The sequence below is a fragment of the Algorimicrobium algoritergicola genome, assembly GCF_008086165.1.
Classification (GTDB): Bacteria; Bacteroidota; Bacteroidia; order Flavobacteriales; family Flavobacteriaceae; genus Algorimicrobium; species Algorimicrobium algoritergicola.
Genome location: NZ_VSKL01000003.1, coordinates 1 through 230686, shown reverse-complemented (window position 1 = coordinate 230686; position 230686 = coordinate 1). Strand labels below are relative to the sequence as shown.

Sequence of the window (230686 nt, the reverse complement as noted above, 5' to 3'; positions counted from 1 at the left end):
AGTTGATCTAAGGAGTCCACACCAATGGTTTGTAACATGCGATTTTGGTCTTCTTCTCTTGGACCAATGTGACGTTGTGCGAAAGCAGTTGTATTCATTAAAAGTTGTGTTGAATTTAGGCTGCAAATTTACGGAATTATTCACGTTTAAATGTTAATGAAAATGAAAGTTTTTAACCAATTGATTTTGTTATTAACACTTTGTGTATTTTTGCTTTATGCGTTTTGAAAAACACTTTTTCGATTTTTATTTAAACAGCAGTATCCACGTGGCTTTATCTGCGTTTGCTTTAAGTTGGTTAACACTTATAGAATACCAAATTCCTTTTGATACGCATGTGCTTTTATTTATATTTTTTGCAACCATTGCCGGATATAATTTCGTGAAGTTTTTTGGGTTGGCAAAATTTCACCATCGAAGCTTATCCAGTTGGTTGAAAATAATTCAGATTTTCACTTTTATATGTTTAATAATCATGGGCTATTTTGGAGCGCAATTGCAAAATAAAACCATATTTTATTTAGGCTTTTTTGCACTTATTACTTTTTTATATGCCATTCCCTTTCTTCCGAAAAAATTCTATCTTAATAAACAGCAAAATTTACGAAATGTTAGTGGACTTAAAGTTTATGTTATAGCTTTAGTTTGGGCAGGTGTCACTTTGCTTATTCCATTAATTAATAATGATAGGCTTCTAGATTCAACCGTAATTTGGGCTTTTGCGCAACGATTTTTATTTGTTTTAGCTATTATGCTTCCTTTTGAAATTCGCGATATGCAGTTTGATAGTATTAAATTGGCAACTATTCCTCAAAAAATAGGCATTAAAAACACCAAGATTATGGGTGTTATATTAGCGTGTTTATTTTTTGGATTGGAATTTTTTATGCCAGAAAAAACACAAAGCAAGTTGCTTATTCAGTTCGGAATTACTGTTTTAGTGATTTTAAGTATACTTTTTTCAAGAAAGAATCAAGGGAAATATTACAGTGGATTTTGGGTAGAAAGCATCCCTATATTGTGGCTGTTACTAACGCTTTTGTTTGGATAGTTCTTCATTAAACTGTGCTTTTATTTGCTCGCGCTCAATGGTTTTTAAACAATTGACTTTTGAGTTTTTTACAGATTCAGAAAGCTTTGTATTTCGTTTAACGTATGATCGTGTTATTTTGCACATAAAATAACGTAACGTCAATTTGAATTTCTCCCAACCTGTCGCTTCATTGTATTGTGCCTTGTCACAAATATGTTGTGCTTCGTCACAAGTAATAAATAAATAACTTTTTCTCATGCTGCTAATTATACCAGGTTTTTTCCATGCATTCTGCCATGGCTGTTCGTGCTCTGTGAACAATAACCCATAGGTTAGACGGCGTAATGTTTAGTTCATTACAAATGGTTTCAGTTTCCATTCCTTCAATAGTTTTCATTTTAAAAACAGTAGCTTGTTTTTCAGGCAGTTTTTCTAAACAGTTATAAATAGCATCACCTAGTTCATCATTTTCTAGCGTGTCTTCGGCCGTTTTATCAAACGGATCTGCAACACGTTCCTCTAACCAATCACCTTCTTCTTCATTACTATTATAGGACATGCGAACTTCTGCTTGTCCTTTTTTAGAATTTATTTTCCTATAGTGATCAATAATTTTTCGTTTTAAAATGGAAATAAGCCACGTGCGTTCGCTTGCTTCACCTTTAAAATTTTTCATCGATTTTAAGCCCGCAAAAAAGGTGTCTTGTACCAAATCCTTGGAAATTTCACGATCACTTACACGTGATATGGTGAAATTAAACAAGTAATCCGAATACCGATCTATCCATTGATCTGGATTTATTAGATGTTTAGGCATAAAAGTCTTTCAGCAATTTTCATCAAAAATAGGGTAAAATTTCTATTTCTCAATTAATCCAGCACGTTTTAGTAAAGCATCAGGTTGTGGTTCTTTGCCACGAAAGCGTTTGTATAAAACCATAGGGTCATCTGTTCCACCTTGTGATAAGACGTTATCTTTAAATTTTTTAGCGACGTCTACATTAAAAATGCCTTGTTCTTGGAAGTATTCAAACGCATCGGCATCTAGAACTTCAGCCCATTTATAACTGTAATATCCTGAACTGTAACCGCCTTGAAAAATATGAGAGAATGACGTGCTCATGCAGTTTTCCGAGACATCTGGATATAATTTGGTGTTTTCAAATGCCTTTAATTCTTGTGATTTAACATTATTAATAGTCGTTGGATCTTGACCATGCCAGCTCATATCTAACAAACCAAAACTTATTTGACGCATGGTTTGCATGCCTTCATGGAACGTGGAAGATGCTTTAATTTTCTGAATTAAATCCATTGGAATTACTTCGCCCGTTTCATAATGTGTCGCGAAAATTTCGAGAGCCTCTTGCTCATAACACCAGTTTTCTAACATTTGACTCGGGAGTTCTACAAAATCCCAAAACACACTTGTTCCAGATAAACTTGGATAGGTTGTATTGGCAAGCATGCCGTGAAGTGCGTGACCAAATTCGTGAAATAACGTCGTGACTTCATTAAAAGTTAATAACGACGGTTTTGTTTTTGTTGGTTTGGTGAAATTGCAAACATTTGAAATATGTGGACGGCTATTTTCACCGTTTTTTATGTATTGCGGTTTGTAAACTGTCATCCAAGCACCATTTCGTTTTCCTGGTCTTGGAAAAAAATCGGCATAAAAAATGGATACTAAATCGCCTTTGGTATCAGTTACTTTATAAGTAAGAACATCGTCATGATATTTGTCAATGTTATTGATTTCTTCAAACTGCAAGCCAAACAATTTTTTAGCAATGGTAAAAGCACCATTAATTACATTTTCTAATTTAAAATACGGTTTTAATTTTTCATCATCTAAATCGAATAACTTCTGCTTAAGTTTTTCACCATAATAGGCGCCATCCCATTTTTGAAGTTGGTCAATGCCATCTAAATTTTTGGCAAATTTCTCTAGATTTTTAAATTCATTTTCAGCTGCTGGTTTCGCTTTTTCCAAAAGTTCATTTAAAAATGTTTCAACAGTTTCTGGGTTTTTAGCCATGCGTTCTTCTAAAACAAAATGTGCATGGGTTTTGTAGCCTAATAAATTGGCACGCTTAAAGCGAAGTTTCGCTATCTGCAATACGTTTTCTTGGTTATCAAATTTATTATTCTGAAATGCTTTAGCTCCAGAGGCAATAGCCAGTTTTTTACGCAGTTCCCGATTGTCAGCATAGGTCATAAACGGAATGTAACTTGGGTAATCTAAAGTAATTAACCAACCGTCTTTATTTTTGCTTTCAGCTAAATTACTTGCAGCTTCTTTGGCGCCTTCTGGCAAACCTGCTAAATCTTCTTCGTTAGTAATATGTAACTCAAAATTATTGGTTTCGGCTAAAACGTTCTCGCCAAAGGTTAATTTTAGCTTGCTTAAGTTTTTGTCAATGTCGCGAAGTTCTTGCTTTTTATCTTCTGGAAGATTCGCTCCATTTCTGGAAAATCCTTTATATTTTTTATCGAGTAAAGTTTCTTGCTCTTTGGTTAATTGAAGCGTGTTTTTAGTATTATAAACTGCTTTAACGCGTTCAAATAAAGCTTGATTTAAGGTAACGTCATTACTGAATTCTGATAATAATGGCGAAACGTCTTGGGCTATTTTTTGAATAGCATCATTGGTTTCGGCCGAATTCATATTAAAAAATATACTCGATAAGCGATCCAGTTCTTCACCTGAAAAATCTAAAGCCTCTATAGTGTTTTCAAACGAAGGCGCTTCAGTATTTTTAGTAATTGCATCAATTTCAGTTCTGGCTTTATCAATGGCTATTTTAAAAGCCGGTAAATAATCTGAATCTGAAATTTTTGAAAATGGAGCTGAATTATAGGGTGTGTCGAAAGGTTTATTAAGTATATTCATGACTGTTTTTGCAATTTATTTTTCTTTAAAATCTTTTAGAGGCTAATCTGCTTACGTTAAAATGTTATTCTTAAGGTGTTTGATTGTAAATATTCAAGAGAAAACATGATCACATTTTATTAGATGATAAAGGTTAGTAATTTATTTGATTTCATTTGTTAAAAAACATTTAAATCATTGTGATACTTTTCCTACCAAGTCAGTAATAACGGGATTATTAACTAAAATTTAAGATAATAAGGTGGTTGTAATTTACTTTTATGCAGTACTTTTGTACCAGATTTTTTCATGAGAGTTTCATGCTCACTTAAAAATTATTGATTAATAGCGTTAAACCTCGGCTTCTAGCCGAGGTTTATTTGTTTTAAGACTTTTTTAAATCTTTAGCAGATTCAATAACTTTTGCTTTTAATCCTTCTTTGTAGATCAATATTTTATCTAAAATATCAGGATCTGAACTTCCCAAAATTTGAGCCGCTAGAATACCCGCATTTTTGGCGCCATTTAATGCAACTGTTGCTACCGGAACACCGCCTGGCATTTGCAAAATAGATAATACGGAATCCCAACCATCAATAGAATTACTGCTTTTTACAGGAACACCAATAATTGGTAAAGGCGACAATGAGGCTACCATACCTGGTAAGTGCGCAGCACCACCAGCGCCTGCAATAATAACTTTTATACCACGTGTATGTGCATGTTTACTGTAATCGAAAAGCTTTTCAGGTGTTCTGTGAGCTGAAACAATATCAACTTCAATAGATATTCCAAACTCCGTTAAAATATCAATAGCGTCTTGCATAACTGGCAAATCACTCTTGCTTCCCATTATAATTCCTACTTTGCTCATACTTTATATATTAATATCTGTTTTTTATTCACTAATAACCTGAATCGTTTTCTTAACGTCTTCTGCAATTTTTCGTGCTTCTGAAATAGAGTCACTCACAATGGTTACATGTCCCATTTTTCTGAAAGGACGCGTTTGTTTTTTACCGTAAATATGTGGTGTAACACCATCCATTGCCATAATGGTTTCAATGTTTTTATAAACAACATTTCCCGTATGATTTTCAGCTCCAACTAAATTTACCATAACACCAGCAACTTTATTTTCTGTTTTACCTAAAGGTAAGTTTAAAATGGCACGAAGGTGTTGTTCAAATTGCGATGTATAACTAGCTTCAATAGTCTGATGTCCCGAATTATGTGGTCTTGGTGCCACTTCATTAACGAGAATTTTGTCATCTTGAGTTTGGAACATTTCAACTGCCAAAAGGCCGACATGGTTAAAGGCTTTTGAAACTTTCAAGGCAATATCGGTTGCTTTTTTTGCAACTTCAGCATCAATTCTGGCAGGACAAATTACATATTCCACTTGATTGGCTTCCGGATGAAATTCCATTTCTACAACGGGATACGTTGCCACATCACCATTAGGATTTCTAGCTACAATAACGGCTAATTCATTTTTAAATGCAATCATGGTTTCTGTAATACATTCCACATTTGGAAGTCCAATTAAATCCTCTAGTTTTCTCACCACTTTTACACCATTTCCGTCGTATCCAAATTGGGCACATTTCCAAACGAAGGGCAATTTTAAGACTTCGTTTTCAAGTGCATCTTCAATTTGACTGGTGTATGCAAAGCGTGAAAATTCGGCTGTTGGAATACTATGATCGAGATAAAATAATTTTTGCGTGGCTTTATTCTGAATAATTCGTAAGGTCTTGGATGATGGATATACTTTCACACCTTTTTTCTCTAAATCTTCAAGAGCATCGGTGTTTACGTTTTCAATTTCAAAGGTAACGACGTCTAAATCTTTTCCGAAGTTATAAACGGCATCATAATCCATTAAATCGCCTAAATGAAATTCGTTACAGGCAATTTTGCAAGGTGCTTCTGGGCTTGCGTCCATGACACTGGTGTAAATGTCAAATTTTCGGGTATCATTTAAAAGCATTTTACCCAATTGGCCACCACCTAAAATGCCTAATTTAAAGTTGGAAGAAAAGTAATTCATGGTCTTTTTACATTTAAGCCTATTGGCGACTGGTAAATTATTTCCCAACAAAAATACAAATCCTTGGTTTCCCAAAAAACTTATTTCCCAACTATATATATTAGAATTCGCAAAACGTTAATCAAATGATTATCTTTGCATTTCTAAAATTAATAACAAGTGATAAAGCTCCACGATTTATATTTTAAGCCGTTTATTTCTGAAAAAGAAATTGCAGCCACTGTAGAACGCATGGTTCATGAAATTGCGGATGAATTAGGTGATGAGATACCCGTATTTATTGGTATCTTGAATGGCTCGTTCATGTTTGTAAGTGATTTTGTAAAAAAATATCCAAAACCTTGTGAAGTCACTTTTATAAAATTAGCATCTTATGAAGGCGTAAAATCTACTGAAGATATTCAACGTCTTATTGGCTTAACACAAGATTTAACGGGACGCACCGTTGTTATTTTAGAAGATATTATCGATTCTGGAAATACGCTAACCGAAGTTCATAGAATTTTCGAAAACGAAAACGTTAAGAAACTCATTATAGCTACCTTATTTTATAAGCCAGAAGCGTATAAAAAAGATTATAAATTACACTATGTAGGTATGGAAATTCCTAATAAATTCATAGTCGGCTATGGTTTAGATTATAATGGATTAGGACGTGATTTACCTGAAATATATCAACTAAAAACAACACAACACATGACAAATATTGTCCTATTTGGACCTCCAGGAGCAGGAAAAGGAACACAGGCAGAGTTTTTAAAAGAAAAATATAATTTAGTGCATATTTCCACTGGTGATGTGTTCCGATTTAACATTAAAAACGAAACAGCTTTAGGTATGTTAGCTAAATCGTTTATGGATAAAGGTGAGTTGGTGCCAGATGAAGTAACTATAGATATGTTGAATGCTGAAGTTGAAAAAAATGCCGATGCTAAAGGTTTTATTTTCGATGGGTTTCCGCGTACCAATGCGCAGGCAAACGCGTTGGATAAATTTATGGATGAAAAAGATTCACAAATTGATGCCATGATTGCTTTGGAAGTGGATGATGAAGTTTTGGTAAAACGTTTATTAGAGCGTGGAAAAACAAGTGGCAGACCGGATGATGCTGATGAAACTATTATTAGAAATCGAATTAAAGAATACTATAAAAAAACAGCAATATTGAAAGATTACTATTCAGTACAAAACAAGTATTTTGGAGTGGATGGAGTTGGAAGTATTCAAGATATTACCGCGCGTTTAAGCCAGGTAATTGACAAGCTGTAATTGCTTTTTAAGAACTTTATTAGCGTTTTAAAAAAGATAAATTTTAAGTTCAAAAACTGAAATAAAAACAAGTGTCCCGTTTTGGGAAAAAGATTTAACTTATAATTTGAAAATGATTGGTATAGATTTATGCCTAGTATCATCAAATTTAAGTTTACAAATTAAAAGATAATTATGACTGAAGGAAATTTCGTGGATTACGTAAAATTATATGTGTCTTCCGGAAATGGTGGAAAAGGTTCTGCGCATTTACATAGAGAAAAGTATATTGAAAAAGGTGGCCCAGATGGTGGAGATGGCGGTCGTGGTGGTCATGTAATTATTCGTGGAAATCAAAATCTTTGGACTTTGTATATCTATAAATTTAAAAGGCATTTTAAAGCCGAGCATGGTTTGCATGGTAGCAAAAGTAGAAGCACAGGAGCCGATGGAACCGATGTTTATATGGATGTGCCATTAGGAACGGTTGTTCGCGATAAAGAAACCAATGATATTCTTTTTGAAATTACCGATCATGGTGAAGAACGAATAATTGCCAAAGGTGGAATGGGTGGCCGTGGAAACTGGCACTTTAAAACTTCTACAAACCAAACACCACGTTATGCACAACCTGGAATTCCTGGTGAAGAAATTGAAATTGTTTTAGAGCTAAAAGTTCTTGCTGATGTTGGTTTAGTTGGTTTTCCTAATGCTGGAAAATCGACATTATTATCTGTTGTAACCGCAGCAAAACCAAAAATTGCGGATTATGAGTTTACAACACTAAAACCCAATTTGGGAATCGTGGAACATCGCGACCACCAATCATTTGTTATTGCAGATATTCCTGGAATTATTGAAGGAGCAGCGGAAGGTCGTGGGCTTGGTCATTATTTTCTTCGACATATAGAACGTAATTCGGTGTTGCTATTTTTAATTCCGGCGGATGCGGTTGATATTAGAAAACAATATGATATTCTATTAGATGAATTGAGACGTTATAATCCTGAAATTTTGGATAAAGAACGCATTGTAGCCATTTCAAAAAGTGACATGTTAGATGATGAGCTCAAAGCAGAATTAAAAGAAATTTTGGATGGTGAACTTCCAGTAGATTATTTATTCATTTCGTCGGTGGCGCAACAGGGTCTTCAAGAACTGAAGGATAAATTATGGAAAACGTTGAATGATTAAATTTGAATGAAACAACGTTTAAAATTCATAATTGAAATTCATGATAATCGAGCAAGCAAGATTTTTGCTATTGCTATTCAAGTATTAATTTTAATTTCAATAATCACTTTTACGTTAGAAACCGATCCGGATTTAGAGCCAACAACGCGAACAATTCTTCGCGTCATTGAAACGTTTAGCGTTATTATTTTTACGTTTGAATATATATTAAGAATTTATGTTGCCGACCACAAGCGTAAATTCGTTTTTAGCTTTTTTGGGATCATAGATTTACTAGCCATATTACCATTTTATTTATCATTTGGAATTGATTTACGTTCGCTTCGTGCTTTAAGACTTTTAAGACTTTTCCGCGTATTTAAATTGGTGCGTTACAATCGGGCTTTAAACGATTTTATATTTGCTATTAAATCAGCTAAAGAACAAATTTTTCTATTTTTATTTATCACCTTAATTTTGATTTACTTTTCGGCGGTAGGTATTTACTACTTTGAAAATGCAGCTCAACCTGAACATTTCCGATCTATTTTTGATAGTCTTTGGTGGGCAATTATAACCTTAACAACAGTTGGTTATGGTGATGTGTACCCCGTAACAGTTGGTGGAAAAGTATTTACTTTCATTATATTACTCATCGGTTTAGGGATTGTTGCAATACCGACCGGTATTATTTCGTCAGCTTTAACCAAATCTGTGGATAAAAAAGCTGAATAATTTTCGTATATTTAAAATAAAAATGAAAAGATTTCAAGCCCTAATTCTTGCCTTGTTGCTAACGTCTTGTGGTGTTACCGTAAGTTACGATTACGAAAAAGGAACAGACTTTACCCAATATAAAACCTATAATTATTTTGATGATATGCAAACGGGTTTCAGTCAATTAGACTCCAAACGATTTTTTGCTGAATTGGATATTGAACTTCAAAGTAAAGGATTTGTATTATCTGAAACACCCGATTTTATTATTGATGTTAAAAGTGTAACGTATCAAATTCAGCAATCTAGTTCCGTTGGAATGGGAGTTGGTAGTGGCGGTGGTGGCGTGTCTGTTGGGATTCCAATTGGTCAAGGTTCTGTTTCAAGACAAATTATTTTAGACTTTGTTGATGGTGAAACACAGCAGCTATTTTGGCAAGGTGTTAGTCGTGAACCTACTGCTCCCGAAAATTCACCAGAAGCACGAACCGCTCAATTTAAAACAGTGGTATTAAAACTATTAGAAAAGTATCCTCCTAAAAAATAAGCTTACTTTTTAATAACTTTTTTACGTGCTAATAACACAGAATCACTGTAAATGTTTGCAATATATAATCCTGCAGCTTGTTGATTTAAATTTATAGTATTTGTTATGCCAGATTCTAAACGGGTTGATAAAACCTGTTTACCGTCCATACTCGTTAGTTCTAAACGTAAATTTGACGAATTAAAACTGTCAAACTTCACATAAAAAGCATTTTTTGTTGGATTGGGATATAGTGAGATAGAAAACCGATTTTCATTAGCAGTAATATCAGTAATGCCTAATGTGGTATTGTCAATACTCCATGTAACGGTTGTAATATGTATCGTTTCATGACTGTCAATACGTTGTAAACTCGTGTTGTCTGTAACTGCTACAGTTAGATTATTTAAGCCATCATTTACAGCTGCTTCCAGTATTGAAACCATATTGACATCTGTAGCAAATGCAGTACTATTTAATGTCCAAGTTGTTTCTAAAGAACTAGTGGTAGGATTAATAAGTGATACGTTGAACGAAATGGGAAACGTTGAAGTTTCTATCGATAAATTAGTTGGTGAAAAGCTATCAACTGGTGACACCAAATCGTGAACTTTTTCAATAATTCCCTCTTTACAAACAGCACAAAACGGATACCCTAAATAACGCATTTTACAGGTTTGATGTGGTCTGTACCATGAAGCACAAGATCCAGTCGTGCAATATTGATAAACATTAACGCCATTGGATCCAACCCAATTCGTCCATTTCACAAGACTTGGGTCTGTTTCTTGGGTCATATTAATACCTTCTTCGGCATAAAAATCACCAGGATAGTATTCGTCTTTTAAATCTACAAACGAGTGTCCAATTTCATGAATAGCAATTTCATCAGCGCTTGTTCCTGTTGAAGCCACTGGGAATTCGCCTCCACTACCACCATAATAAGGCGAGTTTACTAAAATAAGTGCCTGGTCATATTCTGGAAAATTATCAGCCAAAACAGAAATGATTAAACTATAGTTTGGAGCGTATAACAAACGATGCGAACCAAAACCATCATAGGTACTACCAAAAAAATTATCCACAGATATTATGGGAACACTATAACTAGCTTCATCAGTAGCAGTTCCTGGATGTGTTGCGCCACTTTCGTTAGAAATGACTTTTATAATATGAACATTAAAATAATCTGAATATTCTGAAAAAGGGGATTGACCAAAAATAGCACTCACAAAATTTGCCGCATCAGTTCCAAAATCTGTCAAATCACTTGCCGTGTAGCCATCACCAAGAATAACAATATTGATGCGTTTGTCATTATCACCAGCGTTTTTAATAGTTTCTACATCAAATGTTTGTGAGAATGAAACTGTTACAAAAAGAAGTAAGAATAAAGAGAGTAGTCGGTTTTTCATGTGTTTAATTTTATTGTTTTTAATTGTCACATGCTGTTCGCTATTAATAATTATCAATGGTAAAAATGTTTTTAGCATGCTCGTTTCATAACAATTAAAGCTTATATATTATGTAGTTGGTGGTATCTGAATTTGAAATCACATACATGCGAACGTATTTAGCCGCTTCATGATAAGGCATTCTGAACGCAAAATCAGTACTGTCCAAAGAGATAAGGCGTTTTTCTAAATTGTCAGAATCGTTTACAAATTCAACAATTTTTTCTAGCGGATTTTTTATGTAAAGTGTTTCAATCACCTTTAATTCTTTATCCAATAAATCACATGTTAAATTACCCGTTTTCATGAGTTCTTTTTCTTCATGAAATCCTTTAATCCGTCCTTTTGCTAATACCGTTTTTAAATGACTTATTGTTGGTATTGCATCGGATGATTTTTTAATATGATAAGTTAAAAAAATCATACTGTCAGCTACTTTTTTAGTTTCTTGTTTTACGGAATTGTTTTGTGCGTAAACAGTTGAACCAAAAGTAAAAACGGATAGTAATATGAGAAGCGTTTGTTTCATAAATAAATACGGATTGTATTAATCTGTAAAGTTAGTGATTTAGCAATTAAGTCATTATCAAATTTTTGTTTTTTCACCTAAAATTAATCTACGGAAATCCGAACACCTTCGCTATGGCTTGAAAATTCTGGCGCATACATGCTTTGAATCGTGGTAATGCCATTACTCATATTTCCTGCATTGTTCACGCGTAAATCGTATTCAAACACATAAATTCCTTTTGGTAAATAATCGAAAAAGAAATTAGTGCTCGCATCTTTCGTGCTTTCATAATAACCTAGGCCATCTTGCCATTTGTAAGTTGACAACACGTTGATAGGTTCTAATCCTGCAGCACGCATATCTTTCATGTGAATGAATTCCATATCACGATCGCTTTGCAATTCAATACGTACTCTGACCAAATCGCCAACCTGCAAAGCGGTTTCTGATGTGATTTCTGAAATAACTTCACCAGAATCTGTATTGGTTTTTTTGAAGAGTTTCTTCTTCAATTGTAGCGGTGTTTTCGCTGTGGTAATTTTATCTAAATCTTCAAAATATTGCCAGTATAAACTTCCCCAAGCAATACCTTTCCCCGTTTTTGTTAAGGTAACATCTGCCATTTCTGGTTTTATTTCTGATGCATTCCAAGATGTTTTATAATAACCTGTTCCCGCTTCCACTTTTACAGCTTCTAACTTTGAAGGGTCAATTTTTTTGTTGCCAACTAAAACGGTAACGGCTTCGGTAACTGATAGCCAATCGCTTCCCTGTAATAGTAATGCGTAAACGGCATCACTTGTTGCTTTGGTGCTTTCCCATTTATTGGTTTGCTTATTTTTTAATAACCACATTTTTAGATTGTCAATATCATGGGTGTTATTGGTTGCGCTATATATGTTGGAGCCAACTTCCTGAAACGCTTCAATCAGTAAAGCTTGGGTTTCAATTGGTGCTTGATACCAATGCCAAGATGCTGTATTGTCTTTCCAATACATGCCTAATTCGTCATTAGTAATACTGGTTTCTTTTAAAGATTTTAAAATTTTGCCAGCAGTTTTAGCGTTGTTCATTCTATGTGAAATAAGCGTCATTAAGCCTTTTGAATAGATAGAACGCGACAACCAATAGGTGTCTATTTGACCTAAATAGTATTCCGAAATATCTTGAACTTCTTTGCTACGCTTTACATCTGGAAAGAAGCTTCGCATGTATAAATAATGGAGTTGCGTATAACTTAAATGGTCTTTGCTTAAGTCAACATTCTTAGTGTATTTGGTGATGTTTTTATATTCTTTTATGAATTCATTATCTAAATAAGAAATAGCGTTTGAAATCATAGATTCTTCGCTAGCGCTCTGAATGACATTCAATTTATCCAAATGTCCAAAACCTGTAATAATATGTTGGGTTATAAAACGGTTTTCGCGTCCACCTTTAAACCAAGGCCATGCGCCTGACGTCATTTGATTTTGTTCTAATTTACCTAATGCGTTTTGCAATTCGCTTGTCATTTTATTCAAATCGAATAACAAAGCAATCCGTTTTTTCTGTTCTGTTTCACTTTGGGCATCTCTTAACCAAGGTGTTTCTTGAATTAATATATTTTTTAATTCGGGGTTTTTCTCCAAATTCGAAACTAATGCGTCCGAATTTCGCCACTGATTAAATACCTCCTGAATCCGTGGGTTGCTATTGGCTATGTGACTTGCCAAGGCATTTGCGTAATAGCGACTAAAGGTTTGCTCATTACAGTCATACGGATATTCCATTAAATAGGGAAGTGCCTGAACCGCATACCAAGCTGGATTGGAGGTCATTTCCAAAGTCAGTTTGTGATGTTTTAAACTAGATGAGGTATTCTTTTTTAGTTTATCCAACGTAAAAGTTCTTGTTTCATTACTCTTAATCCACATCGGCAAGGTTTCGGTTACCAATAATCGGTTAGATAAAACAGGCATGGCATTTTGTTCGCCATCACTAAAAGTGCCAGCTTTGGCAACTACTTTATATTGAACAGCATTTACTGTTTCGGGAATGTTTAATAACCAAGATACTTGGGTGTTGCCTTTGGCATCCACTTCAAAACTTTTTGTGTTGTTGGTGTTTCCTAAAATAGTATCAATAGCTTTTCCAGTTATAGCATCCGTGAGTTGCAATTGCGCTTGTCCTGATAAGGTGTTTTCGGTTAGATTCGCAATTTTAGTACTGATGGTTATGGCATCACCATGGCGTAAAAATCGTGGCGCGTTGGGAATAACCATCAATTCTTTTTGGGTAACCGTTTCTAAACTGGTTGATTGACTTTCCAAAGTTTTAGTATGTGCTAAAAGTTGTAATTTCCATTTAGTTAAAGCTTCTGGTGTGGTGAAACTAAAGCTCACATTGCCTGCTTCATCTGTTTGTAATTGTGGAAAGAAAAAAGCGGTTTCTTGGAGGTTTTTGCGAACTTGAATTTTTGAGAAATCTTCTTTCTTCGTATTAACAACGATGACACCATTCGCGCCTTCTGAACCATATAATGCGGACCCTGCCGCACCTTTTAAAACGTTTGTCGACGTGATACTATCTGGTGGTAAATTAGCCAAAGTTTCAGCGCTTGAAATAACACCATCAATTACAATTAATGCCTGATTAGAACCCGTAATAGAACGGTTTCCTCTTAATACGATTCTATTTGCTCCTTCAGAATCACTATCACTCGTGTTAAGTGCTATCCCTGAAACTTTGCCTTGTAATTTTTCAACCACCACTTCACTAGACTCCATTACTAATTCACCTTCATAAAAATAACTGTTATCCCCAAAATAAAACCCAAACCAATTCAATTGGTCATAACCTTGATGTGGAAACCCTAAATTTAAACGTGGTGTATTTTGTGTTCTGAAGTTTTGAATTCCAAAACTGTAATGCGCTTGCCTTGTAGAATTAGAATTATACATTGGTTTATCTAACGGATAGAATGTCCAATTATGTGGTTGAAACTGATCTAATGAGGTGTCATACATACTGGCTAAAATTTCAGCAGACACTTTTTCACCTTGAGGTCCTTTAATTTTAAAAGCCCATGTTTCATCGGTTCCCGGTTGCAATTTATCTCGGAATGTGGTGGTCTCAATTTCTAAATCGGTTTTAGGATAAGGTACCGAAATGATTTCTGTTCCCGATTGAAAACTATTCGAAAAAGCAAAACTGTAGTTGACAGCAAATCCGCCAAAATCTGCTTCTGTAACTGGGATTTCAATGGTTTTTTTATTGTTGTTTAGGTTTAAAATATAACTTGAAATCGTTTTTTTGTCTTTCTCAATATCAATCGTAACGATTATGTTTTCGGCTGCTGAACCCATGGTTAGCAAAACAGTATCATTTGGTTGATACGTGTTTTTATTAGTTGTAATTCTAAATAATTGATTGTCAGAAACTGTTTTGTCTTTGTCACTATACAAATTTGTTTTGGCTTCTGCTGTAACCGCTTGACCAAATTTATCGGTACTTTCTAATACAATGACATACAAACCGGAATCCCATTTTTTAATATTTTTTAAGGAAATAGTTTTCGATTTTTCAGTATTAAAATCGGTTTCAAAAACCATGTCGCCTTTTTTCCAATTGTTGGGGTTATCTTCATTCGCATAAGCATCATATGGAAATTTCGCTTTAAATTCAGCTTCTGAAAGCATTTTGTAATCTGGCGCTTCCCAAGGTCTGTTGCGTAAAACCTGTTCTGGTGCTTGCAGTTTATATATTTTAAGCGTTCCAGTTGCTGGTGTAAATTCGCCATTTAAATTTCTGGTATCAATTTCAATACTATGATTTTTAGTGGTTTTGTCTAACGTACTTTCAACAGAAATGGAAGCCGTCATGGCATGATAACCAACATTCACAATAACGGAACTGCTGCGTGTTTCACCATTAATATCGGTAACATCGGCTGTGACTTCATAGTTAAAAATCGGTAAGGTGTTTTTGTCAATATTACTATCTGGAATGGCTTTGAATATGATTTCAAATTCGCCTTTATCGTTGGTGGTACTTTCACCATGGGTAATTTCTTGTGGTTCTGAAAAAGATGCTGGACGATACCAATAATACCAATCTGGATATTGGACTTTCCTATGAACCCGATACACTACTTTGGCATTGGTAATATTACTGCCAGCAAAAGCCAATGCAGTACCTTTTACCGTTATAGAATCATTAATTTTAAAGGTTTCTGTAATCGGTTTGAAGGTGGTTTCAAACTTTGGACGTTTGTATTCTTCTACTGAAAAATACGTGCTTGCATTTCCTAAATGATGCGATTTTCCTAATAATTGGATTCTAAAACCACCAGTTAATCCAGTATTCGGCAAAATAAATTCACCTGAAATAGAACCGTATGCATTGGTTTTTAAAGTTAAACGACTAACCTCTTCACCATTTACATTATATAAAATAGCATCGGTTTCTTCATTTGCCAGAACTTCAGATTTACCATCGGTTGTTTTTATAGAAATCCCTTTAAAATAAACCGTTTGTCCAGGTCTGTAAATACTTCTGTCGGTAAATAGGAAACCTTTATAGCTAATAGGATCTTCGTTTTGTTTGTATTCCGGATTAATATAATAATCACCAAAATAGGCTTTTTCCGTTTTAGAATTGACTTCAATTTTTACCTGTGTCCAACGACTTTGTGTTTTTGAAATTTCAACGTTTCCATCTAAATCTGATTTAACGGTTTTGTGTTTAAAATCACCATTGTAATTCTCCTTGTATGCTATTTTAACAGTCAGATTAAGGATGGGTTGTCCATTTGTTCTATTGATAAATTGATAGGTTTGTTTGTCGTTTTCCGTTTTATCCACCAAAGCAATATTGGTAATTTGAAGTGTTTGAATAGCAAATGTGTTCGCTTCGTTTTTCGCTGAAGCCACAATCAGAAAGCGACCATTTTCCATAGCTGGCAACAAAATTTCCGTTTGATGTTGTTGGTAATCACCTTCATTTTTTAGTGTTGCTTGCCAAGATTTTGCAACGCTCAATTTTTTTACAAACGCCAATTGTTCATCATCTCTATAAATTTTGCTGAAGGCTTCAAATTCATTTTCGTTGAGCTTATAGGCTTTTAGATCTAACGATTTTAAGTTTTTGTATGTCACTAACATTCTGCCATCTTGCTGAATGGGTGAATAGCGTTCTGCACGTACTTGCAGACTTTGGAGTTCTATTAGTTTTTGTACAACAGCACATTTTTTAGCTGCTATACTTTTCGGAAAGTTCTTAATTACGGTTGCGCAAAGGTCATAGGCTTCTTTAATTTTCCATTGCAATTCTGGTGCTGTTTTTGGTTCATAGTGTCCGCCTTGTTCGAAATATAATTGTGCGATTTCAAAAGCGTATAATGCAGATTCCTCTGACGTATAATTAGCACGCGATTCTTTTAAAGTTTCTAAAAACACCGTTTCTTTATTGCTGAAAGTGGCATGGTCTTTTACGAATTTTAAACGCGCAATATCAATATCAACTAATGCTTTTGTGTTGTTATTTTTTAGGTGAAATTGAATCAGCTTCTGATAAGTTTTTAAAGCCTGAAGCTGCAAGGATGTGCTGTCTATTGAGGTGATTTCAGCTTGAGAAAATTCAACTGCTGGACATGAAAATTTTGGATTATTAATTTCAAATTTATAAGCTGGTTGGCTGATGCTGTTTTCATCTGTTTTATAAAAATTGAGCGCAGTGTTTGCTAATAAATCGTAAAGCGTTGGTCTGAATTGTTTGGAGTTTGATTGCGAATAAATAATAGCATCAAAATCGGAAATTGGTGTTTGTTGAAGCATCAACACATTTTCTAAAGACAGGTTGTATTGCGTTTGAATTTCCGTAAATAGCGTTTCTAAATCCCACGTCCTGAAATCGGTTTCATCTACTTTTTCTGCCGTTTTTGTTCGGTTGTAAAATTGCCACCTGTTTTGTTGAAAATATTGCCAGTACATGGTGGCTAACATATTCTGTAAAACATGTTTTGTGGGAGATTCGCTTTGTGCTATTTCTTTCTTGAAATCTGCAATAATTTGTAGTTGCGCATTTTCTTCTAATGTTAATGCATACTTGCTTTTATATAGCAATGCTTTAATCACTTGTGGTTGATTGTTTCCCTGTTTTGCTTTTGTTGAAATTTGCAAAACGATATCTAAAGCCGATTTCGGTAAGCCTTCGTTTTCAAGTTTTTCAACCGATTTCCATAGCGAATCATAATCGCTGTTTTGTGCTTCGGTGAAATTGGCAAATAATACGATCATTGCGAGTATGGTGATGTGTTTCATGTGTTTGTTCTTATTGATATTCCTTAAAATAATGTGGAAATGGTCAGGTTAAAAATAGGCATTTCAGAATCGATTTCCATGTTTTCATCTATGCTCTTTCAGAATGTTTTTCAATTTCAATAATACATTCAAAAGTTGTTCCAAAAAAAGGGAATTGGGTAAATGGTTGCTTTGAATTAGTGAGGCGTCATTTTGGGTAAGGGAAATTTCTTCAAAATCAGAAATGGAATAGAAGTTAAAACGACTAATACTAAAAACCATTTTGAATAGTTATCTTTGAATAATCGATTACTATAATATGAAAAAGTTGCTTTTATGTTTATTAGTTCCCGTTTTTACAATGGCACAACAGACCTTGGATGATGTTGCGTTATTATTGGAACAGAAATATTATAAGCAAGCCGAAACCCTAGTGAAACCGTATGTAAATTCGAATCCAACAAATCAAAGAGCAGTCGAATTATTAGGCGATGCTTATGGGTATCAAGCCAAATGGGATGCAGCCATAAGTCAATATAAAAAACTGGTAGCTATGGATTCCAAGCAAGCCAATTTCCAGTATAAATATGGAGGCGCTATGGGAATGAAAGCTTTGGAAGTAAATAAAGTGAGTGCTTTAATGCTCATAGGTGATGTGGAAGACGCCTTTTTGAAAGCTGCCGAATTGGATAGTAAACATATTGATGCACGCTGGGCTTTGGTGGAATTGTATATGCAACTGCCAGGCATTGTTGGTGGTAGTGTGAAAAAATCTTTAAAATATGCCCATGAGTTGGAAGCGCTTTCTACAGTGGATGGGTATTTGGCTAAAGGCTATATTTATGAATATGATGATGAACCGGAATTAGCCGAAAAATATTATAAATTGGCTATTACAACTGGTGGTTCTATTACTTGTTTTGATAAATTATCGAACTTTTACGAAAAGCAACAGCAACCGGAAAAAGCGATTGCTACTATTGAAGCATCTCAAAAAAAGCATGAACGAAATGCCGTTCATTACCAAATAGGAAAAGTGGCTGCCGAATATAATTTGCAATTAGAAAAAGGGGAAAGCTGCTTGAAAAGGTATATCGCGAATTATTCCGTGGAAGATGGTGTGCCAAAAGCTTGGGCAAATTACCGATTAGCACAGATTTATAAACATCAGAAACGTAAAAAAGAAGCACTTAAATATATTGATTTAGCGTTAGGTGAATTGCCTGAAATTGATGTTTTTTCGGTTGAAAAAGCGGCTATTTTAAATCTCTAGAAACTTAATAATTTGCATTCATTCACATTTCTACTTCCAATTGCAATGTGTATATTTGAAGTCTACAATATCTAGTTATGAACGTACATTTTATAGCCATTGGTGGTGCTGCCATGCACAATTTAGCCATTGCTTTACACAATAAAGGCTACCAAGTTACTGGTAGTGATGATACTATTTTCAATCCGTCTAAATCCCGTTTGGAAGCCAAAGGTTTATTGCCAGAATCATTTGGGTGGTTTCCAGAAAAAATAAGTTCCAGTTTGGATGCTATTGTTTTGGGGATGCACGCCAAAGCTGATAATCCGGAATTGCTAAAGGCTCAAGAACTCGGTTTAAAAATATATAGTTATCCGGAGTTTCTGTACGAACAATCTAAAAACAAAACCCGCGTGGTTATTGGCGGAAGTCATGGGAAAACCACAATAACGTCTATGATTTTACACGTCATGCATTTCCATAATCGCGATGTAGATTATATGGTTGGTGCCCAATTGGAAGGTTTTGATGTGATGGTGAAATTAACCGAAGCCAATGATTTTATGGTTTTGGAAGGCGATGAATATTTAAGTTCGCCCATTGATATGCGACCAAAATTTCATTTATACAAACCCAATATTGCCTTGTTGAGCGGTATTGCTTGGGACCATATTAATGTGTTTCCGACTTATGAAAATTACGTGGATCAGTTTAAAATATTTGTAGATAGCATTGTTAATGGTGGCAGTATAACTTACAATGCAGAAGATGCTGAAGTCGCTCGTGTTGTAGAAGACTCCGTAAATACCATTCGTAAATTACCGTATTACACACCAGAATATACCGTTGAAAATGGCGAAACACTTTTAGAAACACCTGAAGGACCGTTGCCAATTGAAATTTTCGGTAAACACAATCTGAATAATTTAGCAGGAGCGAAGTGGATTTGCCAACACATGGGAATTGATGAAGATGATTTCTACGAAGCCATTGCCACCTTTAAAGGAGCTAGCAAACGACTGGAGAAAATTGCCGAAAGTAAAACTAGTGTTGCCTATAAAGATTTTGCCCATTCGCCTAGTAAAGTGTCTGCAACAACGCAAGCTGTAAAAGCGCAATACGAAGACAAGACCGTAATTGCCTGTTTGGAATTGCATACCTATAGTAGTTTGAATGCCGAATTTTTAAAAGAATACAAAGGCGCTTTAGATGCTGCTGATGTGGCTGTGGTTTTCTATTCACCAGATGCGGTTGAAATTAAGAAACTAGATGCTGTTTCTCATGAACAAATTGCCAATGCCTTTGAGCGGGACGATTTAATAATTTATACCAATCCGGAGGAATTTAAAACGTTTTTATTTTCTCAAGACTTTAATAACAAAGCCTTATTACTCATGAGTTCTGGGAATTATGGCGGATTGGATTTTGATGCTGTTAAGGGGTTGTTGAAGTAGTTTTGGGTTGTCGTTTACGTTTACGTTTATGTATATGGGCAGTAAGGGGTAAAGTATGCGATAATATTCCGCCATTTACTGAACTTGGCAGAAAGGTAATAACTTTGGGGTTAGAAACAAAGCCCTTATTGCCTATATACGGTGTTAGCGGCTGGCTTTATTCCGTCCTGTATTTCAATTTCCGATGTTTCAATGTTTGTTCTGATGTGTGCGTTGGCAAGACATACTCTTTTGCAATTTTTGGCTTTAGCATTGGCTGGTGCGAATTGCAAATGTGTATGGCTTTAGGTGTTGGAAAATATTCCATTCACATCGTAATGAATAAATATTTCCTTTTGACTGTTAGAACTTATCAAGAAATCAATCTTTTCCAAGTGACTTTTCGATTTATCGACTTCTTTTTTTATATCAGAAATTCCAATTCCATAAACCACATTTTTTATTGTAAAATCCGATAAAAGTCTGCCCAGAGAACCAGAGAAGTTTTGCATAGTTTTTATTTCAAATAATTTATCAAAATCCTGCTGATAAAATCTATCCTTGTTTTCAAAAAATAATGCAATTCCATTTTTAACAGCAATGATGTCGGGAATGATACTTCCTTTATTTTTTGTAGTGTGTAATTCATTATTCTGATGTAAAATCACGCCAGTACCACTTTGTGGAAAGTCATAGCAAACAATTGTCCAATCATTCTCTATTAGCCATTCAAGTATATTTTTAGTAACGTTTTCCTCTCTCATTATGCGTCCCTCCATAAAACTCCATCAGGAAATATTATAGCATCAGCAAAATAAGAATAAACCCTAATGTGTTTAACTTTTGAAAAAGTTGAACCATAGCGCATTTGCATATAATATCTTGGAATTTGAGTTTTTTTAAGTGATGAAAAATCCAAACTTAATAAATTCCTTTTTTCACTTTCCTTTACTTTGTCTGTCAAATCTTTTATGGTCGATGTTTTTGTTTTCGGATTATTAGTGACATTTATTGTTCCTTTAGTTGCGTTATAATCAAGAGTTCCAAAGCAAATAATTAAATTTTTATCCCTTTCCTCAAAAGACCTTCCATACCTACACATAATATAGTCCAGTGCCGCTAAAGCACCTGGGTATGGGTCTCCTCTAAATTCGCCATCTATTTGGTAGATAACAGATTCCTTTCTGCTATGGAGCAACTCTCCAATATTAATTGAAGGGCTGCTTTTCTTTTTTAGAAAGTTTATTAAACTTGCAGTAGGTACTGTTGTTGTTGCTGAAATAGGTGAATTCTCTTTTTTAGGATTTTTTTTGCTTGTATATTCACTTGCCATCCATTTAATGCGGTCTCGAATTATTCGTTCTGACTGTAAATTATTTCTTGCGTCAATAGCTCCTACTTTTTCTACTTTTTCAATAATTTTGTTGATAACCTCAAACATCTGAATCATCTCTGTATCAGAAGAATCAGGACAACCAGCATATTTAATCGCTTTTTCCTCCTTTCTACCATTATCCTTTGATGGTGCTTTGTAAGGGTCGGGTTGAGTTTTAAAAAATGTTGGATAATAAAAGAGTAAAGCAGGAATTTTATGAGTAATATTTATTTCCTCCATTGCTCTAAAGATATTTGGGTTTATTTTATCCCAAGCTTTCTTTTTAGTGCTAATTCTTGAAATTATTGTGGCTTCTGGATAGATATATATTGTTGGCACCGCATTTTCAACAGAAGCAGCAAGTCTCGCAAATCTTTGAAAAGAATTGTGACCTGTTCCAGCCTCTTTACTCTCTTCTATAGATACTATGGGTTCAAAACCTTTTGATGTTATAACTTCAATTATTAAATCGTGAGCATCCAGATAAAGTATTTTTTTTATATGGTCAGGAATTGTATGAAAATGATTTGTTTTTGCATCACTTTCAAATAATATTCTCTTCTCACATTTTCTACTTTTTAAAATCGTCTTATCAATTATGTAATCTGCGAATCCTTCTGTACTATACCAAATTCTGTAACTTATCATAAATATTTTTTTATTGCTATTGCTACAGCTTTTGCCAACAATGGAGGAACTGCATTACCTGTTTGTACTCTCGCTTGAACTGTTCCACCTTTAACAACAAAGTCATCTGGAAAGCTTTGGATTCTACATCTTTCTCTTATTGTTAAACCACGATTGTCTTCTGGGTGTCCAAGTTGAAATTGAGGTCTAATTCCACCAGAAACTTGAGTTGGGCTTAAAATATCCCAAGCCAATCTTATACGTTGCTTAAACCTTTCATACATTGGCTCGCCAGGTTTTGTGTTTTTGATTTTTTCAATTGTAGCTATCGGATGATTGGGAGCAGTATGACTTGTCACGCTTCCATTAGTATTCAATCGCATTAGCTCTTGAAAATCGCTGAAAGGCATTTTCTGATATTTGGTTTTAGTTTCTTTGGTTTTTAATGATGGTAAATCTCCAATAGCATCTTTTATGGTTACATAATTTTTTTCTGTTTCTGGCCCGTGTGTTTTGATTATATCTTCAAAATTAAATTCTTTATCTCTAATCCCAACAAATACAAGCCTTGTTCTTTTTTGTGGAACGCCATAATCTGGTGCGTAAAGAAGTTTGCTTTTAACCTGCATTTGCCCAATTTCACTTAAATGTATTTCAATATCTTTTACAAAATTCCCGGTGCTTTTCATTCCTGAAACGTTTTCAAGTACGACAACTTTTGGTTGCAAAACTTCGACAAAACGAGCGAATTCTTTGTACATAAAATTTCTGTCATCATTCTCGTGTCTCTTTCTATTATTTAAGGAAAACCCTTGGCAAGGAATACCTCCAATAAGTACATCAAGTTGTCTACCATTAAGTAATTCTTTTATTACTTCTGGATTAACTTTCTTTACGTCTCCTGTAATTGTCGAGCATTTTGGGTGATTTGCTTGAAACGTTTTAATAGATGGAGTATGAATATCACAACCAAGTATAGTTTCAAAACCAGCCATTTCAAAACCTAAAGATGTCCCTCCACATCCACAGAATAATTCTGCTACAATTGGTTTTTCAGTATCAACATTACTTCCTTTTTTAAATATTGGTTCTTTATTCCAATAATATCCATTTTCCTCTACTTTTACGGAAGTATCCCAAATACTTTTTTTAATAATATCTGGTTCTTCTTCTCCGTAAATGTTGATTTGTCCATCTTCTAAAATCGTAGAAGTTTCATCAATTACGCTATATTCTTTAGTTTCTGGCATTTCCTGTTTTTTCGTATGTTAGTTGTTGTTCTGCTACCTTTAAAGCGTTAAGTCCTTCTTGTTCATCTTTAACTATCTCATATAGTTTAGTTCCAATCCACAAAGCATTCAATTCCGAAAAGGGATAATTAAATATTTTACTTAAGGTTAAAAGATGTTCTCTTTTCAAAGTTTTTTGATTGCTCTCAACCTTACTTAAAAAGCCATCTCCAATTTCAAGTTTAGAAGCTAATTCCCTTTGAAACATTCCGTAACTTTCACGAAGTTCTTTTATTTTTTGACCGAGTGTCATTTTACCTTTTTTAGACTTGACTAATTTAGGTCAAATTTAAATATAATTTTCAAATATTTCGTAGAGTGGTTGGAAAATTTTAGCTCTTTTGGTTTTTTCAAACGTTGGCTTTGAGCATTGGCAAAAACCGAAAGTGCTAAAATATGCGGCTGGCTTTTTCGGTTGGATTTTCAATAGTAACGAGATTTTTTTTCAGCTTGCCGCTAACGATATAATATGAATCTGTTTTAATGATTTATATTAATTGTAAACGAAGTTCGGGTTATTTTTTCTAAAACACAATAAGTAGTTCTACGTATATTTTATTAATTATCGTAATGAATTAGAAATCTCACATCTATATAAAAAAAACCACAAAACAATAAACTAAAATAAAGGCCGTTAAACTATACAGAACCAACCACCTATCCTTTATTCGAAGCAAAATTACGTTTTTTAACCACCTTAATTTTTTAAAATATGATACGTAATTTGTTAATTATTCTTGTTTTAGTATGTGCTTTTTCCTGTTCTTCAGATGATGATACTGGAACGCAACCAACCAATGAAATTAGCGATCCTGGATTTTATGGTTTGCAAATTGGGAATTCATGGGTTTATAAAAGCTATCTATGGAATTCAAGCACAGAAATCTATGATGATACAGGTGTTGTGGATTCTATTAGTATTGTTGGTACAGACGTAATAAATGGTAATACCTATTTTAAATTTAGAAGATTAACAACTGGTAATACTAGTAATGCACCACTATTAAGCCTTAATGGTGAGTATTTTGAGCATGTAAGGGATTCCTTGGGAAATCTGATTTATGATGATGGTAACATAAAGTTTACGCATTCCGATTTAACGGAACGAACTATTACGATTCAATCTTGGGGAACTGTTTTTGAAACGTTAACAGAAAATGAAGCGTCAATGACTGTGGAAGCAGGTGTTTTTACTTGTAACTATTCAGAGCGTTATTCTAAATCACCAGAAGGCGACCTATTTCCGGGTTTAGATCGTTTTTATTATGCCGAAGGTGTTGGGCTTATTTATGATACAAATTCATTTGTCAACACACCATTCCACGCAGTTGAGCGTCGTTTGGATAGTTATAATGTGCAGTAAAAACGTAAACCTAAATTTAACCTACTGGTTACGGTTGCTTTAGCGCATAAACAGCATTTTCTAAATTATCCGCATCCTGTTTGCCAACGACTAGTTTAAAACCATTGCGTTCTAATAAATTAATGGACGCTGTATTGTTTTTCTGTGTGTAGGCTTCTATATTGTCTAGATTTAACGTATTAAATCCAAAACGGAGGATGTTTTTTAAGGATTCATCCATAATACCTTTGCCTTGGGCAATTGGGTTTAAATCGTAGCCAACTTCTGCGGTTTTTCTGTCCTCTGAAAAATTCCATATAGAAATACTCCCTAACATCTGGTCTTTGCCTTGTTCGGTAATTACCCAATAGTAGGAGGTGTTTGTGTCTGTTGCGTTGCTGATTTTAGTAATAAACGCGATGGCTTTTTCTAGCGTTTCCGCAGGTGGCCTTTTTACAAATTGATTGACATCTGTATCCGAACGCAAATAGGAAATAGCTTCCCAGTCGGTATGTTTTAGTTTTCGGAGCAGTAAGCGTTCTGTTTTTATTTCTGTGAATAAACTCATGTGGATTTATAAGTAAGTTAAAATTAGGCAATAAATTATACACGGCCTAAATTAACTTTTTGTTAGTTTTTCAGCGGTAATTCCTCTTCAATTAATTTTTTTATTTCTTCAAATTGGTTTTTTAAACTCATATGAAAAAGCAGTTGCGAGTTTGATTGGAAAAAGTGATTATCTATAAGGTTTTCAAATTGCTCGTTGTTGATTAAATCTTTGTTATGTGAAAAGTTGAATTTAGAATCGCCTAAATCATATCCTGAAAATTTTTGGTCCATGGTTCTAAAGTTGAAATTTTCAAATAAAAATGGCTGTAAAATTTGATCATTATAGTGAGAATACGTTTTATCAGCTTCTGATATATTTTCAATAACAGAAGGTAAACCGTACAATTTACTTTTCAAATCATCAGAACCTATTAAAGCTACTTTCCCGGTGTTTAACCCTTCATTCAGCGTTCCTGTTCTTACTTTATTATTTACGCCCATAATAGAAACGAAAATCAGGCTGTCTAAAGATTTTAAACTTTCATCATTTGGCTGTTTATTAATGAGTTCAAGGATTCCTTTTGAACTCATTACCATACTTTTAATTTTCTTAATTTTAATATTGATTAGTACAATGTTTTCATTGACTTCCGTTAGTAGTCTTTGATTAAATTTAATGGACTCATTTTTGTTTGTCCTATCAATATTCCAGTTGTTTATTTGAAGCGCAAGTAAAATACCGATAACGACAAGGGTAATTTCTCCAATGGCATAAATAAGATATTTACTAAATTTATTTCCGTAATTAATCGTTGACGAATTTTCCGAAATATTTTTATCATTGAAGTAGTTGATTAGTTTCTTTAAATGTATGATAATTAATCAACTAAAGGGGTGATTCATAATGAAGGCTAACGTGTTTGTGAATTATTAGTAGCGTGGTTAAGCAATTAATGTAACAAATAAAAACGAGATAAAAATTAGTGTCTGCCAATAGACAGGCGTGATTCCCGACGCTTCGGGAGTCTTAAGTAGGCTAGAAGCAGACCCTTAATTTATATGCTGTTGAAAACCGGTTTTTATTTTGAATAAGCACCCGATGAATACGTTAGTTCATAACTGTGCGTATAGATTTCAAATACTATTCCAAATGGATCTTCAACATAGCACATTTTGAAAGGCTTATCATTTGGGTAGTATTCTCTAATTGGCATTCTTTGCTTTCCGCCATAAGCCAAAATTTTCTCAATGAGCTCTTCTATATTTGGATCTTGTACACAAAAATGAAATAAACCCGTGTTGAAAGGATTAAAGTCCGGTGCTTCTTTAATACCATTTGGAAACGAAAATAATTCTATTCCAATGCCATCAGAAGTGGCTAAATGAGCAATTTCAAACTCCGTCCAATCGTTTCCAAAAACGTCAATGCACATTTGACCTATAGCAGTTTCCTTTTCTTTTTTTACTTTTGAAGGCTCCATAATAATATACCAACCCATAACTTCTGAATAGAATTTTACGGCTTCTTTAATATTAGGAACTGTTATTCCGATATGCGAAAATGATTTTGGATAATTTTTATTAGTAGTCATAAGTTTTATTTTAGATTGCAAATTTAATCTATATTTGCTTAATTGGCAATAACTTACTAAAAAGTGGTATAGTTACTAAAACGAGTAAAATAATGATAATCAGTAATATAAAGTTGTATTTTGAATAAAGATAATAGTTGTCCCTTGAATTATACTATGAATTTGATAGGAACAAAATGGAAACCATTAGTTCTATTTCATTTATTAGAAGGCGGTTTGCGTTCAGGAATGTTACAAAAGAAAATTCCAGGAATTTCAAATAAAATGTTTACACAAACGGTAAGAGATTTAGAAAAAGATGGTCTTATAACTAGAAAAGTTTTCCCTGTGGTTCCTCCTAAAGTGGAATACAGTTTAACTAATAGAGGGAAATCACTTGAAAATATTTTAAGAAGTTTGGATAAATGGGGCTTGGAAGATTATTAGGATTAATTCAATGTGATTGACTTCAAACTTGTTACCTAAAACAGGACATAGCCATAGCCGACTTTTAAATATATTCACAAATCGAACCCATTTCCCATTAAATCAAAACCATACCGTTTTCACATATTTATATTTCCATTTTTTCAATTTTTATTAAATTGCAGCCATGAGTAATAACTTTGAAAATGAGTTTTTTGGTATCGGGATTCAAAATGGTAAAACACCAGAAAACTTGGGTGTGCTTTGGCGTTCGGCTCAAAATCTAGGCGCTAATTTTATATTCACCATTGGAAATCGCTATGCTAAACAAGCTTGCGATACGCATAATGCCGTAAAAGCTATGCCGTATTCTCATTATGAAACCTTTGACGATTTTCTAAAAAACCTGCCTAAAGGCGCCCGAATTGTTGGTGTGGAGTTAACCGATCAAGCTGAAAATTTAGAAACCTTTCACCATCCCAGACGCTGTGTGTATTTGTTGGGTGCGGAAGATCATGGTTTGTCCAATCAAGCCATTGAAAAGAGTCATTTTTTAATTAAATTCAAATCGGAATTAAGCCTCAACGTATCCGTAGCTGGAAGTATTGTTATGTATGATAGAGGAATAAATAAACCAAGGTCGTAACTTTGCCACTATAAAACTCATGAGTATGAATCATAAAGCTGGATTTGTAAATATTATTGGAAACCCAAATGTTGGGAAATCCACATTAATGAATGCCTTTATTGGCGAAAAACTATCCATTATAACGTCCAAGGCGCAAACTACGCGTCATCGTATTTTGGGTATTGTTAATGGAGATGATTTTCAGATGGTTTTATCAGATACGCCAGGAATAATTAAACCTGCTTATGAAATGCAGGAATCCATGATGGATTTTGTGAAATCGGCTTTTGATGATGCCGATGTGCTTATTTATATGGTTGAAATAGGCGAAAAGGAACTGAAAGATGAGGCGTTTTTCAACCGAATTACCAATTCTACAATTCCTGTTTTATTACTCTTAAATAAAATTGATAAATCAGATCAAGATCAACTAGAAGAGCAAGTTCAATTATGGGCCGCTAAAGTGCCAAATGCTGAAATAATGGCTGTTTCTGCTTTAGAAGGTTTTGGCGTTCGTGAAGTGTTTGATAGAATTATCGAATTACTTCCAGAATCACCACCATTTTACCCAAAGGATCAGTTAACAGACAAGCCAGAGCGGTTTTTTGTAAATGAAATTATTCGTGAGAAAATATTAATGCATTACAAGAAAGAAATTCCATATGCGGTTGAAATTGATACCGAAGAGTTTTTTGAAGAAGATGACATTATCCGTATGCGTTCCGTGATTATGGTAGAGCGTGAAACCCAAAAAGGAATTATTATTGGCCATAAAGGTTCGGCTTTAAAACGCGTAGGTGTGGAAGCTAGAAAAGATTTGGAAAAGTTTTTTGGAAAGCAAGTACACTTGGAATTATATGTAAAAGTGAATAAAAACTGGCGAAGCAATCAACGTCAATTAAAGCGTTTTGGGTATAATCAATAGTGGTATTATGCTTTTGTGTATTTGATGAAAATTGGTCAGTTCGCGTAAATTTCGCTTTCAAATTATAATGAATAAGCTTATTCTTTAATAATTTTTTTCATAAAATCATGGAGCTCATGCATTTGGTCTTTACTAGAATCACGACCAATACGCCCTGCAAAATACATGCCTATCCAAATAATAACCATCAAGACCATGACACCAACTTGAATGGCATATTCGTTATCTAAAGTCCAATTGGAATACGCCCAAATTCCAAAACCAATAAACAAACCACCTACAATAAAGTGAAAAAACATAAACATGGTCCAAACCGTTGGGTTGGGTCCAAATAATCCGTGAAGCATGGCGGTATTATGGTTTACTTCATTAATTTCTAATTGCAATTGTGGCGACCAGAAATGCTGTTTATGCTGGGGTAATTTCAGAAAAACATGATCGTCAATTATAGAAATAATATAATCAGATTGTTGCTTTTTAGCATCAGCAAATAGCTGAATAACGGCCGTATTGCTTTGTGGAAGCTCCTTTTTAAAGCGTGGACGTAATACAATTTCTTCTGTTTGGAGACTCATTATTATCTGACTATTAAGTTCTTAATTACCTAAATACGATTTCTTTTTTAAAAATACATATTTTAAACATGCACTAAATATAACGAAATCATTAGCTTATCATTATATTTGCACAAAATTTTGTAATAACATGAGTAATATAGTTGCCATAGTTGGTCGTCCAAACGTTGGAAAGTCCACCTTCTTTAACCGTTTAATTCAACGTAGAGAAGCTATTGTGGATGCCACAAGTGGTGTAACCAGAGATCGTCATTATGGAAAAAGCGACTGGAATGGTCGTGAGTTTTCATTAATAGATACTGGAGGTTACGTAAAAGGAAGTGATGATGTTTTTGAAGCTGAAATAGATAAGCAAGTTGAAATTGCTATTGAAGAAGCTGATGCTATTATTTTTATGGTAGATGTAGAATCTGGCGTAACTGGCATGGATGAAGATGTTGCTCAATTACTGCGTAAGGTATCCAAGCCTGTTTTTTTAGTTGTCAATAAAGTTGATAATGGTAAGCGTGCAGAAAATGCTGTGGAATTCTATTCACTAGGTTTAGGTGATTATTTCACCATTGCCAGTATTAATGGTAGTGGAACTGGTGATTTGTTAGATGCCCTTGTTGAAGCTTTACCATTAAAAGAAATTGTAGAAGAAACTGAATTGCCACGTTTTGCAGTTGTTGGTCGTCCAAATGCTGGGAAATCATCATTTATAAATGCCTTAATTGGAGAAGACAGATACATTGTAACGGATGTTGCTGGAACCACAAGAGATTCGATTGATACGAAATATAACCGTTTTGGTTTCGAATTTAATCTGGTTGATACAGCGGGAATTCGTAAGAAATCGAAAGTTAAAGAGGATTTAGAATTTTATTCAGTTATGCGTAGTGTGCGTGCTATTGAACATTCAGACGTTTGTTTGGTGGTTCTTGATGCCACACGTGGATTTGATGGCCAAGTTCAAAACATATTCTGGTTAGCCGAACGAAACCGTAAAGGGATTGTTATTTTGGTTAATAAATGGGATTTGGTTGAAAAAGACACCAAAACAACCAAGGAATTCGAGAAGCATATCCGAGAACAAATGGAACCATTTACGGATGTGCCCATTGTTTTCATCTCCGTATTAAATAAACAACGTATTTATAAAGCTATTGAAACGGCTGTTGAGGTTTATAATAACCGAAACAAAAAGATCAAGACTAGTAAGCTGAATGAAATTATGCTGCCTATTATTGAAAACTATCCACCACCAGCTTACAAAGGTAAGTTTGTGAAGATAAAATACATTATGCAGTTGCCAACACCACAGCCACAGTTTGCTTTTTTCTGTAATTTACCACAGTATGTAAGAGATGGTTATAAGCGATTTTTAGAAAATAAACTGCGTGAACATTTTGATTTCCATGGTGTTCCTGTTAGTGTTTACATGCGTAAAAAGTAGATTAGAAAAATTCTCAGTAATAAACAAACCCATTTGCAGTTGCAAGTGGGTTTTTGTTTGTCTTTAATGTTTCATTTGTAAGATTTTATAACAAAAGTTTATGCTTTTTTTAAGACCCTTCATACTTTAAACATTTTATATTCGTTTCCTTAAAAACCCAACCAAAATCATCAATCAATCATGAAGAATTTATTCTTTGTCGTCTTCTTTTTTGCTATATCAGTAGCGTTTTCGCAATCTAGACCTATTCAGATTTCAGGTAAAATTATTTCTGTAGATGAACAATTACCGTTAGAATCTGCAACCGTTCACTTGGAGCGTTTATCAGATAGTACGGTTATTACCTATACTATTTCAGATAAAGAAGGTAAATTTAGTTTAGAAGATCGTATTTCAGATAAATCAGTAAAACTGCACGTCTCCTATGTAGGTTATAGAACCTATACGAAAACCATTTCGTTAAGTAATCCAGTGGTTAATTTAGAAACCATAAATTTAGATGTGAGTAATGAATTGGATGAAGTGGTAATCAAATCAACGGCACCAATTACTATTAAAAAAGATACTTTAGAGTTTAATGTGAGTTCGTTTAAAACGAAAAAAGACGCAACTGTTGAAGATCTTTTAAAAGAATTACCAGGTGTTGAAGTTGATGAAGACGGTAAAATAAAAATTAACGGTAAAGAGGTGAATAAAATTCTTGTTAATGGAAAGCCCTTTTTTGGAGATGATCCTACCATTACCACTAAAAACCTAACAAAGGAACTTATTGAAAAAATTCAAGTTGTGGATACAAAAACCAAGGCTGAAGCTTTTTCAGGCGAGGAAGTAGATGGTGAGAGTAAAACCATTAATTTAACCATTAAGGAAGAAAATAACAAAGGTGTATTTGGTCGTGTAGCAGCAGGAGCAGGAACTAACGATCGTTATGAAGGTGCAGGAATGCTAAATTATTTTGATAACGATAGACGTATAAGTGTGCTGGCTGGTGGCAATAATATTAATTCGCCAGGATTTAGTTTTGGTGAAATCCGTAAAATGTTTGGTGGTGGTTATAGCATGTCCATGTCAGGTAATGGTTCATTTACAATTGATGGTCGGTCTTTTGGTGGTGGAGAAGGGATTACCAAATCGCAAAATGCTGGTTTAAATTATGCAGATAAAATCGGTGAAAAAACAGATGTTGCAGCCGATTATTTCTTCTCTGGAAGTAGTTCTGAAAACAAAACAGCTTCCCAGCGTGAAAATATTTTACCAGATTCCCGATACTATACCAATTCAGTTTCCAATAGTTATAATGATAGTGATAGCCACTCGGCCAATGTGGGATTTGATATTGAAATAGATTCTACATTTTTAATTAATGTAGATCCGTCATTCAGATATTCTAAAAGTACCAATACCTACAATGCTGCTGAAGAATCTTTAAATGATGACAGGATATTAACCAACAATTCTGCATCTAATTCCTATGTAGAGAATACTGGTAAAAACTTTCGAAACAACATTAATATTACCAAAAAGTTCGGTAAAAAAGGGGCGTTTGTAAGGGTAAATTTAACCAATGAAATTAATACTCGAGAATCTGAAGATTTTCTAACATCTGTAACTAATGTTTATGGCGAAGATGTAAATAATCCAAATAATCCAGATTACGTTTTAATAGATCAAACTGAACGTGATCAATTTACAAATGGCGAAGGTGATGTTACTAATTTTAATTCCAGAGTTAACTACCGTTTACCATTAATTGCTGAAAAGCTGTTTTTAGATTTTGATTATGCCTACGCACGTGATAAGAGCACGGATACTAAAAGTACTTTTGATAAAGATTTGCAAGGTGATTTCACGGTTTTTAATGAAGATTTAAGTACAGATTTTGAATATTTAGATGAAAGTATGACGCCTGGTGTTGGTTTAAGTTTTCGTAACAAAATATGGTCGTCAAGAATTGGATTTAATTATGTGTATAGAACATTGGGCAATACGGATTTATTACGTCCAGAATTAAGTATTGAAAAACGTTTTGAAGCCCTGGAATTAAATGGTTATTTACGTTATAAGTTTAGTCAAAAATCATCTTTTTGGTCAAGCTACCGTTTAAGTAATGAACCACCCAGATTATCGCAATTGCAAGCATTTCAAAACGTGTCTGATCCCTTGAATACCATTGTTGGTAATCCAGATTTGGAGCCGTCTAATAATCATCGTATAAATTTGGGTTTTAATGCGTTCGACTGGCAGAAACGAACAGGATTCTATTCCTATGTTGGTGGTACTTTTACACAAAATCAAGTGGTTTCTAAAACAACGGTCGATGACAATTTTGTAAGAACAACAACATTTGCAAACGTTGATGGTAACTATCAGTTTTATGCCAATATGGATTATAGCAAGGATGTTAAAATTGATAGTTTACGAACGGTAAAAGTTAGCGTTGGTGTTAATGGAAATTTAAGACGAAACATCAACTTTAATAATGATGTGCAATATGCGAGTAAAGTGAGAGAATTATCGCCAGAAGTTGGTCTGCGTTTTACTTGGAAAGATGTTATGGAATTTAGACCACGCTACTCGGTTTCATTTACTAAAAATAAATATGATTTAGCTGAATTTGAAGATCGTGAATTTTTGGAGCATAATTTAGATATTGGAACGGCACTTTTTCTTCCTAAAAAGTTTGAATGGCGAAATGATATCGCTTTTAATTACAATCCCAATATAGGTCCAGGATTTCAAAAAAGTGCCTGGTTTTGGAATTCTACTTTAGCATATTCGGTTTTAAAGGATGCCGGAACTGTAACTTTAAAGGTGTATGATTTATTGAATCAGAATACAAATGCCAGACGAACGGCTACCCAAAACTACATTCAGGATTCGCAAAGCACCGTTTTGGAACAATATTTTATGTTAAGCTTCAGTTGGAAATTTAATAGCTTGGGAAGTAAAGGTGAAACCAAGGATGATAACTTCTATTGGGATTAAGCAACTTTAATAACTTCAATTTTTGATAAATAAAAAGCCATTTTAGCATGAACTAAAATGGCTTTTTTTATTTAAAACTGTAACCTTAAACTTTGAACCTTAAACTTTATATCAATTTACCATCCGCCAGAAGCACCGCCGCCGCCAAAGCCACCGCCTCCGAAACCACCGCCAAAGCCGCCGCCTCCAGAAGAGCCTCCGAAACCACCTGATGAACCGCCAAAACCTCCACGACCCATATTGCTTAAAATAATAGCATCTAAAATACTAAAGCCTCCAGATTTATTACTTCCAGAACCACCTTTTCCGCCGCCACGCTTATTTTTCGAAATAGAAATTATGATAAATAAGAAAATTATGAATAATGGAAATAGCGCGCCAATAGGAAAGCCATCTGAACTGCCACTTGGTCTTGATCCATTGTATTCGCCAGTCATGACTTCAAAAATGGCATCAGCACCTCGGTTTAAACCGCCTGGATAATCGTTTTGTTTGAAGAAGGGAATTATGTCATTTTCTATAATGCGTTTACTCATAGCGTCCGTGAGCAAATGCTCTACACCATATCCCGTGTTAATCGCTATTTTTTTGTCGTCGCGTGCCAACAAAATTAATACACCATTATCTTCCTTCGCTTGACCAATTCCCCATTTATCACCCCATTGCGCACCCAAATAATTAATATTTTCACCATTGGTTGATGAAATGATTGCAACTACAATTTGCGTAGAAGTCGTGTCAGAATATTTAATTAGTTTATTTTCTAAAGCACTTTTTTCGGTAGCCGATAATAAACCAACATAATCATAAACACTCGTTTGCTCTTTCGGCATTTCCGGAATAGTAAACTGTGCCAAACCAGATTGCAAACCTAAAAACAGCATGACGCAAATAAGGCTAAACTGTTTAAAAGTTTTACGTGTAAAAATGTAATTTTTTAAGTTAGGCATGTTTGGTTTTTATCCTTTTGAAATGGTGTCAGGCAATTCATTTTTATCATTGTGTCCCCAAGGGAAATGGTGTTCTAAAGCGTTTCCGGCTTTTAAAATGCCATCTACTAATCCCTGTTTAAAGTTACCTTGTTTAAATTGGGTTTGAATGGCATTTCGCGTGCTGTCCCAGAAATCATCTGATACCACATCGTTAATGCCTTTGTCACCAAAAATCACAAAGTTTCTATCTTCTACAGCTACATAAATTAAAACGCCATTTTGTTGTTTGGTATTATCCATTTTTAAATAATGGAAAACTTCCATAGCACGATCAAAGACATCAATTTTTGATGTTTTTTCTAAATGAACGCGTATTTCACCAGAGGTGTTTTTTTCGGCTTCGCGAATAGCAGCAATAATAGCTTGCTCTTCATCTGCAGTTAAAAATTCTTCAATTTTAGACATAGTTCTTAAAATTCAAAATCAACATCAGGTGCATTTTCACTTCCTGGATCTGCTTTATATCTAGGCATATCTTCAAAACCAAAAATTCCTGCTAAAAAGCTTCCTGGGAATTTTGAAATATGTTTGTCATAAATATTTACAGATTCGTTATAACGATCTCTTGCTACATTAATACGGTTTTCAGTGCCTTCTAATTGAGATTGTAACTCCAAGAAATTCTGATTGGCTTTCAAATCAGGATAGCGTTCTACGGATACTAATAATTTGGATAATGCGCCACTTAAACCAGATTGAGCTTGTTGAAATTGTGCCATGTTTTCAGGTGTTAAATTGCTAGCATCAATAGTCGTGGAAGTAGCTTTAGCACGTGCTTCTATAACTTCTCTTAACGTTGTACGTTCAAAATCGGCAGCACCTTGAACCGTTTTCACCAAGTTTCCAATTAAGTCGTTACGACGTTGGTAAGAACTTTCTACATCTGCCCATGCTGTTTTAGCATCGGCTTCATATTCTACTGCTGTATTGTTGAATCCTACAGCCCAAGAGTAAATTGCTACTGCAATAACTCCAATAATTATAACGGGAATTAACCATTTTTTCATAATAAGTTGTTTTTAGTGTTTAGTGTAAAGTTTGTATGTATTAGTTGCTGTTTTTATTAAAATGTTACAGCTGTTCTTTAATTTTAATAAGTTGTGCTTTGACACCCTCTAATTTGGTGATAATCTCAAAATTATTAAGTGTTTGTTGTTTTTCTTCTTTTAAATGAATTTTAGCACCATCAAGTGTAAATCCACGTTCTTTAACCAAATGAAAAATGAGTTTTAAATTCTGAATATCATCAGGTGTAAATTTTCGGTTGCCTTTTGCATTTTTTTTTGGTTGTAAAACATCGAACTCTTTTTCCCAAAAACGGATTAAAGAAGTGTTCACACCAAAAGCCTTGGCTACTTCACCAATTCCATAATATCGTTTTTCGGGTAAGTTGATATGCATTAGTCTAAAGATTGGTTTTCAAGCGTTGCATGTTTTAAAAGTTCGTCAAATTCTTCAGCTGAAAGATTGCCATAATAGAAGTTTAACGGATTGATGCGTTCATCATCTTTAAAAATTTCATAGTGTAAATGTGCTCCTGAAGAACGGCCTGTATTTCCAACAAAACCAATTAAATCACCACGTTTTACTTTCTGGTTTTTCTTGACGTTATATTTATAAAGATGTCCATATAAACTAACATATCCAAAACCATGGTCTATACGAATATGATTTCCATACCCTGAAGATTGGCTATCAGCACGCGTTACTACGCCATCACCTGATGCGTAAACAGGTGTGCCTCGGGGTGCTGTAAAATCCATGCCATAATGGAATTTCCGAACCTTTGTAAATGGATCTGTTCTATAACCATAACCGGAAGCCATACGTGTTAAATCTTCATTGCTTACGGGTTGAATGGCAGGAATAGCTTCTAGTAACTTTTCTTTTTCTTCTGCTAATTTAGCAATTTCGTCTAATGATTTGGACTGTACTACAATTTGCTTTTGTAGCATATCTATGCGCTTATTGCTTTCTATTATAAGTTTAGAGTTATCAAAACCTTCCAAATTTTTATAACGGTTTACACCACCAAAACCAGCACGACGTTGCTCATCAGGAATAGGGTTGGTTTCAAAATATAATCGATAAATATGATTGTCACGATTAGCAACATCCTCCAATACCAATTGGGCTTGATCCATTTTTTTATTTATCAATTGGTACTGCAATTGCATATTAGAAAGCTCGCGTTTTAAGGCTTTTTCTTTAGGAGATTCAATATATTGACTGGTAATAAACATGGTAAGAAAACCAAATAATCCAGCGGCTAAAATAAAAAGCCCGATGAATTTAAAGGTGCGTCTTTTCCTGCGCTCAATTTTCCTGTAAGAGAGCGTTTCAGAATCGTAATAATATTTTACCTTACTCATTGGCTAAATTTACTATTTTTGCAGTTAATTAGAATAGAATAATTAATTATTCTGCTTTGCAAACAGTTAAAATTACGTAATTATAATGCTTGAATTAGCATGGTGATAATATGTGTAAGTTATTTCTGTCTATTATTTTTAAAAAATTATGGAGAGTAAATATATAAATTGTTTAGCACATGGTGGAATTTTAACATAAGCTTACAACCCATTTTCATTTATGAAGTCTCAAGATATACGCTCAAAATTTCTGCAATTTTTTAAGGATAAGCAACATAGCATTGTGCCATCAGCTCCTATGGTTTTAAAGGATGATCCCACTTTAATGTTTGTTAATTCAGGTATGGCACCTTTTAAGGAGTATTTTTTAGGAAATGCAGAGCCTAAAAATAACCGAATTACCGATTCGCAAAAATGTTTGCGCGTTTCCGGAAAGCATAATGATTTGGAAGAAGTTGGTTATGATACCTACCACCATACGCTTTTTGAAATGTTAGGGAATTGGAGTTTTGGCGATTATTTTAAAAAAGAAGCTATTGCTTGGGCTTGGGAATTACTAGTTGATGAGTTCGGGATTGATAAAGATATATTATATGTAACCGTTTTTGAAGGCGATGAAGCAGACGGAATTCCTATGGATCAAGAGGCTTATGATTTTTGGAAAGAATTGATTTCTGAAGATCGCATTCTTATGGGAAATAAAAAGGATAACTTTTGGGAAATGGGAGACCAAGGACCATGTGGACCTTGTAGTGAAATACATGTCGATATTCGTTCAGCTGAAGAAAAAGCCAAAGTTTCTGGTAAAGATTTGGTGAATATGGATCATCCACAAGTCGTGGAAATCTGGAACTTGGTATTTATGCAATACAACCGTAAAGCCAATGGTTCATTGGTACCTTTGCCAAATAAGCATATTGATACAGGTATGGGGTTTGAGCGTTTGTGTATGGTTTTACAAGGCGTAACATCCAATTATGATACCGATGTTTTTACACCGATTATTCGTGAAATAGAAACCATAACAGATAAGGATTATGGTAAGGATGAAAAGATTGATGTTGCTATTCGTGTTATTTCAGATCACGTTCGTGCTGTAGCATTTTCCATTGCAGATGGTCAATTACCAAGTAATACTGGAGCAGGTTATGTAATTCGTAGAATTTTACGTCGTGCCATTCGCTATAGTTTTACATTTTTAGATCAGAAAGAACCATTTATTTATAGGCTGGTAGATGTTTTAAGTAAGAAAATGGGCGAAGCCTTCCCGGAATTGAAATCTCAAAAACAATTGATTGAAAATGTAATTAAAGAAGAGGAAGCCTCTTTTTTAAGAACGTTAGATCAAGGATTGGTGCTTTTAGATGGTATTGTGAAAAACACATCTGGCGATACCGTTTCAGGTGAAAAAGCATTTGAATTATATGACACTTATGGTTTTCCTATCGATTTAACCGCTTTAATTCTTTCTGAACAAGGACTGAAATTAGACGAAAAAGGATTTAAGGAACATTTAGAAAAGCAGAAAAAAAGGTCGCGTGCGGCTAGTGAAATGTCCACAGACGATTGGACCATTTTAATTAATGATGCTGTTCAGGAATTTATAGGATATGATGCTTTAGAAGCGAAAGTTAAAATTACACGTTATCGTAAAGTGACTTCTAAAAAAGATGGTGATATGTATCAACTGGTTTTTAACTTAACACCATTTTATGCGGAAGGCGGTGGGCAAGTTGGTGACAAAGGGTATTTAGAAGATGCCAATGGCGATATTGTTTATATTCTAGATACCAAGAAGGAGAATAACGTTGTCATGCATTTTGCTAAAAATTTACCAGAAAATATTGAAGATTCATTTACAGCAAGTGTAGATGCGAAACAACGTTATAGAACCGAATGTAATCATACCGCAACCCATTTGCTACACCAAGCCTTACGCGAAATTTTAGGACCACATGTGGAGCAAAAAGGAAGTGCTGTTCATTCTAAATATTTACGATTTGATTTCTCGCATTTCTCTAAATTATCTGCTGAAGAATTACGCGATGTTGAGCATTTTGTAAATGCACGTATTGCTGGAAAATTACCATTGCAAGAACAACGCAACATGCCAATGGATAAAGCTATTGAAGCTGGAGCCATGGCGTTATTTGGCGAAAAATATGGCGATACAGTTCGCATGGTTCGCTTTGGACAATCTATTGAACTTTGTGGAGGAACACATGTGAAAAATACAGGTGATATTTGGTTTTTTAAAATTGTGTCAGAAGGTGCTGTTGCAGCTGGAATCCGACGTATTGAAGCTATTACCAACGATGCCTTAAAAGATTATTTTGTTGATGTAAATAAAGCATTTAATGATATGAAAGCGCTTTTAAACAATAACGAACCCGTTAGAGCACTTCAAAATTTACAAGAGGAAAATAGTAGCCTTAAAAAACAAGTAGAAGGGTTGTTAAAAGACAAAGCAAAAAATTTAAAAGGCGATTTAAAATCAGAATTAACACTAGTAAACGGTGTTCAGTTTTTAGCTAAAAAAATAGATTTAGACGCAGGAGGCATCAAAGATTTATGTTTTGAATTGGGTAGCCAATTTGATAATTTGTTTTTATTATTTGCAGCTGAAAATGAAGGAAAAGCATTATTATCTTGTTATGTTTCTAAAGAATTAGTTGCAAGTAAAGGTTTAAACGCTGGACAAATTGTTAGAGAATTAGGGAAGTATATCCAAGGTGGAGGTGGAGGACAACCGTTTTTTGCAACAGCAGGCGGTAAAAATCCAGGAGGTATTGAGGAAGCTTTAGAGCAAGCTAAAAAATATTTAATTTCATAGAATGAGATATTGTTTGTTCTTTATTCTGATTTTGTTTTCATGCACTCAAAAGGAAGTAAAGGTTTTAGATAAACCAATTTCTTTGAGCAGTGAAGATTCTATAAAAATGGATAACTACAAAAATCGCGCTTATGAGTTTGACATGTATTCTCAAGAACGTCAATTATATTTGGATTCAGCGTTACAAATTAAGCCTGACGAAGCCTATTTATGGCAACAAAAGGCCATGCCATTATATAAAGCTCGAAAGTATAGTTTAGGAAAACCCTTTTTAGAAAAAGCCGTTTTATATAATCAAAAAAAATATTTAGATTATAGTGCATTTATGAAATGCATTTTTTCAAAAGAGTATGAAGAATCCATTGAAGAGTTTAAACTTATGAAAGAATTATATGGTGATTCATATATCATGGATCATACTTATAATTTCTATTTGGCTTTAAATTATCTTCAATTGAATAAATTTGAAGAAGCTAAAGATTTTCTGCTAAAAAGTAAAGCACAACAATTTGCCGATTTTCCTGAAAACCCACCAGAAGAAGGCTGTCATTTTTTAGATTGGTTTTATTTAGGTGTAGTTGATTATGAACTTGGAAATTATAATGAAGCTATTGAAAGCTTTGACATGTCATTATTAGTATATACTAATTTTGGAGATGCGATGAATTTTAAAGCCAGATGTTATTATAATATTGGTAATGTAGAAAAGGCTAAAGAATGGATTAATTTGGCAAATGAAAATAGATTTAATACGATAAATGAAGATAATGTTTTTTATGAAATTTATCCATATCAGGTTTATCATAAGCTAATAATTACGGACTAATGAACCTTCAAACAAAAATCCCATTAAAAACGCAAAAACATAATCAAATAGATTATAATTCTGAAGTGCTTTTGTTGGGTTCTTGTTTTGTTGAAAATATAGGTCAGAAATTGGACTATTTTAAATTTCAAACTGTTCTGAATCCCTTCGGAATTTTATTTCAGCCGAAAGCTATTGAGAATCTCATATCAAATGCGGTTCAAGAGAAAGTATATACAGAAACTGATATATTTTTTCAAAATGAACAATGGCATAGTTTTGAAGCACATTCTGTTTTAAGCAACACGAGCAAAGCTGCTCTATTGGATGAACTGAATGCGCAGATTCAATTTACGCGAGAACAAATTGTAGCGGCCTCACATTTTGTTATTACATTAGGAACTGCTTGGGTGTATCGTGATATAGAAAGCGAAACAGTTGTTGCAAATTGCCATAAAGTTCCGCAGAAAAAGTTCTCAAAAGAATTGTTGTCAGTGGCTAATATTTTAAAATCTTTACAAGCTTCTGTGCAGCATATTAAAAGTGTGAATCAATCAACTGACATTATATTTACCGTTTCACCCATTAGACATTTGAAAGACGGTTTTATTGAGAATACACAAAGTAAAGCGCATCTTATAACTGCTATTCACGAGTTATTACATGAAAAATCATCACATGATAATGGCAAATTGCATTACTTCCCTTCTTATGAAATTATGATGGATGAATTACGTGATTATCGTTTTTATGCCGATGATATGATTCATCCAAGTCAAACAGCCATCCATTATATTTGGAATGCCTTTAAAACGGTTTGGATTTCTGAAAGTGCATCAAAAACGATGGAAGCTATTGATGAAATTCAAAGAGGATTACAGCATAAACCCTTCAATTCCAATTCCGAAGCGCACCAATTATTTCTTAAAAAACTTTCGGAAAAAAAAGAAAAAATGGAAACAAGCTTTCCACATATAACATTTTAATCCCTAATCCCTAATCCCTAAATATACGTAATTCATCGTATTGATTTCCGTGTTCTATTGTTGCAATTTTGGACTATTATTAATCATAAACATATTCAACAATGAGAACTTTAAAACAATTTACCGTATTTATGATGATTGCATCATTCGTTTCAATAACAGCTTGTAAAAGTGATGACGATGGAGGCAATCCAGCTGCGTCAGGAGGATCTTCTGGTATTATAACTGCTAAAATAGATGGTAATTCTTTTCAATCTTTAGAAATTACATCAACCGCTTCACAGGTTTCAGCGGGTCCAAATACAACCGTTACGCTACAGGGAAATTCTTCAACTCAAGGGGTCTCCATGATTATAAATACTTTTGATGGTGTTGGAACTTATGAATTAACGGATAGCAATGTCTTTATCGTAGCATCCTATATAGAACCAAATGTTTCAAATCCGACAGCAACCCAAACATGGAGTGCGCCTTATCAAAACTCTGGGGTGGTTGGAGAAATAAAAGTATCTGAAGATACAGATACAAACATTAAAGGAACGTTCAGTTTTCAATGTAAAAATATGAATGACGATACCGTTAAAAATATTACAGAAGGTACTTTCAACCTGACTAAACAAATTTTTTAAAACGCTATTAAAATCTTAACAAACAATATCTTGTTGTTGAGATGTGTTGATTGAGCGTAATGGTAGTCCGTTATTACGCTTAATCTTTTTTAAAAAGCAGTTGGTCGAAAAAATAATTGTTGTCACATATTTAGTTGTAGTTTTAAATTGCTATTAATTATTATATAATAAAACATCAATTTTGTGAACGGTCAAAAGCTTTTCCTAATTGGTGTTTTTTTTATATCTAATTTCTAGTGAAAAATGATTTTACTTCTTCTTTTATATAGTCTTATTTTTATTTTAATGGTTCGTGCAATAAAAGTGCTCTTGGATACCAGATCGTTCATGAAAACAGCGGCTAAACAGTATATAGATCTTGAAAAGCAATACGCTTTAGGCACCAAAACGTATGAGGAAATTGCAATGAAAATCAACTACCTTGAAACGTTTAACCATAACTTGCTTAATAAATTATTTGAAATAACTCAAGGGTTGCTTTTAGTAAAAAAAGCTATATTAGAAGAACGTTATTAATTAGTTATATGAAGAAAATTTTACTCTTACCGATAGCTTTGCTTTTAAGTTTATATGGTTTTTCACAAGCGCCATTAAAAATTATTGATAGTTTAAAACAGATAGTTTCTAAAAATCCACCAGATTCTATTAAGGTTAAAGCTTATAGCGATTTGTGTTGGTATTACAGAACTGTTTCTACAGATTCAGCTTTTGCTTATGGTAATTTGGCCTTGCAACTTTCCAAAGCAACTAAAAACGAGGTTGGCGAAGCACAAGCCTATAATGATATAGGTATTTTACATTATGATCTGGCAGATTATAAAGAAGCCATGAATGTGTATAATAATGCACTTAAAATTAGAATTAAACTTAAGGACACGTTGGGTTTAGCAAGTATTTACAATAAAATAGGACTGTGTTATCAAAACACGTTTCAATTGGATTCTGCTATTGTGTATAACACCAAAGCGCTTGAAATTTATGAGCGGAAAAATAATTTAAAATATGCTAGTGCTTTAAAAAGTAACATCGCTAATATTTACAGAGGCTTAAAACAGTATGATAAAGCTTTAAAAACGCATTTGGAAATTGTTGAAACGGCTAAAGAAATTAATGATTTTCAGCTATTAACGCGTTCCTATAATAACGTGGCAAATGCTTATTTACATCTTCAAGATACGCTAAATAGCGTTAAATATTTTAAGGAAGGAATTTCGGTAGCCAAAGCTAATAATCTAAAAATTGAATTAGGTGCTTTGTATAACAATTATGGGAGCTTTTTAACTACAACAGGGCAAAACGATGAGGCAATTGATAATATAAAAAAATCATTAGCCATTCGGGAAAGTATTAATGATAATCAAGGTATTGCTAGTTCGTCGCTTAATTTAGGCGACTTGTATTTAAGAACAGGAAATTTCAAACAAGCCAAGAGTTATTTGAATACCGGATTGCAGCTTGCGGAAAGTTTTAAGGCAAATGAATTGCTTGTTAATGGCTATAGTAATATGTCCTATTATTATGCTTTCGCTAATAAAAGTGATAGCATGCAAGTGTATCAAAATAAATTTAAAGCTATTGAAGACGCTATTTTCAATCAGCGAATTACCAAAGAAGTAGCCGAAGTTCAAGAAAAATATAATGCCAATGAACGTGAAAACCATATATTAACACAGCGTGCTGAATTAGCTGAAAAAGAACGCGACATCAGCGAAAAAAATAGCTTTATTTTAGGGTTAGTTGGTTTGGCTGCTGTTATCTCATTACTAGGTTTTTTAGTTTATAATCAACAAAAACTGAAAAACAAACAACTTGAAAAAGAAGGTGAACTGAAAGAAGCCTTGGTTAAAATTGAAACACAAAATCACCTGCAAGAACAACGCTTACGAATTAGTCGCGATTTGCACGATAACATTGGTGCGCAACTAACGTTTATAATTTCGTCATTAGATAATTTAAAATATGGGTTTAAACTTCCGGATAACTTAAATGCTAAATTAGAAACCATTAGTCAATTTACAACATCAACTATTTACGAGCTTCGCGATACAATTTGGGCTATGAATAAAAGTGAAATTTCAATTGAAGATTTACAATCTAGAATTTCAAATTTTATTGAAAAAGCGAATACATCTTCCGATACTATTACCTTCAATTTTCAGGTTAATAAGGAAATAGAATCTAATAAATTATTCACCTCTGTTCAAGGCATGAATATTTACAGAATAATTCAAGAAGCTGTAAATAACGCCTTAAAATATGCCAAGGCATCTGTTATTGACGTTCAGTTTTCTTCTAGAAATTACGACTTTGAAATGACCATTACGGATAATGGAACAGGTTTTAATGCGAACAACGTAACCGAAGGAAATGGACTGCAAAACATTAAGAAACGTGCGCATGATTTGAATGCGGAATTGGAAATTGTGAGCTCCGAAAATCAAGGGACAACGATACGGGTTTATAAAACTAAAAATACGTAATTCATCGTATAGCTTTATATGTTTAAAATATCTATTTTTAATAAAAACCAACCGTCATGAATATTAAAATAGCGATTGTAGATGATAACTCATTTCTAATAAATGCCGTTACCGAAAAATTATCGTTTTTTGACGATTTAGATGTGAAATTCACAGCATGTCATGGTTCTGATTTATTACTTAAATTGAGTGAAAATCACAATCTAGATTTAATTTTAATGGATATTGAAATGCCTATTTTAAATGGCATAGAATCTACAGAAATTGTCAAGCAAAAATATCCGCACATAAAAATTATCATGCTCACAGTTTTTGATAATGACGAAAATATTTTCAATGCTATAAAAGCGGGAGCAGATGGTTATTTGCTGAAAGAAATTAATGCTAAAGATTTGTATAATGGGATTCATGAAACTATAAAAGGCGGAGCAGCTATGAATCCGTCTATTGCCATGAAAACACTCAAATTACTGCGGAATCCCATGGATATTGAAAGTAAAAAAGATCAAGACGTTATTAAATTAACACAGCGTGAGGTCGAGGTATTGGAACAATTAAGTAAAGGCTTGAGCTATAATTTAATTGCTGAAAATTTATTTCTTTCTACTGGAACCGTTAGAAAACACATCGAAAATATTTACAATAAATTACAGGTTCATAATAAGTTAGAAGCTGTTAGTAAAGCCAAAAAGAATAATCTGATTTAGAAACATTCAATTTTTACTGAATAAATAATTGCATATTGATTTTTTGTACATTCGTGTATGAGAAAAATTCTATTTGGTGTTGTTATTACGCTAATCGTACTTTTTACGTTTAAATATTGTGGTGATAAAAAAGAAAATCAAGCTACACTTAAAGAAAGCTCTGCGCTTATTCAAGAGCAAATTAAAAATGTAGGTAAATTAATTGTTACCGAAGGGCATTTTAGTCAGGTGCTGAATTATACCAATTCAAAAGAATTATTTGGTAGTTATTTCACGTCTAATAAAAAGGCGTTGGTTGTTGTAAATGCGGATGTTTTTATATCCTATGATTTGAGCAAAATTGAATACAAAATTGATGAAGCTACCAAAACATTAACCATTTTAAGTATTCCTAAAGAAGAAATCAAAATAAGTCCAGATTTAGAATATTATGATATAGAAGCCGATTTTTTCAATCCGTTCGAGGCTAAAGATTATAACAACATTAAAGAGTTGGTGAAAAAATCCTTGCTAAAAAAGTTAGAGAGATCTGATATGAAGGCCAATGCGCAAAATAGGTTAATAAGTGAGTTGGCAAAATTTTATATTCTGACCAATTCATTAGGCTGGACATTGGAATATCATAATACAGAAATTATAAATCAAGATGCTTTAAATACACTTAAATTACAATCTGCGTTGTAGTTTAGCCCAACCACCACCATTGGTTGCATCAATATTCTGAAGGTTTAAGTATTTGGCCGCTTTAGCTGATCGAACACCACTTTCACAGCAAACAACAATTGGTTTTTTTAATTGCTTTACTTCTGCTAATCTATTCCGTAATTCATCTAATGGAATATGTACAGCTTGTTCAATATGACCACGATCCCATTCGCGTTTATTTCTAACATCTAATATCGTTGCGCCATTATCTAAATACATCTGAACCTGGCGTTTTTTGGCACCAAATATAAAATCAAAAACCCCCATAGTCTATCTTTTTATTTACATTTACACATAAAAGGTAGGAAATTATTATTGTTAAATCAAATGCAAACGCAATTTGAAGTCAGAAACTAGAAAAGAAGAAATTATAAACACAGCAGCCAAATTGTTTAAAGAAAAAGGCTATAGTGCTGTGACTATGAGAGATATTGCCACAGCTATGGGAATGAAAGCGGCTAGTTTGTACAATCATATTAGTTCCAAACAAGAAATATTAAAAGACATTATTATTTCTCTAGCTGAAGCGTTTACCAAAGGTATGCAAGACATTAAAACATCTGATATATCAACCATTCAGAAAGTTCAGGCCGTTGTAAAACTTCATGTAGATATTACTGCACAAAATACCTATGGTATGGCATCTTTAAATAATGACTGGATGCATTTAGAGGAAAAAAGAGACCATTATTTATCTTTAAGAAATGGTTATGAAGCCGATTTTAGAAGCATTTTATTAGAAGGCATTAAACAGAATGAAATAATAGATTCCAATGCGGAAGTTATGCTGTTTTCTATACTTTCCACATTGCGTTCACTCTACCTTTGGATTCCTAAAAAGGAAGATGTTTCTCCAGATACACTTTCAAAAAGTTTAAGTCATGTCTTAATCAATGGAATTAACAAATAGTTAGTAATTTATTTTGTAAATTTGTATCCCAAACTAACGGTTGTTAGTTTATGATATGAATTTCAATATGGCAGATTTTTACAACTTAAAAGTTGCAGATATATACAAGGAAACAAAAGATACAGTTGTTATTTCTTTTGATGTTCCAGATGATTTAAAAACCAAATTCCATTTTAAACAAGGTCAGCATCTTACGTTGCGCAAAGAAATTAATGGCGAAGATATACGTCGGAATTATTCACTTTGTTCAAGTCCATTAGATAATGAATGGAAGGTGGCAGTAAAAACAATCAGAGGAGGTGTTTTTTCTAATTACGCTTTTAATACGTTAAAAAAAGGTGACGAACTTCAAGTTATGGCACCTCATGGTGAGTTTTTTGTGGATTGTGAACCAGAAAGCTCTAAAAACTACATTGCCTTTGCAGCAGGAAGTGGCATAACGCCAATGTTGTCCATTATCAAAACGCATTTGCTGTCTGAGCCAAATAGCACATTCAAATTGTTTTATTTGAATAGAACCGTCAAATCCATTATCTTTAAAGAAGAAATTGAACAACTTAAAAATGAATTTTTTGGTCGTTTTCAAGTGTTTTATTTCTTAACAAAAGAACAACGCGATATTCCATTTTTAAATGGTCGTTTTGATAAAGAAAAATTAGCGATTTTAACCAGTCGCTTTATTGATATTCCAGATACCAATCATGCGTTCATTTGCGGACCACAGGATATGATTTTCCTTATTCGTGATGAATTGCAAGCCGCTGGAATGGATAAAGACAAAATTCATTATGAATTATTTTTCTCTGGAAGTTCCGAAGAAGAAAATAGACATATTGCAGAAGTTCTAGATGAAAAAGTTGATGGTACCCAAGTTACCATTATCGATGGTGGAAAAGAATTTCATTTCATTATGGATGATGATTTCGATAATATCCTCGATGGCGCACTAGCCGCTGGAGCTGATTTACCGTTTGCTTGCAAAGGTGGTGTTTGTAGCACTTGTAAGTGTCAGGTTGTAGAAGGTTCCGTAAAAATGAAAGTGAATTACGCACTTGAAGAAAAAGAAGTGGCACAAAACTATGTGTTAAGTTGTCAAGCAGTTCCAACTACGGATAAAGTGGTGGTTAATTTTGATGTTTAAAAAAATAATAAGATTAGCGATTGAATATGTTGAAATTCAAATTTCAACAATCAAATATCGAAAATCAAAAATCTCAAATGATTATGAGTGAAGAACAAATAAAAAATCTCGAAAAACAATTTGAAGCACGTATTGCACGTGATGAAAAAATTGAGCCTAAAGATTGGATGCCAGAAAAATACAGACAAACACATATTAGGCAAATGTCTCAACATGCGCATTCTGAAATAGTCGGTATGTTGCCGGAAGGAAACTGGATTACCAGAGCACCATCATTACGACGAAAAGTTGCTCTATTAGCCAAAGTTCAAGATGAAGCTGGTCACGGATTATATTTGTATTCCGCTTGTGAAACTTTAGGGATTTCTCGAAATGAATTGTATGATCAATTACATTCTGGGAAAGCCAAATATTCATCCATATTTAATTATCCAACAGTTACTTGGGCAGATATGGGAGCCATTGGCTGGTTGGTAGATGGTGCAGCTATAATTAACCAAGTGCCTTTATGTAATACGTCTTTCGGGCCTTATGCACGTGCTATGGTTCGTGTTTGTAAAGAAGAAAGTTTTCATCAACGTCAAGGTTATGAAATCATGATAAAACTGGCAAATGGAACCCCAGAGCAAAAAGAAATGGCACAAGATGCGCTAAATCGTTGGTGGTGGCCAAGTTTAATGATGTTAGGACCAACTGATGCTGAATCCATTCATACAGAACAATCCATGAAATGGAAATTAAAAAGAAAGTCTAATGACGATTTACGCCAGCAGTTTATAGATCAAACCGTTCCTCAAGCCGAATTGATTGGGCTAACCATTCCAGATCCAGACTTAAAATGGAACGAAGAACGTGGTAGTTACGATTTTGGCGAAATTAACTGGGATGAATTTTGGCAAGTTGTTAAAGGTCATGGTCCTATGAATAAAAGTCGAATGAAAGCACGCGTTGGTGCTTGGGAAGGTGGTGAATGGGTGCGTGATGCAGCTATGGCATATTCTGAAAAGCAACAAGAACGAAAAGAAAAACAAGCAATTTAATAATTTATGATTGATAAGTTCTGATTTCAGAATCAACAATCAACAATCAACAATCAACAATCAATACTATTTATGTCAACAACAAAAAACTGGCCTCTTTGGGAAGTCTTCGTAAGAAGTAAAAACGGATTAGAACATCGTCATTTTGGAAGTTTGCATGCTGCCGATGCTGATATGGCTATGGAAAATGCACGTGATGTTTACACCAGACGCAATGAAGGTGTGAGTATTTGGGTGGTTGAATCTAAAAATATCACGGCATCCAATCCGGAGCATAATGGCGAAATGTTTGAGCCCGCTCAAGATAAAGTCTATCGTCATCCAACCTTTTATGAGTTGCCTGATGAAGTGGAATATATGTAAACTTCCTGCGAATCCCGATAGCTATCGGGAAGGAATCTAGATACAATTTCGAAGCTAAATTCATTTTTTAAAAATGAAAACAATCAATTAATTCGAATCATTGTAACTAGAATTAAAAATAGTAACTGAAGTTTCTCGAATTCAAGTTCGATTTCAACGTCAAATTTAATTTAAAATAATGAAACAAAACCTATACAACTACATTCTAGGCATAGCCGATAACTCCTTAATTCTTGGTCAAAGAATGGGCGCATTAACAGGTCATGGCCCCAGTTTGGAAACTGATATTGCCTGTACTAATATTTCCTTGGATTTATTTGGACAAGTGCGTAGTTATTACCAATATGCGGCAAAAATAGCGGGTGATAAGCGCACCGAAGATGATATTGCTATGCTACGTCAAGAACGTGAATACGTAAATGTGCTTTTGGTAGAGCAACCAGATACGGATTTCGCTTACAGCATGGCACGCCAATTTTTATTTGATGTTTATCACTTTTTGTTTTTAACAGAATTACAAAAAAGTACGGATTTAACACTGTCAGCTATTGCAAACAAATCGATAAAAGAAGTGAGTTATCACCAACGTTTTTCATCCGATTGGATTAAACGTCTTGGTGATGGAACCGAAGAAAGCCATAAGCGCATGCAAACCGCTATTAATGATTTATGGACGTACACAGACGAGTTATTTCATCAAACCGAAGCTGATAAAGCCATGGTTGAAGAAGGAATTGGTGTAGACGTAACCAAATTAAAAGAGGCGTATTACAAAAAAGTATCCGATATTTTGGAGTCCGCAACATTAGATATTCCGGAATCTAAATATTTTCAAAAGGGTGGAAAGCACGGCATTCACACCGAACACATGGGCTACATTTTAGCTGAATTACAGTATATGCAACGTGCGTATCCTAACATGGAGTGGTAAAAGAATAATTAAAATAGAAGTTAGAATAACGAATCTTGAAGTCAGACGAATCTGAAACTTCAAATTTCGATATTCGCCATTGGATATTCAATATTTTTATGATAGCAACAGAACAAAATATAGACGAAAAACTAGTTTCGATTCTTGAAAAAGTCTCCGATCCAGAAATACCCGTGTTATCCATTATGGATATGGGCGTAGTTCGCATGGCTATCATAGAAAATAATATGGTTAAAGTTCAAATAACACCAACCTATAGTGGCTGTCCAGCTATGGATGTTATTGGAGACGATATCAAAGCGGCCTTGAAATTAGCTGGTTACGAATCAGAAATCGAGTTAATTTTAGCACCAGCATGGACAACCGATTGGATTACACCCAGAGGTAGGAAAGCATTGGAAGATTACGGTATTGCTGCGCCTTTAGGTGAGGAAGCAGATAAAGATGTCTTGCTACATGGGAAACGTATAGTGAAATGTCCACAATGTGGATCCATAAATACACGAATGGTTAGTCAGTTTGGTTCAACAGCATGCAAAGCACAATTCCAGTGTGACGATTGCCAGGAACCGTTTGACTATTTTAAATGTTTAAAATAAAAAAGATTAATGATTGAAGAATTAAGATTGAAGATTTAAGAAGTATACTTGATACTTCAAAAATCAAAAATCGTTAATCTGAAATCTCCAATAAATAGGGTATGAGCAACAATTCAATTCTACTAAAAATTGAAAATAATATAGCAACCATCACGCTAAATAGGCCGGAAGTGTTTAATAGTTTTAATCGCGAAATGGCATTGCTACTTCAAAAAACTTTGGATGACTGCGAAAAAAATGATGACGTGCGTGCTATGGTTTTAACCGGAAACGGAAAAGCTTTTTGTGCAGGTCAGGACTTAAAAGAAGTTACAAACCCAGAGCTAAATCCTGGATTTAAAAAAATTCTTGAAGAACATTATAATCCCATAATTACCCGAATTAGAAACATTGAAAAACCAATTATAGGCGCCATCAATGGTGTAGCAGCAGGAGCAGGCGCTAATATTGCATTAGCTTGTGATGTGGTTGTAGCCCATGAAAAAGTGAGTTTTATTCAAGCATTTAGTTTAATTGGTTTAATTCCGGATAGTGCTGGAACCTTCTTTTTACCGCGACTTATCGGATTTCAAAAAGCATCTGCTTTAGCTATGTTGGGCGATAAAGTATCTGCCGAAGAAGCGGAACGTTTAGGAATGATTTATAAAGTATTGCCATTAGAAACGTTTGAAGAAGACGTTAATAAGCTAGCTTTAAAAATGGCGAATATGCCAACCAAAGCATTAGGCTTAATAAAGAAAAGTTTAAACCAATCGTTGACAAATAATTTAGAAGAACAATTAGCATTGGAATCTAAATACCAAATAGAAGCAGCAAGTACAGAAGATTATGCTGAAGGTGTTTCTGCTTTTATGGAAAAGCGTAAACCGGTTTTTAACGGTAAATAAATATTGAATAGTCACCTTGAGCGCAGTCGAAGGGTTTCTAAAAAATGTTCAAAAATAGAAATATAATTATGAAATTAAACTTCAGTGTTCAATATTCAAAATTCATTATTCATGATTAATAAAGTAGGAGTTATAGGAAGCGGAACCATGGGAAGCGGTATCGCACAAGTAGCTGCAACTTCTGGTTGTCAAGTTAAATTATACGATACCAATCAAGCAGTTTTAGATAAAGCCGAATTAGCTTTAGACAAAATACTATCACGATTAATTGAGAAAGGACGTATAGATTCCGAAGAAAAAAACAGAATCCAATCCAATATTTCTTACGTTAATAATCTAAAGGATTTAGCAGATTCCAATCTAACTATTGAAGCAATTATTGAAAATATCGACATTAAGAAAAAAGTGTTTTCAGAATTGGAAAGCTATGTGTCAGACGATTGTATCATTGCTTCTAACACATCCAGTTTATCCATAGCATCCATCGCTGCCTCATTAAAAAACCCAAAGCGTTGTGTTGGAATTCATTTTTTCAACCCAGCACCTTTAATGAAATTGGTTGAGGTTATTCCTGCCATTCAAACATCTTATGAAACGTTAGAAAAATCGATAGATACCATTTCCAGTTGGAATAAAACCGTAGCGGTTGCTAAAGACACACCTGGATTTATTGTTAACCGTGTAGCACGACCATTTTATGGTGAAGCGTTACGGATTTACGAAGAAGGGATTGCAAACTTTGCAACCATCGATTCTGCTATGAAAGATATAGGAGGTTTCCGAATGGGACCATTTGAACTCATGGATTTTATAGGAAATGACGTTAATTATACCGTAACCGAAACCGTGTTTACTGCCTTTTATTTCGATCCAAGATATAAACCGTCATTCACTCAAAAACGATTTGCAGAAGCAGGCTATTTAGGAAGAAAATCGGGTATTGGGTATTATGAATATGATAAAAGCGGAAAGATTGTACTTGAAAAGGATTCGAATATTTCGATAGAAGGCGATGCATCTCAAAAAATATTCAACAGAATCCTTGTTATGCTGATCAACGAAGCGGCCGATGCCTTATTTTTAAATATCGCATCAGCAAAAGATATAGATAATGCCATGACCAAAGGTGTAAACTATCCAAAAGGGTTATTGGCTTGGGCCGATGAAAAAGGAATAAATTGGTGCGTGGATCACATGGATGAACTATACAATGAATATCGTGAAGATCGTTATCGCTGTAGTCCGCTATTGCGTAAAATGAAAATAGATAATAAAACGTTTTTTTAATATAACGTCAGTTCGAGTGAAATTGTTTTGTAACAATTTTGTATCGAGAACAAATAAGACTTCTCGATACAATTTACTCGTTCCTCACAAATCACTCGAAGTGATGAAAGAATAATTATGAAAGCAGACGAAATACCACATAAAATGTTAAATCAAGATGCCTACAGCTCTTGGCTAGGTATCGAAATCCTTGAATGCGAAATTGGCCGCTGTAAAGTTGGTATGACTATTAGAAAAGATATGCTCAACAGTATGGATAAAGCGCATGGTGGAATCAGTTATTCTTTAGCAGACACGGCTTTTGGTTTTGCTGCAAATACCCATGGGAAATATGCAGTTTCCATTGAAACGAGTATTAATCATATTGAAGCATTAAATGAAGGTGATTATATCGTAGCAGAATCGGTTATAGAAAGTGTCAAAAATAAATTAGGTTTTAATATTATAGAAGTCAAACGAGGTGAAGAATTGGTCGCGCTTTTTAAAGGTGTTGTATATCGTACCAATAAAAATTGGGAGTAAAAATAATAAACAGAAAATAACACTAAAACTAAAACCATATGAAATGGAAAGGTAGAAGACAAAGCGGGAATGTTGAAGATCGAAGAGGTATGGGTTCCAAAGGGAAACTAGTAGCTGGAGGTGGTTTTGTAGCTGTTGTAGTGATTCTTTTACAACTTTTTGGAGGAGAAACCGGACAGCAAATTGCACCTATTTTAGAGCAAATTAATCAAGGTGGTTCAACACAACAAGTGGAACAAAGAGAATTAACTGCTCAAGAAAAAGAAGTCGGAAGTTTTGTTGCTACAGTTTTAGCAGATACAGAAGATGTCTGGAATCAAATTTTCAGAGAAAATAATCTTGGCAATTATCAAGAACCTACCATGGTATTATTTACAGATGCAGTAACGAGCGGTTGTGGAAATGCCAGTTCAGCATCTGGACCTTTTTATTGTCCAGCGGATCAAAAACTATATATGGATTTAGTGTTTTTTGATGAGTTAAAAACACGTTTTGGAGCCAAAGGTGGTGATTTTGCTACAGCCTACGTTACCGCTCATGAAATTGGACACCATATTCAAACCATACTCGGAACCTCAAAAAAGGTAAGACAGTTACAACAACAAACAAATCAAACGGAAGGCAATAAATTATCAGTAGCCCAAGAATTGCAAGCCGATTTTTATGCCGGCGTTTGGGCACATCACAATAAAAAATATTTAGAAGAAGGCGATATCGAAGAAGCTTTAAGCGCTGCCAATGCGGTTGGAGATGATGCTATTCAACGAAGAGTCCGAGGCGATGTTACACCAGATTCCTTTACACATGGAACTTCAGAACAACGGATGTTCTGGTTTATGAAAGGATTCAAAACAGGAGACATCAAACAAGGCGATACCTTTTCCGCAATTTTAAATTAGAAAGAAAATCAATATGAAACAAGCATATATAATAGACGGCATCAGAACGCCAATTGGAAGTTATCAAGGAACACTTTCAGCTGTTCGAACAGACGATTTAGCCGCTATAGTCATTGAAGAACTCGTAAAACGAAATCCAAATATTCCCAAAGAAGCCTATGACGATGTTATTCTAGGCTGTGCCAATCAAGCCGGTGAGGACAATCGTAACGTAGCTAGAATGGCGTCACTTTTGGCCGGACTTCCAGTTACTGTTCCCGGTGAAACGGTTAATAGGTTATGTAGCTCCGGATTATCGGCAATCATTCATGCTAATAGAGCTATTAAAGCAGGCGATGGCGATTTATTTATATCTGGAGGCGTTGAAAATATGACACGCGGACCCTACGTAATTGCAAAACCATCCAAAGGATTTGGTACCGATGCCAAAATGTATGATTCCAGTTTCGGATGGCGTTTCATTAATCCTAAAATGCAAAAAATGTTTGGAACAGATGGGATGGGTCAAACCGCTGAAAATCTGGTTGAAAAATATAATATTTCTCGCGAAGATCAAGATAAGTTTGCTTATTGGAGTCAAATGAAAGCGACTAAAGCGCAAGAAAACGGCCGACTAGCAAAAGAAATTATTACCGTTGAAATCCCACAACGCAAAAAAGACCCGATTCAATTTTCAAAGGATGAATTTGTAAAACCGAACACATCTTTAGCCGTTTTAGGAAAATTACGAGGCGCTTTCAAAACTGAAGGTGGAAGCGTTACCGCAGGAAATTCATCAGGATTAAACGATGGAGCTGCAGCTACTATTATTGCGTCTGAAGATGCGGTTAAAAAATACAATTTAAAACCATTAGCACGCATTGTGAGTTCCGCAGTTGTTGGAGTCGAACCAAGAATTATGGGCATCGGCCCTGTTGAAGCCTCTAATAAAGCATTAGAAAAAGCTGGCTTAACCATGGCAGATATGGATGTTATAGAACTCAACGAAGCCTTTGCAGCACAAGCTCTGGCTTGTACACGCGCTTGGGGATTAGCCGATAACGATCCACGATTGAATCCAAATGGTGGTGCCATCGCCATCGGCCATCCACTGGGTGTTACAGGAACAAGAACCACGTATTCTGCGGCTTTAGAGCTCAAAGAAACAGGTAAAAAGTATGCTTTAGTAACCATGTGTATTGGCGTTGGCCAAGGGTATGCGGCGGTTATTGAGAATGTGAATTTATAGTTTTCGGGCGTTCCCACAAGGGTCGGGCTTTCGGCAGTCGCGCTTTTCAAGGCGCTCCAACAAAGCCTCAATCCCTAACGCGGACGCAGGCAGATTAAAAAAAATAACGTCACTTGATGTGATTCCTATGCAATGGGAATTATATCAATAAGACATAAATCAGTTTCCCGTTTTAAAGGGAACGATAAATAAAATTATCGATGAAAAAAACACAAAATTACGTCACAGGACAATGGCTAGAAGGTAAAGGTGAAGGTGTCCCTATGTTTGATGCTATTACCGGAGAAGTGGTGGCATTATCAGACACACAAGGATTAGATTTTGGCGAAATCCTTCAATATGGAAGAACCAAAGGCGGTGAGAAACTTCGAAAAATGACCTTTCAAGAGCGTGGTAATATGCTTAAAAGTCTAGCCATGTATCTTACCAAACGCAAAAATCAATTCTACGAATTAAGTTATCGAACCGGTGCAACTAAAATTGATAGCTGGATTGATATTGAAGGTGGATTTGGAAACTTATTCGCCAATGCGTCCTTACGAAAATTATTTCCAAATCAATCCTATCATGTAGAAGGAGATCCAATAGATTTATCACGTGGTGGTCGTTTTATGGCACATCATATTATGGTGCCAAAACGCGGTGTTGCCCTACATATTAATGCCTTTAACTTTCCGGTTTGGGGCATGTTAGAAAAATGTGCATCCAATTGGATGGCTGGAGTTCCAGCCGTCGTGAAACCGGCAACTAACACGTCTTTCTTAACGGAGGCTGTGGTGCGGGAAATTATTGCATCTAACATATTGCCAGAAGGTGCGCTGCAACTTATTTCGGGTTCAGCACGAACTATTTTGGATACGGTCGAGTCGCAAGATGTGGTTACCTTTACAGGATCGGCAACAACGGGAAGACTTTTAAAATCTCATAAACGTATTTTAGAGGAATCAGTACCCTTCAACATGGAAGCCGATTCATTAAATGCATCCGTTTTAGGAGAAGATGCCTTGCCTGGTACACCGGAATTCGACTTATTCATCAAAGAAGTCCGCAATGAAATGACCGTAAAATGTGGTCAAAAATGTACAGCTATCCGTCGTATCATCGTTCCGCAAAATTTAGTAGAAGATGTTCAAATGGCGCTAGGAAAAGCACTTGATAAAATTACTATTGGCGATCCGCGATTAAAAGAAGTTAGAATGGGAGCTTTGGTTAGTAAAGATCAAGTCCAGGAAGTGAGAGATCGCGTTCAAGAATTGGCTAAAACAGCTAGTATTGTGTATGGCGATTTAGATAAAATAGAAACGATTGGAGCCGACGCTAAAAAAGGCGCATTTTTAGCACCTATATTACTTCGTGAGGATAATCCATTTACCAATTTAGCCGTTCATGAAACAGAAGCTTTTGGTCCAGTTAGTACCATTATGCCCTATAAAAATTTAGATGAAGCTATTACGCTTGCCCAATTGGGTAAAGGTTCATTAGTATCGTCTATAGCGACTTATGATGATAAGATTGCAAAAGACTATGTCATAAACGCGGCCAGTCATCATGGGCGTATTTTAGTTATGAATCGCGATATGGCTAAAGAAAGCACAGGTCATGGTTCGCCATTACCAAACTTGGTTCATGGAGGTCCTGGTCGCGCTGGAGGAGGTGAAGAAATGGGCGGTATGCGCGGTATTAAACATTACTTACAGCGTACTGCCATACAAGGTTCACCTACAACCTTAACAGAAATTACTGGAATCTATCAGCAGAATGCCGAGTATAAGGAAGCGGATCAGCACCCATTTAAATACCATTGGGAAGATATTCAACCAGGCATGTCGCTTAAAACGCATAGACGAACTTTTACAGATACCGATATCATCAACTTTGCAAACCTAACATGGGATCATTTCTATGCGCATACAGATATCACATCATTAGACGGAAGTATTTTTGAAAAACGAACGGCTCACGGTTATTTAATTATTGCGGCAGCAGCTGGACTATTCGTTTATCCAAATAAAGGGCCTGTAGCGGCAAATTACGGTTTAGAAGAATGCCGTTTCCTGCGTCCATTATATCATAACGATACCATTTATGCCCGATTAACGTGTCAACAAAAAGTGGATCGTGATGTCGCTTCTGCCGAACATCCTTCAGGTATTGTTAAATGGTATGTTGAGGTTTTTGATGCCTTAACCGATGAAAAAGTGGCCTTTGCAACTGTTTTAACTATGGTTCAGAAGAAACAAGAAACCTTTGTTGAGATGACTTCTGAAAAAATAGATACATGTCTTAATAAACTGTCTGCAGATACCAAGCCAAAATGGGGTGTTATGACGCCGCAGCATATGTTGGAGCATTTGGAGTTTACCTATAAAATTGCCGCAGGAGACATTCAAGATTTTGAAATTGCCACTCCAGAAAAGATTTTAGAAAAGGTACATGCTAGTTTATATACTTATGATAAATTTCCAATGGGCACCAACTTTCCATTATTAGAAAAAGACAAATTGGAACCTTTAAAATATCCAAACTTGGAGACAGCAATCGCGGAATTCAAGGCGCAACGTGAAAAATATGTAAATTATTTTGAAGAAAACCCAGAAGCTAAATTAAAGAATTTAGTATTTGGGGAATTGAATAAATATGAATCGTATTTATTAGAACGAAAACATTTGAATCATCATTTCGAACAGTTTAATCTTTTATAAAAGATTAAACTGTTCGAAGCACTCGAGAAATCGGGTGTCTCATTTATATAAGTAGCAAATAAGATGAAACACTATGTTTACACAATAACAAATAAAAAAATGGTGTATTATATATAGTGGAAACCCAAAGATTAAAAATAAGAATATATCAACATAAAACTAAAGCGCATCCGAGTACATTTTCTGCTAGATCTAATTTAGATAAGTTGATTTATTTTGAAGAGTTTGAGTCAGAAAAAGAAGCTAAATCAAGAGCGGCACAAATGAAAAAATGGAACAGGTCTTGGAAAATTGAATTAATAGAGAACGTAAATCCGGATTGGATTGATTTGAATGCGGATTGGAATTTTTAAATTAAAAGTAAAATAATTATAAAACGAATGCGCAACAGGTGCGCATTGACAAGCTAAAAAAACAATGGAACCATACGTAAAACAAACTATAGATAACGATGTAGCCTACATAGAGTTTTTTCACCCAGCTCACAATTCCTTACCAGGTAATGTTTTGGCAGAATTAGCCCAAACAATCACAGACGCTGGTAAAAACAATAACATAAAAGTCATTGTTCTTAAAAGTGGAGGCGAGAGAACCTTCTGTGCAGGAGCAAGCTTTGAAGAGCTTATTAATATTGATGATGCAGCTACAGGAAAAGTTTTCTTTTCAGGTTTTGCCAATGTTATAAACGCGATGCGTAAATGTCCGAAATTCATAATCGGTCGTATTCAAGGAAAAACAGTAGGAGGTGGTGTTGGATTAGCGGCATCAACCGATTATTGTATGGCATCAAAATTCGCGGCTATTAAGTTAAGTGAATTAAATATCGGTATCGGGCCATTTGTTGTGGGACCAGCTATTGAACGTAAAATGGGATTAAGCGCCATGTCGCAAATTGCCATTGATGCTAATACCTTTTATTCAGCAGAATGGGCGCAACAAAAAGGCTTATTTACGCAAGTTTATGAAAGTACGGAAGCTTTAGATGAAGCTGTAAAAACAACAGCTGAGCATTTATGCACTTACAATCCAGAAGCCATGGTAGAAATGAAAAAAGTATTCTGGAGTGGAACTGATAATTGGGACGACCTTTTAGCAGAACGCGCAGCAACAAGTGGGCGTTTAGTGCTTTCAGAATTCACCAAAGAGAAATTAAAAGGATTTAAATAACAAATTCCTGCACAGGCAGGAATAGGGATATGATATACAAATTCAAAGGTTATACACCAGTCGTTCACGAGTCCAGCTTTGTGCATCCATTAGCTGCTGTAACTGGAAATGTTATTATTGGAAAAAACTGTTACATCGGCCCAGGTGCTGCCATTCGTGGTGATTGGGGACAAATTATTTTGGAAGACGGCGTAAATGTTCAAGAAAACTGTACTGTTCATATGTTCCCGGGTAAATCCATCACCTTAAAAGAAAGTGCTCATGTGGGGCACGGTGCCATAATTCATGGTGCTAATTTGGGGCGTAATTGCTTAATAGGTATGAATGCTGTTATTATGGACGATGCCGAAATTGGGGATGAAAGTATCGTAGGAGCTATGGCATTCGTAAGAGCGGAAACTAAAATTCCAAACCGGAGTTTAGTGGTTGGAAATCCAGCAAAAGTGATTAAAGACGTATCGGATGATATGATTGCTTGGAAAACTAAAGGCACTCAATTGTATCAACAATTACCAGCCGACTGTCATGAAAGTTTAGAAGAAGCGGAACCTTTAAGAGTTGTTCCTGAAAATATGAAAATTCAAGAAGATGTGTATAAAACGCTTCGCGATTTTATGAAGAATTAATTGGGCGTTACCACAAGGGTCGCGCTTTCACTACTCGCTTCACGACAAAAAGGTCGCGAGAGCTCAAACAAACCGTTCAATCGCTAACGCTGGTTGAATAAATTAAAATTAGAACAAATAATGTCCAAGTTTGATTTAAAAATGCCCAAAATGGGCGAAAGTATAACAGAAGGAACCATCATTAATTGGTTAATAAACGTTGGTGATACCTTTGAAGAAGGCGATATTATTCTTGAAGTTGCCACGGATAAAGTGGACAACGAAGTGCCAGCACCAGCATCCGGGACTTTGGTAGAGACCCTTTTTCAAGCCAAAGATGTTGTTCCGGTAGGAGAGGTTATTGCCATTTTAGAGGTTTCTGAAGAACAAAATGTAAAACCAAAAGCCGATGCTGTCATTCAGAACGCTAGCGAAGAATCTCAAAAGCAGAAAAAAGTTAATAAACCAAAACCAATTCCATCGGTTTCAGCTCCAGCAGCATTTTCAAATACAAACTCAAACACATTCTTTTCGCCTTTAGTTATTAAAATCGCCAAAGAACACCACATTAGTTTTGAGGAACTAGCTAGAATTCCTGCAACCGGTCATGAAGGCAGATTGCGTAAAAGTGATGTGTTTAATTATATAGAAGACGGTCGTCCGTATCAATTTTCGCAAGCCGTAGCACAAGATCCTACTGCTTACAGAATTCCGCAATTATCCTTTGATAAAGGCAAGGGGAAAGTTATTGAAATGGACAGAATGCGCCAAATGATAGCTGATCATATGGTGTATTCAAAACATACAGCACCACACGTTACCGCTTATGTGGAAGCCGATATGACGAATATGGTTAATTGGCGAAATGCGAATAAAAAAGCCTTTCAGGAAAAATATGGCGAACGTTTAACATTCACGCCCTTATTTGTGGAAGCGGTTGCTAAAGCTGTTAAGGATTATCCAAATATCAATGCTTCTGTAGATGGCAATACTATCATTGTTAAAGAAGATATTAATATCGGAATGGCAACGGCCTTGCCGAGTGGAAATTTAATTGTTCCTGTTGTAAAAAATGCGGATTCTAAAGATTTAAAAACTATTGCCGAAAATGTAAATGCGCTAGCTAATAAAGCACGAGAAAATAAATTAGGCGGTGATGATATAAAAGGAAGTACGTTTACCATATCCAACGTTGGAACCTTTGGTAGTGTTATGGGAACACCAATTATCAACCAACCTGAAGTTGCTATTTTAGCATTAGGAATTATTAAAAAACGCGCCGAAGTTATAGAAACAGAAAAAGGTGATGAAATTGCTATTCGTAGCATGATGTATTTGTCTTTATCGTTTGACCATCGTGTAGTTGATGGCTTCTTAGGCGGTAGTTTTGTACGTCGTGTTGCCGATTATTTCGAGCAGTTTGATGTAAATAGAAAAATATAAACAAAGTCGTCACTTCAAGTGATTCCAATTTTTGTTGGAATTGTATTGAGAAGGAAGCAAATGTTCTTGATACAAATTTGTAATACAGTTTTACACGAATTGACTAAAATTAAATACATACCTGCCCGTGCAGGCATTTATTATGAAAAAAGATATACTAAAAAAGGGATTCGCAAATTTATGTACAGCCAAAGCTATGGCAGAACTGTATGAAGCTAATTTCAAGCAAGTATCAAAATATGTACATGCAACCTCCCGAGGACATGAGGCCATTCAAACCGCAATAGGCATGCAATTATTGCCGCAAGATTATGCATTCCCATACTATAGGGATGATGCCATGCTTTTGTCTTTTGGTCTGAAACCTTATGATTTAATGTTGCAATTACTTGCTAAAAAAGATGATCCATTTTCTGGAGGTCGCACTTATTATGCACATCCGAGTTTAAAGGATGCTGATAAACCTAAAATACCGCATCAATCCTCTGCAACTGGTATGCAGGCTATTCCAGCAACAGGCGTTGCTATGGGTATGCAGTATAAGGAATTACAAGGATTAGATGATAAAACATTATCGGATTTACCATTTGTGGTCTGTTCATTAGGTGATGCGTCTGTTACGGAAGGTGAAATTTCAGAAGCTTTTCAAATGGCAGGCTTAAAACAAATGCCCATTCTGTTTTTAGTACAAGACAATGGTTGGGATATTTCAGCTAATGCAGCGGAAACCAGAGCGCAAAACGCATTTGAATACGCCAAAGGTTTTCACGGTTTAGAAGCCATTTCTATTGATGGTGCTAATTTTACAGAAAGCTATGAAGCCTTGGAAACCGTTATTAAAACCATTCGAACGGAACGTCGACCATTTTTAGTGCATGCAAAAGTACCGTTGTTAAATCACCATACATCTGGTGTTAGAATGGAATGGTATCGTGATGATTTGGAAGAAGCCAAATCACGTGACCCGTATCCGGTTTTAAAACAGCAAATGTTAGATGGTGGTTTTTCTGAAGCAGAAATACAAGCAATTGAAGTTGCCGTTAAAGCAACTGTACAATCTGATTTTGAAAAGGCGTTACTCGCTGAAGATCCAAAACCTGAAGATTTATTTACTAACGATTTTGTTCCAACGCCCATTACTGAGGAAAAAGGGGAACGTTCCCCAAAAGGTGCAGAGAAAGTAGTCATGGTAGATTGTGCCTTGTTTGCAGTTGAGGAATTAATGAAAAAACATAAGGAATGCTTGCTATATGGTCAAGATGTTGGTGGTAGGTTAGGTGGTGTGTTCCGAGAAGCTGCGACTTTAGCGCAAAAATTTGGTGATGACCGCGTGTTTAATACAGCCATTCAGGAAGCGTTTATTGTAGGGTCCACGGTGGGAATGAGTGCTGTTGGTTTAAAGCCTATTGTTGAGGTTCAATTTGCCGATTATATCTGGCCTGGATTAAATCAATTATTCACGGAGGTAAGTAGAAGTTGCTATTTAAGTAACGGAAAATGGCCGGTGAGTATGATTTTACGCGTGCCGATTGGTGCTTATGGAAGTGGAGGGCCTTATCATTCGTCCTCTGTTGAAAGCGTGATTACTAATATTCGTGGTATTAAAATAGCCTATCCAAGTAATGGAGCCGACTTAAAAGGTTTAATGAAAGCGGCTTATTATGATCCCAATCCAGTAGTAATTTTGGAGCATAAAGGATTGTATTGGTCTAAAGTACCAGGGACGCAAGGAGCAACATCGGTAGAGCCAAGTGAAGATTATGTTTTGCCTTTTGGAAAAGCATGGGTATTGCAAGAAATTTGGAAACAGGAAAATGTAGAAACGTTAACCATTGTTACTTATGGTATGGGCGTTCATTGGGCAATGAATGCGTCTGAAGAATTAGGAATGAAAGATCAGATAGAAGTAATTGATCTACGAACCTTATTTCCTTTGGATGAAGAAACGATTATGAAATCGGTTAAGAAAACAGGAAAATGTTTAGTGGTTACGGAAGAACCGAGTAACAATAGTTTTGCAAGAGCCTTGTCTGGAAAAATTCAAGAAGAATGTTTCAAGTTTTTAGATGCACCAGTTATGACCATTGGTAGCGAAAATATGCCAGCAATTCCATTAAATTCTGTTTTAGAAGAAACGATGATACCGTCTACTGAAAAAGTTAAGGCAAAGATAAATGAGTTATTAAATTATTGAATCGAGTTAAATTTTACGGGCAATGATTGTTAGTTTTGAATAACACTTAAAACTAATATTATGAAAAAAGTAATTTTTATGTCATTAATGGCATTTGTAATGGTCGCATCTGTAACTTCTTGTAGAGAAGATAAAACTCAAAAAGAGGAATTAATTGAAGAAATGCAAGATAAAGATGCAGACATAGAAGTAAAAGATCGTGCCAATGATACCAAAATAAAAATGGAAACCGATGATAAAAAGGTGAAAATTAAAGAAGGTGATGACGGCGATACGAAGATAAAAATTAAGGAAGACGATAGCGATTCTTAATACTATTAAGTAATACTAATAAAAAAATCCAATATTAAATTAATATTGGATTTTTTTTGCAAATAAAAAGAGCCTATCGGTTGATAGGCTCTTTTGTAAAGTTTTAAAAGTATATAATTAGATAACTTTTACGTTAATCGCGTTTAATCCTTTTTTACCTTCTGTTAAATCGAATTCAACTTGGTCGCCTTCTCTTACTTCGTCGATTAAGCCAGAAATGTGCACGAAATGCTCTTTGTTGTTTCCTTCTTCTGTGATGAATCCAAATCCTTTAGAGTCATTAAAAAATTTTACTGTACCAGTACTCATAATAATAATTTATTTAATTAAGTGGCAAAGGTAGCTTAATAAATTGGTATCCAAAGACTTTTTACTAAATATTTTCAATAAATACCTGTTACTTCCTTTTAGGTGATATGTATAGCGTTTGAAATTTCAATTTATTTCATATAATATATTGATATATTTTGTATATTGATCCCTTATTAATCATGAAAAAAAATACTTATTATGAAAAAATACATTTCACTATTTAGTTTTATTGCATTGTTTTTTGTTGGAATGCAATTCTCTGCTGCTCAATCATCTGACAGGCAACAAAGTGCTGAATCTATTGCTAAACAAAAAACTCACGATTTACACCAGTTATTAACGTTGACTGGAGATCAACAAGGCGATGTTTTTAAGGTTTTAGTTGATGCGGAACAAAATATGGGAGAGCTACGTAAGAGAGAGATATCTGATAAATTTAGACAAGAAGGTATGAAAACTCTTGATTTGAGAGTAGAGGAAGGTTTAAAGAAAATTTTAACACCAAGCCAATTCAAATTATACCAGACTTCTTTAGAGAGCAAAAAGTAAATTCAATAAATATATTTTATAAAAAAAGCGACAATATTGTCGCTTTTTTTATGTCATTATTTTTTCGCTTGTGGCGGATAAACAGCCATGATTTTGGTGACAAACTCATTAATGCGTTCTTCCTTTTGTTCCATATTAGAACCATTTAGATAACCGACTCCTTGGCCTTGCCATACTAGTTCTTTCTTTTTCGCATCAATTAAATCTATATATAAAGATCCTTCTGTAGATGTTGATACGTTATTGTAATTCCCGTAATAATATGGATTCCATCCCCAACGAGCACCATAACCACCATAATAGTTGTTATAGATATCTATTTTTTCACGAGATGATGCTATAATACTAACAAGTAAATCAGGATTCTCTGATTTAGTAAATCCTTTTGCTACTAATTCGTTTTCAATAGCACGTAGTATTCGGCGTTTATCTAAATCATTAATTTCAGCTTTATCAATTCCAGGTTTATAAAATGCAAACGTTTTATAGGTCTCAAAATTCACCTGTTTGTCGTAATCTGCAATTACTTGTACTGAACTACAAGACGTTACCGTAGCCATAATTATAATGGCCAAAATGGATGTAAAGATTGTTTTTTTCATGTTGTAAGTTTTAAGGTTAAATCAAGTCGAATAATTTGTCATTAACCAAATTTGGTAGCGTAACCTTTAAATTTGGTTCAGCTTTCATGGCGCGTTTAATAGCAAAAATGGCTTCGTCATTTCTAGCCCAACTTCTTCTAGAAATACCATTGTTTACATCCCAGAATAACATTGATTTTAAGCGCCTTTCAGCATCATTACTACCATCAAGAACCATACCAAATCCCCCATTTATAACTTCGCCCCAGCCAACGCCTCCACCATTATGAATACTTACCCAAGTTGCGCCCCGGAAGCTATCACCTATTACATTTTGGATGGCCATATCTGCTGTGTAGCGCGAACCATCGTAAATATTACTAGTTTCACGGTACGGTGAGTCCGTCCCTGATACATCATGATGATCACGACCAAGAATTATCTGACCAATTTCACCTTTTGCAATGGCATCATTAAAGGCTTTTGCAATTTTCATTCTTCCTTCAGCATCTGCATATAATATTCTGGCCTGTGAGCCAACCACCAATTTATTTTCTTGAGCACCTTTTATCCATTGGATATTATCAGTCATTTGTTGCTGAATTTCTTTAGGTGAATTCTTCTTAATATCCTCTAAAACTTGGCAAGCAATAGCATCTGTTTTCGCTAGATCTTCGGGTTTTCCTGAAGCACACACCCAACGGAAAGGGCCAAAACCATAATCAAAGCACATAGGTCCCATAATATCTTGGACGTAGCTTGGGTATTTAAACTCGCGTCCATGAGTTGGGTTTTCAGCCATAACATCTGCTCCAGCTCTGGAGGCTTCTAATAAAAATGCATTGCCGTAGTCAAAGAAATAGGTGCCTTTTGCAGTATGTTTATTAATAGCTTTTGCATGACGTCGGAGGGTTTCTTGGACTTTTTCTTTGAATAATTCTGGGTTGTTAGCCATCAAGTCATTTGCTTCTTCAAAGCTCAAGCCTACAGGATAATAACCGCCAGCCCACGGGTTGTGTAGTGATGTTTGATCACTACCCAAATCGATGGTAACATTTGCTTCATCAAATTTCTCCCAGACATCTACAATGTTTCCTAAATAGGCAATGGAAATCGTTTCTTTATTCTGTTTTGCGTGCTCAACTCGTGATACTAATTGGTCTAAATTCGTTATCTTTTCATCAATCCAACCTTGATCTAAACGCACTTGTGTTATTTTAGGATTCACTTCAGCACAAACCGTAATGCAACCAGCAATATTTCCAGCTTTTGGTTGTGCGCCACTCATGCCCCCTAATCCAGATGTTACAAAAAGATTTCCTTTTGGTGATTTTTTTATTTTTCTGAATCCATTTAAAACTGTAATGGTTGTTCCATGAACAATACCTTGAGGTCCAATGTACATATAACTGCCAGCAGTCATTTGGCCGTATTGCGTTACGCCAAGTGCATTGTATTTTTCCCAATCGTCAGGTTTAGAATAATTAGGAATCATCATTCCATTGGTCGCCACAACACGTGGCGCATCTTTATGAGATGGAAATAAACCCATGGGATGACCAGAATACATAACCAGTGTTTGTTCCTCGGTCATTTCCGCAAGATATTTCATGGTTAATAAATATTGTGCCCAATTGGAAAAAACACCACCATTTCCACCATATGTAATCAATTCGTGTGGATGTTGTGCTACCGCATAATCCAAATTGTTCTGAATCATGAGCATAATAGCTGCAGCTTGCTTTGTTTTTGCAGGATATTCGTCAATGGGACGTGCATACATTTTATAATCTGGACGCAGGCGATACATGTAAATTCGACCGTACGTTTCTAATTCGTTTTTAAACTCAGGCAACAAAGTTTCATGATGCTTGGATTCAAAATAGCGCAATGCATTACGTAGTGCTAGGATTTTTTCCTCACCAGATAAAATGTCTTTACGCTTTGGTGCGTGATTAATTTCCGAATCATAAGCTATTGCTTCGGGTAATGTATTTGGAATGCCTTGTAATATGTGTTCTTGAAATGTCATAAATTCAGTATTCAGTTTTTCTTATTATAGCCATAAGGGCAATGTCTGCAGCCGCTTTCACAACAGTATCCACGTTTTAAGTGATACTGCTCTGTAAAACAACGATAACCTTCAGGTGTCCAGTAGAAATCACCTTCTTCAATCGGTATGATCTTCTTCATTTTACAAATATAATGTAAATTGGACTGATTTTTGAATGTTGTTAATTATGATTATCGTTTCAAAACATATTGTCCCTAAACGTTATTTAGGACTTACTATTTGGCCTTTTATTTTTTTGAAGAATAGACTTTTGAAAGAAGATGTCGTTTTGATAAATCATGAACGAATTCATATTAGACAACAAATTGAATTGTTAGTTCTTCCTTTTGTTATTCTGTATGTTTTGGAGTTTATACTTCGTTTCTTTCAATATAGATCTTGGCATCTTGCTTATAGAAATATTTCTTTTGAGCGAGAAGCTTATATAAATGAAAACGACCTTAATTATTTAAAATCAAGGCCGTTTTGGAGTTTTACTACTTATTTTTAAAAATTACCGTTTCAAAATCACCTTCTCAATACGTGTCATGTTATTAGTTGTGGTAGCTTTAACAATGTAAGTGCCTTCAGAAAAACTATTGTTATCTAGAATAATTTCAGTGGCATTAATGTTTAACTTTTTAACTAACTCACGACCTAACATATCGTAGACGTATACGGATTTAATTGTGTTGTTTTTTGAAGATACCTTAATGTAGTTGCTGTTCGGGGCCGTAATGGTTATTCCCGAATTAGCATTAAATTCTTCAACTGACAGCGCGTTATCTGTATATCGTAAAATGAAACGATCATTAAATACCCCGGCTTCTGTATTAAAACTATATGGTGAAATACGGACATTATGGATTATATTGGTATAGGTGTCTTCTATAAATATAATTTGGCCCGTGTCCATAAATAAGCCGTCAAGTGTATTTAGTGCAATACTATAATTTCCGCTTGAAGCTATCTCTACACCTAAAGGAACTAAGTCTGCATCATCAAAAGGAAGGGTTCGTCCTTGAATAGCCATTTCTTCCGTGTTGATTAGTGAATAAAAACGGTTGCTCGTTTCGCTTAATTCAAATCCGTCAAAAAGCCTATCAACATCATTTGTAGCATTCTCAATATAACCCACTAAAATAGAATTTGCTGTGTTGTTTGGTGCAATTAAATCTAGCCAAATACGGTGTTTTTCAATTTCTAAAGGATTTTCAGAAGCATTATTTGTTCTGTAGAACTCACTGTTTACTAACGATGCACTACGCATCGTATTATTGAATATTACATTTTCATTAGTAGATGCAGTGGCATGTTCCATAAGTACAAAAAATGCTTGTCCTGCTGCAATATCACCACCAAATCCAGGTGGATTTGAGCCAGTTCCGTTATGAGCTATATAATCATTAGGATTATAATTGTAGACAAAATCTTCGTAAAAGGGATCGTTTATAGCGCTGGGCACAGCTAAATGCCTCCATAAATAAACGGTTCCTGCAATATTAGTATTTATATTTAAAAATGTATTTGCAGAAATGGCGGAAGGATATGGATTACCAACTAAATTCCAGTTGTCATCTAATCTTGTTGCATCTATATTGCCCCCACCAGTATAATCACCAGCATTGTAAATTCCTCTATTTATTGCTTTGGTAATTACACCATTATTGGGTCTGCCAACAAATTCTGGTGTTCCAGGAGTAGGTGTCCCAGCTACATTTCTAATGATATATCCTTTTCCATTTAGCATGGCTTCGGTTGTTGCTTGCCAATTTCCGTAATTTCCAGCGCCATTTCCTGTAATAGTTGGAATCCATTGGTATATTAATGAAGATCCAGGAGATACATTAGTAACTCCAAATCCTTCTACAGGCGATGACCAATATATATAATCATAAGAACTTGCAATAGTTGCGGTTCGTTGCATGTTAATGGCTCCACCTCCTGTATTGTTGTTAATATTTGTGGCACCATCATTAATTTGGATTAAACTTCCTGAATCTCTAATGTCAATTGAACCATCTAAATGAACCCAGTCTGTTACCACCAGTTTTGTGTTAGATGCTACTTCTAGACTAGCTGTTGAAGCTACAGTCAAATTTAAAGCATAAGCTGGAACTGGGGGTGTAGGCGGTGTAAAGTAGCTTTCATCGGCTATTGGTGGTTCTATGTTTGAAATACCAACATCTGGAATAAGTACGCAGTCCATTGAGGTTGGAACACCATTAGGTTCCCAGTTTCCATCAATAAACCAATTATTATCGATATAACCCATCCAAGTTTTACGACCATCTGTTATCACAACTTCATCCGTAAGCGTAATAGGTGGTCCGCCACATGTTGAATACGTTGATATAGCTGTATAGATGCCAGGTGCCGTTGCCGTATATGTATTAGTGGTTGCATCCGGTACTCCAGAAGTATCAGTTCCTATGTACCATTCAACACCAGTTAGTCTGGAATTACCACTAGGAACAAAACGCCAAGCTTCATTGGTGACTTCCCAATTGGCGTCTAAACCATTTCTGCAAGGAGCAACAATATATTCATTACTAGAAACATCTCCTTGCAAACCAACAATTGCATTTCCTCCGTTCCAAGGAAAAACATTATTGTTATCAATTCTTTTTTCTTCGATATAAACTTCTATAATGTTAGTTGTCTCATATAACACAATCATTCCAGAATATAATATAGAATTGTCACTAAACATAGGGACATCGTTCCATTCGGCAATGAACTTTCTACAACCTACAACTCCTTGTGTTCTTGTTGTAATTGCATTTGCAGGAAGTCCTGTAGGGTCTATGTCATGGTATACACCATAAATGGTTTGTTCAAATAAACCACCAGCTGTACTTGGTAAATTGTTATTAAAAGCGTAACCGCAACCAGTACCAGGTGTATTATTACCATTCATAAAATAAGGCGCCCCAGGAGCATTAACGTCAAAAGTAATCATACTATTTGCTCCTGCAAGTGTATAGTTATATTCATTGTCATAGAAACAAAATGGAAATCCTAGAGCTGTAGGATCATCTGCCCAATAATCATCGTTAGCAATGGTAGAATTGTTAATTGTTGCTCCTAAACTACCTATGTATGTATATGGTATCTTAATAACATCATAAGTCGTCGTTTCATACATTTGTGCATTGGTTGCTAAATCTACGGAGGTAATATTACAATCTAATGTAAAGCTTGGGTTAGGATTGTATGGCGTTATAGCAAACGGATCTGTACCTGCCTCATCAATAACCATTTCACAAGTGTTAGGTGTAGCGTCTATAGTGGGTATACTGCATGGTGTGAATGTTGTTGCGCAGATATCAAATGTACCATTATTATCATTTCCATATTCCCATACTCTAATAAATATGGTTTGACCAGGTGTTAAACCGGTTCTGGTAATTGAAGACATAAAGCCATTGTTGCTACCATCATCATCACACTCTATTAGGGTTAGACCAGCACAAGTTCCCGAATAAAAGGCTATTCCAGAATCTGTAATGACTCCTGTATCTGTATCTACAATTAGTATTCCAGAAGCAGGTACTACAGCAGTGAACCAGACATCTCCACCAGAATAGGATCCACATCCAGGAGCTGGAACACCAGATGTTGCTGTAGCAAACTCATTAGTGTATGTTGCAAAACTACAACTTGAGTTTACTGTTAAGGGTATGGCATTACATGGATTATCATTAGGCGGGACTGTTGCAGCAAGTGTTGTGAATGTAATAGGCCCATCCCATCCACTAAAATTACCAGAGCCACAGTTACTTCTTACAAAAACATAATAAGTTGTATTTGGTGTAAGACCAGTAACATTAGAATTAGTTATGCCTGCGCCAGTATTTCCAGTAAAATCACCGCCAGGTGTATTAGGAGAATTGTCAGGAGAGACTATGTATTGGTAACCTCCTGTTGGAGCAGGTGTTGCTGCAGTCCAATTAATAGTTGCTGTTGTAATTGCTACAGCGGTTGATGCTGTTACTGTTGGAGTATTACATGGTTGGAATGTCGTTGCGCATATATCAAACGTACCATTATTGTCATTTGCATATTCCCAAACTCTAATATATATAGTCTGACCAGGTGTTAATCCGCTTCTAGTTATTGAGGACATTAAACCATTAGCACTATCATCATCATCACATTCAATTAAAGATAAAGCGCCACAAGTTCCCGAATAAAAAGCCATTCCAGAATCGGTCATTACACCTGTATCCGTATCTACAATTAGTGTTCCGTTAGCAGGCACGACAGCTGCAAACCACACATCATTACCAGAGTAAGATGCACAAACAGGAGCTGGAACACCAGTTGTTGCTGTAGCACTTGCATTTGTATATGTCGCAAAACTACAAGTGGCGTTTACCGTTAATGGCGTTGCACTGCATGGATTGTCATTTGCTGGAGGTGGAGGTGGTAAATCTGATATTAAAGAAATATTATCAACTGCAATTGGTGGGTTGCCTCCAAGACTACCATCATTGCGCCATTCAAAAACAATTCTAAAGGTTGTGCCAGCATAAGCTATAGGTAGGCTTTCTGTAGAATTGCTCCAAGCAATTTGCTCACTAAAATCCCCTCCTATTTGAATTCTTCCTGTTGGTGCGGTTCCTGCATTTCCAATTTGGTTGCCGTAAGTTGGTGTAAATGTTGTTGGTACTACCCAAATGCGCATCCGGTCAAATGTGCCTTCTCCGTCACAAACCCAATCGAAATTTAGGGTAATATAAGGCTCTCCAGCAGGAATACTTATATCTCGATACATATGGGAAACACTTGTGGTTCCGTTATTATAAGTATGAGGAGAAGGTGCTGTATTTCTCGCATTAGTAACATAAGCAGAATTTGTACCTGAAAAACCTGGAGTTGATCCTGTATTAATAACCCACTGATTTCTATTTTGTTGCCCTGGAGTATTAGAGAGCCATCCATTTGCAGCAAAAGTAGCACCAGTTTCAAATCCACCGTCTCCAGTTGGATTTATATGCGTAGTTTGAGCATAGCTCTTAAAACTAAAAGATAAAATTACAGCAAATATTAAAATAGAAAACCATAAATTATATTTGCAGTAAACTAAATTTGAAGGTATTTTTCTTATCATAATCTATATTTTTGAACAAGCCAATTGTTATGTAATTAGCATTACTTTAAGCGAAGGTGTCAATAATTATAGATTTGGGATCTAAAATGTTAAAGTATTAAATATAATTACAATTTTAACATATTTTTAAATAATTATTAAAGATTCGTTAACATGTTAAAAATTACCGATAATAAGAATTTAAAAATTGATAATCAGCTTTTTGTAAAACCTGATTATTTGATTGATCCATTTATTTCAGGAAATAAATACCGCAAATTAAAATACAATATTTTAGAAGCTAAAAAGCAAGACTCTAAAACACTTTTAACCTTTGGAGGTGCGTTTTCTAATCATATAGCGGCTGTTGCTGCAGCAGGAAGTCGTTTCGGATTTCAGACTATTGGTGTCATTCGTGGTGAAGAATTATTAAATAAAATTCAAGGAAATGCTACTTTAGAATTTGCTCAAAATCATGGGATGCAATTTCACTTTGTTTCGCGTGAGATGTATCGTGAAAAACAAACCGACGTTTTTATCGAGGATTTAAAAAAACAATTTGGCGATTTTTATCTCATCTCAGAAGGTGGCACCAATAATTTGGCAATAAAAGGTTGCGAAGAAATTTTAACCGAACAAGATTCAGAATTCGATTTTATTACGTGTCCTGTTGGCACAGGCGGAACGATTTCAGGTTTGATAAATTCTTCGGGAAATCATCAAAAAATTCTTGGATTTCCAGCCCTTAAAGGTGATTTTTTACGAAAAGATATTAGTAAATTTGCAAAGCGGGATAATTGGGATTTAATTACGGATTTCCATTTTGGAGGTTATGCTAAAATAAATTCGGAATTAATCAGTTTTATTAATGATTTTAAGCGACAATTTAATATCCCATTAGATCCCATTTATACGGGAAAAATGGCTTTTGGTGTTTTTGATTTAATAAAAAATGGTTATTTTCCAAAAGACGCAAAAATACTGATGATTCATACAGGAGGTCTGCAAGGAATTAATGGTATGAATCGTATTTTGGAAAAGAAGAATATGATAAAAATTCAATGAAAATGAAGCGAGTAGTAGTATTGATTTGTATGACATTAATTGTTTTTAGTTGTGGGTCTAAAAAACGCGCAGCTTCTAAATCCAAAAACAGAACTAAAACGGAACGTGTTGTGAAAACACCCCAGGTGAAAACGCCAACTGTGGAAACGCCACCAGAATATCCTGTTAAAAAAAAGGTAGTAATAAGTAATAGTCCAATTGATGATTATATTGCTTTATATAGTGATATTGCTCAAGAAGAAATGCGCTTATATCACATTCCAGCTAGTATTACGCTGGCCCAAGGAGTTTTAGAATCTAGTTCAGGTCGCGGGCGTTTGGCTGTTGAAGCTAACAATCATTTTGGGATAAAATGTCATGAGTGGACAGGTGCCAGAATATATCATGATGATGATGCCGATCAAGAATGTTTCCGAAAATATAATGATTCGAAATATTCCTATCGTGATCATTCACTTTTTTTGAAGGAGCGTAAACGTTATTATAAGTTATTTGAATTGGAAATTGACGATTATGAAGGTTGGGCTAAAGGTTTAAAAGCTGCTGGATATGCAACCGATAGAAAGTACCCTGATAAATTAATTAGTCTGATTGAGCGCTATGAATTGTTTAAGTATGATGAAATAGTTACTGGAAAAAAAACACGAGTTGCTCAAGTTAGTCCATCTATGGAGTCTTCTCATCGTGTGATTAAAGGTGATACACTTTATTCACTTTCTAAACGCTACAATACAACCGTTGAAAATTTAAAACGCCTCAATAAATTATCATCTAATAATTTGAATATTGGTGATTTAATAGTGGTGAAATCTAATTAAAGTATAAATTTTATGCAATACAAAAGAAGTAGTGCCTTATTTGCACAAGCTGAAAAAGTAATCCCAGGAGGCGTAAATTCTCCAGTGAGAGCTTTTGGCGCTGTTGGTGGAACGCCTATTTTTATAAAAAAAGCACATGGACCCTATTTAATAGATGAAGATGATAATCAATACATTGATTACATTAATTCTTGGGGCCCCATGATTTTAGGTCATGCTTTTCAACCCGTAGTTGATGCGGTAGTTGAAAAAACGAAACTTGGAACATCCTTTGGAACACCTACAGAAATTGAAACTAAAATTGCTGAATTAGCGGTTTCCATGGTTCCAAATATTGATAAAATTAGATTTGTAAATTCGGGAACCGAAGCTTGTATGAGCGCTGTGCGTTTAGCACGTGGTTTTACAGGGAAAGATAAAATTATAAAGTTTGGCGGCTGTTATCATGGCCATAGTGACAGTTTTTTAATCCAAGCAGGAAGTGGTGCTGTTACGTTTGGATCACCAAATAGTCCAGGTGTTACTAAGGGTACAGCCAAAGATACCTTACTTGCTAGGTTTAACGATTTAGAAAATGTAGAAGCGCTTATTCAAGCTAACCTGAATGAAATAGCTTGTATTATCATTGAGCCTGTGGCAGGGAATATGGGTTGTATTCCTCCTAAACCTAATTTTTTACAAGGCTTAAGAGATTTGTGTACACAGCACAATATTCTTTTAATTTTTGATGAGGTTATGACTGGTTTCCGCTTATCAAAAGGAGGCGTCCAACAGTTATTTGGTGTTAAGGCGGATATTGTTTGTTTTGGAAAAGTAATAGGAGGTGGTTTACCAGTTGGTGCATTTGCTGCTCGCGAAGAAATAATGAATCATTTAGCGCCTCTCGGACCTGTTTATCAAGCCGGAACATTAAGTGGTAATCCATTAGCTATGGCTGCTGGTTTGGCTATGTTGCAAGCATTGAATAATGATAATGAAATTTATAGACGACTAGAAGAAAAAACAGCCTATTTACATAATGGGATGTCTAAAGTTTTAACTGAAAGTAATATCGTTCATACCATTAATAGAGTTGGTTCCATGATATCAGTTCATTTTTCAGATACACCTGTTGTGGATTTTCAATCGGCTGCCGATGGGAATAATGAAACCTTTAAAAAGTTTTTCCATGGTTTATTAGATCGTGGTATTTATATAGCGCCAAGTGCATTTGAAACATGGTTTATTACAGATGCTTTGAGTTATGATGATCTAGACAAAACAATTGAAGTAGTTGGCAAAGTTGCTAAAACATTATAAATTAAAAAGCGATCTGAATTTCAGATCGCTTTTTTGTAACACTCATAAATAAAAGCTCTTTCTTATATAGGGAGCATTTTACTAAATTCTTTTTTCTGGTCGTCATCTAAAACCTTTTTCATATCATTTTGAAATTTAGGCTCATCTAATAAGGCTCTTGAAATACCATCCAAATTATCGCTAGATCCAGATTCTAAAAGTTTACTAGCAGAATCGCCAATTAATTTTTGAAACTTCGGCGATTTCAATTGACTTACAACTAAATCTGAAGCCATTTTTTGTTGCGATTCATTTAAATTTAATTTTTTAGCAAACTTTTTAACTTGATCGCCAGCTATTTTATCAATCATAGAGCTTGATTCGCTGGATGTAGTAGAGCTTAAGCTATTTAAATCTTGTGCAGAAAGCTGCATACCTATTAAAGCTAATACAATAACTAGTAATTTTTTCATAATAGAGTTTTTTATTGATTGTGAAATTAACGATATTTTTTTTAATATAAAAAAAGGCAGATATTTTAATTCATATCTGCCTTTAGTAAACTAATTAACCAACTCAAATTTTATTTTCCATGTTTTTTCTGCTTTCTTGAATTGCGTCCTTTTTCCATGCGTTCCTTTTGAAGCTTCTCCCATTTAGCGTATTGCTCATCATTTAAAATCTCTTTCATTTTAGCTTTCATAGCAATTTGCTTATCCAACTTGTCATTTTTCATTTTAAGCTTGTTGTCTTTCGAAACTGACTTCGCTTCTTTTTCTTTCTGAAGTTCTTGACGTTTTTCCATCATGGCTTTGCGTTCTTTTGCACCTTCAAGGTTCAATGCCATAACTTGCTTTTGTTGTACTTCCGTTAAATCTAAATCCAACGTTAATTTTTTAGTTTGTAACTCCGCCATTTCTTCTGGCGTGTAAGATTGCATCTTTTCAGTTCGTTCGCCTTTTTTATGCATTTGTTTTTTGTCTTGAGCAGACATTTGAATAGTTACTAATGCTAAAGCAATTAAAAATATTTTTTTCATGATTTATAAGTATTAATGTTTGTTACATATAAGACATGAAAATATTAAAAAGGTTTAATGTCATAGATTTTAGGGATGAGATATTGGTAGGTTCTTTAGCCGGAAACAAAAGGCCTTACTTTACATTTTAAACCAATTAAGATATAGGGTTGTTTACGTTATTATATCAAGTTAGATTAAAATTGATTGTATCGTTATTCTCGTGCTGAATTGTTAAGTATTCTTAAATTCAGGTGTTTACTGTTAAATATTTCTAAATAAATGAAACCTTTTAAAGAGTTTTAAGTCTAACAGTTAAATATAAATACACAAACAGAAAATGAAACATTTATTAGTCGTAAGCGGATTATTACTTGCAGCAAGTACAACCGTGGCTAGCAATTTTGTAACAGATAACTTTACAACCAACCCGCACAAGCATAAACCTAATCTTGTAGCAGATAATTCTGTAATTAGTATTCAGGATGTACATGTAATTGAATTGGATGAGCCTATAGAATTAGGTTTTGATGTGAAGCAATACTTACCAAACAATTTTAATGCTTTAGAAGGTAAGAATGATCTCAATTTAGATGAAGTTTCATTAATTGATATACCTGAAGATATAAATCTTGGTTTTGATTCTGATTCATATTTGCCAAAAGATTTCAACCCTTTAAAAGGTAAAGACGCTATTAACTGGGAAGAAGTTTCTCTAATAGAAATAGAAGAAGACGTTCAGTTTAATTTTAATGTCAACGATTATTTGCCTAAAGGATTTAATCCCAATAAATAAATTTAGTTTTTCATATTAGTTTTTAGTTAGTTAGTTAAAAAACCCAATGATACGTATATCATTGGGTTTTTGTTTTGTTTCTTTAATTAATAAATTTCTATAAGGAATTTAAATATTGACGAATTAAATCATAGCCTTCACTATGAACAATACTTGTACCAATTAATGGCATACTAATACCGGGATTATAATTACGCATACGATTGTCTATGCTGCCTTTACGGTCAAAAATCATGGATTCAGCAAAAGGTGTTTCGTAAGTTAAACGTAATTCAGACTGGAATTCGCAATAGCCACCATCTGAATGGCAATGTGCACAATTAACATCAAAATAGGCGCGAGAACGCTCTTCAACTGTATAACTCGTGTCTTCCCAATTTGGTAATGTCGTAACGCTTGATGGATCTGAAAGATTTGATAAATGTCCAGCATTAATAAAATCTTGAAGCTGATTATTAAAATTCATAGTCCTCATTTTAGGTCCTATAGGCGTAATTGTATTACTACTAGTATGGCAATTTATACAATCTTGCATGGACGGAACGCCATAATTAATAGTGTTAGTGGTTCCGCTATCGTCAATAAATGATACAGGAACGGTATGTGCCATATCATCCAAAACGGCATCCGTTTGATTGGCATTCCACTTATAATTTCCTAATTCCCAAACACCATTAATTTTAATTAAAAGTCGCGTTTCAATAATTGTTTTTCCTAATGATTCATCACGCTCATCATTATTATAATAAAAGGTTTTTGATATAACCGTATTATCTGGAAAATCTGGAAATCCGTTATCTACAAAATCCATGGTCGTTCCTGGAGGCAAGGCTATTAAACGCTGTTTATGCGCATAGTCTGTAAATAATGGTGTATTTAAGTTGTATTCAAAAGCACGAGAGCTTGGTGTTAAATTGTTTAGATTTCCTGTAAATAAATTCAAATCAGAAAGATTTGGAAGGAGTTCCGGAATCACTAAAGGAGCAGACGTGGTAAAATTAAAAACATCTGAATACATACTGGAATTATCAATGCTACAAATTGTTTTTATATAAACATCATAACTCGTGTTTGCTGCAAGATTCGTTAGCATAACGGAAGTTTCTGCGCGATTAATAGTGGTGCCTGAACCTAGCATAAAGCCAGATAAACCATATTCAACCGTAAAAGAAGTTGCGCTGTTGGAGTCTGTCCAAATTATTTCAGCACTTTCAAATGTTATGGTATTGGCAATAACACTTGTTGGTTTAGCACATTGTTGCACCGTTACAGTATCATCATCATTGGAGCATGAAGCAATAAGTAGGAAGGCGAAAAGGAGTAGTAAATTATTTTTCATTATTGATTAATTTTTAACGAATGTTAAAATAGTATTTTTCAACTTCAGATTATATATAAAATTAATAAAATTCTGATAATTCCTGTATAATTCGCAATGACACTATTTTTTTCTAGATAAATTCGCGATACTGCATCACCCGAAAATCAAAGGTATTAAAGTCAGGATTACGTGCCTTTAGTTGCTTGTAAAGTGGCAATCTGCTTATAGAAATATTGGCTGCACCAGAACCAGAAGTCAAGGAAACTGTTCTGATAATTCGTTCTGTGGTTTCTGAATTCATATTAAATTGATGAATTCTTGGAACCTCATTAGAAAGAACTTCCAATTTCAAATTATAAGTTTTTAAATGTTTTCTGAAGAAATATTCCGGACCATTTTTACTGTTCCCTCCTGTGAATAACAAGGTGTCAATGCTTGGAAATTCTTCTAAATAACCCAAGATATCCCGCAATATAATGTTTTTCATGCCTAAATCTGAAGCGTCAATTTTTTCGCGTTCCGCACTTGCTACAATATCACAAACGCCAATTTTATGTTGAATTAAAAATTGTTTGCGTTCTAGAATGGCTTCTTCAGAATTGTCATAGCGTAAATTTAGATTGTGAATTTTATCAATAAACAACCACAGACTATTATAGTAACTGCCATAGCAGAAATCGACGTCTTTTTCAAGCAAATCACCAATTGAAAAACGTGGCGGCGGTAAGGTGCCAACAATTAATTTGGTGGTATTCTCTTGAATAAAAGGTTGGTATGGATGCTTGTGAAAGAATGTCATTTTTGCTTTTAAAGGCGGTTAATTTGTTGTAAATTATAATTTAACTTTTAAAAACAAAAAAGTCATGGGAAAAGGTGATAAAAAAACAAAACGCGGTAAAATTAATCGAGGTTCATATGGTGTAAGACGTCCACGAATTAAGAAACAAGTGCGTCCTGAAGAAAAAATAAGTGTTGATAAAAAGGCGAAGGCTTAAAGCTTGTTGACCTTGTAATTATCGGGTGAAAACTAATTTGTTAGCGCCAGATAATTCATCACTCAAACCATAACCTTCTAAATTGAAGGCTTTAACATCATCTAAAGTTTTAGCGTTTTCGTCAATAATAAAGCGCGTCATTAATCCTCTGGCTGCTTTAGCAAAAATACCAATGGTTTTATATTTGCCGCCTTTAAATTCTTTAAAGTCCACATCTATAACTGGTACTTTTAAGGCTTTTGTATCAATAGCTTTAAAATATTCATTACTAGCTAAATTCAGAAAAAGTTCATCATCTTCTAATTCGTCATTCAAGGATTTTGTAACTTTCTTCTTCCAAAATTCATACAGATTTTTGTTTTTTCCAACTGCTAATTTGGTGCCCATTTCCAATCGGTAAGGCATAATTAAATCCAAAGGTTTTAAAACACCATATAATCCTGATAAAATCCGGACTGTATTTTGAAGGGAATCAATTTTTTCTGCTGGAATAGTATACGCATCCAAACCACGATACACATCACCATTAAAGGCATAAATAGCTTGTCTGGCAGAGCCTTCCTTAAAGGGTAGTTCCCATTCTTGATTTCGATCGTAATTCAACTGACTTAAATTATCGGAAATACTCATAAGCTTCGATATGCTTTTAGGAGATTTCTTTTTCAATAATCCATTTAAACGTTCAGATTCTTTCAAGAACTCGGATTCCGTAGTTTTGGAAGTAGGCAATGTACTATCGTAGTCTAATGATTTGGCTGGAGATAAAACGAGTTTCATAGGTGTTTACTGAATATTTGAGTGTTATTTTAATCTAAAAAAAGGACATTACTAAATTACAACAATTCTTTAATTTCATGATTGATAAAACTAAAGTTATAATCGCCAGTTATAATGAAATCTGACGTCATAGCTTCATCATTAGTTGGATACCATGTTTTCTTATTTTTATCTACTAAAATAAAAAGACCTTTATGGCTTCCTAAAGCGCAAAATCTAGAAAAATCACCATCAAAAATGGAGATGGGTTTTATAGAATTAATTTCTTGATATAATTTTTGAATATCATTTGTAGCTATACCCACTTCACTAATAGATACGATGGTATTTGCTGAAAACGCAAAATCACTTTCAAAATCCAAGTCCTCTCGGGCTATAAATTCTAAAATGTTGTTATTTGCATCATAAAAATAAATGGACTTGGCTTTCCAATCCGGAAAATTGGTGATTAATTCGCCTTCATTTTCAATAAGTTCCGTTCGCGTTTTTAACCAATGTAATGCGTCATAAATGGCGTTGCTCGGAATATTAAATGCCATATGAGATGTTTTAAAATTGGTGTTATATTGAAACGTTAATATACTTGAACCAAGTTTAAAAGAAATTTTTTCCAAGGAATCCACCAATTGTTCAAGCCCTAAAATAGATTTGTAAAACTGTTTTTGCTTTGCAATGGTATTGGTGAATAATGTCAGTTCTTTTATAACCATGTATCAAAAATAAGGCAGAAATGTTGATTTTCTGCCTTATTTAAGTTGATATATGTTATTTGAAAATAAGCTAAATTGATGATGCTATTTACAAGTCATCTTGATGCTTGGAATAATTTCGCCATTTTTCAATACAGTCCTGCATATCCTGTGGGATTTCAGAATCAAATCGCATCATTTCGCCTGTTTTAGGATGTACAAAACCTAACGATTTTGCGTGCAATGCTTGTCGTGGTAAAATTTTAAAACAATTATCTACAAACTGACGGTATTTTGTAAAGGTGGTTCCTTTTAAAATGCGTTCGCCACCATAGCGTTCGTCATTAAATAAGGTATGACCAATATGTTTCATATGCACGCGAATTTGGTGCGTACGTCCTGTTTCTAATTTGCAAGAAACCAAAGTTACGTAGCCCAAGCGTTCAATAACTTTATAATGTGTTACTGCTGGTTTTCCTTTGTCACTCTCATCACCAAAATACACGGTGTTTTGTAATCTGTTTTTTGGATGTCGACCAATATTTCCTTCTATTGTGCCTTCTTCATCTTCCATATTTCCCCAAGCAATAGCTACGTATTCGCGCTCGCTGGTTTTATCAAAAAACTGTTTGGATAAATGTGCCATAGACTCTTCATTCTTGGCAATTACCAATAAACCACTTGTGTCCTTATCAATTCTATGAACCAATCCGGGACGGTTACTGGAGTTGTTTGGCAAGTTTTCAAAATGATAAATCAGGGCATTTATCAAGGTGCCAGAATAATTTCCATGTCCTGGATGTACTACCATACCTGGCTCTTTATTGACAACCAATAAATCGTCATCCTCATAAACAATGTTTATAGGAATGTTTTCTGGTGTCAGCAAATACTCATAAGGTGGATGCTCAAAAAGCACCCGAATTTTATCTAAAGGTTTTACTTTGTAGTTGGATTTTACTTGTTCGTCATTTACATAAATATTGCCGTTTTTTGCAGCAGCTTGAATTTTATTACGCGTCGCGTTTTCAATAAAATTCATTAAATATTTATCAATCCGAAGTGGTGTTTGCCCTTTTTCGGCAGTAAAAGCGTAGTGTTCGTATAAATCGTCTTCTTCGCTTTGATTTTCTGGAGTATAGTCTGCCATAATTAGTTTGAACCTGGTCTGTTTCCGTTACCTAAAACCAAATCGATTTTAGATGTTTTAGGCAATTCATCGCCTTCTTTTATTTCTTTTCCGTTATACATTAATTTTACCACTTCATTTTCACCTAAATAATCGGTAAATGTTATCGTGCCAATAGCAAAGCCAAGTGCTTCCAATGTTGGTTTAGCTTGTCTAAAGGTTTTTTCTTTTAAATTCGGGATTTTTACCTTTCGGAATCCTGATGGATTTAAGGTAACATAAATTTTCCGACCATCTTTAACTTTCTCGCCCGCAATAGGGTCTTGCTCAATCACTGAAAATTTTGGATAATCAGGGTTATAATTTGAAGAATCTAAAATTTCTAATTTTAAATTGTTTTCATTTAATTCCAAATTGGCCACACCTATAGATTTTCCTTTTAAATCGGGAACAGTTTCAAATTCACCATGATTTGTGGTGACATTTAACCATTTTAATAAAATGAAACAAAAAACTACTAAACCAACAATGGCTAGAATAATTTGAATTAGGAATGTTTTACTAGTCAGAAATTTTATAAAACTCATGGAAACGGATTTGTTGGGCAAATATATAAAAACAGAACTGTTTTTAGTTTTGATTTATTAGTGATATTTTAGCTTAACTAATAATAGATACGTTTTATTGTTAGTTTTAGACTTAAATTGATTCGTAAACTTTAAATATGACGCCTTTAATTGCGGAAATATAGCCAATGAAAAAGAATATTGCCATTATTATGGGTGGTTACTCTAGTGAGTACGAAATTTCCCTAAAAAGCGGAAACGTGGTTTATAACGCTTTAAATACTTTAGATAATTATCATGTTTTTCGCATTCATATTTTTGAAAATAAATGGGTGTTTGTTTCGGATACGGATACGGAGTTTCCAATTGATAAAAACGATTTTTCGGTTGTAGTTGATGACGAGAAAATTACTTTCGATTGTGTTTTTAATGCCATTCACGGATCGCCTGGAGAAGATGGTCTAATGCAAGCCTATTTAGAGCTGCTGAACATTCCGCATACCAGTTGTGCTATGTATCAAGCGGCTTTAACCTTTAACAAACGTGATTGTTTAAGTGTATTAAAACCTTACGGAATTAAAACGGCCGAAAGTTATTATATTAATCTAGGTGATGCTGTTGATGAAGATGCCATTATTAAAAAAGTAGGTTTGCCTTGCTTTGTTAAAGCGAATCGTGCTGGAAGTAGTTTTGGAATTTCGAAAGTCTATAAAAAAGAAGAATTCAAAAAAGCGTTAGAAGTCGCTTATAAAGAAGATGACGAGGTCATTATTGAATCCTATTTAGATGGAACTGAAGTGTCTGTTGGTGTTATTTCCTACCAAGGTGAAATTATAGTATTACCAATTACTGAAATTGTTAGCGAAAATGATTTTTTTGATTATCAAGCGAAGTATTTAGGACAATCTCAAGAAATTACACCTGCGCGAATATCAGAATCCGATGCAGATAAAGTGCGAGCTATAGCAAAAAAAGTATATGAAATATTAAAAATGACGGGCTTTTCCCGAAGTGAATATATTTTTAAAGATGGTGAACCACATTTGTTGGAAGTCAATACCGTTCCAGGTTTAACAAAAGCGAGTATTTTGCCACAACAAGCGGAAGCTGCTGGAATTTCGTTAGAACAATTATTTCAGAATGCCATTGAAGAGGCTTTGAAGTAGTGTTTAGTTTGGCTTAAAATAATTATTAAGTATCTTTAATGTTTAGAAGTAAATTATGAAAAAAGCTGTATTTCCAGGATCTTTTGATCCATTAACTTTAGGTCATTACGATATTATTAAACGCGCCATCAAACTGTTTGATGAAGTTATTGTTGCCATTGGTGTAAATGCTGAAAAAAACTACATGTTTTCATTAGAAGAGCGCATGCGGTTTATAGAAGAATCATTTGCTGGCGAACCTAAAGTAAAGGTGGTTTCGTATGAAGGTTTAACAGTCGATTTTTGCCTGAAAAATAACGTCGAATTTATCCTTCGTGGTTTGCGTAACCCCGGAGATTTCGAATTTGAAAAAGCCATTGCCCATACGAATCGCGATTTAGCACCAATAGAAACCGTGTTTTTGTTAACGGCTGCGAATACGTCCTATATTTCATCATCCATTGTGCGCGATGTGATTCGCAATCATGGCGATTATACCAAATTAGTACCCATTAGTGTTCGGGTGAAATAACTATTTAAACTTGTATTCTGAAAGTGGTTTTGGAAACTCTTCTGGATTAGCAGCTAAATGATATCGAGGATCATCAACCGCTTCAACAATAACTTCTCTGAATTTCGGACTAGCCTTATACATGAGCAATTTGCAATCTTCGCTTAAGTGTTTCAATTTAATAGATTTTCCTTCGGCTTCATATTTTTCAACTAAATTAAAAATAGCTTCCAAAGCGGAGTGATCACTGATACGAGATTCTACAAAGTCAATTTCAACGTTCTGCGGATCGTTTTTAGGGTCAAACTTTTGATTAAAAGCTGTAATACTTCCGAAAAATAAAGGACCCCAAATTTCGTAAACTTTGGTGCCATCTTCACGCATGCGTTTTCTGGCGCGAATACGTTTGGCATTCTCCCAAGCAAAAGCCAATGCCGAAATAATAACACCAACAAAAACGGCAATTGCTAAATCGAATATTACGGTTACAGCTGAAACAATAACGAGCACAAATGCATCGGATTTTGGAATTTTTTTAATAATGCGGAAACTTGACCAAGCAAATGTTTCAATAACCATGATAAACATGACGCCTATAAGTGCGGCAATTGGTACTTGCTCAATTAATTTGTCTGTAAAAAGTATAAAGGTTAACAAGGTTAAAGCCATTACGATACCTGATAGACGACCACGACCACCAGCGTTAATATTAATTACCGTTTGCCCAATCATACCGCAACCTCCAGTTCCACCAAAAAGACCTGACATAATATTTCCGGTTCCTTGAGCAATACATTCTTGATCACCATTTCCTCTGGTATCGGTTAATTCGTCTACCAAATTCATGGTCATCAACGACTCAATTAAACCAACAGAAGCCGCTAAAAACGCATACGGAAGAATAAAATTAAGCGTGTCCCAATTAATTGGAAGATTCTGCCAAAGCTCTAAATTAGGGGTAGGAAATTCGCCTTTCAAACCTGTTCCACCACCTTCAATAATGTATGATCCAACCGTTGATACGTCTAAATTAAAACCAATAGCAATAAATGTTGTGACTAAGATAGCGGTTAATGCCGCAGGGATTTTTTTAGTTATTTTTGGTAAAATGGTCATAATAGCCATGGTTAAAAATACCAAGCCTAGCATTAAATAGAGTTCAGAACCGCGCATATAAGTGCTAACATATTCCTTAACGCCATCGGCAGAAACGACTAATGATTTATGTGTAAACATTTTTACTTGTGCCCAAAAAATAACAATAGCTAAACCGTTTACAAAACCGAGCATTACGGAGTGCGGAATTAAACGCACAAAACGTCCTAACTTAAATACACCAGCTAAAATTTGAATAATTCCCATTAAAATAACGCAAGCCATTAAGTAGAAAAAACCCATATTATCTACAGGCTGATCAAAAAGAAGACCTTTTGTATGTCCATCAGCAATCATGGTAACAAAAATAACAGCAACTGCTCCTGCAGCTCCAGAAATTAAACCAGGTCTTCCTCCAAAAATTGCAGCAATTAATCCAATAATAAATGCACCAGAAAGTGCCATAAGTGGGTCTATTTGTGCCACAAAAGCAAATGCTACCACTTCTGGAATCATTGCTAATGACACGGTTATCCCGCTTAAAATATCATTTTTAGGATTAGTAGTAAATTTTCGAAAAAATTGAGTCATCATTCTTTTTTTTGAGGGTGCAAAAATACAGTTAATATAAACACCTACAAGATTATATTGTGATAAATTGTTTAAGTTTACCTATTAAAATTTCAAATATGATTCGTATTAGTCAGTTGTTAGTCATTTGTTTGACTTTCAGTTTTTTACAAGCACAAAACAAAAAAGATAATTTTATAACGGTTTTTGAAACAAGCAATGGAACGGAAACGGCTACGTATCATCAAACCATTCAATATTATTCGGATTTGGCAAATGCCTTTCCTCAAATTCAACTTCAAGCCATTGGGAAAACAGATTCTGGTGAGCCTTTGCATATCGTGACTTTTAATTCAGATGCTGAATTTAATTTCGAAACCATTCGTAAAAATAAACGTGTATTACTAATCAATAATGGCATTCATCCTGGTGAAAGCGATGGTATAGATGCGACTATGATGTTATTTCGTGATATGGCTCAAGGAAAAATTTCAGCACCAAAAAATACGGTATTAGTCACCATTCCTATTTATAATGTTGGTGGAAGTTTAAACAGAAATACAGGAACGCGAGCCAATCAAAATGGTCCTAAAGCATACGGTTTTCGTGGCAATGCACAGAATTTTGATTTGAACCGTGATTTTATAAAAAACGATACCGAGAATGCTCGAACCTTCGCTCAAATTTTTCATTTAGTAAAGCCTGATGTGTTTATTGATAACCATGTCAGTAATGGTGCCGATTATCAATATATACTAACCCATTTATTTACACAACATAATAAGTTAGGTGGCGAATTGGGGAGCTATTTACAAAATACCATCATGCCAGCACTGGAAGCGGATTTACAAAAGAAAGATTGGGATATTACACCTTATGTAAATGTTTTTAATCAAGTTCCGGAAATTGGTTTTAGTCAATTTATGGATTATTCACGATATTCAACTGGGTACACAGCGCTTTGGAATGTTGTGGGGATGATGGTCGAAACACACATGCTAAAGCCATACAAGTCAAGAGTAGAAGGAACATACGAACTGATGAGAAGCATGATTGCAATAACTGAAAAAGAAGGTGAACGTATTTCTACAATGCGCCAAGCTGCTTTTGAATCTTTTAAAAATCAGAAAATGTATCCGTTAGATTGGGAAGTAGATACTACAAAATACACCACATTAAATTTTAAAGGTTTTGAAGGGAAAATGATTTCAAGTACTGTAACAGGAAAGGAGCGCTTAAAATACGATAGAGAGAAGCCTTTTGAAAAACCGGTTGCTTATCAAAATTATTTTAAACCAACGGTTGACGTTGCCGTTCCAAAAGCCTACATCATTCCACAAGGTTGGCACAGAGTAATTGATTTATTGAAACTGAATGGTGTTCAGATGAATCGTTTTGAAAAAGACACCATACTAGCCGTAGAATCGTACAAAATAGCCGATTTTGAAACACGAAAAAGTCCGTATGAAGGCCATTATCAGCATTATAAGACATCTGTTACAGCATCCGAAAATAACCTCTTATTCAGAAAAGGTGATTATTGGATTTCAACCAATCAAAATGCGATACGTTATCTAGTAGAAACATTAGAACCTCAAGCACCAGATTCCTTTTTTAATTGGAATTTCTTCGATACAATTTTACAGAAGAAAGAAGGTTTTTCGCCTTACGTTTTTGAGGATACGGCTTCAGAATTATTGGAGTCTAATTCAGAATTAAAAGCAGAATTTGAAGCTAAAAAACAAGCCGAAACCCAATTCGCCAATAATTGGTACGCGCAATTAAATTGGTTATATGAACGCTCCAACAATTATGAGCCGGCTTATATGCAATATCCTGTTTATCGCATTAAATAAGTATATTTTAGAGTTTTGATAATGTGTTGATTAGTCGTTATATTTCAGATGTAAAATATTTTTTACACCATGTAAAAGCTATTTAAAAATAACTTAATTTTGTTTAAAATTTATATCGCGCTTATGCGTTTTTAATGAACAAATACATTGTTGTTAATCAACCAGAAAAATGGAATTTTTCGATTGAGAACATTACTGTGATTTCGTCACAAGATTACCTTACAAACCCACAATTTTCACTTTTAAAAAATGCACGAATCTTTAACTTGTGTAAAGATTATTCGTACCAATCTAAAGGATATTATGTGTCGCTTTTAGCAGAAGCTAGAGGGCATTTAGCAATTCCTACGGTTAAGAATATCGTAGATTTGAAAGCACTAAAACTCGTCCGAATCATATCCGATGAGTTTGATGATGTGATTCAGCAAAGCTTGAAAAACATTAAATCGCAAGACTTTACCTTAAGTATTTATTTTGGGCAAAATGTGGCTCAAAAATATAAAGAATTAAGCGCCTTGTTTTATAAGCATTTTCAAGTGCCATTTTTACGCGTAAAATTTAATCATTCCACCAAATGGCATGTGCAGAGTATTCGTGCTATTGCAGAATCGGAAATTCCGGAAGAACATATGTCAAGTGTGCATGCATTTGCAAATCAGTATTTTGCTAAAAAACGCTATGATACACCCAAGTTAATTAAGTCGGATTTCGATTTAGCTATTTTGGTGAACCCGAATGATCCAGCGCCTCCAAGTAATGCTAAAGCACTCAAGAAATTTATTGATGTAGCCGAAAAGATGAATATTTATGCTGAAATCATTGAGCCTAAAGATTTATCGCGCTTGTCATCTTTTGATGCTTTGCTAATTCGCCAAAGTACTGAAGTGAATAATGAAGCCTATGCATTTGCTAGAAAGGCCCAACAAGATGGGATTGCCATTGTAGATTATCCAGATGCCATTTTAAAATGTTGTAACAAAGTTTACATGGCTGAAGCTTTAAACAATGCGAATATTGCCACGCCAAAAACCATTATTGTTCATAAGGATAATAGGCATGAAGTGATAGCACAAGTAGGTTTACCATGTGTGTTAAAAGCACCGGATTCTACCTTTTCGTTTGGTGTTAAAAAGGCTAAAACCGAAGAAGAATATCATGCACTTGTAAACAGCATGTTGAAAGAATCGGATTTAATTATAGCGCAGGAATTTTGCCCATCGGATTACGATTGGCGCATTGGAATTATTGATGACAAACCCTTTTTTGCTTGTAAATACTATATGGCAAAAGGCCATTGGCAAATCTATAATTGGGATGCCAAAAAGAAAGATGATCAAGATGGAAATGCTGATTGTTTACCAATAGAAGACGTGCCAAAAATTGTATTAGATATGGCTTTGAAATCTGCCAAGTTAATGGGTAAAGGGCTTTATGGTATTGATATTAAGGTCGTAAATGAAAAACCGATGGTTATTGAAATTAATGACAACCCAAATATAGATTTTGGTGTAGAAGATCGTTATTATGGAGATGCTATTTATGTAGAAATTTTAACAGCTTTAAAAAATAGATTGGATTAATAATGAGTGCTAAAAGATATCATTTATTTGAAGTTTACGGTATTGAGCTGGAGTATATGCTCGTTTCAAATACCTTTAAACCTGCTTCTATTGTTGATAAGTTGCTCACTAAAAAAGCTGGTGAGTTAACATCTGATGTGGAAAATGGAGCCATAGCTTGGAGTAATGAATTGGTGGCTCATGTGGTAGAATTAAAAACCAATGGACCAACAGCCGATTTAAATGGATTGTCCGAATCGTTTCATAAAAATATTCTTGAAATTAATCAGATTTTGAAAGAATTTGATTCGAAATTGCTTCCAACAGCTGCACATCCATTATTGAATCCGTTGATAGATACCGAACTTTGGAAACATAGTTATAGTGAGGTTTACGAATTGTACAACCGGATTTTTAATTGCAAAGGTCACGGTTGGAGCAATGTGCAAAGCACACATATTAACTTGCCTTTTTTTGATGATACCGAATTTGAAAAATTACACGCCGCCATTCGTGTTATTTTGCCACTTATCCCAGGTTTGTGTGCAAGTTCGCCAATTTTAGAAGGAAAAAACACTGGCTTTAAAGATGCCAGATTGGAATACTACAAAACCAACCAGAAGGAAATACCGGAATTGACAGGTTTGGTTATTCCAGAACGTGCTTTTACCAAGTTAGATTATAATGAAACGGTTTTCGAGCCTATAAAACGCGCCATAAAACCACACGACACCAATCATATTTTAGATCATCACTTTTTAAATTCTCGCGGTGCCATTGCACGATTTGATAGAAATGCTATTGAAATTCGTTTGGTTGATATTCAAGAATGCCCGAAGGCCGATATTGCTATTTGTGCGCTTATTATTGCTGTTTTGAAGTTTTTAGTAGACGAAAAAACCACCACTTTACAAGAGCAGAAAAAATGGACGAAGGAAGATTTATACGCCATATTAAACCCGATAATAAAGGAGGGTGAGCACTATGAGGTTTCAAATTTTGACTACTTGAAGTTGTTTCAAGTGGAAAAAACCTTGACAGTTCAAGCATTATGGCAACACCTTTTTCAGCTGACAAAAGATTCTATCAATGATTCTCATCACGAAGCTCTGGATTGTATTTTAAGTGAAGGCACGTTGGCAACGCGTATTTTAAAAGCGGTAAATGACGATTATTCTGAAGTACATATTAAAAATGTCTATTGGGAATTAGCAGATTGTCTGCATAAAAATGCGATGTTTAAACCGTGAAACTGATTTTAACTTGCGAGCATGGTGGTAATCATATTCCTAAAGAATATGAAGGGTTATTTATAAATCAAGAAGCTATATTAAACGCGCATCGTGGTTTTGATTTGGGCGCTTTGGATGTATTCCAAAGCTTAAAACCAATAGCAGATTTTTCTAAATTTAGTAACACAAGTCGCTTACTTGTTGAATTAAATAGATCACTACATCATAAAGATTTGTTTTCGAAATTTACAAGAGAACTTTCAAAAGCAGAAAAGCAGAAAATAATAGCGCAATATTATAAGCCGTATCGAGATGCTGTAGAAGGTGTCATTTCACAATGTATACAGGAAGGCGAAACGGTTATTCATGTTTCTATTCACAGTTTTACACCAATTTGGAAAAACGTAGAAAGGCGCGTTGATATTGGTTTGCTATATGATTCTCGAATTCCTAAAGAAAAGGATTTTTGTAAAGTGTTTAAAACAGAAATATTGAGAATCAGCAATAATTATGAAATTCGCTTCAACCAACCGTATTTAGGTAAAGCAGATGGATTTCCAACCTATTTAAGAAAGCAGTTTTCAGAAAATTATATTGGTGTTGAGCTTGAAATTAATCAGAAGTATTCTAGTAATAATCAGATGGCTGATTCATTAAAAACGCTAATTTTTGGCGCTATAAAGCAATGTAAATTAGAATAGCAGCTTAATATTGGCATAACTATTTTTTAAAGCTTCTTGCGCTTCCGCTTCATTCAGCCAAGCAACTTTGGTGATGCCTTCATTTTCTTGAGGTTCTAAAGTGCCAGAGTAGGAGGTTGTCATTTCAAACCAATAGGTAATTTTGATTTTGTATTTACCATTTCGCTTAAATATATGATACGTTGTTTCAAGTGGTTTGGTTATTTTTAAACCTTCAACACCTGTTTCTTCTTCAACTTCGCGAATTGCAGTCGTTTCAATAGATTCTTTCTTTTCAGTCTTTCCTTTTGGTAAATCCCATTTATCATTTCTGAAAATAAATAGAATTTCTCCTTTATCATTATATACTTTTCCACCTCCAGCAATAACATTCGGTAGTTTTTTAAGGAATTTTTTAAGGAGCTTTTCTTCTTTAGAATGTATAAGATGAACTTCCTTAACAGATTTCTTGTTCAAATCTTTAATGACTTTGGTGATAGCAACAGATTTTAATAAGTAGTTTTTGAAAGATGATTCCTTTTCAACCTCTGTTGTTAAGATAATAGGTTTATCATTAACAAAAACTTTGTACATAGTGTCTATTGTTGCAATTAGGTTTTGTAAAAATATTAAAAATAATAGGATAGCAATAGATTTAAAAAATTAATTTTAAATCATATTTTAAAAATGCAGATTAGGTAAAAAAGTGTAATTTTGCTGCTATGATTTTTAATAAAGACACAGCCAGAAAAACTGCCGAAGTTCTACTTCAGGTAAATGCAATAAAATTACAGCCTACTGACCCCTTTACATGGGCTTCGGGATGGAAATCGCCTATTTATTGTGATAATAGAATTATACTTTCTTATCCACCAATCCGAAATTACATTCGTGAAACCATGGCCAAGCAGATTGAAAAACAATATGGTAAACCAGATGTTATTGCAGGTGTTGCAACTGGAGCTATAGGTATTGGCATGCTGGTTGCTGAGTATTTGGGTTTACCATTTGTATATGTACGACCGGAAGCTAAAAGTCATGGTCGCCAAAACCAAATTGAAGGACATTTGGAGCCTGGACAAAACGTGGTTGTGGTTGAGGATTTAATTAGTACTGGACAAAGTAGCTTAAATGCTGTTCGCGCTTTAAAAGAAAATCATGCGAATGTTAAAGGTATGATGGCCATTTTTACTTATGGTTTTAATATTTCAAAAGAAAATTTTGAGAAAGAGAATGTGCATTTAACGACTTTAAGTGATTACAATTCACTTTTAGATGAAGCCTACCATACGAATTATATATCAACTAAAGAACAAGCCATTTTAGCTACTTGGAATGCTAATCCAGCAGAATGGAACGCTAATTGATAGTATTAAAACAAATATTACAAACTTATATTATATACCTATTATGAATTTAGAATCTCCGAAAACAACTATCAATAAATCACCTGAAGCGGTGTTTAATTTCTTGTCAGATATTAAAAACTTTGAAAAATTAATGCCTGATAACATTAGTAAATTTGAAGTGTTAGGCGAGGATAAATTTTTATTTGCATTAAAAGGTATGCCGGAAATTATTCTTAAGAAGAAGGAAATGATATCACCAAATAAAATTGTTCTTGGAGCTGCTGGTGGAAAATTGGATTTTTCTTTAATCGGGAATATTACAGAAATTGATGCGAATACGAGTGAAGTACAACTTCAATTTAGCGGCGAATTCAATGCTATGATGGCCATGATGATAAAAGGACCTATTTCAAAATTTATTGAAACATTAGCTAGTAATATGCCAAAAGCTGTATAATTAGTATAGCAACGTAACTTCCTTTAACTCATATTCGGCAATTATTTCGTCTTCTAATAAAACACGAAGATTTCCTAAATTGGTTACACCTTGGATGTATCCGGTGAATAAATTACCTGCTTGATCTTTAAAGGTTGACGGTTTATTTTTTCTGAATAGGTAACTTTCATAATTTTCTTTTAAAAGTTTGTGTTGATTGGTTTTTAACTGATTAAAATAAAATTTTAAATTGGTTATGATGCTTAATAGCAATTCATCGGTGTTTAAATGGGTGCCTGCAATTAGTTGTAGGGAAGTTGCATTAGGGAGATCTTTAAATTGAGTTTGGTTAACATTTAGCCCAATACCAATTATAGTACCTCCAAAAGCATTTTGTTTAACCGTGTTTTCTATAAGAATGCCACAAATCTTTTTGTCCTCTGACAAAATGTCGTTAGGCCATTTTATACTTAATTTGGGTATTAAAAACTGTTGCAAGGTTTTAATTAGTGCTAAAGAAGTAACGATACTAATAAAGAAATTGTCTTGAAAACCCAAGAATGAAACGTTCTTGAACACGCTAAACATCAGGTTTTTATCGGTTTCAGATTGCCAGTTTGTGCCACGTTGTCCACGTCCATGAGTTTGGTGCTTGGCGGTAACAGTAGTATAATCTGCCAACGTGTTGTTGGAGCTTAATGCTCTTAAATATGAGTTGGTAGAATCGGTGGCATCAAGTTTGATTATATGCATTCGGTGAATTATTGAGTATAGACGTAAAATCTTATGATTTTTTTACGGTATAAAGAACTAAAAAATAATAACTTTGCACAAATTAAATTAAGTGAATGGCAAAAAAACAAATCAATGCAGACCAATTGATAGCTACTATTTTAAGCGGAATTGAGGACGTAAAAGGAAAAGACATAAATATATTGGATTTACGCGAGATTGAAAACACGGTTTGCGACTACTTCATTATATGCGAAGGTGCTTCGAACACACAAGTAAATGCCATTGTAAATTCCATCCAGAAAAAAGTAAGTAAAGAACTGAAAGATAAGCCTTGGCATATTGAAGGTTCTGATAATGCTGAATGGGTTTTAATGGATTATGTGAACATTGTAGTTCATGTTTTTCAGAAACACATTCGCGAGTATTATGATATTGAAAGTCTTTGGGGTGACGCAAAAACAACGGTAATTGAAACAAACTATTAAGGGATATTAATGAACAAGGATACCAAGAAAGATAAAAACAAGAAACCTAAATTCAATATGTATTGGATTTATGGTGGCGTAATCGTACTATTTATTGCCATGCAAGTTTTGGGCGGAAGCGGATTTGATGAAACAAATCCAACTACACCATCTCAATTCATGACATTTTTAAAAGATGGCGATGTTGATAAAGTAGAAATTGTAAATAGGCGTGAAGCTAAAGTGTATTTAACGTCTGAAGCAGAAGCAAAAGACGTACATAAAAAATCCAAGCCTACATCATTATTACCAACAGCTACCAAGCTACCAAATTATCGTTTTGAATTTGGTGATCTTCAAAATTTTGAAGATGATATAGCCAAAGTAATACAAGCGGAAGATTTAGATCCAAAACCAAAAGTTGAGTACAAAACGGAACAAAATGTTTGGGGTGATTTCTTGATAGGATTATTACCATTTATTTTATTAATCGGAGTTTGGATTTTTATTATGAGACGCATGTCTGGTGGTTCTGGAGGTGGAGCAGGTGGTCAAATATTTAATATTGGAAAATCACGTGCTAAACTATTTGATGAGAATACAGATGTAAAAACATCCTTTAAAGATGTTGCCGGTTTAGAAGGTGCTAAAGAAGAAGTTCAAGAAATTGTAGATTTCCTTAAAAACCCAGAAAAATACACCAATTTAGGGGGTAAAATTCCTAAAGGTGCTTTATTAGTAGGGCCTCCAGGAACAGGTAAAACATTATTAGCTAAAGCCGTTGCTGGTGAAGCAAAAGTACCGTTCTTTTCATTGTCTGGTTCAGATTTCGTGGAAATGTTTGTAGGTGTTGGTGCTTCTAGAGTACGAGATTTATTTAAACAAGCTAAAGAGAAATCGCCAGCTATTATTTTCATTGATGAAATTGATGCTATTGGTCGTGCTCGTGGAAAAAATAATATGTCAGGTTCTAATGATGAACGTGAAAACACATTAAATCAATTACTAACAGAAATGGATGGTTTTGGAACTAATACAAACGTTATTGTATTGGCGGCAACCAACCGAGCAGATGTTTTAGATAAAGCATTAATGCGTGCTGGACGTTTTGATAGACAAATTTTTGTTGATCTTCCAGATGTTCGTGAACGTAAGGAAATTTTTGAAGTGCATTTAAGGCCTTTAAAAAAGGCAGACGATTTAGATATAGATTTCTTATCCAAACAAACGCCAGGTTTCTCTGGAGCTGATATTGCTAACGTTTGTAACGAAGCTGCTTTAATTGCTGCCAGAAATGGTAAAAAAGCTGTAGATAAACAAGATTTCTTGGATGCTGTAGATAGAATAGTAGGTGGACTTGAAAAGAAAAATAAAATTATAACACCAGGTGAGAAGAAGGCTGTTGCTTATCATGAAGCTGGTCACGCAACCGTAAGTTGGATGTTAGAACATGCAGCACCTTTAGTTAAAGTTACTATTGTGCCTCGTGGACGTTCATTAGGAGCAGCTTGGTATTTACCAGAGGAACGCTTAATTGTTAGACCCGAACAGATGTTAGATGAAATGTGCGCTGCTTTAGGTGGTCGTGCGGCTGAAAAAGTAATTTTCAACCAAATTTCAACTGGTGCTTTAAGCGATTTAGAAAAAGTTACCAAACAAGCGCGAGCTATGGTAACGGTTTATGGCTTAAGTGAAAAAGTCGGGAATTTAACGTATTATGATTCTTCAGGACAAAACGAATACGGTTTTACAAAACCTTATAGTGAGAAAACTTCTGAATTAATTGATGACGAAATTTCTAGAATCATAGAAGAACAGTACCAACGTGCCATTAAACTTCTTGAAGAAAATAAAGATAAATTAACCGAATTAGCTAATGTGCTTTTGGAAAAAGAAGTTATTTTTAAAGATAATTTAGAAAAAATATTTGGAAAACGACCATTTGATAAACATGTGATCGCTACCGAAGAAGAAGAATAATTCATAATTTTTCTGTTAACATTTATTAAAAATCTTAAATTAGCCTTACGGTTCGTTTAAGATTTTTTATATTTGAAAAACACCTTAAATTACTCGTATTTAATAGCAAAAACATAAATGAGTCTATTTAGAAAAATTTTTGGTTCCAAATCTGTTGATTCAGATAACGAATTAAAATCTAATGAGCGTGGCAAATATATGCCAGAAATTAAACTACCTATAGATGAGCGGTTTACTATAAACTTCAAGGCTAATGGTGGTAAGTTTCTGTATTGCGAAAATTTAGATGAAATTTTTGATAGCTTAAACAACATTATTATTGAAAATGATTGGGAAGATAAAAGTGTGTTAATCTATGATGAGCAATTAAATCAAAAATTTAAAAATTCCGATTTAAAGGTGACACGTGTCAGTACTGACGCCGAATATTTTTTAACAACCTGCGAAAACTTAATTGCGGATGATGGTTCGTTATTAATTTCATCAAATCAAATTGCGGAAAAGAAATTAATTGAATTCCCTGAAAACTTTATTGTTTTTGCAACAACTAGCCAAATTACAGCTAGTATTGGAGAGGGTTTACGTGGAATAAAAAACAACAATACCAAGAGAATACCTACGAATATTACGACCATAAAACATTTTAAAACTTCAGAAAATAAAGAGAAAGAAAATGATTTTATGAGTTATGGCAGCAATTCTAAAAATTTATATTTACTTCTGTTAGAAGACCTATAGCATGAAAGAAATCCTTATAAGATCCTTTACGGGTTTGTTATATGTTTCATTGTTAATGGTGTCCCTATTAAATGAACACGCATTAATAATACTGTTTTTTATTTTTGGATTGATATGTATGGGTGAATTTAAAAAACTCATTGGTTATAAATCTTTTTGGCCTTATGTGATATTTATACTCATGTATTTAATATTTGGTTATTGGCAGTTTTTTATGAAAACAGATGCTGGCTTAAGTGAAGCTACACGCATTCTACAAGTGATAACTATATTTGTACAACTGCTTTTGATTAAAGATTTATTTGCAGAAAAACGAATTCCATTATTTGTTTCCAAACGATTTTTACTCTCTACCTTTTACCTGTCTAGTGCATTTGTGTTTCTAGTTCTGATACCTAATTATCATGGTGAGTATAACCCATTTATTTTATTAGGTGCTTTTATTTTGGTCTGGGTAAATGATACCTTTGCCTTTCTGGTTGGTAAGAATTTTGGTAAACAAAAACTTTTCGAGAAGATCTCACCCAAGAAAACGGTTGAAGGTTTTATCGGTGGATTATTTTTTTCATCCGTAGCTAGCTATTTTATTGCTACCTTTACCGAAACATTAAGTTTTAATAATTGGCTTATATTAGCCATTATAATTAGTGTTTTTGGAACTTTAGGAGACTTAATAGAATCCAAATTTAAACGTCAAGCTGGTGTTAAAGATAGTGGTGTTATTATGCCTGGTCATGGCGGATTGTTAGACCGGTTAGATAGTATTATTTTTGCAGCTCCATTTATTCATTTGTTTTTAGAAATTATATAACATGTTTCATAAAGAAGGACATAAAATTATTTTAATTACGCTTATCGTTGTTGTAGCGTTATTCCTAATATCAGATACTTACGTGATATTACCATGGCTTAACATGATAATCATGATAGGCTTATTATTGTTTTTATTGTTGATTTTACAATTCTTTAGAAACCCTAAAAGACAAACATCATATAATAATAACAATATTGTTTCACCTGTGGATGGTAAAGTTGTTGTAATAGAGGAGGTTTTTGAAAAAGAATATTTCAAGGAGAAACGTTTACAGGTTAGCATCTTCATGTCGCCTATAAATGTACATGTTACGAGATATCCAATTGGTGGACAAGTGGTGTATAGTAAATACCATCCAGGTAAATATTTAGTAGCCTGGCATCCAAAAGCAAGTGAGGAGAACGAACGTACTACAGTGGTTGTTGAAAATGAAGTTTTCGGACCTATATTATATAGACAAATTGCGGGAGCTCTCGCAAAACGAATAGTCAATTATGCTAAGGAAGGTCAACAAATAAATCAAGGAGGTGATTCTGGATTTATAAAATTTGGTTCGCGTGTGGATTTATTTTTACCTTTAGATGCAAAAATTAACGTGTCACTTAACCAAAAAGTTCGTGGTGCTGAAAGTATTATAGCCGAAAAATAATGACTTCTGAAGAATTAGATATCGCCTTTAAAGAAGCTGTTGATAGAATTAACGATCATCATGAGCCGTTTCCTGCCGACTTTTTATTAAGGTTATACGCTTATTTCAAAAAAGCCACTAACGATTATAGTAGACCTAGTAGTAGTAAGCCATTAATCTCCGCTTTTAAAACTAATGCATTGTTTCAAATTCAGAACATTACTGAAGATGAGGCTAAAGAAACCTATATTGAGTTGGTAAATAATTATTTCCTTTATAGAAAATAGATAAGCTGTACCGGTTTTTTTTAAGCTAATTTTCTCAATTCTTATTGATTATCCAAAACAAATTCTAATGGTTTTCCTGTTGCACCATTTGGGAAACTTATCCCTAACATAGCCGATATAGTTGGTGCTATATCTGGAATAACTGTTTTTTCAAGAGTACTACCTTTCGCTATACCTTTTCCGAAGAATAATAAAGGCACATGGGTGTCATAATTGAAGCCACTACCATGTGTTGATCCTGTTTTACTGTACGATATATATGCGGCATCAGGAACTATTAATACATCTCCTGAACGCTTTTGGTTATAACCATTCTGTAATAAGGATTCAATTCCCGTTGTAAAAGATGTGTTGTGCATGGTTGTTGCTGTGTAAATTTTAGCAACATGTTCGTACTTTATTAATTCATTCACAATAGTTTCTTGAACATCAGATAAATTTAATTGTAATTCTGAAATTTTAGCTCTGTTCAAAAATATCTGATTATTACTCACGTTTTCTATTAAATCTTCAGATCCAAACCTTTCAGTCATAAAGGCGTTAAATTTCTGTTTGGTCTCTCTGTTGTTTACATAACCAGAAGGGATTTTAACAGACTTTAAATAAGTAGGCACATCAACAGCACCGTGATCTGCCGTTAAAAACACGGTATATTCACCTACGCCAACTGTTTTATCTAAATAGTTAAAAAAGCGCTCAAGATCTAAATCCAAACGTAAATACGTGTCTTGAATTTCCTTGGAATTAACACCAAAGTTATGGCCAACATAATCCGTGCTTGAATAGCTTAAAGTTAAGATGTCCGTTATATTATCTTGACCTAATTGTTCACCAGCAATGGCAGCTATGGCAAAATCGGTTGTTAAATTATTTCCGTAGGCTGTAGCTTTTAGAATGTCAAAGCCTTTGTTGTCGGTTTTTAGTTGTTCCAAATCATAAGGAAAAGTTGCTGTTTCTCGGCCTTTAAAACCACCTTCAAAATCATTTAAATCGGGTCCACTTTCAGTATATGTTTCAATAGGATAAAGCGTATTCCAAACTTTTAAATAAGATTCAGCCGTATCTGCTGAATTAAATTGTTTTACCCAATTCGGTAATTCATTCATGTAAAACGAACTACTAATCCATTGGCCTTCATCTTCACCGTGAAACCAATATGCAGCGTTTGCAGCATGTCCTGCTGGTAAAATAGCACCTCTATCTTTCATAGATATACCAATAGTTTTACCTTTCATTTGCGTAAACAAACGATTTTCATCTGCAAATGATGTGGTTTGCATACGATGTGGCGACATTTTTCCAGCATCATCTAAAGTTCCAATAGGCTGAACATTATCGTCGCCAGCGCAATACACAGATTCTTTTATTTCTTTATCATACCAATTATTGGCTATAATACCATGATATTTTGGCGTGGTTCCAGTAAAAACAGAGGCGTGTCCTGGTCCAGTGTACGTTGGGATATAATTAAAATGATTGTTTTTACAGTTAAAACCGTCATTCATCATGCGTTTAAATCCACCTTCAGAGTATTTGCTATAAAAACGCGTTAAATAATCATATCTCATTTGGTCTACAACAATCCCAACCACTAATTTCGGATTGCCGTTTTTTATGCTTTTTTCTGAAGAACTTGTCGGGTTTATTGGAGCTTTTTGAGCATGACAAGCACTAAATATAAAGACAATTATTATAATAAAAATACTGTTTTTCATTTTGGAAGGGTATTTATAATTCAAAAGTAATGATTTTTAAATATCCCTAAATAAAATTACCGTTAAATACATATTTGTTTTTTATTTTAGCAGGAACAAAAAGCAAAATGACATACCTATATAATATTGGTACTTATTTTTTAATGATTAAGGAAATGTTTCGTAAGCCAACGAAATGGTCCGTGATGAAGCGCTTAATTATTAATGATATTGACGACTTAATTATTGGGTCGTTGGGTATAGTTGCCTTTATTTCATTTTTTGTTGGCGGTGTTGTTACTATACAAACAGCCTTAAACATGACGAGTCCTATAATTCCGAAAACGCTTATTGGGTTTGCTACAAGGCAATCGGTTATATTAGAATTTGCTCCAACTTTTATTTCAGTAATTATGGCTGGTAAAGTGGGGTCGTTTATAACTTCAAGTATCGGTACAATGCGTGTTACGGAGCAAATAGATGCTTTGGAAGTTATGGGTATCAATGCGGTTAATTATTTGGTGTTTCCAAAATTTATAGCCCTCATGTTGTATCCATTTGTTATATCAATTGCCATGTTTTTAGGAATTGTTGGTGGTTTGGCAGCTTGTTATTTTGGAGGCTATAGTACGGTGGAAGATTATATAACAGGAGTTCAATTGGATTTTATCCCTTTCCATATTACTTATGCGTTTATTAAAACAATTATTTTTGCGTTCCTTCTTGCTACAATTCCCTCATATTATGGTTTTTATATGCGTGGCGGAGCATTAGAAGTTGGAAAAGCAAGTACAACATCATTTGTATGGACCAGTGTAATGATTATACTTTGTAACTATATATTAACCCAAATGTTGTTAAGCTCATGATAGAAGTTAAAAATTTACATAAGTCCTTTGGAGATGCGCACATATTAAAAGGTATTTCAACTACCTTCGAGAAGGGTAAAACAAGTTTGGTAATTGGTCAAAGTGGTTCGGGTAAAACTGTTTTTTTAAAATGTTTATTAGGTTTATTTCAGCCAGAAGAAGGTGCTATTTTATATGATGGTAAAGTGTATTCTGAATTATCTGACAACCAAAAAAGTGATTTACGTGCAGAAATGGGTATGGTTTTTCAAGGTAGTGCCTTATTTGACTCCATGACTATTTTAGAGAATGTTATGTTTCCTTTACGCATGTTTACCAAGCAAAGTAAAAGTGAAATGCAAGATCGTGCAGATTTTGTTTTAAACCGCGTGAATTTATCGGATGATCATAATAAATATCCAAGTGAAGCCTCTGGAGGTATGCAAAAACGTGCAGCTATAGCACGCGCAATTGTCAACAAACCGAAGTATCTTTTTTGTGATGAGCCTAATTCGGGATTAGATCCTAAAACGGCAATGGTTATTGATAATTTAATTTTAGAAATTACAGAAGAGTACAATATGACAACCATTATCAACTCTCATGATATGAATTCTGTAATGGAAATTGGTCAGAAAATTGTATTTCTTAAAGACGGCTTAAAAGAATGGGAAGGTTCTAAAGATACTATTTTTAAAACCGACAATGAAGCTGTAACCAACTTTGTATATTCTTCTGAACTCTTTAAAAAAGTACGCCAAATGTATTTAGAAGAGCGTGCTTAATTTATTTGTCTTACAACCAGCGTATCTAGCTTTAATTTTACTTTCAACCAACGCTCTAATTTATCTTGCTCTTTAGCAATACCGGCTGTATTCATTTTTTCTTTATTCCATTTTACTGAAAATACGGAAATAGTATCCGTTTTTTCAAAGTCAGATGCAATTTCACTAGAATAGCTAAAACGGTCCAAATTTTCGTAGTTAATTTTCACTTCTTTTATAACGTCATTAAATGGTATCGTATTCTTCTCATAAGCAGATAGCGTTTTAACACGGTCTTCTAATAAACTAATTTTTTGCGTTTGGTAGATTAAATCAACAGAGTCACGAAACCTAATTTGTTCCATGTACTTCATATTATCATATTGCTCTGTACGACTTTGGTTAAATACAATTCGCGTGTTAGCTAAAGCTGGATAATCTGACGTTTTACTTTTTATTAAACCTATGGTAGATTCAGGAATTTCACCTAAACCGTACGTATTAAATTCAATATAGGAGTCTCCATCGTTAAATTTAGGAATTGTATTCTTTTTTATATACTCATATTGCGGTAAACCTTTTAGTTCATTATCTACAAAACGTTTAGCTTCTGTATCAAAATTACTTTCTTGTAATACTTTCCAAAATGTGAACCCTGCTGGTACCATAACTATGATAGCCAAGAAAGAAGCAATTTGGGCCGTACGTTTACGCCTCTTTGAATTGGCATATCTCAACATTGGGAAACGTAATGCTTTTACGACAATAAATGTTGCCAATGCTATAAAAATGGTGTTGATAATAAACAAGTACATGGCACCAAAAAAGTATGGCCAATTACCTTTAGCTAATCCGTAACCAGCGGTACACAATGGCGGCATTAAAGCTGTTGCAATGGCTACACCAAAAATGGCAGAAGCAATAGTACCTCGTTTTGTTTTTGCTATAATTAACGCTGCACCACCAAAAAAGGCAATTAATACATCACGAATATCTGGTTGTACACGTCCTAATAATTCCGAAGTATCTTCGCTTAATGGAAATAACCAAAAGAAAAGATACGCGGTTAATAAACTTAACACAATCATGGTAGCTAAATTTATTAACGACCTTTTCATGGTGTCTATATCATTGACGGCAACAGATAAACCAATACCTAAAATTGGCCCCATAAGTGGGGATATTAACATGGCACCAATAACAACAGCTGTGGAATTGGCATTTAATCCAATAGATGCAACAAAAATAGAACATACCAAAATCCAAGCAGTTGCACCTTTAAACGAAATATCTCTTTTAATGGCTTCAGTCGTTTCATCACGATCAGTATCCTCACGAAAATCCAACAACTCAATTAAGAATTTTTTTATATTTTCAAAAAGACCTCTCGCATCTTTTTTTACCGCTTTTTTAGATTCTTCAACAGCAGCCTCGCTTTTAGCTTCTTCTGCAGCAGTTTCTTTTTTAGTTTCTTCTTCAGAAAAGTTAAATTTATTTTCTTCCATGTTTAAATGAATTGATCTCCAAAATTATCTTTAACGCGTTGCAATGTTTCTTTAATATCTTGTTCTTTAGACTTGGGAAAGATAAGTAAAACTTCCTCTTTGTCAACTACTATATAATCGTTTAAACCATCAATTACAACGAGTTTTTTTCGGTCGGTCCTGATCATATTTCCCGATGCATCTTCGGTTAATGTTTGCGCATTTACAACCGCATTATTGTTGGCGTCTTTACCTAGTTTATCATATAAACTACCCCAAGTTCCTAAATCATTCCAGTCAAAAGTAGCAGGAAGGACATACACGTTTTTTGAGGATTCCATAATAGCATAATCCACTGAAATATTTTCAGCTTTACCATAATTCTCGGCTATAAAAGAGGCTTCATTTTCGGTGTTGTAAGCCGATATTCCGCTTTCAAAAAGTTTGAATAAATCCGATTGATTATTTTTAAAAGCATCAATAACGCTCGAAACACTCCACATAAATATTCCAGCATTCCACAGAAAATTTCCTTGCTCTATAAATGCTTTAGCGGTTTCGTAATTTGGTTTTTCTCTAAATTGCTTTACAGGTTTAATTTCGGTTTCAGTCGTTTTGTTATATTCAATATAGCCATAACCTGTGTTTGGAAATGTAGGCTTAATACCTAAGGTCATGAGTGCATCATGGGTTTTACAAAATTCGAAAGCCAGTTTTACATTGTTGGTAAAAGCAACTTCGTCTTCAATCCAATGATCACTTGGTGCCACAATCATTAAGGCATTTGGATTTTCTTTCTGAATTTTTAAAGATGCATACAGAATACAAGGTGCTGTATTTCGCATGGCAGGTTCCAATACGACTTGGCGTTTGGTGACTTCTGGAAGTTGTTCAAAAACCAAATCGTTATAACGTTCATTGGTAAGAATAAAAATGTTTTCTTTTGGAATAAGCTTGCTTAATCGGCTGAATGTTTTTTGAATTAGCGTATCACCAGTTCCTAGCATATCATGAAATTGTTTCGGGAAATCTTGAGTGCTTACGGGCCAGAAACGTGAGCCTACGCCTCCTGCCATTAATATGGCGTAATAATTTTTATTCATTTAGTTTCATTTAACCTTAACAAGAATGCCTGTTTAAAGTGCTATTCTTGGAAAGATATTCATTAATCATTTATAACGTCTACTTCTGCATTTGGGTTGAAAAGATACAATTTTCCTGTTTTAATTTCAATACATTCAATCCGTTTTACACGTTTATTTCCTTTTTTGAAAATTTTACCATTGTATAGTTTGAAATTTTGCCCAAAAGGGATTTCAAACACATACGTTTTGTCATTTTGTGGATCAAATTGTTTTAAAGCGAATGCTAATTTTATATCCGTATCACTACTAGCTTTTGGGTTTTTAAAGTGATTGGCTAAAAGTGGTAATAAATCCATTGGAAAAATAGCGGGATTTAAAAATGGTAACATCAGTTTTTGAAACGTGTGCTTCCATGCTTTTCCATGTGGCTTAATATTTTTTCCAAATGTTTTATAAGCTTCAAAATGTGCAATTTCATGAATTAACGTTATTAAAAAACGATAGGAATTTAAGTTTGAATTTATAGTAATTTCATGCTTTCCGTTAGGCAGCCTTCTATAATCACCATGACGCGTTTTGCGTTCTGTTTTAATTTTCACAGTTAATTCATCATGATCCAATAATGCTATTATCTGCGGAATAGCAGCATCAGGAATATAGGATTTTAGGGTGTTTTCCATATTGCAAAATAACGCAATTCTCGAATAATTATTTAGGATTGAAGCGAGTTATTTTTAACATCTATTAATTCTGAAAATAGACATAAAAAAAGCCAATTTCATGTATGTGAAATTGGCTTTTTTAATCAAAAAAATAACGTGATTATTCTTTACTTTTTTGATCTTTTATAGTCTTTTTGTCAATATCAAAATCGTTTGTTTTAATATTGGTATTTGCGGTTGGATTTGTTGGATTTGTCTGTTCCTTGGTTGGTTTAAATTTTCTTTTATCCGTTATAGTTCCCATAATTTTTATCTTTTTGTGTTCACTTTAATATAATAAAAAATGCCTGTTATTTTATTAAAACTATCTTAAAATCAGTCTATTAAATGTTAAAATTTGCTTGATGTAGGATTGTGATAAAAACTGGCATATACCAAGTTTAGGAATTAAATAAGTTTACCTTTGCGGCTAACAAAAGAAGTGACATCTGTATTTATTAGATTATCACTTCACAAATACGTTATATGTCATTTAAAACATTAGGTTTGTCTGACGCCCTTTTAAAAGCGGTCAGTAAGCAAGGATATGAAACACCTTCGCCAATTCAGCAAAAAGCAATTCCAGCAGTTCTAGAAGGACGCGATGTATTAGCATCTGCGCAAACAGGAACAGGAAAAACGGCAGGTTTTACACTTCCGTTATTACAAATACTATCACAAACACAAACATCTAATCGCAGACCTATTCGTGCGTTAATTTTAACGCCAACGCGTGAGTTAGCGGCACAAGTCTATGAAAACGTAAAATCTTATAGTGAATTTACAGATTTACGTGCTTTAGTTATTTTTGGCGGTGTCAACCAGAAACCACAAGTAGCATCTCTTAATCGTGGGGTTGATATTTTGGTAGCAACACCAGGACGTCTTTTAGATTTACAAAATCAAGGTGTTATTTCATTAAAGCAGGTTGAAATTCTTGTTTTAGATGAAGCTGACAGAATGTTAGATATGGGTTTTTTACGTGATATTGAGCGTATTATGGCTTTAATGCCAGCTAAAAGACAAAATTTATTGTTTTCGGCAACCTTTTCAAAAGAAATTAAAAAGCTTGCAAGTGGTATTTTACGGAAGCCTGTAATGGTTGAGGCAACTCCAGAAAATTCAACAGTAGATGCTATTACTCAAAAAGTATATCGTGTTGCGAAAGCCAAAAAAACAGATTTAATTATCAAGCTGATTTTAGATGGTAATTGGAATCAAGTACTTGTATTTACACGTACAAAGCATGGTGCTAATAAACTTTGTAAAAAAATGATAAGTAGTGGTATTACTGCTGCTGCTATTCATGGAAATAAAAGTCAAGGTGCAAGAACCAAAGCATTAGCTGGTTTTAAATCTAGTAAAATAAGTGTGTTGGTAGCAACCGATATTGCTGCACGTGGTTTGGATATTCCATTGTTACCGCATGTTATTAATTTTGAATTACCGAATATTTCTGAAGATTATGTTCACCGAATTGGTAGAACAGGTAGAGCAGGAGCAAGTGGTGAGGCTATTTCATTGGTAAGTGCTGATGAAACAACATTTTTACGCGATATTGAAAAATTAGTTGGTGAGCGAATTCCCGTAACTATTTTAGAAGGTTTTGAACCAGATCCTAATGCATCTACACAACCTATAAAACAAGGTCAAGGTAGAAGTCAACAGCGAAGCCCTAAAAAATCGCAATCTAGTTCTAGAAAACCTTCAGATAATTCTTCTAGAAAATCGAGTAGATCTAACGAGAGTCGTTCTTCTAATAGACGACCAAAAAGTAGAAGGGATTAGACTATGAGTCCAGAATTAAAAACGAAAATAATACACGTTTGCAATACTAAAATAGCACAGAAAGGCGAGAATGTTGGCTTGTCTTTCTATGCCTTTTTTGAAAATAAAAACAATAACCCAAAGTTGTTAATGGAAGCTGCAACTTGGTGGATTGAAACACACCAGTTGGATCATTTTGAAAAAGCGCTTAAAATTAAAGATTTAGTTAGTTTATAATATGGAGCAACAACCAAATAATCCATTACATGGTATTACGCTTGAGAAAATTATTCTAGCTCTCGAAGCGCATTATGGTTGGGAGTATATGGGGTATACCATAAAAATAAAATGCTTTACTGATAATCCCTCGGTTAAATCTAGTTTAAAATTTTTAAGACGCACACCTTGGGCTCGGAAAAAGGTTGAGGACATGTATTTAAAAATGCTAGATAATAAATAATATTTAGTCTGTAGGATGGAATTTCAGTATTCTAAAAACTACTGTGATCTTTAATTAAATTCCCAACCAAAAGTAGATTGGAATACGTAATCTGAATCAGATGCACCTTCAACTGGTTTGCTGTCGTAGTTATATGTTAGGCCTAATTTTATAAAAAAGTCTAATGGCAAGTCATATTTTAAGTTCAAATTATAATCTGCACGATACCGACCGCCTTCTGTTAAACTGGGATAAAAAGTAAGGTCTGTATTTAAACTGAAATCGCTAAAATCGAACATGTTTAATGTCAGGTTTCCGTAAGCTTCCATGGAGTTACGATTGGTGTTAAATTCATCACTGAAATTTTCATTGTTCCAAGCAACACCAAATCCACCACCGAAGAATAATTTATTTGAATGCACGAAATATTTTCCTAAACCACCTTTAATAGTTGAACGTAATTTTAATTTCTGCTCATCATTAGATAGAAAATTTGCTTCAGTGGAATAGAACCAATCATTTTTCATAAAATAGTTAAAACCAACACTAGCATCTGTACGTTTCGTTTCTGCTACATCATCTTGATTACTTCGTACAGAATTATAACTACCTGTTAAAAGCCATTTATAGGCTGTATAACTTAAATTACTGCTTACTGAAAACTGGCTTAAATTATTGCTTTTTGTGATGTTATACCCAACGGAAACCGATGCGACAATTCGAGAAATAAAATCATTTTTTACAGGTTTAATATATACAATATCCTTGATGGGTATGATAAGTTCAGTGCCATCAGCAATTATTGTGACTTTGGTGTCATCACCAGGTTTTGTGTTTATTGAACTATTAATTCTTTTTCCATTGGAGAGGGTTAATAAGTAGGTTTGTTTGCTTCTAACACTTTTTATATCTATCCACGTAATTTTAAAATCTGAATCACTATAAGAAGTCTTTACTATTACAACACCTCTGTCCATCGATTTTATTTCACCAATTATTTTATCATTGTTTTTTAAAACAATCGTATCGTTTTGTGACCAAGAAAGTTGAGAAAATAAAATGAATAGGATTAGAATAAAAGAACTTGAAAATATTTTATTTTTAATGTATTTTTTTTGCATAGTTGGCCGGTTTAGGTTGGAATTCTAAATACAACAATAAAAGGTATTAGTCAAAAAAGCGTATTCGGCTATATTTTTTTTAAAATGAATTTTAGAATTATATATCTTAAGAGTAAAATGAATGGAAATCCATGAAATAATAAATCAAGCCAATCCATTAGTTGCATACCAACGCCACCTCCTGCTATCCACTTTAATTTTCCCCAAACATGTGGTTCAGGAAAAAAAGGAGCAAGCCCTAACGTTAGGCATAATAAAAGTAACAACTTCCAGTTGTTAAGAATTTTAGACATCCTTGAATATTTATGGTTGTATGTTTTTTGTAAAATTATGAATTTTTTCAATACCAGTACTTTTAAGATGCTTAATAAAAGCACTTCCAATGATGGCACCTTTGGCGTATTCCGTTGCTTGGTTAAAGGTTTTATTCGTAGAAATTCCAAAACCAATTATTTGTGGGTTTTTGAGTTTCATGGCAGAAATTCGTTTAAAATAATCAAGCTCTGCGTTACCAAATCCGGACTGACTTCCTGTTACGCTGGAACTGCTTACCATATAAATAAATCCATTAGAAACACTATCAATAAAACGAATTCGCTCGTCTGATGTTTGAGGTGTAATTAAAAATACGTTTATTAGGTCATATTTTTCAAAAAGGGCTTTGTAATTATCATGATAGACATCCACAGGTAAATCCGGAATAATAAATCCGTCAATACCAATTTCTTGACATTTCTTACAGAAAGCTTCCACACCATATTGTAGAATTGGATTGAAATATCCCATAATAATCAACGGAATTGAAACAGTTTTTCGAATATCTTTTAACTGACTAAAAAGCACTTCTGTAGTCATACCATTTTTTAAAGCTTGTGTAGAACTTGCTTGAATAGTTGGGCCATCAGCAAGAGGATCGCTGAAAGGCAAACCAATTTCTATCATATCCACACCGTTTTCTTCCAACTTTTGGATAATGGGAACGGTATCTTCTAAATTTGGATAACCAGCTGAAAAATATATGGATAATAGCTTTTTATTTTCTTGTAATTTTTGATTGATTCTATTCATGAACTTCATTTATAAATTAAAATAATCACTGTAAGTACTTAAATCTTTATCACCACGACCTGATAGGCTCAATACGACAATATCATCTGGTTGAAATGACTTCGCTTTAAATACAGCCAACGCATGAGCCGTTTCAATAGCCGGAATAATACCTTCTAACTGGCTTAATTCTAAACCTGCTTCCATAGCTTCATTATCCGTTATGGCTATAAATTCCGCACGACCGGATTGATATAAATGCGCATGCATGGGACCAACACCTGGATAATCTAATCCTGCAGAAATAGAATAAGGTTCTGTTATTTGCCCATCCGTAGTTTGCATCAATAAAGTTTTGCTACCATGAATAATACCTATTTTTCCTAATACCGATGTTGCAGCACTTTCACCAGAATGAACACCTTTTCCAGCAGCTTCAACAGCAATTAATTTTACGTTGGTGTCCTCCAAAAAATGGTAATAAGCTCCAGCAGCATTACTGCCACCACCAACACAGGCAATAACATAATCAGGATTTGGACTGCCTTCATGTTCTTGCAACTGCCATTTTATTTCTTCTGAAACAATAGCTTGAAATCGTGCTACCATATCTGGATAAGGATGTGGACCAACCACACTACCAATAATATAATGGGTGTCTACGGGATTGTTAATCCAATCTCTTATCGCCTCATTAGTCGCGTCCTTTAGCGTTTTACTTCCAGATGTTGCCGGAACTACTGTAGCGCCAAGCATATTCATTCGAGCCACATTGGGAGCCTGTCTGGCCATATCAATCTCGCCCATATAAACAATACATTCTAATCCCATTAATGCGCAAACTGTAGCCGTAGCCACGCCATGTTGTCCTGCGCCAGTTTCGGCAATAATGCGTTTTTTACCCAAGCGTTGCGCCATAAGAATTTGTCCAATGGTATTGTTGATTTTGTGCGCACCTGTATGATTTAAATCTTCCCGTTTTAAATAAATTTTTGTGTTGTATTTTTCTGAAAGGCGCTTGGCAAAATACAATGGAGACGGTCTGCCTACATAATCCTTTAGTAAGGCTTTAAATTCTTTTTGAAAGTCTGGTTCTGCCATGACTTTTAAATATTTTTGACGTAACTCCTCCACGTTTGGATAAAGCATTTCTGGAATGAAAGCGCCTCCAAATTCTCCGTAATAGCCTTTTTCGTTGATGTTGTAAGTCATATTGTTTTGTTGTTAGGTCGTTAAAATTCAATTTGATATTTCGACCGTTTTGCTTCTCGATACTATTTTTGTCGTTCCTTAAAAATCACTAGAAGTGATGCAACTTGTTTTTAAATTTTTCTATTGCTTCAATACTTTTAAGTCCAGGCTCTACTTCAAATTGGCTATTCACATCCAATGCATAACACTTTTTTGAAACATCTTGCTTTAAAAATTCTTTAATATTTGCCACTTCATCTAAACCAATGCCACCACTTAAAATAAATGGTTTGGCTGAAGGGTATTCTTTTAAGAGTTTCCAATTAAAGGTGAATCCATTTCCGCCTTGAAGTTCGCCTTTGGTATCAAAAAGATATTTACTGACTTTATTTTCAAAAGGCTGTAAATCTTTAAAGTCGAAATGTTCTCCAACACTAAAAACTTTCCAAACTTCAAAATCTTTGGCTGCATAAAGCTTCGCGAGTCCGTTGAGCATTAAAACAAATTCCTTGGTTTGGTTACCATGTAATTGAACAGCATCCAAATTATAATTATTTGCCATGGTTATGATTTCTTCTGGTGAAGCATCTACAAACACACCTAATTTTTTAATGGTATTAGGTAATGTTGGGATAACACCATCAAAAAAGCGAGCTGAATTTTTATAAAATATGAAACCTAAATAATCGGGTTGCAATTTAGCAACAGCTTCTATATTGTCTGGAAATTTCATGCCACAAACTTTCAATTTCATAGCTAAAATTGGTTTATAAAATGATTAGCGCTTTCTCCAGGATTATCCGTCTTCATAAAATTTTCTCCAATTAAAAACCCTTGGTAACCGAATGGTTTTAATTCTTTTATAGCTTCTACATTACTGATGCCACTTTCAGAAATCTTTATAAATTCGTTTGGAATATAACTGCTTAACGTTTTACTCGTTTGCAAAGACACTTCAAAGGTTTTTAGATTCCGATTATTTACACCAATCATATCTAAACTCGGCATAATGGATTTCTGCAGTTCTGCTTCATTATGAACTTCCAATAGTACTTCTAACCGTAAGTTTTTAGCAAATTCGGAAAAGCTTTTAATTTCTTCTTGTGTTAGTATGGCAGCTATCAATAAAATAACATCTGCGCCATAGGCTTTGGCTTCTAAAATTTGGTAGCTATCAATAATGAATTCTTTACGTAAAAGCGGCAAATTGCAACTTGATCGTGCTAATAGTAAATCGTCTAACGATCCTCCGAAATATTTGCCATCCGTTAAAACAGACATACCACAAACACCAGATTTTTCATAACCTTGAGCTACATCAAATACATTTAGATTATGATTTATAACCTGTTTGGAAGGTGAGCGTCGTTTATGTTCAGCAATAATACCTGAAGGACTATTTTGTAAATTTTTAACGAGTGAAATGGTTTCGCGCTCAAATAAAACAGATTGCTCCAATTGAAATGTAGGAATAAGTTGTTTTTTTAATGCAACTTCCAAGCGTTTATCTGCAACTATTTTTTCTAATATATCCATGACCAATTTCGTATTTATAAATGCTTTTTATTTCTTACTTAAAGCCACTAGTTTTTTAAATCGTTTTTTAGCTTGACCACTTTTCAGGGATTCTTGCGCTAATGCAAAACTCTCTGAAATGGGTATGTTTTTCACTGTTGAAATAGCTAAAGCCGCATTGGCACAAACCACATTATTTTGGGCAATGGTGCCTTGTCCATCTAAAATATGCGTGAATATTTTAGCTGATGAAGCAACTGAATCACCACCATGAATAGCTTGTTGAGACAATGTTTGCACGCCAAAATCACTAGGGTTAATCATTTTTTCTGATGAGTTAGTAATCACTTTTGCTGAACCTGTTAATGATATTTCATCATAGCCATCTAAGGCATGAACAATGCTATAATTTTTGTCCGAATTTTGATAGAGATAACTATAGAGGCGCAATAATTCTAAACTAAAAACACCAACTAATTGATTTTCTGGAAAGGACGGATTAACCATAGGGCCCAACATATTAAAAAATGTTTTCACGCCTAATTCCCGACGAATTGGTGCTACATTTTTCATGGCTGGATGAAACAAAGGTGCATGTAGTACACAAATGCCTGCATCGTCCAAACAGGTTTTTAAAAAACCTTTATCGCTACTAAATTTAATGCCCATATGCTCCATAACATTGGATGATCCGCAAGCGGAAGAGACGCCGTAATTGCCATGTTTTGAAACATGTACACCAGCTCCAGCTGTAACAAATGAAGCCAAAGTTGAAATATTAAAGGTGTCTTTACCATCGCCTCCAGTACCGCATAAATCTATGGCGTTATAACCGTTTAAATCTACAGGAATACACAACTCTAGTAAAGCATCACGAAAGCCTTGAAGTTCTTCAAGCGTAATATTTCGCATCATATAAACCGTTAAAAATGATGCAATCTGACTTTGATTGTAATTGCCTTTTGAAATATTAACCAATACACCTTTAGCTTCATCGCTGGAAATGTGCTCTTGATTAATAAGTCTGTTAAGTATGTTTTTCATCTTCTTGATACTATTATTTCGTTCTTCAAAAATTACTCGAAGTGACGTTTCTGGTTAATGATATTTTAATTAATGACGGAACCTTTCTTTTTAATTAGTCTTATTTTATTGGACTTTCGAGTTATTAAGTTATTATGGCAATGAGTTATTTTGGCACTCCTACTTAGTAACCGAATAACACAATAACAATTCACAACTTCAGAATCCCATTAAAAACTAAAAATTTACAATGTATTACAGTTTGTTTTTATTCCATTCACCCATTTAACTCTTCAGCCAATTTGCTAACATCTGCTTACCATTTGGTGTTAAAACAGATTCTGGATGAAACTGAACACCACGAACATCAAATACTTTATGACGAAGTGACATTATTTGCCCATTTTCATCAAAGGATGTTGCTTCTAAAACATCGGGTAAATTTTCTTGAACAACCCATGAATGGTAACGACCTACTTCCATGCTTTTCCCTAATCCATTAAAAAGTGCTTCATCATCAACTGATACCGTAATTTGTGTAGCAACACCATGAAAAACAGTTTCTAAATTGGTTAAAGTTCCGCCAAAAACTTCACCAATGGCTTGTTGACCTAGGCAAACTCCTAAAATGCTTTTTGTTGATGCATATTTTTGTATGATTGCTTTTAGTAAACCTGCTTCATCTGGAATACCTGGTCCTGGAGATAAAACAATTTTATCAAACGCATCAACTTCCTCTAAAGTGAGTTGGTCATTTCGTTTTACAGTCACTTCGCAATCCAAATCTTCTAAATAATGCACCAGATTATAGGTAAAACTATCGTAGTTATCAATAACTAATATGTGTGTTTTGTTTTTCATTTTTAAATATCGGTTGCCAATTCTATCGCCTTTGTTAAAGCGCCTAATTTATTATATACTTCTTGTAATTCGCTTTCTGGATCCGATTTTGACACCAATCCTGCACCAGCTTGCCAATGTAATTCGTGGTTTTTACTTAAAAAGGTCCGAATCATAATGGCATGATTAAAATTACCATGAAAATCCATAAAACCGATAGCACCTCCATAAAAATCACGACTCGTTGTTTCATATTTTTCAATGAGTTGCATGGCTTTGTGCTTGGGAGCACCACTTAATGTTCCAGCGGGAAATGTATCTGCAACCATTTGCATAGTGTTTGTTTCTGCGTGCTTTATGCCAGTAACTTTGCTAACCAAATGAATAACATGTGAAAAGAATTGGACTTCTCGGTAGGTTTCAACTTTTACCTGGCTGCCATGGCGACTTAAATCATTTCGTGCTAAATCTACCAACATAACGTGTTCGGCATTTTCCTTATCATCTTCAGAAAGCTGTTTGGCAAGAATAGCGTCTTTTTCATCATTTCCAGTGCGTTTAAATGTTCCAGCTATGGGATGGATTTCTGCTTGATCTCCTTTTACTACTAATTGCGCTTCTGGCGAACTTCCAAAGATTTTAAAATCGCCATAATCAAAGTAAAACAGGTAAGGTGACGGATTAATACTTCGTAAAGCGCGATAGACATTAAACTCATCGCCTTTAAATTTTTGTGAGAATTTTTTCGACAATACCAACTGAAAAACATCACCTCGTGCACAATGTTGTTTAGCAAGCTCTACTTGTTCCTTATAGGCATTATCTGTTAAATTGGACGTGGTTTCTCCTGATGTTGAAAAGTTAAATGCAGCAAAGTTTCGGGACGTAATAAGTTGTAAAATCTCATCAATATTTGTTTCCGTATTAAAACAATGTGCAAAAATATAGGCTTCGTTTTTATGGTGGTTAATGGCAATAATATTTTGATATACAGCATAATAAATGTCTGGAATGTCTTGATGACCTTCTTTTTTAGCGATAGAAATATCTTCAAAATAGCGAACAGCATCATAAGCCATATAACCAAAAACACCATTATTTATAAATTTAAAATCGGTGTCCGAATGTATTTTAAAACGCTTGGTGAATTTATGAATACTATCCAGCACATCATTCTTTTTTGATATTTTATGAATCAATTGACTGCCATCAGGAAAGTTTTGAGTGATTTCTTCATTTTTCACTGATATAGATGCAATAGGATTGCAACAGATATAGGAAAACGTATTATCGTTAGCATGGTAATCGCTACTTTCCAATAAAATACTATTCGGGAATTTATCGCGAATTTTTAGGTACACACTCACAGGTGTTATAGTATCCGCAAGTATTTTTTTATAATGTGTGTAAAGACTAAATGTTTTCATAAATATGATTTCAAAAAAAAAAGGCTTGTCGTGAATGACAAGCCTTTTTGAGTATGTTTAATTTAAATATACGGATAGGATTAGTTCACGAATTTTGAGTTTCGATTGTTCCACCACCACGTATGATTTAAAATTGTGTTCATGAGTATTTTAATATATGCCAAATATAAAATGAAAATTTAACTAACCAAAAATTATTGCATAAAAAAAGGTTTAAAAGGTGTTCTGTTCGTTTAAATGTTTGTTAAACAGCAAATCATTTAAAAACAAATATGTATTTTTAGCTTATGAAATATATGCTGTGTTTTTTGGTGCTTACCGTTTGGAGTTGTCAAGATGTTTCTAAAAAAGAACAAACTCAAAATACGAATCGCAATATTGAACAGGTTGAAGATAGTCTCGCTGTTTATAACTTTGAAGGACTAAAGCCCTTTCTAAATAAAATGGATGACACCATTTATGTGGTTAACTTTTGGGCTACTTGGTGTGCGCCTTGTATCAAAGAATTACCAGCTTTTGAAAAGTTAGGAAACGATTATAAGTCTGAAAATGTGAACGTATTATTGGTGAGTTTAGATTTTCCGCATCAATATGAAACCAAACTTAAACCCTTTATTAGTAAGCATAACTTACAGTCTGATATTTTAGTCTTAAATGATGTGGATGCTAATAGTTGGATTCCCCATGTAAGCGCGGAGTGGAGTGGTGCTATTCCTGCAACACTTATTTATAATAAGGATAAACGGGCTTTTTATGAGCAAACTTTCACCTATAAAGAATTACAAACAGAACTTAATAAATTTTTAAAATAATAATGAAAACACTTAAAACAACATTTGTGCTTTTAGCAGTGATATCCTTTTTTGCTTTTACAGTAAAAACAAAAGATTCTGGCTACAAAGTAGGTGATATAGCAACTGATTTTAGCCTAGAGAATATAGATGGCAATATGGTTTCCTTAAAAGATTACACAGACGCCAAAGGTTTTATCGTGATTTTCACCTGTAATACGTGTCCATATTCAGTGGCTTATGAAGATCGTATTACAGCATTGGATAAAAAATATGCATCAAAAGGATATCCAGTTATTGCTATTATGCCCAATAATCCTGAAATCCAGAAAGGGGATAGCATGGAAGCTATGAGAGCTAGATCCAAAGCGAAAGGTTTTACATTTCCATATTTAATGGATAAAGGGCAGAAAATTTATCCGCAATATGGTGCTACAAAAACGCCTCATGTATACATATTGGATAAAAAATCCAATGGCAATCAAGTAAAATATATAGGTGCTATTGATGATAATTATCAAGATGCCAATGCGGTGAACCAAAAATATGTTGAAGATGCTGTTGATGCGTTATTGGCAGGAAAAACCATTAAAGAAACACAAACGCGTGCCATTGGTTGCACAATAAAGGTTTTATGAGTTTAGAATGTTCTCTACAGACTATGGCGTTTGGCAGAAAATGAGAAAAAATTAAGAAATCCGAAACGTAACATTTCGGATTTTTTTTCGTCTATTAATGAATAAGTAGTAATTTTGAAGAAATAAAAATTAATATGTCAGATTTAACACAAGCCGCTTGGCGTGAGAAATTAGAAAAAGATACTGAAGCAGTTATTATAGATGTTCGTACAGATGAAGAAGTAGCGGAAGGTATGATTCCTAATGCTGAACAATTGGATATTTTTCAGAGTCAGGTATTTATGGAGAAAATTCAAACTTTAGATGCTTCAAAAAATTACTATATCTATTGTAGATCAGGTGGTCGTAGTGCGCAAGCTTGTGCTATTATGAATCAATTAGGAATTGAAAATGCTTATAATTTAATGGGTGGATTTACGGAATGGACAGGTGAAGTAATTGAACCATAGAATAAAAAATTATGAAAAATATATTTGGAATAGCTTTATTAATTATTGTTTTGGGTTTTACTAGTTGCCAGCAATCGTCTAAAAACGATGTTATTCAGGCTGTTACAGCTGAAGAAATGCAAATGCTTTTAGATCTTGATGATGTGCAACTAATTGATGTTCGTACTCCTGAAGAATATGCTGAAGGTTATATTGCTAATTTTCAAAATATTGATTTCTTATCCGAAACCTTTGATGAAGATATCTTAAAGTTAGATAAAGATAAACCTGTTATTTTATACTGTAAATCTGGAGGTAGAAGTGCTAAATGCGCTAAAAAAATGCTAGATGCCGGTTTTACTAAAATTTATGATTTAAAAGGCGGTATTTCCAAATGGGAGCATGATGGCCATGCTGTTGCTGTGCCAAATTAAAAAATCCTGTAATATAATTTATCACCTAATTAATATCCACATCCTAAAATTCACGGGTAGCTAATAAATAGGCAGATACAATCAAAAATCGATTGAGTTTTGAGAGTAGAATAGCCGTTTTGGTTTAAAAATTCTATAAAATACTATTACGATTTAAACCTATTTTCATAATAAGTATGTTTGCTGTAGTGGCAACATAAAGAATGTAATACCAATTAGATCAATTCGAATCATATTTAAAGAGGTAACAACATACGTGTTAAAAAGGATACATATATTTTAGGCGATTTTGATAAGCTTCAAAACTAAAAAAATTCGAACGTGAGTCCATGTTTTAAACAATTTTCATTCATGAAACGCGACGCTAAAATATATGTATTCTAAATTATAAAAAGGTACAGTTTATTTTTTTATCAATTTAAACTGTTGTGTTTGTTGTTCTGAACGTAATTCCATAAGGTACATGCCAGAATCTACGTTTAAATTAAAGCTGAAATTTTCTGAATTAATGCTGTTTTCCGAATAAATTAATTGCCCAGCAATATTATAGATATTTACGGTAACATTACGTAAATCGTTTAATTTTAAGTTCACCAAACCGTTTGTAGGATTAGGGAAAACAGAAGCTTTCTTGGAGTTTACACCTGTTTGAATGCTTAATGTAGGACTAAAAGAACATGGAAATGGTATTTGAACGTATTCTGTTATATTGTTAACCGTCCAATTTGCTACATTATTTATTGCAGCTCTAACTACAGATACATCACCAATAGCTACTGCGCAATTGTATATCATATTGTCTATTTCGGAGTTGTCTAAAATATTGTAAACCCAGATAGCATTTACACCATTGGTAAGTGTATCTGGTAATGCTGAAGTAGAGTTAGTGCTGGATGCTCCATCCCAATTAGCCGCATTGGTTGTTCCTGCAACTAAATTAAAGTGAATTGCAGTTATAAAACTTGCTGAACTATCAAATGTCCCTTGAAAAGCAAAAATTTGATCACCAATAATTGAAATAAGCATGGCAGAACCAGAGCAGGAACCTATTGAGGCAATTGGTGTGCCGTTTCCGTTATTAGTCGTGATATTTACGACTGTACCTATAGTCAAGCCGCTAGTTGCAGTCCAAACAAATACACCATTATCACCATTCGTATTGTTAAAACCAACGCCATCTGTCCAACCTTGATCTGTGAATTTTATTTCCGTTCCAGATTCAATAGTTTTCAATAATACAAACGAAAATTGATCGACTGAACCATCAGCATTTAACGCTACAAAAGCAATATCACCAGCTGTTAAGGTTGTTTGTGCGGAAATTGTGTGATTTCCAATAAGGAATGCAAAGCAAATAAGTAAAATTTTTTTCATAATAAATAGATTTGGGTTAAGCAACAAAGATATCTTTTTTTAATTTTAGAGAACCTATTCGATTATGTCAAATTTCTATATAATTTTTATAGTTTTAATTTATTCTTGGCCAACTCCAATAATACCAAATAATTAGGGATGTAATGATGCTTTCTAATATTGCAAAAAACACGTAAAAGCTATTCATAGCTGTTAAAGAATTAACAGCTATGAATAGCAGCATTAGCGTAAATATAGAACCAAAAAGAAAGTTGAGAATTCGGTTTAGTTTGGGTTTTAGAATATGAGATCCTAATACCATAATTGAAGGAATAGCTAAAATGATAGACGCAATTAATAAGCTAATTGGACTGTCTAAAATGTTTTTACCAGTAAGTAGGCTGTCAATTTTACCAGGTGTATACAGCTCAAAATAATCACCATATAAATAGCAGAATGTTACCGAAGCCCATAATGCGGCTAGTTTTAGTTTGATGTTTATTGTTGGGTTTTCTAGCCTAATTAATTATTCAGTTTATAGGTTAATTAGTATGTGCTTTATTTAAAAAGACACAACATTTTGGCAAATGGTTGCCATACTAAAAATATAATCACCTAATTTTATAATGATAGATAATGCATAAATGGTCTAAAACTTTATGTGTAACTATTACATGATATTTATTTAAGGTTGTAATTTCCATTTGCCCATTGCATAGTTGGTTCCATCCAAACTTTAAGCGGTTTGAATAAAAAGCCATGACCCAATGCCGTATTGAGTTCAATTTCTTTAAAATGTTTGATTTTGCAAGTTGAATTTTCCTTGCGTTCAATTGCTGAAACACCAAACGAATCCGATTTTTCATAAATAGTTAGAATATTTCCACAATAATTTATTTCAGGTATATTTTGAATATCACGTTCCCTAAAACACGCAATAAAAACAAAATTCAAATCGGGATTATTTGCCAAGGTAGAAACATATTGTGCAATATAACCGCCTTTGGATGTGCCAACCACTGTTATTTTATGAGGCTTAATGCCGGTTTTAATAAGGCTATCAATTTGGGTTACAATTCCAATAGCATAATCTCTAGCATTGACATTGCCGTGTCGCTTTTCGCTAATGACTTGAAAGCCATTTTTTTTAAATTCGGAAATGATTTCGGTGTATTCTGTCCGTCCAAATTCCGGATGCTCGTCTTGCAGTTCATGTTCTTCTAAAAAGCGGTTGTGTAAGAAGAAAATATACTTATCATCTGAATCTTTTCCGCAGGCAAAAAGTGTTACGAAAAACAGGATATAAATGATATTGTTTATTTTCATGGGTTGCGATTTTTTATCCTTTTTCAAGTTTACAACTATTTGTTTTTGCGATTTATTTTATTACCTGATAAAAATGCATCTAATAATTCAACCTGATACACCAAACTATCTGTGTTTTTCAAAAAGCGCATGGAAGCATCCCGATCTTCCATGTAAAATTGATTGGAAGATTGAGGTACTAAATATATTGTATTCGGTCCCATTATAAGAAATAGACTGTCATTTTTGGTTAAAACTTCTATATTCATATTTTCATTTAATGCGTAGTTTCCAGCATATTCTTTGAGCAGATTTTTATTGATTTTCACAGGTTTTCTAGCTAAAGGAAGCCTATAATTCTTGTTTTTTAGTATGGCTTCAATACTGTTTGAAATTTCTTCAGCAACGGGATGCCTGCGATTAGATAAAATAATAATGGTCGTTTTCGTTTCTGGATTATGAATCAATGAATAGCTGAAACCATCATCTTCCATATAACCATCAATTTCTAATGACTTTTTGGATGATGCGTTAATTATTTTTGCTAAATCGGAGATGGTGGATTTCAATCCGTTACTACTAAATGTTATTTCCAAATTAGAAACAGGCGCTTTTTGCAATTCAAGTCCAGTGCCGCGATAATTATGAAACAAATAACCCGTAGCTAAAATAGCATTTGTTTTGTTGAAAAAAGTATTTTCTAATTTCAGGTCATTACCGTAATTAGCAAGATTTTCTTGAAAGGTTTTTTCGCTTATTTTTTCAATAAGCATGCCTAATATATTGTAATTTAATTCGCTGTATTCAGGTTTTTTAGAGGATGACAATGCTATATTGGTAAAAACAACCGTTTCATAATCTAGCTCTGGGTTTTCCTCTTGAATTTGCTGAATGGTTGGTAAATTGGTTTTGTGATTTAGTAAGTCTTCAATTGTGAACGTGTTTTTTATGTCTGGAATATATTCTGAAATACTATCAGACAATCTGAAAGCGCCTTCTTTTTCCATTTTGTGAATAATTCCAGCGGTAATCAATTCGGAAATCCTACCAATTTTAAAAGCGGTTTTGTTTGTGAATTCTATGTTATTCTCATAATTTGCTAATCCGAAATTTCGATTATAAATAATGCTATCGTTTTTAGAAACTAAAATAGCACCACTAAAACGGTTTAATTCTAGGTAGCGGTTTGCGAGACTGTCAATTTTATTGTTGTTCAGATTTTCTAAACTTTCGCCTTTTGCTTCCGGTTTCGTTTGGCAGGAGAGGAAACTGAATAATATAAGTGTAAAATAAAATAGTTTGTTTGTCATGATGTTACCAATTTCCTTTTTCATATAAATCTAAAAATGAAGCTGCTGATAAATTAAAGATATCCACTAAAAAATGTGCCAATATAATCCATCGTAGGCTATTGGTTTTTTTATAGACGAGTCCCCAAATGAGTCCCATAATAAAGGTTGAAATTATGACAACCAATCCGCTATTCAATTCTGAATTTACACCAAAAGCAGCATGGTTCATGGCAAAAACAAAACTTGTAAAAAATATAGCTTGCCATTTAGACCAATTTTTTGTGTAATCCAGAAGTAGACCACGCCAATAAAATTCTTCCAACCAAGGGTTTATTAATGCTAATAATATCCAAGGTAGCCAAACGTACCAAATATCTAATGTGTCATAATGCATTAAAAATAATGGAAGTGGAAGTATGCCAATAAATAGAGCCAAAATATTCCAGCCAAATGAGCCTTTAGGTTTTTGTAACCATTTTTGTCTGGTTTCCTTTTCAGTATAGCGTAAAATAAAAAATAGAAATAGGCACCATTCAATTACTATAATTGGAATAAATGCCCATTTGCCAATAATATTGCCAAACAGAAAGGCAATCCCAAAGTTAATGGCAATAATTAAAAATGGCGATGCTAGAACAATATTCCTGTTTGATACTTTCATTTACAACGCATTTAAATGTTTGCGTGCAAAAAGGTAGTTCTTTTTTGTGAGATGAAAAGCCAATACTAATATCCATTCTTTGGCAGTATCAATTCTTCAAGTCTAATTTCTAGCTGTTTTGTTGAATGCATTTCAAATAAGTATTGCTAAAATAACGCCTAAAGTTGGAGCTGTAGTATATTTTGAAAGTAAAGAATATTTCAAAAAATTAAATCATGGAACTAACAATAATATCAAAAAGCCAAGGGAATTCCAACCAACCCTAAACTGCCATTGGTTTGTTGGATTACAAGTAGTGTCTGTACGGCAAAAGACTAATGCAAACGTGCCTATAAATTGGACGATGTGCTAAGCGTATTAGTCATGAAAAAAGAAAAGAGGCTGTCGTAAAAGGGAAACCCTACTCTAAATGTCACATTGAGCGCAGTCGAAATGCTTTGGTTTTCATAATATTAAAACTTAGATTATGCGCAGTTTGGCAAAGGATATTTACTTTTTAGACAGCCTCTTTATTCTGTAGAAGTCTTATGAGTTAAACTAAAAATGATACACAGCAATACTTTACAGTCATAAATTGTTTATTTGAATCTAGAAAAACTATATGATCTTTTTTACCTGCTTATTTTTTGGATTTATTATTGCTATTATGGGAAGTATTGTTCCCAGTTTTTTAAATCTAACAGTTGTTAAATTCAGTTTAAAAAGTGGCCGAAAAGCGGCTTATTACTTAATTGGAGGTTATGCAACGGTTTTGTTTTTTCAAGCAAATATTGGTGCCTATTTATCCAGTGTTTTGATGGAGAATTCAGAATACATTACTACTATTCAAAAAGTAGGTACAGGAATTTTATTGCTGTTATCTATTAATTTTTTCAGACTTCATGTTACTAAAAAGAATCAAAAAAAGAAGGTAGAAATTGAAAAGTCGCGAGCGTATTTACACGGCATCGTTATGTCCTCATTAAATATGGTTGCCATTCCATTTTACTTTACATCCATATCGTTATTAATCGGGTTAGACTATTTTGAGTATTCGTTGCTCAATAGTTTCTATTTTTCCATTGGCTCCACGGTTGGTTCATTTATTTTGTATTCCGTTTATGCCACTATTGCTGATAAAATTGAACACAAACTGACTTTTATAGCTACTAAAATGAATTTTATTTTAGGGTGTATAACTGCTATTGTGGGAATTGGGAATGTGGTTTATTTGATTTGATTGTTGTTGTGTGAATTCCTTATTTATCTGATTTAATAAATTGCAAAATTTCATCATACCTCTTATTCCAAGGAAAAATAAATTGTGACATCATTGGTACATGTTTCTTATTTAAGAAAATGGGTTCTATATCTGGTTGATAGGTTTTTAATTTTGCAACAAAAGCTTCGTTTTGCGAAATGATTGAATTATAGGTTTTTTCGCCTACATAAATTAAAAAAGGAGGCATGCTTTCATCCATAAAATAAATAGGAGAAGCGTCTTTCCAGTTTGCTGGATCTTTAGTCCAAGTTACATCATAATGATGTTCGCTTGTTGGTGGGTTTTTATCTAAATATGTTTTCATATCTAAACCAGCGGCATCATTTAAAATAACACCTTTAAGCACATTCTTATTTTCTAAATATTTTGGATTTGTAGCAATTAAAGCAATTAAATGACCTCCAGCACTATGACCCATGACATAAATTTGTTCAGGATCACCTTTATACTTTTCAATATTTTTTACAGTCCAGTTAACTGCTTGTGCAATTTCTTTAGCCATCGAATCATAATTAGCATTCGGACTTAACGTATAGCCAGCAATTACAGTGACAACATCACTTTTGGCAAAATTTCTTCCTAAAAACCCGTAAGTGTTTTTGTCACCTTCTGTCCAATAGCCACCATGCACAAAAATCACCACCGGATTTTTTGCAGCTTTGGAATTTTTAGGTTCAAAAACATTTAACGCAGGCTGCATTGTTGTTTTAGTATCTGCAGATTTTAAATAAGCAACATCTTTTATTTTTCTAGAAGCGCAGTTACAAAGTAAAATAGAAAACAGTAGAAGGGAACCTATTTTTGTGTTCATAGTTTTTTTTAACAAAGTTAAGATGTATTGGTTAATTATTAAGGAATTTGAATTATCTAAATTATAAAAAATATAGTTTGTTTTGTAAAAGTGTATTCGATTACAATACCATCTTCCTTAAATTTAATAACAAACGTGTTTTTTCGCCGATATAAAATAATCCATGTTATAATTCCAACAGAAACGATAATAGATAAAGCCTTCATCCAAATCATTTCTAAAGAATCGGTTAATGCAATTCCAATTCCTAGAATCATGAATGAAGCAATTACGGCTTCGTAATTCGAGTAGCTTGATGATGAACTATATTTAGCCATTTTTTATTACCTACTTTAATTGGATATAATGTATTGATTATCGTTTTTTATTGATAATTATCATATTTTCTTCAGTTCCTTTTAAGAGAATCAAATTCTTTTAATAATTCAGGTTTATCCATTATTAAAGTCTTATTTGAGAATGGGTTTTTTCGCTAGAAAAAAAGGAGCCAATATCAGTCGGAACAATTTCAGAATTATCTTTTGATACATAAAATATATCAGCATCAATTAATTGATAATTTGTAGCGGTAAGTTATTTTTCAATTTTATACTCTACAGATACCAATTCAATAGAACTAACTATTCCAATGTTAAGCGATTCTTCTTCGTCAAAACTAATAGTGCAATCGGAATTGGCTCCAATGACATAGCAAGGCGAAGAACTTGTTGCAATATTTGAACTTATAATGCCATCTATATTCGTTGTAATTTTATGAAATCCCGTTATTGCCGTATTATTCGGATTTGAGAATTTTATTTCATAGCGCAATCTGTTTGTGTTATTTCCCGTATCTGGCGTAAATTCAAATAGTATAACCTCATAAGTTATATTCTGTAATTCAGTTTCTACTGGTGCAATCATCTCATCATCACTCGGACAACCAAAGAGAAGAAGAAAGGTTGGTAGTAATAAAAGAGTTTTTCTAATATTCATAATTTTGTTTTTATTTAATTAATCATAGCAACTGGATATGGACCATGGTCTAAATCTAGATTCTGAATTCAAATCTAATAAAATTAAACTAAAAAGCTTTAGAGTAAAGTAGCAACACATTATTTTAATTGAAGAGCACAGCATTCGGAATAAATATCAACTTATTAGAACAAATTGTCAACTGGTTTGTCAACTAGATTATGAAGTATTTTAATAAAATCAGGATTAATATATGACGATACTTATAGAAGTACTTTGGTGAAAAGTTAATGAGTTTTTACTTGTTTTACAGTACTTTGTTGTGCGTAGTTTTTATTCCAAGTTTAGCGTATTAATATAATCTCTCGTTATCTTTTCTACTTCTTGAGAATGCTGTCCATACCAAATAAAATGCTCACCATCTTTTATTGAATGTAATTCAACACTATTTCCCAAAGACTGCATTTTATTGTAAAAATACTCTGCTGTACTATAAGGACAATTCCTGTCTTTCTCTCCGTGAATTAACAAAAATTTTGTCAATGTTTTCTTAATAAGATTATTAGGTGATATTTCTTTTACTAAATCTTTATTTTCATCATATTCTGTTATCCATCTATTACTATTAGAAGTTAGATTATAAACAGCTGAATTTACAATTACTACATTTGGCTTTGGACTTATGGCAATATTATCAGTTTTTTCATTCCAATTATCTACTAAAGTCGTAGCTATAGATAAATGACCACCTGCTGAATTTCCTGTTGCTAAAATTTTGTTCGGGTCAATTTTATATTTTTTTGAATGTTCCCGAAGCCAACGTATTGCAGATTTTGCGTCTTTGACTGCTTCAAATGGATATGTGCCTTGTCTTCCTTTTATTCTATATTCTACAGATGTGGCAACCCAACCTTGTTTTGCATATTCTTTTGCAGTTTCAAAAAACCAATCAGGTTTCCCTTCTGACCAACTTCCTCCGTGAAAGTAAACAATAGTTGGTCTATTTCCTTTAAAAACAGTTGTGTCAGGTAAGAATATGTGCATTTCCAGGTTAAAACCATCTACTTTTTTATATGTTTCAATAATATGAGATTCTCTCTCTTTTTTGCTAGATTCGTATATCTTTTGAATTTTTATTTTGTATTCTGAAGTTTTGGAAGAAGTGATAAAATCTGCATAAAAAGTGTCTATGTTTTTAATTCCCAAATTGTCGATGTGATTGAATAAATATTCTTGTTTCCAAAAATCATTTGCATCTTGATTTCTAAATGTTGTTTCGATAGTATTCCAATCGGCAGTCAATTGCTGATTATCTATTTTGGCATATATACCACTTTTCAATTTTTTGTTAGATTCGATTCTAATATAGGATATTATATATTCCTTTAAAACCGAATTGGAAAGTAACTTGATATCGTTAAAATTTTTAAGGTTTTCTTTTAATCTCGATTGATTTTTTTCTGATAAAGTTGTTTTTTCTCCTGTAAAGTTTTTGTGATTTTGTGGATATTCAAGAATGAATTTGTCGAAGTAATAATTTATTCCCAAGGCTTCATCATTAAATGTGTATTTGTCCAATTTTCCTTTATATTCTTTTAGTTGTGCCGTGTAGATATTTTTTAAAGAATCAACCTTATGAGTAAAATTAACTTGATTTAACGAATTGAATGTATAGGGATTTGAACGTAAATATTTCCAAGGTGCGCCAAGTGCAACCTGCTCTTTCAAAAAGGTTTTTTTGATGGATTCAGTATTTACGTTTTCTTGTGATTTGCAACTTTGAATTGTTACTAAAAGTAATAGAAGTAAGTATTTTATTTTCATAATTGATTGATGTTTCTATCTAAAGACTAGTTCTATTTCCGATTGTTACACAAATTACGTACAACGTTTCGTGTATGAGCAGTGGCGTGGGACGTCACGGACAATTGCAAACAAGTACTTACCATTGGAAATTCCGTAGGAATTTCCAAGTAGGCGAGGACAAACCATTGCTTATACACATTGTTGGCATTTCGTTTTTTATTTCCAATTATCCCAATGAAATTCCATTTGAGCTATAAAATTGTTGTCCAAATTAGCCTTTACCACGTCTATTTCAAATTCATTTATAATGATTTTTGCTAAATTAAGTTGAATGAGCGCAAAAAATAAAAAAGTAGGATTAATTAAACCCTCATTTCTTTCGGAGTAAAGAATTGTCATTCCAAGTCCGTGCGCATAAGTAGAGTAATGATTTTGAATCATTTTTGAGAAATGTTCAGGAATTTTAGCAATGTTATATAATTCCTCCCAGCTATAACGTTCTTTTTCAGAATCTCCTGATATGTATTTCCAATTTCTGTTTTTAATGATTTTCGGTGTGGCTAAAATATCTAATTTTTCTTTTTTTATCTTTTCAATTATGTTAGCAATGGATTTTTTATCGTGAATAATAATGTCATTTGAAGTATCAAAGGATTTGACAAACCTGTTGTCTTTTAGACTACTTGCAAAATCAGATATTGTATTGATTCGACTTTGCAATGAATCGATTAAGTATAGATAATATCGTAATTGTTTTTCATTCTCATTTGAATGTGAGGTGAGTAAATAGAAACCTGCATAATTGTCAATTATCATTCGAGATAAAGTAGCAAATGTCTGGGTATTGCAATTTTCACTATTTAAATTTTTGAGAATAATTAGGTTCGATATTAGGTTTTTGAAAATGTTGAATACACCTATTTTCTTCGTCAATAATTGAGATTTGTTATCTATACTTCTATCTAAAATATTTTCGATTTTTCTTAATTCTATTAAACAAGAATCAAACGATAATTCCATTAATTACTGGTTTTTTTTTAAATGAATGCCAACAATTGGATATAGACAATTGTCTATACCTACATTATGTCATTATCAAATATAAGATATTTAAACCCAAAGTAGAAATACGTAGATCTACGTAATTTAAGTGTGTAGAGGTATCGCTTGGAAAAAATAATTTTAATCATTTTTGCATAAATAAATTATCCCAAAAATTATTCCTTAAAAAAAATAAAACCATGTAAGTCAAACTCTTACGGGGTTAAAAGTGGGGGTCGTCGAGATTAACTGCGTTGTTCCCAATCACTCCCATTCTGTAAACGCAACCTGTTCTGCTTTCAGCCCAAGCGCTTTTAAACAACAAAGCTCAATCAAGTAAAACTTGTTGAGCTTTTTATGCTTAAAATCGCAACCATGTTGCGGGTAATTGTGGAGTCGGAGGGAATCGAACCCTCGTCCAAACAAGCCATCAAAGGGCCTTCTACACGTTTATTCTTTTCTTGTTTTTTCGTGCGTAAGCTGGTTAAAGACAACCCACTTACACCTTATCTTTTTGAGTTTCACATATACATCAAAGCGCCATATATGCTATATTAACTTTTACGATGTCTCTTATAGAACGCCGTTAATCAAGGCTTTCAGGAGACATTTAGCCTTCCTACCTAGTAGGAATAAGCACAAATCTTACTATAATTCAGATTATGCAGCTAAAGCGTAGTTATTCTCGCCGTTTAAAAGTGTGACCTAGCCTTTTACGTGTTTCAAAGTCATTACACGACGTGCTTACCAAATGAGTGATCTCGCTGTCAAAACCAGTCGACCCCATTTAATGAAATAGCAAAATTTACTTTTGCGTGATTGAATTATCCCAAACGTGATTTGGGATCTCTTCAGCAAAATTGCTTTTGCATCCTTTAATTTATCCCCATTTTACTTCGGGAATCTATTTCAAAAAAAATCATTTTTAAAAGATTTCTGAAAAGGAAAGCGAAGTTACCAAAAAAAAGTTGTGCAACAATCGAATTCCACGTATTTTCGTGCAAAACATGTACCAAAGTTATATTCGGTAAATGTGTCAGTTATAGTATTAAAACGTTTTTCGTTTTCATGAACATATTGGGCTTGGTGAACGAAAATATAATATAAGAGTATTCATGAAATTTGCCATTATAAAAGAACGAAAAAATCCACCAGATAGACGCGTGGTATTTTCACCAGAAAAATTAGCTGAAGCACGTGAGAAATTCCCAAATGCGGAATTTATTGTGGAGTCTAGCGATATCCGTATTTTTCCAGATTCAGCTTACAAAGCACTTGGATTTACCGTAACCGATGATGTGAGTAATTGCGATGTCATGTTGGGCGTCAAAGAAGTGCCTGTTGAATATTTAATTCCTAATAAAAAGTATTTCTTCTTTTCGCATACTATTAAAAAGCAGCCGTATAATAGAAAGCTTCTTTTGGCTATGATGGATAAAAATATTTCTATGTATGATCATGAAACTATTGTTCGCCAAACAGGTTCCCGACTCATTGGTTTTGGTCGTTATGCTGGTTTAGTTGGTGCTTACAATGGTTTTCGTATGCTAGGTTTACGTAACGGTTTATTTACCTTACCTAAAGTGGAAACCTTGGCTGATTTGGATGCTGTAAAAACAGAATTGGATAAAATAATTATTCCTAATATCAAGATTTTGTTAACAGGAACTGGTAAAGTAGCACAAGGCGCAAAAGAAATTCTAGATCATTTAAAAATTAAAGAAGTTAGTGATGCCTTGTACATTACCAGCACATTTTCGGAACCTGTTTATTGCATGGCAGATGTTATGGAATACAATAAACGCAAAGACGGTAAAGTAGGCTATAAGCAAGAATTTTATAAAGACCCAACGGGTTACGAAAGTAATTTTATGCCCTATGCTAAAGCAACAGATTTCTTTATTGCTGGTCATTTTTATGGAAACAATGCGCCCTATCTTTTTACGAGAGACGATGCTAAAGATCCAGACTTTAAAATAAATTATGTTGCCGATATTAGCTGTGATGTGGATGGTCCAGTAGCATCAACTTTGAGAGCATCAACCATTGCAAATCCGTTTTATGGTTATAATGCGAAAACAGAAAGCGAAGTTGCTTTTGATGCTAAAAATGCAATAACCGTTATGGCTGTTGATAATTTGCCTTGCGAATTACCTAAAGACGCTAGTGAAGGTTTTGGTGATATGTTTTTAGAACACGTAATTCCTGCTTTTTTCAATGATGATGAGCGCGGGATTTTAAAGCGAGCTCGGATTACTAATGACGGAAAATTAACGAAGCGTTTTGCATATCTTCAGGATTATGTTGATGGAAACTAACTTATTGAGCGTATGAATAAAACAGCATTAATAACAGGAGGCGCATCAGGTTTAGGATTTGAATTGGCACTTTTATTTGCCAAAGATGATTATAATCTGGTACTAGTAGATATAAATTCTGAAAAGCTTGAGGAAGCAAAACATGATATAGAAAAATCATTTTCTGTTGATGTGAAGATTATGGCTAAAGATTTAAGTCAGATCAATATATCTTCAGAAATCATGATGGAATTAGGAGATACAGAAATTGACGCTTTAGTTAATAATGCTGGATTTGGGTGTTTTGGTGCTTTTCATGAAGTGGACTGGGAACGCCAATCTCAAATGCTCAATTTACATGTTTTAACCACCACACATTTAACCAAATTAGTGCTTGGAGGGATGGTAAAAAGAGGTTCGGGTAAAATATTAAACGTGTCTTCATTAGCTGCCTTTCAGCCTGGTCCATTAATGTGCTTATATTATGCTACTAAAGGTTACATTTTATCTTTTTCGGAAGCTATTTCTAACGAACTAAAAGGAACTGGTGTAACGGTTACGGCCTTGTGTCCAGGACCAACTAAAACATCATTTCAGGAGGTGGTTGCTAATGATTGTTCTGAAAACAAAATCAGGTTTAATATGGCGAGTGCCCAAGCGGTTGCTGCTTATGGTTACAAATGCATGATGAAAGGGAAATGCGTGGCAATTCCTGGAGGCATTAATAAAATTTTAGGCACGTTACCACGCTTTATACCTAGAAATATGGCAGCCAATATTGTGCGAAAAATTCAGGAGAAAAATCGGGAGGGTTAACCGTTAGTTGTCTTCTGAAATGCCGAAAACATCTTAAAACCTATTCCCAAAAAAGCGGCAAATGTTAAGGTGAATAACCAAGCTTCAGTATGATGATTTGGTTGTAGTAAGATTTCTACACAATCAGCTAAAAGATGAAGCGGCTTATTAAGTACTTCCCATGAATTGTATCTTAAAAAACGCCCGAAATAAATTCCAAATCCTGTTAAAAGAAATATAATGGGAAAACCGTATGTTACAACGGACTTCTTAACATGGCTTAAAAGCAATTTCCGCATATCTATTAAGGAAAGAAAAAATAGAATTAACCCATTATAAGCGAATGATGTGACTATTAATACGTCAAGCCATAATAAGCTAATCGAACTAATTTTTAAATGCAACAAATCTGTAATTATATAAGGTGCATTTGGTAGAAACAACAGCCAAATTATGCCACTCATTAATAGGGTGAATTTGGATAGTTTAGGTTTACTTACCAAGTATGTGGTGATAGCGTAAGGAATTGCAGCTAAAAACAGGTTCCATACTAAAAAAATGAAAAAGAAGGAATGTGTAATTTTCATTCGTATCAGTAATAAAAGCACACTAAATCCCATAGAAATCGTGAGTAGCGATAAGATTTTAAAGCGCTTTAGAACTAGTGTTTTTAAAGTATTCATAATGTCTTCAGTTTAAGTTCAAAAATTAAAACAGTAACTATTCCCAAGGTATAAGCTATTAAATCTGATACATGGAAGGTGCTTCCTAAAATAAGTATAGCGAAGGTATTGTCCTGTTGGTTTAAATGTTCTAAAAGATTTCCTAGTTGTAAAAATTCAATAATAAATGCGAACAAAAGCACAGCCAAAGCGACAGGGATTGGTTTGGCATTTATAAAACTTTTCGCAAAACAGTAGAGTAGGATCACGATGAGAAAATCGCCAAAGGTATGACGAATAAAGCCTGTTTTTAAAAAGTAAGCAATGAGTCCTTCAATTATAAATAGTATAACGAAGCCTAAGAAATATATTCTATTGAAGTGTAGTTTCATGAGTCGTATTATTTAGAATATGAAGGGAAAAATGATGTAGAAATATAATATGACGACAGGAATATTCAACAACATAATGCCGCAAGTTTTTAGAGATTCTAATCGGTTTTTAGGGTTTAAAATAGCAGAACCAATTAATACGATGAGGATGGATGTATTTATAATGAACGCAACGATAATAAATACGACTCCAAAGAGAATGGGGAAACTAGGTTCGCCAAAATATAAATAGAGTGCGAAAATGGCAGTTCCTATTCCAAAGCTAATTAAAGCGGTTATTTTTCCGAAGTCTTGTAATCCTTTCATTGTTATTTGTTTTAAAATAAACCTCATTCTTTATATTGAATATGCCGAATGAGGTTCGCAGTATCAACCAAACTTAATCGTTATTCCAATCTATTTTTCTGGAGACAAACATGACGCTTGCTAAAATTAAAAACAGCCCAATACTGCCAACTAAAAGCGCGTAATTTTCTAATTGAATAATCACATATATAAACGTGTATAAAGCCGTTAAGGATAAACCAATAAATAAGGGGAACTTCAGGGTTTTTAATATGGATTTTGAATAGATAGTAATCAGTACAATAACCGAAATACCTGCAACTAAATAGGCTTTTAAAAAGTTGCTGTGTTCTGAAATAGATACTAATAATGTGTAGAACATGGTTAATGCCAAGCCAATCATTAAATATTGAAACGGATGGATGTTTATTTTGCTTAATGTTTGAATTAAGAAGAATACTAAAAACGTTAATCCAATTACTAAAAACCCATACTTGGCAGAACGTTCACTTTTTTGATACTCATCTACCATGACCATAAATTTGGTGCCAAATGCATATTGGTTCAAATTTGGAACCTGGTTTAAATACTGTTGTGAAAAAGCACGATTAATATGAAGTATTTTCCATTGCGCTTCAAAACCGTCTTTTGAAATGGTCTTCGTTTCATCATTAGGTAGGAAATTGCCAATAAAACTTGGATCTGCCCAATTGGATGTCATAGTCATAGTGGTTGTTTTTCCAATAGGAATAATTTGAAGATCCTGACTGCCATTAAAGGCTATGCTAAAACTAAATGAAATAGCTTCGGCCTTTGGAACATCCGTCTCTTTTAAAAATCCGGATTCCAATTCGTCTAAATTCCCAGAGTAGTGATTGGCGTTATCGGTAAAATTGGTTTCAAATTTATAACTGCTATCATTTAGCTTCAGATTCACTTCATTTTTAATACCTTTTAAATTGGAGGTTTTTATAATGATGCTGGCTTTATTCCAAACAATATCAGCGTCTTTGATATCTTTAAGTTGAAGTTGCGGTTTTATATAATGACCACTAAAATTCATATTGGTTGTATAAACAGCCGATTCAAAGTTTCCGCGTTTTAGTGTTTTAGAATTCACATCGGCTTCTGCTTGTAAATTTTCGGGAAATATATAGGCGTAGTTAATTTCCGTTTTGGTTTCTGTTAAATAGGTTTTAGTTTTTTCGTTGTAGGTTTTTGTTTCCGAATAGGTTTTATAAGGCAGTTTTAAAATAGGCCCGAAAACCAATACATTATTTCCCCATTTGTCATTAATTTCATGAACAACGTCTTGTTGCCTTCTGGAACGTTCTGAAATTAAATCGTTAATAAATGCTAACGGAATTAGGAGAATAATTACCAAGAAGCCTACCATAAGCATTCTAGCTGTTATGGATGTTTTAATCCAGTTTCCAAATTTGTTCTGTTGCGGTTTGTTTGTATGTTCCATGTGTTTGAGTTTAAAGTACTTTGAATTACAAAGTGGATTGATAAAAAAATAGCTCTAATTGAGCGTATTCAAAATTTTAGGTTTTATTAATTAATTTTTCAAGGGCTTCAATATGCTTTTTAAATTCGGATCTACCCAATTTAGTTGTGGCATAGCGCGTATTTGGTTTTCTAGCAATAAATTGTTTTTCTACTGAAATATATTCGGCTTTTTCCAAGGCTTTGGTATGGCTTGCTAAATTGCCATCTGTAGCTCCTAGAAGTTCTTTCAGCATATTAAAATCGGCATACTCATTCACCATCAGAACAGACATGATGCCTAACCGGATTCTATGATCAAATACTTTATTTATGTTGTTTATAATGCTCATAATGTTTCCCGCTTTCGCGCGAATCAAATTTTATTCTAATTATTCAGCGTTGGATTTCTATCATATTTAAAATGCATCCACGTGCCATAAATAATATGCATAATCCCGAAACCTAATACCCAAAGCCAAAATCCGTATCCAGGAAATAAGGCGCAAATTAGGCCTAAAATAATTTGTATAAAACCTAAATAGCGAATATCACCAATACTATATTTGGAAGCGTTAATTAATGCTAATCCATAAAAAATAAGCATTAAAGCACCTGTTTGACCATATTTTTGCTGCCCTAAAATTATCAGAATATACAAACCGCCTGCAATAAGAGGGATTAAAAAGTTTATTACTAATCGTCTGGAAGTCCCATCCCAAATTTTTTCACCATGTTTTTTGGCTTTTCTAGTGGTTAAGAAAATACCGGTTATTATGCTTAAAAAGGCGATTAAAAATAAATCGATCATCACGATTTTAAAAATATAACCATCTAAAATAAGTGTGCCATTACTATACTTCATAACCATCCAATAGGCAACTGCTGAACCTATAAGCGCATAAATTCCAGCAAGAATGCCTGATAAACCACTTAATGAAATAAACCTTGACGACTTATTCATCAGGTTTTTAATTTCGGTAATGTCTTTTAAATAATCTTTTGACTCCATATAAAAGTACTTTGAAATACAAAGTTAGTTTTTAATTTCGAATAATTACAAATAAATTTATGTTAAATTTGAATGAAGAGAAAAAAATATGAAACCAGCCGACGTCTATATTTTAAATAAGCCCGAACCATTTAAGTCGATTATGATGCATGTTCAAGCTGTCATAATACGCACCTTGCCAACAGCTGAATTAAAATATAAATGGAAATTACCTTGTTATTACATCGGGAAACGGCCTATTTGTTATATCAATCAAAGTAAAGATTATGTGGATGTTGGTTTTTGGCATTCGGCTTATATATCCAAAAAATTTGATCAGTATTTAGTTTCCGAAAAGCGTAAAATAGTTAAATCGCTTCGGTATAAAACCCTTGAAGGTGTCAATGATGACGTTTTGATGGATATATTAAAAGAAGTTTATGAACACAAAGACAAATCGTTTTGGCGGTGATTACAACGTTCTATAAATGATATAGTTTTCAAAAACTTCACCTTTTAAATGTTTAAGCTGTTTTTTTTCGACTTCGTAATAGTAATCATCAAAGAATGGAAGCGCTGTTTTGCTAACATCCGATTTTATTTCTTTAAAACCAGCCATCATTACCTGCGACTCAATAACGCGTAATAATTTGGCGCCAATTCCTTGACGTTGGTAGTCTTTATGAACAAACAATCCGTCTAGATAATTGCCTTGCGTTAAATAGGCAAAACCAACAATGGTGTCATTTTCTTCAGCAACAATAAAATAGTTTTTAGTGATACGAGCCGTCCATTTCTTTTCATTATCTGCACCAGATGCCCAAACGGCTATTTGATTTTCAGTATAATGCTTAGAATTAATATGTAAAATGGTATTCCTGAAAAGGCTTGTTATTTCAGGTAAATCGTCTATTACTGCTTCTCTAATTTCAATCATAATTATATTCTAAAAATACCTCCAAAAGAAATAACACTTTGTATAAACATAAAATGTTGTGATGCGCTATCATTGGAATTACTGGTTGTTCTAATATCTGGCATATTAATAAAACCGCCTCTTAAGTCACCTTGAATAAAGAAATGTTTAAAGAAGGTTAAATTTAATCCAGCATTTAAAGATACACCATAACCGGACACATGAAACTCGTCATACCTGTCTTTTTGTAATAATTTGGTGTTTGTTTTTGGATAAAGAACACCAGCACCAATTCCTTCCGTAATATTAATTTGAAAGATATCCGTGTTTTTAATGCCAAATAGAAATGATAAATCATCAAACCTTCCAAATTCCAAATACACGTAGTTCAATCCGTTTGTGTGTTCAAAGGTTAAGAAATCTTCCGTGGTTAGAATTTGTTCATTTTGGTATACACCATTATAAATAGCACCAGGTTCACCTGCAGGCAAATTAATATAACCATCAATATTAGCATATTGGTTTTGAGTCATAACATATTTCATATGATCCACACCAAAAGCTGCGTAATAATTATCGGTTATAAAATAGCCTACTTTCAAATTGGTTTGCGGTATGGTAAGTCGCGTTGGATTAATATAATCTATATGCCATCCTTTCGGCTTATCATGAGCTTTTACATCTTCTAAAGTAAAATTATAATTATCGCCTTTAAAAGTAATATCTGATTTGGTAAAAGCATCTCTGTTCCCGCCCCAGCTTAAAAATATTTTACCCTTATTATGGGATGTGTAAAGTGAAGTTGAATCTTTTTGAGAAAAAGCACTCCAATTTAAAATGCTAAAAAATACTATAAATAGCATTTTAGTTGGGTTTACTATCATTCGTTTTAATCAATTATTTAGTTAGGTGAAGTATTGGACGTAAGTACCATGAATTCCTTAACAGCATATCAAAATAAAAATAAAAATGCGCCTTTTATTCAGCATGCAAAAGTAAGGAAATTTATAAACTTTGAACCGTTTTTCTAATCGCAACTAAATTGGTTAATAGTTTTTCAAGATTATCCAAATGCAACATATTAGCACCATCACTTTTGGCATTTGCTGGATCAAAATGTGTTTCAATAAATAAGCCGTCAACGTGGTTAACAATACCAGCTCTGGCAATTGTTTCTATCATGTCCGGACGTCCACCAGTAACACCCGCTGATTGATTAGGTTGTTGTAGGGAGTGCGTAACATCTAAAATAGTTGGTGCGTATTCGCGCATGGTTGGAATACCACGGAAGTCAACAATCATATCTTGGTAGCCAAACATAGTACCTCTATCGGTAATCCATGCTTTATTGCTGCCAGAATCTTTAACTTTCTGCACGGCATGTTTCATAGATTCCGGACTCATAAATTGTCCTTTTTTCAAGTTTACTACTTTGCCTGTTTGGGCAGCGGCAACTACTAAATCCGTTTGACGCACTAAAAAAGCAGGAATTTGTAAAACATCCACATATTCAGCAGCCATGGCAGCATCAGATACTTCATGGATATCCGTTACAGTAGGAACATCAAAAGTTTCAGAAACTTTTTTAAGAATTTTAAGCGCTTTTTCATCACCTATTCCCGTAAAACTGTCAATACGACTGCGGTTGGCTTTTTTAAAACTTCCTTTAAATATAAATGGAATTTCTAGCTTGTCTGTAATGGTCAGAATTCTTTCCGCAATACGCAAAGCCATTTCTTCGCTTTCAATGGCGCATGGGCCTGCTAGCAGGAAAAAATTATCTGAATCTGTATGTTTTAATTTTGGTACGTCTTTAAGTATCATTTGGACTGAATTTTAGTCTGCAAAGATACACATTTAAAAAGTTTTTTTAATGCTATTTCTTATCATCCAAAGGGACATGGCAAAATTGGTAAAAACAAATAGACCACCTACAATGATGAAGCTTTTAACAGTTTCTGAAAATGAAATAATTTTAAATAAATCTGATAAATACGCTAATATCATATAGGACGATAAGCAGACAAAAATAATACCTAGCGTAAAATTAAGATGCTTGCTCGGTTTAAAAAGTTGCCAAACAAAAGGTACAGCAAATAATAAAATAGGATAGGCAGATATGCCTTCATTTTTATTCACATCCGTAAACCAATAGGTTATGGCTGCAATAAAATATAAATAGGGAATAAACTTATAATACTCATTTATTGGTTTCATGGCTACAAAAATTAGGTTTTACACTTATGTTTTGTAGTAAATAAAGCCTCTTTTTTGCTATTAATCGAGGTGAAAATTATATTTACTATCACTTTTATACAACGAAATATACAAATAGTTCGTATATTAAAAATCGAATATAACAAATTATTAACTAAATTATGTGGGTGTAAAAAATTGTTTTTTTTACCATGATTTTACATGGATTTATTGTGTGTAAATACCAAATTAACTTACAAATATTCCTGCATAACCCTAATATTACGAGGTGATTAACATTTATTTGTTCAGATGTTAAATTAGAAAATAATTTAATGTACCTTTGCACGCTTAAAATAAGGCACCATATATGGCTCAAATAAAAAACATTGCAATCATTGCTCACGTCGATCACGGTAAAACGACCTTGGTGGATAAAATTATGTACCACTGTCAATTATTTCGTGAAAACGAAAATACAGGTGATTTAATATTAGATAATAATGATTTAGAACGTGAACGTGGAATTACTATTACATCTAAAAACGTTTCGGTAATTTATAAAGGAACGAAAATTAATATTATTGATACACCTGGTCACGCCGATTTTGGTGGTGAAGTGGAACGTGTTTTAAACATGGCTGATGGTGTTTGCTTATTAGTTGATGCTTTTGAAGGTCCTATGCCACAAACGCGTTTTGTGTTGCAGAAAGCTATCGATCTAGGTTTAAAACCTTGCGTAGTTATTAATAAAGTAGATAAAGAAAACTGTACACCAGATGAGGTGCATGAAAAAGTATTCGACTTAATGTTCGAATTAGGTGCAGAGGAGTGGCAGTTAGATTTTCCAACCGTTTACGGTTCAGCTAAAAATAACTGGATGAGTGACGACTGGAGAAACGAAACAGATAATATAGAGCCATTATTAGATATGGTTATTGAGCATATTCCTGAGCCAAAAATTCCGGTAGGAAACACACAAATGTTAATTACATCTTTAGATTTTTCGTCTTTCACAGGTCGAATTGCAATTGGTCGTTTAACACGTGGTGAACTTAAAGTTGGTCAGAATATTTCGTTAGTAAAAAGAGACGGAAGTATTGTAAAAAATAGAATTAAGGAATTACATGTTTTTGAAGGTGTAGGCCGTAAAAAAGTAGAAGAAGTTCAAGTAGGTGATATTTGTGCTATTGTAGGCCTTGAAGGTTTTGAAATTGGTGATACTGTTGCAGATGCTGAAAACCCAGAAGGTTTAAAAACAATTGCTATTGATGAGCCAACAATGAGTATGTTATTTACTATTAATGATTCGCCATTTTTTGGTCAGGATGGTAAATTTGTAACATCTCGTCATATTAAAGATCGTTTATATAAAGAATTGGAGAAGAATTTAGCCTTACGTGTTGAAGATACGGATAGTGCTGATAAATTTATGGTTTTCGGTCGTGGTGTATTACACTTATCGGTTTTAATTGAAACCATGCGTCGTGAAGGTTATGAACTTCAAATTGGTCAACCACAAGTAATTATCAAGGTAATTGATGGTGTGAAATGTGAGCCAATTGAAGAAATGACAATTGATTTACCAGAACATGTTTCAGGTAAAGCTATTGAAATGGTAACCATGCGTAAAGGTGAAATGACTAGTATGGAAGCTAAAGGTGACCGTATGGTTTGTCAGTTTTTAGTACCATCACGTGGTATTATTGGTTTACGTAACCAATTATTAACAGCTACAGCTGGTGAAGCTATTATGGCGCACCGTTTTAAAGAATACCAACCGTTAAAAGGTGGTATTCCAGAACGTCAAAATGGTTCATTAGTATCTATGGAAAGAGGTCAAGCAATACCTTACTCTATTGATAAATTACAAGATCGTGGTAAGTTTTTCGTTGATCCAGGTGAAGATATTTATGAAGGTCAAGTAATTGGTGAAAACTCACGTGGTGACGATATGGCCATTAACGTAACCAAAACCAAAAAGTTAAGTAACGTTCGTAGTTCTGGTGCTGATGATAAAGCGAAAATTGTTCCGGCAATTAAATTCTCTTTAGAAGAAGCTTTAGAATATATTCAGAAAGATGAATATGTTGAGGTAACACCACATCATATTCGTTTACGTAAAATTTACTTAACAGAAGTTGAAAGAAAACGTAATAAGAATTTCTAATCAAAATTCTAGTATGTAATTATATACTTAAGAGGAATCCGTAAAACGATTCCTCTTTTTTTGTTTTCTTATCTCATTGAAAAAAGGTGATATTGAAAAGACGGAACGCGTTGGTTAATCAATTTATTCAATGGTTTATTCATGCTTTTAAATCTTTATTACTTAATGATTAAGAAAGTTTAGACTTTTACTATATTTACGTCAAATGTATGTATGTGCTTGTTTTTTAAACGTGTTTATTTTGTGATGACTGAAAATGTAATAATTCAGAATTAAACCTGTGGAATCTATTCTAAAGCATATATTATTAGTATAAAATGAAAAAAATAGCCATTCTTTTACCTTGTTATAATGAAAGTTCAGGAATTGATATTCTTACTAGTCAGCTTGTTTCGAAATTAGAAAAGCTTCCTTTTTTATTCGAGCTGATTTATATTGACGATGGCTCACTTGATGATACTAAAGCACGAATTGCAAACTTAAAGATAGCGTCACCTACTATAAACACTGTGCTGTTAGCTTTGAAATTCAATATGGGACATCAAAAAGCTATTCAACAAGGACTCATCTACGCACATTCTAAAAATTTTGATAATGTAATTATCATGGATGCAGATGGTGAAGATGATCCTGTAGCTATACAAGAATTATTGAAACATACAGATAAGGATTTGGTACAGGTAATCCGAGGCAAGCGCAATGAAAATTGGCGCTTTAAATTCTTTTACCGATTGTATCAAAGCTTATTTAAAGTAGTCATTGGTAAACGCTTAAACTTCGGCAATTTCTGTATGATGAGTCCGAAGCTAGTGAACACGACTACTGAAAATTCCTTTGTGCATTTAGCGGCTTTTCTTGATAATCAGAAATGCTATAAAACACAAGTTAAATGGGATAGGAATCAACGAATTTCTGGCGAATCTAAAATGGGCTTCAAAAACTTATTTTATCACGCTGTCAATTCCTTTGTGGAAAATGCACAAAGCTTGCTTTTTGTATTTATAAAACTTTGTATGTTTTTAATTTTTGGCATTCTTATTTTAACAGGCTTTATTCTCTATAAAAAATATGTGATTGATGTTGCGGTTCCTGGTTGGAGTAGTACCTTGATGGCAACGCTTTTTAATTCCTTATTAATAAGCATAGGTGTTTTTGTTTTAGGATCGCTTCAATTAAATATTTTGAGCAAACAAACCGGAAATAAGAAAGTTGCCTATTATGCAGATTCCCAAATAGTAGAAAACTGGTAAATTTGAAACCGTAACTTTTAAATAATAAGGCTATTTTATAAACATGATAAAGGATACCAATATAATTTATATCAGTGCGTTTGGTTTGCTGGTGCGTATGCTCATCTTTTTTGTGTTTTATACGCATGTTACAATCTATCCGGATAGTTCGGGTTATATTGATTTAGCCGAACATATTTCTGCTTTAAGTTATTCTGGTTATGATGGTGCGCGAACACCAGGTTACGCATTAATTTTAGCGCTATCCTTTGGTAATTTGTATGTTACTGTTTTTTATCAATGGCTATTTGGTATTATTACAGCTGTTTTGTGGTATTTACTATTACAAAATTTAAGGTTTTCTAAAAAGCAAAGTCTCTATATTACACTGTTTTTGCAAACATTTATACATATATACTTTTTTGAAACGGCAATTTTAATGGAGTCCTTTATTCTGTTATTAATAACGCTTGCTTTTTACTTAATAACCCTGAACAAGCAAACGTTTGCCATGCACGTGATACTGGGTTTACTGTTTGGTTATTTAGTGCTTACCAAGCCATTTTATTTATATATTCCTTTTCTATTATATGGTTTTTGGTTTTTAAAGGAGCCTAAAAATTTTAAATTATTAGCTTCGCGATTCATCATTTTAGTATTTCCTGTTTTAGCGTATTTAGGATGGTCATCAGTAATAGAAAAACATCACGGTTATTTTTCTTCTACCACGTTAATGGGTGTTTATATTTCCCAGAATTGTGTGCGTTTTGCCGAAAAATCTCCTGATGAATTCAAATGGCTTTCAGAACCCTATGTAGCATATCGTGACGAAGCTATTATAGAAAACAAAGACATTGCCATGTCCATTTGGTATGCTTATGATGATGGCGCTTATGATAAATATAACATGGAATTTTCAGAACTATCCAAGGCACTAACTGCATATGCAAAAGTTACCATAGCTAACAATCCCATGGAATACTTGCATCAAGTGGTTTTTTATTCCTGGAGGGATTTCTGGAACCCTACGCTTTATTGGAATTATAACGATTTCAATTTTAAATATGCCAATAAACTATTTCGTGGTATTTGGTATATTCAAGAACCCATTTTATATCTATTCCGATTTGTTTTTTTACTTCTAGTGCCAGTTTTAATTATAAAAGCCATTAAAAATAGAACAATAGACATCGGTTTTATAATAATGTCGGTTATATTTATAGCATCCATACTTCAAGCACTATTAACCTATGGTACCAATAATAGATTCAGTTTTCCTTTTGAATTTTTAATTATAATTAGTGTGCTGTTGTATTTTAAAGAAAGAGATTGGTGGTTCTTAAAACCGCTTGTAAATAAATTTAAATTTTGACCGATAGCCATTTAAATAATTCCGCATATTCTGTTCAGTTTTATGAACCGTCTTTTTATTCCCAATGGAATAAATTGGTTCATAATTCTAAAAATGGCACATTCTTGTTCCATCGGGATTTTATGGACTATCATCAAGATCGTTTTCAAGATGCGTCTGTTATTATATTTAAAAAGGATAAACCAATTGCCGTTTTTCCTGCTAATAAAGTAGAAAAAATAGTATTTAGTCATCAAGGATTAACCTATGGTGGTTTGGTATACAGTGCCAAATTAAAATTCCAAGCAGTTTTAGAAATTTTTAAAAGTCTTCTTCTATTTTTTGAATCTGAAGGATTTGATACATTGCAACTTAAACAATTGCCAGCTATTTATTCAAGTATTCCAAACGATGAAATTAATTACCTCATGTTTTTGATGGAAGCTAAACTAATCAGGCGTGATATGCTTTCGGTTGTGAAGCTGTCTGAAGAAATAGCGTTTTCAAAAGACCGTAAAGATGGTGTAAAACGCGCCATTAAAAATCAATTAGTTGTTAAGAACGACAATCTTTTTGATGAATTTTGGAATACTATTCTTATTCCGAATTTGGAAGAAAAGCATGAAGCGAAACCGGTTCATTCATTAGAAGAAATCAAATTATTACAGGAGCGTTTTCCTAATAATATTAAGCAATTCAACGTTTATAAAAATGATGATTTGGTAGCAGGAACCACGATTTTTATAACAGATCACGTAGCACATTCGCAATATATTTCGGGAAATGCCGATAAAAATCAATTAGGTAGTTTGGATTTTTTACATGACTTTCTTTTGAAAAATGCATGTAAGGATAAACTATTTTTCGACTTTGGTATTTCTAATGAAAATCAAGGTAAACAGGTGAATTCTGGATTACTATATTGGAAAGAAGGTTTTGGAGCGCGCAGTATGACCCAGGATTTTTATTCGGTACCCGTGTGTAATCATGTAAAACTAAATAACGTGATGCTATGATAAAATTTCTAGATCTTCCAGCAATAAATGCACGTTATGAAGCAGTATTTCAAGAAAAATTTCAACAATTTTTAAAAAACGGAAACTACATTCTTGGTCCTGAAGTTGATGCCTTTGAAACGCGTTTTTCGCAATATTGTGGTACTAAATATACCATAGGTGTCAGTAATGGATTGGATGCTTTAATTTTAATTTTTAAAGCCTACATCGCCTTAGGTGAATTAAAATCTGGTGATGAAGTTATCGTGCCTGCAAATACGTTTATAGCAAGTGTTTTAGCCGTTATCCATGCCGACTTAAAACCTGTTTTCGTAGAGCCAGATTCAGAAACTTACAACATTGATGCTTCTGAAATTGAAAAACACATATCATCAAAAACAAAAGCTATTTTGGTCGTACATTTATATGGTCAATTGGCCAATATGGATGGTGTAAATCAACTAGCTAAAAATCATAAATTACTAGTCATTGAAGATGCTGCTCAAGCGCAAGGTGCAAAATATTCCAACGGAAAAAGAGCAGGAAATTTGGCAGATGCAGCTGCGTTTAGCTTTTATCCAGGAAAAAATTTGGGTGCATTAGGAGATGCTGGAGCAGTAACAACAAATAATAAGGGATTAGCACAAGTTATTTCTGAATTACGAAATTATGGTTCTGAAGAAAAATATGTGAATACACGTGTTGGTTATAATAAACGCTTAGATGCCCTTCAAGCTGCTTTTTTAAATATTAAATTACCAGATTTAGATGCTGATAATAACGAAAGACGCAAAGTAGCAAATCAGTATTTGAAAGGTATTAAAAACCCTAAAATTAAACTGCCATTCTATGATGGTTCGGAAAATCATGTATTTCATGTTTTTGTGGTTCAGGTAGAAGATAGAACTGTGTTTGTAAACCATTTGAAGACGCATAATGTGGAAACCTTAATCCATTACCCAATTCCACCACATAAACAAACAGCACTACAAAACTATGCGCATTTAAAATTACCAATTACGGAAACTATACATAACAATGTAGTTAGTATTCCTATGAGTCCAATACTGTTAGAATCTGATGTGATAAAAATTATTAACATCCTAAACACCTACTAATTGAAACGTTTATTAAACTATATTAATAGTAATGTCTTGTTTAAGGTTGCCTCTTTAAACTCGGTTTCAATGTTAGTTAAAATCATTTCTGGGTTTTTAACATCTAAGGCTATTGCGTTATATGTTGGAGCAGAAGGAATGGCTTTAATTGGAAATTTGCGTAATTTTTTAAGTTCTGTTCAGGCAGTTTCTATATTGGGCTTGTATAATGGTGTGGTAAAATATGTTGCCGAATTCAAGGAGAATACTTTGGAACTCAGTAAAACGATTTCAACGGTTTTCTATTCCGGTTTTATTGCAACAGTAATCGTGTCTTTTTTCTGCTATTTTTTTGCTGACGAACTCAATGATTACGTCTTTGCATATTATAATGACTATGCTTATGTTATCCGGATTATGGCAATTGCATTGCCATTTTATGCTTTAAACATGTTCATTTTTGGAATCTTGAATGGCTTTTCAAAGTATAAAATACTGATTGTTATTAATATTATTGGGCAGATTTTTGGGCTTTCCATAACCATCTTATTAATTTATAAAGAACGTATTGATGGCGCCTTAATTTCGGTTGTTATTTCAGAATCCTTATTGTTCTTTATTACATTGGTTGGTATTGCTAACAGGCGTAGTTTAGCGGGATTAATTCAGGTGAAACATATAAGTCTAGACTATGTAAAAAAATTGAGCTCATATTCAGTAATGGCTATTTTTTCAGCCTTTTTACTGCCAATTGTAGCCATCGCCATTCGGAATTATATTACTGATACCGTTGGACTTAAAGAAGCTGGTTTTTGGGAAGCTATGAACCGGATTTCTCGATATTACTTAATGTTTGTATCTTCTTTATTAACACTTTATATTTTACCAAGATTTTCTGAAATTGATAATAAAAAAGAGTTCCGTGCTGAAGTTTTTAACTTCTATAAATCGATAATTCCAATTTTTGCAGGTGGATTACTAGTGATTTATTTACTGCGAAATATTATTGTTTTAGTCGTGTTTTCAGAAGAGTTTGAACCTGTAGCCGATTTATTCTTGTGGCAATTATTGGGCGATTTTGTAAAAGTACTTTCCATTGTGATTGCGTATCAGTTTTTAGCAAAAAAAATGTTCTGGCATTATATTATAACCGAAGCTTTTTCAGTTGCCATTTTATATTTCATGAGTATTTACTTTATAGATATTTATGGTGTGAAAGGTGCTAATATTGCACATTTTGCATCCTATGTTTTATATTACGGACTGATATTGCTTATTTTTAGTTCATCTTTGTTTGGTGTGATTTCTGAAGATGAAAATGAAGATGAATTAGATTCTTAAACCTATGAATACAAAAACCTGTCATATATATATTGATGATAAAACTTATGAGTTTAATGTAAAGGGTGCGTTTTTCTGGGGAAAAGAAGAATTGCTCTATAATAAAACAAATAGTGTTTTATCAAAAATGCCTTGGGAGCATGACGGGTATAAAGTTGTTGAAGCTTTTATTAATGATGAATTTTCAAGATTGAAAGAGTCTTTAACTCAAAATATAATTAAGGCTATTAAAGCAAATAATATTTCATTTGATGAGAACAATTTTACACTAGCCAAATACCACGAAGTAGTTAACACAGACGAACGTCACAACCAAGTAATTAACATCACTAGAAATTTAGAAAACGAAGATTTCGACTTTAATATTGATGCGCTGGCAGAACGTTTTGGAGCTATTTTAGGTTATAAATTAACTTCTTGGGTTGAAGAACTCCAAAAATCGCATATCCAAATCAGGATAAGCAGACCGAATTCTTTAGATATAAATCCACCTCACAGAGATGGTTATTTAAGCTATTGGGAAGATATTATAAACGTTTGGATTCCAATTGAAGGTTGCAATGAAAACTCATCTTTGCCTGTTTTTCCTGGTAGCCATTTAATTCCAGAAAATAACATTTTAAGAACCGAGAGTAAAGGTGCCGAAATTAATGGTAATATATATTATGTGCCATGTATATTGGAAACCAAAACCGGAAGTATTAAAATGACAAGACCAAACCCAAAACCGGGAGACGCCTTAATTTTTACGCCTTTTTTAATTCATGGTGCAGCCGTAAATAATAATAAGGATATAACTAGAGTTTCTTTGGAGTTGCGTTTTCCGAGAATTTAGATTCCCACTTTTCTAAATACAGTTTTGCAACATCAACATAATGATGTTCTTTCTCAATAAAAGCTCTAGCGTTTTTGGAGATTTCTGAAATTTTTTCAGGATGTAATATCAACCATTCTAATTTTCTAGCAATTTTTTCAGCATCAGGTTCCGCATTAATGGCAATCGTATCTTCTTCAATATTATAATAATCTAACCATTCTTGTTCTGCTCCTGTAAATACGACTTTGCCTTTTGCCATAGCTTCCAACGCATTAAAACCTTGGTCATAAGCAAATACTTGATCTAATAAAATATGTGCCGTATCAAAAGCTTTTATATACGCTTCATAAGGCAAGCTCCTTACTGTTATAATATCAATTTTATCGGCATGGTTTTTCTTTAAAATTTCCAAAGCAGCTTCAAAAATATCATTGCCTTTTTTGTAATAATTCTTTTGATTGATACCATGAAAAATGACAATTTTATCGGTTACTTTTAAATCGATATAATCTAATTTTTCTAAATTTATAGGGTTAGGCATCATGCCCAAATATTTTTTATTTCCTAATAAAGGAATGTGGTAATCCAAATCGCTAGCCAGTGCACCTTTTATGTTTTCATATACGTATTCATGCAAGTCTACATAAGGTTTTGTTAGGTGCATGAGCGCATGCCAGAAATCTTTTTTAGAGCCTTTATTCTCAAAATATGGCGTCAATATCGAGTATTTGAATTTTTTTTCAAAAGCATATTTTACGCTCACATAGTCGGTGCCACAGGACATTAAAAAAACATTTTTGTTATTTTTAAAAATGAACTTTAATAAACGTTTTTCTACTTTAGGTGTCGTATTAAAAGCCGCTTCATTTATTAATTGAACAACATCAAAACCTATTAATTGGTCTTTAAAAGTATCAAACTGCCTTTTTACATCCATGGATGTTATATCAAAACCAAATAATCTAAACAATACAGATTTAAGCTTACCAAAAAAACCTTCAGTGTATTTTAAGGTGTATTTTATGTCTACTTTTCTTTTTTTGAAACCATCACCATGTCCAACTACCAATACCTCATGGCCCAGTTTTTCCAAACCTTCTTTTAAAGTATAGTGCGAAGAGTTGTATTCTCCTAATAATAAGATTTTCATTTACTATATTTGATTTCTAAAAACTAATTCTTGCAAAGTAACAATAAAAAGATTTGTTTGGTAGTATCATCCCTTGGAAAAGGTGGAGCGGAACATGCGGCAGCTTTGCAGTCTCACTTGCTATATAGGCTAGGTTATGATGTGCATATTGTTACCATTTTTCCGGACGTGTTTTATACGTATTCAGGAACCTTATTTAATTTAGGGCTTTACAAATCTGATAAGCAATCATCATTTAACCGGATTTCAAGACTTTTTAAGTTTAAAAGGTATTTAAAAACACAGAATTTTGATGTTATTATAGATCATCGTTCGCGTGTACAATCGTATCGGGAATTTATTATTTCCAAATTCATTTATAAAGCACCAACGGTTTATGTTATTCATTCGTTTGAAAAGAATATCATGTTTCCAAAACAGGATTGGTTAAGTAACTATTTGTATAAAAATGAAGTTATGATTGGTGTTTCTGAAGCCATTGCAACTCATTTTAAAAAGAAATATAACTTAAAATTTATTGAATTTATTCATAATGCATTTGACTTTCAGAACATTGAGAAACGAGCGTCAGAACCAAATAATGATCCGCTTTTAGAAACCGATTATATTTTATTTTATGGCCGATTAGATGATGATTCTAAAAATCTGAAGTTGCTTATTGAAGCCTATAAGAAATCGGCATTAGTACAGCATAATTATAAACTTTTAATTTTAGGAAGCGGTTCAGATAAAACCATGTTAACTGATTTTGTAAAAACGCTTAAAGTAGAGAAAGATGTCGTGTTTAAACCGCAAACCGATAATCCTTATGTATATGCTAAACATGCAAAGTTTACGGTTCTAAGCAGTCGTTATGAAGGGTTTCCGTTGGTATTACCGGAATCCTTATCTTTAGAAACACCAGTTATTTCTGTAGATTGCCAATCAGGTCCTGATGAAATTATTCAGAACAAACACAATGGCTTGCTAGTCGAAAATTATAATGCGAATGCTCTGGCAGAAGCCATGAATAGTTTTATATTTGATGAGGCACTCTACCAGCAATGCAAATCAAATGCTAAATTGAGTGTCGAAAAGTTATCTTTAGAAAATATTAGTGAAGATTGGAAAAAATTAATTGAAAATTTAGATGAAAACAACCATAAATAACGTTTCAATTGTTGAAGTTCCAACGGTTAGTGATACACGTGGAAAACTTGCCGTAATTGAAAAAGACTGTATTCCATTCAATATAAAAAGAGTCTATTATTTATATGATGTGCCAAGCGATTCGTATCGTGGTGGTCATGCTCATAAAAAACTATATCAAATGCTTGTTGCGTTAAGTGGTAGTTTTGAAGTACACCTAAAAGATGGTGAAAATGAACGAAAAATTACCCTAAATAAACCGGATAAAGGCTTGCTAATTGTTCCGGGAATTTGGCGTGAAATAGATAATTTTTCTTCAGGATCTGTCTGTTTGGTTTTAGCTTCAGAAGATTATGATGAAAGCGATTATATTCGCGATTATGAAGCGTTTGAACTATTTAAAAGGCGATAGGTTAATACGCCATTTTCTTAAATTTTTTTGAAGGTATTTTAAAACAATCAAGGTTTGTTGATTCTTCTTTATTAACATACGCTGTTTGCTATTCAAGCTATAAGGATCAATCTTTTGGAAGTAGGATTCTGCCAAAACATGCTGTCCATTTAATCGGTATTTAATTCCAATTGAAAATCTATTTATATCTAAATACGTTTTTAAAGTAGGTTGGTTTTTGGTGAAACTGTCATACTTATCTAAATCTATAAAGTTTCGTAAATCTGTTTTTGTATTAGAAATTCTATTTTCTGCATGAAGATTATGTATGGCTGTAACGTCATTATTAAAAGCTACGGGATACCTTAATGCAATGCGGATCCATAAATCTGTGTCTTCACCAGCTCCAAACGTAATGCGTTCATCAAAACCATTTAATTCTAGCAACACACTTTTAGGAACCATGCTGGCAGAAGTCCATGCTATGGCATTCGTTATGCTAGACTCAAAATAATCGGGTATAATTCCACGCCAATTTACGTCATCTGGAACCTTATTAAAAGACGCTGGGTACACATGCGATTTTATTTTTTTAGCATAACCAGTACAGTATAACCCACAGTCTGGAAACCCATCTAATAAGTTTTTTAAGTTTTCTAAATGATTTGGGAGCCAGGAATCATCGGCATCTAAAAACACCATATAATCGGTTCTTGCTTTAGAAACACCAAAATTCCGGGCAGCTGATACACCTTGGTTTTTAGTTGTGAAAATAGAAATTTTGTCGTTTTTAATATTTTGAACAACTTCTAAACTGGCATCTGTTGAACCGTCATTAATCACAATTATTTCAAAATTTTGAAAATGCTGATTTAAAACCTGATCAATGGTGCTTTTTACAAAATTCGCCTTATTATAAAGCGGAATTATAATTGAAAAAAGTGGGTTTGAAGAAGTTGTTAAATTATTCAATTTGATTTTAGAATTGAAAGATTAATGGCTCAAGGTGATTTTATGCTTATTTAAGGCGACAAAAATACCCCAACCTATATAAGTCAAATAAAAACAAACTTGGGTTTTTACTGTTGACCAAATTTGACATGACAGGTTTATCTAAATATAACATAAATTGACCAAAACAATTATGAAGTCTTAACTTTTTTAATAATCTATAATATTTTAAAAGATTAATTTGATTGTTCAAAATAATCATATCGTTGTTTCTAGAATGTAACGTTTGAAGCCCTCGTTTCGTTTTAGCTATAAAGCTATGATTTTCGTCAATACCTAAATGATAAACCTCATTGTCAATATGTTTTACAGGAATTAACTGTGTTTTCAAAGTCATTCCAAATATGTAATCCATACCATACGCATGATTTAAATTTAACGCATTAATATCTAGAAACATCGCTTTTTTGGTTAGGAAGTTTGCAGAACACACCACGCGATATGGTAATTTATTTCGATTTTGAGCACTTACCACTTCACGTTTACTACCAAATTTAAAGCGGAGTGAGTTTTCTAGTTGGTAATCTTTTTCATTATACGCAATACCTCCAAAAATAATGGGATTTGAGTCACTAATCAAATCCATATATTTTTTTAAAAAAGTATCATTCTTCGGCATAACATCAGCATCTAAAAATAAAAGCCAATCGTTATTGGCTTGTTTTGCTAGAAGTTGTCGCGTAAGGGTTCTACCGTTGTTTTTTTTACTAATGATAAAAGTACCATTGGGTAAGGTGTTAATCTGTTCATTGGCTGTATTTAAAACTGAATCAGAACCATCATCCATACAAATTAATTCACATGGAATGCCTAAACGACGGGCGTCTTCCAATAGTTTACTAGCTAGTGGATATACATTATAATTGTATGTTGGAATTAAAATAGAAAGCATTTGGGCATTTTAGTCAAAGCGTCAAATCTACATAATTAATTGCGGTTACAATGATTTGCAATAAGTGTAAATATGACTTTATTTTTTTTATATAACATGATATAAAGATGGAGACCATCTATAATTTACTGGTAACTACTAAAATTTTTGAATTTTGAAGGTCAATTAAGCCTTACGTTGTACCACTTCATAAACCTGATTATCATCACATTTTAAAGTTTTACTTGGGTATTTTAGTAGCAGCGCATAATCATGTGTTGCCATTAAAATGGTGTTGCCGTTTTTATTAATATCGCGTAGTACTTCCATAACTTCCACACTAGTTTGTGGATCTAAATTTCCCGTAGGCTCATCGGCTAAAATAAGTTCTGGATTATTTAATAAAGCGCGTGCTATAGCTACACGTTGCTGTTCACCTCCCGATAATTCATGAGGGAATTTGAAGCCTTTGGTTTTCATATCAACCTTATCTAAGACTTCTTCCACACGTGTATTCATGTCTTTTTTGTCTTTCCAGCCAGTTGCTTTTAAAACAAATAATAAGTTTTCATTAATGGTTCTATCCGTTAATAATTTAAAATCTTGAAATACGACACCTAATTTTCGGCGTAAAAACGGAATGTCTTTCTCTTTTAAATTGCGTAAATCAAAATCTACAATGCTGCCTTCACCTTTTGTTAGTTCTAAATCGCCATAAAGCGTTTTCATAAAACTACTTTTTCCAGATCCCGTTTTTCCAATTAAATAGACAAAATCACCTTTGTTAATTTCAACATTAACATCAGATAAAACCAAACTGTCGCCTTGAAATATAGAGGCATCCTTAAGATAAAGTACGTGCTGCATGAATTTTTAAAATAATTATTATTGCGTTTTATAACGCTTGACAAAGTAAGCAATTAATGGCAAAAAGGGAAAGCAGAAATCATAAATTGTTTCACAAGTTTTTTTGTTTTATCCATCAGAAATTAATTAAACATGTATTGTATGTAACAATTATCATTTTTATAAGTCTGTTTATAATTATAACATAATTCTAACGTTATAAAATATAGATTAAATTATCTTTGATCTTTAAATTTAAAAATGGTTTCATGTTGAGAAAAACGGTTCTTTCGCTTATATTTTTACTGGGAATTTTATTAAGCAGTCACGCACAGCAATCAGAAGCGTACACCAATCATTTGGTTGATTATCAAAAAGCACTGACTTTATATAATAATAGTCAATATCAAGCCGCACAATCACTTTTTAAGGAGTTGAAAAAAACGGCAGATAACGATGAAATTATAGCTGATTGCGATTATTACGTGGCTAATTGTGCTGTTCGTTTAAACCAACAAAATGCTGACAAACTTATTGAGGATTTTGTTGAAAATCATCCAACAAGTACCAAACGAAATTCGGCTTTTTTAGATGTGGCCGACTATTATTTTACGAACGGAAAATATGCACATGCTAAAAAATGGTATGATCGTGTGGACGAAAATAGTTTATCCCGAAATGAGCGAGATAAATTTAGTTTCAATAATGGCTATGTTGCGTTTGCAACCAAAGACTATAAAACAGCTAGAAACTACTTATCGCGTATTGAGAATTCTACCGAATATGGCTCTCAAGCTAAATATTACATTGGTTTTATGGCTTATGAAAGCGATGATTATCAAGAAGCTAACACCTATTTTGATCAAGTAAGCGATCAAGAAAAATACAAAGAAAAGCTGTCTTATTATCAAGCTGATTTAAACTTTAAATTAGGGAATTTTGACGAAGCTATTAAACTCGCCAAAGCACAATTGCCAAAAAGTAATCGGGTTGAAATTTCGGAGCTAAACAAAATTATAGGCGAAAGTTATTTCAACCAACAAAAATATGCGGAAGCTATTCCGTATTTAACCGAATATCAAGGTAAAAATGGTAAATGGAATAATACCGATTATTACCAATTGGGTTATGCGCATTACAAACAAGGCGATTTTGAAAAAGCCATTTCAGAATTCAATAAAATTATTGATGGTAATAATAGTGTGGCACAAAATGCCTATTACCATTTAGGTGAAAGCTATATTAAGTTGAATAAAAAGCAGGAGGCTTTAAATGCGTTTCGAAATGCATCACAAATGGATTTCGATTTAAAGATTCAAGAAGATGCTTGGTTAAACTATGCCAAAATTAGTTACGAAATTGGTAATCCGTATCAATCCGTTCCGCAGGTGTTAACAACCTATTTGGAAACCTATCCAAATTCAACCTATAAAGAGGAAATTGAAATGCTATTAATTGATTCTTATATCACCTCTAAAAATTATCAAGAAGCTTTAAAGTTATTAGAAGGGAAACGCAGTTTTGCCAGTAAGGAAGCCTATCAGAAAGTGACTTTTTATCGTGGATTGGAATTGTACAATGAAGGAAATTATCAAGAAGCAAAAGCACTTTTTAATAAATCCATTAAAGAAGCTATCAACGAAACATACACAACTCGTGCTACCTTTTGGAAAGCAGAAACCGACTATAATTTAACAAATTATGATGATGCTTTAATTGGATTCAAACAATTTCAACAATCCAATACGGCAACGACAACTCCAGAATATAAAAACAGTGATTATAACATAGCTTATACGTATTTCAAGCAAAAGAACTACACGAAATCCAGCGAGTTTTTCAATAAGTTTCTTCAAGGCACTGATTTAGATCCCGTGCGTTTAAACGATACGTATTTACGTTTGGGTGATGCGCATTTTGTGTCTAGTAATTACAGTGCTGCTATTGTAGCCTATGATAAAGCTGTAAAAATGAATAAGGTGGATGCCGATTATGCCTTTTTCCAAAAAACATTAAGTGAAGGTTATGAAGGTAAATCTTCTCAGAAAATAGGTGGTTTAGAAGAATTTATTCAGAAATATCCAAACTCTACGCTTCGGGATGATGCCATGTACGAGCTTGGTAATTCCTACATCAAAGCCAACCAAACGGTGGAAGCCATGAAAATGTATGATCGTTTGGCACGTGAAAACCCGAGAAGCACCTTCGTGCCTAAAGCCTTATTACGTCAAGGTTTGGTGCATTATAATGCCAGTAGAAATAACGAAGCACTCGATAAATTTAAAACTGTAGCTACCAATTATCCGAATACAGCTGAAGCCAATCAAGCGGTTTCAACAGTTCGATTAATTTATATTGATTTAGGTCGTGTAAATGAATATGCAGCTTGGGTACAAACGTTAGATTATGTATCTGTTTCTGATGCCGATTTAGATAATGCCACGTACGAGTCTGCCGAAAAGAAATATTTAGATAACAAAACGGACGATGCCATTAAGCAATTTAATGGGTATTTAAATCAGTTTCCAAAGGGACTTCATAATTTGAAAGCGCATTTTTATGTTGCACAGTTATACTTTAAAACCGATTTAAAAGAAAATGCGGCGCCACATTACCAAGCGGTTATTAGTGCAACACCAAGTGAGTTTACAGAGGAAGCTTTATCGCGGATATCACAAATTCATTTAGACTCTAAAGATTGGTCAGCTGCCATTCCCGTGCTAAAACGTTTGGAAACCGAAGCGCGTTTTCCACAGAATGTCGTGTATGCGCAATCCAATTTAATGAAAGCTAATTATCAGTTAAATAAATATAATGAAGCTGTTGCTTATGCTGAAAAGGTATTGCAGCAATCAAAAATTGATAATAGAATTACCAGTGATGCTTATGTTATTATTGCACGTTCCGCTATGAAAACGAACGATGAAACACGTGCTAAAACTGCTTATGCCGAAGTTGAAAAAACGGCATCGGGAGAAACAGCAGCTGAAGCATTTTATTTCAAAGCTTATTTTGAAAATAAAGCAGGAAATCATGAAGCGTCTAATGTTACAGTTCAAAAATTAGCCAAGGATTTTTCAGGTTATAAAAAGTATAGTGCCAAAGGTTTGGTGCTTATGGCTAAAAATTATTATGCCTTAAATGATGCCTTTCAAGCTACCTATATTTTAGAAAGCGTTATTGAAAATTTCAAGGATTATGATGATGTGGTCACAGAAGCTCAAAATGAACTTACCAAAATTAAATCAGAGCAAGCAAAAACAAACGCATCCGTACAAGAACGAGATCCAGCAGGAAACTAATTGGATATAATTATTATGACAAAACAGCAGCAATTTCAGCAATCAAAAAATAAATCTATGCGCAAGCACATTCATATAATATCTACGAGTTTATTCCTTGTAACATCGGTTTTTTCGTGGGCACAAGAACGCGATAAAGATACGTTGGATACCAACGTTATTAATGTCGTAAAACCATACACGCCTTCTATTTCTGATGCGTTTAAGGTAAAAGAAACACCATCATTGGATGATGATGTTACGGCAACTAAAAAAGATATAGACTACAATATTTTTTCCATTCCAGTAGCTTCTACATTTACACCTGCAAAAGGTAAAGCGGCCGTTTTAGATAAGCAAAAGGCACCCAAATTGTATGATAATTATGCGTCTTTAGGGTTTGGGAGTTATACGAGTATTTTGGGTGAAGTCTATTTAAACCATGCTATTAGTAGAACAGAAAATGTAGGTGGTTATTTTAGTCATCATTCATCGCAAGGTGGAATAAATGATGTGTTATTGGATGATAATTTTTATGATACCAAATTACAAGCAACATATGGTCAAAACAATCGCGATATGTCTTGGAATGTAAACCTTGGTGGTTTACACCAAATATATAATTGGTATGGTATGGATCAACCGCGTTTTACCGAAGCAGATGCTCAAGGAATTGACGCTGGACATACGTTTTATGGTGTGCATGTTGGTGGTGATGTGGCTTTTGAAGATGCCTATATTGATAAAGGAACCGTGCTTTTTAGACATTTTGGAGACGATAATGGATCAGGAGAAAATCATTTCAATGCGAAGGTAAGTTCAGATATTGCTATTAGCGATTTCGAAATTAATGCGGAATTAACCATCGATTATCTTGGTGGTAGTTTCGATAGAAATTACATAACGAATGACGAACTGAAATATGGGAATTTCAATGTCGGTTTATCACCAACGTATCAATTAATTCAAGATGATTTAACATTAGATTTAGGTGTAACCTTGGTGTATTTAAATGATACCGAAGCTGGAGAGAACAAATTTTATGTGTATCCAAATATTTCTGCTTCCTATCGTGTGGTGGATGAGTTGGTTATTGCTTATGGTGGTATTAAAGGTGGCTTAATTCAGAATACCTATTATAGCTTTGCACAAGATAACCCATTTGTTTCACCAACATTAGGCATTATTCCAACAGATCAACAATACCATGCTTTTGTTGGGTTGAAAGGGAAAATATCTAATAGTATGGGGTATAATATAAAAGGTGCTTACAAAGCTGAAAATGATAAAGCCTTATTCCGAAACAATTTAATTCCTTTTGGTTTCGATTTAAATGAATCCTATCAATACGGGAATTCGTTTGGAGTCGTTTATGATAATGTATCAACCTTTTCATTTGGTGGCGAATTGAATGTGGATGTGAATCGTAATTTTACATTAGGTTTGGCTGCCGATTATTTTATTTATGATACTAAATATGAAGCGGAAGCGTGGAATTTACCGAACATAAAAGCATCGTTATTTGTGGATTATCAAATTAGCGATAAATGGTTTGCAGGCGCCAGTTTGTTTTATGAAGGTGAGCGCGAGGCATTATCAGGTTTTCAAACCATTGACAACCCGTTGTTTCCTTCGTTCCTAAATCCAACACAACAAGTAACATTAGATGGCTTTTTTGATGCCAATGCACATGTTGGTTACCATATAAACGACCGATTATCGGTTTATGCCAAAGCAAATAATATGGCTAGTCAGAATTACCAACGATGGTTAAATTATCCCGTTCAAGGCTTTCAGGCTTTAGCTGGTGCCACTTATAAGTTTGACTTCTAATTGCGAATGATCATTCTGAACTTGTTTCAGGATTTCATCAAATATTCTAAAATAAATAGTAAAAGCGTTCAAATTTGAACGCTTTTACTATTTTTACAAAACGTCCATTCGCGTATTCCAACAATAAGCAGGAATGTAACGAGAACTAATTTTAAAATGAATATGAAAAAACTTCTAACCTTTGCCATTTTCGCAACCGTATTGTCTTGTCAAAAAGAAAAAACGCCAGTTGATGCTATTGTAATCAACGGAAACATCTACACGGTAAATGGTAATTTTGATAAAGCTGAAGCCTTCGCCATAAAAGATGGCAAGTTTTTAGAAATTGCGTCTTCAAAAATACTTCAAGAAAAATACGCAGCAGATACCATTATTGATGCCCAAGGTAAAACTATTGTGCCAGGTTTAATTGATGCACACGCGCATTTTGAAGGTTTAGGTAATAATTTATTAAGTGTGGACTTAATGGGTACGGATAGTTTTGATGATGTTGTAAAGCGCGTTTTAGATTTTCAGAACGAGAATCAACTTGGGGTTATTTATGCCAGAGGTTGGGACCAAAATGATTGGGAAGAAAAAGAATTTCCTAATAATGCCTTATTAAATCAGCTTTTCCCTGATACACCTATTGCTTTAGGTCGTGTGGATGGTCATGCTACCTTGTTTAATCAAGCAGCATTAGATTTAGGAACGGTAACTGAAACCAGTCAGATTGATGGTGGCGATTTCATTAAAAAGGACGGCAAGTTAACAGGTGTTTTAGTAGATCGTGCTCAAAATCTTGTTTTTAATAACTGGCCAGTAGCCTCAAGAAGTCAACGTGTGAAAGCGCTTTTAGCCGCTCAAGAAGACTGTTTTAAATATGGTTTAACCACTATTGATGATGCCGGAGTGTCGGCTGATGCTATTGAAATAATGGAAAGTTTGTATCAGACGGGCGATTTAAAAATTCGTTTATACGTCATGGCAAGTGGTACGGAAGATCAGTTAGATTACTACTTGAAAAACGGCATTGTAAAAACGGACCGTTTGCATATTCGCTCGTTTAAAATCTCGTCTGATGGCGCGCTTGGATCGCGTGGTGCTTTATTGCGTGAGCCGTATTCCGATGCACAAACCGTTTATGGTTTACCGGTTACGAGTTTAGATTATTTAGAAAAAGCCGCAACACGAATTGCGAATTCAGAATTCCAATTGAATACACATGCTATTGGTGATTCGGCCAATCATGCCGTTTTAAATATCTATAAAAAAGTACTCAATGGCAAAAATGATAGACGCTGGCGTATTGAGCATGCGCAAATTGTATCACCTGAAGATTTTGAAAAATTTGATAACATTTTGCCATCCATCCAACCAACACATGCAACTAGTGATATGTATTGGGCTGAAGATAGGATAGGAGCTGAACGTATTAAAGGTGCTTATGCTTATAAAAAGTTATTAGATACATACGGGAAAGTGGCTTTAGGAACTGATTTTCCTGTGGAAAAAGTAAGTCCTTTTTTAACCTTTTATGCCGCAGTTGCCAGACAGGATTTAGAGGAATTTCCTAAAGATGGTTTTCAAATGGAAAATGCCTTATCACGGGAAGAGACTTTGCGTGGTATGACTATTTGGGCAGCTTATTCTAATTTTGAAGAAAACGAAAAGGGTAGTATAGAAGCTGGTAAGTTTGCCGATTTTATTATGCTTGATCGTGATATTATGAGTGTTGATATTCATCAAGTTCCTGAAACTAAAGTGGAACAAACCTATTTGGGAGGAAAGCAAGTTTATTAGTTTTTTGGCATTAGGAATGAAGTCATGGGTTTGAGGTGTTTGGTTGTAGGATAGTGGTGAGATTTGCATTTTCATTTAAGTTGAAAAATTAATTTGAAACTGATAATTGCGCTTTAATTAGTCAGCCTTAAATTTTGAATCGTAAATTTGAAATAGGTATTTCAAATTGGTGTTTCTGTATTATTTTTATAGTAGCATTAGCATTAGAAGTTTTATATAAATTTATAAAAATGAAAAAAATTAGCATCATATTTATTTTACTGTGTTTTCAATTTAGTTTTTCTCAATATAATACGGATTGGGAAGAAGCCGTTGTTTATTTAAAAGATGGTACTTCATTGAAGGGAGAAGGACGAATGTCTATGCCAACTTCAAATAGTGTTTCAGGAGGTAATGAAACGTTTAGACTTTCAGAAGGCAAGGGAAAACCAACCCATACAGTAAAGGCGAAGGAAATTGATAGTATTGTCTTTCAATTAGATTATAGAACCAGAGTGAAAGGGCGAAAAATTAATGGAAAACGATCTGCTAGATTTGTCGTTTTTCCTAAAAATGAGAAAAAATCTAAATTTGGGTTTGCCGAGTTACTTGTTGATGGAGATTTAAGACTGTTAATACGAACGGTATCTAAAAACACGAATTCGCATGTTAGAATATTTGAACAACAATTAATTCAATTTAAAGATGAAGTTCCTCTAGAAAGTGCTGCTGCTTTGGTAATGTCTGGTTTTAAAAAGAAAGCAAAAGAATACTTCCAAGATTGTCCAAGTTTAGTAAATAAAATTGAAACAAAAATATTCAAAAGTGATGATTTAGAGGCTATATTGAATTATTATAATGCTAATTGTGCCAAATAATCATAATGTTCACCATCCAGTACCTTATCACATTTTAATCCAACCGTTTGGCACGCAAGATTCAAGGTTTCAAAATCTAGATACAACCATTTCATAGGGATTTCATCTTCACCTTTATAACTTAAATAGTAGTCCAATTCGCCATGATAATTGGCTTGGGTATCAATCCATAATCCGCCATCTTCATCTTCGTACATGTATTTTATATCTGAAGAATCTATTAGAATCTGACCACCAGGATTCAACAAAGATTTTAAATGTTTTAAGTAGGTGCTGACTTCAGATAACGCTTGAAAAATTCCTGAACCATTCATCAGTAATAAAATGGTGTCAAAAGTTTCGGTTTCATCTAAAAGGGCTTTTAATTCAGCGTTTTTTACACCACGTTTTATAGCTACATCAATAGCGCCTTCCGAAACATCAATGGCTTTAACAGAAAAGCCTTGTTCTTGTAAATATAAACTATGACTTCCTGCGCCACACCCAACATCTAAAATAGTTCCTTTTGCTAATTGTAAAGCTTTCTGTTCAAGTTTTGGCATGTCCTTAAATGTTCTAAATAAATAGGGGATGGGTAGCTCATCTTCTTCAGAAATGTTCGTGGAAGTAATTAAATCTTCCGTGTAATTTCCCGATTGATAATCCAATAATGCTTTTCCGAATATGTCTTTTAATTTCAAAGTTTACTATTTAAAGTTTGTTGTTAAGATGGTTTTCCTAATTTTGTAACGATTTGAATCTCAAACCAGAAAATTTGAACCTGAAAGCCAAAATAGAAAGTCTTCCAAAACTTGCCAAAGATAAGCATAAGGAGAATAAAGATTTCTTTAAAAAACTAAAAAAGAAACCACCCAAGCAATTGGATTATATCATGCAAGAACTTCATGAAGCAGAATTTCAACGTACGGATTGTTTGGATTGTGCTAATTGCTGTAAAACAACTGGACCTTTATTTACCGATAAGGATGTGGAGCGGATTTCCAAGCATTTTAAAATGAAGCCTCAACCCTTTATTGATCAGTTTTTGCGGATTGATGAAGAAAATGATTACGTATTACAATCCGTACCATGTACCTTTTTAGGAGCTGATAATTATTGCAGCATTTATGAGGTTAGGCCAAAAGCCTGTAGCGAATTCCCACATACAGATAGAAAAAAATTTCAACAAATATCTAATCTTACCATGAAAAATGTAGAAATCTGCCCTGCAGCTTATCATATTGTTGAAGAAATGAAAAAACGTATTAAATTTTAAATTGAACTTTTTAGTATCTTTAAACAAAAAAGAATTTGGAAGCAATGATCACTTATTTTGAAACCATTCCCACATTACACAGAAGTATTTTATTAGTAGGTGGTATTATGTTTTTTTGGTTTTTAGAAGGTGCCTTACCTTTATTTCAATTTAGTTACAAGAAATGGAAGCATGCTTGGCCAAATTTGTTTTTTACACTGACTACCATTATTATCAATTTTGGATTGGCCTTTTTAGTGCTAAAATCTACGGATTGGGTAGCAGCCAATAATTTCGGTATTATTAATTGGTTACCAGAAATGCCACTTGGTTTATATGCGCTTTTGGGAGTGCTGTTATTGGACTTTTTCGGAGCCTATTTAGCACATTTTGTAGAGCATAAAGTCAAACCACTTTGGATGGTTCATTTGGTGCATCATACAGATCACCATGTGGATACAACTACCGGAAATAGACACCATCCTATAGAGAGTGTCATTCGGTTTTCCTTTACCATTTTGGGTGTGTTTATTGTGGGAACACCTATAGCTATTGTATTTCTATATCAATCACTATCTGTCATATTCACCCAATTAACACATGCTAATATAAGAATGCCTAGAAAGCTTGATAAGCTCATGAGTTATGTGTTTGTGTCACCTGATATGCATAAAGTCCATCACCATTATATTCTGCCTTATACAGATTCTAACTACGGAAATATTTTCTCCATTTGGGATAGGATCCTAGGAACGTATATGGAGTTAGATCGGGATAAAATAATCTATGGTGTAGATGTGTTTCCAGACGAAGTTGCTAATGGTAAAATTGGTGAATTATTAAAGCAGCCTTTTCAGAAATATCAAAAACCGACTATTATTACGGAAAAAGACTGATTTTTTAGGTTAATATCTCGTAAAAACTCTTTTTATCCGACTTTTATGCTGTTTGCAGATAATATTGTAAATAATTACGGTCGTTTGTTTAGATTTATCTCGAGAGATTAATACGCTGTCGTTGTGTTGGTTATAAATAAAACACAATGATTTTTATGAGAACTTACGTTTTCCATATTTTCCTATTTGCCTTTTTATTCAGTAATCAGTTTGCCAATTCGCAAACCAGCTACATGGCTAAAATAGAGAAAAACACGAATTTTAATGCAAACACCTTACTGCACGAATTAAATGCAACCAAGGATACACTACTATTACAAAGTCCTACAAAAATTAGTCATATTTATTCTATTAATACGGCTTATAAGCGTGAAATAGATCTGTATATAGATGCTAAAAATTTTCAGATACCATTACAAAATTTATCTAAAGGAAAACATGTACTCGTTGTTTCTCAATCTGCTAAAAAAATAGTTTTTGTTATTTATATAATCGATGCTTTTACTAGAATTGAGCGCACAAAACTAACCTATAACTAAACTAGATTGTATTAGCTTTTTTATAGTAAAATAGATTGCATCTTCCTGTCTGTTTGTCGATTATTTATTCATTCACATTCTGTTTGTCTAATAAATATAAAGTCTGAACGAATAAACATCCAATTATTTGATGTAATTACCTTGACATCATACATTTATAGTATTAAATATCTGGTTAATAGCCCAAAGCAGATTGTTTAATTTAAATATATTCGTCATGAAACTACTACGTATAGTGATGTTTATGATTTTAGTTACTAGTTGCCATTTTGTTTCCCTCGCACAAAGTAATATTTATTCTACTATAACAAAAAACATAAATACCAAAGCAGCCAGCTTGGCTCATAATTTGAATGCAACAGGTGATACCTTGCTTCTTAAAAGTGAGTTTCCCCTTTCCAAAATTGAAATAATTAGCGATTCTGGTGTGCAGGTTATGCCGCTTGGTGGTGATAAAAAGGAAGTGAAAGTCCCATTAAGTTTTTTAGAGGTTGGTAATTATACACTTTCTGTATTATTTATAGAAGGTAAAGATGACACCTATATTTACAGTAAAACAGTGGTTTTTAAAATCGCTAGATTGCTGCCTATCATGGAGTTTACTGCGCCTAATACACGATTAGCAACTACTACGGATTTGAATAAAGAGATTTTTTTAAAACCTTCAGAAATTAATGATTCAGAATCTAGTCAATTTGTCAATTCGGAAAAGCAGAGCAAACAATCTCGTGATACAAAAGGTGTTGTGGTAAATAATGAAGCACTAAAGCAATTTTATCCGCCTGGCGAAACAGCTTTAAAGGATAAAAAATTTACTAATAAAAACAAAGCAGTAGCGACTTCCAAAAACACTAAAATTAGTAAAAGTGAAAGCGAAGGGTCTATTTTCGTTCCCTATAGTTTATCAGATCCTAGGCGCTTAAGTAATGATAAACGCTACGTAATTCAATCACGAGCAGAATACAGAGCAGCTAATTTAAGACCGAACGGAAAGCCTTACGATTAGTAGTTAACTATTCATAAATCACATACGCTTTTCGCATCGAATCATAATCTTGTAAATCGCGAACCCATGTTTTCTTAATTTCATAAGCAGTATGGCGTGTTTCAATTTGTTTTTGCAATTTGTCGGTTCCTGCTAATTTGATAAAAAAGTTATTGAAAAATGTTGCTTTATCAGACGTTGCTTGATAGGCTTCAATCAGATAATTTAAATCAAGTCTGTTTAAAGGTTTCGCTTCGCTTAAATCCAAACCATAACAAATTTTCCCATCATATTTTGGGTATTTGGCTCCTTCATTTGGTTTTGGAGTAAATTCAAAATTATAATTGAACATCTCTTTATTTAGAAAAGGACTCCCAAAAATTTGAAACTGTTTTTCTGTTCCACGACCAGCACTCACGTTGGTGCCTTCAAAAAAGCACAAACTTGGATAGAGATTTATAGCCACATCATTTGGTAAATTTGGCGACGGTTTAATAGGCAAGCTATAAGCTGTCTGGTGCGTATAATTTTTTACAGGAATAACGGTTAACTCACAATTAACCTCGTTTTTCAACCATTTTTCGCCATTTATCATTTGAGCATATTCGCCAATAGTCATACCATGAACCACAGGAACAGGGTGCATACCAACAAAACTTTTATGAGCCATTTCTAAAACGGGTCCATCAATATAATGACCGTTTGGATTGGGTCTATCTAGAATTAGGAGTGGAATATTTTGTTCTGCACAGGCTTCCATAACATAATGCAATGAGGAAATGTAGGTGTAAAATCGTGCGCCAACATCTTGAATGTCAAAAATCACCATATCAATATCAGCCAATTGTTCAGGTTTTGGTTTCTTATTATCACCATAAAGCGAAATAATAGGCAAACCGGTTTTGGTATCTATTCCATCTTTTACTACTTCGCCAGCATCAGCAGTTCCACGAAAACCATGCTCTGGAGCAAATACTTTTTGCACTTTTAGGTTTAATGCGACTAACGAATCGACTAAATGTGTATAATCTGTATGTCCCGAGTTTTTAAATATAACAGAAGTCTGATTGGCAACAATACCAATTCGCTTACCTTTTAATATGGGTAAATAGGCATCTGTTTGGTTAGCACCAACAACTAAATCTTTTTTTGTTTCAGGTTTAGAATGTGCTGTTTTCTGAAGGGTATTTGCTTTTTCAGCCGATTCCGTTTGTGAAAAGTTTCCGCAAGAAATCAGTACCATAACAAATAATAAAACTGTATTTTTGAATCTGTTTAAAAGTAATTGCATCATTTGAATTTCGAATATTTTATAGCTAAACGCATTATTGATAGTAAAGCGTATAAAAGTAGCGTTTCGGCACCAATAATAAAAATTGGTATCGCGGCAATTGCTATTGGTATTATTGTAATGATGATTTCCATTGCTACTGGAATTGGGCTTCAACAAAAAATACGTGAAAAAGTAGTCGCTTTTAATGGAGACTTGATGATTTCCAAGTTTGGCAATAATAATTCGCAAGAGAGTGATGGGGCACTTTCATTAGATCAAGATTTTTATCCTAAATTCAACACGGTCAAAGGTGTAGAGCATATCCAAGGTGTGGCAACAAAATTTGGAATTATTAGAACGGAAACTGATTTTGAAGCTATAATTGTAAAAGGTGTTGGCACAGATTATAAATGGGATTATTTCCAAGAATATTTAGTTAATGGGAAACTTCCAAAATATACAGATGCGTATAGTCAGGACGTTTTAATCTCTGAATTCACAGCCAATCGGTTACATCTAACGGTTGGTGATACTATTCAAACCTATTTTGTAAATAACGATTACAACAAACAACCACGCATTATTCCTTATGAAATTGTGGGTATTTATAATTCAGGATTTCAGGAATTTGATAAAACCTATCTCATTTCGCATATCAAACATTTGCAACGTATTAATAAATGGGAAAAAAATCAAGTTGGTCATTTTGAGCTTTTTGTGGACGATTATTCGCAATTAGATGCTATTCGCGAGCAAGTCTATCAAAACACACCACCTGAATTTAATACCATTACGGTCGAGAAAAAATTCGATTCTATTTTTGAGTGGATTAGTATTTTCGTAAAAAACATTTATGGCATCATTGGTATAATGGTTCTGGTCGCTGGGTTTAATATGGTTACCGCATTACTCGTTTTAATTTTAGAGCGCACGCAAATGATTGGTATTTTGAAAGCGTTGGGAAGTAATAACTGGACCATCCGAAAAATATTCTTGTACAACGCATCCTATTTAATTGTTTTAGGATTAATTTGGGGAAACCTCATTGGTTTGGGCATTCTATTGGCGCAAAAATATTTTAAAATTTTCCCGTTAGACCCTAATGTGTACTATGTAAGTGAAGCACCTGTTTACTTAAGTATCACCTATATTGCCGCTTTAAATATTGGGACGTTTATTCTGTGTTTACTAATGTTGTTGATTCCTTCTTATATCATCACAAAAATTTCGCCAGTTAAAGCTATTCGTTTTGAGTAACGTTCAGTTTACAGTTTGCAGTAATCAGTCATAGTCACAGTTTATCAGGTTACCATTAAATAATATGAGCAAAATCCCTCCGTGAATCTCCACGTTTCTTCACAAATCTCCATGCAAAAACTCCCAATCAAAAAACCTTTCGTGCTTTCCTATCAAAATCATACCTTTGCAATTCTAATTTAAGAACACATTTAAAAAGGTACTCGCTATTGTTTAATAAGAACGATTATCTTAAAAACACATATATGGATTACGCAGAAAATATACTAGGAACCATCGGTAATACACCCATGGTAAAATTAAATAAATTAACAGCAGATTTACCTTGTTTGGTACTATCAAAATACGAAACTTTTAATCCAGGAAACTCCGTTAAAGACCGTATGGCATTAACCATGATTGAGGATGCGGAAGCAGATGGACGTTTAAAACCAGGCGGAACTATTATTGAAGGAACGTCAGGAAACACAGGCATGGGATTAGCTTTAGCTGCTATTGTAAAAGGTTACAAATGTATTTTTGTAATTTCAGATAAGCAGTCTAAAGAAAAAATGGATATTCTTCGTGCTGTTGGAGCAGAAGTAGTTGTGTGTCCAACCGATGTGGAGCCAGATGACCCAAGAAGTTACTATTCTGTTTCCAAACGATTGGGTGCAGAAACGCCAAATTCGTGGTATGTTAATCAATATGATAACCCAAGTAATGCCAAAGCACATTACCAAAGTACAGGTCCAGAAATTTGGAAACAAACCGATGGAAAAATCACGCATTTTGTAGTTGGTGTTGGAACAGGCGGAACTATTTCTGGCGTTGGTAAGTATTTAAAAGAGCAAAACCCGAATGTGAAAATTTGGGGAATTGATACGTATGGAAGTGTCTTTAAAAAATACCATGAAACAGGAATTTTTGACGAGAAAGAAATTTATCCATATGTAACCGAAGGTATTGGTGAAGACATTCTACCCGAAAATGTGGATTTCAGTATTATAGATGGTTTTACCAAAGTTACGGATAAAGATGCAGCTATATATACACAGAAATTAGCCAAGGAGGAAGGTATGTTTTTAGGCAATTCTGCGGGAGCAGCTATAAAAGGATTGTTGCAGCTAAAAGAGCATTTTACAAAAGACGATGTGGTTGTCGTTTTATTCCACGATCACGGAAGTCGTTATGTTGGAAAAATGTTTAACAACGAATGGATGGAGAAAATGGGTTATGTTGAATAAGCAATAACCAAATTATTACAATACAAACGATTCAAAGAGGCCTTCCAAGGTCTCTTTTGGATTTGTACAGAGTCCTGAATGCGTTTTTGAACATTGAAGAATGGTGCTTTTTGAAGCTGCTAACCATCGGAATCTATCAGAAACTTCCATTTTTTCAATAACGCCTCCTGAAGGATTACCTTGGCAAACAGATTCCCAGGCTTTTAAATAACGCTCAATTTCAGCTTTATCTATGTCGCTTGAATATGCGACTAGTTTTTTAGGATCTATATAATACTTCATGCCTAGAAATTTTTTCCGCTTCGAAAAAAGGATCACACCTATATTAAAGAACTCCTCCCGTTCAACTTTAGGAACCAATCTTATAATGGCATATTCAAAAGTAACGTTATCTGGCATCTTCAGCTTCTTTAACTAATTGATCAATCATGGCAAGTTTGGCTTTTAAATAGCTTGTATAAGCTGCTCTCATGTCGTTTGGAGAAAACGCATCTGATTCACTCTCAAGCCAATCTTCTGGAATTAATGAAATAATTTCTTCAATTTTATCTGTGTTGAGGCGTGTTGTAATGTGACTAGAAGCTTCGTTTAAATTTTTGGCAAACTCCAAAAGTACATGATCTTTAATAAGTGGAAATGTTCTCGTTAAATGGTTTTCCCATGTTTGCCAATTGTGGTGAAAATAAAAACTAGCACCATTATCAATAACCCATAATTCTTTATTCCAACTTAAGAGGTTGGTGTTTTTAGCGGTTCGGTCAATATTACTAATTATGCTATCCATTAAAACTATTTTGGAAGCCGTCATAGAATCAATGGTGGATACTAATGGATCAAAAGTAATAGCACTAGATAGGTAATGAAGTCCGAGATTTAAACCCACACTAAATTTGAGTAAATCTTGAATTTCCTCATCAGGTTCGGTTTTACTGAAGGAGTCGTCTAGATTCATGAACACTAATTCAGGAACATGCAAACCGATAGCGCGTGCAATTTCGCCACCAATAAATTCGGCTATTAATGCTTTTTTTCCTTGACCAGCACCTCTAAACTTTAACACATACAGGAAGCCATCGTCCGCTTTTACTATAGCTGGAAGCGAACCGCCTTCGCGCAATGGATTGATATATTGTACAACATCTACGTGTCGGATTTCTATTTTATTCATGAATTCGAAGATACTAAAAAGTTCAGATGAAAATTTAATTTACTAAAACAATACTTTCAATTTCTAATTGGAATTTCTGCGGTTTTTTAGTACCGATTAAAAAACCAATTTCTTCAATGTTTTTACCAGAGAAATTCGGCATGTCCAAATTTCGACCACGAAAAACAGCAGGCATATTAGAAAAAGCCATATCTATGGTTTCCCAATTTCCAGAGGTTTGAAACGTTGCTGCATAACTATGTCTGTTATTTTTATCCGATTTTACACGGAATTGATAGGGATTACCATCACCTTTAATTCGAATTCTAAAATGTGTAAAACCTTCGATTTTTTTTACATCGCAGTCATGTCTAATAGATGAAAATCCACCATTATTTTCTAATGATATTTCACCTTTAAAAAGGCCATTCCCAGCTTCATTAATACTAAACGAGCCATTTGATTTTCCGCCCATAACCACATCATCAAGAATATACCAATCGGTTTGTTTACTATCTGTATTGAATTTATAAATTGTCATAGGCGTTTGTGTTAGAAGGATTACAATTATAAGTACAAGATATTTCATATAAATAGTAAGTTTCCTCTTAATTATAGTTTTTGTAAAAATACGAAACTCGCAACACAGTATCATAATTGGTTTAAAATATGTAAATTAGAAGGATGCAAGAAGCGTTTTTACATTATTTATGGCAATTTAAAAAGTTTCAGCTTTTGAATTTGAAAACAACTCAAGGGCAGCATATTACTGTGGTAAATTCTGGGCAGCACAATCAGCTTTCTGGTCCTGATTTTTTTGCAGCACAACTTAAAATTGATGATCAGCTTTGGGCAGGAAATGTGGAAATTCATATTAAATCTAGCGATTGGTATGTACATCATCATGAAAAAGATCCTGCTTATCAAAACGTAATTCTTCATGTGGTTTGGGAACATGATACCGATGTTTTCAGAAAAGATAACACCGCTATTCCTGCTTTAGAACTTAAAAATCATATAGATAAAAAGTTGCTTGATAATTATTATCAATTATTTAGTAAAAAGCAAACATGGATAAATTGTGAAAGTGAATTTAGTGATACGCCAGATTTTGTATTGCAAAACTGGTTGGAGCGTTTGTATATAGAACGTTTGGAGCAGAAGTCAGTTGCAATTACGAGTTTATTAGTAAAATCAAAAAACAATTGGGAAGCCGTTTTGTTTGCAATGCTGGCTAAAAACTTCGGTCTTAATATAAATGGTGATGCGTTTTTAAGTATGGCACAATCACTAGATTTTGCTATAATTAGAAAACTTCAAAATAAACCTGAAGAATTGGAAGCCTTATTTTTAGGTCAGGCCGGATTATTAAGTACAGAAAGTAATGAGCCTTATGAGTTGCAATTGAATACGCATTATTTGTATCTGAAAAACAAATTTCAACTTGATAATAGTCATGTAACACAACCGCAGTTTTTTAAATTACGACCTCCTAATTTTCCAACCATTCGCTTATCACAATTAGCAATCTTATATACTAAAAACGACGCATTGTTTTCAAAAATAATGGGTTGTAAAACGCTTGAGCAAATTCATAAACTTTTTCAAGTTGGTTGTTCAGAATTTTGGCGAACACATTTTACGTTTCAAACTACTTCTAAACCATCAAAAAAGATTCTAACTAAAAACTTTATTAATCTGGTAATAATAAATACGGTTGTTCCTTTAAAATTTGCTTACAATAAAAAACAAGGAACAGATGTAATTTCAGAATTACTAGAACTTATGGCAAAAATTCCTTCCGAAAATAATACCATTGTAAATAAATTTAACAAATTGAAAGCAATGCCTAATTACGCCAGTGTTTCACAAGCGTTATTACAGTTGAAGACGCAGTATTGCAAGCCAAATAAATGTTTGCAATGCGCTATTGGAAATCGCTTAATAAGCAAATAAATTATTACATTGCAGTATGAATTTTTTTTATAACGCCTTACTCTATTTTCAAAAGCGTGGTTATTATGTTTGCCAACGTATAGCTGATCGTATGGGTATACGTGCCAAGGTTGTAAGAACCTCATTTATGTATCTCACATTTGTGACATTAGGCTTTGGTTTTGCGCTCTATTTATTTATCGCCTTTTGGATGCGTATAAAAGATTTATTATTCACAAAACGTTCATCAGTTTTTGATTTATAATTATGAAAAACTTCGTTTTAAATCTTTTTCGCTCTAAAATAATAATAGCCATTGCTCTCTTATTTTTATTGCTTTTAGTTGGCGTATTAGGGTTTATGATTATGTCGGGTTATCGTTGGGTTGATGCGCTTTACATGACGGTAATAACCGTTACAACGGTTGGCTATGGGGAAGTCCGTCCTTTAGATGATGCCTCCAAAATATTTACTATTTTTCTAATTCTTACTAGTGTTGTTATTGTTGGTTATGCTATTAGTGTGATTACCGAATATATTTTGAGTAAAAATAATTTTGAAGATTTAAAACAAAAGAAAATGCAAAAAAAGATTGATAATCTTTCAGGTCATATTATTATTTGTGGCTATGGCAGAAATGGCAAACAGGCTGCTCATAAATTGATGGCCTATAAAAAACCTTTTGTGGTAATTGAACGGAATAAAGAAGTTATTGAAAAATTTCAAAGTGAAATGGTGCCATTTGTTCATGGTAATGCTAATGAAGACGAGATTCTTTTTCAAGCAGGAATTGATAGAGCCACTACGTTAATTTCTGCATTGCCTAATGATGCTGATAATTTATTTGTGGTTTTGTCCGCGCGACAAATAAATAAAGACATGACAATTATTAGTCGCGCATCTCAAGATACTTCTTACAATAAATTAAAACTGGCTGGTGCCAATAATGTTATTTTACCGGATAAAATAGGTGGAGATCACATGGCATCTTTGGTGGTAGTTCCCGATTTAATTGAGTTTATTGATAACCTATCTATAGTTGGAAAATCGAACATTAATATTGAGGAAATTGCGGTGAGTAAATTCTATGATACAACGGAAATACGTACGATTCGCGATTTAGATTTACGCCAAAAAACAGGTTGCAATGTCATAGGATATAAAGACGGAAATGGCGATTATATTATAAATCCAGAAGCCGAACAACGCTTAATGCCTAATTCTAAAGTTATCGTGCTTGGAAGGCCAGAACAGATTACGAAGCTTAATTCAGTTTACAATATCACTTAATCAAATTTTGTTTTTAACAACAGATGTTTTAAAAACTCATTTTTTTTTAGCATCTTGTCCTACTAATTTAAAAAAACTAACTAATAAATAATCTTATGAAGAAAATTCTTCTTTCAATTTTTACTGCAATTCTGCCCATAATAGCGTTTGCGCAAAATTTTGAAATAGAAGGGCAAGTTTCAAACCCTTCAACCACAATCAACGATGGTGTTGTAACAATTACAGTTAAAGGTGGAGTAGAGCCTTACATCTACCGTTGGAGTAATCAAAGTACACCATTAACTTCTAATAGAGCTATTGGGCTTACGGAAGGCGTTCCGTATTCAGTTGTTGTTACAGATGCCGCAGGAAACAGTAAGACAGCGGTTTATACAGTAGAAACGGGAGCAATCACAGAAGTTTTTAATGGTACCATGACACCTGCAGTTAGCGCTCTAGGTTCCGTGCTTTTCTGGGATCCTTTTGCAGCAATTGGAGTTTACGATCCAGTAGTATATGCAGATAGCAAACAAATTGGTATTCCAAATTGGACCAACGAAATACAAAATAAATATACACTTAAATCTTGGCTTAAAGGTGATGGTGAAAATGTTCTTAAGGATGAGCCAATTGCTGTTATTCAGGATGTTTCTGGAAATGATATTACGGTAAACTCATCAGCAAAAGGAAAATTAAAGCATTTAACTGCTGAAGGAAAAGTTATTTTCAATTCAGATAATGCGCAACACGTAATTGAACAAGGTGCACATAATTTTGCACAAGTAACTTATGACAAGCCAGTAGTTTTAACTCATCCAAATGGAGATCCACTTACTAAACCTATCTCATTTATTGTAATTTGGTTAGTATTGGGAGCGTTATTCTTTACAATTAGAATGGGCTTTATAAATATCCGTGGATTTGGACATGCTATTGATTTAGCACGTGGAAAATATGACGATCCAGATGCGCCAGGACAAGTAACACACTTTCAAGCTTTGGCAACAGCCGTTTCAGGTACTGTTGGTTTAGGAAATATTGCAGGTGTAGCCGTAGCCGTTTCTTTAGGAGGGGCAGGTGCAACATTCTGGATGATTGTTTGTGGATTGTTAGGAATGTCAACCAAGTTCGTTGAATGTACTTTGGGTGTAAAATATCGTGATATTCTACCTGACGGTCGTGTATTTGGAGGTCCTATGAATTATTTACGCTACGGACTTGAAAAACGTAATATGAAAGGACTTGGAAAAGTACTTGCAGGTATGTTTGCTGTTTTAGCAGTTGGTGCTTCTTTTGGAGGTGGTAATATGTTTCAAGCAAATCAATCTTTTGAGCAATTAGCAGGTCAGTTTCCTATGTTAGAAGGTAACGGATTCTACTTTGGTATTATAACAGCAATTTTAGTAGGTGTTGTTATTATTGGTGGTATTAATAGTATTGCTAAAGTAACAGGTAGAGTGGTTCCTGTAATGGCTAGTATATATGTAGTAGCAGCATTGGCAGTTATTATTATGAATATTCAAAATATTGGTCCTGCATTTTCTGCAATTTATGATGGGGCATTTAGTCCTTCAGCACTTAAGGGTGGAATTGTAGGTGTGTTAATAGTTGGTTTCCAACGTGCAGCATTTTCCAATGAAGCAGGTGTGGGTTCAGCAGCAATTGCACACAGTACAGCTAAAACAAACAATCCACCATCTGAAGGTTTTGTGGCATTATTAGAGCCATTTATTGATACGGTTGTTGTTTGTACATTAACTGCTTTAGTATTGATTTTTACGGGTATGCATGAAGTAGAAGGTATGGCAGGTGCACAATTAACATCTGATGCTTTTGGTAGTCAAATATCTTGGTTTCCTTATGTGTTAGCCGTTGCCGTATTCTTATTTGCTTTTTCAACTATGATATCATGGTCTTATTATGGAATGAGAGCTTGGACATACTTATTTGGTAAGAGTAAGAAAATTGAATTTATCTATAAAATGTTATTTTTAGTATTTGTAGTTATTGGAGCATCGGTTAGTTTAGGTGCTGTTCTAGACTTTTCAGATATGATGATTTTAGCCATGTCGTTTCCAAACATAATAGGTCTTTACATTATGTCTAGTGAAGTGAAATTCGATTTAAACGAATACATTCAAAAATTAAAATCTAACCAATTATATAAAAAGTTGGATAAGAAATAAACATCTAAATTAACAGTTATGAAATCCCATTTCACGTTTACTAAAAAACAGCGAAATGGGATTTTTTTGTTAATCGCCATGATGGTGATACTCCAAGTTGTGTTTTACTTTTATAATAAAACATTAGATATTAAAAGCAATGACGACATAATTAATACGGAACTTCAACAGGAAATAGATTCATTAAAATTGGTTCAGATTGAAAATTCTAAATTCAAAATATTTCCTTTCAACCCAAATTATATAACCGATTATAAAGGATATACTTTAGGTATGAGCAATGAAGAAATAGATAGACTTCATAAGTTTAGAGCAACTGATAAATGGGTGAATTCGGCTACCGAATTTCAACAAGTAACCAAAGTATCCGATTCGCTTTTAGCTATTTTGTCACCAAATTTTAAATTCCCAGAATGGGTTACGAATCCCAAGCCGAAATCATTCCAATCTAATAATTATAGTAGCAAGCCGAAATCATTCGCTCAAAAAATTGATTTAAACCAAGCAACAGCTTCTCAATTAAAACGTATTTATGGAATTGGTGATGCGTTATCAGGGCGCATTGTTTCGTATCGTGAAAAAATAGGTGGTCAATTTATTGCTGATGTAGAGCTGACGCAAGTTTATGGCTTGTCGCCTGAAGTCATTGAAAGAATTCAAGAGCAATTCACCGTAAAAACACCAAAGCCCATTACGCGTTTCAATTTAAACACGGCTACACGTGATGAGTTGGTTACCATTCAATACATAGATTATGAAGTGGCGCACAATATTATAGAGCAACGAATTCTTCTTGATGGCTTCAAATCCTTAACCGATTTAACGAAAGTTAAAGACTTCCCTGTAAACAAAATTGAGATAATTACGTTATATTTGACACTCGAATAAAGAAACAAAAAAACCAAAATTTATGAATACTATGTACTTCACCGAAGAGCATAACTTGTTTAGACAGAGCTTAAAAGATTTTTTACAGAAAGAGGTAGTTCCACATATTGAAAAATGGGAGAAAGACGGAACTGTTGAACGTTTTATTTGGAAAAAATTCGGAGATATGGGCTTCTTTGGTGTTAATTACCCTGAAGCGTATGGCGGATTAGATTTAGACTTATTTTATACAATTATATTTCTTGAAGAACTGCAAAAAGTTAATTCTGGTGGTTTTGCAGCCAATATGTGGGCTCATGCTTATTTAGCAATGACACACGTAAATGCTGAAGGAAGTGATGCTATTAAAGAAAAATATTTAACGGCAAGTATTTCTGGTGATATGATTGGCTGCCTTTGTGTAACCGAACCTTTTGGTGGTAGTGATGTGGCAGGAATGCGTACAACTGCTGAAAAGAAAGGAGATACATTTGTCCTTAACGGATCCAAAACTTTTATTACTAATGGTGTTTATAGCGATTATTTAGTAGTTGCTGCTAAAACAAATCCGGAGTTAGGAAATAAAGGAATTAGTATGTTTATTATGGATCGTGATACACCTGGTATTTCGGCAACCAAATTGGATAAATTAGGGTGGAGAGCGAGTGATACAGCTGAAATAGCTTTTGACAACGTGACCATTCCTGCTGAAAACTTAATGGGTGAAGTCAATAAAGGATTTCCATACATTATGCAGCACTTTGCGTTTGAGCGTTTAATTATGGGAGTAAACTCACATGCACGCGCTGAATTTGCTTTAGATTATGCCAAACAATATATGAGTGAACGTTACGCGTTTGGGAAGAGCATTAATAAATTCCAAGCCTTACGTCATGCCTATTCAGATGCGTACGCTAGCATGATTGTTTGTAAAGAATTTAACTACTCTATTGCCTACAGAATGAATAAAGGTGAATATGTGGTTAAAGAAGCAACTATTTCTAAATTACAATCTACTAAAATGGCCGATGAGGTTATATACCAATGTCTTCAGTTTTTAGGTGGTTATGGTTATATGGAAGAATATCCTATGGCACGATTATTACGTGACAGCCGATTAGGACCAATTGGAGGTGGTACATCAGAGATCTTACGTGAAATAATTGCTAAAATGACATTGGATGGTGTGGATTACAAGCCAGCAACCAAGTAAATAAATTTTAAATGACAAATCGTTTTCAAACCTACCTTTTAAGTGTTTTTCTAATTTTTATTGGAACATGTGCTTCAGCTCAAACCGAATTAACAAATACGGTTTTAGAAGGGAGTACGTTTCAGCCTATAGAAAGTGCGAGTATTTATATTAAAAACACAACCATCGGAACCGTTACAAACGCTGATGGTAAATTTTTATTAACCGTACCAAACAAGTATAAAAAAGATACGTTAATTGTATCCTCTATTGGATTTAAAAGTTATAAAATCCCGGTTGATGAGTTTGATGCCTCGTTCGAAATTTATTTAGATGAAGATGTGGCGTCTCTAGATGAAGTATTACTAATAGCCGAAACCAGACCTAAAACGGGTAAGGATATCGTCATGCGAGCCATTGAAGAGTTGCCAGAAAACTTACCAGATTCTTCCTATTTGCAAAAAGGATTTATGCGTCATAAAGAGCGCAATAAAAAGGAATTTAAGTGGCTCATTGAAAGTGCCATTACCTTACACGATTCCAATTTCGCATCTAGTACTGCAGAGAATCTTAAAATAAATGTGGATCAGGTTCGTAAAAGTTATGATTTACGAGATGTGGATAGTTTGTTAGCTTATACATCCTACCTGAAAAATAAGGCTAAAAACATCAAGTTTTCAAAAAACAATTTAAAACGTGATACCATTAGAACGAGCTCATTAGTAAAAGCCATAAAATGGAACGATAATCGTATTAACGGATTAGAAACATTATTTCAAGGAAAATTGAATATGGTTCGAAATGCCGGAAATTCACGTGCGTTATTTGGCGAGGATATTATGAGTAAACACCAATTTAATTTGGATACTGTTCTTGTAGAAAATGACCGGAAAATTTATAAAATTCAAATTTCAGAAAGTTTTGAATATGTGAATTTGGAAACACCAGGAATTTTCAATGATGGTTATCATCCCAAAGGGTGGATTTATATTTATTGGGACACCTATGCCATTAAAAAAATTGAATATGAATTGGTTGCAGCTTCAAAAGCACAACGCAGCAGAAGTAAAACACTTTATGATACAGATATAACCCATAAATTGGTGTTGAGTTACAAAGAGTATCAAGATAAAATGTACTTGAATTATGTGTATTATGAAACACCAAAACTAGTAAATGTAGGTGTTGCAATAGATGATCCTAAAACGGAAATTGACGAATCGGCCATTAATAAGGACGAACGTTATTACTATACCGTTCAAGAAATTTTGTTCACGGAAATTATTACAGATGATGCGCAAGTAAAGGAAGCATTAGCCAAACCTTGGGATTCCGATTTGTTTTCGCCTAAACCTTATGATAAAGATTTTTGGAAAAGCTACAATACCTTATTGGAAAGTAAAGAAGAAGAAAAACTCATACAAGATTTAACCAAGCGTTACGCTTTGTTTAAAGATTAGCATTTAGCGTGTCAATATTCTATAAAACAGAAATAGCTTAACCTTAAGTTGTTTCTGTTTTTTTTATATGTTGAAGTATTATAAATCTCGCCTTTTTTTTACGTTTAATTAAGTTCTCGAATAGAACAAATAATTTTTTTTATTTTTTCATTGCAGAATTTAAATTTGTTACTATTTTTGCATCTTGAAAATTCTAAAAGAGAGGAGGTTAAGGACTATGTTAATTATACCGATTAAAGAAGGAGAAAATATAGATAGAGCGCTAAAACGTTTCAAACGAAAGTTTGATAAAACGGGAACTAAACGTGCTTTAAATTCACGTAAGCAGTTTACGAAGCCTTCAATTGAAAATAGAACGCTCATTCAAAAAGCTCAATATATTCAACGTTTAAGAGATCAAGAGAATATCTAATCTCTAAATAGTATTAAAAAATGAATCCTACAGAAATGTGGGATTTTTTTTTGCTTTGAATTTAAAGACCAATAAATCTTCGTAATTTTACAATTAAGCATACTAAATAACAATCTAACTTATACAAGAATTCTCATGCCTTTTCAATCTTTTACAGACTATTTACTTTTGGAAAAACACTACTCCAAGTTAACTGTGAAGGCTTATGAAAAAGATTTAAATGATTTTCTTACCTTTTTATCGGCAACCTATCAAACACAGGATATGTTGTCTGTCAATTATCCAGAAATCAGGAATTGGATTGTGAGTTTAGTAGATCAAAAAATCAGTAATCGGTCTATAAATCGAAAAATTTCGGCATTAAATTCCTATTATAAATTTCAATTAAAAGTGGGAGATATTAAAGCGAATCCACTTTCCAAGCACAAAGCATTAAAAACGAGTAAGAAAATTCAAATTCCATTTTCGGAAGCTGAAGTAGCAACCGTTTTAGATGAATTGAATTTTGATTCCAGCTTTGAAGGTATTAGGAATAAACTAATAATTGAACTTTTTTATTCTACGGGAATTCGTCGTATTGAATTGGTAGAGATTCAGTTAAACCAAATAGATACATCCAATCAAACGTTGAAAGTTTTAGGAAAGCGAAACAAGGAGCGAATTATTCCCTTGCTAGATTCTGTTATGAAAACGATAGAGCAGTATTTAAAAGTTAGAATTACATTAGAAAACATAACAGATAAAAATCATTTCTTTTTAACACAAAAAGGCGTTAAAATTTATGAAACACTTGTCTACCGCATAATAAATGATTATTTTAGTTTAGCATCTACCAAGGTAAAAAAGAGTCCACATATTTTAAGGCATTCATTTGCCACTCATTTACTAAATCAAGGTGCCGATTTAAATGCTGTAAAAGAATTACTTGGTCATTCCAGTTTAGCCGCTACACAAGTTTACACACATAATAGTATATCCGAATTAAAGAAAGTGTATTTAAAAGCGCATCCACGTGGTCAGAAAAAATAACAGCAAAATTCATTTGTTTAATATTAAAAATAGAACCGTATGAAAGTAAACACCCAATCCGTTAATTTTAACGCAGATCAGAAATTGATAGACTTTATTCAGAAGCGCATGGACAAATTAGATTTGTATTATGATAAAGTTATTCAATCAGATGTTTATTTGAAAGTAGAGAACACGAGTGATAAGGCTAACAAAATCTTTGAAGCACGTGTAAATGTGCCTGGAGATAGTTTTGTTGTAAAAAAACAATGTAAAACTTTTGAAGAAGGTGTAGACACGGCTGTAGCCTCGCTTGAACGTCAATTAAAGAAGCGAAAAGAAAAATTAAGATCACATTTATGATAAAATATTTGAAAAAATGTTTTGAATAAAAAAATAATTCTATACATTTGCAGTCCGTTAGAAATAGCGGGCTTTTTTTTAGCTCCAAAAAGATGCTAAAAAGCCGATGTAGCTCAGCTGGCTAGAGCAGCTGATTTGTAATCAGCAGGTCGTGGGTTCGAGTCCCTCCATCGGCTCAAAAAAAAGTTTTTTTTGAAATATTGAATTAAAGTGATTGGGGAGATACTCAAGCGGCCAACGAGGGCAGACTGTAAATCTGCTGACTACGTCTTCGCAGGTTCGAATCCTGCTCTCCCCACTGAGTTTTTAAATTAGCTACTGACAAAAGTTCGCTTTTGTAAAGTAGTGTTTTAAAAGTTAAAATTTCAAAACACGTTTTTTGAAATTTAGTAAGAGTTCGCTTTTACAGGGTTATGAAATTAATCCAAAATTGAAATAATAAAACACCTTTTGAGTATTGAGAAATATTCAAAGAAATGCGAGAGTAGCTCAGTTGGTAGAGCGTCAGCCTTCCAAGCTGAATGTCGCCGGTTCGAACCCGGTCTCTCGCTCAATAATTCCTTACAAAGTAGGAATATCTTCTTTTAAGGTTTGTCTTTGTGTAGGCATGTAAAAGAAATAAAAACTTTACGCCGGTGTAGCTCAGGGGTAGAGCGTTTCCTTGGTAAGGAAGAGGCCACGGGTTCAATTCCCGTCATTGGCTCTTTTAAAATTGAATAATTAAGTACTAATATAAATAAGATTAAAATAAATTAAACATGGCAAAGGCAACTTTCGATCGTTCAAAACCACACCTTAACATAGGTACTATTGGACACGTAGATCACGGTAAAACAACTTTAACTGCTGCTATTACTAAAGTATTAGCTGATGCAGGTTTTTCAGAAGCAAGATCATTTGATCAAATTGATAATGCACCGGAAGAAAAAGAAAGAGGTATTACAATTAATACTTCACACGTAGAATATGCAACAGCAAATCGTCATTACGCTCACGTTGACTGTCCAGGTCACGCGGATTACGTAAAGAACATGGTAACTGGTGCTGCACAAATGGATGGTGCTATTTTAGTAGTTGCGGCTACTGATGGTCCTATGCCACAAACAAGAGAGCATATCTTATTAGGACGCCAAGTAGGTATTCCTCGTATCGTTGTATTCATGAATAAAGTGGATATGGTTGATGATGAAGAATTAATCGAATTGGTTGATATGGAAGTTAGAGATTTACTTTCTTTCTATGAGTACGATGGTGATAATGGACCTGTAATTGCTGGTTCTGCATTAGGTGCTTTAAATGGTGAACAAAAATGGGTTGATACAGTTTTAGAATTAATGGAAGCTGTTGATAACTGGATTGAAGAGCCATTACGTGAGGTTGATAAGCCTTTCTTAATGCCTATTGAAGATGTTTTCTCTATTACTGGTCGTGGAACTGTTGCTACAGGTCGTATCGAAACTGGTATTGCTAATACAGGAGATCCAGTTGAGATCATCGGTATGGGTGCTGAGAAGATTACATCTACAATTACTGGTATTGAAATGTTCCGTCAAATCCTTGATAGAGGTGAGGCTGGTGATAATGCTGGTATCTTATTAAGAGGTATTGAGAAAAGTCAAATTTCAAGAGGTATGGTAATCTGTAAGCCAGGTTCTGTAACACCACACGCTAAATTTAAAGCTGAGGTTTATATCTTGAAAAAAGAAGAAGGTGGTCGTCATACGCCATTCCATAATAATTACCGTCCACAATTTTATGTTCGTACAACGGATGTAACTGGTAACATTGCTTTACCAGAAGGTGTTGAGATGGTTATGCCTGGAGATAACTTAACAATTCATGTTGATTTAATTCAACCAATTGCAATGAATGTTGGTCTTCGTTTCGCTATTCGTGAAGGAGGAAGAACAGTTGGAGCAGGTCAGGTAACTGAAATTTTAGATTAATATTATCTAATAAATATAGAGTTAAGGTATTCCGTTTTTTCGGAATACCTTGACTTGTATTTACGGGTTTAGCTCAGTTGGTAGAGCACTGGTCTCCAAAACCAGGTGTCGGGAGTTCGAGTCTCTCAACCCGTGCAATTTATGAAGTAATCATTGTTATAATTACTTCCTGAAAATAAAAACATATTAAACAATGGCTGGAATTGCAAACTATATAAAAGAATCATTTGGAGAACTAAAAAACAATGTTACTTGGCCAACATGGGCAGAAGGACAGAAGTTAACAATTTTAGTAGCAGTGTTCTCTATCATTTTTTCACTAGCTATTTGGGGTGTTGACACAGTATTTAGCAAAGCAATAGGATTTTACTTTCAATGGATTAACGGTTAAAAATAAAATTTTATGTCTGAAGGAAATGAGAAAAAGTGGTATGTCGTTAGAGCTGTAAGCGGTCAAGAAAATAAAATTAAAGCTTATATAGAAACGGAAATAGCACGATTGGGATATGAAGATTTTGTTGAGCAGGTTTTAGTTCCAACGGAAACAGTAATCCAAATACGTAACGGTAAGAAAACAAACAAAGAAAAAGTTTATTTCCCAGGTTACATCATGATAAAAGCAAACTTAACTGGTGAAATTCCTCACATTATAAAATCAGTAACAAATGTTATTGGCTTTTTAGGTGAAACAAAAGGAGGAGACCCAGTGCCATTAAGACAATCTGAAGTAAATAGAATGTTAGGTAAGGTTGATGAGTTATCATTAGATGCTGATACAAATGTGGCTATTCCATTTAATATTGGTGAAACCGTTAAAGTTATTGATGGACCATTCAATGGATTTGATGGAACTATTGAGAAAATTAACGAAGAGAAGCGTAAGCTGGAAGTAATGGTGAAAATTTTCGGAAGAAAAACACCATTAGAATTAAGCTATATGCAAGTAGAAAAAGTATAATAATTGTTACAATCATAAAGTGTAATCTTTAGCTTCAAAATAAAAGATTACAAAAAAACTAAATTATTAAAAATGGCAAAAGAGTTAAGTAAAGTAGTTAAACTACAAGTAAGGGGAGGTGCAGCGAATCCGTCGCCACCGGTTGGACCCGCTTTAGGTGCCGCTGGAGTTAATATCATGGAGTTCTGTAAGCAGTTTAATGCTAGAACACAAGATAAACCTGGTAAAGTTTTACCAGTGGTTATTATGGTATACAAAGACAAATCATTTGACTTTGTTATCAAAACACCTCCTGCAGCTGTACAATTATTAGAAGCGGCCAAAGTGAAAAAGGGTTCAGGTGAACCACACATTAAAAAAGTAGCAAAAGTTTCTTGGGATCAGGTTAGAACCATCGCTGAAGATAAAATGCAAGATTTAAATGCATTTACAATCGAAGCGGCCATGACAATGGTTGCAGGTACTGCTAGATCAATGGGTATAACTGTTAAAGGTGGTACTGCCCCTAATTAATCTAAAAAAATTGTAAAATGGCAAGATTAACAAAGAAACAAAAAGAAGCTGTAGCAAAAATCGAAAAGGGTAGAGTATATTCTGTCGGTGAAGCATCAGCATTAATAAAAGAAATAACCAATACTAAATTTGATGCATCTATAGACTTGGCAATACGTTTAGGCGTAGATCCAAGAAAGGCAAATCAAATGGTAAGAGGCGTAGTAACGCTTCCACATGGTACGGGTAAAGACGTAAAAGTTTTAGCATTAGTAACTCCAGATAAAGAAGCGGAAGCTAAAGAAGCTGGTGCAGACTATGTAGGTTTAGATGAGTACCTTGATAAAATTAAAGGTGGTTGGACAAACGTAGATGTTATTGTAACTATGCCAAGTGTTATGGGTAAGTTAGGTCCTTTAGGACGTGTATTAGGTCCTCGTGGTTTAATGCCTAACCCAAAAACTGGTACGGTAACAATGGATATTGCTAAAGCTGTTAGCGATGTAAAAGCTGGTAAAATTGACTTTAAAGTTGATAAAACTGGTATTGTACACGCATCAATAGGAAAAGCATCTTTCAGTGCTGATAAAATTGCAGGTAATGCAAACGAATTATTACAAACAATAATGAAACTTAAACCAACTGCTGCTAAAGGAGTTTATGTGAAGAGCATTTTTATGTCTAGTACCATGAGTCCAAGTTTAGCTTTAGATACTAAAATTGGTTAAGTAGTTTAAAACTTTTATTATGACTAGAGAAGAAAAATCACAAGTAATTAAAGAATTAACTGCGCAATTAGCCGATAATAATATTATTTATTTAGCAGATATTTCCGGATTAAATGCAGGATCGACATCAGATTTACGTCGTGCTTGTTTTAAGGCAAATATAAAATTGGCTGTAGTTAAAAATACCTTGCTTGAAAAAGCAATGGAAGCATCAGATAAAGATTTTGGCGAACTTCCTTCAACATTAAAAGGAAATACTTCAATCATGTATTCTGAAGTTGGTAATGCACCAGCCAAAGTTATTCAAAACTTCCGTAAAAAATCAACAATGCCACTTTTAAAAGGCGCATTTATTGAGGAAGCTGTTTATATTGGCGACGAAAACCTAGACGCTTTAGTAAATATCAAATCTAAAGAGGAAGTTATCGGTGATATTATTGGCTTATTACAATCACCAGCTAAAAACGTTATTTCAGCACTTAAATCAAGTGGAGGTAAATTAGCAGGTATTTTAAAGACACTATCTGAAAAAGAAGGATAGTCACAAATAGTACGCACTTAATTACAATTATATTATTATTAAAATTTATTAAAACGATAGAAAAATGGCAGATTTAAAAGATTTCGCAGAACAATTAGTTAACTTAACTGTAAAAGAAGTAAACGAATTAGCAACTATATTAAAAGATGAGTATGGTATCGAGCCTGCAGCTGCTGCTGTAGCTATGGCTGGTCCTGCTGCTGGTGGTGGAGACGCTGCTGAAGAGCAAACAGAATTTGATGTAATCCTTAAAGCCGCTGGTGGTTCTAAATTAGCAGTTGTAAAACTAGTTAAAGAATTAACTGGATTAGGTTTAAAAGAAGCTAAAGGTTTAGTTGATGATGCACCAAGCCCAGTTAAAGAAGGTGTTTCTAAAGATGAAGCAGAAGCTCTAAAAACTCAATTAGAGGAAGCAGGAGCAGAGGTTGAGCTTAAGTAATTTAAGCACTCTAAAACATTACGGTTTAGGTCTAAAGTGAACACTTTTAGGCCTAGACCATTTTGCGTATATAATCGTTACATACGCTATTTTATTTTTTTTAATCAAAATTCCGCCCATTGATGTTAACAAAACAAGCTGAAAGATTAAATTTCTCGTCTATTATAAATAGAACAGAATATCCTGACTTTATGGATATTCAGATAAAATCCTTCCAGGATTTTTTCCAGCTAGAAACTAAATCTGAAGAAAGAGGAGACGAAGGTTTATATAACACCTTTTTGGAAAACTTCCCAATTACAGATACACGTAATCAATTTGTTTTAGAATTTTTAGATTACTTTATTGATCCACCACGTTATACAATTGAAGAATGTATAGAACGTGGACTAACATATAGTGTACCACTTAAGGCTAGACTTAAATTGTACTGTACAGACCCTGAACATGAGGATTTCGAGACCATTGTTCAAGATGTGTATTTAGGAACAATTCCTTATATGACACCTTCTGGTACATTCTGTATCAATGGTGCAGAGCGTGTAGTTGTATCGCAGTTACACAGATCACCAGGTGTATTCTTTGGTCAATCATTCCATGCTAATGGAACAAAATTATATTCAGCCAGAGTTATTCCATTTAAAGGATCATGGATTGAATTCGCAACAGACATCAATCAAGTGATGTATGCGTATATCGACCGTAAGAAGAAATTACCTGTAACAACGTTATTCAGAGCCATTGGTTTTGAACGTGATAAAGATATTTTAGAAATTTTTGATCTTGCTGAAGAAATTAAAGTTTCGAAAGCAGGACTTAAAAAAGTATTAGGACGTAAGCTTGCAGCACGTGTACTTAACACATGGCATGAGGATTTTGTTGATGAAGATACGGGTGAAGTAGTATCAATTGAACGTAACGAGATTGTATTAGATCGTGACACCGTTCTTGATAAAGATAATATTGAAGAAATTCTTGAAACAAGTGTAAAAACGGTTCTTTTACATAAGGAAAGTGCACAACAAGGAGATTACGCAATTATTCATAACACCTTACAAAAGGATCCAACAAACTCTGAAAAAGAGGCTGTTGAACACATATACCGTCAATTACGTAATGCAGAGCCGCCAGATGAGGAAACTGCACGTGGTATTATTGACAAGTTATTCTTTTCTGACCAACGTTACTCTTTAGGAGAAGTAGGTCGTTATAGAATGAACAAAAAATTAGGTCTTGATATTGGTATGGATAAGCAAGTGCTTACCAAAGAAGATATCATTACTATTATTAAATACTTAATTGAACTTATCAACTCTAAAGCAGAAATTGATGATATTGATCACTTATCTAACCGTCGTGTACGTACAGTTGGTGAGCAATTATCTCAACAGTTTGGTGTTGGTTTAGCACGTATGGCGCGAACTATTCGTGAGCGTATGAATGTACGTGACAACGAAGTATTTACACCTATCGATTTAATTAATGCTAAGACATTATCATCTGTTATTAATTCATTCTTTGGTACTAACCAATTATCGCAATTCATGGATCAAACCAATCCACTTGCTGAAATTACGCACAAGCGTCGTTTATCAGCTCTTGGACCTGGAGGTTTATCTCGTGAAAGAGCGGGTTTTGAAGTACGTGATGTTCACTATACACACTACGGACGTTTATGTCCTATTGAAACACCAGAAGGACCAAACATTGGTTTAATTTCGTCACTTTCAGTATTTGCTAAAGTGAATTCTATGGGATTCATTGAAACTCCTTACCGTAAAGTAACGGATGGCGTTGTAGATATTAAGAGTACTCCTATTTATTTAAGTGCTGAAGAGGAAGAAGATAAATTAATTGCACAAGCAACTGTTAAGGTTGATGAAAACGGTAAAATTTTACATGATAAGGTAATTGCGCGTATGGAAGGTGACTTCCCAGTAATTGACCCAAGTGAAATTCATTATACCGACGTTGCACCAAATCAAATTGCTTCTATTTCAGCTTCATTAATTCCATTCTTGGAACATGATGATGCCAACCGTGCATTAATGGGATCTAACATGATGCGTCAGGCCGTACCATTATTACGTCCGCAAGCACCAATTGTTGGAACAGGATTAGAAAGACAAGTAGCATCAGATTCTCGTGTATTAATAAATGCAGAAGGAAGTGGTGTTGTAGAATATGTTGACGCTAACGAAATTACTATCAAATACGATAGAACAGAAGATGAAGCGAAAGTAAGCTTTGAAAGCGATACAAAAACATATCCACTTGTTAAGTTCAGAAAAACCAACCAAGGAACCTCTATTAATTTAAAGCCAATTGTTCAAAAAGGTGATAAAATTAAGAAAGGTCAAGTTCTTTGTGAAGGTTATGCAACACAAAAAGGAGAATTAGCTTTAGGGCGAAATATGAAAGTAGCCTTTATGCCTTGGAAAGGGTATAACTTTGAGGATGCTATTGTGATTTCTGAAGAAGTAGTAAGAAATGATGTGTTTACATCTATTCATATTGATGAATATTCATTAGAAGTTCGTGACACCAAATTGGGTAACGAAGAATTAACTAATGATATCCCTAACGTTTCAGAAGAAGCGACTAAAGATTTAGATGAACACGGTATGATTCGTGTTGGAGCAGAAGTGAAACCTGGTGATATTCTTATTGGTAAAATTACACCAAAAGGAGAATCAGATCCAACTCCTGAAGAAAAATTATTACGTGCTATTTTTGGTGATAAAGCTGGTGATGTGAAAGATGCATCACTAAAAGCGTCTCCATCATTACATGGTGTAGTAATTGATAAAAAATTATTTGCTCGTGCCGTTAAAGATAAGCGCAAGAGAGCTCAAGATAAAGAAGATATTGCAGCATTAGAAGCTTTATACTTCAAAAAGTTTGATGATTTACAAGACGTTCTAGTTGATAAACTATTCACAATTGTATCTGGTAAAACGGCTCAAGGTGTCTTTAATGATTTAGGTGAAGAAGTATTACCAAAAGGTAAGAAATATACACTTAAAATGTTAAATGCTGTAGATGATTATACCCACTTAACTGCTGGATCTTGGACTACTGATGATTATACCAATAAATTAGTAGCCGATTTAATTCACAACTACAAAATTAAAGAAAACGACTTACAAGGTTCTTTACGTCGTGAGAAGTTTACTATTTCTGTAGGTGATGAATTACCAGCTGGTATTATCAAACTAGCTAAAGTTTACATAGCTAAAAAACGTAAACTTAAAGTAGGTGATAAAATGGCAGGTCGTCACGGTAACAAAGGTATTGTAGCGCGTATTGTTCGTCAAGAAGATATGCCATTCCTTGAAGACGGAACACCTGTTGATATTGTTTTAAATCCACTTGGTGTACCATCTCGTATGAACATTGGGCAGATATATGAAACTGTTCTTGGTTGGGCAGGTCAAAAATTAGGTCGTACGTATGCGACGCCTATTTTTGATGGTGCAACCCTTGATCAAATTAATGAATTTACAGATGAAGCTGGAATTCCAAGATTTGGCCATACCTATCTATATGATGGTGGAACAGGAAACCGCTTTGATCAGCCAGCAACCGTAGGAGTTATCTACATGCTGAAACTTGGTCACATGGTTGACGATAAAATGCACGCACGTTCTATTGGACCTTACTCATTAATTACGCAACAACCATTAGGTGGTAAAGCACAATTTGGTGGTCAGCGTTTTGGAGAAATGGAAGTTTGGGCATTAGAGGCTTATGGTGCATCTGCAACATTAAGAGAAATATTGACCGTTAAATCTGATGATGTAATTGGTAGAGCTAAAACATACGAAAGTATAGTTAAAGGTGAGCCAATGCCAGAACCAGGATTGCCAGAATCTTTTAACGTGCTTATGCATGAATTGAAAGGTTTAGCACTGGATATCAGATTAGAAGAGTAATATTTACGGGGCAATTCGTAACTGGCCCAAATAAAAAAAAACCGTTGTATGTAAGGACAGTCTTCGGACTGTCCATACTAAAAACATAAAACATGGCAAGAAAACAAGATAAGAATACAGTACAGAGATTTAATAAAATCTCCATTGGTTTAGCGTCACCAGAGTCTATTTTAGCAGAATCTCGCGGTGAAGTTCTAAAGCCAGAAACTATCAATTATCGAACTCATAAACCAGAACGTGATGGTTTATTCTGTGAGCGTATTTTTGGTCCTGTAAAGGATTATGAATGTGCCTGTGGAAAATACAAGCGTATTAGATATAAAGGTATCGTATGTGACCGTTGTGGTGTAGAAGTAACTGAAAAGAAAGTACGTCGTGATCGTGTTGGGCACATTAATTTAGTGGTTCCAGTTGCGCACATCTGGTACTTCCGTTCATTACCAAATAAAATTGGTTACTTACTTGGTTTACCATCTAAGAAATTAGATATGATTATTTACTACGAACGTTATGTAGTAATTCAACCAGGTATTGCTAAAAATGCAGAAGGAGAACCGGTTCAGAAAATGGACTTCCTTACTGAAGAAGAATACTTAAACATATTAGAAACCTTACCAAAAGAGAATCAATACTTGGACGATAAAGATCCAAATAAATTCTTGGCTAAAATGGGTGCTGAATGTTTAATTGAACTTTTATCACGTATTAATTTAGATGAATTATCATTTGAATTACGTCATAAAGCAAATACAGAAACGTCAAAACAACGTAAAACAGAAGCTTTAAAGCGTTTACAAGTGGTTGAAGCTTTGCGTGAGTCTAACGAAAATCGTGAGAATCGTGCAGAATGGATGATTTTAAAAGTTATTCCAATTATTCCGCCGGAATTACGTCCGTTAGTACCGTTAGATGGTGGTCGTTTTGCAACATCAGATTTAAATGATTTATATCGTCGTGTTATTATTCGTAATAACCGATTAAAGCGTTTGGTTGAAATTAAAGCACCAGAAGTTATTTTACGTAACGAAAAACGTATGTTACAGGAATCTGTAGATTCGTTATTGGATAATACACGTAAATCATCTGCTGTAAAAACAGATTCTAACCGACCATTAAAATCGTTATCAGATTCATTAAAAGGTAAGCAAGGACGTTTCCGTCAAAACTTACTTGGTAAGCGTGTGGATTATTCAGCACGTTCTGTAATTGTTGTTGGACCAGAATTAAAATTATTCGAATGTGGTATTCCAAAGGATATGGCAGCCGAATTATACAAACCTTTTGTAATTAGAAAATTAATTGAAAGAGGTATTGTTAAAACTGTAAAATCTGCGAAGAAAATTATAGATAAAAGAGAGCCTGTGGTTTGGGATATCTTGGAAAACGTTCTTAAAGGACATCCAGTATTACTTAACCGTGCGCCTACGCTTCACCGATTAGGTATTCAAGCTTTCCAACCAAAGTTAATTGAAGGAAAAGCTATTCAGTTACACCCATTAGTTACTACGGCATTTAACGCCGATTTTGATGGTGATCAAATGGCTGTGCATTTACCATTAGGCCCTGAAGCTATTTTAGAATGTCAGTTATTAATGTTAGCATCGCATAATATTTTAAACCCAGCTAATGGTTCGCCAGTAGCAGTACCTTCTCAAGATATGGTACTTGGTTTATATTATATGACGAAAGAGCGTATATCAACCGACGAAGTTAAAATTAAAGGTGAAGGTTTAACATTCTATTCTCCGGAAGAAGTAGTAATCGCTTATAATGAAGGTCGTGTAGAATTAAATGCGTCAATTAGAGTAAGAACATACGCTTTTAATGAAGCTGAAGAGTTAACGTTACAAGTTATAAGTACCACAGTAGGTCGTGTATTATTTAACGATAAAGTACCTCATGCTGCTGGTTATATTAATGAAGTATTGACTAAAAAATCACTACGTAATATTATTGGTGATATTTTAAAAGTGACAAGTGTGCCAGAAACGGCTGCTTTCCTTGATGAAATTAAAACTTTAGGTTACAACTTCGCATTCCAAGGTGGATTATCATTTAGTTTAGGTGATATTATTATCCCACCAGAAAAGCAATCTATGATTGATGGTGCGAATGTTAAAGTTGATGGTATTATGGCCAATTATAACATGGGTCTTATTACTAACAACGAACGTTACAACCAAGTTATTGATATCTGGACATCAACGAATGCTGAATTGACTGAATTGTCTATGAAGCGTATTCGTGAAGATCAACAAGGTTTCAACTCGGTGTATATGATGCTTGATTCTGGTGCTCGTGGATCTAAAGAACAGATTCGTCAGCTTACAGGTATGCGTGGATTAATGGCGAAACCGAAGAAATCGACTGCAGGTGGTGGAGAAATTATTGAAAATCCAATTCTTTCTAACTTTAAGGAAGGTCTTTCAATTTTAGAATACTTTATCTCAACGCACGGTGCACGTAAAGGTCTTGCCGATACGGCTCTTAAAACTGCCGATGCTGGTTACTTAACACGTCGTTTAGTAGATGTATCTCAAGATGTTATTGTAAATAGCGTTGATTGTGGTACGTTACGTGGTGTAGAAGTTTCACCATTAAAGAAAAATGATGAAGTTGTTGAAACGTTAGCAGAACGTATTTTAGGTCGTATTTCATTAAACGATGTTTACAATCCATTAACAGATGAGTTATTGGTTGGAACAAACGAAATGATTGATGAAGTTATTGCTAAAAGAATCCAAAATTCACCAGTAGATGCTGTTGAAGTGCGTTCAGCATTAACATGTGAAGCTAAACAAGGAATCTGTGCCAAGTGCTACGGTCGTAATTTAGCAACCGGGAAAATGGTACAACGTGGAGAAGCTGTTGGTGTAGTAGCTGCACAATCTATTGGAGAACCAGGTACACAGTTAACATTACGTACATTCCACGTAGGTGGTATTGCAGGTAACATTTCAGAAGAAAATAAATTGATTGTTAAATTTGATGGTATTGCAGAAATTGATGAGCTTAAAACTATTAAGGGTGAAGACTCTGATGGAAACGTAGCTAACATGGTTATCTCTCGTACCTCTGAATTGAAATTAATTGATAAGAAAACAGGTATCACATTAAGTACGAATAACATTCCTTACGGTTCTACTATTCTTGTTAAGAATGGTGATGCACTTAAGAAAGGTGATGTTGTTTGTTCATGGGATCCATATAACGGTGTAATTATTTCAGAATTTGCTGGTAAAGTACGTTATGAAAACATCGAACAAGGTTTAACATATCAAGTAGAAATTGATGAGCAAACTGGATTCCAAGAAAAAGTGATTTCTGAATCTAGAAATAAAAAGCTTATTCCTACACTTCATATTGAAGATGCCAAAGGAAGCACTATGCGTTCTTACAACTTACCAGTTGGAGCTCACTTAATGATTGACGATGGAGAGAAAATTAAAGTTGGTAAAATTTTAGTTAAAATTCCTCGTAAATCTGCCAAGTCTGGTGATATTACGGGTGGTTTACCTCGTGTAACGGAATTATTCGAAGCGCGTAACCCATCTAACCCAGCAGTAGTTAGTGCTATTGATGGTGTGGTATCATTCGGTAAAATTAAGCGTGGTAACCGTGAAATTATTGTAGAATCGAAATTAGGTGAAATTAAGAAGTACTTGGTTAAATTATCAAATCAGATTCTTGTTCAAGAAAATGACTTTGTAAAAGCAGGTATGCCTTTATCTGATGGTTCTGTTACGCCAAATGATATTTTAAATATCAAAGGCCCTTCAGCGGTTCAGCAATACTTAGTGAATGAAGTACAAGAAGTATATCGTTTACAAGGTGTGAAAATTAATGATAAGCACTTTGAGGTTGTTGTAAGACAAATGATGCGTAAAGTTAGAATCATGGATTCTGGTGATACGACATTCCTTGAAAACCAATTGGTTCATAAAGCAGATTTCATTGTAGAAAATGATGATATTTTCGGAATGAAAGTTGTTGAAGATTCAGGAGATTCTGTAAATATTAAAGCAGGTCAAATTATTTCTCCTCGTGATTTAAGAGATGAAAATTCTTTATTACGTCGTGAAGATAAGAAGTTAGTTGAAGCACGTGATGCACAACCAGCTACGGCTACGCCAATTTTACAAGGTATTACAAGAGCATCGCTACAAACCAAGTCGTTTATATCAGCAGCATCGTTCCAGGAAACTACAAAAGTTCTTAACGAAGCAGCCGTAAATGGTAAGGTAGATACACTTGAAGGTCTTAAGGAAAATGTAATTGTAGGTCATAGAATTCCAGCTGGTACTGGTATGAGATCTTATGAAAACATTATCGTTGGATCCAAGGAAGAGTTTGATGAAATGATGCAAGCTAAACAAGAAGTTAATTATAACTAATTAATAAACTAAAAATAGCGTGAAGAAATTCACGCTATTTTTTTATAATATACTATTATGAGTGATAAACCAAATCAGAAAAAACAAGGACAAATAAATATTGAAATTGATGAGAAAGTAGCAGAAGGAACCTATTCCAATCTTGCTATTATTAATCATTCCGTTTCGGAATTTGTAGTTGATTTTGTTAGTGTTATGCCGGGTACACCAAAAAGTAAGGTGAAATCTCGAATTATTCTAACACCACAACATGCCAAACGTTTATTGAAAGCACTAGGCGAAAATGTAACGCGTTTTGAAAATGCACATGGTGAAATCAAAGATTACGAGCAACCTCCAATACCATTGAATTTTGGACCAACAGGACAAGCTTAATATTGAATTAAAGCTTGTAAACTCATAGATGTCTTTGAAGAGGTTCTCGACATTTTTTTTTACGAGCAACCTCCAATTCCACTTAATTTTGGACCAACAGGTCAAGCTTAAATAAAAAAAATCCCTTTAGATAAGGGATTTTTTAATTTATACGATTTAGGTTTTTTTAGCAAGCTTCTTTCTTATTCAAGCAATATTGTAAAGCGCCAGACGGACACTTCTTCACCTGATTAATGATGTTTTCACTAGAGTCCCCCTCTAAATCTATCCAAGGTATTACGGATTGCCTGAATACATTAGAAAGTTCTGATGCACAACGCTCCGCATTCATGCATTTAGTTGGACTGTAGGTTACAGTAATATCCTTATTACTGAAAAACTGGTCTTTAGTTCTCATAGTAATTAATAATTTGGGGTTATTCTAGGCTAAAATTTATAAACACGAGCTAACTGACACATCTGTTTATCGATTAAATGTATTAAAAATTCGATTAAATACAAATTTATAACTTGTTTTTTCGATTAACAACCATTTTATCGTTATTTAATACTCGGATGTATAGTGGAATTTAATGTTCGGATACTTTTGCTGGGTCATCTGTAATGAAAACGACGAATCCGCTAAAAATACCATCTGATCTTGTTTGTCTTTAGCCAAAAAACGCTGTTTCACACGAATGAATTCTTTATATTCATCACTCTTAACGTCTTTCGCTTCAATCCAACAAGCTTTGTGTACATTTAGATTTTCATAGGTACATTTAGCACCATATTCATGCTCTAAACGGTATTGGATTACTTCATACTGTAAAGCACCAACTGTACCAATTACTTTTCGGCCGTTAAGTTCTAAAGTGAATAGTTGCGCAACACCTTCATCCATTAACTGATCAATACCTTTGTTCAATTGTTTGGATTTTAATGGATCTGCATTATTAATATATCTAAAATGTTCTGGACTAAAACTTGGCACGCCTTTGTAGTTTATAATTTCACCTTCGGTTAAGGTATCGCCAATTTTAAAATTACCAGTATCATGTAATCCAACAATATCTCCAGGATAAGACACATCTACAATTTCTTTCTTTTCAGCAAAAAAAGCATTCGGACTTGAAAATTTTAATTTTTTGTTGCTTCTAACATGTAAATAGGGCTTGTTACGCTCAAACTTTCCAGAAACAATTTTAATAAAGGCTAAACGGTCCCGATGATTCGGATCCATATTGGCATGAATTTTAAAAACGAAACCGGTAAAATTCTTTTCGTCAGGTTTAACAAGGCGTTCTTCACTTTGTTTCGGTCTTGGTTTTGGTGCAATTTCCACGAAACAATCTAACAATTCTCGAACACCAAAATTATTTAAGGCAGAACCAAAAAATACAGGTTGCTGTTCCCCACTCAAATATCTGTCTCTATCAAAAGTTGGATAAATACCTTCTACTAATTCTACTTCTTCACGAAGCGTATTAGCGGCTTTTTCACCAATTAGTTCATCAATTTCACTAGATTGTAAATCAGAAATTTCAATTGTTTCTTCAATATCTTTTCGACTATCACCACTAAATAGATTGATATTCTTTTCCCATAAATTGTAAATACCCTTAAAGTCATAGCCCATTCCTATAGGGAAACTTAAAGGCACCACACTTAAACCTAATTTCTGTTCTACTTCATCCAATAAATCGAAAGCATCTTTACCTTCACGATCCATTTTGTTGATGAAAACAATCATAGGGATATTTCGCATTCGGCAAACTTCAACTAATTTTTCGGTTTGTTCCTCCACACCTTTGGCCACATCAATCACTACAATAACACTATCCACAGCGGTTAAGGTTCTAAAGGTGTCTTCAGCAAAATCCTTGTGTCCAGGTGTATCTAGAATATTAATTTTAATGCCATCATATTCAAAAGCTAAAACAGAAGTTGCAACGGATATTCCACGCTGGCGTTCAATTTCCATAAAATCACTAGTTGCGCCTTTTTTAATCTTGTTACTTTTTACAGCACCTGCTTCTTGAATAGCACCACCAAATAATAATAATTTTTCGGTTAAGGTGGTTTTTCCGGCATCTGGGTGCGAAATAATACCAAAAGTACGTCGTCTGTTTATCTCTGAAGTAAAACTCATATTCTGTTTTAAAATGGGTAGCAAAGATACATTTTATCTATGCAAAAAATGTTATGCTTTTCGGGCTTTTTATTTTTGTGATAAGTTTGTTGTATTTTTAATTTTATGAATGGTATTTTTACGGTATGATTGAAGAACAAGTAATTTTAGTTAATGAAAATGATGAGCAAATAGGGCTGATGGGCAAAATGGAAGCTCATAAAAAAGCATTGTTGCATCGTGCGTTTTCGGTATTCGTTTTTAATGATAAAAAGGAGTTAATGATTCAGCAACGTGCTATGCACAAATACCATTCTCCAGGATTATGGGCAAATACCTGTTGCAGCCATCAACGTGATGGTGAAAGTAATATTGAGGCTGGAAAGCGTCGACTTCAAGAAGAAATGGGTTTTGTAGCTGATTTAGAAGAGTCTATTTCATTTATTTACAAAGCGCCTTTTGATAATGGCTTAACTGAACATGAATTCGATCATATTATGATAGGCTATTTTAACGATGCGCCTAAAATTAATCCTGATGAAGTTGCAGCTTGGAAATGGATGGCTTTAGATACTATAAAAGCAGATATGAAACTTCAACCGGATTTATATACAGCATGGTTTAAAATTATCTTCCAAAAATTTTATGAACACATAAATATTACAGAACAATGAGAGTAACCGTAAGTAGAAAAGCGCACTTTAATGCAGCTCATCGTTTGTACCGTAAAGATTGGCCGGATCAAAGGAACGATGCTGTTTTTGGCAAATGTAATAACCCTAGTTTTCATGGTCATAATTATGATTTGATTGTGAGTGTTACTGGTGAAATTGATCAAGAAACGGGTTATGTTCTAGATGTGAAAATTTTAAAGGATTTAATAAAGTCTAAAATTGAAGATGCCTTCGATCATAAAAACCTGAATGTTGATGTTCCTGAATTTCAAGACTTAAATCCTACTGCTGAAAATATAGTTGTTGTTATTTTTAATAAGTTACGTCCACATTTAGCTGCTAATTTAGATCTTGAGATAACACTATATGAAACACCTCGAAATTTTGTAACCTATTCTGGTAAGTAATGAAAAGCCCGCTCTATCCCATAAAATTCACACCCATTTTAAAAGATAAAATTTGGGGAGGTGAGAAATTGAAAAATATTCTCAATAAACCATCAACGGTGAAAAATGTTGGTGAAAGTTGGGAAATTAGTGATGTTGAAGGCGATACATCTATGGTCGCTAATGGGAGTTTAGAAGGCCAGTCCTTAAAGCATTTATTAAGCACTTATAAAGGTGATTTGATAGGCGAACAAAATTACGCGCAATTTGGAAATACCTTTCCTTTGCTTATTAAATTTATTGATGCCAAGGAAGATTTATCCATTCAGTTGCACCCTAATGATGCATTAGCCGCCAAACGTCACAATTCCTTTGGAAAAACTGAAATGTGGTATGTAATGCAAGCGGATCAAGATGCGAATTTAATTGTTGGATTTAATCAACCTATGAATTCAGAAATCTACCTGAAGCATTTGGAAAATAAAACACTTCCTGAAATTTTAAATTTTGATACAGTTAAAACAGGCGATGCTTATTTCATTGATGTTGGTCGAGTTCATGCTATTGGAGCAGGAGTATTGCTAGCGGAAATACAACAAACAAGTGATATTACCTATCGTGTTTACGATTGGGATCGGGTGGATGATAAAGGAAATGAGCGTGAACTTCATATTGATTTAGCTTTGGAAGCTTTCGACTTTAATATGCCTGAAAATTTCAGAGTTAGTTATTCAAAAGTTGAAAATAAGGCTAATGCTATGGTAACTTGTCCATATTTTACCGTTAATTATTTGAAATTATCGGAGAATCTTATAAAAACAAATGCCAAGGATTCTTTTATTATTTATATGTGTGTGGCTGGACAAGTAACAGTAAAAGTAAATGGTTTTAGTACGGCTTTACAAACTGGCGAAACGGTATTACTACCAGCCGCTTTAACGAATTTTGAATTAGTAACTGATAACGCCACATTGTTAGAAGTTTACGTGTAAATAAAAAATAATTTCTTTGCATTTAAATAGCACATCTAAATAACGTGAATACAATTAAATTAACTACTTTTGTAAAAATTTTAAAATTACTATTATGGCAAATAAAAGAGACCTAAAAAAAGACATTAATTATGTGTTAGGTGATATTATTGAAGCAGTTTATGTTTGGGAATATTCAAACACAGACAAGGATACAAAAAAGAGTGAAGCAATTATTGACGAAGCAATCGCAACGTTTGATACCTTAATTGTTAAAGTAAATGATAGAAGTGTTGAGGATAAAAAAGCACACTTTAAAGCTATTAATGCGGAACTTGAAGAAAAAGGACGTGCGTTAATCGAAAAAATTAATAAATTAGGATAAAAAATAGGAAAAAATAGTTGCACATGTAATTTTCAGGATTATATTTGCAGCTTCTTTTGCCGATGTAGCTCAGCTGGCTAGAGCAGCTGATTTGTAATCAGCAGGTCGTGGGTTCGAGTCCCTCCATCGGCTCTAAAGTTTAAACTCCAATACTAGAAATAGGTTGGAGTTTTTTTGTTTTTATAAAGGATATAAAAAGCCTGCTTTTCTGGGACAGGAAATAAATATTAATAGGGATAACTTAATATAAAGCTCCAAAACAAAAATAATGCTGTTTGGAGCTTTTATAGTTTTTAAGTACTTATTACTTTGATGTTATTTGAAAATAAGGCGTGAGTATAAAATCAGAGCATGGAAAATAATTATATCCCTAAATTCCAGCCAACAATCAATTTAATCATATTGGTTTTTAAATTAGCGTCGTAATACTCCGGAACACTACTAGTATCTATCAGACCAAAATCATCACGAATTTCAATAGTTATAGTGTGTTTATCTGAAAGGGCAATGTTGGCTCCTATACCAGCTGAAATACCTGTGTCAATTTTATTGCTTTCGGGAGCTGGCCCGTTACCATATTCTAAATATTCGGAGTCTGTTTTATCGCTTATTACAAAATTTATAAATGGACCTGCATTCACAAAGAAATTAGAATTCCAAAATTCGTATTTCAGTAAAACTGGAATGTTTATTAGTCCAATTTTGCGATTAAAATCCTGTTTACTACTTTCTGTTCCGCCATAATAACTAAAAAATGTGATTCTGTATTCTTGAGTTTTTTGTTCATAATTAATATTTGTCTTTAATGATAACTTTTCGCTTAAATAATAATCAAATGAAGCACCTATTAAGAAGCCCGCTTTAAAGTTGTGGTATTTCGCGTTATCAAATCCGTAAACAGATGGGTAATTAATACCAGCGTTTAAGCCAATTTTAAAATTTGATTGCGCTTGAATTGTAAGTGAACCAATAATAACGATAAGTAGTAGTGAAATTTTTTTCATAAAATAAGGGTTTAATTAAATGGGAAATGAAAAGCCAATTGTTGCAGCTCCTGCAAATTGTCTATTGAAGGGTGATAATAAAAAGTGAGTTCAATTTCAAAATTATGATTTCTACCTATGGCTAATCCATAAGTGACAGGTATATGAACTACAAATCCATTTTTTTCTACATTTGTATAAGGCGTTATAGTTGTAAAAGAACCAATTGAGGTACCAATGCCTGTTTCCACATAAGGTGCAACCCAAGGGATTGGTATTGCAAATCGTAATTTGCCACCCAATAATAAGGCGCTTGTTGATACTTGGTAACCTAATTGTGGTTGAGACGTGTAGTCGTTATGAGAAGAAGCTAACATGACACCAACATACGGTCTTAGGCCAAACCATCTTGAAATTCCAAATACATATTCTCCTTGAGCATAAAACCCGTTAGATGATACATCTGCATCATCAAAAGGTAGGCTGGCTCCCAAACCTAAAGAGGCTTTAATATATGGGCCTTTTTTTGGTTGGGCTTTAACAGAATGTAATGTAAAAAGCACAAAGAATAAAAGACCGAATGTTGTAATAGATCTGGGGATCATAATTTTTACAATGTTAACTGGGGTATTCGAGAGCTTAATTAGCCTTACGCTCCCTAATATAAGCATCCAATTCCTTACCATATTTAGAGGCTTTAATTTCTGGCGTTAAAGAGTTATTAATCGTGTCTAACCATTTTATTTGCGCATCATAAATTTCAGTTAAGGCTACGTAAGGTGCTACATCACTGTCTTTGTTTTGAATAGCAAAATTAACTGTGTATAAATACTTACTTTTAAGTAGATTCTCATAAGCTTTCATATTGGTAGCCATTAAAGTAGAATCATTTTGAGTTTTAGCATCTATTTCAGCTTTAATTAATTCCAGATTTTTATCGTTATAACGATCCATCATTTTTAAATAAGTTTCAAAAATGACTTGCTGCTTGGACCCTTTAATTTCCGGATTTAATTCGAAGTTTTTTAAATTAGCGTTAATTTCAGTCACACCTTTATCAGCAAAAAAAGAGATTTTACCATAAGCATCTTTATTCGTTTTGTTTAAATGTAGAAAGAAAACTTCAGGAGATTCTAAATCCGCATGAAGTTCAAAAGTAGATTCGCCATTAATGGTTAGAGAATCGACCGTAATTAAAGTTGAATCTTGAATTTTCTGTAGGTATAAAGTGCCTTTTTTTAAATCTTTGATGGTTCCTTTTACGGTTAAATCATGTTGTTCTTTTCCACAGGAAACTAACAATAAAAGGGCTAATACTATAAATGAATGCTTCATTAGTTATTTTGAATTTTAGGGCGCAAATATCTTATAATTATTGTTTAAATACTAACCAACGGCTGCTAATCGCATTAAAATTGTACAACCAATTGCCGCAATGGTTCCAATAGCATAACCAAACACAGCAAGCAGAACGCCAACCGTTGCTAAAGATGGATGAAAAGCCGAAGCTACAATAGGAGCAGAGGCTGCACCACCAACATTGGCTTGACTTCCAACGGCTAAGAAGAAATAAGGTGCTCTAATAATTTTGGCTACAATAATCAATAATATGGCGTGTATGGTCATCCAAATTAATCCAACAGCAATCAGTCCAGGATTATCAAAAATGGACATTAAATCTATTTTCATACCAATGGAGGCAACTAGAATGTAAATGAATACGGATCCATATTTACTGGCTCCAGCACCTTCGTAATTTTTTGCTTTTGTAAAAGATAGAAGAATGGCAATTAAAGTGGCAATGCTAATCATCCAGAAGAATTGTGAATCTAAAAAGGTAAAGGTATTTCGCATGGTGTTAGACTCAATACCGCTAACCACATCACTGAAAAATGGTGCTAAAATATTCGCGCCAATATGTGCTATACTAACAGTTCCAAACGCAATAGCTACAATAATCATAATATCCGTTAATGACGGATTACGATTAACACTTTTAGAAAACGATGTTACTCTATCTTTTAAAGCTTCAATGGCTGAATTATCAGCACGTAACCATTTGTCAATAGCTTTAGAGCGACCAATACCAATTAAAATAATGGCCATCCAAATGTTGGCAACCACAATATCCACAAATACCATTTTTCCATATTCTGATTGGTTGTATTGGTATATTTCTAACATGGCCGTTTGGTTGGCGCCACCACCAATCCAGCTTCCTGCAAGTGTTGATAAACCTCTCCAAACTGCATCTGGTCCAGCACCTCCAACAGTTTCAGGCGATACCAAAGATATTAGTAGAATAGCAATTGGACCTCCAATTACAATACCTAATGTTCCTGTTAAAAACATGACTAATGCCTTCCAACCTAAATTGAATACCGCTTTTAAATCGATGCTTAATGTCATTAATACCAAGGCAGCAGGCAGTAAATACCGACTCGCCATATAATATAAACTGGTGCTTTCTTTTGTTATTTCGCCAGCTTCGTTGACGGTTTCCCATTCTGGAGCAATAAGTCCAGTAGTTGTTAATACAGCTGGTAACATATATGCCATAAATAAACCTGGAACTATTTTGTAGAATTTTGGCCAAAACCCAGTTTTTATGGATTCCGTATAAAAAATGAATCCAAGTGTGAGCATTAAAAGTCCAAAGACAATTGTGTCATTCGTAAAAATTGGTTCTTGCATGGTTGGTTATTATTTTGAGCTGCAAAATACCAAAATAAACGGGTTAAAAAAAGCGACTTTAGGAGTCGCTTTTATTTGAAGTGTTTTTTTTCGATTTTGGCAATCTATTATTCTCTTTTAAGTATTGCATAAGCATCCACTCAATTTGGCCATTGGTGCTCCTAAACTCGTCAGAAGCCCATTTCTCAACGGCTTTGAGCATCTCTTCATTGATTCGTAATGCAAAGGCTTTTTTCTTGGACATGCTATTTTTTTATATATGTTTCAAGGGTATTTATTAATGTTTCAGATAGTGGATAATCTGGTGATTTATATGATTTCTCATTATCTTCATCACTATCTATTCGTTTTAGCACATGATTCATGTTGGGAATAATGACTAATTCCGACTTTGGATTTGCTTGATGTAAGCCTTCAGCATCGCTTTCAAAAACCTGTAAATCTTTATCACCATTTAAAATTAAAATAGGCATTTTGAGTTTTTTTAGTTCTTCAGAAGGATTATAAATCATCCAAGAATTAAAAAACCCTTGATTGGGTTTGGCGAAAATACCTGCTAATTCAGGATCCACATGTTCAATACTTCCAGTTTCACGCAATTCTTTAAAATGTGCTTCTACTTTCTGGCCTAATGTGTCATTCTGTATTTTGTATTGTTTAATCATGGCAACATCAACAGTTTTCGAAGGTCCAGCTAGAGATACATATTTATCAACATGTTTAGTGGAAGCCAACATGGCAACTAACGAGCCTTGACTGTGCCCAATTAGTGTGATACTTGAAAATCGCTCATCATCTTTGAAATTGTTAATAGCTATTTTAGCGTCATCTGCAAAGCGAACAAAATCTAAATCCTTCATCATGTATCGTAGGTTTAGCCAATTGGCAGAACGCTTATCATACCGGTAAAAAGCAATATCACGCTGGTTTAAACTATCAGCTAATTGTCTGATATAATTAGCATTTGCCAAACCTAACTGGTTGCCATTTCGGTCAACGTTTCCAGAGCCATGAATAAAAATAACCAAAGGCTGCTGTTTTAATTCCTTGTTATAGGTTAAGGTGCCTGGAAGAATAATACTATCATTTTTTAGCATGATGTCTTCCGAAGTAATCGATTTTTGCGCTACAATTAATTGGCTAGCACAAAGAAGAATTAGCAATAAATTTATTTTTTTCATAATTATCTGTTTTTATCACGTTCAAAAACAACACTGGTATAATTTTGAGCTATGTGTATCACACGCCAACCTTCGCGACCATATTGATTAATTAAATCTTCAAAACTTTGCATGCGGTTTCGCCAACCTAATTGTGGAACTTCAACTTTGTATTCTTTCATGATTTTTTTCTTTATAATATGTATATGCAATTATAACTCCTATGCAAGTACCAATAAGAGTTCCAAATACAACGCCATAAGCAACCGTATTTGTAACAGCTCCAATAGTAACACCTATGCTTGACCCTATACTACTACCTACGGCAATACTTATTATTTGCTTATTAGTCATATTACATATTTAATGTACCAGCATTTACAATTGGAGAAGCATCCTTATCACCACATAAAACAACCATTAAATTACTAACCATAGCAGCTTTACGTTCATCATCTAAATGGACAATATTTTTCTTACTTAATTCATCTAAAGCCATTTCAACCATGCTTACAGCACCTTCCACAATTTTATGTCTAGCTGCAACAATAGCCGTTGCTTGCTGACGTTTTAGCATAGCGTTTGCAATTTCTTGAGCGTAGGCTAAATAACCAATTCTGGCTTCTAAAACTTCAATACCTGCGATAGATAAACGTTCGTCTATTTCTTTCTCTAATGCTACGCTGACTTCATTTAAACTAGAGCGTAAGGTAATATCTTCGTCTAAACCTTCATCGGCAAAATTGTCATACGGATACATACTGGCTAGTTTTCTTACAGCTGCATCTGTTTGTACACGTACAAAATTCTCATAATTATCCACATCAAAAGCGGCTTTGTAGGTGTTTTGTACACGCCAAACTAAAATGGTACTTATCATGATAGGATTTCCGAGTTTATCATTGACCTTCAGTCGCTCACTGTCAAAATTACTCGCTCGTAATGATATTTTTTTCTTGGTATAAAATGGATTTACCCAGTAAAAACCATTCTGCTTAATGGTGCCAACGTACTTTCCGAACAATAGTAGAACGCGAGAACCATTAGGTTGCACCATAATAAAGCCAGGTGCAATAAATAAAGCTATAACCACAATTGCTACATAGGCTGGGTTTTCTGTGGCAATAGCAATGGCAATGCTTCCAAAAAATAATGCTAGGAATACAAATAGCATTAAGTAGCCGTTTGCGGGTGAAATAATTTTCTCTTCTTTCATGATTAGTTATTTATTATGATATTAAATTGATATCATAAAGATATGTATAAAATTTTTAGTGTGCAAATCATTTTTGGCACGACTATTGAAATACAGTTAGTGTTATTGTAACTTAACTTTAATTAGAGTGTGGTTACTCAAATTAAAAACAATAACATTTCATATTTTTGGTTGGTTAGTAAGGAAAGCACTCTTTTTAGAGTGCTTTCTTTTTTTAAACTGGAAGTAATGTGTATTATTTTATAAATGTAGTTAGTGCTTCAACAAGTTCTGGAGCTAATGGTCTAAACGATTCATTGTAAGATTTTGAATTTTCTAGATCGCCACCTTCAATAATGAATAACACATGATTCATATTGGTGATGTTTTTTAATGTTCCTTGTTTGGCAGCATCTTGAAGTTCTTGTGCTTCCGCTGTAGAAACTTGTAAATCTTTAGTGCCATTAATAATTAAGACAGGACTATTTAGAGTTTTAATAATTTCAACAGGATGGTATTGCATCCAATTACCCATAAAATCTTGGGTGTCCAAACTAAAGATATTGGAGAGTGCTTGTGGAAAATCAGTTGTTGTTTTTCCAGTCTTTAACACATTAAAAACCCGTTCCGCATCGGGTTTTAATCCAGGAGCCGTTTGTTCTATTTGTTCTAATATGACCTGGTCAATACTTTTAGCTGAACCACCTAACGAAATAAGTCCTGCAACATTTTCGTCAGTAGCCAACATACCTATCAAACTACCTTGACCATGACCTATTATATATATAGACGCATAATTATTTTTTTTAACAAAATAGTTTACAACATCTTTTGCGTCCTTAATATAATCGTCAAACGTCAATCGCGCATTTACACGTCCTTTTAATATCTGTTTCACGATCCGTTTATCATACCTAAAAGAACTAATGCCATTTTCAGCCAAACTATAAGCTATTTTTTTAAGGTTATTATTTTTTTGAAAATTCTGATTCCCATTTCTATCTGTTGGACCATAATCGCCAATGATAATCGCTAAAATATTTTTACGAGCATCTGTTGGTTCTAATAAAGAACCATCAACAAAAGGAGATACTTCAATTTCCGTTTGAATGGTAGTAGGTTCTTGCGCAATTGTTTGAAATGTAAATGAAAGCGCTAAAATGGAAAGGAATAATTTCATAGTAAAGGGTTATTGAAATTGAATAAAAATTACTTTTTATGACATACAACGTAAAATTACAATTTTTAGATATGTCTCTTTTAAAAATTCAATCTAAAATTACGAACGAATAAATGTGCATTTCGTCGGGCAAAAACGATATTTAATCGATAAATGTTAAAAAAATATGCATTTCATCGAAAATATTAGCTTTTAAACGTTGTAATTAAAAAGTAATTTTATATTTGAAGTGTACTAAAAGACATACTTTTTAGTTCAATGGATTAATTAATTAATATTTGCATTATGTCGTTGATACTAGAGACCCTAAATCTAACAGCATAATAATAAAGCAAATAAAAACGAAACCGAGGTTGAGGGACCTCGGTTTTTTTATTACACTATTTTCCGAAACGTCAAATTAATACGTTCGCCAACATCTCTTTTAGTTTTCGGAATTTGATGAAGCCAATACTGTTGCATTTCGCCAGCCATAATAAGTAAACTACCGGATTCTAATAGTAGCTTATGTCTTTCTGTTTTAATTGCACGATGTTTAAAATGAAAGTACCTAGAAGCACCTAAACTAAAGGATGCAATTATTGGATTTTTACCCAGTTCTTTCTCATTATCCGCATGCCAACCGTTACTATCAGACCCATTTCGATATCTGTTTAGTAAAACTGTTGAAAAGCTGGTGTTAGCTTCGTTTTCAATATCGGTTTTAATATGCGCTAATTCGTCCGTAAACATTTCTGGATGCATGGTTATATTAGAGTAGGAGTAGCTTTTCTTGTTGTCTGCATATAAAGCTGTAAGTCGTGGTTGCGGATGTGTTTTTCCAAAAATAGTAATATCATCTTGATGCCAAGCACAATTTTCTTTAAGAGACATAAATAAATCGTTGGCCTTTTGTGGGTTATAAAAATGCGGTATATATATCAGTTCGGCTTGTGGTAATTTAAAAACAGTTTTATTGGAAGAAAATAAGTCCATCGCGTATTTTTTTCTAAATTAGTGGATTGATTATGAAAAACAAAATACTATTATTTCTCGTCGTTTTAGTTAGTTTGGCGTTTACGCAAAAGCAAACATTGCCAGAAGGTTTTGTGTATGGTAAATCCGTAATTCCTGATATTGATGTGGAGTTGCGCTATTATTCCAGTAACAATTTTGTTGGTGATACCATTACAGGTTATAAAACTAATACTTTAATTGTCACCAAACCTACAGCAGATGCTTTGAAAAAAGTTCAAGATGAATTAGCTGAGCAAAATTTATGTTTACGTGTTTATGATGCCTACAGACCGCAACGTGCTGTGAATAATTTTATAAGTTGGGCTAAAGATTTAGAAGATATTCGTATGAAAGAATCCTTCTATCCCAATGTAGAAAAACAACATTTGTTTCGTGATGGTTATATAGCGTCACGGTCCGGACATAGTCGCGGTAGTACAGTCGATTTAACCATTATTGATGCTAATACCTTAGAACCATTAGACATGGGAAGTCCCTATGATTTTTTTGGTGAACCATCTTGGGTTGCTTATCAGAATTTATCGGAAATTCAGAAAAAAAATCGTCAATTATTGCAAAGAGTCATGCAAAAACATGGCTTCAGAAATTATCCACAAGAATGGTGGCATTTTACCTTACGAGGTGAACCATTTCCGAAAACGTATTTTGATTTTGTAGTGGAGTAAATTTTAAATTTTCACAAATAGCAAAAAGCCCAATACATCAATCCAAATTGCAGTGGAATTCGTAAAACTAAAATCCACATGGGAATACCTGCAGACGCTTTTTTGTTAGAAAGCATATAGAAATGTACCAATAAAAACAGGATTAACATAGCAATAATGCCGTAAATGGCGAATGCTCTTGTTCCTGAAAAACACAGAGCCAAGCCTAAAATTATTTCAGCTAAACCACTTATATAAACCAGCATTTTATGGCTAGGTAGATAGCGTGGCATGATACGCATGTAGATATTGGGTTTTATAAAATGCATGATGCCAGCAAAGATATACATGCCAGCCATAAGGTATAAATGCCAAGGACTATTCATCTTTATACACTTTATATGTGAACCCAATTCCGTAATTATTCAGACCTTTTTTAAGTAAGCCAGATTCTATATTGCCTTGTTTAAACTGGATCCAATTATTTCCTCCAATAAAAACGCGTTTTATATAGGTGTTATGTAAACTTATTTCGTCTGTAAATGGCAATAATGGTCTGAAATTCGTCGGTATTTTTACGGTTCCTTCTGGTCCTTTTAATTCCTTGTATTTTTTGTTTGGCAGTAATTTTCCTGATTTATCCGTATAACCTAAAACTTGAAGAGATACAAAAAATCCGTCCTTCGGAATCGTCATATTATATCCACTCACGTCTAAATTATAAACATCGCCTCCTTTTTCAGTAGCGCGAAAAACAATGTTTTCATAGGTTAGTACTGAACCTGGTGTACCATTATCATTTTTGTAAAACTTCACCTTGAACAAGGTAGAAAAAGGTTTTTTATCCGCATTTTTACGGTTGCGTTTTTCCCAATCTTTGGATTCTAGAGTTATTGGAAAATGAATGCTGCTTAATTTTGTTAGTGCTGGATCCGGGTTATTAAAAAATACGGCAATTTCAGATTCAATAGTTGGTAACCAACAGGAATAATAATCATCATCCAAATACGGTTTCAATGTTTCTTCCTTAAATTTCCTGCCTTCTGCTATAAGAATCACTTCATCCAATTCGCTGACCTCTTCATCTAAAAGAATAATTTTACCTAGACTAGAAGTCGCAACCGTTTTGATTTTATACCCTAAAGCGGAAACATATAAAGTGTCAATATCAGCATATAGTTTTTCGGTAAAAATAAAAAGACCTTCATCATCAGCAAATAAGCCTTGGCCATCACCAAAAGAGATGGTAGCATAGGAAATGGGCGTTTCAGACTTACTGTCTTTAATGCTTATTTGGGCTATTCCCAAAGTGGTGAAACAAAGAAAAAATAGGATTGAATAGTGTTTGAGCATCTGTAATTATCAGGTATTAAAAATTAAAGATACAATTTATATAAATGAATGTCGAACCAAAATTATCTACAATCTTTTTAAATTTTGGATTAATACCAGCGTTTCTTCTTCTTTTTTGAAGCAGCGCTTTTTCGACCTTTTTTATGTTTGCTCTCCGAATCTTTAGATTTGTGCGTGATGCTTTTTTCTTTAGGATCTAATGGATATGGATGGCTTTCTTCAACAGGAATTGCTATTTGAAGCAACTGCTGAATAGTTGTTACGTAATTTTTTTCATCGGCTCCACAAAACGAGTAAGCCATACCTGTACTTCCTGCGCGACCTGTTCTACCAATACGGTGAATATAGGTTTCTGGAATGTTTGGCAAATCGAAATTAATAACTGCATCCAGTTCACTAATATCAATACCACGAGCTGCTACATCTGTCGCAATTAAAATATTTACTAAACCGTTTTTAAATTTTTTAAGCGCTTCTTGTCTGTCGGTTTGTGTTTTGTCACCATGAATCGTTTCTACATTATAGCCGTTTTTCTTTAGTGCACCTTCTAGCTTATCCACACCAAATTTCGTGCGTCTAAAAATTAGAATACTGCCTTCTATTTCATTGCGAAGTAAATGCAAACACAATTCTATTTTATTACGTTTCGGTACATAATATAAAACTTGTCCAATGTTTTTTGCCGCTGAAGACGTTGTTGTGACTTCAATACGTTCAGGCCATTTCAAAATAGTATGTGCTAATTGTTCCACTTTATAAGGCATGGTTGCCGAGAACAAGAGAATTTGTTTTTCCTTGGGACAAAGGTTATCAATATGTTTCACATCATCAATAAAACCCATATCTAACATTAAATCAGCTTCATCTAATACCAAGACTTCAACATTGTCTAAATTAATAACACCTTGTTTTTCCAAATCAATTAAACGACCAGGTGTAGCAATTAAAATATCAACACCTTTAGTTAAAACATCCACTTGAGGTTTTTCTGAAATACCTCCAAAAATAACCGTTGTTCGTAAATTTGTATGACGACCATACGCTTTGAAATTGTTACCAATTTGCAAGGCTAATTCACGTGTAGGGCTAACTATAAGTGCTTTAATGGTTCTGTTGCCACGAGCTGCATCTTGCTTTTTAGATAATAATTGCAAAATAGGCAAAGCAAAAGCCGCTGTTTTTCCTGTACCAGTTTGTGCAGAGGTTATCACATCTTTTCCTGCTAGAACCTGCGGAATAGTTTGTAATTGCACAGCAGTGGGTTGCGTGTAACCTTGTTCTTCAATGGCTTTTAATAGTGGATCAATAAGTTTTAAGTCTATAAATGACATGTATGGTGTATTTACGACAAAGATACTTCAAATTTTTATGTTGATTTTATATTCAAAAAAGATATCCTACTATGAGTTGTAATTAAAATCTTTTTTGACATAATTATCTGTATTTCGCATTACAAAATATTTAGGTAAAAACGTTAAAATTTTGTTAAAAGGATATTTTTACAAAACCACCTTTTATAAAACCTCGTATGTGTTTTTGTCTTTCCCTAGTCGGACATATTGTATAACCAAAAACACTAATTATGATGAAAAAAATTACGTTATTAATTGCAATTTCTATTGCAGTTTTTACAACCAACAAAGCATGGAGCCAGACTATTACAAGTTCGGCCGATGACGGAACGACATCTGGAACATTGCGAGTAGAAATCGCTAATGCTGCACCAGGAAGTACACTTACATTTGATGCTTCTATAACAAACATATCGTTGGTATTAGGAGAAATTCTTATTGATAAAGATTTAACAATTTTAGGGGTTTCTGGAACTACCTCTACAATTGATGCCAATAGTTCTAGTAGAGTATTTAATATAACATCTGGATCAATTGTTCTGGAAAACTTAACACTTACAAATGGTGTTGCCGATGATGGTGGCGCTATTTATATGTCTAATGCTTCAGTTACTATTAATAATTCCTTTTTAACATTTAACACTGCTAATGGAGCTTCGGGTTCCGGTGGTGCTATTTTTAATGATGTTGGCGGAGTGTTGGTCGTAAATAGTTCAGGAATTACAGCAAACATAGCGAACCGAGCAGGTGGTGGAATTGAAGATAATTCAGGCGCAGGATTAGGTATAACATTAAATAATGTGAACCTTGATAATAACAATGCAGGAACGTCTCCCGCTATAGCCGCACCCGGAAATGGTGGTGGTTTGCATATAACAGGAGCTGGTGATAGCAATATTACTGGTGGAACTGTAATGGGGAATATAGCTGCTAAAGAAGGTGGCGGATTATGGAATGGCAGTGGAACTATGATGGTTAGTGCTGTAGACGTTTCAGAAAATTCAGCAGTTGGAGATGCCACTGGAGGTGGTGGTCTTTTTAACAATGGCGGAACACTAACAGTTGATGCCATGACAGCATTAACTAGCAATATAGCAATGGGAGACACACCTGGTGGGCGTGGTGGAGCCATTTTTAATAATTCAGGTGGAATCTTAAATTTAGCAAATGGATTAACAATTTCGGGAAATTATGCTAGTAGAGCAGGAGGTGCTATTGAAGATGCTTCTAATGGATTGTTGATGCTTGATGGTGTTACGCTAATTGGTAATGCCGCTGGTGTTGATATTGGATTGGGAAATACAATCATGCCTAATCCAGGAAATGGTGGTGCACTGCACTTGTCAGGAACAACCAATGCAACTATTTCAAACCTTTCTATGATACAAAATAATCTGGCTGCACGTGAAGGTGGTGGATTATGGAATAATTTAGGAACTATGACATTAACTATGGTATCTGTTGATAATAATACAGCCTATGGCGATGCCGCAGATGATGGTGGCGGTGGTATCTTTAATAACGGTGGAACCTTAACTATTAATTCATCTTCTCAAGTTTTAAATAATCAAGCTGTTGGAACTTCAGGTTCTGGAGGCGGTATATTTAGTACTGATGGTGTTGTAACCGTTAACGATTCGTGGGTAGCATATAACACGTCTAATAGAGCCGGTGGTGGAATTGAAGCCATTGATGGAACGGTTAATTTAAGTAATGTAACATTAGATTTTAATACAACAGGTTCAGCGCCTGGAAATGGTGGTGGATTACATATAACAGGAATGGCGGATACCAATATATCTGGCGGAACAGTTACAGAAAATACAGCGACTAGAGAAGGTGGTGGTTTATGGAACGGTTCTGGAATAATGACTGTGAATGGAACATTGATTACTGGAAATATAGCAAGTGGACCAGCTGCCGATGATGGTGGTGGTGGAATCTTTAACAATGGCGGAACACTTTTAGTTCAAAATAGCACAACCATTAGTAGTAATATTGCGGATGGTGCAGCTGGATCTGGTGGAGGAATTCTAACAATAGGAGGAAATGTAACCGTAAATGAATCTGCCATAACAAGCAATCAAGCCAATCGCGCAGGTGGTGGAATTGAGTTAGCTGGTGGAACTTTAAATCTGATTAATGCAATTTTAGATATGAATAATGCAGGCGTTTCGCCGGCAATTGCAGCACCAGGTTCTGGTGGTGGATTGCACGTAAGTGGACCTGCCACAACAAATATTACAGGCGGAACAACAAATGGTAACATAGCTGCTAACGAAGGTGGTGGACTTTGGAATGGTTCGGGTGTTATGACGGTTGTAGATCATACAATTGATGGTAATACAGCATCAGGAAACGATGCCATGACAGCTGGAGCAGCTGGAGGTGGAGGAGTTTATAATGAAGGTGGAACATTAGATTTATCAGGTTCAACAATGATTATAAATAATAGTGCTGATGGCGTTCAATCAACTGGTGGTGGAATTTTAAATGCTGCTGGAACATTGACTGCTAATGGGATTACCATAATGGATAACCAATCGAACAGAGCTGGTGGCGGAATTGAAACAAATGGTGGAGGTGCTGTTATGTTAACCAATGTCACTTTAAATTCGAATGACACAGGGGTTGTAACCGGAGCTGGTGCACCAGGAAATGGAGGCGCACTGCACGTTAGTGGAAACAGTACTGTTGATGTTACAGGTGGAACAGTAAATATGAACACGGCAGCTTCAGAAGGTGGTGGTTTATGGAATGGTTCAGGAATAATGACTGTAGCTGGTACAACTTTAGATAGCAATATGGCTTTAGGTGCCAATGCTGATAATGGTGGCGGTGCCCTTTTTAACAACGGAGGAACACTTATCGTTCAAAATGGCGCAATAATTACCAATAATATGGCTACTGGAGCTTCTGGTTCTGGAGGCGGAATTCAAAATGTAGATGGCGGTATTTTAACAATTTCAGATTCTGAAATTTCAGGAAACACATCCAATAGAGCAGGTGGTGGTATTGAAGATAATTCAACTAACGCTGTTGGAACATTAACATTGACAAATGTTACTTTAAACAATAATTCAACCGGATCAGCACCAGGAAATGGTGGTGGTTTACATATTACAGGTCCAGGTAATTCTACAATTACAGGCGGAACTGTTAATGGAAATATGGCTACTCGTGAAGGTGGTGGATTATGGAACGGTTCAGGTGTTATGACTTTAGAAGCTGTAACAATCGATTCAAATATCGCACAAGGTGATGCCGCTGATGATGGGGGTGCAGGCGTATTTAATAATGGAGGAACCTTAAATATTACGAATGGAACCCTTGTATCAAATAATACATCAAGTGGTACTTCGGCATCGGGTGGTGGACTTTTAAGCACTGCTGGTGACGTAACAGTATCAGATTCTTCTTTTGAAACCAATACTGCTAATAGAGCAGGTGGTGCGATAGAAATTATAGACGGAACATTAACATTTACCAACTCAATTATGAGTGGTAACGATGTAAATGGTTTAGCAGGAACTGCAGCGCCAGGAAATGGTGGTGGACTTCATGTTACTGGAATGTCTGGAGTGGTAACCATTTCAACAAGTACTATAAGCAATAATGCTGCTGCTAATGAAGGTGGCGGATTATGGAACCAAAACGGAACAACGATGAGTGTTTCCATGTCTACTATTGATAATAATACTGCTGACGAAGGTGGTGGAATTTACAACAACACGGGAAGTATAACGTCAGTGATGACCAGTACTGTTTCTGGAAATTCGGCAACTGTATCTGGTGGTGGGCTTTCTAATAATGGTGCTAGTTTAGATTTAAATGCGGTAACGGTTGTTATGAACACAGCTGCTTTAGGCGGTGGAATTGACGCGGTAAATAATGTGTCCTTAAAAAATACCATTGTTGCTTTAAATACAGCTTCTTCGGGAACGGATGTATCCGGAACAATAATGTCTAACGATTATAACTTGATTGGATTGGACGATTTAAATGTTTTCACACCACAAGCTAATGATTTAGAAGGTGTAAACCCTCTAGTTGGTCCACTACAAGATAATGGCGGTACCACGTTAACACATCAATTATTAGATAATTCTCCGGCATTTGATGCAGGTGATGTAACCGATGTTTTTGTAGATCAGATTGGACAACCTGTTTTTGGTTCTTCAAGAGATCTGGGTGCTTTAGAATCTCAAATATCACTTTCTATAGATGACTTTAACCAAACTGTTGCATTCCGTGTTTATCCTAATCCTACAAATGGAAACTTTAAAATTAATTTAGGAACTATTTCAGACCGAAATATCTCCCTGATGATTGTATCTATAACAGGACAGGTTGTGAAGAAAGCAACTTTAAATTCAGGGCTAAATACGATTGATATGACAGGAATGGCTTCGGGAATGTATATGTTGAACATAAGAACAACAAATAATACCGTGACGCGTAAACTGATATTACAATAGGAATTGAATTAGTCAAATTCTATATTAAAAAGCCAAAACATCATGTTTTGGCTTTTTCTTTTTTAGATTGAAAAAAGATGTCAAATTTTTTCATGATGTCCTTCTATTTTTAACTAAATTAAACGTTTGTTTTACGTAATATTTTATCCATTTTTCTACCCTTCGCTAACTCATCTATTAATTTATCTAAATAACGGACTTGTTTTGTTAATTGGTTATCAATTTCTTCAATGCGGTAACCACAAATTACACCTGTTATGAGTTCTGCATTTGGATTTAGTGTTGCTTTATTAAAGAATGTTTCAAACGTAACTTTTTCATCAATAAGTATTTCTAATTTCTTTTCATCAAATCCGGTTAACCAACCAATTACTTGATACAACTCTTCTTTTGTTCGGCCTTTCTTTTCCACTTTTGTAATATAATGCGGAAATACGGAAGCAAATGTCATGTTGGCCACGCGTTCATTATGTTTTGGTGTTGTTTTCATTTTCCATTGCTTTAGTTTTTAGTTTTATAAACTTTATTTTTAAAAAAGTTTGTGTTTTTTAAGTCACAGCATGATTACTAAAATTAAATTTCACATCATTCAAAGCTAACAAATTAGTGACTTAACTTCGCTACGAAGCGTTACCTAAATTTAATTCATAAAAAAACCACTTCGTTTAAGAAGTGGTTTATATTATATAAAAATAATAGTAAATGGTTTGAAATTCTATAAATTAAATTGTAAAATTAAACCGAACGTATTTAAGTTCTTTAGTTTTTGTTCGTCATTGAAAACCACACTGTTTTTCGTTTCTAGTTTAGTAAAATCCGACTGACCCGTGTAATTTATTCCGATACCAAAATGCGGTTCTATTTGGTACACAAAACCAAGACCTAATTGAAATCCGAAATTCCAACCGTCATAAACATCTTCAATTTTCGCTAGGTTAAATGAATACTCATCTTTAAAAACATTTTGAGCATAAGGCCCCAAATGCCCAATTATGCTGAATTTATCTGCGACTTGTTTGTCAAATGTTATTAATAAAGGAATTCTGACTAAAAAACGTTCGTGGTAAAAATTACCAATAGCATTAAAACCGTTTCCACTTAATTGATTAAATCCAACACCTGTTGCTATCCCAAATTTTGAATGAACACGGTAATTCAGTAATAAATCTCCCGTATTACTATTCATGTTGTAATTTGGGGCATTATCATTATCCATAATACCATAACCAATACCACCAGAAGCTAAAATGTTAAATTTAGAATCTTTAGTTTCCATCTGTTCTTGCGCCTGCATACCAATTGCTGCAAAAAGCGTTAGCGCAAGCATCATTAAATTAAATTTTTTCATAATTTCTTTTTTTTTAATTGTTATGAAGATACTTAATTTTTACAGTTTTAGAGTAGGAATTTTAAGCTATTAATTTATAATACTATTGAAGAAATTTATGGTGTAATTATACTTTTTAGTCAAAAAAGATGGGGTGAAAATGGGCTTTATTTGGGTTTTAATGTGAATAAATTATTCCCGTTTTAATTTTATTTGGATTTCTGAATAAGTTCATCAAAAACAGGATTCAAAACGGCTAGCATTTTTGGAGCCGTATTCATACCGCTTTGGTTGGTAATAATAAAAGCGCCCATATTGTGTTCCGGAATTATATACATATAACACTGTGACCTTGGCACACCTCCATGATGTGTGAATTGTGTTCCTAATGTATCGTTGGATTTATCAATATTCCAAAAATACCCAAGACCAAATTCATCGTTATATTGAAACACGGATTTGTGAGATTCTTGAACAATAGCATCATTTTTAAGCTGATATTGCACAAATTTCATCATATCCGGAACCGTTGTTTTTATATTTCCCCCTGCGCCCCAAGGTAGTTTACCCATTGGCGATGTTATAATTGGATTGTCCACATGATACCCAACTGCTAATTGAGATAATTCAGAGTCATTTAAGTTAATTTTTGTGTGTGTCATGCCTACTTTTTCAGAAAAGAATTTTTTTAACAAATCTTCAAAATTGGTTTTGTAAACAGTTTCTAATATGTGTGCTGATAATTCGGTTCCGGCGCTGGAGTATGCATATTTATAACCGGGAATGGTATCAATTTTAATGCTGTGAAGATCCTGGAAGAATTTTGTTTGATTGTAATTCTCTAAAACGGTATTTATGTTTGCTGGTGTTTCATAATTCAAAAAATCACCCATAATTGCATTCATTTCAAGAGGCAGCATATTAGGCAATCCTGCCGTATGTGTTAAAACATGTTTGATTTTTACGGGATGGTTCTCATAACTTAAATTAGGATAATCGTCGTTGAGGTATTTGGTAATATCATCATTCAAACTTATTTTATTCTCCAAAACAGCTTGCGCCATCAAGGTGCCAGTTAGTACTTTACTTAAGGAGCCAATTTCGTAAATGGTTTTATTTGTAGGCGTGTTGCCTTTTCCTTTTTCTAGTTCGCCATAATGTTGGATGTATTCTTTTCCGTTGTAAAAAACGGCAATAGACGCGGCGTTTATTAGCGAATCTTGAACCATTTTACCGGCAAGACTGTCTATTACTTGTGCAATTACATCCTTGTTGTTTTTAATTTTAACAACTTGTTTCGGTTTATTATTACAGCTTAACACTATAAATGATAAGAGCAGTAAAATATATTTAGTCATGATGTGGGTGGTTTTATTCCGTAATAATTATTCCGTTAGTCATTTCTTTTGCGTTTGGTTTTTCAAACCAACGTTCCATAAAATTGAAATTTTCTTGACTGACTTCAAATTCAAATGTATCTCCTTTATCTAAATTCCGTTGCAATATACGATGTAGTCGTGTTGCTTTTGGAATATCTAAAAAATGTGTTTGCGTTTCGAACCCCTTTTCTATAGCAAATATTCTAAATTTTTCCCGATGTTTAAATTTCGAGAAGCCCAAATCTAAAATGGTATCTGTGTTTGCATTTTCTAATTGATCAACTAAACTCATAATTATTTTTTCGGCCCTTTCTATTCTTTCTAAAAACCATTCCAATCCGTCATCTCGTTGCTTATCATCAAGAAATAGCGTTTTATTCCAAGTATCAATGGAGAAAATAATACCATTTGTTTCTAATTTCAATTCAGAAGCATATGTTGTTTTTCCTGAACCTGTATTTCCTACTATTAAGTGAATCATTTTTAAACTATAATAAGTGGTTAAGTATTGTTGTAAATGGTTAGAATTATTCTAAATGATTCCAAGCCGGAACCGTGTCCTTTTTAATTTGAAATACAGCATATAATACCACCACACCAAGTAATCCTAATAATGAACTGCCAAGGCTAATTCCAATACTTAAATTTACACCTAAAACAATAATACTAGTGGTAAGAAATCCCCAAAAGCCAATTTTATTCCATTGGAATAATAATACAGCAAAAATAACATTAGCAATACCTAAAAGTGCCAGAATAATTAGCATGGAACTAGATACGCCATTTGGGAAATTTTCAGAAACGGAATTGCCTGCTAAAAGATAGGATAATGCCGTTAATGAATTGACTACAATCATTAAAATTAGCCAGGCTGTTACACAACCATGTCGTTGTTTTGGATTGTCGGGATTTTCGTTGGTGTTTTTCGATTTTAGTTTTTTAGTTTTTTTAGGTTGTGCAATCATTTCATACTCAAAGTTGGAATGCCAAGTAATTTCGCACACTTCAAATCCATCAAAACATTCAAGTGGTATTATATTAAACGCCCGTAATGTTATTAAAAAACGCTCTATACCACCAAAAGGATAGTTACCTGTTGAAAACTCCACAATCCCATATTGCTCATTTGACTTTTCCAATTTATCCATATCTACCTCAAAACCATATTCCAAATAATTAAAGACCGATATGACATTATGAATACCTAGTGATTCTAATTTTTTATTATCAAGTTCTACGTACTTTTCTAGATATTCTTTCGCATAATCAGGAATGAGTTTATTGTATCGAAGCACTTCTGGGCTGGTATCTAAAAAATCATTGAGTTCTACTAATGCAACATCTACTTCTTCTTTGGTCATACTATCCCAGTCAAAATTAGGGCCTTCGTCTTCTTGAAAACCTGGTTGCCTGATGGCAATCATGTGATTGTATAAATCTTGGAAATCGGCAAACTTGGCTGTGTCTTGTATGTTGAATTTTATATATAGCATAAAGCAATTGGTGTTTTAAATAGTGTGAGATTTCTTTATGACTTCGTTCCATTAAACAATTTTTTAATATCACACTGTTTCATAAGTTCTGATTTCAAATCATTTTTAAATTTTTTAAATTCCACCTGATCCTTAAGATTATATTGGCCATAAATACTAACCAGATATTTTTTGACACTTTTATCTCGAATAGAATTGGCAATTTCTTTTGTTAAATTAGACTGTTTTTTTAGCTCAATGCATATGTCATTGGCAACGGTTTTGATGATGTTTTCAGAATTCTCGCGGTCTAATCTTAATTGCGTATCAATTTGCGCAAAGACAGGACACTTTTTTTTGAGTTCTTCGGATAATATCTCAGACGTATTTTCTTCAGCAAACTCCTTATTTTTGTCTGGGTTTTTAGCCAAATAATCTTGTAAAATTCTTTTAACGGCTTCGGGTTGAGTAGTTGTTGCTTGAATTAAACATGCTTTAGTTTGATTAACCAGTTTACTTTCATTTGAATGGTTTTCAATTTTACTAATACAATCACAAGTAGATTCAAAAAATAAATCTTGAGAAGCTATTTTACTAGCTGTAAGAAGGAATGTGATTACTAAAATATGCTTTATTCTTATCATTTTATTAGCAATTTTTGGAATTTATTAGAAACTTTACGGCTGTTATTTAAAAATAGAATTACTCCACCAAAATAAAGGCAGCCCAATTTTCAGGATTATCTTTATATAAATTCTTCATGTGTAATTGCGTATTTCTAAAAGCTTGTCTCACATCTTTTTTGGCTTGACATTCTGTGTAGAAATAGGTCATGAATTCTTTTGTTTCTTTATCTGGTATTTCCCAAAGACTCATTAATATAAGGTCCACACCAGCCATTTTAAAAGCGCGTTGTAAACCATAAACGCCTTCAGCACCATCAATATCTCCCAAGCCGGTTTCACAGGCACTTAAAACAACTAAATCTGTTTGACGCAAATCCATATAAGCAATTTCTAATGAGGTTAAAACACCATCTGTTTGTTGTTTAAAACCAGATTGATAAATGCCATTAATACCTTCATTACCATCTGCTAATAATAAACCAGTCCGCTTTAACGGATTCTTTACTGTTTTTAAGTTACTGCCAAAATCACCTTTTGGTGCTTCATCATAATCAAAATAAAACCCATGGGTGGCCACATGTAAAATGCTTGGTGATTTGCCTGAAAGGTTTCTAAAATTAGACTCACTTGCCTCTTTGTCGGCCAGTATGGTAGCATTTGGTATTATGGCTTTAATAGCTAAAGCTTCGTCCTTTGTGCCTTTTAAATAACTAAATTTATTGGTTAAATTTAGCGTGCGTTGCGTATCATAATCAATACCACCATAAATGGTTAAATTATTAATTGTTGGTTCCACTTTGGTCGAGGTGGTTAATACCGAGGCATTTGATATTTGATGGAGTTTATATTTTTCCAATAAGAGTTGGCCTTCCGAATCTTGAAGCGTTGCCATAGGAATTTTGTTTAAAATACCAGAAAGCGAATAATTTATTTCTGTGTTTTTTTCTAAAAATGGAAGCAATGGTTCCCAAAGTAAGGTATAAAGTTCTTTACCAACTGTTGCTGTATTCATACTAGTACCTTCAGATCCTCTGGTATTATAGCTTAAGTTTTTTAGATCGCCTTTGTTTAAAATACTATTAATGGCGTCTTCTGAACCAATATAAACCAATTTAGGTTGAGACCATTTAGCCGAATACACATAAGCTAAATAACTGAAATTGTCTTCTGTGTCTTTAATTCTAGAATAATCTATAAAGGTACTATTGGTATCTAATTTGAAATTTTTATAGTTAATAGGTGTAATAAGCTTTTCATCATGGTTTTCAAAATAACTGGATATAAGCTCTGAATATGATTTATCCAGATTTATTTCCAAAAGTCGCAATTTTTCACTGTTTTCACCATCATCTTTTTTATTATAAAGATCCATTAAATAGAGTTGAAGATAGGCCAATTCTGTGTGTGCTTTTATGCTTTGGGTAACATATTCATCCTCCAAGTTTCGGAGTTGGTTAAGAATGTTTCCCGAAATATTTAGCGTCAAATTTTTTGTTAGTAAGGAGGCTTCTATGGCTTTGTCTAATAGGACTTCATCCGCACCATTTAGTTGATAATTTATAAATTGAATTTCACTAAAAAAGTCTAAAACCGTTTGATCTATTTTAAATTCTTGGGCCGTGCTACTTTTTACTACCGCTTCACTATCTAATCTGCTAATATGGAAATCATAGGTTGCTTTATAATATGGAACAGCATCTGCAGTTTTACCTGTCTTAACTAATAGAGATGCGTATTTGCTTCGCATGCTGTTATAGTTTGCAGAATTTTCAAGATTTAGTGTTCTGCTTATTGCCATGGCCGACTCTATAAGTTCTAAATCTTGCTTGTTTTTATCTGTGCCTTCTGTAAGTTCGGTCATTAAAAAAAGCATACTGGCATAATCTTCGGTTTGGGTTAGTCCACGGTTTTCCAGTTGTTGCTTATGGCTATAAAAAGCGTCAAGACCTTTTGAATTTCCTTCTAATGCCCAAATAGCGAATGCTCTTAATATCATTAAATTAGAATAGTAGCTGTAATCGGTATTAGTTTTTTCAAAATAAGAAACAGCGTTATTACTGTATTCTAACATTCTTTTTTTCGATACCATGGTATCCCCATTGGTTCGAGAATTTTCAAAAACAACCATGGAACGATAAAACTCACCAGCATTATAATCTGAATTTTTTAATGCTAACTCTAAGTTAGTTCTGTTTTTATCAAGGATTTGATCCACTTTATTACTTTCAGAATAAAACACATACAAACCCGCTAATTTAAAAACGGCTTTAATAAAATCACTTTCATAAAGATTTTTATGATTGTAGTAATCTATTTCCAGATTCAAAATTCGTATAATTTCTATGTCATCATTTCCAATATCTACTAGTTCTTTGTAGTCTTTTAAAGCTCTTATATAATTTTCGTTAAAGACTTTAGAAGCTGTAAAAAAGAGTATTTCTTTCTTGTAGAATTCTAAAATATCCTCTGGTTTATTCTGAATTTGTAGGCTGTATATATAGTTATCCTTAATCCCAGGGTAACTTGAAAACTCCTTATCTAAATTAGTGAGCATTATATGCAAAGCCAGACTGTAATAGACATTAGCAAGTTCATCATTTTTTTGCATGCCATGACTGTAGGCTAACTCATTTAAGATATAGACATATTCATTACTGGTTTTGCCAAATGTGTTTTTGTAATGATCTGACAGATTTATGGCATAATAACAAGCTAGTTCATAATCTTTAATATCTCTAAAATAATTAAAAAGCTTGTCACGAATATTAATACCAAAACGCTTTTCAAGCACCGAATCCGTTTCCATAATTTTATAGGCTCTAATAATATAGGAAAGTGCTTCTTCGTTTTCATTGGCGTCAAATAATGTATTTGAATGGTTCAGATTACAGAGAAGGTGAATGTCCTTATAAGCTTCATAGCCCGTGTTTTCATGTGGTTCCCAAGATTGAAAATAGTATTGGGCATTTTGGTTTTCGCTAATCATGAAACTATAAAGCGCTAATTCTTTCGCAAATGGTGCAATAGCTTTGTTATTTTTATCTTGAGCTTCAAATTGATTATCTAATTCATTATAATAATCATTTACGAGGCTTTTTTTACCAGATAAATACGCTTGAACGTCCATTAATGAATCTGAAACATAATTGCTAAATGGATGAGAAGCTCCATAAATAGTATTGGTTCTTGTTTCAACATCCTTTAAATAATTTTTAGTCTGTTCCTCAAGATGTAGCGGTATTGCATTTGAAATCAGCCGATCCAAGGAATACATATAAACGGGATGGTCCAATAAGTTAATAGCTGAAAAATCCTTGGCTTTTAAGTAGTAAAATTGAGCACTATCTGTTTGTTGCTCCTTGATGGCTTGGTCACCTTTTAAAATCAACGATAACCATTGTTCATAATGGCTATCCGTATTCTGCGCAAAAGCGAAAGCACATGAATACATAAAAAGAATACTAAAAAAAACCTGTTTCATGTGGTTGTATTAAAAGCATAAACGGAAATAATTCCAAGGACTAACCATAGCTAAAATAGTACAAAATTTTAAAACACCTTAAATGTGAAAAAATAGTCAGAAAAATTTCAGCGTTTTTAAAAAAATCTAAATTTCATTGGATCAAATAGTTGCCTGTTAGACCTTATTTCAAATTTTATACCATTTTTAAATGTCGTTAAACAGATATGTGCAGTCCATGCCAATAGTATTGCTATAGTAAACCCTATATAACGACTGTCAATTTTCTAAATTCACCAAAATTCAACTTTCAATTCGCGTATGCAAAACAGGTAGAATTAAAGCTTTGGAAAGGTGACTCTAAACACCAAACAGAATGCCTGCAAATGACCAGACTCCTTTCTATGTATACAAAACAGAGCACGATGATAAAAAACAAATTACATGGTGAAGAAGTTTTAGGGTATCCAAGTAAAGCGGTTGTACAATCTTTGAAACGTAGTTTAAAACAGGTTGAAAAAGAAATGAAAACCTTGGAAGATAAATTACTAATTTTAGTAAAACAAGTGCATCAAGATGTGTTAACACGTTTAAAAACGATACCAGGCATTGGCAAGAAAACATCGCTCATGTTGGTTGTTCTCACAGACGGTTTTGAGCGTTTTACAAGCGGAAGTGAGTTGTGTAGTTATGCAGGTTTAATCCCTGTAATTAGAAAGAGCGGAAGCAGTGTAAAAGGACGACCTCGAATCAGCAAGATAGGCAATCAGAAGCTTCGGAATTTATTATTTATGTGCAGTTTTAATGCGTGTAAATACAACAAGGCATGCAGAGAAATTTACGAACGAATAGTTGCCAAGGGAAAGAGCAAAAAATTAGCATTAATTGCAGTATGTAATAAGCTGTTAAAACAGGTTTTTGCTATTGCAAAATCAGGATTAATATATGACGATACTTATAGAAGTACTTTGGTGAAAAGTTAATGAGTTTTTACTTGTTTTTTACCACAGTACTTTGTTACCCACAGTTATTTTTTCAGTTTCTTTATTTCGGGAACAATGTATTCGTCTAATAGTTTTGTCGTTTGGTTATGCGATTCCATTCCTCCGTTAAAATATGTACTTGTTAGAACAACAACCATATCTAATTTAGGAAAAACGGCTATTTTGTTTCCACCTGTTCCAGACATAAAATATGCTTTTTCTTTTTGGTCTTGTCCAAATTCAGATAACCACCATAAATAACCATATTCATAGTCGAACATTCCTACTTCTGCGTGAGGTTTAGTTGATTTTTTAACGAATTCTTCTGAAATTATTTGTTCGTTATTCCATTTTCCATTGTTCAAGTATAACTGTCCGATTTTTAGTAAATCTCGACTTTTTAATCCAAGTCCTCCACCAGTCATTGGAAGTCCAGTTGGTGTAATTTGCCAATGATAATCTTTAATTCCTAATTTATAAAAAAGTGACTTTTCTGCATATTTTTCTAATGAACCAGAAACGTTGTCTATTATATCTCCTAAAACTACTACACCAGCAGTACAATAGCTATAACTTCGACCGTATTTTGAGTCTTTTGGTTTTGTTTTCCATTCAGGAAATCCCTTTATTGGCAAATCCCAATAGAATTTAACCCAATCTTCAATAATATACATTTTTTCCTCTTGTCCTCTTGAGTTTTGGTCCCAATCATCACATTCTAAAATTGACGACATTGTAAGTAAATCCTCAATCGTTATTTCGTCTTTACGATTGTCAGGATTTTGCAAGTTCTCAACTTTTGAAAATTCGGATGCTTTTTCGTTTACCGATTTTATTAAATCTTCTTGAATTAAAGTTCCAATAAGTGTTCCTGTTATTGTTTTTGTGGCAGAACGAGTATTATGTTTTGTGTCAGAATTATTATCGTTGTAGTAATTTTCAAAAATCACTTTTCCGTTATGGGCAATTACGATGCTTGAAATCTGCTTGAATTCGTTTGAAGAAACAAGGCTGTCCATTTTTTCGATTGTCCTATTTCCTAAAAGTTTGTTTTCGGTTTTCCAACCGTCATCTGATTGTTTTGGATTGAATGGACTGTTTTGTGCAGTTAATGTGAAGCTAATAATTGTAAACAAAATCAGAAGTTTTGATTGTTTCATTTTGATTGTTTGATTGATGAATATTTTTGTAAGACGTTAAATTGCAATTTTTGTTACAATGTTTTTTTTAACTGTGGGTAACGTGTTTGTGTAAGGTCTCGTTGCGTGAATTTAGCGATAAACTTTGCAAATACAAACTCAACATTGGAAAATCAAATACTTTTCCGAATAGGCTAGTAGTAAGCAATGAACTTTACACGGCTTAAGTTAGCATTTTAATAAAAACACTAAATTAAGGCCTATTAATAAGAAAGCACAAAAGAGAGGAATAAGGTTAATATACACGCAGAGACTTTGATCTCGTCAACATTGAAAATCCCCTCTCTTTTCTACACAGATTTCGTACAGTTCTATGAGGCTTTTAGACCTCGATTTTAAGTCGTTGAAACTCGCGTAGATTGTCCTTTCAAAAAACATTTTCTTATGAATAAAGATATTAAATATTTAGAACTGCGAAGCAAATCATGAATACCAATAAATAAAAATAGGCGTGCATGAATAAATAGACATTAGCCATCTGGTTTTTGATGTCACAGATTCCGACGGCAATTATTATCAGTTTAAAAACAATCCATCTGGTTTTAAAAAGTTTGTAAAACTCTTGGATATTGATAGTCATTGTGTGATGGAAGCTACAGGTTATTATCATTATCAGTTAGCTTATTTTTTATTGGAATCTGGCATCAAATTGTCTGTAGAAAATCCATTAGCAGTCAAACGCTTTATCCAGATGAAGCTCTCGAAGATCAAGACGGATAAAAGTGATTCAAAACTGATTTGTGCGTATGCAAAACAGGTAGAATTAAAGCTTTGGAAAGGTAACTCTAAACACCAAACAGAATGTCTACAAATGACCAGACTCCTTTCTGTGTATACAAAACAGAGCACGATGTTAAAAAATAAATTACATGGTGAAGAAGTTTTAGGGTATCCAAGTAAAGCCGTTGTACAATCTTTGAAACGTAGTTTAAAACAGGTTGAAAAAGAAATGAAAACCTTGGAAGATAAATTACTAATTTTAGTAAAACAAGTGCATCAAGATGTGTTAACACGTTTAAAAACGATACCAGGCATTGGCAAGAAAACATCGCTTATGTTGGTTGTTCTCACAGACGGTTTTGAGCGTTTTACAAGCGGAAGTGAGTTGTGTAGTTATGCAGGTTTAACCCCTGTAATTAGAAAGAGCGGAAGCAGTGTAAAAGGACGACCTCGAATCAGCAAGATAGGCAATCAAAAGCTGCGTAATTTATTATTTATGTGCAGTTTTAATGCGTGTAAATACAACAAGGCATGCAGAGAAATTTACGAACGAATAGTTGCCAAGGGAAAGAGCAAAAAATTAGCATTAATTGCAGTATGTAATAAGCTGTTAAAACAGGCTTTTGCAATTGCAAAATCAGGATTAATATATGACGATACTTATAGAAGTACTTTGGTGAAAAGTTAATGAGTTTTTACTTGTTTTTTACCACAGTACTTTGTTAGGGCACGTTATTATTTACCATATAGCTATTATTTCTTTCACAAATTCCGAAATATATTCAGATTCGCTGTTCTCAAATGATAATATATATATCTTTGCTTTTTCTCCTTTTATTTTTGATAATGCTCTCAAGTAGGCTTGACAATTTCCATCACTTCCTTCTCTTTCTTTTTCGCTTATCTCAATAATTCTGTCTATTGAACTTTTATCATTAAGGTTTGCAAGTCCAATTGATGCATTTCTGTTCATTGAATAACCTGAATCTTCATTGTAGATAATATCTTTGAAAATCCCTGTATGTTCTTCTTTTGGAAATTTGGATAAATAATCTATTGCTGTTCGTTTCCATTCTGAACTTTCATATGTATTGTAAATATCTACATAAATAGTTTGAAGAGAATCTACATTGTTATTAATTAGGATTCCTGTAATTGGTGAAACACGTTTTTCTGGTTTTTTTAGTAACTCAATAAGTTTTTCGATTACTATTTTTGATTTAGTATTTTTTAGAGCATCCACAGTCCAATATCGAACAGAAGAATCTTCGTTATCCATATAGTCCAGAAGTATTTCTTCAGATTCGGAATCTTCTCGACCTTCAAGAACCTTTATTAAGGTTTTTTGAATCGTTAGATATTTTGTCGTTTTTAGAGTTGTTTGAACGTCACTCAACAATTCATCAGAAAACAAAAGAGGTTTTCTTAAAGTATTGAAATAATATTTTTCAGGAATTTCTTTGCTTGAAACAAGTTCAAGCCAATATTTGACACTTTCTGGATTTTTCGATTCTAAAAAGCCATTTAAAATGTCTTTAGAAACAACTTTTTCTGAATTAGCAAGTCGCTTTAAATAATCCACATCTTCTTTAGTTGGGCTATTAGCTAACGCTTCAATAGCAATAGGACGAGTTTTTGTGCTGTCTAATAAAGGCATAAAGGTTTCTTTTAGATTTCCCATTTCTAATTCTTTTACAGAAAATATTGCATAACCTTTTATGTTATAGTCCCAATTCTTTACTGCATCAAGTAATAATTTTTCAGTTTTTTCATTCTTTCCTGTTTTTGAAAGTAATTGTGCAGAAAGTACTTTTGCTTTTAAGTTTGAGCTATTAATTCTTTTGTAAGCAGTATTTTGAAGTGAATCTTTATTTAGTTGGAAATACATAGGAATCATATGACTGTCTCCAAAATTCTCATTCTCGATTAGAAAATCAAAAAGCGGTGTTGTGTGGTTCGTTTGTAAATACATTAATGCCATTCCAGACCAAATTAGGTTTCTTTTAGTTTTCTCTGTTTTTAATTTTTCTAAAAGTTCCTTTTCATAGTTTTTATCTCCAGCTCCAGCAATTACTAAATAAGAAAGTAGTCTTTGGCTTGGGTTTTCTGAATTTAGTAGAGTTTGGATATTGTTTTTATAATCGTCTGTTTCTTTAAACTCGCAAAGTGGATATTGAATTATTCGTTTGTTTTTGAAACTTGCAGTAAGTTGAGTTATGTCACTATGTGGTGTCAGTAAATTGGAATACGTTCTGAACATTTCATTCAAATCGGATTCGCTGAATTCAGTTTCCGTTGCTTTTTTAAAGTCCTTTTTAAAATCGTCAATATTCTGTCCGAATGAAGCGATTGAAATTAAAAATGTTACTAAAATTATGATGTGTTTCTTCATTTCGTTCTAATGTGCCCTAACGTCTCGTATAAGAATAGTTGCGGGTTTACGTGCGAGGATTTTCCGCAGGAAAATCAGACGTAATAAACTTGCAACTACCTTTGGTTAAGCCCAAAATCGAGAAATTATTTTTATACATTGTTGGCAAATGTTTTATTTTTTAATTAAATTTATTGACTATATATTATTTCCCTCTTTACAGCAACACACAACCAAGCAGGATCGAAATTATAGAAATGAGCGCTATTACTTTTTTATAAACGAGATTTAAAACTCAATACCAATCTGCTACACACAAAACTTATTCAACAACTCCTGTATTGCATCATTAGGATACCCATAACCACGTTTCTTTTTACCAAGAACGCTTATAATCTTTTCATTAATATTGGAATTCAATTCGTCAACGTCTATATAATCAATATTGTCACTATAGTCTTCGGTAATATATCTCTTCATATCAAGGGTGGCATCCTGTATAGCACCCAATACCTTTCTATTATTATTGGTAGTTAAAAAAACAGGCTGTAACTCTTTCGTGATTTTGTCTGTAAATTCAGATGGAAAACTTATCTCATCATTTTCCAATTGCTTAAAAAAGCGCTCAGCAAATACTTCATGAAAATTCATTAAATCATTTTTTTTAAAATCAATTAAAAGCACAGAATAATAAGAAACATCATTCATTAGTATTACACAATTTTTCTTGCTAACCATAAACACATTAGCGTTCCAGTTACCAAGAGGAGAAGATTTATCCGATTTAACTATGCGTGTTTTACCAACTACAGTTTCAAATTTTTGGGTACAGTATATTATTGCCATTATTTAAATTTCAAATTATCATTTATCTCAAACTCGTACTGCACCGCTTAGAAATAATCAAGTGCATTTCAATTCGTTTGGGTAAGCAAAGTTACAAATACAAATACTATAGAGCTAATATACGTTCGGTTACTAATCCAAACACTACATGGTCCGACAAAGGTATACTAGGAGATGGTAGAAAAGCACAAGCTACTTTAGGGTTAAAGTTTTAAGTAAAATATTTATCAGTACTTAATGTATGATAAGGGACATCCTTTACACTAAGCCTTATTTCAGGACGGGTCATAATGAAGCACAACGGTTTTGTGTATGATTAGTGGCGCGTTTAAGCACCTAATTTAGCAAATAAAAACCGAATAGAAAATCCGAGAGGATTTTCGTAAGTAAGAGAGAACTAGCCATTAATTATACACGTCTTAAGTTAGCATTTTAATAAAAACACTAAATTAAGGCCTATTAATAAGAAAGCACAAAAGAGAGGAATAAGGTTAATATACACGCAGAGACTTTGATCTCGTCAACATTGAAAATCCCCTCTCTTTTCTACACAGATTTCGTACAGTTCTATGAGGCTTTTAGACCTCGATTTTAAGTCGTTGAAACTCGCGTAGATTGTCCTTTCAAAAAA

General features: G+C 33.9%; 225 protein-coding genes, 6 tRNA genes, 1 other RNA gene and 1 pseudogene (1 of these 233 cut by a window edge). 126 read left to right on the top strand and 107 right to left on the bottom strand.

Annotation, left to right across the window (positions count from 1 at the left end; genetic code table 11):
* On the bottom strand, window positions 1–98 hold the beginning of the coding sequence (gene gcvP / locus ES675_RS10220; RefSeq protein ID WP_066251760.1) for an aminomethyl-transferring glycine dehydrogenase. The gene continues 2752 nt to the left of window position 1, outside the view; 98 of the gene's 2850 nt are visible here — the first part of the coding sequence; the start codon lies at window positions 96–98; the stop codon falls past the left edge of the window.
* Window positions 99–268: 170 nt separating this feature from the next.
* On the opposite strand from gcvP, the gene ES675_RS10215 reads away from it, so the two are divergent.
* A complete protein-coding gene (locus ES675_RS10215) occupies window positions 269–1051 on the top strand; it encodes a UbiA prenyltransferase family protein (protein ID WP_231931288.1) in 783 nt (260 codons plus the stop codon).
* Here ES675_RS10215 and ES675_RS10210 read toward each other — a convergent pair.
* The 5 genes from ES675_RS10210 to ES675_RS10190 form a co-directional block, all read right to left on the bottom strand.
* On the bottom strand, window positions 1031–1291 hold the full coding sequence (locus ES675_RS10210; RefSeq protein ID WP_066251765.1) for a hypothetical protein: 261 nt from the start codon (window positions 1289–1291) through the stop codon (window positions 1031–1033). The two genes, ES675_RS10215 and ES675_RS10210, sit on opposite strands and share 21 nt — an antisense overlap.
* A gap of 4 nt (window positions 1292–1295) precedes the next feature.
* Window positions 1296–1850: a sigma-70 family RNA polymerase sigma factor gene (locus tag ES675_RS10205; RefSeq protein ID WP_066251769.1), complete on the bottom strand. Its 555-nt coding sequence runs from the start codon at window positions 1848–1850 to the stop codon at window positions 1296–1298.
* 42 nt (window positions 1851–1892) lie between these two features.
* Window positions 1893–3926 carry a M3 family metallopeptidase gene (locus ES675_RS10200; protein WP_066251772.1) on the bottom strand — a complete coding sequence of 678 codons (2034 nt, stop codon included), beginning with the start codon at window positions 3924–3926 and terminating at the stop codon, window positions 1893–1895.
* Between the two features lie 364 nt (window positions 3927–4290).
* Window positions 4291–4779, bottom strand: coding sequence for a 5-(carboxyamino)imidazole ribonucleotide mutase (gene purE, locus ES675_RS10195; protein WP_066251775.1), 489 nt, complete (start codon window positions 4777–4779; stop codon window positions 4291–4293).
* 24 nt (window positions 4780–4803) lie between these two features.
* The gene (locus ES675_RS10190; protein WP_066251956.1) at window positions 4804–5958 is read right to left on the bottom strand and encodes a 5-(carboxyamino)imidazole ribonucleotide synthase; all 1155 of its coding nucleotides are present in this window, start codon (window positions 5956–5958) and stop codon (window positions 4804–4806) included.
* A gap of 159 nt (window positions 5959–6117) precedes the next feature.
* Here ES675_RS10190 and ES675_RS10185 point away from each other — a divergent pair, with 159 nt between their 5' ends.
* The 4 genes from ES675_RS10185 (at window position 6118) to ES675_RS10170 (ending at window position 9643) form a co-directional block, all read left to right on the top strand.
* The gene (locus ES675_RS10185) at window positions 6118–7227 is read left to right on the top strand and encodes an adenylate kinase (RefSeq protein WP_082985914.1); all 1110 of its coding nucleotides are present in this window, start codon (window positions 6118–6120) and stop codon (window positions 7225–7227) included.
* A gap of 174 nt (window positions 7228–7401) precedes the next feature.
* On the top strand, window positions 7402–8400 hold the full coding sequence (gene obgE, locus ES675_RS10180) for a GTPase ObgE (RefSeq protein ID WP_066251778.1): 999 nt from the start codon (window positions 7402–7404) through the stop codon (window positions 8398–8400).
* A 6-nt stretch (window positions 8401–8406) separates the two neighbouring features.
* Window positions 8407–9114, top strand: a complete 708-nt coding sequence (locus ES675_RS10175; RefSeq protein WP_066251783.1) for an ion transporter — start codon at window positions 8407–8409, stop codon at window positions 9112–9114.
* Window positions 9115–9136: 22 nt separating this feature from the next.
* Complete coding sequence (locus ES675_RS10170; protein ID WP_066251789.1) at window positions 9137–9643, top strand: DUF4136 domain-containing protein; 507 nt, start codon at window positions 9137–9139, stop codon at window positions 9641–9643.
* 2 nt (window positions 9644–9645) lie between these two features.
* Here the strand turns inward: ES675_RS10170 and ES675_RS10165 are convergent, their stop codons facing one another.
* The 3 genes from ES675_RS10165 to ES675_RS10155 all read right to left on the bottom strand — a co-directional run bounded on the left by ES675_RS10165 (window position 9646) and on the right by ES675_RS10155 (window position 17889).
* Window positions 9646–11037, bottom strand: coding sequence for a M64 family metallopeptidase (locus tag ES675_RS10165; RefSeq protein WP_066251963.1), 1392 nt, complete (start codon window positions 11035–11037; stop codon window positions 9646–9648).
* A gap of 94 nt (window positions 11038–11131) precedes the next feature.
* Entirely contained in the window at window positions 11132–11605 is a 474-nt protein-coding gene (locus ES675_RS10160; protein ID WP_066251793.1) for a hypothetical protein, read from the bottom strand.
* A gap of 83 nt (window positions 11606–11688) precedes the next feature.
* Window positions 11689–17889 (bottom strand): alpha-2-macroglobulin family protein, encoded by a 6201-nt coding sequence (locus ES675_RS10155; protein ID WP_066251798.1) that lies wholly within the window; start codon window positions 17887–17889, stop codon window positions 11689–11691.
* Window positions 17890–18187: 298 nt separating this feature from the next.
* Between ES675_RS10155 and ES675_RS10150 the strand changes: the two genes are divergently transcribed.
* Both ES675_RS10150 and ES675_RS10145 read left to right on the top strand, forming a co-directional pair.
* Window positions 18188–19141 (top strand): tetratricopeptide repeat protein, encoded by a 954-nt coding sequence (locus ES675_RS10150; RefSeq protein WP_066251800.1) that lies wholly within the window; start codon window positions 18188–18190, stop codon window positions 19139–19141.
* 77 nt (window positions 19142–19218) lie between these two features.
* Window positions 19219–20574 (top strand): UDP-N-acetylmuramate--L-alanine ligase, encoded by a 1356-nt coding sequence (locus ES675_RS10145; RefSeq protein WP_066251804.1) that lies wholly within the window; start codon window positions 19219–19221, stop codon window positions 20572–20574.
* A 284-nt stretch (window positions 20575–20858) separates the two neighbouring features.
* On the opposite strand, the gene ES675_RS10140 is transcribed toward ES675_RS10145, so the two are convergent.
* The 4 genes from ES675_RS10140 to ES675_RS10125 are packed head-to-tail and all read right to left on the bottom strand — an operon-like array spanning window position 20859 to window position 24097.
* Entirely contained in the window at window positions 20859–21332 is a 474-nt protein-coding gene (locus ES675_RS10140) for a hypothetical protein (RefSeq protein WP_148367425.1), read from the bottom strand.
* The gene (locus ES675_RS10135) at window positions 21317–22576 is read right to left on the bottom strand and encodes a hypothetical protein (protein WP_066251812.1); all 1260 of its coding nucleotides are present in this window, start codon (window positions 22574–22576) and stop codon (window positions 21317–21319) included. Before ES675_RS10135 ends, ES675_RS10140 begins: the two co-directional genes overlap by 16 nt.
* A complete protein-coding gene (locus tag ES675_RS10130) occupies window positions 22573–23805 on the bottom strand; it encodes a DNA cytosine methyltransferase (RefSeq protein WP_066251815.1) in 1233 nt (410 codons plus the stop codon). Before ES675_RS10130 ends, ES675_RS10135 begins: the two co-directional genes overlap by 4 nt.
* The gene (locus ES675_RS10125; RefSeq protein WP_066251818.1) at window positions 23792–24097 is read right to left on the bottom strand and encodes a helix-turn-helix domain-containing protein; all 306 of its coding nucleotides are present in this window, start codon (window positions 24095–24097) and stop codon (window positions 23792–23794) included. Before ES675_RS10125 ends, ES675_RS10130 begins: the two co-directional genes overlap by 14 nt.
* Before the next feature lie 459 nt (window positions 24098–24556).
* On the opposite strand from ES675_RS10125, the gene ES675_RS10120 reads away from it, so the two are divergent.
* The gene (locus ES675_RS10120; protein WP_066251822.1) at window positions 24557–25207 is read left to right on the top strand and encodes a hypothetical protein; all 651 of its coding nucleotides are present in this window, start codon (window positions 24557–24559) and stop codon (window positions 25205–25207) included.
* Window positions 25208–25235: 28 nt separating this feature from the next.
* On the opposite strand, the gene ES675_RS10115 is transcribed toward ES675_RS10120, so the two are convergent.
* From ES675_RS10115 to ES675_RS10105, 3 genes are all read right to left on the bottom strand, one after another.
* Entirely contained in the window at window positions 25236–25754 is a 519-nt protein-coding gene (locus tag ES675_RS10115; RefSeq protein WP_066251825.1) for a GNAT family N-acetyltransferase, read from the bottom strand.
* A gap of 62 nt (window positions 25755–25816) precedes the next feature.
* Window positions 25817–26326 carry a hypothetical protein gene (locus ES675_RS10110; protein WP_148367421.1) on the bottom strand — a complete coding sequence of 170 codons (510 nt, stop codon included), beginning with the start codon at window positions 26324–26326 and terminating at the stop codon, window positions 25817–25819.
* Window positions 26327–26814: 488 nt separating this feature from the next.
* Window positions 26815–27327, bottom strand: coding sequence for a VOC family protein (locus ES675_RS10105; protein ID WP_066251831.1), 513 nt, complete (start codon window positions 27325–27327; stop codon window positions 26815–26817).
* A 156-nt stretch (window positions 27328–27483) separates the two neighbouring features.
* Between ES675_RS10105 and ES675_RS10100 the strand changes: the two genes are divergently transcribed.
* From ES675_RS10100 to era, 3 genes are all read left to right on the top strand, one after another.
* Complete coding sequence (locus tag ES675_RS10100; protein ID WP_066251835.1) at window positions 27484–27753, top strand: winged helix-turn-helix transcriptional regulator; 270 nt, start codon at window positions 27484–27486, stop codon at window positions 27751–27753.
* 166 nt (window positions 27754–27919) lie between these two features.
* Complete coding sequence (locus ES675_RS10095) at window positions 27920–28378, top strand: RNA methyltransferase (RefSeq protein ID WP_066251841.1); 459 nt, start codon at window positions 27920–27922, stop codon at window positions 28376–28378.
* Between the two features lie 25 nt (window positions 28379–28403).
* Complete coding sequence (era, locus tag ES675_RS10090; protein ID WP_066251844.1) at window positions 28404–29285, top strand: GTPase Era; 882 nt, start codon at window positions 28404–28406, stop codon at window positions 29283–29285.
* 77 nt (window positions 29286–29362) lie between these two features.
* Here the strand turns inward: era and ES675_RS10085 are convergent, their stop codons facing one another.
* Complete coding sequence (locus tag ES675_RS10085; RefSeq protein WP_066251848.1) at window positions 29363–29860, bottom strand: GTP-binding protein; 498 nt, start codon at window positions 29858–29860, stop codon at window positions 29363–29365.
* A gap of 130 nt (window positions 29861–29990) precedes the next feature.
* Between ES675_RS10085 and der the strand changes: the two genes are divergently transcribed.
* Both der and ES675_RS10075 read left to right on the top strand, forming a co-directional pair.
* Window positions 29991–31295, top strand: coding sequence for a ribosome biogenesis GTPase Der (gene der, locus ES675_RS10080; protein ID WP_066251853.1), 1305 nt, complete (start codon window positions 29991–29993; stop codon window positions 31293–31295).
* A 180-nt stretch (window positions 31296–31475) separates the two neighbouring features.
* Window positions 31476–34280: an outer membrane beta-barrel protein gene (locus ES675_RS10075; protein ID WP_066251855.1), complete on the top strand. Its 2805-nt coding sequence runs from the start codon at window positions 31476–31478 to the stop codon at window positions 34278–34280.
* A gap of 116 nt (window positions 34281–34396) precedes the next feature.
* Here ES675_RS10075 and ES675_RS10070 read toward each other — a convergent pair whose 3' ends face one another.
* The 5 genes from ES675_RS10070 to ES675_RS10050 form a co-directional block, all read right to left on the bottom strand.
* Entirely contained in the window at window positions 34397–35230 is an 834-nt protein-coding gene (locus ES675_RS10070) for a TPM domain-containing protein (protein ID WP_066251858.1), read from the bottom strand.
* A gap of 9 nt (window positions 35231–35239) precedes the next feature.
* Window positions 35240–35677 (bottom strand): TPM domain-containing protein, encoded by a 438-nt coding sequence (locus ES675_RS10065; protein WP_066251861.1) that lies wholly within the window; start codon window positions 35675–35677, stop codon window positions 35240–35242.
* A 5-nt stretch (window positions 35678–35682) separates the two neighbouring features.
* Window positions 35683–36279, bottom strand: a complete 597-nt coding sequence (locus tag ES675_RS10060) for a LemA family protein (protein ID WP_066251867.1) — start codon at window positions 36277–36279, stop codon at window positions 35683–35685.
* 64 nt (window positions 36280–36343) lie between these two features.
* Window positions 36344–36673: a MerR family transcriptional regulator gene (locus ES675_RS10055; protein WP_066251869.1), complete on the bottom strand. Its 330-nt coding sequence runs from the start codon at window positions 36671–36673 to the stop codon at window positions 36344–36346.
* Entirely contained in the window at window positions 36673–37644 is a 972-nt protein-coding gene (locus ES675_RS10050) for a M23 family metallopeptidase (RefSeq protein ID WP_066251873.1), read from the bottom strand. The genes ES675_RS10055 and ES675_RS10050 overlap by 1 nt, the downstream gene beginning before the upstream one ends.
* Before the next feature lie 220 nt (window positions 37645–37864).
* On the opposite strand from ES675_RS10050, the gene alaS reads away from it, so the two are divergent.
* The 8 genes from alaS (at window position 37865) to ES675_RS10010 (ending at window position 46768) form a co-directional block, all read left to right on the top strand.
* Window positions 37865–40477: an alanine--tRNA ligase gene (alaS, locus tag ES675_RS10045; protein ID WP_066251877.1), complete on the top strand. Its 2613-nt coding sequence runs from the start codon at window positions 37865–37867 to the stop codon at window positions 40475–40477.
* A gap of 82 nt (window positions 40478–40559) precedes the next feature.
* Window positions 40560–41303 (top strand): tetratricopeptide repeat protein, encoded by a 744-nt coding sequence (locus ES675_RS10040; protein ID WP_148367420.1) that lies wholly within the window; start codon window positions 40560–40562, stop codon window positions 41301–41303.
* Complete coding sequence (locus ES675_RS10035; protein ID WP_066251884.1) at window positions 41303–42268, top strand: GSCFA domain-containing protein; 966 nt, start codon at window positions 41303–41305, stop codon at window positions 42266–42268. Before ES675_RS10040 ends, ES675_RS10035 begins: the two co-directional genes overlap by 1 nt.
* Before the next feature lie 101 nt (window positions 42269–42369).
* On the top strand, window positions 42370–42897 hold the full coding sequence (locus ES675_RS10030) for a DUF6252 family protein (protein ID WP_066251887.1): 528 nt from the start codon (window positions 42370–42372) through the stop codon (window positions 42895–42897).
* 327 nt (window positions 42898–43224) lie between these two features.
* Complete coding sequence (locus ES675_RS10025; RefSeq protein WP_148367418.1) at window positions 43225–43413, top strand: hypothetical protein; 189 nt, start codon at window positions 43225–43227, stop codon at window positions 43411–43413.
* 8 nt (window positions 43414–43421) lie between these two features.
* Window positions 43422–45377, top strand: a complete 1956-nt coding sequence (locus ES675_RS10020; RefSeq protein WP_066251894.1) for an ATP-binding protein — start codon at window positions 43422–43424, stop codon at window positions 45375–45377.
* Window positions 45378–45433: 56 nt separating this feature from the next.
* Window positions 45434–46084 (top strand): response regulator, encoded by a 651-nt coding sequence (locus tag ES675_RS10015; RefSeq protein WP_066251896.1) that lies wholly within the window; start codon window positions 45434–45436, stop codon window positions 46082–46084.
* Between the two features lie 57 nt (window positions 46085–46141).
* Entirely contained in the window at window positions 46142–46768 is a 627-nt protein-coding gene (locus ES675_RS10010; RefSeq protein WP_066251899.1) for a DUF4230 domain-containing protein, read from the top strand.
* Here ES675_RS10010 and ES675_RS10005 read toward each other — a convergent pair.
* Window positions 46751–47056 carry a rhodanese-like domain-containing protein gene (locus tag ES675_RS10005; RefSeq protein WP_066251903.1) on the bottom strand — a complete coding sequence of 102 codons (306 nt, stop codon included), beginning with the start codon at window positions 47054–47056 and terminating at the stop codon, window positions 46751–46753. The genes ES675_RS10010 and ES675_RS10005 overlap by 18 nt on opposite strands.
* A gap of 73 nt (window positions 47057–47129) precedes the next feature.
* Here ES675_RS10005 and ES675_RS10000 point away from each other — a divergent pair, with 73 nt between their 5' ends.
* The 18 genes from ES675_RS10000 to ES675_RS09915 all read left to right on the top strand — a co-directional run bounded on the left by ES675_RS10000 (window position 47130) and on the right by ES675_RS09915 (window position 65019).
* A complete protein-coding gene (locus ES675_RS10000) occupies window positions 47130–47699 on the top strand; it encodes a TetR/AcrR family transcriptional regulator (protein ID WP_066251908.1) in 570 nt (189 codons plus the stop codon).
* Window positions 47700–47766: 67 nt separating this feature from the next.
* Window positions 47767–48840 carry a 1,2-phenylacetyl-CoA epoxidase subunit PaaE gene (gene paaE, locus ES675_RS09995; protein WP_066251966.1) on the top strand — a complete coding sequence of 358 codons (1074 nt, stop codon included), beginning with the start codon at window positions 47767–47769 and terminating at the stop codon, window positions 48838–48840.
* Window positions 48841–48923: 83 nt separating this feature from the next.
* Entirely contained in the window at window positions 48924–49880 is a 957-nt protein-coding gene (gene paaA / locus ES675_RS09990) for a 1,2-phenylacetyl-CoA epoxidase subunit PaaA (protein ID WP_066251968.1), read from the top strand.
* Window positions 49881–49952: 72 nt separating this feature from the next.
* Window positions 49953–50243, top strand: coding sequence for a 1,2-phenylacetyl-CoA epoxidase subunit PaaB (gene paaB / locus ES675_RS09985; protein ID WP_066251911.1), 291 nt, complete (start codon window positions 49953–49955; stop codon window positions 50241–50243).
* Between the two features lie 178 nt (window positions 50244–50421).
* A complete protein-coding gene (paaC, locus tag ES675_RS09980; RefSeq protein WP_066251913.1) occupies window positions 50422–51174 on the top strand; it encodes a 1,2-phenylacetyl-CoA epoxidase subunit PaaC in 753 nt (250 codons plus the stop codon).
* A 98-nt stretch (window positions 51175–51272) separates the two neighbouring features.
* Window positions 51273–51773 (top strand): 1,2-phenylacetyl-CoA epoxidase subunit PaaD, encoded by a 501-nt coding sequence (gene paaD, locus ES675_RS09975; RefSeq protein ID WP_066251916.1) that lies wholly within the window; start codon window positions 51273–51275, stop codon window positions 51771–51773.
* A 101-nt stretch (window positions 51774–51874) separates the two neighbouring features.
* Window positions 51875–52660 (top strand): enoyl-CoA hydratase-related protein, encoded by a 786-nt coding sequence (locus ES675_RS09970; protein ID WP_066251918.1) that lies wholly within the window; start codon window positions 51875–51877, stop codon window positions 52658–52660.
* A gap of 111 nt (window positions 52661–52771) precedes the next feature.
* On the top strand, window positions 52772–53947 hold the full coding sequence (locus ES675_RS09965; protein ID WP_066251921.1) for a 3-hydroxyacyl-CoA dehydrogenase NAD-binding domain-containing protein: 1176 nt from the start codon (window positions 52772–52774) through the stop codon (window positions 53945–53947).
* Between the two features lie 117 nt (window positions 53948–54064).
* The gene (locus tag ES675_RS09960; protein ID WP_066251923.1) at window positions 54065–54469 is read left to right on the top strand and encodes a hotdog fold thioesterase; all 405 of its coding nucleotides are present in this window, start codon (window positions 54065–54067) and stop codon (window positions 54467–54469) included.
* A 38-nt stretch (window positions 54470–54507) separates the two neighbouring features.
* Complete coding sequence (gene ypfJ, locus ES675_RS09955; RefSeq protein WP_066251926.1) at window positions 54508–55368, top strand: KPN_02809 family neutral zinc metallopeptidase; 861 nt, start codon at window positions 54508–54510, stop codon at window positions 55366–55368.
* A gap of 13 nt (window positions 55369–55381) precedes the next feature.
* Window positions 55382–56596, top strand: coding sequence for a 3-oxoadipyl-CoA thiolase (locus ES675_RS09950; protein ID WP_066251931.1), 1215 nt, complete (start codon window positions 55382–55384; stop codon window positions 56594–56596).
* A 200-nt stretch (window positions 56597–56796) separates the two neighbouring features.
* On the top strand, window positions 56797–59298 hold the full coding sequence (paaZ, locus tag ES675_RS09945) for a phenylacetic acid degradation bifunctional protein PaaZ (RefSeq protein WP_066251933.1): 2502 nt from the start codon (window positions 56797–56799) through the stop codon (window positions 59296–59298).
* 116 nt (window positions 59299–59414) lie between these two features.
* Window positions 59415–59651: a GIY-YIG nuclease family protein gene (locus ES675_RS09940; RefSeq protein WP_231931289.1), complete on the top strand. Its 237-nt coding sequence runs from the start codon at window positions 59415–59417 to the stop codon at window positions 59649–59651.
* Between the two features lie 64 nt (window positions 59652–59715).
* Window positions 59716–60465, top strand: a complete 750-nt coding sequence (locus ES675_RS09935) for an enoyl-CoA hydratase/isomerase family protein (protein ID WP_066251935.1) — start codon at window positions 59716–59718, stop codon at window positions 60463–60465.
* Window positions 60466–60494: 29 nt separating this feature from the next.
* Window positions 60495–61091 carry an acyltransferase gene (locus tag ES675_RS09930; RefSeq protein ID WP_066251938.1) on the top strand — a complete coding sequence of 199 codons (597 nt, stop codon included), beginning with the start codon at window positions 60495–60497 and terminating at the stop codon, window positions 61089–61091.
* A gap of 150 nt (window positions 61092–61241) precedes the next feature.
* Entirely contained in the window at window positions 61242–62513 is a 1272-nt protein-coding gene (locus tag ES675_RS09925) for a dihydrolipoamide acetyltransferase family protein (RefSeq protein WP_394349084.1), read from the top strand.
* Window positions 62514–62655: 142 nt separating this feature from the next.
* Window positions 62656–64707 carry an alpha-ketoacid dehydrogenase subunit alpha/beta gene (locus ES675_RS09920; protein ID WP_066251944.1) on the top strand — a complete coding sequence of 684 codons (2052 nt, stop codon included), beginning with the start codon at window positions 62656–62658 and terminating at the stop codon, window positions 64705–64707.
* A 60-nt stretch (window positions 64708–64767) separates the two neighbouring features.
* A complete protein-coding gene (locus ES675_RS09915; protein ID WP_066251947.1) occupies window positions 64768–65019 on the top strand; it encodes a hypothetical protein in 252 nt (83 codons plus the stop codon).
* 117 nt (window positions 65020–65136) lie between these two features.
* On the opposite strand, the gene ES675_RS09910 is transcribed toward ES675_RS09915, so the two are convergent.
* Window positions 65137–65328, bottom strand: coding sequence for a cold-shock protein (locus ES675_RS09910; protein WP_007646460.1), 192 nt, complete (start codon window positions 65326–65328; stop codon window positions 65137–65139).
* Between the two features lie 201 nt (window positions 65329–65529).
* Here ES675_RS09910 and ES675_RS09905 point away from each other — a divergent pair, with 201 nt between their 5' ends.
* A complete protein-coding gene (locus ES675_RS09905; protein ID WP_066257379.1) occupies window positions 65530–65880 on the top strand; it encodes a hypothetical protein in 351 nt (116 codons plus the stop codon).
* Between the two features lie 56 nt (window positions 65881–65936).
* Here ES675_RS09905 and ES675_RS09900 read toward each other — a convergent pair whose 3' ends face one another.
* The 3 genes from ES675_RS09900 to ES675_RS16445 are packed head-to-tail and all read right to left on the bottom strand — an operon-like array spanning window position 65937 to window position 68654.
* A complete protein-coding gene (locus ES675_RS09900; RefSeq protein WP_066254508.1) occupies window positions 65937–66482 on the bottom strand; it encodes a DUF4136 domain-containing protein in 546 nt (181 codons plus the stop codon).
* A gap of 16 nt (window positions 66483–66498) precedes the next feature.
* On the bottom strand, window positions 66499–68493 hold the full coding sequence (locus ES675_RS09895; RefSeq protein ID WP_066254512.1) for a urocanate hydratase: 1995 nt from the start codon (window positions 68491–68493) through the stop codon (window positions 66499–66501).
* Between the two features lie 11 nt (window positions 68494–68504).
* Window positions 68505–68654 (bottom strand): DUF5522 domain-containing protein, encoded by a 150-nt coding sequence (locus ES675_RS16445; RefSeq protein ID WP_170244085.1) that lies wholly within the window; start codon window positions 68652–68654, stop codon window positions 68505–68507.
* Between the two features lie 47 nt (window positions 68655–68701).
* Here ES675_RS16445 and ES675_RS09890 point away from each other — a divergent pair, with 47 nt between their 5' ends.
* Entirely contained in the window at window positions 68702–69025 is a 324-nt protein-coding gene (locus ES675_RS09890) for a hypothetical protein (protein ID WP_066254515.1), read from the top strand.
* A gap of 3 nt (window positions 69026–69028) precedes the next feature.
* Here ES675_RS09890 and ES675_RS09885 read toward each other — a convergent pair whose 3' ends face one another.
* A complete protein-coding gene (locus tag ES675_RS09885; RefSeq protein ID WP_066254519.1) occupies window positions 69029–73630 on the bottom strand; it encodes a T9SS type A sorting domain-containing protein in 4602 nt (1533 codons plus the stop codon).
* Window positions 73631–73783: 153 nt separating this feature from the next.
* On the opposite strand from ES675_RS09885, the gene ES675_RS09880 reads away from it, so the two are divergent.
* Genes ES675_RS09880 through hemL form a run of 3 tightly spaced genes read left to right on the top strand, consistent with a single transcriptional unit; the run spans window position 73784 to window position 76791 of the window.
* On the top strand, window positions 73784–74674 hold the full coding sequence (locus tag ES675_RS09880; RefSeq protein ID WP_148367414.1) for a 1-aminocyclopropane-1-carboxylate deaminase/D-cysteine desulfhydrase: 891 nt from the start codon (window positions 73784–73786) through the stop codon (window positions 74672–74674).
* Entirely contained in the window at window positions 74671–75492 is an 822-nt protein-coding gene (locus ES675_RS09875) for a glucosaminidase domain-containing protein (RefSeq protein ID WP_066254526.1), read from the top strand. Before ES675_RS09880 ends, ES675_RS09875 begins: the two co-directional genes overlap by 4 nt.
* A 12-nt stretch (window positions 75493–75504) precedes the next feature.
* On the top strand, window positions 75505–76791 hold the full coding sequence (gene hemL / locus ES675_RS09870) for a glutamate-1-semialdehyde 2,1-aminomutase (RefSeq protein ID WP_066254531.1): 1287 nt from the start codon (window positions 75505–75507) through the stop codon (window positions 76789–76791).
* A 62-nt stretch (window positions 76792–76853) separates the two neighbouring features.
* Here hemL and ES675_RS09865 read toward each other — a convergent pair whose 3' ends face one another.
* Window positions 76854–77243 carry a hypothetical protein gene (locus ES675_RS09865; RefSeq protein WP_066254533.1) on the bottom strand — a complete coding sequence of 130 codons (390 nt, stop codon included), beginning with the start codon at window positions 77241–77243 and terminating at the stop codon, window positions 76854–76856.
* 110 nt (window positions 77244–77353) lie between these two features.
* On the bottom strand, window positions 77354–77809 hold the full coding sequence (locus ES675_RS09860) for a hypothetical protein (RefSeq protein ID WP_066254535.1): 456 nt from the start codon (window positions 77807–77809) through the stop codon (window positions 77354–77356).
* Window positions 77810–78128: 319 nt separating this feature from the next.
* On the opposite strand from ES675_RS09860, the gene ES675_RS09855 reads away from it, so the two are divergent.
* Entirely contained in the window at window positions 78129–78584 is a 456-nt protein-coding gene (locus ES675_RS09855; protein ID WP_066254538.1) for a hypothetical protein, read from the top strand.
* Between the two features lie 97 nt (window positions 78585–78681).
* Here the strand turns inward: ES675_RS09855 and ES675_RS09850 are convergent, their stop codons facing one another.
* Complete coding sequence (locus tag ES675_RS09850) at window positions 78682–79923, bottom strand: fibronectin type III domain-containing protein (protein ID WP_231931317.1); 1242 nt, start codon at window positions 79921–79923, stop codon at window positions 78682–78684.
* A gap of 112 nt (window positions 79924–80035) precedes the next feature.
* On the bottom strand, window positions 80036–80704 hold the full coding sequence (locus ES675_RS09845; RefSeq protein ID WP_066254544.1) for a uracil-DNA glycosylase family protein: 669 nt from the start codon (window positions 80702–80704) through the stop codon (window positions 80036–80038).
* Between the two features lie 64 nt (window positions 80705–80768).
* Here ES675_RS09845 and ES675_RS09840 point away from each other — a divergent pair, with 64 nt between their 5' ends.
* Complete coding sequence (locus tag ES675_RS09840; protein ID WP_066254547.1) at window positions 80769–80900, top strand: 30S ribosomal protein THX; 132 nt, start codon at window positions 80769–80771, stop codon at window positions 80898–80900.
* 18 nt (window positions 80901–80918) lie between these two features.
* Here the strand turns inward: ES675_RS09840 and yaaA are convergent, their stop codons facing one another.
* The 4 genes from yaaA to ES675_RS09820 all read right to left on the bottom strand — a co-directional run bounded on the left by yaaA (window position 80919) and on the right by ES675_RS09820 (window position 84082).
* Window positions 80919–81677, bottom strand: coding sequence for a peroxide stress protein YaaA (yaaA, locus tag ES675_RS09835; RefSeq protein WP_066254550.1), 759 nt, complete (start codon window positions 81675–81677; stop codon window positions 80919–80921).
* A gap of 56 nt (window positions 81678–81733) precedes the next feature.
* On the bottom strand, window positions 81734–82387 hold the full coding sequence (locus tag ES675_RS09830; protein WP_066254554.1) for a VOC family protein: 654 nt from the start codon (window positions 82385–82387) through the stop codon (window positions 81734–81736).
* An 88-nt stretch (window positions 82388–82475) separates the two neighbouring features.
* Entirely contained in the window at window positions 82476–83516 is a 1041-nt protein-coding gene (locus ES675_RS09825) for an RluA family pseudouridine synthase (RefSeq protein WP_066254562.1), read from the bottom strand.
* Between the two features lie 2 nt (window positions 83517–83518).
* On the bottom strand, window positions 83519–84082 hold the full coding sequence (locus ES675_RS09820; protein ID WP_066254565.1) for a PASTA domain-containing protein: 564 nt from the start codon (window positions 84080–84082) through the stop codon (window positions 83519–83521).
* Between the two features lie 167 nt (window positions 84083–84249).
* On the opposite strand from ES675_RS09820, the gene ES675_RS09815 reads away from it, so the two are divergent.
* Window positions 84250–85227: a D-alanine--D-alanine ligase gene (locus tag ES675_RS09815; protein WP_066254569.1), complete on the top strand. Its 978-nt coding sequence runs from the start codon at window positions 84250–84252 to the stop codon at window positions 85225–85227.
* A gap of 55 nt (window positions 85228–85282) precedes the next feature.
* Window positions 85283–85738: a pantetheine-phosphate adenylyltransferase gene (gene coaD / locus ES675_RS09810; RefSeq protein WP_066254572.1), complete on the top strand. Its 456-nt coding sequence runs from the start codon at window positions 85283–85285 to the stop codon at window positions 85736–85738.
* On the opposite strand, the gene ES675_RS09805 is transcribed toward coaD, so the two are convergent.
* A complete protein-coding gene (locus ES675_RS09805; protein WP_066254574.1) occupies window positions 85739–87403 on the bottom strand; it encodes a SulP family inorganic anion transporter in 1665 nt (554 codons plus the stop codon).
* A gap of 98 nt (window positions 87404–87501) precedes the next feature.
* Between ES675_RS09805 and ES675_RS09800 the strand changes: the two genes are divergently transcribed.
* From ES675_RS09800 to ES675_RS09785, 4 genes are all read left to right on the top strand, one after another.
* A complete protein-coding gene (locus ES675_RS09800; RefSeq protein WP_066254577.1) occupies window positions 87502–89238 on the top strand; it encodes a M14 family metallopeptidase in 1737 nt (578 codons plus the stop codon).
* Window positions 89239–89372: 134 nt separating this feature from the next.
* Window positions 89373–90818, top strand: a complete 1446-nt coding sequence (locus ES675_RS09795; protein ID WP_066254582.1) for a RimK family protein — start codon at window positions 89373–89375, stop codon at window positions 90816–90818.
* A gap of 2 nt (window positions 90819–90820) precedes the next feature.
* Window positions 90821–92047: a glutamate-cysteine ligase family protein gene (locus ES675_RS09790; RefSeq protein ID WP_066254585.1), complete on the top strand. Its 1227-nt coding sequence runs from the start codon at window positions 90821–90823 to the stop codon at window positions 92045–92047.
* On the top strand, window positions 92044–92730 hold the full coding sequence (locus ES675_RS09785) for an N-formylglutamate amidohydrolase (protein ID WP_066254588.1): 687 nt from the start codon (window positions 92044–92046) through the stop codon (window positions 92728–92730). The genes ES675_RS09790 and ES675_RS09785 overlap by 4 nt, the downstream gene beginning before the upstream one ends.
* Here ES675_RS09785 and ES675_RS09780 read toward each other — a convergent pair.
* Window positions 92722–93303: an NUDIX hydrolase gene (locus ES675_RS09780; protein WP_066254591.1), complete on the bottom strand. Its 582-nt coding sequence runs from the start codon at window positions 93301–93303 to the stop codon at window positions 92722–92724. The genes ES675_RS09785 and ES675_RS09780 overlap by 9 nt on opposite strands.
* Before the next feature lie 128 nt (window positions 93304–93431).
* On the opposite strand from ES675_RS09780, the gene pyrE reads away from it, so the two are divergent.
* Both pyrE and ES675_RS09770 read left to right on the top strand, forming a co-directional pair.
* Window positions 93432–94076, top strand: coding sequence for an orotate phosphoribosyltransferase (gene pyrE, locus ES675_RS09775; RefSeq protein ID WP_066254598.1), 645 nt, complete (start codon window positions 93432–93434; stop codon window positions 94074–94076).
* A 43-nt stretch (window positions 94077–94119) separates the two neighbouring features.
* Window positions 94120–94515: an STK_08120 family protein gene (locus ES675_RS09770; RefSeq protein ID WP_066254647.1), complete on the top strand. Its 396-nt coding sequence runs from the start codon at window positions 94120–94122 to the stop codon at window positions 94513–94515.
* Here ES675_RS09770 and ES675_RS09765 read toward each other — a convergent pair whose 3' ends face one another.
* Window positions 94516–95247 carry a biotin--[acetyl-CoA-carboxylase] ligase gene (locus ES675_RS09765; protein ID WP_066254601.1) on the bottom strand — a complete coding sequence of 244 codons (732 nt, stop codon included), beginning with the start codon at window positions 95245–95247 and terminating at the stop codon, window positions 94516–94518. It abuts the gene before it with no gap.
* A gap of 95 nt (window positions 95248–95342) precedes the next feature.
* Here ES675_RS09765 and rsfS point away from each other — a divergent pair, with 95 nt between their 5' ends.
* The 6 genes from rsfS (at window position 95343) to ES675_RS09735 (ending at window position 100140) form a co-directional block, all read left to right on the top strand.
* Window positions 95343–95714 carry a ribosome silencing factor gene (rsfS, locus tag ES675_RS09760; RefSeq protein ID WP_066254604.1) on the top strand — a complete coding sequence of 124 codons (372 nt, stop codon included), beginning with the start codon at window positions 95343–95345 and terminating at the stop codon, window positions 95712–95714.
* Window positions 95715–95723: 9 nt separating this feature from the next.
* The gene (ftsH, locus tag ES675_RS09755; RefSeq protein ID WP_066254606.1) at window positions 95724–97673 is read left to right on the top strand and encodes an ATP-dependent zinc metalloprotease FtsH; all 1950 of its coding nucleotides are present in this window, start codon (window positions 95724–95726) and stop codon (window positions 97671–97673) included.
* A gap of 117 nt (window positions 97674–97790) precedes the next feature.
* On the top strand, window positions 97791–98411 hold the full coding sequence (locus ES675_RS09750) for an LUD domain-containing protein (RefSeq protein ID WP_066254609.1): 621 nt from the start codon (window positions 97791–97793) through the stop codon (window positions 98409–98411).
* 1 nt (window position 98412) lies between these two features.
* Window positions 98413–99222 (top strand): phosphatidate cytidylyltransferase, encoded by an 810-nt coding sequence (locus tag ES675_RS09745; RefSeq protein WP_066254612.1) that lies wholly within the window; start codon window positions 98413–98415, stop codon window positions 99220–99222.
* Between the two features lies 1 nt (window position 99223).
* Window positions 99224–99874 (top strand): phosphatidylserine decarboxylase family protein, encoded by a 651-nt coding sequence (locus ES675_RS09740; RefSeq protein WP_066254616.1) that lies wholly within the window; start codon window positions 99224–99226, stop codon window positions 99872–99874.
* Window positions 99874–100140: an acyl-CoA-binding protein gene (locus tag ES675_RS09735; protein WP_066254621.1), complete on the top strand. Its 267-nt coding sequence runs from the start codon at window positions 99874–99876 to the stop codon at window positions 100138–100140. Before ES675_RS09740 ends, ES675_RS09735 begins: the two co-directional genes overlap by 1 nt.
* 41 nt (window positions 100141–100181) lie before the next feature.
* Here the strand turns inward: ES675_RS09735 and pafA are convergent, their stop codons facing one another.
* On the bottom strand, window positions 100182–101855 hold the full coding sequence (gene pafA / locus ES675_RS09730; RefSeq protein WP_066254625.1) for an alkaline phosphatase PafA: 1674 nt from the start codon (window positions 101853–101855) through the stop codon (window positions 100182–100184).
* A 107-nt stretch (window positions 101856–101962) separates the two neighbouring features.
* Here pafA and ES675_RS09725 point away from each other — a divergent pair, with 107 nt between their 5' ends.
* A complete protein-coding gene (locus tag ES675_RS09725; protein ID WP_066254650.1) occupies window positions 101963–102703 on the top strand; it encodes an MlaE family ABC transporter permease in 741 nt (246 codons plus the stop codon).
* The gene (locus tag ES675_RS09720; protein WP_066254629.1) at window positions 102700–103467 is read left to right on the top strand and encodes an ABC transporter ATP-binding protein; all 768 of its coding nucleotides are present in this window, start codon (window positions 102700–102702) and stop codon (window positions 103465–103467) included. The genes ES675_RS09725 and ES675_RS09720 overlap by 4 nt, the downstream gene beginning before the upstream one ends.
* On the opposite strand, the gene ES675_RS09715 is transcribed toward ES675_RS09720, so the two are convergent.
* The 4 genes from ES675_RS09715 to ES675_RS16440 all read right to left on the bottom strand — a co-directional run bounded on the left by ES675_RS09715 (window position 103464) and on the right by ES675_RS16440 (window position 106981).
* The gene (locus tag ES675_RS09715) at window positions 103464–104951 is read right to left on the bottom strand and encodes a TIGR00341 family protein (protein WP_066254632.1); all 1488 of its coding nucleotides are present in this window, start codon (window positions 104949–104951) and stop codon (window positions 103464–103466) included. The two genes, ES675_RS09720 and ES675_RS09715, sit on opposite strands and share 4 nt — an antisense overlap.
* A gap of 2 nt (window positions 104952–104953) precedes the next feature.
* The gene (locus ES675_RS09710; RefSeq protein ID WP_066254637.1) at window positions 104954–106033 is read right to left on the bottom strand and encodes a mannose-1-phosphate guanylyltransferase; all 1080 of its coding nucleotides are present in this window, start codon (window positions 106031–106033) and stop codon (window positions 104954–104956) included.
* Window positions 106034–106095: 62 nt separating this feature from the next.
* A complete protein-coding gene (locus ES675_RS09705) occupies window positions 106096–106695 on the bottom strand; it encodes a SprT-like domain-containing protein (protein ID WP_066254640.1) in 600 nt (199 codons plus the stop codon).
* A gap of 142 nt (window positions 106696–106837) precedes the next feature.
* Window positions 106838–106981, bottom strand: coding sequence for a hypothetical protein (locus tag ES675_RS16440; RefSeq protein ID WP_170244084.1), 144 nt, complete (start codon window positions 106979–106981; stop codon window positions 106838–106840).
* 221 nt (window positions 106982–107202) lie between these two features.
* On the opposite strand from ES675_RS16440, the gene ES675_RS09700 reads away from it, so the two are divergent.
* Genes ES675_RS09700 through ES675_RS09690 form a run of 3 tightly spaced genes read left to right on the top strand, consistent with a single transcriptional unit; the run spans window position 107203 to window position 108943 of the window.
* Window positions 107203–108504, top strand: coding sequence for a DEAD/DEAH box helicase (locus ES675_RS09700; RefSeq protein WP_066250854.1), 1302 nt, complete (start codon window positions 107203–107205; stop codon window positions 108502–108504).
* 3 nt (window positions 108505–108507) lie between these two features.
* Window positions 108508–108720 carry a DUF6500 family protein gene (locus ES675_RS09695; protein ID WP_066250858.1) on the top strand — a complete coding sequence of 71 codons (213 nt, stop codon included), beginning with the start codon at window positions 108508–108510 and terminating at the stop codon, window positions 108718–108720.
* A gap of 1 nt (window position 108721) precedes the next feature.
* Window positions 108722–108943 (top strand): VF530 family protein, encoded by a 222-nt coding sequence (locus ES675_RS09690; RefSeq protein WP_066250864.1) that lies wholly within the window; start codon window positions 108722–108724, stop codon window positions 108941–108943.
* A 50-nt stretch (window positions 108944–108993) separates the two neighbouring features.
* Here ES675_RS09690 and ES675_RS09685 read toward each other — a convergent pair whose 3' ends face one another.
* From ES675_RS09685 to ES675_RS09645, 8 genes are all read right to left on the bottom strand, one after another.
* Window positions 108994–110043, bottom strand: a complete 1050-nt coding sequence (locus ES675_RS09685; RefSeq protein ID WP_066250867.1) for a DUF481 domain-containing protein — start codon at window positions 110041–110043, stop codon at window positions 108994–108996.
* Window positions 110044–110346: 303 nt separating this feature from the next.
* Window positions 110347–111111 (bottom strand): tryptophan synthase subunit alpha, encoded by a 765-nt coding sequence (trpA, locus tag ES675_RS09675; RefSeq protein ID WP_066251235.1) that lies wholly within the window; start codon window positions 111109–111111, stop codon window positions 110347–110349.
* 9 nt (window positions 111112–111120) lie between these two features.
* Complete coding sequence (trpB, locus tag ES675_RS09670) at window positions 111121–112302, bottom strand: tryptophan synthase subunit beta (protein ID WP_066250875.1); 1182 nt, start codon at window positions 112300–112302, stop codon at window positions 111121–111123.
* A gap of 88 nt (window positions 112303–112390) precedes the next feature.
* Entirely contained in the window at window positions 112391–113035 is a 645-nt protein-coding gene (locus tag ES675_RS09665; RefSeq protein ID WP_066250877.1) for a phosphoribosylanthranilate isomerase, read from the bottom strand.
* A gap of 2 nt (window positions 113036–113037) precedes the next feature.
* On the bottom strand, window positions 113038–113817 hold the full coding sequence (gene trpC, locus ES675_RS09660) for an indole-3-glycerol phosphate synthase TrpC (protein WP_066250882.1): 780 nt from the start codon (window positions 113815–113817) through the stop codon (window positions 113038–113040).
* Window positions 113818–113844: 27 nt separating this feature from the next.
* The gene (gene trpD / locus ES675_RS09655) at window positions 113845–114840 is read right to left on the bottom strand and encodes an anthranilate phosphoribosyltransferase (protein WP_066250885.1); all 996 of its coding nucleotides are present in this window, start codon (window positions 114838–114840) and stop codon (window positions 113845–113847) included.
* 264 nt (window positions 114841–115104) lie between these two features.
* Window positions 115105–115680, bottom strand: coding sequence for an anthranilate synthase component II (locus ES675_RS09650; protein ID WP_066250889.1), 576 nt, complete (start codon window positions 115678–115680; stop codon window positions 115105–115107).
* 2 nt (window positions 115681–115682) lie between these two features.
* Window positions 115683–117086 (bottom strand): anthranilate synthase component I family protein, encoded by a 1404-nt coding sequence (locus tag ES675_RS09645; protein WP_066250893.1) that lies wholly within the window; start codon window positions 117084–117086, stop codon window positions 115683–115685.
* Window positions 117087–117373: 287 nt separating this feature from the next.
* Here ES675_RS09645 and ES675_RS09640 point away from each other — a divergent pair, with 287 nt between their 5' ends.
* The 4 genes from ES675_RS09640 to ES675_RS09625 all read left to right on the top strand — a co-directional run bounded on the left by ES675_RS09640 (window position 117374) and on the right by ES675_RS09625 (window position 119377).
* Window positions 117374–117898: a redoxin domain-containing protein gene (locus ES675_RS09640; protein ID WP_066250896.1), complete on the top strand. Its 525-nt coding sequence runs from the start codon at window positions 117374–117376 to the stop codon at window positions 117896–117898.
* A gap of 2 nt (window positions 117899–117900) precedes the next feature.
* On the top strand, window positions 117901–118515 hold the full coding sequence (locus ES675_RS09635; protein ID WP_066250899.1) for a thioredoxin family protein: 615 nt from the start codon (window positions 117901–117903) through the stop codon (window positions 118513–118515).
* 134 nt (window positions 118516–118649) lie between these two features.
* Window positions 118650–118964 (top strand): rhodanese-like domain-containing protein, encoded by a 315-nt coding sequence (locus ES675_RS09630; RefSeq protein WP_066250905.1) that lies wholly within the window; start codon window positions 118650–118652, stop codon window positions 118962–118964.
* 11 nt (window positions 118965–118975) lie between these two features.
* Entirely contained in the window at window positions 118976–119377 is a 402-nt protein-coding gene (locus ES675_RS09625; protein ID WP_082985895.1) for a rhodanese-like domain-containing protein, read from the top strand.
* Between the two features lie 402 nt (window positions 119378–119779).
* Here the strand turns inward: ES675_RS09625 and ES675_RS09620 are convergent, their stop codons facing one another.
* The 5 genes from ES675_RS09620 to ES675_RS09600 all read right to left on the bottom strand — a co-directional run bounded on the left by ES675_RS09620 (window position 119780) and on the right by ES675_RS09600 (window position 123988).
* Window positions 119780–120751, bottom strand: a complete 972-nt coding sequence (locus ES675_RS09620; RefSeq protein WP_066250908.1) for a T9SS type A sorting domain-containing protein — start codon at window positions 120749–120751, stop codon at window positions 119780–119782.
* Window positions 120752–120845: 94 nt separating this feature from the next.
* Window positions 120846–121226: a DUF6326 family protein gene (locus ES675_RS16620; RefSeq protein ID WP_255365500.1), complete on the bottom strand. Its 381-nt coding sequence runs from the start codon at window positions 121224–121226 to the stop codon at window positions 120846–120848.
* A gap of 185 nt (window positions 121227–121411) precedes the next feature.
* Window positions 121412–122056 (bottom strand): hypothetical protein, encoded by a 645-nt coding sequence (locus tag ES675_RS09610; protein WP_066250913.1) that lies wholly within the window; start codon window positions 122054–122056, stop codon window positions 121412–121414.
* A 35-nt stretch (window positions 122057–122091) separates the two neighbouring features.
* Entirely contained in the window at window positions 122092–123369 is a 1278-nt protein-coding gene (locus ES675_RS09605; protein ID WP_246126247.1) for a serine hydrolase domain-containing protein, read from the bottom strand.
* Complete coding sequence (locus ES675_RS09600) at window positions 123350–123988, bottom strand: CPBP family intramembrane glutamic endopeptidase (protein ID WP_066250917.1); 639 nt, start codon at window positions 123986–123988, stop codon at window positions 123350–123352. The genes ES675_RS09605 and ES675_RS09600 overlap by 20 nt, the downstream gene beginning before the upstream one ends.
* A gap of 601 nt (window positions 123989–124589) precedes the next feature.
* Between ES675_RS09600 and ES675_RS09595 the strand changes: the two genes are divergently transcribed.
* A complete protein-coding gene (locus tag ES675_RS09595) occupies window positions 124590–125207 on the top strand; it encodes a LysE family translocator (protein ID WP_066250925.1) in 618 nt (205 codons plus the stop codon).
* A 19-nt stretch (window positions 125208–125226) separates the two neighbouring features.
* Here ES675_RS09595 and ES675_RS09590 read toward each other — a convergent pair whose 3' ends face one another.
* The 6 genes from ES675_RS09590 to ssrA form a co-directional block, all read right to left on the bottom strand.
* Complete coding sequence (locus tag ES675_RS09590) at window positions 125227–126060, bottom strand: alpha/beta hydrolase (protein WP_066250927.1); 834 nt, start codon at window positions 126058–126060, stop codon at window positions 125227–125229.
* Between the two features lie 56 nt (window positions 126061–126116).
* A complete protein-coding gene (locus tag ES675_RS09585) occupies window positions 126117–126377 on the bottom strand; it encodes a hypothetical protein (protein ID WP_066250931.1) in 261 nt (86 codons plus the stop codon).
* 256 nt (window positions 126378–126633) lie between these two features.
* The gene (locus tag ES675_RS09580) at window positions 126634–127035 is read right to left on the bottom strand and encodes a hypothetical protein (protein WP_148367412.1); all 402 of its coding nucleotides are present in this window, start codon (window positions 127033–127035) and stop codon (window positions 126634–126636) included.
* A 312-nt stretch (window positions 127036–127347) separates the two neighbouring features.
* On the bottom strand, window positions 127348–128838 hold the full coding sequence (locus ES675_RS09575) for an alpha/beta hydrolase (RefSeq protein WP_066250939.1): 1491 nt from the start codon (window positions 128836–128838) through the stop codon (window positions 127348–127350).
* A gap of 198 nt (window positions 128839–129036) precedes the next feature.
* Window positions 129037–129840 carry a hypothetical protein gene (locus ES675_RS09570; protein ID WP_066250944.1) on the bottom strand — a complete coding sequence of 268 codons (804 nt, stop codon included), beginning with the start codon at window positions 129838–129840 and terminating at the stop codon, window positions 129037–129039.
* A 409-nt stretch (window positions 129841–130249) separates the two neighbouring features.
* Window positions 130250–130646: a transfer-messenger RNA gene (gene ssrA, locus ES675_RS09565) on the bottom strand.
* Window positions 130647–130976: 330 nt separating this feature from the next.
* On the opposite strand from ssrA, the gene ES675_RS09560 reads away from it, so the two are divergent.
* Together ES675_RS09560 and ES675_RS09555 are read left to right on the top strand one after the other, a co-directional pair.
* Entirely contained in the window at window positions 130977–132179 is a 1203-nt protein-coding gene (locus tag ES675_RS09560) for an NAD(P)-dependent oxidoreductase (RefSeq protein WP_066250947.1), read from the top strand.
* 12 nt (window positions 132180–132191) lie between these two features.
* Window positions 132192–132974, top strand: a complete 783-nt coding sequence (locus ES675_RS09555) for an SDR family NAD(P)-dependent oxidoreductase (RefSeq protein WP_066250950.1) — start codon at window positions 132192–132194, stop codon at window positions 132972–132974.
* Here ES675_RS09555 and ES675_RS09550 read toward each other — a convergent pair.
* From ES675_RS09550 to ES675_RS09525, 6 genes are all read right to left on the bottom strand, one after another.
* Window positions 132971–133636: a DUF1361 domain-containing protein gene (locus ES675_RS09550; protein ID WP_066250953.1), complete on the bottom strand. Its 666-nt coding sequence runs from the start codon at window positions 133634–133636 to the stop codon at window positions 132971–132973. The two genes, ES675_RS09555 and ES675_RS09550, sit on opposite strands and share 4 nt — an antisense overlap.
* A complete protein-coding gene (locus ES675_RS09545; RefSeq protein WP_066250955.1) occupies window positions 133633–134007 on the bottom strand; it encodes a ribosomal maturation YjgA family protein in 375 nt (124 codons plus the stop codon). Before ES675_RS09545 ends, ES675_RS09550 begins: the two co-directional genes overlap by 4 nt.
* Before the next feature lie 12 nt (window positions 134008–134019).
* The gene (locus tag ES675_RS09540) at window positions 134020–134313 is read right to left on the bottom strand and encodes a hypothetical protein (RefSeq protein ID WP_148367410.1); all 294 of its coding nucleotides are present in this window, start codon (window positions 134311–134313) and stop codon (window positions 134020–134022) included.
* A 73-nt stretch (window positions 134314–134386) separates the two neighbouring features.
* Complete coding sequence (gene creD / locus ES675_RS09535) at window positions 134387–135763, bottom strand: cell envelope integrity protein CreD (protein ID WP_066250962.1); 1377 nt, start codon at window positions 135761–135763, stop codon at window positions 134387–134389.
* A 76-nt stretch (window positions 135764–135839) separates the two neighbouring features.
* Window positions 135840–136133, bottom strand: a complete 294-nt coding sequence (locus tag ES675_RS09530) for a winged helix-turn-helix domain-containing protein (protein ID WP_066250966.1) — start codon at window positions 136131–136133, stop codon at window positions 135840–135842.
* Window positions 136134–136168: 35 nt separating this feature from the next.
* A complete protein-coding gene (locus ES675_RS09525; protein ID WP_066250970.1) occupies window positions 136169–136792 on the bottom strand; it encodes a hypothetical protein in 624 nt (207 codons plus the stop codon).
* 88 nt (window positions 136793–136880) lie between these two features.
* Here ES675_RS09525 and ES675_RS09520 point away from each other — a divergent pair, with 88 nt between their 5' ends.
* Window positions 136881–137243, top strand: coding sequence for a DUF1801 domain-containing protein (locus tag ES675_RS09520; protein ID WP_066250974.1), 363 nt, complete (start codon window positions 136881–136883; stop codon window positions 137241–137243).
* On the opposite strand, the gene ES675_RS09515 is transcribed toward ES675_RS09520, so the two are convergent.
* From ES675_RS09515 to ES675_RS09500, 4 genes are all read right to left on the bottom strand, one after another.
* The gene (locus ES675_RS09515; RefSeq protein WP_066250977.1) at window positions 137244–137708 is read right to left on the bottom strand and encodes a GNAT family N-acetyltransferase; all 465 of its coding nucleotides are present in this window, start codon (window positions 137706–137708) and stop codon (window positions 137244–137246) included.
* A gap of 2 nt (window positions 137709–137710) precedes the next feature.
* Window positions 137711–138550, bottom strand: a complete 840-nt coding sequence (locus tag ES675_RS09510; protein ID WP_170244087.1) for a hypothetical protein — start codon at window positions 138548–138550, stop codon at window positions 137711–137713.
* A gap of 142 nt (window positions 138551–138692) precedes the next feature.
* Window positions 138693–139511 (bottom strand): 3-deoxy-8-phosphooctulonate synthase, encoded by an 819-nt coding sequence (gene kdsA, locus ES675_RS09505; protein ID WP_066250983.1) that lies wholly within the window; start codon window positions 139509–139511, stop codon window positions 138693–138695.
* 33 nt (window positions 139512–139544) lie between these two features.
* Window positions 139545–139904: a hypothetical protein gene (locus ES675_RS09500; RefSeq protein WP_066250988.1), complete on the bottom strand. Its 360-nt coding sequence runs from the start codon at window positions 139902–139904 to the stop codon at window positions 139545–139547.
* 349 nt (window positions 139905–140253) lie between these two features.
* On the opposite strand from ES675_RS09500, the gene typA reads away from it, so the two are divergent.
* The 7 genes from typA (at window position 140254) to ES675_RS09465 (ending at window position 148901) form a co-directional block, all read left to right on the top strand.
* On the top strand, window positions 140254–142053 hold the full coding sequence (gene typA, locus ES675_RS09495) for a translational GTPase TypA (protein ID WP_066250990.1): 1800 nt from the start codon (window positions 140254–140256) through the stop codon (window positions 142051–142053).
* Between the two features lie 317 nt (window positions 142054–142370).
* Window positions 142371–143303 carry a glycosyltransferase gene (locus tag ES675_RS09490; RefSeq protein WP_066250991.1) on the top strand — a complete coding sequence of 311 codons (933 nt, stop codon included), beginning with the start codon at window positions 142371–142373 and terminating at the stop codon, window positions 143301–143303.
* 43 nt (window positions 143304–143346) lie between these two features.
* A complete protein-coding gene (locus ES675_RS09485; protein WP_066250996.1) occupies window positions 143347–144654 on the top strand; it encodes a glycosyltransferase family protein in 1308 nt (435 codons plus the stop codon).
* Complete coding sequence (locus ES675_RS09480; RefSeq protein ID WP_231931280.1) at window positions 144651–145649, top strand: GNAT family N-acetyltransferase; 999 nt, start codon at window positions 144651–144653, stop codon at window positions 145647–145649. The genes ES675_RS09485 and ES675_RS09480 overlap by 4 nt, the downstream gene beginning before the upstream one ends.
* Window positions 145646–146746, top strand: coding sequence for a DegT/DnrJ/EryC1/StrS family aminotransferase (locus ES675_RS09475; RefSeq protein WP_066251002.1), 1101 nt, complete (start codon window positions 145646–145648; stop codon window positions 146744–146746). The genes ES675_RS09480 and ES675_RS09475 overlap by 4 nt, the downstream gene beginning before the upstream one ends.
* Window positions 146747–146815: 69 nt before the next feature.
* Complete coding sequence (locus ES675_RS09470) at window positions 146816–148066, top strand: O-antigen translocase (RefSeq protein WP_317041664.1); 1251 nt, start codon at window positions 146816–146818, stop codon at window positions 148064–148066.
* A 4-nt stretch (window positions 148067–148070) separates the two neighbouring features.
* On the top strand, window positions 148071–148901 hold the full coding sequence (locus ES675_RS09465) for a phytanoyl-CoA dioxygenase family protein (protein ID WP_066251012.1): 831 nt from the start codon (window positions 148071–148073) through the stop codon (window positions 148899–148901).
* Here the strand turns inward: ES675_RS09465 and ES675_RS09460 are convergent.
* Window positions 148864–150033, bottom strand: a complete 1170-nt coding sequence (locus tag ES675_RS09460) for a glycosyltransferase (RefSeq protein ID WP_066251014.1) — start codon at window positions 150031–150033, stop codon at window positions 148864–148866. The two genes, ES675_RS09465 and ES675_RS09460, sit on opposite strands and share 38 nt — an antisense overlap.
* A gap of 57 nt (window positions 150034–150090) precedes the next feature.
* On the opposite strand from ES675_RS09460, the gene ES675_RS09455 reads away from it, so the two are divergent.
* Entirely contained in the window at window positions 150091–151182 is a 1092-nt protein-coding gene (locus ES675_RS09455) for a glycosyltransferase (protein ID WP_170244083.1), read from the top strand.
* A complete protein-coding gene (locus tag ES675_RS09450) occupies window positions 151163–151573 on the top strand; it encodes a sugar 3,4-ketoisomerase (protein WP_066251022.1) in 411 nt (136 codons plus the stop codon). Before ES675_RS09455 ends, ES675_RS09450 begins: the two co-directional genes overlap by 20 nt.
* Here the strand turns inward: ES675_RS09450 and ES675_RS09445 are convergent.
* The 3 genes from ES675_RS09445 to ES675_RS09435 form a co-directional block, all read right to left on the bottom strand.
* Window positions 151556–152524 carry a glycosyltransferase family 2 protein gene (locus ES675_RS09445; protein ID WP_066251025.1) on the bottom strand — a complete coding sequence of 323 codons (969 nt, stop codon included), beginning with the start codon at window positions 152522–152524 and terminating at the stop codon, window positions 151556–151558. The genes ES675_RS09450 and ES675_RS09445 overlap by 18 nt on opposite strands.
* 46 nt (window positions 152525–152570) lie before the next feature.
* Window positions 152571–153455, bottom strand: a complete 885-nt coding sequence (locus ES675_RS09440; protein WP_066251028.1) for a glycosyltransferase family 2 protein — start codon at window positions 153453–153455, stop codon at window positions 152571–152573.
* A 165-nt stretch (window positions 153456–153620) separates the two neighbouring features.
* A complete protein-coding gene (locus ES675_RS09435) occupies window positions 153621–154301 on the bottom strand; it encodes a cell division ATP-binding protein FtsE (RefSeq protein ID WP_066251030.1) in 681 nt (226 codons plus the stop codon).
* A gap of 248 nt (window positions 154302–154549) precedes the next feature.
* On the opposite strand from ES675_RS09435, the gene ES675_RS09430 reads away from it, so the two are divergent.
* From ES675_RS09430 to ES675_RS09415, 4 genes are all read left to right on the top strand, one after another.
* Complete coding sequence (locus tag ES675_RS09430) at window positions 154550–157582, top strand: tetratricopeptide repeat protein (RefSeq protein WP_066251035.1); 3033 nt, start codon at window positions 154550–154552, stop codon at window positions 157580–157582.
* Window positions 157583–157639: 57 nt separating this feature from the next.
* Window positions 157640–159394, top strand: coding sequence for a porin family protein (locus ES675_RS09425; RefSeq protein WP_066251243.1), 1755 nt, complete (start codon window positions 157640–157642; stop codon window positions 159392–159394).
* A gap of 162 nt (window positions 159395–159556) precedes the next feature.
* Window positions 159557–161176 (top strand): amidohydrolase, encoded by a 1620-nt coding sequence (locus ES675_RS09420; RefSeq protein WP_066251248.1) that lies wholly within the window; start codon window positions 159557–159559, stop codon window positions 161174–161176.
* Between the two features lie 230 nt (window positions 161177–161406).
* The gene (locus ES675_RS09415) at window positions 161407–162033 is read left to right on the top strand and encodes a hypothetical protein (protein WP_148367407.1); all 627 of its coding nucleotides are present in this window, start codon (window positions 161407–161409) and stop codon (window positions 162031–162033) included.
* Here the strand turns inward: ES675_RS09415 and ES675_RS09410 are convergent.
* Window positions 162009–162713 carry a class I SAM-dependent methyltransferase gene (locus ES675_RS09410; RefSeq protein ID WP_066251043.1) on the bottom strand — a complete coding sequence of 235 codons (705 nt, stop codon included), beginning with the start codon at window positions 162711–162713 and terminating at the stop codon, window positions 162009–162011. The genes ES675_RS09415 and ES675_RS09410 overlap by 25 nt on opposite strands.
* 80 nt (window positions 162714–162793) lie before the next feature.
* On the opposite strand from ES675_RS09410, the gene ES675_RS09405 reads away from it, so the two are divergent.
* The 4 genes from ES675_RS09405 (at window position 162794) to ES675_RS09390 (ending at window position 165708) form a co-directional block, all read left to right on the top strand.
* Window positions 162794–163288, top strand: a complete 495-nt coding sequence (locus ES675_RS09405; RefSeq protein ID WP_066251250.1) for a YkgJ family cysteine cluster protein — start codon at window positions 162794–162796, stop codon at window positions 163286–163288.
* Window positions 163289–163323: 35 nt separating this feature from the next.
* Window positions 163324–164163 (top strand): sterol desaturase family protein, encoded by an 840-nt coding sequence (locus ES675_RS09400; protein ID WP_066251046.1) that lies wholly within the window; start codon window positions 163324–163326, stop codon window positions 164161–164163.
* Between the two features lie 155 nt (window positions 164164–164318).
* Complete coding sequence (locus tag ES675_RS09395) at window positions 164319–164702, top strand: hypothetical protein (RefSeq protein WP_148367405.1); 384 nt, start codon at window positions 164319–164321, stop codon at window positions 164700–164702.
* Between the two features lie 217 nt (window positions 164703–164919).
* Window positions 164920–165708, top strand: a complete 789-nt coding sequence (locus ES675_RS09390) for a hypothetical protein (RefSeq protein ID WP_148367403.1) — start codon at window positions 164920–164922, stop codon at window positions 165706–165708.
* Window positions 165709–165715: 7 nt separating this feature from the next.
* Here the strand turns inward: ES675_RS09390 and ES675_RS09385 are convergent, their stop codons facing one another.
* Entirely contained in the window at window positions 165716–166981 is a 1266-nt protein-coding gene (locus ES675_RS09385; RefSeq protein ID WP_066251058.1) for an exo-beta-N-acetylmuramidase NamZ family protein, read from the bottom strand.
* Between ES675_RS09385 and ES675_RS09380 the strand changes: the two genes are divergently transcribed.
* Together ES675_RS09380 and ES675_RS09375 are read left to right on the top strand one after the other, a co-directional pair.
* Complete coding sequence (locus tag ES675_RS09380; RefSeq protein WP_066251060.1) at window positions 166982–168217, top strand: ABC transporter permease; 1236 nt, start codon at window positions 166982–166984, stop codon at window positions 168215–168217. It abuts the gene before it with no gap.
* A gap of 245 nt (window positions 168218–168462) precedes the next feature.
* Window positions 168463–169443, top strand: coding sequence for a PLP-dependent cysteine synthase family protein (locus tag ES675_RS09375; protein ID WP_066251062.1), 981 nt, complete (start codon window positions 168463–168465; stop codon window positions 169441–169443).
* A gap of 15 nt (window positions 169444–169458) precedes the next feature.
* Here ES675_RS09375 and ES675_RS09370 read toward each other — a convergent pair whose 3' ends face one another.
* From ES675_RS09370 to ES675_RS09360, 3 genes are read right to left on the bottom strand one after another with little or no spacing between them, the layout of a single operon-like run.
* Entirely contained in the window at window positions 169459–169842 is a 384-nt protein-coding gene (locus ES675_RS09370; protein WP_066251065.1) for a DUF3037 domain-containing protein, read from the bottom strand.
* A complete protein-coding gene (locus ES675_RS09365) occupies window positions 169832–170611 on the bottom strand; it encodes a HipA family kinase (RefSeq protein WP_066251067.1) in 780 nt (259 codons plus the stop codon). Before ES675_RS09365 ends, ES675_RS09370 begins: the two co-directional genes overlap by 11 nt.
* A 34-nt stretch (window positions 170612–170645) precedes the next feature.
* Window positions 170646–171179, bottom strand: coding sequence for a CIA30 family protein (locus ES675_RS09360; protein ID WP_231931281.1), 534 nt, complete (start codon window positions 171177–171179; stop codon window positions 170646–170648).
* Between the two features lie 95 nt (window positions 171180–171274).
* Between ES675_RS09360 and ES675_RS09355 the strand changes: the two genes are divergently transcribed.
* The 25 genes from ES675_RS09355 to ES675_RS09235 all read left to right on the top strand — a co-directional run bounded on the left by ES675_RS09355 (window position 171275) and on the right by ES675_RS09235 (window position 195090).
* Window positions 171275–172546 carry a DUF2851 family protein gene (locus ES675_RS09355; protein WP_066251077.1) on the top strand — a complete coding sequence of 424 codons (1272 nt, stop codon included), beginning with the start codon at window positions 171275–171277 and terminating at the stop codon, window positions 172544–172546.
* Between the two features lie 16 nt (window positions 172547–172562).
* Window positions 172563–172790 (top strand): PspC domain-containing protein, encoded by a 228-nt coding sequence (locus tag ES675_RS09350; RefSeq protein WP_066251082.1) that lies wholly within the window; start codon window positions 172563–172565, stop codon window positions 172788–172790.
* Window positions 172791–172792: 2 nt separating this feature from the next.
* Complete coding sequence (locus tag ES675_RS09345) at window positions 172793–173815, top strand: potassium channel family protein (protein ID WP_066251086.1); 1023 nt, start codon at window positions 172793–172795, stop codon at window positions 173813–173815.
* Between the two features lie 95 nt (window positions 173816–173910).
* Window positions 173911–175980 (top strand): alanine/glycine:cation symporter family protein, encoded by a 2070-nt coding sequence (locus tag ES675_RS09340; RefSeq protein WP_066251089.1) that lies wholly within the window; start codon window positions 173911–173913, stop codon window positions 175978–175980.
* Window positions 175981–175998: 18 nt separating this feature from the next.
* Window positions 175999–176868, top strand: coding sequence for a ComEA family DNA-binding protein (locus tag ES675_RS09335; protein WP_066251091.1), 870 nt, complete (start codon window positions 175999–176001; stop codon window positions 176866–176868).
* Between the two features lie 22 nt (window positions 176869–176890).
* Window positions 176891–178060, top strand: coding sequence for an acyl-CoA dehydrogenase family protein (locus ES675_RS09330; RefSeq protein WP_066251094.1), 1170 nt, complete (start codon window positions 176891–176893; stop codon window positions 178058–178060).
* A gap of 11 nt (window positions 178061–178071) precedes the next feature.
* Entirely contained in the window at window positions 178072–179499 is a 1428-nt protein-coding gene (locus ES675_RS09325; RefSeq protein WP_066251097.1) for a carboxypeptidase-like regulatory domain-containing protein, read from the top strand.
* 217 nt (window positions 179500–179716) lie between these two features.
* Window positions 179717–179911, top strand: a complete 195-nt coding sequence (gene rpsU / locus ES675_RS09320) for a 30S ribosomal protein S21 (protein WP_066251104.1) — start codon at window positions 179717–179719, stop codon at window positions 179909–179911.
* A gap of 135 nt (window positions 179912–180046) precedes the next feature.
* A complete protein-coding gene (locus ES675_RS09315; RefSeq protein WP_066251108.1) occupies window positions 180047–180940 on the top strand; it encodes a tyrosine-type recombinase/integrase in 894 nt (297 codons plus the stop codon).
* 39 nt (window positions 180941–180979) lie between these two features.
* Window positions 180980–181282 carry a ribosome hibernation-promoting factor, HPF/YfiA family gene (hpf, locus tag ES675_RS09310; RefSeq protein ID WP_066251109.1) on the top strand — a complete coding sequence of 101 codons (303 nt, stop codon included), beginning with the start codon at window positions 180980–180982 and terminating at the stop codon, window positions 181280–181282.
* Between the two features lie 102 nt (window positions 181283–181384).
* Window positions 181385–181458 (top strand) — tRNA-Thr (locus ES675_RS09305).
* A 40-nt stretch (window positions 181459–181498) separates the two neighbouring features.
* Window positions 181499–181580, top strand: a tRNA-Tyr gene (locus ES675_RS09300).
* A gap of 180 nt (window positions 181581–181760) precedes the next feature.
* Window positions 181761–181833 (top strand) — tRNA-Gly (locus tag ES675_RS09295).
* Between the two features lie 80 nt (window positions 181834–181913).
* Window positions 181914–181985, top strand: a tRNA-Thr gene (locus tag ES675_RS09290).
* A gap of 55 nt (window positions 181986–182040) precedes the next feature.
* Window positions 182041–183228, top strand: coding sequence for an elongation factor Tu (gene tuf / locus ES675_RS09285; RefSeq protein WP_066251117.1), 1188 nt, complete (start codon window positions 182041–182043; stop codon window positions 183226–183228).
* Between the two features lie 62 nt (window positions 183229–183290).
* Window positions 183291–183363 (top strand) — tRNA-Trp (locus ES675_RS09280).
* A 58-nt stretch (window positions 183364–183421) separates the two neighbouring features.
* Complete coding sequence (gene secE / locus ES675_RS09275) at window positions 183422–183619, top strand: preprotein translocase subunit SecE (RefSeq protein WP_066251120.1); 198 nt, start codon at window positions 183422–183424, stop codon at window positions 183617–183619.
* Window positions 183620–183631: 12 nt separating this feature from the next.
* Window positions 183632–184186, top strand: coding sequence for a transcription termination/antitermination protein NusG (gene nusG, locus ES675_RS09270; RefSeq protein WP_066251125.1), 555 nt, complete (start codon window positions 183632–183634; stop codon window positions 184184–184186).
* 72 nt (window positions 184187–184258) lie between these two features.
* Window positions 184259–184699 carry a 50S ribosomal protein L11 gene (gene rplK / locus ES675_RS09265; RefSeq protein WP_066251129.1) on the top strand — a complete coding sequence of 147 codons (441 nt, stop codon included), beginning with the start codon at window positions 184259–184261 and terminating at the stop codon, window positions 184697–184699.
* Window positions 184700–184716: 17 nt separating this feature from the next.
* On the top strand, window positions 184717–185406 hold the full coding sequence (gene rplA / locus ES675_RS09260) for a 50S ribosomal protein L1 (protein WP_066251132.1): 690 nt from the start codon (window positions 184717–184719) through the stop codon (window positions 185404–185406).
* Between the two features lie 19 nt (window positions 185407–185425).
* Window positions 185426–185947 carry a 50S ribosomal protein L10 gene (rplJ, locus tag ES675_RS09255; RefSeq protein ID WP_066251135.1) on the top strand — a complete coding sequence of 174 codons (522 nt, stop codon included), beginning with the start codon at window positions 185426–185428 and terminating at the stop codon, window positions 185945–185947.
* Window positions 185948–186011: 64 nt separating this feature from the next.
* On the top strand, window positions 186012–186386 hold the full coding sequence (gene rplL, locus ES675_RS09250; protein WP_066251137.1) for a 50S ribosomal protein L7/L12: 375 nt from the start codon (window positions 186012–186014) through the stop codon (window positions 186384–186386).
* Between the two features lie 122 nt (window positions 186387–186508).
* Entirely contained in the window at window positions 186509–190321 is a 3813-nt protein-coding gene (gene rpoB, locus ES675_RS09245; protein WP_066251142.1) for a DNA-directed RNA polymerase subunit beta, read from the top strand.
* 92 nt (window positions 190322–190413) lie between these two features.
* Entirely contained in the window at window positions 190414–194715 is a 4302-nt protein-coding gene (gene rpoC / locus ES675_RS09240; protein WP_066251147.1) for a DNA-directed RNA polymerase subunit beta', read from the top strand.
* A gap of 57 nt (window positions 194716–194772) precedes the next feature.
* Complete coding sequence (locus tag ES675_RS09235) at window positions 194773–195090, top strand: DUF3467 domain-containing protein (RefSeq protein ID WP_066251151.1); 318 nt, start codon at window positions 194773–194775, stop codon at window positions 195088–195090.
* Between the two features lie 166 nt (window positions 195091–195256).
* On the opposite strand, the gene ES675_RS09230 is transcribed toward ES675_RS09235, so the two are convergent.
* Both ES675_RS09230 and ES675_RS09225 read right to left on the bottom strand, forming a co-directional pair.
* Window positions 195257–195487 (bottom strand): (4Fe-4S)-binding protein, encoded by a 231-nt coding sequence (locus ES675_RS09230; protein ID WP_082985900.1) that lies wholly within the window; start codon window positions 195485–195487, stop codon window positions 195257–195259.
* Between the two features lie 147 nt (window positions 195488–195634).
* On the bottom strand, window positions 195635–197221 hold the full coding sequence (locus ES675_RS09225; protein ID WP_066251156.1) for a peptide chain release factor 3: 1587 nt from the start codon (window positions 197219–197221) through the stop codon (window positions 195635–195637).
* A 125-nt stretch (window positions 197222–197346) separates the two neighbouring features.
* Here ES675_RS09225 and idi point away from each other — a divergent pair, with 125 nt between their 5' ends.
* From idi to ES675_RS09200, 5 genes are all read left to right on the top strand, one after another.
* Window positions 197347–197874: an isopentenyl-diphosphate Delta-isomerase gene (idi, locus tag ES675_RS09220; RefSeq protein ID WP_066251160.1), complete on the top strand. Its 528-nt coding sequence runs from the start codon at window positions 197347–197349 to the stop codon at window positions 197872–197874.
* Window positions 197871–198281 (top strand): 6-pyruvoyl trahydropterin synthase family protein, encoded by a 411-nt coding sequence (locus tag ES675_RS09215; RefSeq protein ID WP_066251164.1) that lies wholly within the window; start codon window positions 197871–197873, stop codon window positions 198279–198281. The genes idi and ES675_RS09215 overlap by 4 nt, the downstream gene beginning before the upstream one ends.
* Window positions 198281–199252, top strand: coding sequence for a type I phosphomannose isomerase catalytic subunit (locus ES675_RS09210; RefSeq protein ID WP_066251166.1), 972 nt, complete (start codon window positions 198281–198283; stop codon window positions 199250–199252). The genes ES675_RS09215 and ES675_RS09210 overlap by 1 nt, the downstream gene beginning before the upstream one ends.
* Before the next feature lie 94 nt (window positions 199253–199346).
* Window positions 199347–199616: a hypothetical protein gene (locus ES675_RS09205; protein ID WP_066251171.1), complete on the top strand. Its 270-nt coding sequence runs from the start codon at window positions 199347–199349 to the stop codon at window positions 199614–199616.
* A 58-nt stretch (window positions 199617–199674) separates the two neighbouring features.
* Window positions 199675–199748, top strand: a tRNA-Thr gene (locus tag ES675_RS09200).
* A 230-nt stretch (window positions 199749–199978) separates the two neighbouring features.
* Here the strand turns inward: ES675_RS09200 and ES675_RS09195 are convergent.
* From ES675_RS09195 to ES675_RS09145, 10 genes are all read right to left on the bottom strand, one after another.
* Window positions 199979–200620 carry a porin family protein gene (locus tag ES675_RS09195; protein ID WP_066251174.1) on the bottom strand — a complete coding sequence of 214 codons (642 nt, stop codon included), beginning with the start codon at window positions 200618–200620 and terminating at the stop codon, window positions 199979–199981.
* 11 nt (window positions 200621–200631) lie between these two features.
* Window positions 200632–201204: an outer membrane beta-barrel protein gene (locus tag ES675_RS09190; RefSeq protein ID WP_066251177.1), complete on the bottom strand. Its 573-nt coding sequence runs from the start codon at window positions 201202–201204 to the stop codon at window positions 200632–200634.
* 34 nt (window positions 201205–201238) lie between these two features.
* Window positions 201239–201934, bottom strand: coding sequence for a DUF4369 domain-containing protein (locus tag ES675_RS09185; protein WP_066251179.1), 696 nt, complete (start codon window positions 201932–201934; stop codon window positions 201239–201241).
* A gap of 51 nt (window positions 201935–201985) precedes the next feature.
* Window positions 201986–203293 carry a DUF819 family protein gene (locus ES675_RS09180; RefSeq protein ID WP_066251183.1) on the bottom strand — a complete coding sequence of 436 codons (1308 nt, stop codon included), beginning with the start codon at window positions 203291–203293 and terminating at the stop codon, window positions 201986–201988.
* 58 nt (window positions 203294–203351) lie between these two features.
* Window positions 203352–203537: an Arc family DNA-binding protein gene (locus ES675_RS09175; RefSeq protein ID WP_066251184.1), complete on the bottom strand. Its 186-nt coding sequence runs from the start codon at window positions 203535–203537 to the stop codon at window positions 203352–203354.
* Window position 203538: 1 nt separating this feature from the next.
* Complete coding sequence (locus ES675_RS09170; RefSeq protein ID WP_066251187.1) at window positions 203539–204474, bottom strand: alpha/beta hydrolase; 936 nt, start codon at window positions 204472–204474, stop codon at window positions 203539–203541.
* Between the two features lie 2 nt (window positions 204475–204476).
* Window positions 204477–204635, bottom strand: a complete 159-nt coding sequence (locus tag ES675_RS09165; RefSeq protein WP_148367401.1) for a DUF4177 domain-containing protein — start codon at window positions 204633–204635, stop codon at window positions 204477–204479.
* Between the two features lie 173 nt (window positions 204636–204808).
* A complete protein-coding gene (locus ES675_RS09155) occupies window positions 204809–205669 on the bottom strand; it encodes an SPFH domain-containing protein (RefSeq protein ID WP_066251192.1) in 861 nt (286 codons plus the stop codon).
* Between the two features lie 235 nt (window positions 205670–205904).
* A complete protein-coding gene (locus ES675_RS09150) occupies window positions 205905–206828 on the bottom strand; it encodes an alpha/beta hydrolase (protein ID WP_066251197.1) in 924 nt (307 codons plus the stop codon).
* Window positions 206829–207203: 375 nt separating this feature from the next.
* Entirely contained in the window at window positions 207204–207803 is a 600-nt protein-coding gene (locus ES675_RS09145) for an alpha-ketoglutarate-dependent dioxygenase AlkB family protein (protein WP_066251200.1), read from the bottom strand.
* A gap of 32 nt (window positions 207804–207835) precedes the next feature.
* On the opposite strand from ES675_RS09145, the gene ES675_RS09140 reads away from it, so the two are divergent.
* Window positions 207836–208510, top strand: a complete 675-nt coding sequence (locus ES675_RS09140) for a M15 family metallopeptidase (protein WP_082985902.1) — start codon at window positions 207836–207838, stop codon at window positions 208508–208510.
* Between the two features lie 11 nt (window positions 208511–208521).
* On the opposite strand, the gene ES675_RS09135 is transcribed toward ES675_RS09140, so the two are convergent.
* The 3 genes from ES675_RS09135 to ES675_RS09125 all read right to left on the bottom strand — a co-directional run bounded on the left by ES675_RS09135 (window position 208522) and on the right by ES675_RS09125 (window position 211173).
* Complete coding sequence (locus ES675_RS09135; RefSeq protein ID WP_066251205.1) at window positions 208522–208875, bottom strand: DoxX family protein; 354 nt, start codon at window positions 208873–208875, stop codon at window positions 208522–208524.
* A complete protein-coding gene (locus ES675_RS09130; protein WP_246126242.1) occupies window positions 208868–209797 on the bottom strand; it encodes a hypothetical protein in 930 nt (309 codons plus the stop codon). Before ES675_RS09130 ends, ES675_RS09135 begins: the two co-directional genes overlap by 8 nt.
* 134 nt (window positions 209798–209931) lie before the next feature.
* A complete protein-coding gene (locus tag ES675_RS09125) occupies window positions 209932–211173 on the bottom strand; it encodes a DEAD/DEAH box helicase (RefSeq protein ID WP_066251209.1) in 1242 nt (413 codons plus the stop codon).
* Window positions 211174–211424: 251 nt separating this feature from the next.
* On the opposite strand from ES675_RS09125, the gene ES675_RS09120 reads away from it, so the two are divergent.
* Window positions 211425–215672, top strand: a complete 4248-nt coding sequence (locus ES675_RS09120; protein ID WP_066251212.1) for a beta strand repeat-containing protein — start codon at window positions 211425–211427, stop codon at window positions 215670–215672.
* 118 nt (window positions 215673–215790) lie between these two features.
* On the opposite strand, the gene ES675_RS09115 is transcribed toward ES675_RS09120, so the two are convergent.
* From ES675_RS09115 to ES675_RS09085, 7 genes are all read right to left on the bottom strand, one after another.
* Window positions 215791–216162: a DUF2200 domain-containing protein gene (locus ES675_RS09115; RefSeq protein WP_066251215.1), complete on the bottom strand. Its 372-nt coding sequence runs from the start codon at window positions 216160–216162 to the stop codon at window positions 215791–215793.
* Window positions 216163–216387: 225 nt separating this feature from the next.
* Window positions 216388–217020, bottom strand: a complete 633-nt coding sequence (locus ES675_RS09110) for an outer membrane beta-barrel protein (protein ID WP_082985903.1) — start codon at window positions 217018–217020, stop codon at window positions 216388–216390.
* Window positions 217021–217208: 188 nt separating this feature from the next.
* Entirely contained in the window at window positions 217209–218357 is a 1149-nt protein-coding gene (locus ES675_RS09105; RefSeq protein ID WP_066251218.1) for a serine hydrolase domain-containing protein, read from the bottom strand.
* A gap of 13 nt (window positions 218358–218370) precedes the next feature.
* A complete protein-coding gene (locus tag ES675_RS09100) occupies window positions 218371–218859 on the bottom strand; it encodes an AAA family ATPase (RefSeq protein WP_066251222.1) in 489 nt (162 codons plus the stop codon).
* 46 nt (window positions 218860–218905) lie between these two features.
* A complete protein-coding gene (locus tag ES675_RS09095; protein ID WP_066251225.1) occupies window positions 218906–219871 on the bottom strand; it encodes a hypothetical protein in 966 nt (321 codons plus the stop codon).
* Between the two features lie 35 nt (window positions 219872–219906).
* Window positions 219907–220494, bottom strand: coding sequence for a hypothetical protein (locus ES675_RS09090; protein ID WP_066251229.1), 588 nt, complete (start codon window positions 220492–220494; stop codon window positions 219907–219909).
* Between the two features lie 58 nt (window positions 220495–220552).
* Entirely contained in the window at window positions 220553–223957 is a 3405-nt protein-coding gene (locus ES675_RS09085; protein ID WP_066251232.1) for a CHAT domain-containing protein, read from the bottom strand.
* A gap of 299 nt (window positions 223958–224256) precedes the next feature.
* On the opposite strand from ES675_RS09085, the pseudogene ES675_RS09080 reads away from it, so the two are divergent.
* A pseudogene (locus tag ES675_RS09080) lies at window positions 224257–224919 on the top strand (IS110 family transposase); the annotation flags it as partial.
* A gap of 44 nt (window positions 224920–224963) precedes the next feature.
* On the opposite strand, the gene ES675_RS09075 reads toward ES675_RS09080, so the two are convergent.
* Window positions 224964–226079 carry a serine hydrolase domain-containing protein gene (locus ES675_RS09075; protein ID WP_197503482.1) on the bottom strand — a complete coding sequence of 372 codons (1116 nt, stop codon included), beginning with the start codon at window positions 226077–226079 and terminating at the stop codon, window positions 224964–224966.
* Window positions 226080–226581: 502 nt separating this feature from the next.
* Between ES675_RS09075 and ES675_RS09070 the strand changes: the two genes are divergently transcribed.
* Window positions 226582–227526, top strand: a complete 945-nt coding sequence (locus ES675_RS09070) for an IS110 family RNA-guided transposase (RefSeq protein ID WP_066257220.1) — start codon at window positions 226582–226584, stop codon at window positions 227524–227526.
* A gap of 51 nt (window positions 227527–227577) precedes the next feature.
* Here the strand turns inward: ES675_RS09070 and ES675_RS09065 are convergent, their stop codons facing one another.
* Together ES675_RS09065 and ES675_RS09060 are read right to left on the bottom strand one after the other, a co-directional pair.
* On the bottom strand, window positions 227578–229230 hold the full coding sequence (locus ES675_RS09065) for a HEAT repeat domain-containing protein (RefSeq protein ID WP_066257222.1): 1653 nt from the start codon (window positions 229228–229230) through the stop codon (window positions 227578–227580).
* 288 nt (window positions 229231–229518) lie between these two features.
* Window positions 229519–230055 carry a DUF6933 domain-containing protein gene (locus ES675_RS09060; protein ID WP_066257228.1) on the bottom strand — a complete coding sequence of 179 codons (537 nt, stop codon included), beginning with the start codon at window positions 230053–230055 and terminating at the stop codon, window positions 229519–229521.
* Window positions 230056–230686 lie beyond the last annotated feature (631 nt).

Excerpts from the sequence above, each read along its gene's own strand:
- ES675_RS09970 (WP_066251918.1), top strand. The coding sequence starts at position 51,875 with ATGAGCAACAATTCAATTCTACTAAAAATTGAAAATAATATAGCAACC.
- ES675_RS09215 (WP_066251164.1), top strand. The coding sequence starts at position 197,871 with ATGAGAGTAACCGTAAGTAGAAAAGCGCACTTTAATGCAGCTCATCGT.
- ES675_RS09715 (WP_066254632.1), bottom strand. The coding sequence starts at position 104,951 with ATGGAAGAAAATAAATTTAACTTTTCTGAAGAAGAAACTAAAAAAGAA.
- ES675_RS09425 (WP_066251243.1), top strand. The coding sequence starts at position 157,640 with ATGCGCAAGCACATTCATATAATATCTACGAGTTTATTCCTTGTAACA.
- ES675_RS09650 (WP_066250889.1), bottom strand. The coding sequence starts at position 115,680 with ATGAAAAACAAAACACACATATTAGTTATTGATAACTACGATAGTTTT.
- ES675_RS09360 (WP_231931281.1), bottom strand. The coding sequence starts at position 171,179 with ATGAAATATCTTGTACTTATAATTGTAATCCTTCTAACACAAACGCCT.
- ES675_RS09610 (WP_066250913.1), bottom strand. The coding sequence starts at position 122,056 with ATGAAAATAAACAATATCATTTATATCCTGTTTTTCGTAACACTTTTT.
- ES675_RS09375 (WP_066251062.1), top strand. The coding sequence starts at position 168,463 with ATGGATTACGCAGAAAATATACTAGGAACCATCGGTAATACACCCATG.
- ES675_RS09060 (WP_066257228.1), bottom strand. The coding sequence starts at position 230,055 with ATGGCAATAATATACTGTACCCAAAAATTTGAAACTGTAGTTGGTAAA.
- ES675_RS10170 (WP_066251789.1), top strand. The coding sequence starts at position 9,137 with ATGAAAAGATTTCAAGCCCTAATTCTTGCCTTGTTGCTAACGTCTTGT.
- ES675_RS09085 (WP_066251232.1), bottom strand. The coding sequence starts at position 223,957 with ATGAAACAGGTTTTTTTTAGTATTCTTTTTATGTATTCATGTGCTTTC.
- ES675_RS09345 (WP_066251086.1), top strand. The coding sequence starts at position 172,793 with ATGAAAAACTTCGTTTTAAATCTTTTTCGCTCTAAAATAATAATAGCC.
- rplK (WP_066251129.1), top strand. The coding sequence starts at position 184,259 with ATGGCAAAAGAGTTAAGTAAAGTAGTTAAACTACAAGTAAGGGGAGGT.
- paaZ (WP_066251933.1), top strand. The coding sequence starts at position 56,797 with ATGAAAAAAACACAAAATTACGTCACAGGACAATGGCTAGAAGGTAAA.
- ES675_RS10085 (WP_066251848.1), bottom strand. The coding sequence starts at position 29,860 with ATGAGTCTCCAAACAGAAGAAATTGTATTACGTCCACGCTTTAAAAAG.
- ES675_RS09530 (WP_066250966.1), bottom strand. The coding sequence starts at position 136,133 with ATGAGCATTATAAACAACATAAATAAAGTATTTGATCATAGAATCCGG.
- ES675_RS10100 (WP_066251835.1), top strand. The coding sequence starts at position 27,484 with ATGAATTTGATAGGAACAAAATGGAAACCATTAGTTCTATTTCATTTA.
- ES675_RS10190 (WP_066251956.1), bottom strand. The coding sequence starts at position 5,958 with ATGAATTACTTTTCTTCCAACTTTAAATTAGGCATTTTAGGTGGTGGC.
- ES675_RS09665 (WP_066250877.1), bottom strand. The coding sequence starts at position 113,035 with ATGAAATTGAAAGTTTGTGGCATGAAATTTCCAGACAATATAGAAGCT.
- ES675_RS10160 (WP_066251793.1), bottom strand. The coding sequence starts at position 11,605 with ATGAAACAAACGCTTCTCATATTACTATCCGTTTTTACTTTTGGTTCA.
- ES675_RS09635 (WP_066250899.1), top strand. The coding sequence starts at position 117,901 with ATGAAAACACTTAAAACAACATTTGTGCTTTTAGCAGTGATATCCTTT.
- rpoC (WP_066251147.1), top strand. The coding sequence starts at position 190,414 with ATGGCAAGAAAACAAGATAAGAATACAGTACAGAGATTTAATAAAATC.
- rpoB (WP_066251142.1), top strand. The coding sequence starts at position 186,509 with ATGTTAACAAAACAAGCTGAAAGATTAAATTTCTCGTCTATTATAAAT.
- ES675_RS09780 (WP_066254591.1), bottom strand. The coding sequence starts at position 93,303 with ATGTACAAAGTTTTTGTTAATGATAAACCTATTATCTTAACAACAGAG.
- ES675_RS10035 (WP_066251884.1), top strand. The coding sequence starts at position 41,303 with ATGAACCTTCAAACAAAAATCCCATTAAAAACGCAAAAACATAATCAA.
- ES675_RS09540 (WP_148367410.1), bottom strand. The coding sequence starts at position 134,313 with ATGAAAGGATTACAAGACTTCGGAAAAATAACCGCTTTAATTAGCTTT.
- ES675_RS09860 (WP_066254535.1), bottom strand. The coding sequence starts at position 77,809 with ATGAAAAAAATATTTTTAATTGCTTTAGCATTAGTAACTATTCAAATG.
- ES675_RS10075 (WP_066251855.1), top strand. The coding sequence starts at position 31,476 with ATGAAGAATTTATTCTTTGTCGTCTTCTTTTTTGCTATATCAGTAGCG.
- ES675_RS09910 (WP_007646460.1), bottom strand. The coding sequence starts at position 65,328 with ATGAGTACTGGTACAGTAAAATTTTTTAATGACTCTAAAGGATTTGGA.
- ES675_RS09585 (WP_066250931.1), bottom strand. The coding sequence starts at position 126,377 with ATGGCTAAATATAGTTCATCATCAAGCTACTCGAATTACGAAGCCGTA.
- ES675_RS09630 (WP_066250905.1), top strand. The coding sequence starts at position 118,650 with ATGTCAGATTTAACACAAGCCGCTTGGCGTGAGAAATTAGAAAAAGAT.
- hpf (WP_066251109.1), top strand. The coding sequence starts at position 180,980 with ATGAAAGTAAACACCCAATCCGTTAATTTTAACGCAGATCAGAAATTG.
- ES675_RS09920 (WP_066251944.1), top strand. The coding sequence starts at position 62,656 with ATGAAAAAAGATATACTAAAAAAGGGATTCGCAAATTTATGTACAGCC.
- trpB (WP_066250875.1), bottom strand. The coding sequence starts at position 112,302 with ATGACTTACAACATCAACGAAAAAGGCTATTACGGAGAATTTGGAGGC.
- typA (WP_066250990.1), top strand. The coding sequence starts at position 140,254 with ATGGCTCAAATAAAAAACATTGCAATCATTGCTCACGTCGATCACGGT.
- ES675_RS09570 (WP_066250944.1), bottom strand. The coding sequence starts at position 129,840 with ATGGAATTATCGTTTGATTCTTGTTTAATAGAATTAAGAAAAATCGAA.
- nusG (WP_066251125.1), top strand. The coding sequence starts at position 183,632 with ATGTCTGAAGGAAATGAGAAAAAGTGGTATGTCGTTAGAGCTGTAAGC.
- ES675_RS10155 (WP_066251798.1), bottom strand. The coding sequence starts at position 17,889 with ATGAAACACATCACCATACTCGCAATGATCGTATTATTTGCCAATTTC.
- ES675_RS09165 (WP_148367401.1), bottom strand. The coding sequence starts at position 204,635 with ATGAAAGAATACAAAGTTGAAGTTCCACAATTAGGTTGGCGAAACCGC.
- ES675_RS09725 (WP_066254650.1), top strand. The coding sequence starts at position 101,963 with ATGACATACCTATATAATATTGGTACTTATTTTTTAATGATTAAGGAA.
- ES675_RS09390 (WP_148367403.1), top strand. The coding sequence starts at position 164,920 with ATGAAACTACTACGTATAGTGATGTTTATGATTTTAGTTACTAGTTGC.
- ES675_RS09905 (WP_066257379.1), top strand. The coding sequence starts at position 65,530 with ATGAAAAAATACATTTCACTATTTAGTTTTATTGCATTGTTTTTTGTT.
- ES675_RS10135 (WP_066251812.1), bottom strand. The coding sequence starts at position 22,576 with ATGATAAGTTACAGAATTTGGTATAGTACAGAAGGATTCGCAGATTAC.
- rplL (WP_066251137.1), top strand. The coding sequence starts at position 186,012 with ATGGCAGATTTAAAAGATTTCGCAGAACAATTAGTTAACTTAACTGTA.
- ES675_RS10025 (WP_148367418.1), top strand. The coding sequence starts at position 43,225 with ATGAAAACAGCGGCTAAACAGTATATAGATCTTGAAAAGCAATACGCT.
- ES675_RS10130 (WP_066251815.1), bottom strand. The coding sequence starts at position 23,805 with ATGCCAGAAACTAAAGAATATAGCGTAATTGATGAAACTTCTACGATT.
- ES675_RS09735 (WP_066254621.1), top strand. The coding sequence starts at position 99,874 with ATGACTTCTGAAGAATTAGATATCGCCTTTAAAGAAGCTGTTGATAGA.
- ES675_RS09170 (WP_066251187.1), bottom strand. The coding sequence starts at position 204,474 with ATGAAAAAAATAAATTTATTGCTAATTCTTCTTTGTGCTAGCCAATTA.
- ES675_RS09135 (WP_066251205.1), bottom strand. The coding sequence starts at position 208,875 with ATGAATAGTCCTTGGCATTTATACCTTATGGCTGGCATGTATATCTTT.
- ES675_RS09185 (WP_066251179.1), bottom strand. The coding sequence starts at position 201,934 with ATGAAGCATTCATTTATAGTATTAGCCCTTTTATTGTTAGTTTCCTGT.
- ES675_RS09440 (WP_066251028.1), bottom strand. The coding sequence starts at position 153,455 with ATGCTTTCTATTTTAATTCCAACATACAATTATAATGTATATCCACTA.
- ES675_RS09150 (WP_066251197.1), bottom strand. The coding sequence starts at position 206,828 with ATGAAATTATTCCTTTCCATTTTAGCGCTTTCATTTACATTTCAAACA.
- trpD (WP_066250885.1), bottom strand. The coding sequence starts at position 114,840 with ATGAAAAACATACTTAACAGACTTATTAATCAAGAGCACATTTCCAGC.
- idi (WP_066251160.1), top strand. The coding sequence starts at position 197,347 with ATGATTGAAGAACAAGTAATTTTAGTTAATGAAAATGATGAGCAAATA.
- ES675_RS09600 (WP_066250917.1), bottom strand. The coding sequence starts at position 123,988 with ATGAAAGTATCAAACAGGAATATTGTTCTAGCATCGCCATTTTTAATT.
- ES675_RS09895 (WP_066254512.1), bottom strand. The coding sequence starts at position 68,493 with ATGACATTTCAAGAACACATATTACAAGGCATTCCAAATACATTACCC.
- ES675_RS10205 (WP_066251769.1), bottom strand. The coding sequence starts at position 1,850 with ATGCCTAAACATCTAATAAATCCAGATCAATGGATAGATCGGTATTCG.
- coaD (WP_066254572.1), top strand. The coding sequence starts at position 85,283 with ATGAAAAAAGCTGTATTTCCAGGATCTTTTGATCCATTAACTTTAGGT.
- tuf (WP_066251117.1), top strand. The coding sequence starts at position 182,041 with ATGGCAAAGGCAACTTTCGATCGTTCAAAACCACACCTTAACATAGGT.
- ES675_RS09395 (WP_148367405.1), top strand. The coding sequence starts at position 164,319 with ATGAGAACTTACGTTTTCCATATTTTCCTATTTGCCTTTTTATTCAGT.
- ES675_RS09645 (WP_066250893.1), bottom strand. The coding sequence starts at position 117,086 with ATGAAAACATTTAGTCTTTACACACATTATAAAAAAATACTTGCGGAT.
- ES675_RS09555 (WP_066250950.1), top strand. The coding sequence starts at position 132,192 with ATGAATAAAACAGCATTAATAACAGGAGGCGCATCAGGTTTAGGATTT.
- paaC (WP_066251913.1), top strand. The coding sequence starts at position 50,422 with ATGAAACAAAACCTATACAACTACATTCTAGGCATAGCCGATAACTCC.
- ES675_RS09900 (WP_066254508.1), bottom strand. The coding sequence starts at position 66,482 with ATGAAAAAAACAATCTTTACATCCATTTTGGCCATTATAATTATGGCT.
- ES675_RS09745 (WP_066254612.1), top strand. The coding sequence starts at position 98,413 with ATGAAAGAAATCCTTATAAGATCCTTTACGGGTTTGTTATATGTTTCA.
- ES675_RS09580 (WP_148367412.1), bottom strand. The coding sequence starts at position 127,035 with ATGAATATTAGAAAAACTCTTTTATTACTACCAACCTTTCTTCTTCTC.
- ES675_RS09500 (WP_066250988.1), bottom strand. The coding sequence starts at position 139,904 with ATGAAACCAATAAATGAGTATTATAAGTTTATTCCCTATTTATATTTT.
- ES675_RS09965 (WP_066251921.1), top strand. The coding sequence starts at position 52,772 with ATGATTAATAAAGTAGGAGTTATAGGAAGCGGAACCATGGGAAGCGGT.
- ES675_RS09840 (WP_066254547.1), top strand. The coding sequence starts at position 80,769 with ATGGGAAAAGGTGATAAAAAAACAAAACGCGGTAAAATTAATCGAGGT.
- ES675_RS09605 (WP_246126247.1), bottom strand. The coding sequence starts at position 123,369 with ATGAAAAAGGAAATTGGTAACATCATGACAAACAAACTATTTTATTTT.
- ES675_RS09770 (WP_066254647.1), top strand. The coding sequence starts at position 94,120 with ATGAATTTAGAATCTCCGAAAACAACTATCAATAAATCACCTGAAGCG.
- ES675_RS09350 (WP_066251082.1), top strand. The coding sequence starts at position 172,563 with ATGAATTTTTTTTATAACGCCTTACTCTATTTTCAAAAGCGTGGTTAT.
- ES675_RS09700 (WP_066250854.1), top strand. The coding sequence starts at position 107,203 with ATGTCATTTAAAACATTAGGTTTGTCTGACGCCCTTTTAAAAGCGGTC.
- ES675_RS10175 (WP_066251783.1), top strand. The coding sequence starts at position 8,407 with ATGAAACAACGTTTAAAATTCATAATTGAAATTCATGATAATCGAGCA.
- ES675_RS09880 (WP_148367414.1), top strand. The coding sequence starts at position 73,784 with ATGTTAAAAATTACCGATAATAAGAATTTAAAAATTGATAATCAGCTT.
- ES675_RS09815 (WP_066254569.1), top strand. The coding sequence starts at position 84,250 with ATGAAAAAGAATATTGCCATTATTATGGGTGGTTACTCTAGTGAGTAC.
- ES675_RS10030 (WP_066251887.1), top strand. The coding sequence starts at position 42,370 with ATGAGAACTTTAAAACAATTTACCGTATTTATGATGATTGCATCATTC.
- ES675_RS09435 (WP_066251030.1), bottom strand. The coding sequence starts at position 154,301 with ATGCAGCACGTACTTTATCTTAAGGATGCCTCTATATTTCAAGGCGAC.
- era (WP_066251844.1), top strand. The coding sequence starts at position 28,404 with ATGAATCATAAAGCTGGATTTGTAAATATTATTGGAAACCCAAATGTT.
- ES675_RS10110 (WP_148367421.1), bottom strand. The coding sequence starts at position 26,326 with ATGAGTTCAAAAGGAATCCTTGAACTCATTAATAAACAGCCAAATGAT.
- ypfJ (WP_066251926.1), top strand. The coding sequence starts at position 54,508 with ATGAAATGGAAAGGTAGAAGACAAAGCGGGAATGTTGAAGATCGAAGA.
- hemL (WP_066254531.1), top strand. The coding sequence starts at position 75,505 with ATGCAATACAAAAGAAGTAGTGCCTTATTTGCACAAGCTGAAAAAGTA.
- ES675_RS10050 (WP_066251873.1), bottom strand. The coding sequence starts at position 37,644 with ATGAGTAAGGTAAAATATTATTACGATTCTGAAACGCTCTCTTACAGG.
- ES675_RS09365 (WP_066251067.1), bottom strand. The coding sequence starts at position 170,611 with ATGAATAAAATAGAAATCCGACACGTAGATGTTGTACAATATATCAAT.
- ES675_RS09805 (WP_066254574.1), bottom strand. The coding sequence starts at position 87,403 with ATGACTCAATTTTTTCGAAAATTTACTACTAATCCTAAAAATGATATT.
- ES675_RS09450 (WP_066251022.1), top strand. The coding sequence starts at position 151,163 with ATGAAAACAACCATAAATAACGTTTCAATTGTTGAAGTTCCAACGGTT.
- ES675_RS09465 (WP_066251012.1), top strand. The coding sequence starts at position 148,071 with ATGAATACAAAAACCTGTCATATATATATTGATGATAAAACTTATGAG.
- der (WP_066251853.1), top strand. The coding sequence starts at position 29,991 with ATGAGTAATATAGTTGCCATAGTTGGTCGTCCAAACGTTGGAAAGTCC.
- ES675_RS10210 (WP_066251765.1), bottom strand. The coding sequence starts at position 1,291 with ATGAGAAAAAGTTATTTATTTATTACTTGTGACGAAGCACAACATATT.
- ES675_RS09340 (WP_066251089.1), top strand. The coding sequence starts at position 173,911 with ATGAAGAAAATTCTTCTTTCAATTTTTACTGCAATTCTGCCCATAATA.
- ES675_RS09690 (WP_066250864.1), top strand. The coding sequence starts at position 108,722 with ATGGAGCAACAACCAAATAATCCATTACATGGTATTACGCTTGAGAAA.
- ES675_RS09205 (WP_066251171.1), top strand. The coding sequence starts at position 199,347 with ATGGCAAATAAAAGAGACCTAAAAAAAGACATTAATTATGTGTTAGGT.
- ES675_RS09330 (WP_066251094.1), top strand. The coding sequence starts at position 176,891 with ATGAATACTATGTACTTCACCGAAGAGCATAACTTGTTTAGACAGAGC.
- ES675_RS09385 (WP_066251058.1), bottom strand. The coding sequence starts at position 166,981 with ATGATGCAATTACTTTTAAACAGATTCAAAAATACAGTTTTATTATTT.
- secE (WP_066251120.1), top strand. The coding sequence starts at position 183,422 with ATGGCTGGAATTGCAAACTATATAAAAGAATCATTTGGAGAACTAAAA.
- ES675_RS09960 (WP_066251923.1), top strand. The coding sequence starts at position 54,065 with ATGAAAGCAGACGAAATACCACATAAAATGTTAAATCAAGATGCCTAC.
- ES675_RS09190 (WP_066251177.1), bottom strand. The coding sequence starts at position 201,204 with ATGATCCCCAGATCTATTACAACATTCGGTCTTTTATTCTTTGTGCTT.
- ES675_RS09065 (WP_066257222.1), bottom strand. The coding sequence starts at position 229,230 with ATGAAGAAACACATCATAATTTTAGTAACATTTTTAATTTCAATCGCT.
- ES675_RS09510 (WP_170244087.1), bottom strand. The coding sequence starts at position 138,550 with ATGCTATTTATAGTATTTTTTAGCATTTTAAATTGGAGTGCTTTTTCT.
- rsfS (WP_066254604.1), top strand. The coding sequence starts at position 95,343 with ATGGCAAAAAAACAAATCAATGCAGACCAATTGATAGCTACTATTTTA.
- ES675_RS09620 (WP_066250908.1), bottom strand. The coding sequence starts at position 120,751 with ATGAAAAAAATTTTACTTATTTGCTTTGCATTCCTTATTGGAAATCAC.
- alaS (WP_066251877.1), top strand. The coding sequence starts at position 37,865 with ATGAAGTCTCAAGATATACGCTCAAAATTTCTGCAATTTTTTAAGGAT.
- pafA (WP_066254625.1), bottom strand. The coding sequence starts at position 101,855 with ATGAAAAACAGTATTTTTATTATAATAATTGTCTTTATATTTAGTGCT.
- paaA (WP_066251968.1), top strand. The coding sequence starts at position 48,924 with ATGAGTGAAGAACAAATAAAAAATCTCGAAAAACAATTTGAAGCACGT.
- ES675_RS10005 (WP_066251903.1), bottom strand. The coding sequence starts at position 47,056 with ATGGGGGTTTTTGATTTTATATTTGGTGCCAAAAAACGCCAGGTTCAG.
- ES675_RS10115 (WP_066251825.1), bottom strand. The coding sequence starts at position 25,754 with ATGAGTTTATTCACAGAAATAAAAACAGAACGCTTACTGCTCCGAAAA.
- ES675_RS09790 (WP_066254585.1), top strand. The coding sequence starts at position 90,821 with ATGAGTGCTAAAAGATATCATTTATTTGAAGTTTACGGTATTGAGCTG.
- ES675_RS09485 (WP_066250996.1), top strand. The coding sequence starts at position 143,347 with ATGATAAAGGATACCAATATAATTTATATCAGTGCGTTTGGTTTGCTG.
- ES675_RS09140 (WP_082985902.1), top strand. The coding sequence starts at position 207,836 with ATGAAAAACAAAATACTATTATTTCTCGTCGTTTTAGTTAGTTTGGCG.
- ES675_RS09175 (WP_066251184.1), bottom strand. The coding sequence starts at position 203,537 with ATGTCCAAGAAAAAAGCCTTTGCATTACGAATCAATGAAGAGATGCTC.
- ES675_RS10065 (WP_066251861.1), bottom strand. The coding sequence starts at position 35,677 with ATGTCTAAAATTGAAGAATTTTTAACTGCAGATGAAGAGCAAGCTATT.
- ES675_RS09515 (WP_066250977.1), bottom strand. The coding sequence starts at position 137,708 with ATGATTGAAATTAGAGAAGCAGTAATAGACGATTTACCTGAAATAACA.
- ES675_RS09470 (WP_317041664.1), top strand. The coding sequence starts at position 146,816 with ATGTTAGTTAAAATCATTTCTGGGTTTTTAACATCTAAGGCTATTGCG.
- pyrE (WP_066254598.1), top strand. The coding sequence starts at position 93,432 with ATGATTTTTAATAAAGACACAGCCAGAAAAACTGCCGAAGTTCTACTT.
- ES675_RS09710 (WP_066254637.1), bottom strand. The coding sequence starts at position 106,033 with ATGAATAAAAATTATTACGCCATATTAATGGCAGGAGGCGTAGGCTCA.
- ES675_RS09915 (WP_066251947.1), top strand. The coding sequence starts at position 64,768 with ATGAAAAAAGTAATTTTTATGTCATTAATGGCATTTGTAATGGTCGCA.
- purE (WP_066251775.1), bottom strand. The coding sequence starts at position 4,779 with ATGAGCAAAGTAGGAATTATAATGGGAAGCAAGAGTGATTTGCCAGTT.
- paaD (WP_066251916.1), top strand. The coding sequence starts at position 51,273 with ATGATAGCAACAGAACAAAATATAGACGAAAAACTAGTTTCGATTCTT.
- ES675_RS09105 (WP_066251218.1), bottom strand. The coding sequence starts at position 218,357 with ATGACTAAATATATTTTACTGCTCTTATCATTTATAGTGTTAAGCTGT.
- ES675_RS10055 (WP_066251869.1), bottom strand. The coding sequence starts at position 36,673 with ATGCATATCAACTTACCCGAAAAACGATATTATGGAATTGGTGAAGTA.
- rplJ (WP_066251135.1), top strand. The coding sequence starts at position 185,426 with ATGACTAGAGAAGAAAAATCACAAGTAATTAAAGAATTAACTGCGCAA.
- ES675_RS09095 (WP_066251225.1), bottom strand. The coding sequence starts at position 219,871 with ATGCTATATATAAAATTCAACATACAAGACACAGCCAAGTTTGCCGAT.
- ES675_RS09475 (WP_066251002.1), top strand. The coding sequence starts at position 145,646 with ATGATAAAATTTCTAGATCTTCCAGCAATAAATGCACGTTATGAAGCA.
- ES675_RS09525 (WP_066250970.1), bottom strand. The coding sequence starts at position 136,792 with ATGGAGTCAAAAGATTATTTAAAAGACATTACCGAAATTAAAAACCTG.
- ES675_RS09195 (WP_066251174.1), bottom strand. The coding sequence starts at position 200,620 with ATGAAAAAAATTTCACTACTACTTATCGTTATTATTGGTTCACTTACA.
- ES675_RS09590 (WP_066250927.1), bottom strand. The coding sequence starts at position 126,060 with ATGAACACAAAAATAGGTTCCCTTCTACTGTTTTCTATTTTACTTTGT.
- ES675_RS09420 (WP_066251248.1), top strand. The coding sequence starts at position 159,557 with ATGAAAAAACTTCTAACCTTTGCCATTTTCGCAACCGTATTGTCTTGT.
- ES675_RS09850 (WP_231931317.1), bottom strand. The coding sequence starts at position 79,923 with ATGAAAAATAATTTACTACTCCTTTTCGCCTTCCTACTTATTGCTTCA.
- ES675_RS09110 (WP_082985903.1), bottom strand. The coding sequence starts at position 217,020 with ATGAAAAAATTTAATTTAATGATGCTTGCGCTAACGCTTTTTGCAGCA.
- ES675_RS09235 (WP_066251151.1), top strand. The coding sequence starts at position 194,773 with ATGAGTGATAAACCAAATCAGAAAAAACAAGGACAAATAAATATTGAA.
- ES675_RS09875 (WP_066254526.1), top strand. The coding sequence starts at position 74,671 with ATGAAAATGAAGCGAGTAGTAGTATTGATTTGTATGACATTAATTGTT.
- paaE (WP_066251966.1), top strand. The coding sequence starts at position 47,767 with ATGGCAGATTTTTACAACTTAAAAGTTGCAGATATATACAAGGAAACA.
- ES675_RS09930 (WP_066251938.1), top strand. The coding sequence starts at position 60,495 with ATGATATACAAATTCAAAGGTTATACACCAGTCGTTCACGAGTCCAGC.
- trpC (WP_066250882.1), bottom strand. The coding sequence starts at position 113,817 with ATGGATATATTAGAAAAAATAGTTGCAGATAAACGCTTGGAAGTTGCA.
- ES675_RS09460 (WP_066251014.1), bottom strand. The coding sequence starts at position 150,033 with ATGAAAATCTTATTATTAGGAGAATACAACTCTTCGCACTATACTTTA.
- ES675_RS09490 (WP_066250991.1), top strand. The coding sequence starts at position 142,371 with ATGAAAAAAATAGCCATTCTTTTACCTTGTTATAATGAAAGTTCAGGA.
- ES675_RS09145 (WP_066251200.1), bottom strand. The coding sequence starts at position 207,803 with ATGGACTTATTTTCTTCCAATAAAACTGTTTTTAAATTACCACAAGCC.
- ES675_RS10060 (WP_066251867.1), bottom strand. The coding sequence starts at position 36,279 with ATGAAAAAATGGTTAATTCCCGTTATAATTATTGGAGTTATTGCAGTA.
- ES675_RS09765 (WP_066254601.1), bottom strand. The coding sequence starts at position 95,247 with ATGCATATAATCAAACTTGATGCCACCGATTCTACCAACTCATATTTA.
- ES675_RS09625 (WP_082985895.1), top strand. The coding sequence starts at position 118,976 with ATGAAAAATATATTTGGAATAGCTTTATTAATTATTGTTTTGGGTTTT.
- ES675_RS10150 (WP_066251800.1), top strand. The coding sequence starts at position 18,188 with ATGAAAAAGTTGCTTTTATGTTTATTAGTTCCCGTTTTTACAATGGCA.
- ES675_RS10015 (WP_066251896.1), top strand. The coding sequence starts at position 45,434 with ATGAATATTAAAATAGCGATTGTAGATGATAACTCATTTCTAATAAAT.
- ES675_RS09950 (WP_066251931.1), top strand. The coding sequence starts at position 55,382 with ATGAAACAAGCATATATAATAGACGGCATCAGAACGCCAATTGGAAGT.
- rplA (WP_066251132.1), top strand. The coding sequence starts at position 184,717 with ATGGCAAGATTAACAAAGAAACAAAAAGAAGCTGTAGCAAAAATCGAA.
- ES675_RS09685 (WP_066250867.1), bottom strand. The coding sequence starts at position 110,043 with ATGCAAAAAAAATACATTAAAAATAAAATATTTTCAAGTTCTTTTATT.
- ES675_RS09370 (WP_066251065.1), bottom strand. The coding sequence starts at position 169,842 with ATGCCAGATAACGTTACTTTTGAATATGCCATTATAAGATTGGTTCCT.
- ES675_RS09075 (WP_197503482.1), bottom strand. The coding sequence starts at position 226,079 with ATGAAACAATCAAAACTTCTGATTTTGTTTACAATTATTAGCTTCACA.
- ES675_RS09225 (WP_066251156.1), bottom strand. The coding sequence starts at position 197,221 with ATGAGTTTTACTTCAGAGATAAACAGACGACGTACTTTTGGTATTATT.
- ES675_RS09315 (WP_066251108.1), top strand. The coding sequence starts at position 180,047 with ATGCCTTTTCAATCTTTTACAGACTATTTACTTTTGGAAAAACACTAC.
- ES675_RS10095 (WP_066251841.1), top strand. The coding sequence starts at position 27,920 with ATGAGTAATAACTTTGAAAATGAGTTTTTTGGTATCGGGATTCAAAAT.
- ES675_RS09430 (WP_066251035.1), top strand. The coding sequence starts at position 154,550 with ATGTTGAGAAAAACGGTTCTTTCGCTTATATTTTTACTGGGAATTTTA.
- ES675_RS10105 (WP_066251831.1), bottom strand. The coding sequence starts at position 27,327 with ATGACTACTAATAAAAATTATCCAAAATCATTTTCGCATATCGGAATA.
- ES675_RS10070 (WP_066251858.1), bottom strand. The coding sequence starts at position 35,230 with ATGCCTAACTTAAAAAATTACATTTTTACACGTAAAACTTTTAAACAG.
- ES675_RS09115 (WP_066251215.1), bottom strand. The coding sequence starts at position 216,162 with ATGAAAACAACACCAAAACATAATGAACGCGTGGCCAACATGACATTT.
- creD (WP_066250962.1), bottom strand. The coding sequence starts at position 135,763 with ATGGAACATACAAACAAACCGCAACAGAACAAATTTGGAAACTGGATT.
- rpsU (WP_066251104.1), top strand. The coding sequence starts at position 179,717 with ATGTTAATTATACCGATTAAAGAAGGAGAAAATATAGATAGAGCGCTA.
- ES675_RS09120 (WP_066251212.1), top strand. The coding sequence starts at position 211,425 with ATGATGAAAAAAATTACGTTATTAATTGCAATTTCTATTGCAGTTTTT.
- ES675_RS09100 (WP_066251222.1), bottom strand. The coding sequence starts at position 218,859 with ATGATTCACTTAATAGTAGGAAATACAGGTTCAGGAAAAACAACATAT.
- ES675_RS09720 (WP_066254629.1), top strand. The coding sequence starts at position 102,700 with ATGATAGAAGTTAAAAATTTACATAAGTCCTTTGGAGATGCGCACATA.
- ES675_RS09575 (WP_066250939.1), bottom strand. The coding sequence starts at position 128,838 with ATGAAAATAAAATACTTACTTCTATTACTTTTAGTAACAATTCAAAGT.
- ES675_RS09125 (WP_066251209.1), bottom strand. The coding sequence starts at position 211,173 with ATGTCATTTATAGACTTAAAACTTATTGATCCACTATTAAAAGCCATT.
- ES675_RS09545 (WP_066250955.1), bottom strand. The coding sequence starts at position 134,007 with ATGAAACTACACTTCAATAGAATATATTTCTTAGGCTTCGTTATACTA.
- ES675_RS09325 (WP_066251097.1), top strand. The coding sequence starts at position 178,072 with ATGACAAATCGTTTTCAAACCTACCTTTTAAGTGTTTTTCTAATTTTT.
- paaB (WP_066251911.1), top strand. The coding sequence starts at position 49,953 with ATGTCAACAACAAAAAACTGGCCTCTTTGGGAAGTCTTCGTAAGAAGT.
- ES675_RS16445 (WP_170244085.1), bottom strand. The coding sequence starts at position 68,654 with ATGAAGAAGATCATACCGATTGAAGAAGGTGATTTCTACTGGACACCT.
- ES675_RS09230 (WP_082985900.1), bottom strand. The coding sequence starts at position 195,487 with ATGAGAACTAAAGACCAGTTTTTCAGTAATAAGGATATTACTGTAACC.
- ES675_RS09820 (WP_066254565.1), bottom strand. The coding sequence starts at position 84,082 with ATGAGTTTTATAAAATTTCTGACTAGTAAAACATTCCTAATTCAAATT.
- ES675_RS10140 (WP_148367425.1), bottom strand. The coding sequence starts at position 21,332 with ATGGAGGGACGCATAATGAGAGAGGAAAACGTTACTAAAAATATACTT.
- ES675_RS09705 (WP_066254640.1), bottom strand. The coding sequence starts at position 106,695 with ATGGAAAACACCCTAAAATCCTATATTCCTGATGCTGCTATTCCGCAG.
- ES675_RS09180 (WP_066251183.1), bottom strand. The coding sequence starts at position 203,293 with ATGCAAGAACCAATTTTTACGAATGACACAATTGTCTTTGGACTTTTA.
- ES675_RS09935 (WP_066251935.1), top strand. The coding sequence starts at position 59,716 with ATGGAACCATACGTAAAACAAACTATAGATAACGATGTAGCCTACATA.
- ES675_RS09335 (WP_066251091.1), top strand. The coding sequence starts at position 175,999 with ATGAAATCCCATTTCACGTTTACTAAAAAACAGCGAAATGGGATTTTT.
- ES675_RS10200 (WP_066251772.1), bottom strand. The coding sequence starts at position 3,926 with ATGAATATACTTAATAAACCTTTCGACACACCCTATAATTCAGCTCCA.
- ES675_RS10165 (WP_066251963.1), bottom strand. The coding sequence starts at position 11,037 with ATGAAAAACCGACTACTCTCTTTATTCTTACTTCTTTTTGTAACAGTT.
- ES675_RS09695 (WP_066250858.1), top strand. The coding sequence starts at position 108,508 with ATGAGTCCAGAATTAAAAACGAAAATAATACACGTTTGCAATACTAAA.
- ES675_RS09090 (WP_066251229.1), bottom strand. The coding sequence starts at position 220,494 with ATGATAAGAATAAAGCATATTTTAGTAATCACATTCCTTCTTACAGCT.
- ES675_RS09800 (WP_066254577.1), top strand. The coding sequence starts at position 87,502 with ATGATTCGTATTAGTCAGTTGTTAGTCATTTGTTTGACTTTCAGTTTT.
- ES675_RS09595 (WP_066250925.1), top strand. The coding sequence starts at position 124,590 with ATGATCTTTTTTACCTGCTTATTTTTTGGATTTATTATTGCTATTATG.
- ES675_RS09925 (WP_394349084.1), top strand. The coding sequence starts at position 61,242 with ATGGGCGAAAGTATAACAGAAGGAACCATCATTAATTGGTTAATAAAC.
- ES675_RS09855 (WP_066254538.1), top strand. The coding sequence starts at position 78,129 with ATGAAACATTTATTAGTCGTAAGCGGATTATTACTTGCAGCAAGTACA.
- ES675_RS10125 (WP_066251818.1), bottom strand. The coding sequence starts at position 24,097 with ATGACACTCGGTCAAAAAATAAAAGAACTTCGTGAAAGTTACGGAATG.
- ES675_RS16440 (WP_170244084.1), bottom strand. The coding sequence starts at position 106,981 with ATGGGAACTATAACGGATAAAAGAAAATTTAAACCAACCAAGGAACAG.
- kdsA (WP_066250983.1), bottom strand. The coding sequence starts at position 139,511 with ATGATACTTAAAGACGTACCAAAATTAAAACATACAGATTCAGATAAT.
- ES675_RS09520 (WP_066250974.1), top strand. The coding sequence starts at position 136,881 with ATGAAACCAGCCGACGTCTATATTTTAAATAAGCCCGAACCATTTAAG.
- ES675_RS09550 (WP_066250953.1), bottom strand. The coding sequence starts at position 133,636 with ATGAATACTTTAAAAACACTAGTTCTAAAGCGCTTTAAAATCTTATCG.
- ES675_RS09560 (WP_066250947.1), top strand. The coding sequence starts at position 130,977 with ATGAAATTTGCCATTATAAAAGAACGAAAAAATCCACCAGATAGACGC.
- ES675_RS09865 (WP_066254533.1), bottom strand. The coding sequence starts at position 77,243 with ATGAAAAAATTACTAGTTATTGTATTAGCTTTAATAGGTATGCAGCTT.
- yaaA (WP_066254550.1), bottom strand. The coding sequence starts at position 81,677 with ATGAAACTCGTTTTATCTCCAGCCAAATCATTAGACTACGATAGTACA.
- ES675_RS09830 (WP_066254554.1), bottom strand. The coding sequence starts at position 82,387 with ATGGTTATAAAAGAACTGACATTATTCACCAATACCATTGCAAAGCAA.
- ES675_RS09885 (WP_066254519.1), bottom strand. The coding sequence starts at position 73,630 with ATGATAAGAAAAATACCTTCAAATTTAGTTTACTGCAAATATAATTTA.
- ES675_RS09750 (WP_066254609.1), top strand. The coding sequence starts at position 97,791 with ATGAGTCTATTTAGAAAAATTTTTGGTTCCAAATCTGTTGATTCAGAT.
- ES675_RS09415 (WP_148367407.1), top strand. The coding sequence starts at position 161,407 with ATGAAAAAAATTAGCATCATATTTATTTTACTGTGTTTTCAATTTAGT.
- trpA (WP_066251235.1), bottom strand. The coding sequence starts at position 111,111 with ATGAATAGAATCAATCAAAAATTACAAGAAAATAAAAAGCTATTATCC.
- ftsH (WP_066254606.1), top strand. The coding sequence starts at position 95,724 with ATGAACAAGGATACCAAGAAAGATAAAAACAAGAAACCTAAATTCAAT.
- ES675_RS10145 (WP_066251804.1), top strand. The coding sequence starts at position 19,219 with ATGAACGTACATTTTATAGCCATTGGTGGTGCTGCCATGCACAATTTA.
- ES675_RS09795 (WP_066254582.1), top strand. The coding sequence starts at position 89,373 with ATGAACAAATACATTGTTGTTAATCAACCAGAAAAATGGAATTTTTCG.
- ES675_RS10010 (WP_066251899.1), top strand. The coding sequence starts at position 46,142 with ATGAGAAAAATTCTATTTGGTGTTGTTATTACGCTAATCGTACTTTTT.
- ES675_RS10020 (WP_066251894.1), top strand. The coding sequence starts at position 43,422 with ATGAAGAAAATTTTACTCTTACCGATAGCTTTGCTTTTAAGTTTATAT.
- ES675_RS09845 (WP_066254544.1), bottom strand. The coding sequence starts at position 80,704 with ATGACATTCTTTCACAAGCATCCATACCAACCTTTTATTCAAGAGAAT.
- obgE (WP_066251778.1), top strand. The coding sequence starts at position 7,402 with ATGACTGAAGGAAATTTCGTGGATTACGTAAAATTATATGTGTCTTCC.
- ES675_RS09210 (WP_066251166.1), top strand. The coding sequence starts at position 198,281 with ATGAAAAGCCCGCTCTATCCCATAAAATTCACACCCATTTTAAAAGAT.
- ES675_RS09825 (WP_066254562.1), bottom strand. The coding sequence starts at position 83,516 with ATGGCAGACTATACTCCAGAAAATCAAAGCGAAGAAGACGATTTATAC.
- ES675_RS09890 (WP_066254515.1), top strand. The coding sequence starts at position 68,702 with ATGATTATCGTTTCAAAACATATTGTCCCTAAACGTTATTTAGGACTT.
- ES675_RS09740 (WP_066254616.1), top strand. The coding sequence starts at position 99,224 with ATGTTTCATAAAGAAGGACATAAAATTATTTTAATTACGCTTATCGTT.
- ES675_RS10120 (WP_066251822.1), top strand. The coding sequence starts at position 24,557 with ATGATACGTAATTTGTTAATTATTCTTGTTTTAGTATGTGCTTTTTCC.
- ES675_RS09155 (WP_066251192.1), bottom strand. The coding sequence starts at position 205,669 with ATGAAAGAAGAGAAAATTATTTCACCCGCAAACGGCTACTTAATGCTA.
- ES675_RS09355 (WP_066251077.1), top strand. The coding sequence starts at position 171,275 with ATGCAAGAAGCGTTTTTACATTATTTATGGCAATTTAAAAAGTTTCAG.
- ES675_RS09640 (WP_066250896.1), top strand. The coding sequence starts at position 117,374 with ATGAAATATATGCTGTGTTTTTTGGTGCTTACCGTTTGGAGTTGTCAA.